212 protein-coding genes and 2 pseudogenes (1 of these 214 cut by a window edge) are annotated in these 230,686 nt (G+C 37.4%); 138 read left to right on the top strand and 76 right to left on the bottom strand.

All coding sequences use genetic code 11. The annotated features are described in order from the left end of the window. Positions 1 to 1,837: the 5' portion of an LPS-assembly protein LptD gene (locus AC056_RS14660; protein WP_077164025.1), read on the bottom strand. 605 nt of this gene lie to the left of the window's left edge; the window shows 1,837 of its 2,442 coding nt (coding positions 1-1,837); the start codon lies at positions 1,835 to 1,837; the stop codon falls past the left edge of the window. Between the two features lie 120 nt (positions 1,838 to 1,957). On the opposite strand from AC056_RS14660, the gene AC056_RS14655 reads away from it, so the two are divergent. From AC056_RS14655 to pyrF, 28 genes are all read left to right on the top strand, one after another. Beyond that, positions 1,958 to 2,971 carry an aminoglycoside phosphotransferase family protein gene (locus tag AC056_RS14655; protein WP_077164024.1) on the top strand — a complete coding sequence of 338 codons (1,014 nt, stop codon included), beginning with the start codon at positions 1,958 to 1,960 and terminating at the stop codon, positions 2,969 to 2,971. Continuing rightward, complete coding sequence (gene murU, locus AC056_RS14650) at positions 2,971 to 3,660, top strand: N-acetylmuramate alpha-1-phosphate uridylyltransferase MurU (RefSeq protein WP_077164023.1); 690 nt, start codon at positions 2,971 to 2,973, stop codon at positions 3,658 to 3,660. The genes AC056_RS14655 and murU overlap by 1 nt, the downstream gene beginning before the upstream one ends. A gap of 87 nt (positions 3,661 to 3,747) precedes the next feature. Continuing rightward, positions 3,748 to 4,380, top strand: coding sequence for a 16S rRNA (guanine(527)-N(7))-methyltransferase RsmG (gene rsmG, locus AC056_RS14645; RefSeq protein WP_019458985.1), 633 nt, complete (start codon positions 3,748 to 3,750; stop codon positions 4,378 to 4,380). Between the two features lie 21 nt (positions 4,381 to 4,401). Then, positions 4,402 to 5,184, top strand: coding sequence for a ParA family protein (locus tag AC056_RS14640; protein ID WP_004702001.1), 783 nt, complete (start codon positions 4,402 to 4,404; stop codon positions 5,182 to 5,184). After that, positions 5,181 to 6,068: a ParB/RepB/Spo0J family partition protein gene (locus AC056_RS14635; protein ID WP_049063485.1), complete on the top strand. Its 888-nt coding sequence runs from the start codon at positions 5,181 to 5,183 to the stop codon at positions 6,066 to 6,068. Before AC056_RS14640 ends, AC056_RS14635 begins: the two co-directional genes overlap by 4 nt. Positions 6,069 to 6,117: 49 nt before the next feature. After that, positions 6,118 to 6,753 carry a MotA/TolQ/ExbB proton channel family protein gene (locus tag AC056_RS14630; protein WP_004701997.1) on the top strand — a complete coding sequence of 212 codons (636 nt, stop codon included), beginning with the start codon at positions 6,118 to 6,120 and terminating at the stop codon, positions 6,751 to 6,753. Between the two features lie 15 nt (positions 6,754 to 6,768). Further along, complete coding sequence (locus AC056_RS14625) at positions 6,769 to 7,197, top strand: ExbD/TolR family protein (RefSeq protein ID WP_004701995.1); 429 nt, start codon at positions 6,769 to 6,771, stop codon at positions 7,195 to 7,197. Next, positions 7,194 to 8,921, top strand: coding sequence for a lipid A export permease/ATP-binding protein MsbA (msbA, locus tag AC056_RS14620; RefSeq protein WP_077164022.1), 1,728 nt, complete (start codon positions 7,194 to 7,196; stop codon positions 8,919 to 8,921). Before AC056_RS14625 ends, msbA begins: the two co-directional genes overlap by 4 nt. A gap of 2 nt (positions 8,922 to 8,923) precedes the next feature. Beyond that, a complete protein-coding gene (gene lpxK, locus AC056_RS14615; RefSeq protein WP_077164021.1) occupies positions 8,924 to 9,934 on the top strand; it encodes a tetraacyldisaccharide 4'-kinase in 1,011 nt (336 codons plus the stop codon). Positions 9,935 to 9,943: 9 nt separating this feature from the next. After that, positions 9,944 to 10,705, top strand: a complete 762-nt coding sequence (gene kdsB / locus AC056_RS14610) for a 3-deoxy-manno-octulosonate cytidylyltransferase (protein WP_077164020.1) — start codon at positions 9,944 to 9,946, stop codon at positions 10,703 to 10,705. A gap of 11 nt (positions 10,706 to 10,716) precedes the next feature. Next, a complete protein-coding gene (locus AC056_RS14605) occupies positions 10,717 to 11,697 on the top strand; it encodes a hypothetical protein (protein ID WP_077164019.1) in 981 nt (326 codons plus the stop codon). A gap of 11 nt (positions 11,698 to 11,708) precedes the next feature. Continuing rightward, positions 11,709 to 12,050: a PilZ domain-containing protein gene (locus tag AC056_RS14600; RefSeq protein WP_001183024.1), complete on the top strand. Its 342-nt coding sequence runs from the start codon at positions 11,709 to 11,711 to the stop codon at positions 12,048 to 12,050. Between the two features lie 17 nt (positions 12,051 to 12,067). Then, positions 12,068 to 12,841, top strand: coding sequence for a TatD family hydrolase (locus AC056_RS14595; RefSeq protein ID WP_077164018.1), 774 nt, complete (start codon positions 12,068 to 12,070; stop codon positions 12,839 to 12,841). A gap of 37 nt (positions 12,842 to 12,878) precedes the next feature. Then, positions 12,879 to 13,487, top strand: a complete 609-nt coding sequence (locus AC056_RS14590) for a TetR/AcrR family transcriptional regulator (protein WP_058061711.1) — start codon at positions 12,879 to 12,881, stop codon at positions 13,485 to 13,487. Between the two features lie 9 nt (positions 13,488 to 13,496). Beyond that, a complete protein-coding gene (locus AC056_RS14585; protein WP_004701984.1) occupies positions 13,497 to 14,048 on the top strand; it encodes a type II secretion system protein in 552 nt (183 codons plus the stop codon). Further along, on the top strand, positions 14,038 to 14,418 hold the full coding sequence (gspI, locus tag AC056_RS14580) for a type II secretion system minor pseudopilin GspI (protein WP_077164017.1): 381 nt from the start codon (positions 14,038 to 14,040) through the stop codon (positions 14,416 to 14,418). Before AC056_RS14585 ends, gspI begins: the two co-directional genes overlap by 11 nt. After that, positions 14,418 to 15,233, top strand: a complete 816-nt coding sequence (gspJ, locus tag AC056_RS14575; RefSeq protein WP_077164016.1) for a type II secretion system minor pseudopilin GspJ — start codon at positions 14,418 to 14,420, stop codon at positions 15,231 to 15,233. Before gspI ends, gspJ begins: the two co-directional genes overlap by 1 nt. Next, entirely contained in the window at positions 15,233 to 16,192 is a 960-nt protein-coding gene (gspK, locus tag AC056_RS14570; protein ID WP_077164015.1) for a type II secretion system minor pseudopilin GspK, read from the top strand. Before gspJ ends, gspK begins: the two co-directional genes overlap by 1 nt. 229 nt (positions 16,193 to 16,421) lie before the next feature. Next, positions 16,422 to 17,018, top strand: a complete 597-nt coding sequence (locus AC056_RS14565; RefSeq protein WP_039251397.1) for a 6-pyruvoyl trahydropterin synthase family protein — start codon at positions 16,422 to 16,424, stop codon at positions 17,016 to 17,018. A 50-nt stretch (positions 17,019 to 17,068) separates the two neighbouring features. Beyond that, positions 17,069 to 17,782, top strand: coding sequence for a uracil-DNA glycosylase (gene ung / locus AC056_RS14560; RefSeq protein ID WP_004701973.1), 714 nt, complete (start codon positions 17,069 to 17,071; stop codon positions 17,780 to 17,782). Beyond that, positions 17,779 to 18,903, top strand: coding sequence for an enoyl-CoA hydratase/isomerase family protein (locus AC056_RS14555; RefSeq protein ID WP_077164014.1), 1,125 nt, complete (start codon positions 17,779 to 17,781; stop codon positions 18,901 to 18,903). Before ung ends, AC056_RS14555 begins: the two co-directional genes overlap by 4 nt. 7 nt (positions 18,904 to 18,910) lie before the next feature. Continuing rightward, positions 18,911 to 19,414 (top strand): tRNA adenosine(34) deaminase TadA, encoded by a 504-nt coding sequence (tadA, locus tag AC056_RS14550; protein WP_077164013.1) that lies wholly within the window; start codon positions 18,911 to 18,913, stop codon positions 19,412 to 19,414. Between the two features lie 71 nt (positions 19,415 to 19,485). After that, the gene (locus AC056_RS14545; RefSeq protein ID WP_077164012.1) at positions 19,486 to 19,926 is read left to right on the top strand and encodes an SRPBCC family protein; all 441 of its coding nucleotides are present in this window, start codon (positions 19,486 to 19,488) and stop codon (positions 19,924 to 19,926) included. Between the two features lie 10 nt (positions 19,927 to 19,936). Beyond that, a complete protein-coding gene (gene cmk, locus AC056_RS14540; protein ID WP_019459000.1) occupies positions 19,937 to 20,623 on the top strand; it encodes a (d)CMP kinase in 687 nt (228 codons plus the stop codon). Positions 20,624 to 20,727: 104 nt separating this feature from the next. Then, complete coding sequence (gene rpsA, locus AC056_RS14535; RefSeq protein WP_002050239.1) at positions 20,728 to 22,401, top strand: 30S ribosomal protein S1; 1,674 nt, start codon at positions 20,728 to 20,730, stop codon at positions 22,399 to 22,401. Positions 22,402 to 22,557: 156 nt separating this feature from the next. Beyond that, positions 22,558 to 22,860, top strand: coding sequence for an integration host factor subunit beta (locus tag AC056_RS14530; protein ID WP_004701961.1), 303 nt, complete (start codon positions 22,558 to 22,560; stop codon positions 22,858 to 22,860). A 23-nt stretch (positions 22,861 to 22,883) separates the two neighbouring features. Beyond that, entirely contained in the window at positions 22,884 to 23,249 is a 366-nt protein-coding gene (locus tag AC056_RS14525; protein WP_004701960.1) for a lipopolysaccharide assembly protein LapA domain-containing protein, read from the top strand. A 169-nt stretch (positions 23,250 to 23,418) separates the two neighbouring features. Next, positions 23,419 to 24,117 carry an orotidine-5'-phosphate decarboxylase gene (pyrF, locus tag AC056_RS14520; protein ID WP_049063992.1) on the top strand — a complete coding sequence of 233 codons (699 nt, stop codon included), beginning with the start codon at positions 23,419 to 23,421 and terminating at the stop codon, positions 24,115 to 24,117. Here the strand turns inward: pyrF and AC056_RS14515 are convergent. Together AC056_RS14515 and AC056_RS14510 are read right to left on the bottom strand one after the other, a co-directional pair. Beyond that, on the bottom strand, positions 24,114 to 25,025 hold the full coding sequence (locus AC056_RS14515; protein WP_077164011.1) for a lysine exporter LysO family protein: 912 nt from the start codon (positions 25,023 to 25,025) through the stop codon (positions 24,114 to 24,116). The genes pyrF and AC056_RS14515 overlap by 4 nt on opposite strands. A gap of 46 nt (positions 25,026 to 25,071) precedes the next feature. After that, entirely contained in the window at positions 25,072 to 26,619 is a 1,548-nt protein-coding gene (locus AC056_RS14510; protein WP_077164010.1) for a flavin-containing monooxygenase, read from the bottom strand. A gap of 121 nt (positions 26,620 to 26,740) precedes the next feature. On the opposite strand from AC056_RS14510, the gene AC056_RS14505 reads away from it, so the two are divergent. The 4 genes and pseudogenes from AC056_RS14505 to AC056_RS14490 all read left to right on the top strand — a co-directional run. Continuing rightward, positions 26,741 to 27,760, top strand: a complete 1,020-nt coding sequence (locus AC056_RS14505; RefSeq protein WP_213033502.1) for an AraC family transcriptional regulator — start codon at positions 26,741 to 26,743, stop codon at positions 27,758 to 27,760. A gap of 83 nt (positions 27,761 to 27,843) precedes the next feature. Then, positions 27,844 to 28,986, top strand: coding sequence for a cell division protein ZapE (gene zapE, locus AC056_RS14500; protein WP_004701955.1), 1,143 nt, complete (start codon positions 27,844 to 27,846; stop codon positions 28,984 to 28,986). Positions 28,987 to 29,356: 370 nt separating this feature from the next. After that, positions 29,357 to 31,522: a malate synthase G gene (locus AC056_RS14495; RefSeq protein WP_077164009.1), complete on the top strand. Its 2,166-nt coding sequence runs from the start codon at positions 29,357 to 29,359 to the stop codon at positions 31,520 to 31,522. 98 nt (positions 31,523 to 31,620) lie between these two features. Then, a pseudogene (locus tag AC056_RS14490) lies at positions 31,621 to 31,733 on the top strand (GNAT family N-acetyltransferase); the annotation flags it as partial. 84 nt (positions 31,734 to 31,817) lie between these two features. Here the strand turns inward: AC056_RS14490 and AC056_RS14485 are convergent. From AC056_RS14485 to AC056_RS19395, 6 genes are all read right to left on the bottom strand, one after another. Then, positions 31,818 to 32,231, bottom strand: coding sequence for an ExbD/TolR family protein (locus AC056_RS14485; protein ID WP_039251386.1), 414 nt, complete (start codon positions 32,229 to 32,231; stop codon positions 31,818 to 31,820). A gap of 19 nt (positions 32,232 to 32,250) precedes the next feature. Beyond that, complete coding sequence (locus AC056_RS14480; RefSeq protein WP_004701951.1) at positions 32,251 to 32,673, bottom strand: ExbD/TolR family protein; 423 nt, start codon at positions 32,671 to 32,673, stop codon at positions 32,251 to 32,253. A 15-nt stretch (positions 32,674 to 32,688) separates the two neighbouring features. After that, complete coding sequence (locus tag AC056_RS14475; protein WP_077164008.1) at positions 32,689 to 33,570, bottom strand: MotA/TolQ/ExbB proton channel family protein; 882 nt, start codon at positions 33,568 to 33,570, stop codon at positions 32,689 to 32,691. Positions 33,571 to 33,611: 41 nt separating this feature from the next. Further along, entirely contained in the window at positions 33,612 to 34,325 is a 714-nt protein-coding gene (locus AC056_RS14470; RefSeq protein WP_077164007.1) for an energy transducer TonB, read from the bottom strand. 109 nt (positions 34,326 to 34,434) lie between these two features. Then, a complete protein-coding gene (locus AC056_RS14465) occupies positions 34,435 to 37,107 on the bottom strand; it encodes a TonB-dependent receptor (protein ID WP_139344665.1) in 2,673 nt (890 codons plus the stop codon). 520 nt (positions 37,108 to 37,627) lie between these two features. Further along, a complete protein-coding gene (locus tag AC056_RS19395) occupies positions 37,628 to 37,741 on the bottom strand; it encodes a hypothetical protein (protein WP_139344670.1) in 114 nt (37 codons plus the stop codon). A 142-nt stretch (positions 37,742 to 37,883) separates the two neighbouring features. On the opposite strand from AC056_RS19395, the gene AC056_RS14455 reads away from it, so the two are divergent. The 7 genes from AC056_RS14455 to AC056_RS14425 all read left to right on the top strand — a co-directional run bounded on the left by AC056_RS14455 (position 37,884) and on the right by AC056_RS14425 (position 48,158). Then, a complete protein-coding gene (locus AC056_RS14455; protein WP_077164236.1) occupies positions 37,884 to 39,674 on the top strand; it encodes an ABC transporter substrate-binding protein in 1,791 nt (596 codons plus the stop codon). Between the two features lie 15 nt (positions 39,675 to 39,689). Continuing rightward, positions 39,690 to 41,513 (top strand): ABC transporter substrate-binding protein, encoded by a 1,824-nt coding sequence (locus AC056_RS14450; protein WP_077164005.1) that lies wholly within the window; start codon positions 39,690 to 39,692, stop codon positions 41,511 to 41,513. Continuing rightward, a complete protein-coding gene (locus AC056_RS14445) occupies positions 41,514 to 43,547 on the top strand; it encodes a M3 family metallopeptidase (RefSeq protein WP_077164004.1) in 2,034 nt (677 codons plus the stop codon). A gap of 12 nt (positions 43,548 to 43,559) precedes the next feature. Next, on the top strand, positions 43,560 to 44,498 hold the full coding sequence (locus tag AC056_RS14440) for an ABC transporter permease (RefSeq protein WP_004709076.1): 939 nt from the start codon (positions 43,560 to 43,562) through the stop codon (positions 44,496 to 44,498). A 7-nt stretch (positions 44,499 to 44,505) separates the two neighbouring features. Continuing rightward, complete coding sequence (locus tag AC056_RS14435) at positions 44,506 to 45,648, top strand: ABC transporter permease (RefSeq protein WP_077164003.1); 1,143 nt, start codon at positions 44,506 to 44,508, stop codon at positions 45,646 to 45,648. A 12-nt stretch (positions 45,649 to 45,660) separates the two neighbouring features. Then, a complete protein-coding gene (locus AC056_RS14430) occupies positions 45,661 to 47,391 on the top strand; it encodes an ABC transporter ATP-binding protein (RefSeq protein WP_077164002.1) in 1,731 nt (576 codons plus the stop codon). Positions 47,392 to 47,498: 107 nt separating this feature from the next. After that, a complete protein-coding gene (locus AC056_RS14425; protein ID WP_213033508.1) occupies positions 47,499 to 48,158 on the top strand; it encodes an SOS response-associated peptidase family protein in 660 nt (219 codons plus the stop codon). Between the two features lie 53 nt (positions 48,159 to 48,211). On the opposite strand, the gene AC056_RS14420 is transcribed toward AC056_RS14425, so the two are convergent. Continuing rightward, a complete protein-coding gene (locus tag AC056_RS14420) occupies positions 48,212 to 48,580 on the bottom strand; it encodes a hypothetical protein (protein WP_039251368.1) in 369 nt (122 codons plus the stop codon). A 305-nt stretch (positions 48,581 to 48,885) separates the two neighbouring features. Here AC056_RS14420 and AC056_RS14415 point away from each other — a divergent pair, with 305 nt between their 5' ends. Both AC056_RS14415 and AC056_RS14410 read left to right on the top strand, forming a co-directional pair. Next, the gene (locus tag AC056_RS14415; protein WP_077164000.1) at positions 48,886 to 49,743 is read left to right on the top strand and encodes a 3'(2'),5'-bisphosphate nucleotidase CysQ family protein; all 858 of its coding nucleotides are present in this window, start codon (positions 48,886 to 48,888) and stop codon (positions 49,741 to 49,743) included. 56 nt (positions 49,744 to 49,799) lie between these two features. Beyond that, complete coding sequence (locus AC056_RS14410) at positions 49,800 to 50,534, top strand: histidine phosphatase family protein (RefSeq protein WP_049065819.1); 735 nt, start codon at positions 49,800 to 49,802, stop codon at positions 50,532 to 50,534. Between the two features lie 58 nt (positions 50,535 to 50,592). Here the strand turns inward: AC056_RS14410 and rpsT are convergent, their stop codons facing one another. Beyond that, positions 50,593 to 50,859 (bottom strand): 30S ribosomal protein S20, encoded by a 267-nt coding sequence (gene rpsT / locus AC056_RS14405; protein WP_002117906.1) that lies wholly within the window; start codon positions 50,857 to 50,859, stop codon positions 50,593 to 50,595. Positions 50,860 to 51,071: 212 nt separating this feature from the next. On the opposite strand from rpsT, the gene AC056_RS14400 reads away from it, so the two are divergent. The 8 genes from AC056_RS14400 to AC056_RS14365 all read left to right on the top strand — a co-directional run bounded on the left by AC056_RS14400 (position 51,072) and on the right by AC056_RS14365 (position 60,331). Next, on the top strand, positions 51,072 to 51,737 hold the full coding sequence (locus AC056_RS14400; protein ID WP_077163999.1) for an NAD(P)H-binding protein: 666 nt from the start codon (positions 51,072 to 51,074) through the stop codon (positions 51,735 to 51,737). 12 nt (positions 51,738 to 51,749) lie between these two features. Continuing rightward, positions 51,750 to 52,256: a ribonuclease E activity regulator RraA gene (rraA, locus tag AC056_RS14395; RefSeq protein WP_019459022.1), complete on the top strand. Its 507-nt coding sequence runs from the start codon at positions 51,750 to 51,752 to the stop codon at positions 52,254 to 52,256. Positions 52,257 to 52,280: 24 nt separating this feature from the next. Continuing rightward, positions 52,281 to 53,060: a glutathione S-transferase N-terminal domain-containing protein gene (locus AC056_RS14390; protein WP_004701934.1), complete on the top strand. Its 780-nt coding sequence runs from the start codon at positions 52,281 to 52,283 to the stop codon at positions 53,058 to 53,060. 144 nt (positions 53,061 to 53,204) lie between these two features. Then, complete coding sequence (locus AC056_RS14385) at positions 53,205 to 54,137, top strand: Dyp-type peroxidase (protein ID WP_077163998.1); 933 nt, start codon at positions 53,205 to 53,207, stop codon at positions 54,135 to 54,137. Positions 54,138 to 54,221: 84 nt separating this feature from the next. Next, positions 54,222 to 54,578 carry a hypothetical protein gene (locus AC056_RS14380; RefSeq protein ID WP_077163997.1) on the top strand — a complete coding sequence of 119 codons (357 nt, stop codon included), beginning with the start codon at positions 54,222 to 54,224 and terminating at the stop codon, positions 54,576 to 54,578. 135 nt (positions 54,579 to 54,713) lie between these two features. Next, on the top strand, positions 54,714 to 58,175 hold the full coding sequence (gene mfd, locus AC056_RS14375) for a transcription-repair coupling factor (RefSeq protein ID WP_077163996.1): 3,462 nt from the start codon (positions 54,714 to 54,716) through the stop codon (positions 58,173 to 58,175). Positions 58,176 to 58,374: 199 nt separating this feature from the next. Further along, positions 58,375 to 58,809, top strand: coding sequence for an HIT domain-containing protein (locus tag AC056_RS14370; RefSeq protein ID WP_004701924.1), 435 nt, complete (start codon positions 58,375 to 58,377; stop codon positions 58,807 to 58,809). Between the two features lie 52 nt (positions 58,810 to 58,861). Next, positions 58,862 to 60,331, top strand: a complete 1,470-nt coding sequence (locus AC056_RS14365) for an adenylate/guanylate cyclase domain-containing protein (protein ID WP_019459027.1) — start codon at positions 58,862 to 58,864, stop codon at positions 60,329 to 60,331. Positions 60,332 to 60,381: 50 nt separating this feature from the next. Here AC056_RS14365 and fdx read toward each other — a convergent pair whose 3' ends face one another. From fdx to AC056_RS14325, 8 genes are all read right to left on the bottom strand, one after another. Next, a complete protein-coding gene (fdx, locus tag AC056_RS14360; RefSeq protein WP_002049779.1) occupies positions 60,382 to 60,720 on the bottom strand; it encodes an ISC system 2Fe-2S type ferredoxin in 339 nt (112 codons plus the stop codon). Between the two features lie 18 nt (positions 60,721 to 60,738). Further along, positions 60,739 to 62,598 carry a Fe-S protein assembly chaperone HscA gene (gene hscA, locus AC056_RS14355; protein WP_039251356.1) on the bottom strand — a complete coding sequence of 620 codons (1,860 nt, stop codon included), beginning with the start codon at positions 62,596 to 62,598 and terminating at the stop codon, positions 60,739 to 60,741. A gap of 38 nt (positions 62,599 to 62,636) precedes the next feature. Then, the gene (gene hscB, locus AC056_RS14350; RefSeq protein WP_004701919.1) at positions 62,637 to 63,155 is read right to left on the bottom strand and encodes a Fe-S protein assembly co-chaperone HscB; all 519 of its coding nucleotides are present in this window, start codon (positions 63,153 to 63,155) and stop codon (positions 62,637 to 62,639) included. A gap of 82 nt (positions 63,156 to 63,237) precedes the next feature. Next, the gene (gene iscA, locus AC056_RS14345) at positions 63,238 to 63,558 is read right to left on the bottom strand and encodes an iron-sulfur cluster assembly protein IscA (RefSeq protein WP_004701917.1); all 321 of its coding nucleotides are present in this window, start codon (positions 63,556 to 63,558) and stop codon (positions 63,238 to 63,240) included. Positions 63,559 to 63,588: 30 nt separating this feature from the next. Next, the gene (iscU, locus tag AC056_RS14340; RefSeq protein WP_002049835.1) at positions 63,589 to 63,975 is read right to left on the bottom strand and encodes a Fe-S cluster assembly scaffold IscU; all 387 of its coding nucleotides are present in this window, start codon (positions 63,973 to 63,975) and stop codon (positions 63,589 to 63,591) included. Between the two features lie 66 nt (positions 63,976 to 64,041). Beyond that, complete coding sequence (locus tag AC056_RS14335; protein WP_039251354.1) at positions 64,042 to 65,259, bottom strand: IscS subfamily cysteine desulfurase; 1,218 nt, start codon at positions 65,257 to 65,259, stop codon at positions 64,042 to 64,044. Between the two features lies 1 nt (position 65,260). Next, the gene (locus AC056_RS14330) at positions 65,261 to 65,734 is read right to left on the bottom strand and encodes an Rrf2 family transcriptional regulator (protein ID WP_004701912.1); all 474 of its coding nucleotides are present in this window, start codon (positions 65,732 to 65,734) and stop codon (positions 65,261 to 65,263) included. Positions 65,735 to 65,845: 111 nt separating this feature from the next. Next, positions 65,846 to 66,493, bottom strand: coding sequence for a hypothetical protein (locus AC056_RS14325; RefSeq protein WP_039251352.1), 648 nt, complete (start codon positions 66,491 to 66,493; stop codon positions 65,846 to 65,848). A gap of 210 nt (positions 66,494 to 66,703) precedes the next feature. Between AC056_RS14325 and AC056_RS14320 the strand changes: the two genes are divergently transcribed. From AC056_RS14320 to AC056_RS14310, 3 genes are all read left to right on the top strand, one after another. After that, entirely contained in the window at positions 66,704 to 67,159 is a 456-nt protein-coding gene (locus tag AC056_RS14320) for a phasin family protein (RefSeq protein ID WP_004701909.1), read from the top strand. Positions 67,160 to 67,328: 169 nt separating this feature from the next. Beyond that, entirely contained in the window at positions 67,329 to 67,601 is a 273-nt protein-coding gene (locus AC056_RS14315; RefSeq protein WP_001043034.1) for an HU family DNA-binding protein, read from the top strand. 131 nt (positions 67,602 to 67,732) lie between these two features. Continuing rightward, positions 67,733 to 69,598 carry a SurA N-terminal domain-containing protein gene (locus AC056_RS14310; RefSeq protein WP_039251351.1) on the top strand — a complete coding sequence of 622 codons (1,866 nt, stop codon included), beginning with the start codon at positions 67,733 to 67,735 and terminating at the stop codon, positions 69,596 to 69,598. 48 nt (positions 69,599 to 69,646) lie between these two features. On the opposite strand, the gene AC056_RS14305 is transcribed toward AC056_RS14310, so the two are convergent. Beyond that, positions 69,647 to 70,585, bottom strand: a complete 939-nt coding sequence (locus AC056_RS14305; protein ID WP_416224619.1) for an AraC family transcriptional regulator — start codon at positions 70,583 to 70,585, stop codon at positions 69,647 to 69,649. A gap of 189 nt (positions 70,586 to 70,774) precedes the next feature. On the opposite strand from AC056_RS14305, the gene AC056_RS14300 reads away from it, so the two are divergent. Beyond that, positions 70,775 to 71,998: an alkane 1-monooxygenase gene (locus tag AC056_RS14300; RefSeq protein WP_019459032.1), complete on the top strand. Its 1,224-nt coding sequence runs from the start codon at positions 70,775 to 70,777 to the stop codon at positions 71,996 to 71,998. A gap of 115 nt (positions 71,999 to 72,113) precedes the next feature. Here AC056_RS14300 and AC056_RS14295 read toward each other — a convergent pair whose 3' ends face one another. From AC056_RS14295 to AC056_RS14280, 4 genes are all read right to left on the bottom strand, one after another. Further along, entirely contained in the window at positions 72,114 to 73,319 is a 1,206-nt protein-coding gene (locus AC056_RS14295; protein WP_077163994.1) for an acyl-CoA dehydrogenase family protein, read from the bottom strand. A 21-nt stretch (positions 73,320 to 73,340) separates the two neighbouring features. Then, positions 73,341 to 74,624: an acyl-CoA dehydrogenase family protein gene (locus AC056_RS14290; protein ID WP_171262128.1), complete on the bottom strand. Its 1,284-nt coding sequence runs from the start codon at positions 74,622 to 74,624 to the stop codon at positions 73,341 to 73,343. Between the two features lie 228 nt (positions 74,625 to 74,852). Then, positions 74,853 to 76,226, bottom strand: a complete 1,374-nt coding sequence (locus AC056_RS14285; RefSeq protein ID WP_077163992.1) for an ABC1 kinase family protein — start codon at positions 76,224 to 76,226, stop codon at positions 74,853 to 74,855. 233 nt (positions 76,227 to 76,459) lie between these two features. Beyond that, positions 76,460 to 76,762 (bottom strand): hypothetical protein, encoded by a 303-nt coding sequence (locus AC056_RS14280; RefSeq protein ID WP_039251345.1) that lies wholly within the window; start codon positions 76,760 to 76,762, stop codon positions 76,460 to 76,462. A gap of 191 nt (positions 76,763 to 76,953) precedes the next feature. Between AC056_RS14280 and ybaK the strand changes: the two genes are divergently transcribed. The 8 genes from ybaK to AC056_RS14240 all read left to right on the top strand — a co-directional run bounded on the left by ybaK (position 76,954) and on the right by AC056_RS14240 (position 85,425). Then, entirely contained in the window at positions 76,954 to 77,418 is a 465-nt protein-coding gene (gene ybaK, locus AC056_RS14275; protein WP_077163990.1) for a Cys-tRNA(Pro) deacylase, read from the top strand. A 429-nt stretch (positions 77,419 to 77,847) separates the two neighbouring features. Then, positions 77,848 to 79,995: a bifunctional mannitol-1-phosphate dehydrogenase/phosphatase gene (mtlD, locus tag AC056_RS14270; protein ID WP_139344664.1), complete on the top strand. Its 2,148-nt coding sequence runs from the start codon at positions 77,848 to 77,850 to the stop codon at positions 79,993 to 79,995. 105 nt (positions 79,996 to 80,100) lie between these two features. Then, a complete protein-coding gene (locus AC056_RS14265; RefSeq protein ID WP_077163988.1) occupies positions 80,101 to 80,727 on the top strand; it encodes a 2'-5' RNA ligase family protein in 627 nt (208 codons plus the stop codon). Continuing rightward, complete coding sequence (cobU, locus tag AC056_RS14260; protein ID WP_077163987.1) at positions 80,715 to 81,233, top strand: bifunctional adenosylcobinamide kinase/adenosylcobinamide-phosphate guanylyltransferase; 519 nt, start codon at positions 80,715 to 80,717, stop codon at positions 81,231 to 81,233. The genes AC056_RS14265 and cobU overlap by 13 nt, the downstream gene beginning before the upstream one ends. Position 81,234: 1 nt before the next feature. Then, positions 81,235 to 82,290 carry a nicotinate-nucleotide--dimethylbenzimidazole phosphoribosyltransferase gene (gene cobT / locus AC056_RS14255; protein WP_077163986.1) on the top strand — a complete coding sequence of 352 codons (1,056 nt, stop codon included), beginning with the start codon at positions 81,235 to 81,237 and terminating at the stop codon, positions 82,288 to 82,290. Continuing rightward, positions 82,283 to 82,882: a histidine phosphatase family protein gene (locus tag AC056_RS14250; RefSeq protein WP_077163985.1), complete on the top strand. Its 600-nt coding sequence runs from the start codon at positions 82,283 to 82,285 to the stop codon at positions 82,880 to 82,882. Before cobT ends, AC056_RS14250 begins: the two co-directional genes overlap by 8 nt. Positions 82,883 to 83,006: 124 nt before the next feature. Continuing rightward, a complete protein-coding gene (locus tag AC056_RS14245) occupies positions 83,007 to 84,575 on the top strand; it encodes a histidine-type phosphatase (protein WP_077163984.1) in 1,569 nt (522 codons plus the stop codon). Positions 84,576 to 84,681: 106 nt separating this feature from the next. Further along, the gene (locus tag AC056_RS14240) at positions 84,682 to 85,425 is read left to right on the top strand and encodes an adenosylcobinamide-GDP ribazoletransferase (RefSeq protein WP_077163983.1); all 744 of its coding nucleotides are present in this window, start codon (positions 84,682 to 84,684) and stop codon (positions 85,423 to 85,425) included. A gap of 75 nt (positions 85,426 to 85,500) precedes the next feature. Here the strand turns inward: AC056_RS14240 and AC056_RS14235 are convergent, their stop codons facing one another. From AC056_RS14235 to AC056_RS14210, 6 genes are all read right to left on the bottom strand, one after another. Further along, complete coding sequence (locus AC056_RS14235; RefSeq protein ID WP_019459045.1) at positions 85,501 to 86,610, bottom strand: 3-deoxy-7-phosphoheptulonate synthase; 1,110 nt, start codon at positions 86,608 to 86,610, stop codon at positions 85,501 to 85,503. 96 nt (positions 86,611 to 86,706) lie between these two features. Next, positions 86,707 to 87,594, bottom strand: a complete 888-nt coding sequence (locus tag AC056_RS14230) for a sulfite exporter TauE/SafE family protein (protein WP_077163982.1) — start codon at positions 87,592 to 87,594, stop codon at positions 86,707 to 86,709. A gap of 153 nt (positions 87,595 to 87,747) precedes the next feature. After that, positions 87,748 to 88,029 (bottom strand): hypothetical protein, encoded by a 282-nt coding sequence (locus AC056_RS14225; RefSeq protein ID WP_039251334.1) that lies wholly within the window; start codon positions 88,027 to 88,029, stop codon positions 87,748 to 87,750. Then, positions 88,026 to 89,582, bottom strand: a complete 1,557-nt coding sequence (locus AC056_RS14220; RefSeq protein WP_213033501.1) for a PepSY-associated TM helix domain-containing protein — start codon at positions 89,580 to 89,582, stop codon at positions 88,026 to 88,028. The genes AC056_RS14225 and AC056_RS14220 overlap by 4 nt, the downstream gene beginning before the upstream one ends. Further along, positions 89,575 to 89,874, bottom strand: a complete 300-nt coding sequence (locus AC056_RS14215) for a hypothetical protein (protein WP_139344663.1) — start codon at positions 89,872 to 89,874, stop codon at positions 89,575 to 89,577. Before AC056_RS14215 ends, AC056_RS14220 begins: the two co-directional genes overlap by 8 nt. Before the next feature lie 64 nt (positions 89,875 to 89,938). Beyond that, positions 89,939 to 92,074, bottom strand: coding sequence for a TonB-dependent siderophore receptor (locus AC056_RS14210; RefSeq protein ID WP_077163981.1), 2,136 nt, complete (start codon positions 92,072 to 92,074; stop codon positions 89,939 to 89,941). Positions 92,075 to 92,295: 221 nt separating this feature from the next. On the opposite strand from AC056_RS14210, the gene lpxB reads away from it, so the two are divergent. Further along, positions 92,296 to 93,471 carry a lipid-A-disaccharide synthase gene (gene lpxB, locus AC056_RS14205; RefSeq protein WP_039251327.1) on the top strand — a complete coding sequence of 392 codons (1,176 nt, stop codon included), beginning with the start codon at positions 92,296 to 92,298 and terminating at the stop codon, positions 93,469 to 93,471. A gap of 32 nt (positions 93,472 to 93,503) precedes the next feature. Here the strand turns inward: lpxB and AC056_RS14200 are convergent, their stop codons facing one another. Further along, entirely contained in the window at positions 93,504 to 94,373 is an 870-nt protein-coding gene (locus AC056_RS14200) for a DUF2797 domain-containing protein (RefSeq protein ID WP_077163980.1), read from the bottom strand. A gap of 39 nt (positions 94,374 to 94,412) precedes the next feature. On the opposite strand from AC056_RS14200, the gene AC056_RS14195 reads away from it, so the two are divergent. Both AC056_RS14195 and AC056_RS14190 read left to right on the top strand, forming a co-directional pair. Then, positions 94,413 to 94,874 (top strand): DUF6231 family protein, encoded by a 462-nt coding sequence (locus AC056_RS14195; RefSeq protein WP_077163979.1) that lies wholly within the window; start codon positions 94,413 to 94,415, stop codon positions 94,872 to 94,874. Between the two features lie 99 nt (positions 94,875 to 94,973). Continuing rightward, a complete protein-coding gene (locus AC056_RS14190) occupies positions 94,974 to 95,564 on the top strand; it encodes a YidB family protein (protein WP_068934515.1) in 591 nt (196 codons plus the stop codon). A 107-nt stretch (positions 95,565 to 95,671) separates the two neighbouring features. Here AC056_RS14190 and AC056_RS14185 read toward each other — a convergent pair whose 3' ends face one another. The 3 genes from AC056_RS14185 to AC056_RS14175 form a co-directional block, all read right to left on the bottom strand. Further along, positions 95,672 to 96,733 (bottom strand): porin, encoded by a 1,062-nt coding sequence (locus tag AC056_RS14185; RefSeq protein ID WP_004701846.1) that lies wholly within the window; start codon positions 96,731 to 96,733, stop codon positions 95,672 to 95,674. Between the two features lie 254 nt (positions 96,734 to 96,987). Next, entirely contained in the window at positions 96,988 to 97,401 is a 414-nt protein-coding gene (locus tag AC056_RS14180) for an HIT family protein (protein ID WP_000312749.1), read from the bottom strand. 18 nt (positions 97,402 to 97,419) lie between these two features. Beyond that, positions 97,420 to 97,689 carry a YARHG domain-containing protein gene (locus tag AC056_RS14175; RefSeq protein WP_004701840.1) on the bottom strand — a complete coding sequence of 90 codons (270 nt, stop codon included), beginning with the start codon at positions 97,687 to 97,689 and terminating at the stop codon, positions 97,420 to 97,422. Between the two features lie 629 nt (positions 97,690 to 98,318). On the opposite strand from AC056_RS14175, the gene AC056_RS14170 reads away from it, so the two are divergent. The 4 genes from AC056_RS14170 (at position 98,319) to AC056_RS14150 (ending at position 100,745) form a co-directional block, all read left to right on the top strand. Further along, positions 98,319 to 98,519, top strand: coding sequence for a hypothetical protein (locus AC056_RS14170; protein WP_077163978.1), 201 nt, complete (start codon positions 98,319 to 98,321; stop codon positions 98,517 to 98,519). A gap of 501 nt (positions 98,520 to 99,020) precedes the next feature. Continuing rightward, positions 99,021 to 99,245: a hypothetical protein gene (locus AC056_RS14165; RefSeq protein ID WP_004701835.1), complete on the top strand. Its 225-nt coding sequence runs from the start codon at positions 99,021 to 99,023 to the stop codon at positions 99,243 to 99,245. A 178-nt stretch (positions 99,246 to 99,423) separates the two neighbouring features. Next, positions 99,424 to 99,798: a cell envelope integrity protein TolA gene (locus tag AC056_RS14160; protein WP_049066565.1), complete on the top strand. Its 375-nt coding sequence runs from the start codon at positions 99,424 to 99,426 to the stop codon at positions 99,796 to 99,798. Between the two features lie 179 nt (positions 99,799 to 99,977). Then, positions 99,978 to 100,745 carry a class I SAM-dependent methyltransferase gene (locus AC056_RS14150; protein WP_077163977.1) on the top strand — a complete coding sequence of 256 codons (768 nt, stop codon included), beginning with the start codon at positions 99,978 to 99,980 and terminating at the stop codon, positions 100,743 to 100,745. Positions 100,746 to 100,862: 117 nt separating this feature from the next. Here AC056_RS14150 and AC056_RS14145 read toward each other — a convergent pair whose 3' ends face one another. Further along, a complete protein-coding gene (locus AC056_RS14145; RefSeq protein ID WP_077163976.1) occupies positions 100,863 to 101,948 on the bottom strand; it encodes an alpha/beta fold hydrolase in 1,086 nt (361 codons plus the stop codon). Positions 101,949 to 102,081: 133 nt separating this feature from the next. Here AC056_RS14145 and AC056_RS14140 point away from each other — a divergent pair, with 133 nt between their 5' ends. From AC056_RS14140 to AC056_RS14110, 7 genes are all read left to right on the top strand, one after another. Continuing rightward, positions 102,082 to 103,269, top strand: coding sequence for an O-succinylhomoserine sulfhydrylase (locus AC056_RS14140; RefSeq protein WP_174742014.1), 1,188 nt, complete (start codon positions 102,082 to 102,084; stop codon positions 103,267 to 103,269). A 175-nt stretch (positions 103,270 to 103,444) separates the two neighbouring features. Beyond that, the gene (locus tag AC056_RS14135) at positions 103,445 to 103,681 is read left to right on the top strand and encodes a hypothetical protein (protein WP_004701821.1); all 237 of its coding nucleotides are present in this window, start codon (positions 103,445 to 103,447) and stop codon (positions 103,679 to 103,681) included. A 257-nt stretch (positions 103,682 to 103,938) separates the two neighbouring features. Then, entirely contained in the window at positions 103,939 to 104,268 is a 330-nt protein-coding gene (locus AC056_RS14130; protein ID WP_002113538.1) for a YbaB/EbfC family nucleoid-associated protein, read from the top strand. A 9-nt stretch (positions 104,269 to 104,277) separates the two neighbouring features. Further along, the gene (gene recR, locus AC056_RS14125; protein WP_077163974.1) at positions 104,278 to 104,874 is read left to right on the top strand and encodes a recombination mediator RecR; all 597 of its coding nucleotides are present in this window, start codon (positions 104,278 to 104,280) and stop codon (positions 104,872 to 104,874) included. Between the two features lie 300 nt (positions 104,875 to 105,174). After that, a complete protein-coding gene (locus AC056_RS14120; RefSeq protein ID WP_077163973.1) occupies positions 105,175 to 106,299 on the top strand; it encodes a ribonuclease D in 1,125 nt (374 codons plus the stop codon). 498 nt (positions 106,300 to 106,797) lie between these two features. After that, positions 106,798 to 107,064 (top strand): hypothetical protein, encoded by a 267-nt coding sequence (locus AC056_RS14115; RefSeq protein WP_004701816.1) that lies wholly within the window; start codon positions 106,798 to 106,800, stop codon positions 107,062 to 107,064. Positions 107,065 to 107,195: 131 nt separating this feature from the next. Then, positions 107,196 to 107,531 (top strand): hypothetical protein, encoded by a 336-nt coding sequence (locus tag AC056_RS14110; protein WP_077164233.1) that lies wholly within the window; start codon positions 107,196 to 107,198, stop codon positions 107,529 to 107,531. Between the two features lie 80 nt (positions 107,532 to 107,611). On the opposite strand, the gene AC056_RS14105 is transcribed toward AC056_RS14110, so the two are convergent. Continuing rightward, positions 107,612 to 107,776: a hypothetical protein gene (locus tag AC056_RS14105; RefSeq protein WP_000086293.1), complete on the bottom strand. Its 165-nt coding sequence runs from the start codon at positions 107,774 to 107,776 to the stop codon at positions 107,612 to 107,614. A gap of 435 nt (positions 107,777 to 108,211) precedes the next feature. Here AC056_RS14105 and AC056_RS14100 point away from each other — a divergent pair, with 435 nt between their 5' ends. The 7 genes from AC056_RS14100 to aroC all read left to right on the top strand — a co-directional run bounded on the left by AC056_RS14100 (position 108,212) and on the right by aroC (position 114,568). Beyond that, positions 108,212 to 108,517: a YcgL domain-containing protein gene (locus AC056_RS14100; protein WP_004701812.1), complete on the top strand. Its 306-nt coding sequence runs from the start codon at positions 108,212 to 108,214 to the stop codon at positions 108,515 to 108,517. Next, positions 108,510 to 108,896 carry a hypothetical protein gene (locus tag AC056_RS14095; RefSeq protein ID WP_019459071.1) on the top strand — a complete coding sequence of 129 codons (387 nt, stop codon included), beginning with the start codon at positions 108,510 to 108,512 and terminating at the stop codon, positions 108,894 to 108,896. The genes AC056_RS14100 and AC056_RS14095 overlap by 8 nt, the downstream gene beginning before the upstream one ends. A 29-nt stretch (positions 108,897 to 108,925) precedes the next feature. Beyond that, positions 108,926 to 109,777 (top strand): AAA family ATPase, encoded by an 852-nt coding sequence (locus tag AC056_RS14090; protein WP_004701808.1) that lies wholly within the window; start codon positions 108,926 to 108,928, stop codon positions 109,775 to 109,777. 15 nt (positions 109,778 to 109,792) lie between these two features. Beyond that, positions 109,793 to 110,980, top strand: a complete 1,188-nt coding sequence (locus AC056_RS14085) for a vWA domain-containing protein (RefSeq protein WP_077163972.1) — start codon at positions 109,793 to 109,795, stop codon at positions 110,978 to 110,980. 36 nt (positions 110,981 to 111,016) lie between these two features. After that, positions 111,017 to 112,222, top strand: coding sequence for a tryptophan synthase subunit beta (trpB, locus tag AC056_RS14080; protein WP_077163971.1), 1,206 nt, complete (start codon positions 111,017 to 111,019; stop codon positions 112,220 to 112,222). Positions 112,223 to 112,459: 237 nt separating this feature from the next. Further along, on the top strand, positions 112,460 to 113,464 hold the full coding sequence (prmB, locus tag AC056_RS14075) for a 50S ribosomal protein L3 N(5)-glutamine methyltransferase (RefSeq protein ID WP_019459074.1): 1,005 nt from the start codon (positions 112,460 to 112,462) through the stop codon (positions 113,462 to 113,464). A 12-nt stretch (positions 113,465 to 113,476) separates the two neighbouring features. Next, entirely contained in the window at positions 113,477 to 114,568 is a 1,092-nt protein-coding gene (gene aroC / locus AC056_RS14070) for a chorismate synthase (protein WP_077163970.1), read from the top strand. A 99-nt stretch (positions 114,569 to 114,667) separates the two neighbouring features. Here aroC and AC056_RS14065 read toward each other — a convergent pair whose 3' ends face one another. Beyond that, complete coding sequence (locus tag AC056_RS14065) at positions 114,668 to 115,897, bottom strand: GGDEF domain-containing protein (RefSeq protein ID WP_077163969.1); 1,230 nt, start codon at positions 115,895 to 115,897, stop codon at positions 114,668 to 114,670. A 321-nt stretch (positions 115,898 to 116,218) separates the two neighbouring features. Here AC056_RS14065 and AC056_RS14060 point away from each other — a divergent pair, with 321 nt between their 5' ends. After that, positions 116,219 to 116,971, top strand: coding sequence for a TenA family transcriptional regulator (locus AC056_RS14060; RefSeq protein WP_019459076.1), 753 nt, complete (start codon positions 116,219 to 116,221; stop codon positions 116,969 to 116,971). Between the two features lie 48 nt (positions 116,972 to 117,019). On the opposite strand, the gene AC056_RS14055 is transcribed toward AC056_RS14060, so the two are convergent. Together AC056_RS14055 and lipA are read right to left on the bottom strand one after the other, a co-directional pair. Next, a complete protein-coding gene (locus tag AC056_RS14055; protein WP_077163968.1) occupies positions 117,020 to 118,159 on the bottom strand; it encodes a helix-turn-helix domain-containing protein in 1,140 nt (379 codons plus the stop codon). A gap of 156 nt (positions 118,160 to 118,315) precedes the next feature. After that, on the bottom strand, positions 118,316 to 119,302 hold the full coding sequence (lipA, locus tag AC056_RS14050) for a lipoyl synthase (RefSeq protein ID WP_077163967.1): 987 nt from the start codon (positions 119,300 to 119,302) through the stop codon (positions 118,316 to 118,318). Positions 119,303 to 119,664: 362 nt separating this feature from the next. Here lipA and AC056_RS14045 point away from each other — a divergent pair, with 362 nt between their 5' ends. From AC056_RS14045 to AC056_RS14020, 6 genes are read left to right on the top strand one after another with little or no spacing between them, the layout of a single operon-like run. Next, the gene (locus tag AC056_RS14045) at positions 119,665 to 120,627 is read left to right on the top strand and encodes a thiamine pyrophosphate-dependent dehydrogenase E1 component subunit alpha (RefSeq protein ID WP_001177519.1); all 963 of its coding nucleotides are present in this window, start codon (positions 119,665 to 119,667) and stop codon (positions 120,625 to 120,627) included. 13 nt (positions 120,628 to 120,640) lie between these two features. Then, positions 120,641 to 121,660 (top strand): alpha-ketoacid dehydrogenase subunit beta, encoded by a 1,020-nt coding sequence (locus AC056_RS14040; protein ID WP_077163966.1) that lies wholly within the window; start codon positions 120,641 to 120,643, stop codon positions 121,658 to 121,660. Between the two features lies 1 nt (position 121,661). Then, a complete protein-coding gene (locus AC056_RS14035) occupies positions 121,662 to 123,197 on the top strand; it encodes a 2-oxo acid dehydrogenase subunit E2 (protein ID WP_077163965.1) in 1,536 nt (511 codons plus the stop codon). Positions 123,198 to 123,207: 10 nt separating this feature from the next. Beyond that, complete coding sequence (gene lpdA, locus AC056_RS14030) at positions 123,208 to 124,611, top strand: dihydrolipoyl dehydrogenase (RefSeq protein ID WP_077163964.1); 1,404 nt, start codon at positions 123,208 to 123,210, stop codon at positions 124,609 to 124,611. Between the two features lie 26 nt (positions 124,612 to 124,637). Then, positions 124,638 to 125,423, top strand: a complete 786-nt coding sequence (locus tag AC056_RS14025) for an acetoin reductase (protein WP_077163963.1) — start codon at positions 124,638 to 124,640, stop codon at positions 125,421 to 125,423. Between the two features lie 29 nt (positions 125,424 to 125,452). Next, positions 125,453 to 126,511 (top strand): 2,3-butanediol dehydrogenase, encoded by a 1,059-nt coding sequence (locus AC056_RS14020; RefSeq protein WP_077163962.1) that lies wholly within the window; start codon positions 125,453 to 125,455, stop codon positions 126,509 to 126,511. Between the two features lie 47 nt (positions 126,512 to 126,558). Here the strand turns inward: AC056_RS14020 and AC056_RS14015 are convergent, their stop codons facing one another. Both AC056_RS14015 and AC056_RS14010 read right to left on the bottom strand, forming a co-directional pair. Beyond that, positions 126,559 to 127,470 (bottom strand): bestrophin family protein, encoded by a 912-nt coding sequence (locus tag AC056_RS14015; protein ID WP_039251268.1) that lies wholly within the window; start codon positions 127,468 to 127,470, stop codon positions 126,559 to 126,561. Between the two features lie 70 nt (positions 127,471 to 127,540). Further along, the gene (locus AC056_RS14010) at positions 127,541 to 128,812 is read right to left on the bottom strand and encodes a sigma-54 interaction domain-containing protein (RefSeq protein WP_077163961.1); all 1,272 of its coding nucleotides are present in this window, start codon (positions 128,810 to 128,812) and stop codon (positions 127,541 to 127,543) included. A 191-nt stretch (positions 128,813 to 129,003) separates the two neighbouring features. On the opposite strand from AC056_RS14010, the gene AC056_RS14005 reads away from it, so the two are divergent. From AC056_RS14005 to AC056_RS13985, 4 genes are all read left to right on the top strand, one after another. Next, positions 129,004 to 129,699: an MBL fold metallo-hydrolase gene (locus AC056_RS14005; RefSeq protein WP_077163960.1), complete on the top strand. Its 696-nt coding sequence runs from the start codon at positions 129,004 to 129,006 to the stop codon at positions 129,697 to 129,699. Positions 129,700 to 129,708: 9 nt separating this feature from the next. Continuing rightward, complete coding sequence (locus tag AC056_RS13995; protein WP_019459087.1) at positions 129,709 to 131,364, top strand: bifunctional protein tyrosine phosphatase family protein/NAD(P)/FAD-dependent oxidoreductase; 1,656 nt, start codon at positions 129,709 to 129,711, stop codon at positions 131,362 to 131,364. Positions 131,365 to 131,626: 262 nt separating this feature from the next. Further along, positions 131,627 to 132,418: a sulfite exporter TauE/SafE family protein gene (locus tag AC056_RS13990; RefSeq protein ID WP_077163958.1), complete on the top strand. Its 792-nt coding sequence runs from the start codon at positions 131,627 to 131,629 to the stop codon at positions 132,416 to 132,418. Positions 132,419 to 132,531: 113 nt separating this feature from the next. Beyond that, complete coding sequence (locus AC056_RS13985; RefSeq protein WP_077163957.1) at positions 132,532 to 133,536, top strand: homoserine dehydrogenase; 1,005 nt, start codon at positions 132,532 to 132,534, stop codon at positions 133,534 to 133,536. Between the two features lie 29 nt (positions 133,537 to 133,565). Here the strand turns inward: AC056_RS13985 and AC056_RS13980 are convergent, their stop codons facing one another. Further along, the gene (locus tag AC056_RS13980) at positions 133,566 to 134,483 is read right to left on the bottom strand and encodes a DMT family transporter (protein WP_077163956.1); all 918 of its coding nucleotides are present in this window, start codon (positions 134,481 to 134,483) and stop codon (positions 133,566 to 133,568) included. A 166-nt stretch (positions 134,484 to 134,649) separates the two neighbouring features. Here AC056_RS13980 and AC056_RS13975 point away from each other — a divergent pair, with 166 nt between their 5' ends. Next, positions 134,650 to 135,504, top strand: a complete 855-nt coding sequence (locus tag AC056_RS13975; protein WP_077163955.1) for a helix-turn-helix domain-containing protein — start codon at positions 134,650 to 134,652, stop codon at positions 135,502 to 135,504. Positions 135,505 to 135,522: 18 nt separating this feature from the next. Here the strand turns inward: AC056_RS13975 and chrA are convergent, their stop codons facing one another. Both chrA and AC056_RS13965 read right to left on the bottom strand, forming a co-directional pair. Continuing rightward, entirely contained in the window at positions 135,523 to 136,869 is a 1,347-nt protein-coding gene (gene chrA / locus AC056_RS13970; RefSeq protein ID WP_077163954.1) for a chromate efflux transporter, read from the bottom strand. A 180-nt stretch (positions 136,870 to 137,049) separates the two neighbouring features. Continuing rightward, complete coding sequence (locus AC056_RS13965) at positions 137,050 to 138,336, bottom strand: MFS transporter (protein WP_004701769.1); 1,287 nt, start codon at positions 138,334 to 138,336, stop codon at positions 137,050 to 137,052. Between the two features lie 523 nt (positions 138,337 to 138,859). Here AC056_RS13965 and AC056_RS13960 point away from each other — a divergent pair. After that, entirely contained in the window at positions 138,860 to 141,061 is a 2,202-nt protein-coding gene (locus AC056_RS13960) for a TonB-dependent siderophore receptor (RefSeq protein WP_077163953.1), read from the top strand. Positions 141,062 to 141,104: 43 nt separating this feature from the next. Here AC056_RS13960 and AC056_RS13955 read toward each other — a convergent pair whose 3' ends face one another. Next, positions 141,105 to 142,523: an aspartate ammonia-lyase gene (locus AC056_RS13955; RefSeq protein WP_019459095.1), complete on the bottom strand. Its 1,419-nt coding sequence runs from the start codon at positions 142,521 to 142,523 to the stop codon at positions 141,105 to 141,107. 413 nt (positions 142,524 to 142,936) lie between these two features. Here AC056_RS13955 and AC056_RS13950 point away from each other — a divergent pair, with 413 nt between their 5' ends. The 4 genes from AC056_RS13950 (at position 142,937) to AC056_RS13935 (ending at position 146,272) form a co-directional block, all read left to right on the top strand. Continuing rightward, complete coding sequence (locus AC056_RS13950; protein WP_077163952.1) at positions 142,937 to 143,122, top strand: hypothetical protein; 186 nt, start codon at positions 142,937 to 142,939, stop codon at positions 143,120 to 143,122. 87 nt (positions 143,123 to 143,209) lie between these two features. After that, on the top strand, positions 143,210 to 143,431 hold the full coding sequence (locus AC056_RS13945; protein WP_077164232.1) for a hypothetical protein: 222 nt from the start codon (positions 143,210 to 143,212) through the stop codon (positions 143,429 to 143,431). Between the two features lie 810 nt (positions 143,432 to 144,241). After that, positions 144,242 to 145,138: a LysR substrate-binding domain-containing protein gene (locus tag AC056_RS13940; RefSeq protein WP_019459097.1), complete on the top strand. Its 897-nt coding sequence runs from the start codon at positions 144,242 to 144,244 to the stop codon at positions 145,136 to 145,138. A gap of 237 nt (positions 145,139 to 145,375) precedes the next feature. Continuing rightward, positions 145,376 to 146,272, top strand: coding sequence for a LysR family transcriptional regulator (locus AC056_RS13935; protein WP_004887299.1), 897 nt, complete (start codon positions 145,376 to 145,378; stop codon positions 146,270 to 146,272). A 61-nt stretch (positions 146,273 to 146,333) separates the two neighbouring features. Here AC056_RS13935 and AC056_RS13930 read toward each other — a convergent pair whose 3' ends face one another. The 5 genes from AC056_RS13930 to AC056_RS13910 all read right to left on the bottom strand — a co-directional run bounded on the left by AC056_RS13930 (position 146,334) and on the right by AC056_RS13910 (position 151,570). Further along, positions 146,334 to 147,506, bottom strand: a complete 1,173-nt coding sequence (locus tag AC056_RS13930; protein ID WP_004701759.1) for a thiolase family protein — start codon at positions 147,504 to 147,506, stop codon at positions 146,334 to 146,336. Between the two features lie 65 nt (positions 147,507 to 147,571). Next, positions 147,572 to 148,981 (bottom strand): short-chain fatty acid transporter, encoded by a 1,410-nt coding sequence (locus AC056_RS13925; RefSeq protein ID WP_077163951.1) that lies wholly within the window; start codon positions 148,979 to 148,981, stop codon positions 147,572 to 147,574. A gap of 115 nt (positions 148,982 to 149,096) precedes the next feature. Then, the gene (locus tag AC056_RS13920; protein WP_019459100.1) at positions 149,097 to 149,738 is read right to left on the bottom strand and encodes a 3-oxoacid CoA-transferase subunit B; all 642 of its coding nucleotides are present in this window, start codon (positions 149,736 to 149,738) and stop codon (positions 149,097 to 149,099) included. Between the two features lies 1 nt (position 149,739). Next, the gene (locus AC056_RS13915) at positions 149,740 to 150,444 is read right to left on the bottom strand and encodes a CoA transferase subunit A (RefSeq protein WP_019459101.1); all 705 of its coding nucleotides are present in this window, start codon (positions 150,442 to 150,444) and stop codon (positions 149,740 to 149,742) included. 244 nt (positions 150,445 to 150,688) lie between these two features. After that, the gene (locus tag AC056_RS13910; protein WP_049065395.1) at positions 150,689 to 151,570 is read right to left on the bottom strand and encodes a LysR family transcriptional regulator; all 882 of its coding nucleotides are present in this window, start codon (positions 151,568 to 151,570) and stop codon (positions 150,689 to 150,691) included. A 553-nt stretch (positions 151,571 to 152,123) separates the two neighbouring features. Between AC056_RS13910 and AC056_RS13900 the strand changes: the two genes are divergently transcribed. Both AC056_RS13900 and AC056_RS13895 read left to right on the top strand, forming a co-directional pair. Further along, positions 152,124 to 152,573, top strand: a complete 450-nt coding sequence (locus tag AC056_RS13900; protein ID WP_077163949.1) for a DUF6097 family protein — start codon at positions 152,124 to 152,126, stop codon at positions 152,571 to 152,573. Between the two features lie 276 nt (positions 152,574 to 152,849). After that, complete coding sequence (locus AC056_RS13895) at positions 152,850 to 153,284, top strand: glyoxalase (protein ID WP_077163948.1); 435 nt, start codon at positions 152,850 to 152,852, stop codon at positions 153,282 to 153,284. A 40-nt stretch (positions 153,285 to 153,324) separates the two neighbouring features. Here AC056_RS13895 and AC056_RS13890 read toward each other — a convergent pair whose 3' ends face one another. Then, positions 153,325 to 153,588, bottom strand: a complete 264-nt coding sequence (locus AC056_RS13890; protein WP_019459105.1) for a hypothetical protein — start codon at positions 153,586 to 153,588, stop codon at positions 153,325 to 153,327. A gap of 229 nt (positions 153,589 to 153,817) precedes the next feature. Between AC056_RS13890 and AC056_RS13885 the strand changes: the two genes are divergently transcribed. After that, positions 153,818 to 154,261, top strand: a complete 444-nt coding sequence (locus AC056_RS13885) for a BLUF domain-containing protein (protein ID WP_052319520.1) — start codon at positions 153,818 to 153,820, stop codon at positions 154,259 to 154,261. Between the two features lie 136 nt (positions 154,262 to 154,397). On the opposite strand, the gene bla is transcribed toward AC056_RS13885, so the two are convergent. Continuing rightward, the gene (gene bla / locus AC056_RS13880) at positions 154,398 to 155,252 is read right to left on the bottom strand and encodes a putative subclass B3 metallo-beta-lactamase (protein WP_081410805.1); all 855 of its coding nucleotides are present in this window, start codon (positions 155,250 to 155,252) and stop codon (positions 154,398 to 154,400) included. Positions 155,253 to 155,794: 542 nt separating this feature from the next. On the opposite strand from bla, the gene AC056_RS13875 reads away from it, so the two are divergent. The 3 genes from AC056_RS13875 to AC056_RS13865 all read left to right on the top strand — a co-directional run bounded on the left by AC056_RS13875 (position 155,795) and on the right by AC056_RS13865 (position 159,347). Continuing rightward, entirely contained in the window at positions 155,795 to 157,216 is a 1,422-nt protein-coding gene (locus AC056_RS13875; protein ID WP_213033500.1) for a GntP family permease, read from the top strand. Positions 157,217 to 157,249: 33 nt separating this feature from the next. Further along, a complete protein-coding gene (locus tag AC056_RS13870) occupies positions 157,250 to 158,035 on the top strand; it encodes a 3-hydroxybutyrate dehydrogenase (protein ID WP_077163945.1) in 786 nt (261 codons plus the stop codon). Positions 158,036 to 158,360: 325 nt separating this feature from the next. Then, positions 158,361 to 159,347: an AraC family transcriptional regulator gene (locus tag AC056_RS13865; protein WP_013197961.1), complete on the top strand. Its 987-nt coding sequence runs from the start codon at positions 158,361 to 158,363 to the stop codon at positions 159,345 to 159,347. Between the two features lie 61 nt (positions 159,348 to 159,408). Here the strand turns inward: AC056_RS13865 and AC056_RS13860 are convergent, their stop codons facing one another. Next, positions 159,409 to 160,758, bottom strand: coding sequence for an MFS transporter (locus tag AC056_RS13860; protein ID WP_077163944.1), 1,350 nt, complete (start codon positions 160,756 to 160,758; stop codon positions 159,409 to 159,411). 16 nt (positions 160,759 to 160,774) lie between these two features. Beyond that, entirely contained in the window at positions 160,775 to 161,986 is a 1,212-nt protein-coding gene (locus tag AC056_RS13855; RefSeq protein ID WP_416224620.1) for an OprD family outer membrane porin, read from the bottom strand. A 368-nt stretch (positions 161,987 to 162,354) separates the two neighbouring features. Here AC056_RS13855 and AC056_RS13850 point away from each other — a divergent pair, with 368 nt between their 5' ends. The 5 genes from AC056_RS13850 to AC056_RS13830 are packed head-to-tail and all read left to right on the top strand — an operon-like array spanning position 162,355 to position 167,245. Next, on the top strand, positions 162,355 to 163,605 hold the full coding sequence (locus AC056_RS13850; protein ID WP_077163942.1) for a dienelactone hydrolase family protein: 1,251 nt from the start codon (positions 162,355 to 162,357) through the stop codon (positions 163,603 to 163,605). A 12-nt stretch (positions 163,606 to 163,617) separates the two neighbouring features. Further along, positions 163,618 to 164,403: an SDR family oxidoreductase gene (locus tag AC056_RS13845; RefSeq protein ID WP_077163941.1), complete on the top strand. Its 786-nt coding sequence runs from the start codon at positions 163,618 to 163,620 to the stop codon at positions 164,401 to 164,403. A 43-nt stretch (positions 164,404 to 164,446) separates the two neighbouring features. After that, positions 164,447 to 165,685: a styrene monooxygenase/indole monooxygenase family protein gene (locus AC056_RS13840; protein ID WP_213033499.1), complete on the top strand. Its 1,239-nt coding sequence runs from the start codon at positions 164,447 to 164,449 to the stop codon at positions 165,683 to 165,685. Positions 165,686 to 165,713: 28 nt separating this feature from the next. Further along, on the top strand, positions 165,714 to 166,244 hold the full coding sequence (locus tag AC056_RS13835) for a flavin reductase family protein (RefSeq protein WP_039253754.1): 531 nt from the start codon (positions 165,714 to 165,716) through the stop codon (positions 166,242 to 166,244). A gap of 53 nt (positions 166,245 to 166,297) precedes the next feature. Further along, positions 166,298 to 167,245, top strand: a complete 948-nt coding sequence (locus tag AC056_RS13830; protein WP_077163939.1) for a SphA family protein — start codon at positions 166,298 to 166,300, stop codon at positions 167,243 to 167,245. Positions 167,246 to 167,301: 56 nt separating this feature from the next. On the opposite strand, the gene AC056_RS13825 is transcribed toward AC056_RS13830, so the two are convergent. The 4 genes from AC056_RS13825 to antA all read right to left on the bottom strand — a co-directional run bounded on the left by AC056_RS13825 (position 167,302) and on the right by antA (position 171,760). Then, positions 167,302 to 168,360 carry an AraC family transcriptional regulator gene (locus AC056_RS13825; RefSeq protein ID WP_077163938.1) on the bottom strand — a complete coding sequence of 353 codons (1,059 nt, stop codon included), beginning with the start codon at positions 168,358 to 168,360 and terminating at the stop codon, positions 167,302 to 167,304. A 450-nt stretch (positions 168,361 to 168,810) separates the two neighbouring features. After that, positions 168,811 to 169,845: an anthranilate 1,2-dioxygenase electron transfer component AntC gene (antC, locus tag AC056_RS13820; RefSeq protein ID WP_077163937.1), complete on the bottom strand. Its 1,035-nt coding sequence runs from the start codon at positions 169,843 to 169,845 to the stop codon at positions 168,811 to 168,813. Positions 169,846 to 169,850: 5 nt separating this feature from the next. Next, a complete protein-coding gene (gene antB, locus AC056_RS13815; RefSeq protein ID WP_000076809.1) occupies positions 169,851 to 170,342 on the bottom strand; it encodes an anthranilate 1,2-dioxygenase small subunit in 492 nt (163 codons plus the stop codon). A gap of 2 nt (positions 170,343 to 170,344) precedes the next feature. Continuing rightward, positions 170,345 to 171,760 (bottom strand): anthranilate 1,2-dioxygenase large subunit, encoded by a 1,416-nt coding sequence (gene antA, locus AC056_RS13810; RefSeq protein WP_077163936.1) that lies wholly within the window; start codon positions 171,758 to 171,760, stop codon positions 170,345 to 170,347. 219 nt (positions 171,761 to 171,979) lie between these two features. Here antA and AC056_RS13805 point away from each other — a divergent pair, with 219 nt between their 5' ends. The 4 genes from AC056_RS13805 to AC056_RS13790 all read left to right on the top strand — a co-directional run bounded on the left by AC056_RS13805 (position 171,980) and on the right by AC056_RS13790 (position 174,612). After that, positions 171,980 to 172,330, top strand: a complete 351-nt coding sequence (locus AC056_RS13805; RefSeq protein ID WP_019459120.1) for a winged helix-turn-helix domain-containing protein — start codon at positions 171,980 to 171,982, stop codon at positions 172,328 to 172,330. Positions 172,331 to 172,512: 182 nt separating this feature from the next. After that, the gene (gene modA, locus AC056_RS13800) at positions 172,513 to 173,298 is read left to right on the top strand and encodes a molybdate ABC transporter substrate-binding protein (protein WP_077163935.1); all 786 of its coding nucleotides are present in this window, start codon (positions 172,513 to 172,515) and stop codon (positions 173,296 to 173,298) included. Beyond that, positions 173,295 to 173,987 (top strand): molybdate ABC transporter permease subunit, encoded by a 693-nt coding sequence (modB, locus tag AC056_RS13795; protein WP_077163934.1) that lies wholly within the window; start codon positions 173,295 to 173,297, stop codon positions 173,985 to 173,987. Before modA ends, modB begins: the two co-directional genes overlap by 4 nt. Positions 173,988 to 173,991: 4 nt before the next feature. Further along, the gene (locus tag AC056_RS13790; protein WP_077163933.1) at positions 173,992 to 174,612 is read left to right on the top strand and encodes an ATP-binding cassette domain-containing protein; all 621 of its coding nucleotides are present in this window, start codon (positions 173,992 to 173,994) and stop codon (positions 174,610 to 174,612) included. Positions 174,613 to 174,658: 46 nt separating this feature from the next. On the opposite strand, the gene AC056_RS13785 is transcribed toward AC056_RS13790, so the two are convergent. Further along, on the bottom strand, positions 174,659 to 176,263 hold the full coding sequence (locus AC056_RS13785; RefSeq protein WP_077163932.1) for a PepSY-associated TM helix domain-containing protein: 1,605 nt from the start codon (positions 176,261 to 176,263) through the stop codon (positions 174,659 to 174,661). Between the two features lie 2 nt (positions 176,264 to 176,265). Next, positions 176,266 to 176,556, bottom strand: a complete 291-nt coding sequence (locus AC056_RS13780; protein WP_077163931.1) for a hypothetical protein — start codon at positions 176,554 to 176,556, stop codon at positions 176,266 to 176,268. Positions 176,557 to 176,969: 413 nt separating this feature from the next. On the opposite strand from AC056_RS13780, the gene AC056_RS13770 reads away from it, so the two are divergent. Continuing rightward, positions 176,970 to 177,701 (top strand): 4'-phosphopantetheinyl transferase family protein, encoded by a 732-nt coding sequence (locus AC056_RS13770; RefSeq protein WP_077164230.1) that lies wholly within the window; start codon positions 176,970 to 176,972, stop codon positions 177,699 to 177,701. Between the two features lie 41 nt (positions 177,702 to 177,742). On the opposite strand, the gene entS is transcribed toward AC056_RS13770, so the two are convergent. Genes entS through fes form a run of 4 tightly spaced genes read right to left on the bottom strand, consistent with a single transcriptional unit; the run spans position 177,743 to position 187,598 of the window. After that, a complete protein-coding gene (entS, locus tag AC056_RS13765) occupies positions 177,743 to 178,993 on the bottom strand; it encodes an enterobactin transporter EntS (RefSeq protein ID WP_077163930.1) in 1,251 nt (416 codons plus the stop codon). Continuing rightward, the gene (locus AC056_RS13760; protein ID WP_077163929.1) at positions 178,990 to 186,141 is read right to left on the bottom strand and encodes a non-ribosomal peptide synthetase; all 7,152 of its coding nucleotides are present in this window, start codon (positions 186,139 to 186,141) and stop codon (positions 178,990 to 178,992) included. The genes entS and AC056_RS13760 overlap by 4 nt, the downstream gene beginning before the upstream one ends. Positions 186,142 to 186,153: 12 nt before the next feature. Continuing rightward, a complete protein-coding gene (locus AC056_RS13755; protein ID WP_039253723.1) occupies positions 186,154 to 186,369 on the bottom strand; it encodes an MbtH family protein in 216 nt (71 codons plus the stop codon). Positions 186,370 to 186,398: 29 nt separating this feature from the next. After that, entirely contained in the window at positions 186,399 to 187,598 is a 1,200-nt protein-coding gene (fes, locus tag AC056_RS13750) for an enterochelin esterase (RefSeq protein ID WP_077163928.1), read from the bottom strand. A gap of 265 nt (positions 187,599 to 187,863) precedes the next feature. Here fes and AC056_RS13745 point away from each other — a divergent pair, with 265 nt between their 5' ends. From AC056_RS13745 to AC056_RS19900, 5 genes and pseudogenes are all read left to right on the top strand, one after another. After that, positions 187,864 to 188,634 carry an SDR family oxidoreductase gene (locus AC056_RS13745; protein WP_004708802.1) on the top strand — a complete coding sequence of 257 codons (771 nt, stop codon included), beginning with the start codon at positions 187,864 to 187,866 and terminating at the stop codon, positions 188,632 to 188,634. Positions 188,635 to 188,678: 44 nt separating this feature from the next. Beyond that, positions 188,679 to 189,902: an isochorismate synthase gene (locus tag AC056_RS13740; RefSeq protein ID WP_077163927.1), complete on the top strand. Its 1,224-nt coding sequence runs from the start codon at positions 188,679 to 188,681 to the stop codon at positions 189,900 to 189,902. A gap of 11 nt (positions 189,903 to 189,913) precedes the next feature. Next, complete coding sequence (locus tag AC056_RS13735) at positions 189,914 to 191,578, top strand: (2,3-dihydroxybenzoyl)adenylate synthase (RefSeq protein ID WP_077163926.1); 1,665 nt, start codon at positions 189,914 to 189,916, stop codon at positions 191,576 to 191,578. Positions 191,579 to 191,598: 20 nt separating this feature from the next. Beyond that, positions 191,599 to 192,249 (top strand): annotated as a pseudogene (locus AC056_RS13730) (isochorismatase family protein); the annotation flags it as partial. 18 nt (positions 192,250 to 192,267) lie between these two features. Then, positions 192,268 to 192,468, top strand: a complete 201-nt coding sequence (locus AC056_RS19900) for a phosphopantetheine-binding protein (RefSeq protein ID WP_373368118.1) — start codon at positions 192,268 to 192,270, stop codon at positions 192,466 to 192,468. Positions 192,469 to 192,514: 46 nt separating this feature from the next. Here the strand turns inward: AC056_RS19900 and AC056_RS13725 are convergent, their stop codons facing one another. Next, entirely contained in the window at positions 192,515 to 195,664 is a 3,150-nt protein-coding gene (locus tag AC056_RS13725; RefSeq protein WP_077163924.1) for a multidrug efflux RND transporter permease subunit, read from the bottom strand. A gap of 217 nt (positions 195,665 to 195,881) precedes the next feature. On the opposite strand from AC056_RS13725, the gene AC056_RS13720 reads away from it, so the two are divergent. Further along, a complete protein-coding gene (locus AC056_RS13720) occupies positions 195,882 to 197,834 on the top strand; it encodes a TonB-dependent receptor plug domain-containing protein (protein ID WP_077163923.1) in 1,953 nt (650 codons plus the stop codon). A gap of 140 nt (positions 197,835 to 197,974) precedes the next feature. Next, positions 197,975 to 198,376 (top strand): transcriptional repressor, encoded by a 402-nt coding sequence (locus AC056_RS13715; RefSeq protein WP_077163922.1) that lies wholly within the window; start codon positions 197,975 to 197,977, stop codon positions 198,374 to 198,376. 71 nt (positions 198,377 to 198,447) lie between these two features. Here AC056_RS13715 and AC056_RS13710 read toward each other — a convergent pair whose 3' ends face one another. Further along, on the bottom strand, positions 198,448 to 200,229 hold the full coding sequence (locus tag AC056_RS13710; RefSeq protein WP_077163921.1) for a bifunctional metallophosphatase/5'-nucleotidase: 1,782 nt from the start codon (positions 200,227 to 200,229) through the stop codon (positions 198,448 to 198,450). Positions 200,230 to 200,536: 307 nt separating this feature from the next. Between AC056_RS13710 and ppk1 the strand changes: the two genes are divergently transcribed. From ppk1 to AC056_RS13665, 9 genes are all read left to right on the top strand, one after another. Beyond that, a complete protein-coding gene (gene ppk1 / locus AC056_RS13705; RefSeq protein WP_077163920.1) occupies positions 200,537 to 202,612 on the top strand; it encodes a polyphosphate kinase 1 in 2,076 nt (691 codons plus the stop codon). A gap of 224 nt (positions 202,613 to 202,836) precedes the next feature. Further along, a complete protein-coding gene (gene pqqA / locus AC056_RS13700; RefSeq protein WP_001982218.1) occupies positions 202,837 to 202,911 on the top strand; it encodes a pyrroloquinoline quinone precursor peptide PqqA in 75 nt (24 codons plus the stop codon). Between the two features lie 75 nt (positions 202,912 to 202,986). Further along, positions 202,987 to 203,898 (top strand): pyrroloquinoline quinone biosynthesis protein PqqB, encoded by a 912-nt coding sequence (gene pqqB / locus AC056_RS13695; RefSeq protein ID WP_077163919.1) that lies wholly within the window; start codon positions 202,987 to 202,989, stop codon positions 203,896 to 203,898. A gap of 8 nt (positions 203,899 to 203,906) precedes the next feature. Next, positions 203,907 to 204,665 carry a pyrroloquinoline-quinone synthase PqqC gene (gene pqqC, locus AC056_RS13690; RefSeq protein WP_077163918.1) on the top strand — a complete coding sequence of 253 codons (759 nt, stop codon included), beginning with the start codon at positions 203,907 to 203,909 and terminating at the stop codon, positions 204,663 to 204,665. Next, complete coding sequence (gene pqqD, locus AC056_RS13685; protein WP_077163917.1) at positions 204,662 to 204,946, top strand: pyrroloquinoline quinone biosynthesis peptide chaperone PqqD; 285 nt, start codon at positions 204,662 to 204,664, stop codon at positions 204,944 to 204,946. Before pqqC ends, pqqD begins: the two co-directional genes overlap by 4 nt. Next, positions 204,943 to 206,097 (top strand): pyrroloquinoline quinone biosynthesis protein PqqE, encoded by a 1,155-nt coding sequence (gene pqqE, locus AC056_RS13680; RefSeq protein ID WP_077163916.1) that lies wholly within the window; start codon positions 204,943 to 204,945, stop codon positions 206,095 to 206,097. Before pqqD ends, pqqE begins: the two co-directional genes overlap by 4 nt. 16 nt (positions 206,098 to 206,113) lie before the next feature. Then, complete coding sequence (locus AC056_RS13675; RefSeq protein WP_077164229.1) at positions 206,114 to 207,166, top strand: dipeptidase; 1,053 nt, start codon at positions 206,114 to 206,116, stop codon at positions 207,164 to 207,166. A 578-nt stretch (positions 207,167 to 207,744) separates the two neighbouring features. After that, positions 207,745 to 207,921: a hypothetical protein gene (locus AC056_RS13670; RefSeq protein ID WP_039253692.1), complete on the top strand. Its 177-nt coding sequence runs from the start codon at positions 207,745 to 207,747 to the stop codon at positions 207,919 to 207,921. Between the two features lie 244 nt (positions 207,922 to 208,165). Beyond that, complete coding sequence (locus AC056_RS13665) at positions 208,166 to 208,402, top strand: hypothetical protein (RefSeq protein WP_019459145.1); 237 nt, start codon at positions 208,166 to 208,168, stop codon at positions 208,400 to 208,402. A gap of 72 nt (positions 208,403 to 208,474) precedes the next feature. Here AC056_RS13665 and AC056_RS13660 read toward each other — a convergent pair whose 3' ends face one another. After that, positions 208,475 to 211,582: an efflux RND transporter permease subunit gene (locus AC056_RS13660; RefSeq protein ID WP_077163915.1), complete on the bottom strand. Its 3,108-nt coding sequence runs from the start codon at positions 211,580 to 211,582 to the stop codon at positions 208,475 to 208,477. Beyond that, a complete protein-coding gene (locus AC056_RS13655; RefSeq protein WP_077164228.1) occupies positions 211,579 to 212,745 on the bottom strand; it encodes an efflux RND transporter periplasmic adaptor subunit in 1,167 nt (388 codons plus the stop codon). Before AC056_RS13655 ends, AC056_RS13660 begins: the two co-directional genes overlap by 4 nt. Before the next feature lie 143 nt (positions 212,746 to 212,888). Here AC056_RS13655 and adeR point away from each other — a divergent pair, with 143 nt between their 5' ends. From adeR to AC056_RS13640, 3 genes are all read left to right on the top strand, one after another. Next, the gene (gene adeR, locus AC056_RS13650) at positions 212,889 to 213,620 is read left to right on the top strand and encodes an efflux system response regulator transcription factor AdeR (RefSeq protein WP_077163914.1); all 732 of its coding nucleotides are present in this window, start codon (positions 212,889 to 212,891) and stop codon (positions 213,618 to 213,620) included. Beyond that, positions 213,610 to 214,695: a two-component sensor histidine kinase AdeS gene (gene adeS, locus AC056_RS13645; RefSeq protein ID WP_077163913.1), complete on the top strand. Its 1,086-nt coding sequence runs from the start codon at positions 213,610 to 213,612 to the stop codon at positions 214,693 to 214,695. The genes adeR and adeS overlap by 11 nt, the downstream gene beginning before the upstream one ends. Before the next feature lie 94 nt (positions 214,696 to 214,789). Then, a complete protein-coding gene (locus tag AC056_RS13640) occupies positions 214,790 to 215,377 on the top strand; it encodes a uracil-DNA glycosylase family protein (RefSeq protein ID WP_077163912.1) in 588 nt (195 codons plus the stop codon). A gap of 10 nt (positions 215,378 to 215,387) precedes the next feature. On the opposite strand, the gene AC056_RS13635 is transcribed toward AC056_RS13640, so the two are convergent. Next, positions 215,388 to 216,947 carry a phospholipase D family protein gene (locus tag AC056_RS13635; RefSeq protein ID WP_077163911.1) on the bottom strand — a complete coding sequence of 520 codons (1,560 nt, stop codon included), beginning with the start codon at positions 216,945 to 216,947 and terminating at the stop codon, positions 215,388 to 215,390. Between the two features lie 435 nt (positions 216,948 to 217,382). On the opposite strand from AC056_RS13635, the gene AC056_RS13630 reads away from it, so the two are divergent. Then, positions 217,383 to 217,850 carry a hypothetical protein gene (locus AC056_RS13630; RefSeq protein ID WP_077163910.1) on the top strand — a complete coding sequence of 156 codons (468 nt, stop codon included), beginning with the start codon at positions 217,383 to 217,385 and terminating at the stop codon, positions 217,848 to 217,850. Positions 217,851 to 217,963: 113 nt separating this feature from the next. Here the strand turns inward: AC056_RS13630 and AC056_RS13625 are convergent, their stop codons facing one another. Further along, a complete protein-coding gene (locus AC056_RS13625) occupies positions 217,964 to 219,124 on the bottom strand; it encodes a catalase family protein (RefSeq protein WP_077163909.1) in 1,161 nt (386 codons plus the stop codon). A 183-nt stretch (positions 219,125 to 219,307) separates the two neighbouring features. On the opposite strand from AC056_RS13625, the gene AC056_RS13620 reads away from it, so the two are divergent. Both AC056_RS13620 and AC056_RS13615 read left to right on the top strand, forming a co-directional pair. Beyond that, positions 219,308 to 221,179 (top strand): phage capsid protein, encoded by a 1,872-nt coding sequence (locus AC056_RS13620; protein ID WP_213033498.1) that lies wholly within the window; start codon positions 219,308 to 219,310, stop codon positions 221,177 to 221,179. 227 nt (positions 221,180 to 221,406) lie between these two features. Continuing rightward, positions 221,407 to 222,516, top strand: coding sequence for an S-(hydroxymethyl)glutathione dehydrogenase/class III alcohol dehydrogenase (locus AC056_RS13615; RefSeq protein ID WP_077163908.1), 1,110 nt, complete (start codon positions 221,407 to 221,409; stop codon positions 222,514 to 222,516). Between the two features lie 57 nt (positions 222,517 to 222,573). Here AC056_RS13615 and AC056_RS13610 read toward each other — a convergent pair whose 3' ends face one another. From AC056_RS13610 to AC056_RS13585, 6 genes are all read right to left on the bottom strand, one after another. After that, positions 222,574 to 223,545, bottom strand: a complete 972-nt coding sequence (locus AC056_RS13610) for a DUF4882 family protein (RefSeq protein WP_077163907.1) — start codon at positions 223,543 to 223,545, stop codon at positions 222,574 to 222,576. A 113-nt stretch (positions 223,546 to 223,658) separates the two neighbouring features. Next, positions 223,659 to 224,669 carry a fimbrial protein gene (locus AC056_RS13605; protein ID WP_077163906.1) on the bottom strand — a complete coding sequence of 337 codons (1,011 nt, stop codon included), beginning with the start codon at positions 224,667 to 224,669 and terminating at the stop codon, positions 223,659 to 223,661. Beyond that, the gene (locus tag AC056_RS13600; protein WP_077163905.1) at positions 224,666 to 227,224 is read right to left on the bottom strand and encodes a fimbria/pilus outer membrane usher protein; all 2,559 of its coding nucleotides are present in this window, start codon (positions 227,222 to 227,224) and stop codon (positions 224,666 to 224,668) included. Before AC056_RS13600 ends, AC056_RS13605 begins: the two co-directional genes overlap by 4 nt. A gap of 59 nt (positions 227,225 to 227,283) precedes the next feature. Next, positions 227,284 to 228,018, bottom strand: coding sequence for a molecular chaperone (locus AC056_RS13595; RefSeq protein ID WP_004701631.1), 735 nt, complete (start codon positions 228,016 to 228,018; stop codon positions 227,284 to 227,286). An 85-nt stretch (positions 228,019 to 228,103) separates the two neighbouring features. Further along, a complete protein-coding gene (locus tag AC056_RS13590) occupies positions 228,104 to 228,637 on the bottom strand; it encodes a fimbrial protein (RefSeq protein ID WP_077163904.1) in 534 nt (177 codons plus the stop codon). Between the two features lie 452 nt (positions 228,638 to 229,089). Further along, the gene (locus AC056_RS13585) at positions 229,090 to 229,380 is read right to left on the bottom strand and encodes a hypothetical protein (protein WP_039255589.1); all 291 of its coding nucleotides are present in this window, start codon (positions 229,378 to 229,380) and stop codon (positions 229,090 to 229,092) included. Positions 229,381 to 230,054: 674 nt separating this feature from the next. Between AC056_RS13585 and AC056_RS13580 the strand changes: the two genes are divergently transcribed. Next, a complete protein-coding gene (locus AC056_RS13580) occupies positions 230,055 to 230,429 on the top strand; it encodes a hypothetical protein (RefSeq protein WP_039255667.1) in 375 nt (124 codons plus the stop codon). The last annotated feature ends 257 nt before the right edge of the window (positions 230,430 to 230,686 follow it).

The following is a 230,686-nucleotide window of genomic DNA, read 5'->3' as shown; positions in this document are numbered from 1 at the left end:
GTTCTAAACCTACCGTGTCAAAAAGACTATAACTTACACCTAGTGATAAGAAGTTGTTGTCTTCAAGGCGGTCATGACCATAGAAGCGGTATGGGTTAAAGAGTTGATCGTAATTAACCGATGCTGAAGTTGAGTCGAAGTTTGGATAACCGTCTTGGTTCTTGTAAGGCGCATACGCATAAAATGCACGAGGGGTGATCGTTTGTAGGTATTTACCTTCGCGTTCAAAAGTTAAACCACTGTCCAAAGTAAACTGAGGTACAACAACTGATTTAGATTCCGAGCTTGCGTCTAGACCCTGTGAGGCAATACTGTCCTTATCATAGAATGTCTGGATGGACCGTACAGAAACTTCAGGAATAACAAAGGCTGATGGTGTTCGATAGTTATAACGTGTCGCGAACTGGTTATAAATACGCGTACCACTACTTTCCTGAGCAGAACCGTCATTAATTGATTTTTTAAAGTATCCCGTATCGTTATTAAATTCGTATTGTAATCCCTGTGGGTTACCAGTGACATAATTTAATAAAAACTGTGGTAAACGTGCATAAGGTTTATTTGCATCCGAAATTGTTGGATCTAGCGTTTGAAAGTCTTCAACTTTAAGCTGGGCTTTTAAGCCGGGAATACCGTGCTGATAGTTAAGTTCCCAAGCTCTACGTAAATTTACATCGGTTTTAGAGTTTGGGCTGTTATCTAAATCAGCAAAATAATCTTTATCCGATGCATAACGATATTCAAGATTGGTTGACCACTGATCGTTAATATCCCAGTTATGAAGGAAGTTAAAGTTTTTACGATCTTGATCATCGTATTTTTTATCAGATGGAAGTATACCGCCCCATATCTGACCAGAACCGAAGCCATCAGTTAAATATCTAAACGAACCTTGCAACATTGCACCACGGTCTGCTAAATAACGTGGAGTCACGGTTGCATCATAATTAGGCGCAAGGTTTAAATAAACAGGTACAGAAAGTTCAACGCCACCATCGTTTGAGAAGCCAAATTGAGGGTTGAGGATACCCGTGGTTCGGCGGTCATCGATTGGAAAGTTGAAATATGGAACGGCAATAACAGGAACATCTTTAACATAGATTTTTGTTCCACGCGTAACACCGCGACCTGTTTCTTGATTTAGCTCAATTTTATTGGCTTGGATCTTCCAAGCAGGTTTTTGACCTGGAGGGCAAGTGGTATATGTTGCATCGTTAAGAACCATCACATTTGGAGAGGTTTTTTCGATTTTTCCAGCATGACCATGGGCATGTTGTTGTTCGGCAATGTAAAAACTATTGTCTAAATTACCAGTCTGAGTCTTTAAATTGTAATCAATTTCGTCACTTTGAGAGAGTAAGCCACCTTGAGCCAACTGTACTCGGCCTTTTGCATGTGCAAATGTTTGAGTTTTATCAATGGTCACTTTGTCGGCACGAACCGTGCGACCCTCTTGATCAATTACCACATTTCCTTCTAACACCGAGTCGCCAGCAGGGTTGTAATGACCATAATCAGCCGTAACGACCGAAGTGGTTTTGTCTGCATCTAACGCTTTGGTTTCAGGATTAATAGGGGTAATCCAAGTTCCTTGACAAAATGCCGAACTCAAATATTTATTATTGCGCAACTGCGCCTCAGGTGCAGATTTATCAACATAATATTGTTGAAAGAATTCCTGTCCTGGATAGGCTTCCTTAATACTCGCCTTAAGTTGATTATTGTCTATGTTGGAGACAACATCAGCTGACTCAGCATAACTTGATTGTATGGAGCCACTACATAAGAGCGTAAAAATAGCGGTCGCTAAAGGATTAAATTTAAACTGATGCTTCATTGTCTCATTAACCAAGTATGCTAATTCACAATTAATTATTGTCGCATCATAGAGAAAAAGTTTATAAGTGGCTACACTTAACCCTTCAAAAATCTCAGCTTGTTTTAGATTTTATTGCAAATGAATACACAACGTGAACAATTGATACATACATGGCTTACATCTGTTCTTGAAAATGATCAATTTCAGATCGCTTTTTTAGCAGGTGATGCGAGCTTCCGCCGTTATGCTCGCATTCAGTTACAAAATAAAACATATATGCTTATGGATGCGCCTCCTGAAAAAGAAGACTGTGTTCCGTTTGTGACGATTGATGAATTTTTTGCGGGTAATGGAGTTCGAGTACCCCAAATTATTGCAAAGGACCTCACTCAAGGTTTTCTTTTGTTAGAAGACTTTGGGGATGTGCTGTTATCTACATTATTAAATGATGAAACAGTAGATCAGTATTATGAACAAAGCTTTAAGCAGCTCGTTCATTTGCAATCGATTGATGGTACTGACAATTTTCCAGCTTATTCTTATGAAAAGTTAATGTCAGAAATGCACCTGTTAACAGACTGGATGTTGCCATCACTTGGAATTCATCCAACGGCTGAGCAAAAGAAAATTATTGATAATGCTTTTGATTTTTTGGCTCAATCAGCACTAGCTCAACCTCAGGTTATTGTACATCGCGATTTTCATAGCCGTAATTTAATGAAGATTGCAAGCGAAGACGAATTGGGTGTAATCGATTTCCAAGATGCGGTTATTGGAGCTGATACATATGATTTAATCTCCATTACGCGCGATGCATATGTTCAGTGGAATGCCGAACGTGTTTATCATTGGTTTAAAGTTTTCTATGAGCTTTTACCAGTCTCTGCTAAACAAAACCGAAGTTTTGAGCAATTTAAACGTGATGCTGATTTAATGGCAATTCAACGCCATATCAAAATTTTGGGTATTTTTGTCCGCTTGTTTGAGCGAGATGGTAAGTCTGGATACCTAAAAGATTTACCGCGAGTGATGTGGTATTTACTTGAGGAAAGTCGTGGTTACGCTGAGCTTGAAGAATTCATGTCATTTGTAAATAACATAGTGATTCCTAAGTTTATCGAGAAATATGGTAGCTATGAGGTAGCAGCATAATGAAAGCAATGATTCTTGCTGCAGGTTTGGGTAATCGTATGCGTCCACTCACGCTATATACGCCAAAACCTCTGCTTGAGGTAGGCGGTAAGCCACTTATTGTGTGGCATATTGAGAAACTCAAAAAAACTGGTGTGACTGAAATAGTCATCAATTCTGCCTGGTTGGCTGATAAGCTGATTAGTAGTTTAGGCGATGGTTGTCAATTTGGTGTGGACATCCGTTGGACACGAGAAGAAGAAGGTCTTGAAACAGCTGGCGGCATTATTAATGCTTTGCCACTACTTGGAACGGATCCTTTTATTCTAGTGAATGGTGATGTTTGGACCACTATGGATTTTGAAGCTCTGTGCGATATTAAGCTAAATGATGATTTGGCACACCTTGTATTGGTTGATAATCCTAAACAACATCCTGAAGGCGACTTTACATTATTGGATGGGCGCGCTTTTGCATTTGATCAAGATGTGAAGGGTGAGAATCTAACTTTTAGTGGTGTGTCTGTTATCCATCCTAAGCTTTTTGATGGATTGGAACCTGGTAAACGTCCTTTAGCTCCACTATTGAAGCAATCAATGCAAAATCAAAAGGTATCCGCTGAAAAGCTTAAAGGTGCATGGGTAGATGTAGGGACGCCAGAGCGCTTAATGGAGCTAGATTTGCAAATTCGTGAAGGCTTCTACGATTAACTGCGTAATCCCTAATCGTTAAATAGTGTTCCACGATGCATAAATGGGTATACTTTGTTTTAAATTTTACTTAGATGTTATCTGTTTATGCATCCGTTTTTTCAAGAGTTACAACAGGGTAGTCAAAAATTAGGTTTATCGCTTAGCGATGAAGCTTTGGCGTTATTGTTAAAGTATCAAGATGCTTTGGTACTTTGGAACAAAGCTTATAATCTAACAGCGATTCGTGATCCGAAAGAAATGTTAGTGAAGCATTTGTTAGATAGCCTAAGTATTTTGAAAGACTTACCAGCAGGGCGCTTGCTAGATGTAGGTACAGGTGGTGGCATGCCAGGCATGATCATTGCTTTATGTCAGCCAGAGCGTTCTTGTGTATTGCTTGATTCAAATGGTAAGAAAATTCGCTTTTTGAAACAGTTTATTGCTGACCTTAAGCTTAAAAACGTGGTAGCTGTGCAAACACGTGTTGAAAATCAAGAAACAATTGATGAGCTTGGTCAGTTTGATGTGATTACAAGTCGTGCATTTGCATCACTGACTGATTTTGTTGATGCTGCGCGTCCATATTTACATGAGCAGAGCATAATTGCTGCAATGAAAGGACTCATTCCATTTGAAGAAATGGAAGAGCTTAAGCAGGAGTTTTCATGTAAAGTGATTGAACTGCATGTACCAAGACTTGATGAACAACGTCATTTACTTTTACTTCAACGAATTTAAATAAAAAGTATTAGGGTTACCATGGCTCAAATTATTGCGATTGCAAACCAAAAAGGTGGTGTTGGTAAAACAACGACTGCAGTAAATCTTGCAGCGTCACTAGCTGTATTGAAAAAACGTGTGTTACTTGTCGATATAGATTCGCAAGGTAATGCAACGATGGGGTCTGGAATTCAAAAGAATGATCTGCTTTATTCAATTACTGATGTTTTATTGGGTGAAGTTCCAATCGAAACAGCAATTCAAAAGGCAGAGGTTGGATATAAGGTTCTGGGTGCGAACCGTGAGCTTTCAGGCGTTGAGCTGGCAATTGCGGAACAAGAAGGACGTGAATTCATTTTAAAGAATGCACTAAATGAAATTAGAAATTCATTTGATTACATTATTGTTGACTGTGCACCCAGCTTAAGTTTAATTACAGTAAATGCTTTAGCGGCGGTAGATAGTGTAATCATTCCTATGCAATGTGAGTACTACGCATTAGAAGGTTTGGCAGATTTAACTCAAACTATCGATCGTATTCAAAAAGCTTTAAATCCTGATTTAGAAATCATTGGTGTGTTACGTACTATGTATGATGCGCGTAATGCTTTGACACGTGATGTGTCAGCTGAGTTGGAGCAGTTTTTTGGTAAAAAACTCTACGATACCGTGATTCCACGTAACGTTCGATTGGCAGAAGCGCCTGCACATGGTTTACCAGTTATCTATTTTGAGAAAAGTTCTAAAGGTGCAGTTGCATACTTAAATCTTGCAGCTGAGATGTTAAAGAAAAGTAAAGTGAAGAAAGGAAGTAAAGTATGAGCATCAAAAAACGCGGATTGGCGAAAGGACGTGGTTTAGATGCATTACTTGGTTCAATTCAAAAAGAAAAATTACAACTAGAAGCTCAAGCGCTTGATCATGGTCAATTAAAGCAAATTGATGTGAATTTGTTGAAACGTGGTGAATATCAGCCACGTCGTTTTATTCATGAACATGATTTGCAAGAGTTAGCATCATCTATTGAAAAGCATGGGGTAATGCAGCCAATCGTTATCCGCCCTGTAGATGATGAAGCTCATCCTTACGAAATCATTGCAGGTGAGCGTCGTTGGCGTGCTGCACAAATTGCCGGTTTAACTGAAATTCCTGCAATTGTTCGTGATTTAAATGACCAAGTTGCCATTGCATTAGCGCTGATTGAAAACATCCAGCGTCAAGATTTAAACCCTATTGATCAAGCCTTAGCATTGCAACGTTTTCATGATGAGTTTGGTTTAAGTCATCAGGAAATCGCTGATACTGTCGGTAAAGCAAGAACAACGGTGAGTAATTTACTGCGTTTATTAAGCTTGGCTGATGATATTAAAGAGTTTATGCAACAGGGCCAGCTTGATATGGGGCATGCTCGTGCCATTTTGACTTTAAAAGGCAAAGAGCAGCTTGAAGTTGCCAAAATTGTTATCGAAAAAGGATTATCTGTTCGTCAGACTGAACAGTTAGTGCGCGATTGGAATGAGCCTAAGCAGGAAAAAGAAAAAACTCCTGTTGCACCAGACATTGAGCAATTAACGCAAAAATTATCTGAGCGATTTGGTGCCAATGTTAAAATTGATCATAACCAGAAAGGTAAAGGTAAGCTTGTTATTCATTATCATTCACTCGATGAGTTAGATGGTATTTTGAATATTTGTTTGCCAGAGTAATTCTAAGTTAGGTCATATATTTCTAATTTATATTCTTGGGGAAGAAAATATGTGGGAACTTGTGAAAGCGGGCGGCTGGTTAATGCTGCCTTTAATTTTGTGTTCAATTTTAACGGTCGCTATTAGTATTGAGCGTTTTATACGTTTAAGACGTTCACAAGTTTTGCCCAAATTACTGATGAGTGATGGTAGTGCAGATGTTTCTCATATCATCACAAATTTGGAGCAGGATACTGCTGCCCAAAACACAGCATTAGGAAATATTCTAAAAGCTGGTTTTGAGCATCAAGAACATGGTGAGCAATTTGCTCGAGCACAAATGGAAGCAATGGCTTCTCAAGAAATTTCTTATTTAGAAAAAAATATTAACTTCTTGGGAACTTTAAGTGCAATTGCACCATTACTTGGCTTGCTTGGGACAGTTGTAGGGATTATTGAGTCTTTTTTAGTTATTGATTTTGGTTCGGCAGGTAGTCCAAGTCTAATGATTCCGGGTATTTCAAAAGCCCTAATTACGACCGCCGTTGGTATGCTCATTGCAATTCCTGCTCTTATTTCATATCGCTATTTTCAAAGAGTAGTGCAAAACTACATTGCGGAATTAGAGCAGCAGTCTACACTCTTTCACGCATCACTGTTTTACAAACGCTCTTCTGTTGCTCAAGAACACCGTCGTGTTGGTTGATGGATAGGGAACAATATGAAGTTTAAACGTTCTCAAGTTGAAGATATTCATATCAATCTGACACCGATGATTGACTGTTTGTTGTTTATTTTAGTGTTTCTATTGTTATCTACTACTTTTAACCAGCCCAGTCGTATCAATTTAACATTACCAGATGCGCAAGGTGTCCCACCAAAACAGTACGATCATAAAATTGAAGTCGTGGTAGACTCTAGCGGTCATTACGCTGTTAATGGTCAGGCATTGTCTACCAAAGATATAGCTGATTTGAGTACTGCAATTAAGCAAATTGCTCAAGAGCGCCGTGATTTTATGTTTATCATTGCTGCTGATGCAAAAGCGTCTCATCAGGATGTTATTCGTGTTATGGATGTAGCAGGACAACTCGGTTTTGTTAACATCAATATTAGTACCAAAGTTCCTTCTAGAGGTTTTTCTGAGTGAATCAAGATTTTAAGGTTTATTTGCGTCTCATATCTTATTTAAAACCTTATTGGGGCGTGGCCTTATTAGTTCTTATCGGATTCGGTATGAACTCAGCAACAGAGGTTTCAGTTGCTAAGCTCATTAAATTTATTATTGATGCAATTCAAAATTCGAGTAGAGCGGATCTGGATTGGTTCCCTTTACTAATTATTTTATTAGTATTTTTCCGCGGTCTTGGCCTATTTATGGGTGGCTACTATACTGCTGTTATATCTCGTAGTTTAGTTTTTAGCATTCGCCAAGAGGTTTATGCAAAACTTTTAAGATTGCCAGCCCAGTATTATCTCGATAACTCTTCGGGACACATTACAGCCAAAATTATGTATAACGTTGAACAGCTGACGGCTGCTTCATCTGAATCCTTAAAAACCATCGTTCGAGATGGCATGATTACTTTGGGATTGTTAGGTTATTTGTTTTATACAAATTGGCGTTTGACTATTTGTATCATGGTTTTCCTACCTATTATTGGTGTTTTGGTACGTAGAGCATCAAAAAGAATGCGCAAACTTTCACTGCAAGTGCAAGACACTATGGGTGATGTCAACCATGTAGTGCAAGAAAGTATTAGTGGTAGTGCAGTTGTTAAAAGTTTCGCAGGTGAAGAGTCAGAACAAGAGCGTTTTTATAAGTCATCTGAAGAGAACTTAAAACGCGGTTTAAAAATGGTGATTGTACAAAACCTAAATAGCCCCGTTGTTCAAGTAGTCATGGCTTGCGCAATGGCTCTTATTGTGTGGTTGGCTTTGAGACCGCAAATTTTAGGTAATACAAGTGCTGGTGAGTTTGTCGCGTATATTACAGCGGCTGGCTTACTTTCTAAACCTGTCAAAAACTTGACTGATGTCAATGAGAAGTTGCAGCGTGGTTTAGCAGCAGCACATTCCGTTTTTGAATTATTAGATTTGCCGGAAGAAGAAAACAGCGGTCAGCTTCAACCTAAGTTGCAAGGTGCAATTCGTTTTGATCATGTTGTACTTAACTATGCTGATGGCACTCAGGCGATTAAAGACTTTTCTTTAGATATCCGCCCAGGCGAAACTGTTGCATTGGTAGGGCGTTCTGGTGCTGGTAAAACCTCTTTAGTGAACATGCTGGTACGTTTCCAAGAAGTCTCAAGTGGTCAAATTTATTTAGATGATTTACCAATACGTGATATTGAACTTTCAAGTTTGCGCACGCAAATTGCAATGGTAAATCAGCAAGTTGTTTTGTTTAACCGAACAGTACGTGAAAATATCGCTTATGGTCAGTTACATGATGCAAGTGATGAACAAGTGATAGCCGCAGCGAAAGCCGCTTACGCCCATGACTTTATTATGAACTTACCAAATGGCTACGATACTGTCTTAGGTGCTCAAGGCTTAAACTTGTCTGGTGGTCAACGTCAACGTATAGCAATTGCTCGTGCAATTTTAAAAAATGCGCCAATTCTTATTTTAGATGAAGCGACAAGTGCGCTTGATAATGAATCTGAACATTTTATTCAACAAGCATTTGATGAAGCGATGCAAGATCGTACAACGATTGTGATTGCGCATCGTTTATCAACAATTGAAAATGCAGACCGTATTGTTGTGTTAGATCGTGGACAAATTGTTGAACAAGGTACTCATCAAGAATTACTTGCTAAACAGGGTGCTTATCATCAATTACATCAGCGTAATTTTGAGGACAACTAAGTATGTCTTTAGCCCAGCTGATACAAAATGCATGGAATAAACAATCAAATTGGTTGGTTGTTTTGCGTCCATTATCATGTTTGTATCGTGCTGGGTTTTTATTGAATCGTCATTTTTATAATTCAGGTTTAAAAAAAATCTATGACGCGCCTGTACCGGTCATGGTGATTGGAAATATTACAGTGGGGGGCAGTGGCAAAACGCCATTATTAATAGAACTGGTTAACTATCTAAAACAACATAACGTAAGAATAGGGGTAATTAGCCGAGGCTATGGGGGAGCTGGTCCTTTTCCTATGTTGGTGACATCAGCTAGTCATGCAGCTGAAGCAGGAGATGAACCTGCTTTAATTGTACAGTCAACAGGCGTTCCTATGGCTGTAGGGCCCAATAGACAATCAGCAATCGAGTTATTATTAGCATCAACAAAACTAGATTTAATTATTAGTGATGATGGTTTGCAACACTGGGCATTAGGTCGTCAAATAGAATGGATTGTGCTTGATCAAAATCGTGGCCTTGGAAATAGAAAGTTATTACCAGAAGGCTATTTGCGTGAACCTGCTGAACGTTTAAAAACTGGTACAGTAATCGAACATGCATTTGCTCCTTCAACAGCAATGCATATGCATTTGGATGCAGGCCAACCTTACTTGTTGAATCCTTCTTCATCAACTGAATTATCATTCAATACTCAAAATAATTACCATGCAGTAGTTGGTATTGGTTTTCCTCAGCGCTTTTATCAAACACTTACAGGTTTAGGTATAAACCAATTTCAAGAGCATGCTTTTCGTGATCATCATGATTACGTTATTGATGATCTTGTATTTAATGATGACCAACCTATCATTACGACTGAAAAAGATGCGGTTAAGTTGTTACCGTTACTCGAAAAGCATCCAGAATTTAAACGGCCTATTTGGGTCGTACCTGTTAAAGCTGTTTTGTCTGAAGAATGCTATCAGGTTTTAAATCAGCAATTGCAAAAGCTTGATATTCAAATATCTTAGGAAGAAAAAATGAAACACATCGTTATTCCAGCACGCTTCTCAAGCTCGCGTTTGCCAGGTAAGCCATTGTTACTTATTCATGATCGTCCTATGATTTTACGCGTAGTAGATCAGGCAAAGAAAGTTGAAGGTTTCGATGATCTGTGTGTAGCAACCGATGATGACCGTATTGCTGAAATATGCCGTGTAGAGGGCGTTGATGTTGTTCTAACAAGTGCTGAACATCCATCGGGAACAGACCGTTTAAGTGAAGTTGCTCGTATTAAAGGTTGGGATGCGGATGACATTATTGTAAATGTACAAGGTGATGAGCCTTTACTGCCAGCTCAACTTGTTCAGCAGGTTGCTAAGCTTCTAGTTGAAAAACCAAATTGTTCAATGTCCACATTATGTGAGCCTATTTATGCTTTAGATGAGTTTCAGCGTGACAGCATTGTGAAAGTGGTTATGTCTAATCAAAATGAAGCTTTGTACTTTAGTCGTGCAACTATTCCTTATGATCGAGATGGTGCTAAACAAGCTGAACCAACTTTACATAGCCAAGCATTTCGTCATTTAGGTCTATATGCTTATCGTGTGAACTTGTTACAAGAATATGTTACATGGGACATGGGTAAACTTGAAAAGCTAGAAAGTCTTGAGCAATTACGTGTTTTAGAAAACGGGCACCGTATTGCTATTGCTGTAGCAGAAGCAAATTTGCCGCCAGGTGTTGACACCCAAGCAGATCTTGACCGTCTAAATAATATGCCTGTTGAGTCTTTTGAGTAAGTGTTAATTTAATGAATCAGAATGTGACTTCTAAGGTTTATCCGTGGCAACAGACAATGTGGGAAACGTTAACAACACGTTTTCCTAATATTGGGCATGGCTTATTGTTTTATGGTAAACAAGGTTGTGGTAAGCATGCTTTTGCCAAGCATTTTTTAGCATGGGTACTTTGTTTAAATAAGCAGCCTCAGGGGGCTTGTGGCGAATGTAGTAGCTGTCAATGGTTAAAATCAGACACGCACCCGAATTATGTTCATATCACGACTGATGAAGAAAATAAAAAACAGAATGCAAAAATTAAAATAGAAAAAATTCGAGATCTATTGCCATTTGTCCAGCAAACTGGTGAAGGATGGCGTGTTATTGTTATTGAACCAGCCGAAGCTTTAAATCTTGCATCATCAAATGCACTGTTAAAAACTTTAGAAGAACCCGGTGAGCGTGTTGTTTTAATTTTGTTGGCTGATCACTATTTGAAATTACCAGCTACCATTCGAAGTCGTTTACAGCATTTTGCTTTAGACCGTATTTCATATGAGCAGGCAACAACTTATCTAAATGAGCATTTGGCTGAAATTGCGTCAGTGCCACCTGAATTATTGTTAGGTCTTTCTAATGATATGCCTTTGCAAGCAGTCGAAATTGCCACTAGCGATTGGTTTGCGAAAAGACAAACATTTTTAGAAGACTGGACTAAGGTAGTTCATCAAAAAAACATGCCTTTATTTTATTCGGCTAAGTGGCAGAAAGAACTCAACTTTAGTGATTTTATGATGCTTCTTGAATACTTGTTAGGGGATTTAATTTGTGTCAAGCTGAACCAACCACAGAAAAATATTGATTTACAATTTGATCAATTGGCACAAAACTATAATTTAGAAAGCTTATTCAGTCTTTATGAGGAATTACAGCAATCTAAAAGATTGGTTGAACAAAATGTACAAACACAACTCATCACAGATCAACTTTTTATAAAATTAATGAACGTTTAAGGGTAACTATAATGCAGCCACAAATGGGTGGAATTATTCAGGTCAATATTCCTGATAGAGCAACCTTGCAAGCAAGCTATATGGGTTATGTGCAAGGTGGGGGCTTATTTGTGCCATCAAAGCAAAAAGTGAAGATGGGCCAAGAAATTTTTATTTTAGCTACGTTGCCAGAACAATCACAAAAAATTCCTTTAACTGGTAAAGTAGTGTGGATTTCACATAAGCAAAGTGGCTTTAAGCCGCAAGGCTTCGCAATTCAATTGAGTGGTGATAAAGGTATTTACTATAAAGCTGAGGCTGAACGGATTTTAGCTGGTAGTATGTCTTTAGATCGTCCAAGTTATACCATGTAAGCAGATAGGAAAATACAGTGTTTGTTGATACTCATTGCCATTTAACAATGTTGGATTTAACACCTTATAACGGTGATTTAGATCTTGCACTTGCTGCTGCACGAGCAGAAGGTGTCTCTAAGTTTATGGCAATTTCAGTTGACCTTGATGATCACATTGCTTTAGCTGAAATCGCAAAGCGTCATGAAGACGTTGGGTATACTGTTGGTGTACATCCTTGTGAGGATGTAGATACCATGGCCCGAGCAACGACTGAGTATTTGACTGAGTTAGCCCAATCAGAAAAAGTGTGGGCTTTAGGTGAAACAGGTTTAGATTATTACCATAGCACTGACTTTATTAATGAGCAAAAGGCTTGTTTTGCTCGGCATATTCAAGCCTCTAAAAATGTCAAAAAGCCAGTAGTTGTTCATACACGTTCAGCCAAACATGACACGGTAGATATTATTCGAGCTGAACAATCTACACATGGTATTTTGCACTGTTTTACTGAAGACTGGGAAACAGCAAAAGCCGTATTAGACTGTGGTTACTATATTTCCTTTTCAGGGATTGTTTCATTTAAAAATGCGCAAGATCTACGAGATGTTGCCAAGCAAGTCCCTTTGGATCGACTTTTAATTGAAACAGATAGCCCTTATTTGGCTCCAGTGCCATATCGTGGTAAAACAAATGAACCAAAATACGTGCCCTATGTAGCGAAAGCACTTAGTGAGGTATATGATAAATCGGTTGAGGAAATTGCAAGAATCACCTCGCAAAATTTCGAAAATTTACTCAAAGCGATTTAACTTATAGAAACTATATAAAGAGAGTAATTGCGTGAAGATGGACCGTCAAGCTCAGTTCCGAGCAAGAGAAGCATTAATATTTCAAGTTGCGGAACAGTTGTTGTTAGAAAATGGCGAAGCCGGAATGACACTTGATGTGCTGGCTGCTGAGCTTGATTTGGCAAAAGGTACCTTGTATAAACATTTTCAAAGTAAAGATGAATTGTACATGCTGTTAATTATTCGTAATGAGCGCATGCTACTTGAAATGGTTCAAGACACTGAAAAAGCTTTTCCAGAGCATTTGGCTTTCTTTATGTTGCACCATTTGCACCATCCAGAACGAACTGTATTGTTTCATCAAATTGAAGAAAAGCTTTCGATTACTGCTCAAGGTGTACACCATCTTTTTAATGAGTTGTATCAGGTAAGAAAACAGCGCTTACGTATCATTATTCGTATGACTGATCATTATTTGGAGTCAATTCAAAGTCATATGAGTACGCGCGATTACTTGGCTTCAATTTGGTCGCTCACTCATGGAGCTGCGGCAATTCTGAACTCAAGTTTTTACCAACGTTATTTGGGTTCAAGAGATACTTTAAGGGTAGCTTATATTGATCAGGCATTGGCCTTACCGAAACAAGCAGTTGAGCAATACGCTTAATAGGTCAATATGAAATCGAAATCATTTCAATCACAAAAAGGCTTTACCCTTATAGAAGTGATGGTGGTCATCGTGATTATGACAATTATGACCTCACTTGTTGTATTGAATATCGGCGGTATAGACCAAAAGAAGGCAATGCAGGCACGAGAGTTATTTTTATTAGATTTGCAGAAAATTAATAAAGAATCACTTGATCAATCGCGTGTATTAGCTTTAGAAACTCATGGTGAGACAGATGTCTCACCATTTTCTTATGAATTATACGAATATCACGATCAAAGTACCTTGCAAGTACAAGATATAAAAAACCAATGGCAGAAATATGCTGAGTTTAAAACACGGCAACTTCCTACGCATGTATCTTTCTCTGTGCAACCGATAGATGGGCAGAATTATTCTAAAGCTAAAAATACTGATTTAGTGGGAGGGCAAACGCCTCAACTCATTTGGTTCGGCAATGGTGAAGCCAAGACTGTAAAAATACAATTTTATTTAGAACAAAAACCGATTGGTTCAGAAATACAAATAGATCATTTGGGTAAAATAAATGAAATCTAAAGGCTTTACCCTTTTAGAAGTTATGGTTGCTCTTGCAATCTTTGCTTTAGCAGCTGTCGCTTTAACTAAAGTGGCTATGCAGTACACTCAGTCTACCTCTAATGCGATTTTACGAACCAAAGCTCAATTTGTAGCAATGAATGAAATTGCTATGATGGAGATTAACCAAGAGTGGTTGCAAGGCACTCAAAGTAAGAAGGTAACTTCTCAAGGTGAGATATGGCAGGTTGATAAATCAGCTGAATCGACTGTTAGCCCTAATGTTCAAAAAATTGATGTACAAATCAGCTTATATGATCCGGATAAGGGAAAAGTACAAAACGGTATTACGCATATGGTCTTTTTTAATTATCCAGTGAAAGCAAAATAATGATAAAAAATAAGCACTTTTGCACCCGAAGCAAAGTTTCACATCTTGCAGCTGGATCAGACGTTGTAACGACTGACTGCTCAGAGCATAGCTCTTCGTCTTACGCTCAGACAAAGCGCTGTTTTAGAGATTCTCACACTCGAAACACTGTTTCTCATCTTGCGGCGCGATCGAGCAGTGCTCGATTAGCTCGCGCCTCGGGATTTACGTTGGTTGAGTTATTGGTTGCGATTGCTATTTTCGCGGTTTTATCTTTATTGGGGTGGAAAATATTCGATTATTTGCTCAAGGTTCGTGATCGTAACGCCGAACATGAAGTGCATTTATTTGAATTACAAGATGCTTATCAACAAATTCTTCGTGATACTCTACAAATTATTCCTTTATCTGCAAATCAAGGTGGGCAACTTCATTCAGCTTTAGAAATCGATAATCAAATTTTACGTTTTAGCAAAGCAGGCGTAACTGATCCTTTAAAACAGGGTTTATCACCATTTGAACGAATTGAATATCGTTATGATGCTGACCAAAAAAAACTATATCGTCTTAAATATACAAATTTAAATACTTCGAATAACGAGCAACCTTTATCAAGTACCTTGCTAAGTCAAGTTGACCAATATCAGATCATGGTTTTAACTCCGCAAGAAGTAACAAAATGGCCCGAAGTTAATATTGATCCAACAAAACCTAACGAGTTAAAAAAATTACCGAAAGGAATAAAAATCCAAGTTACAGTAGCGGGAGTAAGTTATGAATGGATTTATAGCTTAAATCAAAGCAACTTAGCACTTTCTCAGCAAGGTGGTTCATAATGGTTATTCGTTATAAGCACCAACAGGGCGTGGCTTTATTGACAATACTTATTATGGTCGCCTTGGCTACAATTTTAGCTGCTTCAATTGCCAAGCATCAAAATAATACTATGGAAAATACAGCTTACTTAATGCGGCAAAATCAATCTTTGCTCTATGCAAAAAGTGCAGAAGCTTTTTTTTCGGAATTATTAATTCAAGATGCAAATAATGCTGGTGGAGTGGATCATTTAAAGGAAACATGGGCGCAACCTATGCCACCGTTCCCAGTTGAAGATGGTTCTGTCTCAGGGCGTTTACTTGATGAGTCGGGGAAGTTTAATCTAAATAATTTGACCAACGAGGAAGGTGCTGTCAATGAAGATGCTAAAAATTGGTTCGAGCGTTTGCTTGTACGAGTAGGTTTACCGGCTGAGTTAAGTCAAGCTGTTATTGATTGGCAAGACCCAAATGATGAACCAGCTGGACCGATGGGAGCAGAAAGTAGTTATTATCAAGGTTTAGATCCAAGCTATATGACTGCAAATACTAAATTTCATCGTATTGAAGAGTTAAAGCTGGTCAGAGGCTTTGAAGGTAAAAAATATGACCTTATCTCTCCATATATTTCTGCCTTACCTGAAAATACGAAGTTAAATATTAATACTGCTTCACCATTGGTTTTAGCAAGTATTGATGAAAAACTAGATATGGAAACTATAGAAAAAGAATTACAAGCACGACAGCAAAACTTAAAGTTCTTTCAAAATGTTGATGAACTTTGGCAATTGAATGCTTTTTCAGCGGTTGATAGTGAGAAGAAAAAGCAGGTGAGTGGTCTTATTGATGTTAAATCCAACTTCTTTCAAGCTCAAATTGAAGTTGTTCTAAACAATAGAAAGCGTCAGTTTACCAGTGCTTTAATGCGAAAAGACAAGCAAGTATATGTATATTCCAGAAGCTTGGCTCCATTTAACTGAATAAATTTATTGATATTTTTTTTTAGTCTGTAATACTTGAAACTTATTAATAAAAGGGATGGGGTCATATTTCTGCATAGACAGTATTTAAAGTAAAAATCAATATCTTCAAAATTCCTTCACATCTCTTATCATACTTTTTGCTAATTGTTTCTATTTGAAAAGTGGTGCGAAGTTTTTGTCTTTTGCTTTATAATAATGTTCTTAGAAGGAATGATCGATTTGGCACATGTTAATTCGTAAGTTATTTAAGTTTGAAAATGCACATGTTGTACGTAACTGTACATCGGATCGTTGTAAGCGATCGATTCATGGGCATAGTTATAAAGTCGAGTTATTACTTAAAGCTTCGAAATTAGATCATGGACAAATGGTATATGATTTTGGACTGTTAAAAGGTGTAATTAAGGATCTTTTTGATAGTTTTGATCATGCGATTTGTTTCTGGGAAAAAGATGATCCTCAATATATCGATGCTTGTAAGACTTTTAGTGCACGTTGGATTTCTTTACCAGTGTCTCCATCTGCCGAACAATTTTCTCGTATCTTCTATTTCTTAGCTCAACAGGTATTACAATCGACCGTTACCCAAAATGGGGAAGGCGATGTTGAAGTTTATTCAGTGATTGTTCATGAAACCGATACGGGATATGCCCAAAGTTTCCTTGAAGATATTCAAAATGAGCAAATGGGTTTGTTAAACCTTGAAGGAATTGTTTTTTCAGAACAAGTTCAATCTGAGTGGACTGATCCACAAATGTATGAAAATTTAAAACAAGGGATTAAATTTCATAATCCGCATGTTAACTTACAAGTAGAAGTGTAAGTTAACTTCCCTTTGTTTTTAGAAATGAAAATTGATCTAGGATGACATTAATGCAATTAACTGAGCAACAGCAAGACAAACTCAGTAAAGTTCAATTAGAAGAAAGCTGGAAAAGCTCATTAACTCCATTTTTGCTGAGCCCTTATATGGATAGTTTGCGAGACTTTCTCTTCCAAGAGAAGCAAGCTCAGAAAACAATATATCCACCAAGCAAACAAATTTTTAGTGCTTTAAATATTACGCCTTTAGATCATGTAAAGGTCGTTATTTTAGGGCAAGATCCATATCATGGCCCTAATCAGGCGAATGGGTTAAGTTTCTCTGTACAAAAAGGGATTGCATTACCTCCTTCTTTACGTAATATTTTTCATGAATTAAACACTGATTTAGGTGTACCTGTTTCGCGTCATGGTGATTTAACTAAATGGGCCGAGCAAGGTGTACTTTTATTAAATAGTGTACTTACTGTAGAAGCAGGACAACCAACATCACATCAAAAACAAGGTTGGGAAGAATTTTCTGACGCAGTAATTGATGTTTTAAATGAACAACGTGAGCACATCGTGTTTATTTTATGGGGTGCTTATGCACAACGTAAAGGACAACGTATAAATAGAGAAAAACATTTGGTTTTAACAGCTGCACATCCATCACCACTTGCGGCTAATCGTGGTGGTTTCTTCGGATGTAAAGTGTTTTCAAAAACAAATCAATATTTGAAACAACATGGCATTGAGCCCATAGACTGGCAATTGGACGCATGATGAACTCTCCCAATGTAAATAGCTATCATCCGGATTTGGTAGTTGAAGAAGCGAAAAATGGTTGGCGTATTGTACGATTGAATCGGCCTAAATCATTACATGCTTTAGATGAATCAATCGTAACGGCTTTATTACGAGTATTTGAAGACTTCCGTGATGATGAGCGAGTAAAAGCAATTTGGTTGGATTCGACAACACCAAAAGCTTTTTGTGCAGGCGGAGATGTACGCAAATTACGTCAGCTGGTGATCAATCAAGAAGTAGAAACAGCAAATAAGTTTTTCCAGCAAGAATATGCTTTGGATTTACTGTTGCATAACTATGCCAAACCTATTGTGGTATGGGGCGAAGGTTATGTAATGGGTGGTGGACTAGGCTTGTTCATGGCGGCGCCTTTCCGCCTTGTTACGCCATATTCACGGTTAGCAATGCCTGAAATTAACATTGGCCTATATCCGGATGTTGGAGCAAGCCGTTTCCTTGCTGACCGTGGGCAAATTGGTTTATTTACTGGTTTGACTGGTTCAATTATGACTGCTGCTGGGGCATTTAGCATTGGTTGGGCAACACATATTTGTGAAGCACAACGTGATAATGTCCTGCAAAAAGTACTTAATATTAATTGGGCTCACTATCCAGCAGGTAATTTTCGCGCGATTGACGATACTTTAAATAGTTTGCATCGCCCGGTTGCAGCAGGGCCATTACAAAATTCGTTAGACGTTATCCATAGTGTTTGTCGTGGTTCAAGTTTTGAACAAGACTATCAATCAATTGTTAGCTTACGAGATGCAAGCAGTGATTGGTTGCGTCAAGCCAGCGAAAATTTGCAAAAGGGTTCACCGAGCACAGCAGCCATTACTTGGTTATTATGGCAATGGGGTAAGCAAGTACATTCTTGGGATGAAGTTTTTGATTTAGAAGCGCAAATCTCTGAATGGAAAATTCGTCATCCTGATTTTGTCGAAGGTGTTCGTGCCCGTTTGGTTGATAAAGATTTATCGCCAGAATGGAAAGCATGTGAAGACCTTAGCTTAAGAGGTATTTTGGCTGATGATCCACCAATAACGTCTATTGATAGCTGGAATGCCTTACTTAGACAATATGGCGTAGTTTCATAGTCAATAAATGTCCAAATTTAGTAACGAGTATTGGATGCAGCTTGCTTACGAGCAAGCTGAGTTAGCGGCTGAACAGGGTGAAATTCCTGTAGGTGCTGTAATCGTAAGTCAAAATAAATTAATTGGAGCAGGTTTTAATGCTCCAATTGGTTTATCTGATCCTACTGCCCATGCGGAAATTCAAGCTATTCGTGCGGCTTGTGACTCATTGAAAAATTATCGTTTACCAGAAGACGCAACTTTATATGTTACGCTCGAGCCATGCACCATGTGTGTAGGGGCCTTAGTACATGCAAGGATTAAACACGTTGTATTTGGCACAACAGAACCTAAAGCTGGTTCACTTGTCAGTGTGCGTCAATTATTAGAAAATGGTTATTACAATCATAAATTTACTTTTGAGCAAGGGTGTTTACATGAAAAATGTGCTCAACAGTTAAGTCTTTTTTTTAAGCAAAGACGTGAACAAAAGAAAAAAGAGAAACAACAAAAAACGTCCTTAAATGATTAAAAAATGTCATGGGGTTATGGCAAACTAGCGCCGTTTCATTGACATGATTTATTTTTAAATAAGGAACTTTCATGCGTAATGTAATTACTATACAAAAAGAATTTAATGCTCCGCTGTGTGATGTATTTAACCTGCTTTCTAAACATGCAACTTACAACAAGGCATTTGCTCCACTACAAGTTGTACGTGTGAAAGACTCAGCAGATCCTGAAAGACCAGATGGGGTTGGTTCTATTCGTCGTATGGGATTTGGTGCGATTAAACCGCTTAAAGAAGAAATTACACATCTCGAAGAAAACAAGCGTATTGAATATAAATTGATTGATAATCCTTTAATTAAACATCATTTAGGCCGTCTCGAGTTTTCTGAAATTACCCCTTATATTACTTTGGTCACTTATCGCATCGAATTAACAGCAAAAGCTCCTGTTGTAAGTAAATTAATTCTTGCACAGCTAAAACTAGCGATTACACTAGGCTTTTCGAGATTAGCTAAAGCATTTGCTTCTTAGTGAGAGTTCAATGACAGTTCAAATTATTACTATTGATGGTCCGAGCGGTTCGGGTAAAGGAACATTAGCGGCAAAACTTGCTGCGTATTATCAATTTCATTTACTTGACTCTGGTGCCTTGTATCGTTTGTTAGGGTTGTCATTACATAAACATGATTTGTTAGAAAAATTAGATAGCCATTTAGATGAGTGTGTGAATTACGCTCGTCAGCTTAATATCAAGTTTGAAACCTCACCTGAGGGAACATTAGTTTTCCTTGATGGAGAAGATGTATCGCAAACCATCCGCACAGAGCGAGTTGGTGAATATGCATCTAAAGTTGCAGCAATTCCTGAACTTAGACAAGCACTTTTTGATCGTCAAAGAGCATTTGCGCAAACTCCAGGTTTAGTTGCAGATGGCCGAGATATGGCAACATCAATTTTCCCAGAAGCTAATGCAAAAATTTATCTGACAGCTTCGGCTGAGTCGCGTGCTGAGCGAAGAGTAAAACAGTTGCAGGGCATGGGGCTAGATGCTAAAATAAACGACATTTTAGCTAATATACAAGCGCGTGACAAAAGAGATATGGAGCGAGAAGTTGCTCCTCTCAAGCCAGCCGCAGATGCTTATATTATTGATAGTTCGGAATTAACGATCGATCAAGTATTTAAGTTAATGGTTGATTATGTCAATAGCCGTACTGTTAGCAACTAAGATTATCAGTTGACGCATAGCTTGATCAGTCTATAAAGACTATGTTGATACTTAACTAAACCGGCCTTGTCTGATCCAAGACCGCTGAATTTATCAGGTATATCATGACCGAATCTTTTGCAGCCCTCTTTGAAGAAAGTGAATTAAACCTCAACGTTGAAAAGGGTGCAGTCATCCAAGGTGTTGTTGTAAACATCGATAGCGACTGGGTTACTGTTGACACTGGCCTTAAATCAGAAGGCATTGTTGATCGTGCTGAATTTTTAAATGAACAACGTGAACTTGAAGTTCAGGTTGGCGATACTGTTGACGTAGTTGTTGAAGCTCTTGACAACGGTATGGGTCAAACAGTTTTATCACGTGAAAAAGCTAAACGTGCTGAAACTTGGACTAAACTTGAAAAAATCTTTGAAGATGGCGAAATCGTTACTGGTGTTATCTCTGGTAAAGTTAAAGGCGGTTTCACTGTTGACATCGGTCCTGTTCGTGCATTCTTACCAGGTTCATTAGTTGACACTCGTCCTATCCGTGACACTACTCACCTTGAAGGTAAAGAGTTAGAGTTTAAAGTAATCAAACTTGATGCTAAACGTAACAACGTTGTTGTATCTCGTCGTGCTGTTATGGAAGCTGAATCTTCTGCTGACCGTGAAGCATTACTTGCTCAACTTGAAGAAGGTCAAACAGTTACAGGTACTATCAAGAACCTTACTGATTACGGTGCATTCGTTGATCTTGGCGGTATTGATGGTCTTCTTCATATCACAGATATGGCTTGGAAGCGTATCAAGCATCCTTCAGAAGTTGTTGAAGTTGGTCAAGAAGTTACTGTTAAAGTACTTAAATTTGACCGTGAACGTAACCGCGTATCTTTAGGCCTTAAGCAATTAGGCGAAGATCCATGGTTAGCGATCATGAGCCGTTACCCTAAAGGTTCTATCGTTAAAGCACGTGTTACTAACTTAACTGACTACGGTTGTTTCGCTGAAATCGCGGAAGGCGTTGAAGGTTTAGTACACGTTTCTGAAATGGACCACACTAACAAAAACATCCACCCATCTAAAGTTGTTCAGATCGGTGACGAAGTTGATGTTATGGTTCTTGAAGTTGACGAAGAACGTCGTCGTATCAGCCTTGGTATCAAACAAACTCGTGCTAACCCATGGGAAGAGTTTGCTAAGTCTCATGAGAAAGGCGAAAAAGTTTCAGGCACAATCAAGTCTATCACTGACTTTGGTATCTTCATTGGTTTAAATGGCGGTATCGACGGTCTAGTTCACTTGTCTGATATTTCTTGGAACGAACAAGGCGAAGAAGCTATCCGTCGTTACAAGAAAGGTGACACAGTTGAAGCTGTTATCTTGTCTGTAGACGCTGAAGGTAACCGTATCAGTCTTGGTATCAAGCAATTGAACAGCGATCCGTTCAATGATTTCTTAGCTGCTAACGAACGTGGTGCTTTAGTTAAAGGTACTGTGACTGCAGTTGATGCTCGTGGCGCAACTGTTAAGTTAGCTGACGAAGTTGAAGCAACTCTTAAAGCTTCTGAAATCAACCGTGACCGCGTTGAAGATGCGACTAAATTCTTAGAAGTTGGTCAAGAAGTTGAAGCGAAAATCATCAACGTTGATCGTAAATCTCGCTCTATCAACTTGTCTATCAAAGCGAAAGACGAAGCTGAAGAGAAAGAAGCAGTTGCTAACTTACGTACAGCATCAGCTTCTCAAGAAAATGGTCCTAAGACTATTGGTGACTTGATCAAAGCACAAATGAAGTAATAAGTTAACAAAGTACAGTTTCATGTAACGAAATTGTACTTTTTATACAAATTACTGTAAACGGTAGCGTAGTATTCAACATACTGCGCTACCGTTTTGTATTTAAACAGGTTATTATCAAACGACTTAGAGTAGTAATAAATAACGAGGTCGTAGATGACTACTGAAGCTCTTAATAAGTCTGATTTAATCGAACGCATTTCGCTAAAAAATCCACACTTGGCTGAACCTTTAGTGGAAGAAGCGGTTAAAATCATGATTGATCAAATGATTGAAGCTCTTTCGACGGACAACCGTATTGAAATCCGTGGTTTTGGTAGCTTTGCTTTACATCACCGTGAACCTAGAGTTGGTCGCAACCCTAAAACTGGTAAGTCAGTTGATGTTGCAGCAAAGGCGGTTCCGCACTTTAAACCAGGTAAAGCACTACGTGATGCAGTGAATGAATCTGGAAAATAAATAAAAACTCATAAGGGGTGCCTATGCGTTATATTCTAATTGCATTACTCATTATTTTATTTGGCTATTCTTTAGCACTTGTTTTGCAGAACCCAACAGAACTTCCTGTTGATTTATTATTTACTCAAGTTCCAGCAATGCGTTTAGGGCTATTATTGTTGCTTACCTTAGCACTTGGAATTGTGGTTGGACTTTTATTAGGTGTGCAAGTTTTCCGAGTCTTTCAAAAAGGCTGGGAAATCAAACGTCTTCGCAAAGATATTGATCATTTGAGAAAAGAACAAATTCAAACTGCTCAATTGGCAGCGGCAGAAGCAGCTGCAAATGTAAGACATGAAAAAACTGTTGTAGATATTTATCCGCAAGATAAAAACTCTACTCCGTTATAATTATTCTTGATACTACTCTTTATCCAGTTATAAAGAGTAGTATTTTTCATTTCTGTATTTCAATTACTAAATAAATTTAAAATCAATATTTTCTTATTCAAAAACTTGTCTCAATAGATTTCTTTATTAGTAGCTGACTTGTCTATTATAATAGCGCTGATTTTATGTGATGGAAGAAAGTCTCTTGAGTATCATTGTTGCGTTGGATGCTAAAAGCCAATATGACGCTTTAAAAATTGTTGAACAACTTGATCCTACGTTATGCCGTGTGAAAGTAGGTAAAGAGCTTTTTACTCATGAAGGCCCATCTGTTGTAAAAAAACTTCAAGATGAAAATTTCGAAGTTTTCCTCGATTTAAAATTCCATGATATTCCTAATACGACTGCTCAAGCTGTATGTGCTGCAGCAGATTTAGGTGTGTGGATGGTGAACGTACATGCCTCAGGTGGCCGTAAAATGATGGAAACTTGTGTTGAGCGTTTAAAGGCAGGTAATTATCAAACTCAGCTAATTGCAGTAACAGTTTTAACTTCAATGGGGCGTGAGGACTTAAAAGATATTGGTTTAGATATCGAACCTGTAGAACAAGTTAAAAGATTGGCTAAACTTACCAAAGACAGTGGTTTAGATGGTGTGGTCTGTTCTGCTCAAGAAGCTAAAATTCTCCGTGAGTTAATTGGACAAGATTTTTCTTTAGTTACTCCGGGAATACGTCCAGAAGGTAGCAATGCCGATGACCAAAAACGTATTGTGACTCCAAAACAAGCAATGCTTGATGGTTCTACTCATTTAGTTATTGGTCGCCCGATTACTAAAGCAGAAGATCCAACTGAGATGTTGAAATCAATTCTTGCTTCAATTGCTTAAAAGTTTAAAAACACAGTAATTAAAAGTGGAGCGAGCAGGCTTAAAAGTAAGCCACTCATCATGGCGTGTGGTACATAATGTGTGCCACATGACTGTTTTACCATAGCTAATGTTACATCCATTGACGTAGCGCCAGCGCTTGAGATTGCTGGACGCGGAAAACGCCATCCCATTGTATACATCAGTAAAATTGCCACTATTTCTCTAAATAGATCTGTAAGTAAAGCAATTCCGCCTAACTCGGCTGAATGTAACTGTGTAAATAAAATCCCCGACATTGAATACCAGCCATAGCCTTGAGCCAAGGCTAGCATTTCGTTGAGTGTAAAATGTTTACCTAGTAAGAAATAGTTGAGAAACCCAGCTATACATGAACCTATAAAAGCAGCCAATGGCACAATAAGGATTTTCCAGCTTAACCATGTTCGATTAAAATGAGTAAAAGCTAATTCGATACCAATCAGAAAAATAAAAACTAATAACAAGTACCAGCTATTAAATGGAATATGTACATTTAATCGAGTTAAAAAAATACCTAAAATGATACCTACAGCTAAAGCCAAAAATGCCTTCGCAATATTTTTTAAAGCATTTATAAAAAGTTGAAGTGAAATTTTTCCTTTTACACTTTCTTTATCAAAAACTGTATAAGCCAATAAACATGTAAAAAAGGAACCGAGTGATGTCGTGACTGCAATTAATAGGGCAGGTGGCAGTATGGTAGAAGGATTGTTAATTTGATCAAGCGCAAGCGTTAATTCTAAAGCAACACTTGTGAGTAAAATATAAGAAAAATAGGGCAAAACTTTGAAAATAAATTTTCGAATATTTAACGAAAGTTTAGGGCCTAAAAAGTAACCAAAAGCTATGACAATAAAAATTTGAATAATGAGGCTAACAGATTGCATATAATAGATAGATTGTTATCAACCTATCTATTATGTATTGAACATTCTATGCTGCATAGCTTTTAGAGCATTTATTTAGCAGCAAATAATCTTTGGTATTCACTTTACGGGTTTCTAGCCAATACTTCCAAGTGTAAGTTGGCCATAAGGAAAAGTTCTTTCCATCGGCAGCCTGATACCAGCTATTACAGCCCCCAGCTTGCCATACTGTCCCTTGAAGTTGTTTCTGTATTCTTTCATTGAAAGCATCTTGGACTTCCGGTTTAATTTCTATCGCGTGTTGACCAGATTTATCGACAAGTTCAATCAGCTGTAAAATATAATTAACTTGTGACTCAATCATAAAAATAACTGAGTTATGACCTAAAACAGTATTTGGCCCAACGAGTTGGAATAAATTAGGAAAATTCTTGGTCATAATGCCATAATAACTTTCTGCACCATCTTTCCAAGCTTGTTTTAATTCAATTTGATTTCGGCCAATACAAGTAAAATGTTTTAAGTAAATACGCGGGTCGGTAATAAAACCAGTCCCATAAATCAGGCAATCGATAGGTCTTTCTTTTCCATCTTTTGTGATAATGCTGTGCTCTTTAATTTCTTGAATACCATCTGTTACTAATTCAACATTTTTACGGTTAAATGTCGGAAAGTATTTATTTGAAATAAGAATGCGTTTACAACCCATCACGAAGTCTGGTGTAAGTTTTTTAGCTAATTCTTTATCTTTGACTTGGAAACGTATAAAAGCCTCAGCTAATTTTTGCCCATATTTCATGATTTGTGGCTGAACAATTGGCACAACGCGGGATTCGTTACTCCAATAAAGGCGACTGCGATGAATTTGTCTATAAAGATTAGACGTTTTAAATAGGGCTTTACTTAAGCTTGAGTATTTGCGCTCATCTCTTGGAATCACCCATGCGGCTGTTCTTTGAAACACATATAGTTGTTTAACATCTTTTGCAATTTCTGGAATATATTGAATTGCACTACCACCTGTACCAATAGAGGCAACTGATTTACCTATAAGGTTATAGTTATGTTCCCATTGCGATGAGTGAAAGACTTTACCTTTAAACTTTTCGATGCCACGAATATGAGGGATTTGTGGAATATGTAAGGGGCCAGAGGCAAATACTATAAATTGTGCTTCGAGAGAAGGTTGATTTGTAAAATCTAGTGTCCATATCTGATGTGTTTCATCATACTGAACATGAGTAACTTCATGATTAAACTTACAGTAGTTTTTAATTTGATATTTATGAGTTATATCTTGAATATAGTCAAAAATTTCTGGTGCTTCTGCATAGCGTTTTGACCAGTCAGTTTTAGGTGCAAAAGATAAAGAATACATGTGTGACTGGACGTCACATGCAGCTCCTGGATACCGGTTTTCGCGCCAAGTTCCACCCACATCATTAGATTTTTCTAAAATAAGAAAATCGGTTTGCTTGTTCTGTAATAGACGAATAGCCATTGCAAGGCCACCGAATCCAGCACCAATAATTGCGATTTTAGTTTTTTGAATAGCGTTTTGTTTTGCACTGTGCATTGTAAACCCTGCATATGCTGTAAAGAGGATTGCAGGCAAGACTAACGTTTTTTGATCAGTTTAAACATGATTGTACCGACGCGAAAATTGATATATTCGGCAATTAATTTTATTACTTCTTTATAGTAAAACATTTCAGTCTAGGGAAATTGATAGAAGAATGAAACGATCGGCACTTGGTTTAATCTATTTAATTCAAGGAATGCGCAATGCGGGCATTGATGTCGACTCACGTTTGGCTAATATAGGCATTAAAGTAGATTCTTTGGACCCAAGTTCAACAATTCACGATAGTTTAGAGTGGGATATTCAACAAATTATTAGTGAAAATGTTGATCCTGAAAAAGGTTTGTTCATCGGACAGCACTATGCATTAGCAGGTTATGGTCCTTTATTAATGTTACTTGTAACAAGCCAAGATATACAAACTGCATTGGAAAAAGGCATACAGTATCAAAAACTCACTCATTTATTTGGTACTTTAAGTTTACAAGAAACTGAAAATCACATCATTCTGAACTATTTACCTGTCGACTTAAAAACAGAAATTGGTTTACTTCGTGCCCAGTGTGAAATTTCAGGGACTTATAAATTTATTCAAGATATTTACACCATGATGGGCTTAACAATGCCTCTTATGCGTATAGATTTGCCATTTCCCAAACCAAATAATACAGATACCATTGCTCAATATTTCTCATATTATGGAGATGATCTGCATTTTAATTCTACACATGCAGCATTTAGCCTAAGCAAGAATGTGCTTGAAATAAAAGTTCCTTCAGCGGATATCATTACTCATCGTATCTATGAAGCGAAATGTATTAAAGAAATAAAACGATTAAATGAGCAAGATCATCAAATACCACCCATTATTCAATATGTACAAGATTATCTAGAGCTACAACAAGGAATTATCCCGAGCATGGCGGAAACCGCTTTCGCTTTAAAAATGCCTGAAAGGACATTAAGGCATCAATTGCAGCAGCTTAATACGAGTTATAAACAAATTCGTGAACAGATTATTAAGAATAAGGCGCTTAAACTTATGGAATATAAAGAATATTCAATAGAAGTTATTGCTGAGTCGCTTGGCTATTCTGAACCTGCAGCTTTTAATCATGCGTTTAAAAGATGGTTTGGGCAGAGCCCTCGGCAATATGGAAAAGAGTTTTACTGAGCATAACTCTTGATGCTAAAAGCTAATGTGGTCGGACAAAATGTTCGCTATACTCTCTTCAGTTAAAATTGAAATAAAATGATATGTTAAATTTAAAATCTTCTCATAGTACTGCTTTTACTCCTTCTTCCCCAGCAGAGCGCTATGCTGAGGCATTGGCTTCAGGCCAGTTTATGGCAGATGAAGCACAAGCACAGGCAGTGCAAGAATTAGATCGTGTTTGGAAGGAACTTTTAAACCGCTATAAAGCTTCTAAGAAAGCTTTCCGTCGCTTCCGCCGCCAAACCTCTCCAAAAGGCGTGTATATGTGGGGTGGTGTAGGTCGAGGAAAAACTTGGCTTATGGATCAATTTTATGAGTCTGTGCCATTTCGTCGTAAAACACGTATGCATTTCCATCACTTTATGCAGCATGTTCATAAAGAATTAAATAAACTTTCTGGTCAACGTAATCCACTCGATATTGTGGCTGATCAAATTTATAAAGATGCGGTTGTTATTTGTTTTGATGAGTTTTTCGTTTCAAACGTAACAGATGCAATGATCTTGAGTGATTTATTCCAGAAGTTATTTGTTCGTGGAGTAACACTGATTGCTACTTCGAACATTGCACCAGACGGTTTATATAAAAATGGCATTCATCGCGACCGTTTTATACCTACCATTGAAATGGTTAAAAAGAATTGTGCTATTTTAAATGTAGATGCGGGCGTAGATTACCGTTTACGTGTTTTGAAACAAGCTCAATTGTTCAAATCGCCTTTAGGTAATGAAGCGCAAAGTTGGATATCTGAACGTTATACTGCCTTAACGCATACGCAAGCAAATTCTCAAGAACCAATTGTGATCAATAACCGTGTTGTTGAAACGCTAGGTCACACCGAAGATGTTTTATGGTGTGAGTTTTCTGAACTTTGTTTAAAGCCGCGCAGCCCAGCAGATTTTATTGAAATTGCTAATATTTATAATACAGTTCTGGTCAGCAATGTTCCGCACTTAACTGACTTCTTGTCAGAAGGAACGCGTCGATTTATTTATCTAGTCGATGAGTTTTATGACCGTGGCGTGAAATTACTCTTAACTTCTCAAGATAGTATCATTGATATCTATCAAGGCGAGAAATTAGCTTTTGAAATTGAGCGTACGCGTTCTCGTTTGTTGGAAATGCAGTCAGATGATTATTTGCATTCAGAACACCGACAAATTGATGAAGCTAAAACTTCTTAAGACGATAGTTGTGAAAAGCGCTCTAGATAGAGCGCTTTTTTTATAACAAAAAATTGATAAATTTAATTAAATAGTGCTTTTTCACAGCTTAAAGTTTGATATAACTAAATACGCTTTAGAAAAATCAGATACTGAAATTTTTTTGTTTGTTAACAAAAAGTCTAGTTTCAGTATTTTTAAATATTGAATAAATTGTTGAGAAACCTAGTTAGAATTTTAATATTTTCCTATATAGAAAAATTTATCTTTGTCAATAGTTTCGCAAGGGAAAATGCTTACTATTTAGGAATGTGATATTAGTATTCAGCTTAATTTAAATCGGTATACTAGGTTTCTCTTGGTATAAAAAGTAGCAACTTCAGGAAAGACAATGACTGCACGTATTCAAAAAGGCAAGTTAGCGATTGCTAAAGAACTTTACGATTTTATCGAAAATGAAGCTTTACCAGGTTCTGGTTTAGATAGTGAAACTTACTGGAAGAACTTTGAGCAAGTTGTTGTCGATCTTAGCCCAAAAAATAAAGCGTTATTGGCTAAGCGTGATGAATTACAAGCAAAAATTGATGAATGGCACCGTAATAACAAATTTGAATTAGGTGCTTATAAAGCGTTTTTAACTGAAATTGGTTATTTATTACCAGAAGTTGAAGATTTCCAGATCACAACTGAAAATGTAGACGAAGAAATTGCATTATTAGCAGGGCCGCAGTTAGTAGTACCTGTACGTAATGCACGTTATTGTTTAAATGCAGCAAACGCACGTTGGGGTTCTTTATATGATGCACTTTACGGCTTTGACGTAATTTCAGAAGAAGGCGGTGCTGAAAAAGGGAAAGGATATAACCCTGTACGTGGTGCTAAAGTAATCGAGTTTGCTAAAAACTTCTTAAATGAAGTTTTCCCACTTGCACAAGGCTCACACGCAGATGCAACTAAATATGCAATTGAGCAAAATAAACTTGTTGTGACTTTAAAAGATGGTACTCAAACAGGTTTAGCTCATGAAGCTCAGTTCGTTGGTTTTAATGGTGAAGAAGCAAATCCTTCAGAAGTTGTACTTTTAAGTAATGGCTTGCATGTCATTATTGAAATTGATGCGAATAGCCCAATTGGTCAAACTGATTTAGCGGGTGTTAAAGATTTAACACTTGAAGCTGCGGTTACGACGATTCAAGATCTTGAAGACTCTGTTGCAGCTGTAGATGCTGAAGAAAAAGTTGAAGGTTACCGTAACTGGTTAGGTTTAATGAAGGGTACACTTCAAGAATCTATCGAAAAAAATGGTAAAACAATTGTCCGTGCGTTAAGCAAAGACCGCGAAATTAAAAACTTAATTGGTGGAACAACAAAACTTCATGGTCGTTCACTTATGTTACTTCGTAACGTAGGTCACTTAATGACGAATCCAGCTATTTTGGTAGATGGTGAAGAAATTTTCGAAGGTATTATGGATGCATTGGTAACTCCATTGTTATCAGTTGCTGATATCCGTAGTACAAATGAAAATAAAAACTCTCGTAAAGGATCTATGTATATTGTTAAGCCAAAAATGCATGGTCCAGAAGAAGTTGCTTTTGCTGTTGAATTATTTGAACGTGCTGAGCAAGCACTAGGTTTACCAGCGAAATCTCTAAAAATCGGTATTATGGATGAAGAACGCCGTACATCTGTAAACTTGAAAAACTGTATTGCTGCAGCAAAAGACCGTACTATCTTTATTAACACTGGTTTCATGGACCGTACAGGTGATGAAATCCATACTTCTATGGAAGCTGCACCAGTTGTTCGTAAAGAAGCGGTTAAAACACAAAAATGGATTGCCGCTTATGAAAACCGTAACGTTGCAATTGGCTTGAAATGTGGTTTACAAGGTAAAGCTCAAATTGGTAAAGGCATGTGGCCAAAACCAGATAGCATGAAAGATATGTTAGCAACTAAAGCTGCTCATCCAAATGCTGGTGCTTCATGTGCTTGGGTTCCATCACCAACTGGTGCTGTACTTCATGCGATGCATTACCATCAAGTAAATGTAAAAGCACGTCAAGATCAGTTAAAAGCTGAAGAAATGTTGTCATTAGATGACTTGTTAACTCCTCCATTTGCGCCAGAAACAAACTGGTCAGCAGAAGAGATCAACAATGAACTTGAAAATAACTGCCAAGGTATTTTAGGTTACGTTGTTCGTTGGGTTGACTTAGGAGTAGGTTGTTCAAAAGTTCCTGATATCAACAACGTAGGTTTAATGGAAGACCGTGCAACATTACGTATTTCTTCTCAACACGTTGCGAACTGGTTACGTCACGGTATTGTGACTCGTGAACAAGTTGAAGAAGTGCTCAAACGCATGGCAAAAATTGTTGATGAGCAAAATGCGAATGACCCATTGTATAAACCAATGGCAGCTAATTTTGAAACGAATATTGCTTTCCAAGCAGCTTCTGACCTTATCTTTAAAGGTTGTGAACAGCCTTCTGGTTATACAGAGCCTTTACTTCATGCTGCTCGTTTAAAGTTAAAAGGTTATACAGGTGACTAATTTTAACCTGTTTTGAAAAAAGCCTCTTCGGGGGCTTTTTTATTTTCGGTATATTTTGTGCTTATAGAAAGGGAATTTATAGCTAAAAGGTTTTGCATTTGATTAGTCTAAAAGATCTTGATCGTAAGAATTGGATTCTATGTGCAAGATTATCATTGGATGAATCTCAAAAGATTATGTTACACCAAATGTATACTCTATTGGTGAGGCTTGAATATTTCGCTTCAAAAAAACGCTAACTGAAGATTCAAGTTAGCGCAGGAGTTAATAGAGTTAAATAGATTGAAAAGTAATATTAGTTACTGCTCACAATTCCAATTTTAGTGACACCTAAACGCTGTGCTGTAGCCATCACCATCGCTACATTTTTATATTCAGCCATCTGGTCTGGCTTGAGTTTGATTTGGTCTTGATCTTTTTTGGCAACAACACCTTGAAATAAAGTCTCTAGTGCTTTGCGATCAGAAACTTGTTGGTTATTCCAAAATACTTTGCCTGTTGCATCAATTCTCACATCAATCACTTCGGGTGGCTTTTCATTTGTTGGTGGCGGTGTGCCATTTGGCAGATTAATATTAATCGCGTTGTTGGGTGCAGGTATGGTAATAATAAACATAATGATGAGTACCAACATGACATCAATAAGCGGTGTCATGTTAACTTCCAACATCACATCGTCATCATTATTTGAACCAACATTCATACCCATAAGATTCTCCTTAAAATAGTTATGGGGAGGCTGGAGGGGTAGTAACAAAGGCAATTTTGCCAATACCAGCTTGTTTGGTCGTACTAATGACCTGATCTATCGCTTCAAAATGGGTAAGCTGATCTCCTCGAATATGTACCTCTGGCTGTGGTCTTTTTTGCGCCACAGCCTGTAATTTCGCTAGTAAAATTTCTTTATTTGGTACATAACTTTCATTCCAGAAAATATCTCCTTTCTTATTGACTGAGAGTTGAATATTTTCAGGCGTAGTTGCGTACGGCGTATTCTTTTCTTCTGGTAGTTTCACAGGTACTGTATGTGTAACTACTGGAATGGTAATTAGGAAAATAATAAGTAAAACCAACATGACGTCCACCAGAGGAGTCGTGTTAATTGTTCCAATCATTTCGTCTTCATCTTCAGAACCAACACTCATACCCATAATGTTTGCTCCTGATTATTTAATGCTGCGGTTAACTGAATTATTAGTATTAATTTCTCCGCTTAATAAAACTGCATGTAAATCTGAACCAAATGAACGAACGTTTTCCATCACTGCTTTATTGCGACGAGTCAACCAGTTATAACCAAGCACCGCTGGTACTGCGACTGCTAGACCAATAGCTGTCATAATCAGTGCTTCACCAACTGGGCCTGCAACTTTATCAATAGATGCCTGTCCTGAAATCCCGATAGCTGTTAACGCGTGATAGATTCCCCATACTGTTCCGAATAGACCTACGAAAGGGGCTGTAGATCCAACCGTTGCTAAAAAGGCTAAACCTCCACTTAAGTGGTTTTGTACTTTTTCAATTGAACGTTGTATTGAAATGCTTACCCAAGTATTGAAGTCAATGCGTTCAAGTAACGAACCGCCGTGTGACTTAGTTGAGTTAATTCCTTTTTCTGCAATAAATCGATAAGCGCTACTTTGTTCTAAACCTTCAGCAGCATTATCAAGAGAAGTAGCTTCCCAGAAATGTCTTTCAGCTTCTTTCCCTTGTCGTTTGACTTTTCCTTGTTGTAATAGTTTAGAAACGATGATGTACCATGTACCGATAGACATAAGTACTAATATGAATAGGGTTGATTTTGCAACTAAATCACCTTCACGCCAAAGTGCTTCTAAACCATAAGGGTTTTTAATGGTTTCACTCGTTGCAGGCTTTGGCGGTGGAGTCGGTGTGCTTGAGTTTGAGGTTGCTTCAGTCGTTGCGGTTGCAACAGGAGTATTGCTCGTTTCTTCTGCAAAAGCTGTACTTAATGGGAGCAGTGAGCAAGCTGCGATTAGGCTTGCAGAAGCGAAACGTACTAGCGGTTGAGTTGATTTTTTCATCATATTTTCTCCAATATTTTTAATTTCTGATTAATTCAATTTGTTCATTCAATTACGAAAGGATATTCAATTTCATACCAGTCCTGCTGAGGCACACCATCTTTCATTGCTGGTTTGAATGTGCATAGGCTGTAAGCTTTAGTTGCTGCCTTATCTAGAATCCTACTGCCACTCGATTTCTTTATCTTTGCTTCTATAACTTTGCCATTCGTATCAACTAAAACTCGAATGCGGACAGTGCCTTGTTCACCACTCATTTCTGCTTCACGTGGATACTCTGGTTTTTCACAACCTGCGGAACCTTCTGAAACACCACGAGTTACACCAGCTGGTTTAGGTGCTGGAGCAGCTGCAGTTGGAGCAGGCGCCGCAACTGGACTTGGTGATGGTGCACTAGGTGCAGCCGGAGCAGGAGTTGCAACTTTAGTTGGTTGAGCTATTGGAGTGTTTTTTTGCACAGGAGTCACAACTTTCTCAACCTGTTTAGGAGGCTCTGGAACCTTGGCAACTTTTTCCACCATTTTTGGCGGTTCAGGTGGTTTTTCCTTAGGTTTCGGCTCCTCCAGTTTTGGTGGTGGAGGCGGTTTAATATGCTGAATAATTTGTAATTCCACAGGTTTTTCTGCTGGTTTTTGAATATTGTTTGCTAAACCTGACATCAGAATATAGGCAACAAGAAGATGCAGAAAAATTACTGCAGCAATACCAATAAGGCGTTTGGCAGATTTATTTTCTATGTCTGTAAAAGTCATGCCCATAGTTACTCCTGAAACTGTAGACAAACAATTTTTGAAATGACTGTTTGGCTAAGAATGAGTATTTGTTCTGCAAACTAACTTTTGAGTGTTATATTTGCAGAACAACCATTTAGAACTTATATGTACCTCGTACAAAGTAAGTGCGTCCTAAAGGATCTGCGTAACGTGGGTCATATCCCATTTGGAAGTTATCAATTACATTAGAAGCAGGTGGATCTTCATCAAAAATATTCTTAATACCTGCTGTTAACTCTAGGTTTTTAAAGCCTTTGTAAGTGCCAGAAATATTGTAAGTTGTGTAATCACTTACTCTATGGTTTTGATCATTTGAGTTTTGATCTTGATAACCGCGTGAGAAGTTTTGTTGTAGGTTTAAAGCCCAATTTTCGTAGTTCCAATTCACATTGGCGGTATGTTTCCAGCGAAGAATAATTGATTGATAATCTAAGCCAGTATATGAGCCTGCAACACCTATCCATTCACCATCTGGTTCTGCTTGATATTTGTAGTCTGTGATATATGTGCCATCAATATTGAAACCAAATCGACCTGTAGCTGTCATTGGGGAAACCCAACTTAAGCCCACATCAAAACCAGATGTTTTAATGCCACCTAAATTTTGTTGTGTAGTAATAATATAATTTAGTGAGCCATCAGCATTACGTACAAATTTGTCTGCATATTTCACAGGGTCATTAAAAATAGCAGCTTCAGATAGAGTAGCAATTTGCTTGTCCACTTCTATATTGAAGTAATCGAGAGTAAAGGCTAAATTTTTAACAGGTTCAAAGACTAAGCCTGCTGTAAAAGATTTAGACTCTTCAGGATCAAGACTCTTGTTTCCACCATTTTGGCGTTTAAACTGCATATTACAGTCGCGTTCTTTTTTACCTCCAGGTTGTATAACACCTCCAGGGCAAAGTGCTGGGTCATTATATGTTGCACCAGTATTCGTTACTGAGTTTGGCCCATTAACCTCCCAAAGTGTAGGTGCTCTGAAACCTGTACTATAAGTGGTACGGAACATCAGTTGTTTAATTGGTTCCCAACGAAGTGCGAATTTTGGATTAAAGGTATCACCAAAATCATTGTAGTCATCATAACGAGCAGCAATTTGAGCTTCTAAAGTTTTGTGCAGTGGAATATGAAATTCGGTAAATACCGATTTGATATTACGATCACCCTTATTTTCTGGTTCATCTGGATCATTACCAGTACTAGGAGCAAGTCGAGCAACATCAGCAATTACTTTTGAAGTCCAATCTTCATAACGATAGCTCGCTCCAACTGCGAACCCAACATCACCCGCTGGCAATTTGAAAATAGGGCGACTAGCAGTGAAATCAACCGTGGTTGTATCTAAGTTGGCTTTTAAATATTTTCCTTCAACACCTAGTTGGTCCCATACACCTGCATCTTCAGCATTCTGAGGGCCGAATGGATTTAAGGAGCCATTGTTTAAAGCTTCTTGAGTTTTGTCATAGTTTAAATAGCCACTCAAGATAGCATCAGAAGCACTACTATGCGCATAAGTCACACCTGAATTGATATCCCAACCATGTGTTTCACCTTCAATGCCAGCAAATATTCGATGCGATTGGTTAATACTATTACTGATACGATTACCAGCTTGTGAGCGTAAGTAAAGATCGATAGGGCCCGATGTGCCAGCAAGAGCAGGAGTTATGCCATTTCCAGGATAATATTTACTGCTAGGGTCTAGTGTTAAATCAAAAAATACATCTGGCGCGACCGAGGTGGTAACCTCATTTCTTGCATATAAATATTCTGCAATCGCATTAAAATCATCATTGAGTTTAAAAGTTGCTCGACCCATTACAGAGATATCTTCTGTTTTTGGAACAATTCCAATCACAGCTTGGCTGTTATATCTGCACGTTTCTCCATCAGTACTAGCGACTAAAGGATCATTACCACAACCAGTACTCGCATAGGGATTACCTAGACCAGGAACATTAGCAGGGAATGTACCACTACTGGTTCTATTGACACCTAATTCAGGTAATATGCCCCCGCGGCGACTGACCTTACGGTCTTGGGCCATAACATCATCACCTTTTCGATAATCGATAACCCCAAAAACGTTATAGCCATTTTCATCTAGGTCACCAAAACCACCGAAAATACTATAATCTTGTTGCTCACCACCTTTTTCTTCTGGTTTTTGATATCCAGCAGTTAAGTTGAGGCCAGTAAACTGTTTTTTAGTAATGAAGTTAATAACCCCGCCAATTGCATCTGTCCCATAAATGGATGAAGCACCATCACGTAAAACTTCGATACGGTCTAACATGGCGAGTGGAATAATATTTAAATTGGTTACTCCGCTATCGTAAGCATTTGCAGCTAATCTACGCCCATTTAGTAAAATAAGTGTCTTGTTTGCCCCCAAGGCTCTCAAGTTTGCTGCTGACCCCACAGTTTTACTAGCGCCCACATTGCTAGCAGTTACGAAGTTTGATTGGTTTGCACTAATCTTGGCTAAGGCTTCTTCAGTTGATGTTACCCCTTGTTTTAAAATTTCATCAACTTTTACAACAGTAATTGGTGAAGCACTTTGAGCAGCAACGCCTTTGATTGAAGAACCTGTAACGGCAACTTTCACAACTTTTGCTGGTTTATCATCATTACTTGTTTGTTCGGTTTCTGCTGCTTGTGCCATGGTAAGACACATCATGCTTAAACTAAGGGTACTTAATTTAAGTATTGTCTTGCCGATCTTGGGGGTTACCTGAGATCGAACATTGTATTTTTTTTTCATCGTGGACGTGATCCCTTTTTGTTGTAGTTAGCGATATTGCTGGAATGTTTTTAAGCAAAGCAAGTGCCAACTATATATTTTTCTTTTTTTAGTTTATGCAAAATATTGATAAATATTGATTTTATTATGTTTGAGGGCAGTGCCTCTGTTTCTTTTGAAGTTAAATAAATTTTCCGTTTGGCAAATTTTTTTGTATTGGCTAAAAGTTTCAAATTTATTTGTATAAAAAATATACATTAATGGACAGTTCACATACTTAATAAATAAAAATGTATCGTTTTAGAACTTTATTATATGTAATGTTATACTATTTATTGTAAGATTTTTTTATATAATTTTATTTAATTATCAGTATATTAAGTTAATATTTTCTCTTAAGTATAAATGGATTAATATGATGCATAATGAATCATCAATGGATTTTTTTTGTGCATTTAAGATGTTAAATGATTAAGTTATACAAATATAATATTTGGCAAAAAGTAACTTTTATTTATATAGTTCAAACGGATTTAAGTACCTAATAAAAATATGAATTTCTAATATTCTTAAATATTTTATTATGAATACTCATAGATGGCATGAAATTCGCTTTATATTCAGTAGTTACAAAACACTGGGTACTTGAATTTATTTTTCCATTTGATCAAATAAAAAGATGATAAAGGAAAGTGAATTCCAAATCCCCAATAGGCCTATCTGCTGAAAAAAGAACTTTTCTTATGCGGATTTAGATGTTACTCAAAAGGTTAATATCTTTTAAAAAAATTAGTTATGTGGATATGAACTTGAAATTAAAATTTTTTAAGCTCGCCATTTTAAGTTTGGCTATTACATCTATTCCATGTGCTTATGCAATTACGCCAGCACAACCAAACAAGATTTTGCATGTTGCCTATGAAGCACCTGATGACGGTTTTGACATGGTTAAAACCACCAATTTCTATAGTGCAAGTATTGCAGAAGCTATTTTTGAACCTCTACTTAAATACGATTATTTAGCACGTCCACTACAACTGGTTCCTTATACGGCTGAAAGCATGCCGAAGGTTGAGCAAGACGGTAAAGTTTATATATTTAAAATTAAGCCAGGTATTTATTTTACGGATGATCCTGCCTTTAAAGGCAAACGCCGTGAATTGGTGGCCGAAGATTATGTTTATTCCATTAAACGTATTTTAGACCCTAAAAACAGAGCACCTTCCGTTTCTTTTTTGGATGGAAAATTAGTGGGTGCTGATGCAGTTGTAGCTCAAGCAAAGAAAACTGGAAAGTTTGATTATGCCGCGCCAATTGCAGGGCTTAAAGCGACTGATCGATATACTCTACAATTTACCTTAACTCGCCAAGATTTTAATTTTCCTTATATTCTTGCCTATATTACGTTTGGTAGCGTTGCTAAAGAGGTTGTTGATTATTACGGTGATCGTATCGGTATGCATCCAGTAGGTACTGGACCGTACATGTTAAGTAAATATGTTCCAAGAAGTAAGGTCGAGTTGGTTGCCAATCCTGATTATCGTGGTTTTGTCTGGAATTTTAAGTCAACAGGAACGCCTTGGGATAACCAACTTGTTAAGGAAATGTCTGGAAAGAAAATGCCGCAAGTTGGCAAGGTGGTGGTCAGTATCATTGAAGAACAACAATCAAGATGGTTAGCTTTTCAATCGGGTCAATTAGATTTTGACAAACTTACAGCAGATGCCGTTCCTCAAGCGTTAGATGGAAATCAACTTAAAGCTTCTTTTCAAAAAAGAGGCATTAAACATTTTCCATATAAAGAACCTGAAATGACCTATACCATGATGAATATGCGTGATCCGGTTATTGGGGGGGTTAGTCCAGAAAAAATTGCGCTTCGTCGAGCAATTACTTTGGCCTATGACCAAAAAGAAAGCATAAAACAGGCATATAAAGGTCAGGCAGTGAGAGCAGAAATGTTTATACCTGAAGGTGTAAACGGATATAACCCGAAGTATAAAAGTAGCGTAGGATATAATCCGCAGCTAGCAAATAAACTGCTTGATTATTATGGTTATAAAAAAGGGGCTGATGGCTATCGAACCTTACCAAATGGCAAACCTTTAGTTTTAAAAATTAATAATGAAAATAGCTCAGCATCCGTTATTCATTCTGAACTCTGGAAAAAAAATCTAGACGCGATTGGCATTCGTGCTGACTTTAAAGTAAGTAATTTTGCAGATAACTTAAAAGCCGCAACTCAATGTAAATATATGATGTGGAGCGGGGCATGGATTGCTGACTATCCCGAAGGAGATAATTTTGCACAATTATTATATGGACCAAATGCTGGACAGGGAAACCATGCTTGTTATCAGTCTAAAACATATGATGCTCTTTATACTCAGGCCATTCATTTACCCCCGCAACAACGTCTACCATATTATGAAAAGCTTAATCGCCAGATTGAAGCTGACAATCCTTGGATTATTCATGTAACTCGAATTCGTAATTGGTTGATACGCCCACAAGTTCAGGGTTTTAAACCCCACCCGATGATGAATACAAACTGGCAATATCTTGATATTACCCCCGTTAAAAAATAATTTTAGATAAAGATCATCATGACTGAAAATTTAAGACTAAAGCTCAAGCACTGTAGCGTAGGCCTATTATTTGCCGGAATGGCATTAACGGGTGCCACGACTATTTATGCCAAAAGCCCAGCAGATCCGAATAAAGTTTTACATTATACGTTCCCAACAGCTGAAACAGGTTTCGACCCAGCTTATATCCATGACTTATATTCGGCACATGTAACCACTTCAATATTTGAAACTTTATATACCTACGATTATTTAGCAAGGCCAGCAAAGCTTATTCCCCAAATCGCAACCGCTATGCCAGAAGTGAGTGCAGATGGTCTGACTTATACCATTCACATTAAAAAAGGTATTTATTTTACACCGGACCCTGTTTTTAAAGGTAAACCTAGAGAGTTAACAGCTTACGATTATGCGTACTCTTTTAAACGGTTATTGGACCCAAATTTACGTTCGCCAAATAGCTGGTTGTTGGAGAACAAAATTGAAGGTATGGATGCTTTAGTACAATCAGCCAGTAAAACAGGAAAGTTTAACTATGATCAAAGTGTGAGTGGTTTACAAACACCTGATAAGTACACCTTGGTTATTCGGTTAGTGAACCCTGACTATAACTTTCCTTTATTACTGGCACATGACCCTACAGGGGCTGTAGCGCGTGAAGTTATCGAAAAATATAAAGATAAATCTGGCTTTGTTATGGGGCATCCGGTAGGGACAGGACCTTATATGCTCAGTAAGTGGGTGCCTGCTTCGCGTATTGTTTTAAAAGCGAATCCTGATTATCGTGGTTTTACTTGGAACTTTGTAGCCAGTAGCCCTGAGGACCAAGCAATTGTAAAACGCCTCAAAGGTAAACAAATGCCTCAAATCGGCACAATTGATATTCAGGTTATGGAAGAAAACCAGTCACGATGGTTAGCATTTCAGCGTGGTGAAGTTGATATTATTCAACTTGAAGGGCAATTAGTCTCGAAAGCCATTAAAGACGGCAAGTTAAGACCTGAACTTGCAAAAGATGGTGTGCATTTATCTCGTATTGTTGATCCGGAAATTAGTTACAACTATTGGAATCTTAAGAATCCTGTTGTTGGAGGAATGAGTAAAGAAAAAATTGCTTTACGCCGTGCAATTGCAATGTCTCGTTCAATAGATCAAGAAATTAAATTAGTACGTAATAGTGATGCTGAGCGTCTACATTTTCCAGTACCGCCAGGTGTGGTGGGTTCTGATCCGCAATATAGAAGCAGTACCCCATATTCGGTCAAAGCAGCAAATCTATTATTAGATAAATATAACTATAAAAAAGATGCATCAGGTTGGCGTACACAACCAAATGGTAAGCCCCTTGTCATTGAATATATGGCGCGTAATGACAGTATTGGTCAGCAAAGCGCTGAGCTTTGGAAAAAGAACTTTGACAGTTTGAATATCCGTATGGTGTACAAGCCTATGCTCTTTTCAGACCTCATTCGGGCACAAAAACAGTGTGACGGAATGTTTGGCTCTTCTGCATGGATTGCCGATTATCCAGATGGCGATAATTTTATGCAGAATTTTTATGGCCCGAACACTCATATGACCAACTGGTCTTGCGGTTCAATACCAGAGTTTGATCAATTATACCGTCAGTCTCAACAGATTAAGCCAGGCCCAGAACGCGACGTGATTTATCGAAAAATGACACGTTTGTTAGAAGTGTATATGCCAGTGCAAGTGTTGTATGCACGTTATAGAAATATGTTGGCTCAACCAAGAATCATTGGATATAAGAAGCATCCGATTTTACATGCTGAATGGATGTACTTCGATATTGATACAAATACGAAATCTAATCATTAAATGAAAAAAATTGGAGATACGATGAAAAATAACACACTGAAAATGACTACATTATGTATGTTGACGATAGGTATAAGTCAATTTGCATCGGCAGAGACAACACGTGCAACCTTACCATTACTTAAAGCAGAGCAACTCCCAGCATGGTGTGATTCTAATTTAAAAAAAATCCAGCAAGAGATTTCAAACTTTGAAAAAACACCTGTTAAAACTGATGTTGCCGCTGCTCCAATATTAGCAAAGTGGGACAAAATTTTTGCTCATCTTGAAGATTTTTCAGGACCTGTCGGTTTATATAGTAATGTAGACCCAGACGCAAAATTACGTAAAGCAGCAGAAGACTGCGAAATCAAAATTAATCAGTTACATACCGATATATTTCAAAACTCAAAATTATATAACGTAATTAAAAATACAAAAGCGACTGATCCTATTGATAAAAAATACCGTCAGGATATTTTGGATCAGTTTGAAGACACGGGGGTTCAATTAGAACCAGCAAAACGTGCAAGAATGAAAGCCATTCTGGATGAATTGACTAAACTCGAACAAGAATATAGCCGTAATATTCGTGATAACCCTGAAAAACTTGAATTTACGCCTGAAGAGATGAAAGGTCTGCCAGAAAGTTATATTTCAGGGTTAAAGAAAAATGCCAATGGTAACTATCTATTAGGTTTTGAGTATCCTGAATATCGTCCATTTATGGAACTGGCAGATAATGATGATGCCCGAAAAAGATATCAAATCGCCTTTACACGACGTGGTACTGAACAAAACTTAAAATTACTCAAACAAGCAATAGATTTGCGTTATGAACTGGCGCAGTTATTTGGAAAAGCAAGTTATGCAGATTGGGCGTTAAAGGATCGTATGGCAAAAACGCCCGAAGCTGTAAATCAGTTTTTGGCAGAAGTACAAAAAACGGTGGCACCACTTGAGCGCAAAGAAGTAGAAGAGCTCCGTGCATTTAAAGCACAAACTTTAAAAACACCATTAGATAAAACCGAGATAACACGTTGGAGTGAAGCTTACTGGAGTGAGAAACTGCGTAAGAGCAAGTATCAAATTGATCAGGAAAAGCTTCGTGATTATTTCCCGGCTTTAGCGGCACAAAAATGGTTATTTGCTATTTCATCTGACCTTTATGGCATTGATTTTAAACCTGTCAAAGTAAAAGCATGGCAGAGCGAAGTTGAATATTACGATGTAGTCGATAAAAAGACAGGAAAGCTTCTCGGTGCTCTATATATGGATAAATTTCCTCGCGAAGGGAAATATGGTCATGCCGCCGTTTGGGGAGTATATGGTGGCAGCACTTTAACCAACCGATTGCCAGTTTCAGTACTAGTCACGAACTTTAACCGTAAAGGTTTAAATAGTGACGAGCTAGAAACTTTTGTTCATGAATTTGGTCATGCCTTACATGGCATTTTATCTAATACCCGTTATGCAAGTCAGTCTGGAACTTCTGTAGAGCGTGATTTCGTAGAAGCACCATCTCAAATGTATGAAGAGTGGGCACGCCGTAAGGAAACTTTGTCTAAAGTAGCTGATTATTGCGATCCAGCATGTCCACGAGTTGATGATGAATTAATTGCCCGTTTAAAAGCAGTACATAACTATGGGCGCGGTTTACGTTATGCACGTCAGACACTTTATGCACAGTACGATATGGCACTTCATACGGCTGATGCCTTAAAAGTAAAACCTTTAGAAACTTGGCAAAAAATGGAAGCAGCTACGGCCTTGGGATATGTACCAACAACAGAATTTCCTGGACAGTTTGGACACTTAATGGGTGGGTATCAAGCGGGTTATTACGGTTATATGTGGTCTGAGGTTTTAGCTCTCGATATGCTTTCTGCTTATGGTGACAACCTAAATAACCCACAAGTCGGGCAACGTTACCGTCAGACGATTTTATCCCAAGGTAGCCAAAAACCGGCAGCTGAGTTGGTTAAAGATTTCCTTGGTCGTGATCCTGACAATAAAGCATTCTTTAATGAAATTACTGGACAACGGGTTAAATAAGGAATTATCACTATGCTGGCATATGTTATTCGGCGGTTATGGCAGATGATTCCAACCATGTTGGGAGTAGTACTGTTTATCTTTATTCTTTTTAACTGGGTAGGTGGAGATCCAGCTTATATTTTGGCAGGTAAGATGTCTAATCCTGAGCAGATTGAAAACATTCGTAAACAGCTAGGGGTAGACCAGCCTTATTACGTTCAGCTCTGGATTTTTATTAAGCAGATTCTCACTTTTGATTATGGTGCAAGTTGGAGTACGGGAGAACCGGTTTCACAAATTATTTTAACCCGCTTGGGGCCTTCACTAACGCTTTTGATTCCACTCACTATTTTACAAACCGTTATCTCAATTGGCTTGGCATTGGCTGTGTCGGCTGTACGTGGTTCTTTAACAGATCGTATGGTCATGATGTTATGTACCATTGGCATGTCGATTAGTATCTTGGTTTATATTATTGTTTTTCAATATGTTCTGGCTTATCAGTTAAGTTGGTTCCCAGTGCAGGGCTGGAGCGATAATTTTACCGATAATTTATTTAAGTTCGCCTTACTTCCAATTTTAATTATGTTGGTGGTTAGTATTGCACCTACTTTAAGATTATACCGTAGTTTTGTGCTTGATGAGATTAACCAAGATTATGTTAGAACGGCACGTGCTAAAGGTGTAGGTGAAAGCCGAATTTTAGGTGTACATGTTTTACGTAATGCCTCAATTCCTATTATTACCGATGTGATGGCGACTTTGCCTGCGTTGCTCATAGGTGCATTTTTAATTGAACGTTTTTTTGGTATTCCCGGTATTGGTCGAGAAGTAATTATCGCAGTTGAGCGAAGTGATTTTCCTGTGATTAAAGCAATTACAGTCTACATTGCAGCTGCAACCATGATTTTTAACTTGATTGCCGATTTAGTCTACAAAGTGGTTGATCCACGTGTACAGTTGAAGTAGGTGGGCTATGCTAAGTGTTCTATCAAAAAGAAAATTACAAACCCAGACAGCGCCTGCTTCAGCGGGTTTATGGCGGCTTGCAATGCGTCGTCTTCGGGCTGACAAAATTGCAATCGCATCACTCATTGTTGTGCTGTTCTATTTGGTCGTATTGCTACTATCATTTACAGGAGTGATTGCATCGGACTGGAATAAAGAAGTTGCTGTCAGTTATGCACCTCCTACATTTATAGGTGCAGATAAAACAAATGAAGCTTTGCAAAAGACAGCTACTGTAGATGAAGAGTTACTGGAAAATCCAGTCGATCCCTTAAAAGATGTCATTCACCAACTCAAGGCTGAAATTAAACAAGAAAAGTCCTCTGGAAGTGCAATTGATTATTATGGTGTAGTTGACCCGCTAGCTGATGATATGAAAGCAATTGATCAGCAATTAGGTGGACACTTACTCGATCAGCAAAGTGAACTAAAAAGTACGCTTATATTTGGAGCTGACAAATGGGGGCAAGATGTTCTTAAAAAAACCATTAAAGGTGCTGAAACTTCAATTATTGTAGGGCTAGTTTCTGCATTACTCGCAGTGACCCTAGGCACACTGCTAGGGGCGATTTCAGGGTACTTTGGTGGTTGGGTAGATGACATCCTTAACTGGTTTTATAACATTTTTACTTCCATTCCATATTTATTATTAGTACTTGCGATAGCTGCCGTACTGCAACAAAAGGGCATTTTATCTATTGTTCTAATTTTAGGTTTAACGGGTTGGACTGGTGTTTACCGTTTAATTCGTGCGGAGTATATGAAACATACCTCACGTGAATATGTTTTAGCGGCCAAGGCAATTGGTGTTGGACATTTTCGCCGTATGTTTATTCATATTTTTCCTAATGTCAGCCATATTGCTTTGGTTCAAATGTCAATTTTGGTGGTTTCTTTTATTAAATCTGAAGTTATTTTGAGTTTCTTAGGCTTCGGTGTGCCAGTAGGCGTAGTGTCTTGGGGCAGTATGTTAAATGAAGCACAAAGTGAACTTCTTTTAGGAAAATGGTGGCAGCTTGTCGCAGCCTCTGTCGCAATGGCTGTTTTGGTTACGGCATTTTCAATGTTTACTGATGCACTGCGTGATGCATTAGATCCAAAATTAAAATAAGAGGAAAACCTAATGTCAGAACAACAAAAAAATGTCCCATTACTCCACATTGAAAACTTACGTGTAAGCTTTAAAGGTGAAGACAAGCAGTATATCGAAACTGTTAAAGGAATCTCCTTTGATATTCCAGCAAATACCACTGTCGCTTTAGTTGGTGAGTCGGGTAGTGGCAAGTCAGTTACTTCTTTGGCAACTATGGGCTTACTACCTGTAGGCCAAAGTAAAATTGATGAAAAAAGTAAGATTGCTTTTGAAGGTCAAGACTTACTCAGCTTATCCCGTAAAGATATGCGAAAAATCTGTGGTAAAGATATTGCCATGATTTTTCAGGAACCGATGTCATCATTAAATCCCGTTTTTACGGTAGGTAATCAAATCGCAGAAGTGTTGTGTTTACACATGGGTATGAGTCGTAAACAGGCCCGTCAACGTGTTTTAGAGTTACTCAAAGAAGTCGGGATACCTTCACCAGAAACTAAGATTGATGCTTATCCTAATCAACTGTCTGGTGGTCAACAGCAACGTGTCATGATTGCAATGGCGATTGCTTGTGAACCTAAGCTATTGATAGCCGATGAACCGACAACGGCACTTGATGTCACCATTCAAAAACAAATTATTGATTTACTCGAATCGTTGCGTCAGCGCCGTCAAATGTCGATGCTTTTTATTACGCATGATTTGGCTTTGGTAGGTGAAATTGCAGATCAAGTCATTGTGATGCGTCATGGTGAAATTAGAGAGCAAGGTCTTGCAGAACAAGTTCTAGAACAGCCCAAAGATGTATATACGAGAGCTTTACTTTACTGTCGTCCTCAAATGTCCCAGCGACCTTATCGTTTGCCTGTGACCAGCGACTTTATGCGTCAAGAAGACAATGTATTGGTAGAGCAAAGCTTTGATGTTTCAGAAATTCCACAGCGTAAACGCGGTTTAAATGGCGAAGAGCAAATTATTTTAGAAGTAAAAGATCTGAAAAAAAGCTTTTATAGTCGTAAAGGATTATTTGGAAAAGAAGAATTTCAAGCAGTAAAAGGTGTTTCTTTCAAACTGGCTAAAGGGAAAACGCTTGGTCTAGTGGGAGAGTCAGGCTCAGGTAAAACTACAGTGGGACTTTTGCTCATGCGTTTACATGAAGCAACAGGTGGTGAAGCTTTCATTGAGGGTAAAGATATTCTTTCATTAACTGAAAAAGAGTTTGCCAAATATCAACGGAAAATTCAGATCATTTTTCAGAACCCATATGCTTCGCTTAACCCACGCTTTACCATCGGGCAGATTTTATTAGAGCCTATGCAAATTCATAACATTGGTAAAGATGATGCGGAGCGTAAACAAATTGCACTTGGGTTACTTGAACGAGTTAATTTACCTGAACAAGCTTACTATCGTTATCCACATGAGTTCTCGGGTGGGCAACGCCAACGTATTGCTATTGCACGCTGTTTAACGCTAAAGCCTGAAATTTTAATTTGTGATGAGTCTGTTTCGGCACTCGATGTTTCAGTTCAGGCACAAGTACTTAACTTATTACAGGACTTACAAGATGAGTTTGGACTAAGTTATATCTTTATTTCACATGATTTATCGGTTGTGAAATATATCTCGGATCAAGTCATGGTCATGAATCATGGGGAGGTTGTTGAAATCGCTAACTCAGACGAGCTCTATGCACATCCTCAACATGACTACACTAAGCGATTATTGCAGGCGATTCCACAAGGCATTCAACACGTTTCATAAGCGTAAAGTTATGTCGTTAAGGGCACTTTCGAGTGCCTTTTCATTTGGTTTATGTGGTAAATGCTTATAAGATAAGAGAAGTAAAAGTACAGTGTTTTATTCTTGCTATGTGTGCCAACTTTAAACCTTTAACGCTTGCCCAATTACAGCAACTTCAGTTGCCTGTGGTCGGCTTTAGCTATGCCGATGAGGTTTATCCTGCTGGCACAACGCCGCTATTATTCAAATCACCACAAGGTCTTGAATGGCGTGAAGTCATGTTTGGATTAGTTCCCAAATGGGCGGAAGATACAAACATAGCAAAACATACTTATAATGCGCGTCAAGAAACAATTTTCCAAAAACCGAGTTTTCAAGAAGCTGCTCTTAAATGTAAGTTTGGTGTGATCCCTGTGACCGAGTTTTATGAAAGTAAATATATAAATGATAAACCGGAGCGATGGGCTGTACGCCGTAAAGATGGGCAGGCTTTTTTCATTGCAGCAATTTATGAAATTTGCAAAATAAATGAAACGATTGTCCGTTCTGCAAGTATGTTAACCATGGACGCCATAGACCATCCTATGATGAAAGACTTTCACGAACCGGGCGATGTCAAAAGATCAGTCATTGTGATTCCACATGACCGTTTAGATGAATGGTTAAGTTTAGAAACACCAGATATTTCGAGTTTTATTGAAGGTTTTCCTGTTGAGGAGTTTGAATGTTTACATGTTCCCAAAGAGAAAATTATGAAACCAACACCTCAATTAAGTATGTTTGAATAGCAATAGTGGGGCTAGGTTATTGGCTTAATTGTTAAGTCAATAACCCTTTATACTTAGTCAATATTCTTACTTAAAGTTTGTACCTGATCATCATGTGCTAGATAAGCCAATTCAATTGGTGAAATCACAAAAGTTGAGTTATCTGAGGTTTGTTTAAAAACAAAGCCATATTCAAATGATTGCGTATTTTTACTTGGTAACCAAAATAAATAAGGGCAACCTGTATAGCTACCGTCCCAACCCATTTCTTTAGCCAAAGCCAAAGCGGTATCTGACTTAGCAATAATTTCTTTAAGTGATTCTTTGTCTCTTTGAGACACATCGCCATCATCGTCTGCAAATGTTTGTAAAAACTCGTTTAATGGGGTTAAGTCTTCCCAGTTATTTTCAATTGTTGAGAAGTGATATCCATATAGCATCATATTTTAGTCTTCCGTTTTGTTATTGTACTATTGAACATAACAAGAAATGCTTGAAAATGAAATGTTTGAATTTATGTTAAGTTGCTTATTTTTCATAAGTTAGAATAGAATTTATATACAAAAATTAATGTTATTTTCTTTTGAATATAAGTACTTTACTGATTCAAAATTTAAAGCAAAGCTTATGAAAAAATTGTAATGATTCAATTAAAAAGAATGTATTTTTAAGGATACTAGACTCTTGTTGAATACTGAATTTGTCATAATTCACTTATAATGAAAAGGAAAGTAAATAGAGCTTATTTATGTTTATAACAACAACTCGTCCCAATGATGCCTTAATTGAACAGCTGCTACCAATCTTGGAAGAGGCTAGTCAGATTTTATTACAAGAATATCAAAACTATTCAGCAGGATATGAGTTTAATATTCAAGAAAAACATGATGATTCACCTGTAACTCAAGCAGATTTAAAGGTAAATCAATTTTTATTAAAACAACTTGCGGAAATTACACCAGAGTTACCTGTCTTATCAGAAGAAAGTGACTATAGTGCTCGTCATGATTGGTCTTCTTGCTGGATGTTAGATCCGCTTGATGGTACCAAAGAGTTCATACATGAGCGGGATGAGTTCACGATAAATTTGAGTTTGATTGAAGGGCGCGAAACTATCTTCTCTGTAATCGTTGTACCTTGTGAACAGGTTGTTTATTTGGGTTATTTAAAAGAGTTGCCTTTTAAATATAGCTTTAGTCAACAACAATGGTACCAATATCAAAAAGAGCCGTATTCAACACAAGCTCCTGTACAAATTGGTTTAAGCCACAGTAGTAAAAATCCGAAATATCATAAATTTATTGAACCGATTGAAAAAAAACGTACCGTAATTCGGCGTGAAGCGGGCAGTGCTTATAAGTTTTGCATGATGTTAGAAGGTGAGATTGATATTTACCCTAGATTTCATCCTACATCTGAATGGGATACCAGTTCAGGTCAGGGACTATTAGAAAGTATTGGTGGCGGTTTACTCACCTTAAAAGGTAAACCCTTTGAATATAATCAGCGTGACACTGTATTAAACGGGGGCTTTATCGCATTTCGTGATCAGGAAAGCAAAAAAATAGCATTTGAAGCTTTGGCTCAATCGGGTGTTTTGGATTGAGAGTTATGCCAGACATGTTATAGTGACAAAGTATTGAAAAAAGATGACACGATAAAATGGCACTCGATTTATTGCCTAAAAGCATGTTTGAAGCAATTGATTTATTGCCAGATGCTTCAACCCCTGTAACCCTTTTTACACGGCACTCGCTGAGAGAGTTGGTCGATGGGCAAGGCTTGGCAGGATACGATTTGCAACTTACTCCTCAAGGGCGTGAGCTAGCACAGGCATGGGGAAGCTATTTAATTAAAAATACGGACCGTGTGATTCAACACTGTATATCTAGTCCAATCCAACGTTGTGTAGATACTGCTGCACTTATGATTGAAGGTGCAGATGGTGTAAGCCCTGAACCTAATACGCATACAATTGAAATTGTTGAACAAGGCCTATTGGTAGAACCGGGAAGCTTTGTACTCGATATTCAACAGGCTGCTCCTTATTTTCGTAAACAAGGGGCTTTGGGTTTTATTAATAGCTTTGTGAATAACGCATTACCTGGTATGAAACATCCCATTACGGGTGTTTTAGACGTGTTGGAGCTAATTTATCAGACTCATCCTAAAACGAAAAGTGGGTTAAGTTTAGCTGTTAGTCATGACACAATCATTGCTGCGATTGTTGCTGTAATTTCGGGTAATAATCAGATACAAAAGGCAGATTGGCCTGCAATGATGGAAGGTTTGTTTGTATGGTTTGAAGGGGATGAATTTCCCAACTGTAAATTAAAGTGGATTTGGAGAGGCAAGGCTTACGAGTTGGACGTATCAAAATTTCATAATGAACAGTAAAAGCAAAAAATATAGATAATAAAAAAAGCCCTATTGGGCTTTTTTTATATGCTTCAACTTAGTTAGCTAACGCTTTAACTTGAGCATTTAAACGGCTCTTATGACGAGCAGCTTTATTTTTGTGGATGATGCCTTTATCAGCCATGCGGTCGATTACAGGAACAGCTTTTTTATAAGCTTCTGTAGCAACTGCATAATCACCACCAGCGATTGCACTTAAAGTACGCTTGATGTAAGTACGAACCATAGAACGCAAGCTTGCGTTGTGTTTACGCGCTGTAACGTTTTGGCGCGCACGTTTTTTAGCTTGAGCAGAGTTTGCCACTCTTGCACTCCTTGAAAATAAGTTGGTCTGGGCGGGCTGTGGTCAATCCAGTAAACTGGTGTAACCATCACCAGCCCGTAAACAAGTGCCATATTGTGATGAATCAACACCGTGAAGTCAAGCCTTGCGAGCATTTTAAGCGGTTTTAGGGGCTGCTAAAAGCGTAAGAAAAGGTTAAATTTGAAACAAACTTAAAGAAGGTTGGATAAAAAATGACTATAAGCAAGAAAAAAGCAATTGTAGTAGGTGCTACAGGACTTGTTGGTTTAGCTCTTGTAGAGCAGCTTGAGCAAACACCAGAATTTGAAGCAATTACGGTTGTTGTTAGAAAAGAATCGCAACTACTTAATACATATAAAAAAGTTACTCAACTAGTCATAGAGGATTTTTTATTACTCAATGACGAAGACGTAAATGATCATACTCATGCATTTAGCTGCTTAGGTACAACTCTAAAAATAGCAGGTTCAAAGAAAGCCTTTTATGCTGTTGACTATGAAATAAATGCTCATTTTGCCGACTTGATCCAAGATAAACATATTCATTTTTTAATTGTGAGTGCGCTTGGAGCAAATGCTAAGTCACCAGTTTTTTACAACAAAGTAAAAGGACAACTCGAAGACTATATTCAAAGTTTAGATATTGAAAAATTATCGATTTTCCAACCATCTTTATTAATTGGTAAACGTAGCGATGTGCGCTTTATTGAAGATTTAGGACAAAGCCTATTTAAATTCATTGAAAATAAATGGCATAAACCATTCAAATATAAACCCGTTACTGCTGAGCAATTGGCTCATACCATGGTCGTAGCGGCGCTAGCGCAAATTGAAGCATTTAAGCGATATGATAATCTGAGCATACAGCAAACTCGATAAGGGAGAATAAAAGTGTCTACAGTACCATTTGTGACATGTGATTTATTGGATGATAACCCAGAAAAAGATTTACAAGTGGTTATACCCTCAATGGATGGTAAGTTCTTTAAAAGTTATGGTGCGCGTCAAACCTTTGGCGGACAGGTTGTAACTGTAAAGTGCTTTGAAGATAACTCACGTGTAAAAGAGTTATTAGCAACAGATGGTACAGGGAAGGTGTTGGTTGTGGATGGTGGTGCTTCAATGCGCTGTGCACTTATGGGAGATATGATTGCTGAGTCGGCAGTTAAAAATAACTGGAATGGCGTGATTATTTACGGCTGTGTACGAGATGTTGATGCACTTGCAACTCTGGATTTAGGTGTACATGCATTGGCAGCAATTCCACAAAAAAGTAATCGTAAGGGCATTGGTGAAGTAGATATTCCTTTGTATTTTGGTGGAGTCACAATTCAATCTGGAGATTTCATTTATGCAGATAACAATGGAATTGTGATTGCTAAGGAAAAATTAGTTTAGCTCCACAATATAAAGGAACATGACATGGTGAATCATCAAATTAAAGTGCTGCAAGCAGTAGCATCTGCAATTGCTGAGGGTGGTAGAGGGGTTACAGGTACAGCATTTCCTAATCAACCTGTTAAAGCGTTAAAACTCTATGAATTTGAGGGTTCACCATTTTGTCGTCGTGTTCGTGAAGTGATTACACTTTTGAATTTGGATGTTGAAATTTATCCGTGCCCTAAAGGGGGAACAAAGTATCGTTCAGTTGTAAAACAAATAGGCGGTAAATTACAGTTTCCTTTTTTTATTGATGAAAATACAGGCGATAAGCTATACGAATCACAAGATATTATTCATCACTTATTTAAACATTATGGAAAGACAGGACAAACACCTCAGAAATTTTCAAATTATCCAAAAATGCCATATCTGGCATTTGCAGGAACGTTATTGAATGGTGCACGTGGGGTCTGGATTAATAAAAAAATAGTAAATAGAGCTGCACCTGAGCAAAAACTTGAATTATGGAGTTTTGAAGCAAGCCCATATTCGAGAGTAGTAAGAGGTTTGTTATGTGAACTTGAAATTCCTTATATTTTGCATAATGTTGCAAAAGAAAGATGGCAAGATATGGGGCCTGCCATTCTTCGCTTAAAACCGGGTAAATATGTACCTTTAAAAGATGGGAAAAGAGAAAAGTTATTGCCGATTATGCAAGGTAAAATGCAAGTACCTTATCTAGTTGACCCAAATACAGGGGTTAAAATGTTTGAATCTGCTCAAATTGTAAAATATTTAAAACAACAATATGGTAGTTAAGATAAATTAAAAAATTTAAAAGAGATTGGAGAAATTCAGTCTCTTTCAAGACATAAAAAGAATAAGAAATCGTACGATAAAAAAATGAGTATGCTAAATTACTACCGTAAATTGTGAAAAATAAGGCCTGTTTTTATGGAATGTATGAGAATTCAGCCAGTAACAAGTCATCCTGGAGAAAATGCATTATTTATTGTATTGGGGTTAGCTCAAGGTGATTCTGTTGTAGAAAAAGTAAAAGATTTTGCTGCTAATTTTTCAGCGTTAACTCGAAGTTTGTCTAATCGTTATCCAGAAAGTAAATTTAATGCCACATTCGGTTTTAGCTCAAATGCATGGGATGTTTTATTTCCAGAGCAAGCAAAGCCTCAAGAATTAGAAACATTCCAAGAAATAAAAGGCCCAAAGTACACAGCTGTTTCAACACCTGGTGATTTATTCTTTCATATTCGTGCTGATCGACAAGCTCTCTGCTATGAATTGGGAAGCATAATCAATGAACAGTTGGGTAAAGTGACTTACCCAATCGATGAAGTACATGGTTTCCGTTATTTCGATGGTCGAGCGATTATTGGCTTTGTAGATGGGACAGAAAACCCTGAACCTGTCATTGCTGCGCAGTGGGCGCTAGTGGGTAGTGAAGATCCTGAGTTTATCGGGGGAAGTTATGCATTTATTCAAAAATATACTCATGACATGGAAAAATGGCGTGCTTTAAGCGATGCAGAACAAGAAAAAGTGATTGGACGTAAGAAGTTTAATGATGTTGAACTTGGTGATGATGAAAAGCCTTTAACAGCTCATAATGTGGTAAGTAAAGCGCATGATGCAGAGGGCAATGAACTAAAAATTATGCGTGCCAATATGCCTTTCTCGAATCCTTCAAAAAATGAATACGGTACTTTTTTTATTGGTTATTCGCGTAAATTTAGTACAACACGCCAAATGCTTGAAAATATGTTCCTAGGTAATGCACAAGGTCATCTTGACCGTTTACTTGACTTTAGTACTGCGCAAACTGGTACTTTATTTTTTGTACCGACTGTAGATTTCCTAGATGATTTGGGTGACGAATAGTCGCTAGAAATTAATTAAGCATAAGTGATGGAGGTGAATAGGTGGCCTCCATTATTTACATTGAAACTAATATGATGTGATGAAATGTTTAAAAAGTTAAGCCAGCTTTTTCAAGGCTCGAAAGAGTCACCAGAGCAAAAATATTTACAAGAGAATCAACTTAGTTTTGATTCTGAGCGTGGACCCGTAATTAAAAATATTGTCATTAACGAGAAATGGTCAGAGCATCTTGAATATTTTTCAAATCGTAAATTACAGAACTTTGATGATTTACGTAAGTTATTTCAAATTACGCCACAAATTAATGAAAAAATTGACTTAGAGATTGCAAGCCAACGCTATGTTGAAAGATTGGGTAATACTCAAGAAAAGTTACTTGAACTTAAAGCAATCATACAAATATTGAACCAATATTATGTGATGTTTCTACGTGATAAATAAGTTCAAACATTTGTTTTAAGAACTATAAAAAAGTATCGTAAAGTAGTAGCTTGATTTCAGAAAAATAACTCAATTCAATAAAAACATCATGCTACTATTAACCTCATATCTTTTTAGCTCATAAAAGCCATATACATGTTTCAACAAGAAATCTCTCAATTGAATTTGCAACAGCTCAAGGCCGGTGAAAAGCGTTGGGTGGGGTCATTATTAGGTTCATCAGCCGCTTTATTGCTTAAAGAAATTGCGACTCAGCATTCTTCTTTATTAGTTTTAGTCGCTCGAAATAACCAAAATGTTGCACAATTAGAAAGTGAACTTGAGTTTTATGGAATAAAACCGACAATTTTCCCTGATTGGGAAATTTTGCCTTATGATCGTTTATCACCGCATCAGGATATTGTCTCGGAACGTCTTGCGATTTTATCGAATATGCCGCAGCAAGGCGTATTACTCATTTCAGCAAGTACTTTGGCTCAACGTGTTGCACCTTATTCATGGGTTTTAGGTAAGCACTTTGACATAAAAGTGGGACAAAAATTTGATTTAGAACAGCAAAAATTAAGATTGGTTCAGGCTGGCTACCACTTAGTAGACACAGTATATGATCATGGCGAATTTGCGGTACGCGGCAGTATTATGGATATTTTTGCATCTGGGCAAGAAGCTCCTATCCGCATAGACCTATTTGATGATGAAATTGATTCTTTAAAATTCTTTGACCCCGAAACCCAAAGAACAACTACAACGCTAAAAAGTTTTACAGTTTTACCTGCTAAGGAATTTCCATTAAAAGAAGCACGGTCAGTTTTTAGAGATCGTTATTCTGAGTTTTTTCCGACAGCAAACCCTAAGAAAAATCCAATTTATCAAGATGTCTTAGATGGCATCGCATCTCCAGGAATTGAGTTTTATTTACCTTTGTTTTTTGATAAAGAACAAATGCAATCGCAAAGTATGTTTACAACGTACTTGCCAAAGAATTGTATTGTAATTACAACCAATGATGTTGATACCGATTTAACTAACTTCTGGAAAGAAGTTATGCGTCGTTATGAAGATCGACGCCATAATATTGATCAACCTATTCTTGCTCCTGAAGAGTTATTTATTTCTGCAAATAATTTGCTAAGTGCTTTAAATCAGTTTCCACGAATGCTTGTGAGTGCGGAAACGATTGAAGAAAAAGCTGGTGCACTTAACCTTAAAACTGAGAAACCACCTAAATTACCGGTCGACCCAAAAAAAGAAAAACCATTTACAGCTGTAAAAAAATATATTGATGAAGCAAACCATCCTGTTCTATTAGTTGCGGAAAGTGCAGGACGTCGAGAAAGTTTAAAAGATGCATTGCGTTCAAGTTTGGGGGAAATTCCGAATGTAGAAAATTTTGACCAATTCAAAACCAGTCAATTTGCAATTGCGATTACCAATGCACCTTTAGACCGTGGCTTACTTATAACTGATCAATTAACAGTTATTTCAGAAAATCAGCTTTACGAACACCGAGTTGTACAGCGTCGTCGTAAGCGACAACAGGAAGTTTCGGAAGAGTTTCTGATTCGAAGCTTAACTGAGCTTAGTATTGGTGCTCCTGTTGTGCATATTGATCATGGCGTGGGGCGTTATGCTGGCTTAATTACACTTGCTATTGAAGGGCAAGACTATGAGTTCTTGCAACTCGATTATGCTGAAGATGCTAAAGTTTATGTCCCAGTAACAAACTTGCATCTGATTAGCCGTTATAGTGGTGGTGATCCAGATTTAGCACCATTACATAAAATTGGTACAGATGCTTGGAGTAAGGCAAAACGTAAGGCTTTAGAACAAATTCATGATGTTGCAGCCGAACTTTTACATATACAGGCACGTCGTCAATCAAAACCTGGCTTTGCTTTTGAATTAGATCAGTCGCTTTATATGCAATTTGCAAGCGGATTTGCGTATGAAGAAACGCTTGATCAAGCCAATGCAATTGAGGCGACTCTTTATGATATGCAACAAGCAAAACCAATGGACAGATTGGTTTGTGGCGATGTGGGTTTTGGCAAAACAGAAGTAGCCATGCGTGCAGCATTCGTCGCAGTGCAAAATGGCAAACAGGTTGCTGTTTTAGTTCCTACTACTTTGCTTGCTCAACAGCATTATGAGTCTTTTAAAGATCGTTTTGCTGATTGGCCCGTTCGTATTGAAGTGTTGTCACGATTTGGCTCAAACAAAACTCATGTGAAAAATATTGAAGACTTGGCTGATGGTAAAGTCGACATTGTGGTAGGTACACATAAGCTATTGCAAGAAAATGTTCAGTTTAAAGATTTAGGCCTAATGGTTGTAGACGAAGAACATCGCTTTGGTGTACGTGATAAAGAGCGAATTAAAGCTTTACGTGCCGATGTTGATATGTTGACTCTTACAGCAACACCAATTCCTCGTACGCTTAATATGGCTTTCTCTGGTATGCGTGATTTGTCAATTATTGCAACTCCGCCTGCACGTCGTTTAGCAGTGAAAACCTTCGTACAAGAGCATACAGATGCCTCGATTAAAGAAGCAGTTTTACGTGAGTTATTACGTGGTGGACAAGTTTACTTCTTGCATAATGAAGTAGATACCATTGAAAGAGCCGCTGAAAATATCCGTGTTCTTGTACCTGAAGCACGCGTAGCTGTGGCACATGGACAAATGCGTGAACGTGAGCTTGAGCAAGTCATGCAACAGTTCTATCACAAAGAATATAATGTACTGGTGTGTTCAACCATTATTGAAACGGGTATTGATGTTCCAAATGCCAATACAATCATAATTGAACGTGCAGATAAGCTTGGTTTAGCGCAATTACACCAACTACGTGGCCGCGTAGGTCGTTCACATCATCAGGCTTATGCTTATCTATTAGTACCTTCAATCAAACATTTGAAAGGTGATGCTGAAAAACGCCTTGATGCAATTCAACGCGCTTCTACATTGGGTGCAGGTTTCATGCTTGCTACTGAAGATTTAGAAATTCGTGGTGCTGGTGAGTTATTGGGTGAGCAACAAAGTGGTTCAATGCAAGCGATAGGATATAGCTTGTATATGGAAATGCTTGAGAAAGCGACCAAAGCAATTCAACAAGGTAAAACGCCGAATTTTGATGCACCATTGTCGTTAACTGCTGAAATTAATTTACATATTCCTGCGCTTATCCCTGATGATTACTTAGGCGATGTTCATCAAAGATTATTATTCTATAAGCGTATTAGTAGTACCGATACTCAGGAAAAATTAGATAATATTCGAATGGAACTGATAGACCGTTTTGGTGTTCCTCCACAGTCGGTTAAACACTTGTTTAGTGTGCATCAGATTCGCTTAAAAGCAGAACATTTAGGTATTACAAAAATTGATATTAATACTCAGGGCGGACATGTTGAATTTTCACCAGATACCCCAGTTCAGGCGATTAGTATTATTCAATTGATGCAAAAGAATCCGACCTATTATCGTATGGAAGGTGGTCAACGTTTAAAGGTAATGGTTCAGCTCGAAGAGTATGAAAAACGGATTCAATTTATCAATGATCTACTACAAAAATTGATGAGTGAACTACATGTCTGAGATATGTTTTTTTATAAACGATAACTGAGTAAGACATTTGTATTGCTACAATTGAAAGTTATGCACTATTTATACCTTGAGATATGAATAAGTGCATAAAATCATTATTATTTGTAAGCAAACAGGCTACTAATAATATTCACATCAAAACTGATGTGATAGTATTAGCCATTATTGTTTATTGTCATTTATAAAAGATATGTTTAGTTTGCATCCACAACTTGCTCAAGATACTTTTTTTGTAGGCGATTTTCCGCTTTCAACATGTCGTTTAATGAATGATATGCAATTTCCTTGGTTGATTTTAGTACCACGTGTACCAGGAATCACGGAATTATACGAATTGAGCCAAGCTGACCAAGAACAGTTTTTACGTGAATCAAGCTGGTTATCTAGCCAGTTAGCTCGTGTTTTTCGTGCTGACAAAATGAATGTTGCAGCTCTAGGTAATATGGTACCTCAATTACATTTCCACCATGTTGTCCGCTATCAAAATGACGTAGCTTGGCCTAAACCAGTGTGGGGTACACCAGCGGTGCCATACACAAGTGATGTTTTAGCTCACATGCGTCAGACCCTTATGCTTGCTTTACGTGGTCAAGGTGATATGCCTTTTGATTGGCGCATGGATTAAATCAATGTAATGCCACATCTCAGTGTGGCTACATTGAAATGTGGAGGATAGGGTGCAATTAGAGAGGTTTATAGATCGAGAACCTAAACAGTTTGCATATTTTCATCGTTTGATGGGGTATTCAATTCTGTCATTGATTTTAGTGATCTATGCTTTCACCTCACCAAATACTAATTATCAAATCTATATTCCTCCTTTTTTCCTTTTTTTACTTTTTATCAGTTCTAAATTAGAACATTGGTTACAGTATCAATTTGATAAGAAAACACAAAAAAGTGTTTTCTTTGCGATAGACACGATTGTGGTGGCAGTTACTCTTGCGGGAGTACACCTTAATCTCGTTCCAACATTTATTGCAGTTTTTGCTTTATTTTACTCAGCTATTAATAGTCGTATTTCGTTTGCAGTGATTTGCTTAACGAGCTTACTTGGTGCGATTATTTTTTATTTAAGTACTTTTTTCCTATTCGGTTTCCATCCATATTTTGAAGCTACTAGCCAAGAACTTACAGTAATTACTTTGCTTGGTCTGGTTATGTTTATAACCATTGGAAATTACTACCAACATCGCTGGGTCAAAAAAATTAGTCAGCAACGTCAGCATTATTATGATCAAATGACACGTTATATCGCTTTTGCTAATCAGTTAAGCCGCTATGCGCCATTACAGCTATGGCAATCTATTATGCGCGGTGAGGCTGAGGCAAAAATTGAATATAAACGTAAGAAAATGACAGTATTCTTTTCTGATATTCAGGGTTTTACTGAGTTATCCGAAACCTTAATTCCAGATGATTTGGCTTTCTTGCTTAATGACTATTTAAGTCATATGACTGAAATTGCGAAGCAATACGAGGCGACTGTTGATAAATTTATGGGAGATGCGATTCTCATATTTTTTGGAGATCCGAATTCACAAGGTGTTGAGCAAGATGCCAAATCATGTGTAGAAATGGCAATTGCTATGCGTCAGCAAATGAAGTTGTTGCGCGAACGTTGGAAGAAAATGGGATATTCGGCATTACATATCCGTATGGGTATTAGTACGGGTTATTGCCACGTTGGGAACTACGGGGCAACACACCGTATGGCTTATACGATTGTAGGTCGTGATGTAAATTTGGCGGCACGTTTACAATATGCTGCTGAAATCGATGAGATACTCATTTCTGATGATACTTATCAACTTATTAAAAGTGATTTTCTATGTGCACCTAAAACACCTATTTATTTAAAAGGTATTCAAGGTGCAGTAAAAACATGGCAAGTCATGGAAAAATATACAGGGAACAAGTCAGATCATCAGCAATGGTTTGATTATGAATATAAAGGTTTTCATTTAGTCCTGAACTTAGAAGAAGTACAGAACTACGAATATCCAGAATTGGTTGAAGTGCTTGAAAAAATGATTCAACGCATTAAAGTTCAACAAACTTTAATTAATACTCAAGGTGTTGCTCAGCTTAAACTTGAAGACGAAGTTAAGCAGATAAATATTGATCAAAAGCAAAACCAAATATAAATTCCAATAATAAAAAAAGCTGCCGAAGCAGCTTTTTTTATTATTATATTTTAATGATTTTCTGATGCATGGTTAATTGTGTATTTCGGAATCTCGATTTCAAGATCTTCATCTACGATTTTAACTTGGCATGAAAGACGAGAGTCTGGCTCTAAGCCCCAAGCACGGTCTAAAAGATCGGCTTCAACATCATTCATTTCTTCTAAGCTATCAAAACCTTTGCGAACAATGACATGGCAAGTTGTACATGCGCATGACATGTCACAAGCGTGTTCGATTTTGATACCTTTGTTGAGCAGACTCTGGCAAAGATTTGCATTTTGTTCAACCTCAAATTCTGCGCCCTCGGGACAAATCTGAGCATGAGGAAGTACTTTAATACGTGGCATATTGATCACCTATACCTTTTAGTTTGATTTTGACCAATCGTCGAGTTTTGTGCCTTTTAAGGCATGGTCAATATGTCGATTCATTCGTAGTGCTGCAAACGCATCACTATGTACTTTAAGCTGTTGAACTGCTTGCTCAATCGCTTGGATATCACTGCCTTCAAGCTGAGCTTTCAAGGATTCTTTTGCAGAGTTAAGAGCTTCACGCTGGTTTTCATCAAGTAAATCTGCATCTACTTTTAATGCTTGCTCTAGAGCCTCAAGTTCACGTTCTGCTTCAACTTTGGTTTCCTTTAAGTGACGAAGATTTTTGTCTTCTTCGGCATGTTGAAAACCTTCAATTAATAAGCGTTCCGTATCTGCTTCAGATAAACCATAAGATGGTTTGATATCAATATAGGCTTGTACACCAGAAGTTGTTTCACGAGCAGAAACAGTGAGTAAGCCATCTGCATCAACTTGGAAAGTGACTTCAATACGAGCTTGGCCTGCTGTCATTGGTGGAATACCATGAAGCACAAATCTGCCTAATGAGCGGCAATGTTCAACTAAATCACGCTCACCCTGAACTACATGAATTAACATGGCAGTTTGGCCGTCTTGATAAGTTGTAAACTCTTGACGACGGGCTACAGGAATAGCGGTATTGCGAGAAATTAGGCGTTCAACTAAACCACCCATTGTTTCTAGCCCAAGAGAAAGAGGAGTCACATCTAAAAGAAGTGAACCATCTTGACTATTGCCGATTAACTGATTTGCTGTAATTGAAGCACCAATAGCCACAACTTCATCCGGGTTGATTGTGCAAAGAGGCTCTTGATTAAAAACGTCACGGACTGCTTTTTGAACTGCATAAGAGCGGGTAGAACCACCCACTAAAACTACATTTTGAATGTCAGTTAACTCAAGCTTGGCATCACGTAGTACACGCTTACAAACACTAATGGTTTTATCTAGAGCCACTTGAATAATGCTTTCAAATGTAGGGCGATCTAGTGTAAGAGTTGTATCAATCAGCTTTAATTCAACTGAATCTTGAGTAGATAATTGTTCTTTAGCTTGACGCGCTGCAACTATAAATACGGCATAGTCTTCGTTACTTAATACATCAATATTAAGCTGTTTTTTTGCCCATTTCACAATTAGACGGTCTAAGTCATCACCACCCAGAGCTGTGTGACCACCAGTCGCTAGGACTTCAAATACGCCTTGTGAAAAACGCAAGATTGATACATCAAAAGTACCACCGCCCAAATCGTAAATTACATAGTTATGGTCGGTCTCTAAGTTACTTTCTTGATCCAATCCATAAGCAACTGCGGCAGCTGTAGGTTCATTTAATAAACGTAATACATTTAAACCAGCAAGTTGAGCAGCATCACGAGTTGCTTGGCGTTGAGCTTCATCAAAGTAAGCAGGAACTGTAATCACAGCACCATTAACAGGATTTTGTAGACTGTCTTCAGCACGATCTTTTAATTGTTTTAAAATTTCAGCTGAAATTTCTACAGGTGTTTTACGTCCAGCACGAGTTTCAAAAGCAGGCATCTCGTTTTCTGAGCCTACTAATTCATATGGATGCTGAAACTTAATATCTGCTTTTGAGCGACCCATAAATCGTTTAACAGATACAATCGTATTTTTTGGATCTGCAATGATAAATTGTTTAGCTTCTTCGCCATAATGAGTTGTATTGTCCCCATAATGAACGATAGAAGGAAGTAATCTTCTATTTTGAACATCATTGAGTACTTTAGGTTTGCCTGATAACACTGTCGCAACTAGTGAGTGTGTTGTTCCTAGGTCAATACCAATCGCAATGCGATGTTGGTGTGGGGCACTGGATTGACCCGGTTCAGCAATTTGCAAAAGTGCCATGAGTTAAATCCCTTGAAAATAAAGTAGAAAAAGCAAAATTAAAAATCATCGTCTAAATCAAAGCTGTCTTCTTCATCTAACAGTTGATCTTCTGCTTTATCAATATCGTTCAAAACACGTTGAAAGAAACGTAACTTACGTACGGTATCACGTGCTTCAGCCCAATCTTCTTCGCTGTAATCAATTTTGAATTCACGAACCAGGCCATCAATCCATTGTTGTACTTCTAGCTTTAAAGTACGTAAATGTTCAGTTGTTGTCGCTTCGTCAAGTTGTTCACGAAGTTCTAAAGCAGATTGTAGAAATTCAAAATCACTAATAGATTGATCAAGATGATGATCTTGCTTCTTAAGAGCTAAAAGATAAGCAGCACGACTATCTACTTGTGATAGTGTTTTAAAAGCTTGATTGATTTCACTTGATTTGATCAATGCTTGATCTTTATCTGAGGCTTTATCTGGATGATATTGTTGCTGCAAACTCAAGAAATTTGATTTTAAGCTTGCCAAATCGATATCGAGTGCCACAGGTAAATTGAACAACTCAAAATGATTCATTAGAAATGGGATCCGCGTTAATTAAATACATTAAAACAGTGCTTGATAGACACTGTTTTAATGAGAAAAGGAAAGGAGAGGGTTAAACAGTGAAAGATTCACCACAACCACATTCACCCTTTTTATTAGGATTGTTAAATTCGAACCCTTCATTAAGGCCATTTTTAACATAGTCCATTTCTAAGCCTTCTAAATAAACTAGGCTTTTCGGATCTACAAAAACCTTAACGCCGAACTGTTCGAAAGTTTGATCATGTTCATCGATTTCATCTACAAACTCGAGAACATAAGCCAACCCAGAACAACCAGAAGTTTTCACACCAACGCGAATGCCTTCACCCTTACCTCGGTTTTTAAGGTAATTGCTAATATGAGTCGCAGCATTTTCAGTTAAATGAATCATGAAAACTCCAACGTTTATAATGGTAACAAATTAAGCTTTTGACTTTTTACTACGATAATCTTCAATCGCAGCTTTAATCGCATCTTCAGCTAAAACAGAGCAGTGAACTTTTACTGGCGGAAGAGCTAACTCAGTCGCAATATCAATATTTTTGATTGCTTGAGCTTCATCAAGAGTTTTGCCTTTTAACCATTCAGTTACAAGAGAACTTGATGCGATTGCAGAACCACAACCGTAAGTTTTAAAGCGTGCTTCTTCGATTACGCCACTGTCATTTACTTGGATCTGTAAACGCATCACGTCGCCACATGCAGGTGCACCCACCATACCTGTACCAACATTTTCAGAGTTTTTGTCTAAAACACCAACATTACGTGGATTTTCGTAATGATCAATTACCTTTTCGCTATAAGCCATTTCGCTTCTCCAAACCTCGGGGTCAGCCTAATATTAATATGAGGGTTAAAACACTAATTTCAATAATTAGTGTTCTGCCCATTCAACTGTAGAAAGATCGATACCTTCTTTGTACATATCCCAAAGCGGAGAAAGTTCACGTAATTTCTCAACAGCGGCTTTGGTAATTGTAAGCACGTGGTCAATGTCTTCTTCAGTCGTGTATTTACCAAAACTAAAGCGAATCGAGCTGTGTGCAAGCTCATCAGATAAACCTAATGCGCGAAGAACATATGAAGGCTCTAAAGTTGCAGAAGTACAAGCTGAACCACTTGATACGGCAGCATCTTTAAGCGACATCATTAAAGATTCACCTTCAACAAAGTTAAAGCTGACATTTAAATAGTTTGCAACGTTTTGAGTTGGATGACCATTTAAGAACACTTGTTCAAGACCTTGTAAACCGTTCCAAAGTTTGTCACGAAGTTTACGAAGACGCTCTTGTTCTGCATGCATGGTTTTGCCTGCGATTTCAAAAGCCTCACCCATACCTACGATTTGGTGAGTAGCCAAAGTACCAGAACGCATACCGCGCTCATGACCACCACCATGAATTTGTGCTTTTAAGCGAACACGTGGGCTACGACGTACATATAATGCACCAATGCCTTTTGGACCATAAATTTTATGAGCAGAGAAACTCATAAGATCAATTTTCATAGTAGATAAGTCGATATCAACTTTACCAGCTGCTTGTGCTGCATCTACATGGAAAAATGTTTTATTGGCACGTGTTAATTCACCAATCGCCGCTACATCTGTAACTGTACCAATTTCATTGTTTACCATCATAAGAGAAACAAGAATGGTATCTGGGCGAAGGGCAGCCTTCACCATCTCAGGAGTAATTAAACCTGTTTGTGGCTGTGGCTCTAGGTAAGTAATTTCAAAACCTTGTTCTTCTAATTCACGACAAGGATCTAGAACAGCTTTGTGTTCAATCTTACTTGTAATGATATGTTTGCCTTTAGAAGCGTAGAATTGAGCTACACCTTTAAGAGCAAGGTTATCTGATTCGGTTGCACCAGAAGTCCAAACGATTTCACGTGGGTCAGCTTTAATTAAATTTGCGACTTGCTCACGTGCATATTCAACTTTTTCTTCTGCTTGCCAGCCATAAGCGTGGGAACGAGATGCAGCATTACCAAAGGTACCGTCGAAAGTTAAACACTCCATCATACGTTCTGCAACTTGCGGATCTACTGGAGTGGTTGCTGCGTAATCAAGATAAATTGGACGTTTCATATCAAATACCTGTACCCGATAAAAGAGCTGAATCTATGCCAGTCACATTTTGGCGTAGTGCAACAGTTTGAACGTTGTCTCGGCTAATGAGGTCGGCAAGAGTGATTTTGGCTAAATAGTCGGCAATATGATGAGAGAGTTCTTGCCATAAATCGTGAGTCAGACACATTGCACCATTTTGGCAGTTACCTTTATGGTCGCAACGCGTTGCATCAACAGTTTCATTTACGGCTTCAATGATTTCTAACACAGTAATTTCATCAGCGTTTCGAGCCAAATGGTAACCACCATTTGCACCGCGAACACTAGAAACTAACCCATGACGCTTAAGTTTAGCGAATAACTGCTCTAAGTAAGCAACTGAAATAGATTGACGTGCGGCAATTTCGGCGAGCGTGATCGTTTGTTCAGTTGGCTGCAAAGCTAAATCAAGTAGAGCAGTCACTGCGTAGCGACCGCGAGTTGTAAGGCGCATGATTCGATACACATGTTAAGACTAGATAATAGGATTTTATGAATCCCGACTAAAATAGTCAAGTTTTTTTATTTTTAATTCAAGTGTAGGATCAAGATAGAAAAAAATGAGTTATGCTGCCCATAAATTATATATCAAATAAGCAATAAATATTAGGCTAATTATACCAAAGCACAAGTTAATATTGCGTTGGCGCTGCTTTAAACGTGCAATTCGATTCTGATATTGTTTAATTTCTACATTTAATGAATTGATCTCTGAACGTTGTTGATCGATTTTTTCAAGTAATGGGGCAATTCTTTTACGTGAAGCAAGTGTCTCAGCTTCGTCATCTGGCGTGTTGAACCATTGTTTCCAGTCCGCTAGAAGTTTAGGTAATGTGAGATGTGAAATTAAATCGATGAGTTCTTTTTTAGTTTCTGAATCTCCATCAATTCGCATGTTGTTTAAACTACGTTGATTTGAGAAAGCGAAAATTTTGATAAGATCGATAAGTGTACTATTTATTTCTAAATCAATACGACGGTCATATGAGTGAATATCAAATAGCAAGCCTTTCTCAGTAAATTGCACATAGAAGTCGAAAAATGGCAAATAGCTATTAATGCGGATTGTGATTTTATTAGCGATAAATTTTTTCGCTTGCAAGCGAAGAACACCATCGTGGGTGAGAATAAATGAGAAAAAAGTTTCTAAAATAATTAGAACAATATTCAGCAACAGACGTGGATGTTTTTGTCTTTGTTGCGTTTCACTCATAAAAGTTTATCCTTAAATATTAGAGATTAATTGAGGGAATGAGACATCCTATCTCAAACTTAGCATAATGTCCTGTTAAATATATTTACATGACATGATTGTTTTGTAGAACAGTTTCATAAATGTATCAAGTCTTGACTTTGATATTATAAGAATATTTTGTGGTTAAATAAGACTTCGTCTGTCTCATCCGATCAGGAGCTTAGATCAATGGATAATGCAAATATAGAAACACAAGTAGAAGAGCAAGGAGAAAAAAATAAATTAAAATCAAAAAGTTCTAGGAAGTCTGCATTAGATTTTAGAAAGTATACTAAACAGATCTGGTTAGCAGGTCTAGGTGCTTTTTCTCGTGCTGAAGAAGAAGGTAATAAACTATTTGACTCGCTAGTCAAAGTAGGTGAAGAGCTTGAATCCAAAACAGGTGATTTAGCAGATACAACTGTTGGTAAAGTAACCGAAAAAGCCAAAGAGTCTGTTTCTGACACCAAAGACAAAGTTGAAAAAATCTTAGATACCAGTGTGAATCATTCTTTAAATAGAATTGGCTTAGTTACTCCTAAGGACTTACAGCACATAGAACAACTCTTGGTTCAATTGCATATAAAGGTTGATGCTTTAATTGAAGAAAATCAAAAATTGAAGGCAAAATTGAATGAAAAGTAAAAAAATGTAGGGATTTAGCAAATATATAACAGTTTTTTAGCATTTATTTTTGCTAAAAGCTCTGCTCTAGTATTGCGTTTTCCCCCAAAGCATTGCTATAAAGGCGTCATGGCCTTTTAAACTATAGCCTTGGACCTTAAACAAACGATATTAAGAGGATGTTTTATTCATGAATAAATCAGAATTAATCGATGCAATTGCTGAAAAAGGGGGAGTATCTAAGACTGATGCAGGCAAGGCACTCGATGCGACAATTGCGTCAATTACTGAAGCACTAAAAAAAGGTGACACAGTAACTTTAGTTGGTTTCGGTACTTTCAGTGTTAAAGAACGTGCTGCACGTACTGGCCGTAACCCTAAAACTGGTGAAGAGCTTCAAATTAAAGCAACAAAAGTACCTAGCTTTAAAGCTGGTAAAGGTCTTAAAGATTCAGTTGCTTAATCTTTTAAGATGATTAAACGCGCCAATATAGGCGCGTTTTTTATTAAAAATCTGAATTGACCAATATTGCTCATTCATTCATTGTGGTTTTTCAGTTAAAATTCTCCTCGAAATAAAATATTGGAATACTTATGGAATCTTTTCGTACAGTCATTAAGGGTTGGCTAGGCAAAGTCCTTTTAATTTTGTTTTTGACCCCTTTAGCGCTTGTAGGTATTAATGGATATTTTAATAGGGGAAACAAGGCAGATGTCGCAAAAACTGTCAATGGACAGGACATATCAAAAAAAGACCTTGAAACTTTAACGCAAAGGTATAAAGAACAATATTTAGCTGCTGTAAAGGGTGATGAAAGTTTACTTAATTTACCGGTAATTCAAGCGAAAGCACTTGATATATTGGTATCTCGTAATTTACTCATTCAGCAAGCTGAAAAACTCGGTATCTCTTTAAGTGATGCTCAAATCGAGCAAATGTTGGCTCAACAGCCAAGTTTGCAAGAAAATGGCCAGTTTTCACAAAAATTATATGAAAATTATTTGCGCTCGATTGGTATGACAAGCCAAGCTTTAATTGCGAGCTTGCGTCAAGATCACGCTTTAAAAATGTTGACTTCAACTTTCTCAGATTATTCTTTAGTAAGTAAAGTTGATTTAATGCAAATTGCGAATTTGCAAACAGAACAACGTACATTACATTTGGCTAGTATCAAGTTGGACAGTTATAAAACTGGCTTAACTGCATCGAATCAAGAAGCTACTGACTATTACAACAAACATCAAAATGAGTTTAAACAGCCTGCTTCAGTTGATGTGGATTATGTTGTTTTATCTCCATCTTTAATGGCTAAGCCTGCACCAGCAACGGATGCTGAGCTTAAGCAAGCCTATGCGAAGTTTGTAGAAACTCAGCAAAAAGATGCTAAACGTGTTGTTAAACATATTCTTATTACGACTGATGGTCGTGATGATGCAGCAGCCCAAAAGCTTGCTAAAGATGTATACGCAAAAATCCAAGGTGGTCTTTCATTTGCTCAAGCAGCAGCCCAGTTTTCAGAAGATCCAACTTCGAAAGCGAAAGGCGGCTTAGTTGAGGCATATGCACCTGGTATTTTCTCTGATGCATTTGATAAAACTGTTTTAAGTTTGAAAAATGGTCAAGTTTCACAGCCAGTAAAAACACAATATGGTTACCATATTATTGAAGCAGAAACCCCAGCGACTCAAATTCCTTCATTTGATGCTGAGAAGGCACGCTTAACTGCAGAAGTTGAAAAGAATAAAGTCGCTACTGTTTATTCAGATACCGTTAATAGTTTGAATGAAACGATTGTTGGTAATGATTCTTTAGATGCAGTTGTACAACAAGTCAAAGGTACAAAAATTGAATCTTTAAATGGTGTAACTTTAGCTACTCAAAATCCGCAATTAAGTGATCCAAACGTAAAAATTAAATTGTTTAACGATGATGTGAAAAATGGTGATCGTAATGCTTCATCAAATATTCAATTAGCGAATGGCGATACAGTCTGGATTAAAGTACGTGACTATCATGCAGCTGGTGTTAAACCAATTGCTCAAGCGATGAATGAAGCGAAAGCTAAAGTAATTGATGAAAAAGCACGTAAAGCGGCTCAAGCAAAAATTGCTACAATGTTGACTGAATTCAAAACTCAGCCAGCTGAACAGGTTGTTGCAAAAAATAATGTACCTTTTGAATCTGCTGGTGTCTTTACTCGTTCACAAGGTTTGAAACGTGCAATTGAGCGTGCAGCATTTAGTGTTCCTACGCCAAAACCAGGTATGTGGTCTGTTACAACAGCGAACTTACCAAATGAGTTAGTCGTTGTTGCAGTTTCTAATGTAAATTCAGCTGCGGTAAATGCTATGCCAGCTGACCAGTTAAAGCAATTACAGCAGCTTTATCGCCAGTCTCGTGGGCAGCAAATACTTGAAGATTACAGCGAATACTTAAAGTCACACGCTAAAATCAAATAAAACTTATGTAATAAAAAAAAGCGCTTCGGCGCTTTTTTTATTACTGATCTAGACTACTCCAATATAGTTTTGTCTATATTGTTTAGGCGATAAATCAAATACTCTTTTAAATGCCTGACTAAACGCTGTTTCTGAAGAATAACCGACTTTATTTGAAATTTGTTGAATTGATAAATTACTTGTACGCAGATATTGGCTCGCTAAACGAAAGCGATAATGCTGTAAATATGTAAGAGGAGGTTCACCAATAATACTATTAAAAAGATTGGCAAACTTAGATCGTGACATGCAACATTGTTCAGCTAATGATTCGACAGTCCAGCTTGCTTCAGGTTGACTATGAATTGCTGATAGAGCATTACTCAACTCAGGGTGAGTTAAGGCACCTAACCAGTTTTGCTGATCTGACATTTGTTGAATATGATCACGAATACATTCAATTAAAAGAATACTCACTAAATGATCGATAATCTTGTCATGCCCAGGTTGAATTTTTTGTGTTTCGACTGCTAAAAAATAAAGTCCTATTTGCAACCATTCAGGAGGAGTGGTTTGGTTCTCTCGTTGAATATGCATGATAGGTGGTAATGCATTAATAAGTGGTCCTGCCATATGCGTATCAACTTGACAGCGTAAACACAGCAGTAATGTATTTTTAGATGCTGCTGAACCGAGCTCAATCGGGTCTTGTCGATGTCCGTTAAATAACGAAGTAATATCGACAGGATCTACAAGTTTACTTACAGTCGCTTTTGAGTCTGTAGCATGGTGAGCTTTTCCAGAGGGAATTAAAATAATATCTCCAGCACTTGCTGTTATTTTTTCTGAAGCATTTATTTGAATATATACAGAACCGGTTAAAACAATATAAGCAAGTAAAGCAGATTGATCTTGTGTTTTAAAAGCCCATTCATTTTGTGCTTTGATATAGATATATTCTGACTTATTTAAGTGGATATCATCAAAAAATTTACTTAGTGCATCCATGTTTACGTGATCAATCATTATTTTAATAAAATTATAGTGAGCTGTAAGAATAGATCAACATGTGTTTTTAGGACAAAAAAGTGGAAGAAAATGCCAAAGACTTTGAAATAGGTTTTTTGGACGGTTACAACTGTTAAGCAAATGGTATTTCTTTAACTATATAGATATATAGAAAAAGGAAATATGACTATGAATGCACCAGTAAATGTTCAGCAAGAACTTATGCCAGTGCCAGCGTCTATGCGTGAAATAGATCGTAAGCGCTATTTATGGATGATTAGTCCGGCTCTACCTGTAATTGGTTTAGGTATTTTAGCTGGTTACCATTTTGGTCCACGCCCATTAAAGAAAGTATTTGCTTTGGGTGGCCCACTTTTATTACACGTTGTGATTCCTGCAATTGATACGATTATTGGTAAAGATGCACGTAATCCAACTGACGAAGAAATTAAGCTTCTTGAAAAAGATCCGTATTATTCACGTTTGGTGAAGAGCTTTATCCCATTACAATATGCAGCAAACGTTTATGCATGTTATTTAACAAGCCGTAAAACTACTTCTTTTATAGATAAAATTTTACTTGGTATTTCTATGGGTGCAATTAATGGTATTGCGATTAATACTGCTCATGAACTAAGCCATAAGCATGATCGTATTGACCATATTTTATCTCATCTTGCTTTGGTGCCTACAGGTTACAACCATTTCCGTATTGAGCATCCATATGGCCATCATAAGCGTGCGGCAACGCCTGAAGACCCTGCTTCTTCACGTATGGGGGAAACATTCTATGAATTCTGGCCGCGTACAGTTATTGGTTCTTTCAAGTCAGCAATTGAAATTGAGAAAAACCGATTAAAACGTAAAGGTAAAGAGTTTTGGTCACTCGATAATGAATTACTGCAAGGCTGGGGTATGACTGCTGCTTTTCATAGTTCGATGATTGGACTTTTTGGTAAAGGTACGATTCCGTATTTAGCGACGCAAGCATTTTACGGTATTAGTCTTTTTGAAATTATTAACTATATTGAGCATTATGGTTTGCTACGCCAGAAAAAAGAAAACGGCCAATATGAGCGTACAATGCCAGAGCATAGCTGGAATAATAACAACGTAGTGACAAACTTGTTCTTATATCAGTTACAGCGTCACTCAGACCATCATGCTTATCCAACTCGTCCATTCCAAGCACTGCGTCATTTTGATGAAGCACCTGAGTTACCAAGTGGTTATGCAAGTATGTTGCTACCAGCATTAATTCCTTCACTGTGGTTTAAAATGATGGACAAGCGTGTATTTGATCACTACAAAGGTGATTTAAATAAAGCAAATATTTCACCAAAACGTCGTGCAAAAATCTTTAAAAAATTCGGTGTAGTTGATAAGTCATTAGAAGTTACGCCAGTTAAATAAATAAAAAATATATACCTGAAATACCTAACCCTCTAATCATATGATTAGAGGGTTTTTATTTTGTAGATAGAGTAGTACTAAGCAGTAAGGAAGTTTTAACTTCCTTGCAATGCTCTTATCTTAATTCGCTTGACGATTTACCAAGCTCACGTCGAGCAATAATAAGCTGCTGAATTTGTTGAGTTCCTTCAAAAATATCAAGAATTTTTGAATCACGTGCCCATTTCTCAAGTAATTCATCTTCGTTATAGCCAACACTTGCTGCTAACTCGACACACTTCAAAGTAATTTCATTACCTACACGGCCTGCTTTTGCCTTGGCGATGGAAGCTTCTTTTGAGTTTGGTTTCTTGTTGTCAGCCATCCATGTTGCTTTCAACATGAGTAACCGTGCTGCTTCCCATTCGGCCTCCATACGGTAAATTTGTGCCGCAAGATTGGATGTTTGCAAATATGGCGTTGAGTAATTTGAGTCCAACTGATCTTTAAAAATTTCTTTAATACGTTCTAATGAAGCTTTAGCACAGCCAATGGCCATAGCAGCGACTAACGGGCGTGTATTATCAAAAGTTTCCATTACACCTGCGAAACCTTTAGCGACGTCCACCTCGGCATTACCTAAAAGATTTTCAGCTGGCACACGGCAGTCAGTAAAACTAATAACTGCCGTATCAGAAGCTTTAATTCCCAATTTATGTTCAAGGCGCTCCACCTTCATTCCAGGTGTGCCTTTAGGTACGACAAATGACTTGATTGCTGCACGACCAAGTTTTCGGTCGAGGGTAGCCCAGACGACCACAGAGTCTGCACGTTCACCAGAGGTTACGAAAATCTTTTCGCCATTTAAAATATAGTCATTGCCATCTTTAGTTGCTGTAGTGCGGATAGCAGCAGAGTCTGAACCACAGCCGGGTTCAGTAATGGCCATAGCAGCCCAAGTACCTTTAAAACGTTCTAGTTGCTCATCATTTGCAACTGCAGCAATTGCAGAATTCCCTAAACCTTGACGTGGCATGCTGAGCAATAAACCCGTATCGCCATAACACATTTCAATAATGCCTAGCGCTGTTGACATGTTGGTGCCATTACGGACACCTTCATTATCAGTTTCACCACGTTTACCTGCACCAGCTGCACCTGCATTAATTCCTTCACCACCTTCATTCATGCCATCAATGAGTGAAGCGAGCATATCGAGCTCTTTTGGATAAGCATGTTCTGCTTTATCGTATTTTCGGGAAATAGGGCGTAATACATTGATCGCAACATCATGTGCCTGATCAATCATCATTTTGAATTTTTTTGGATTTTGTAAATTCATGAAAATATCCTTTGATCGATCTTAAGCATGTAAGCCAGAATGTAAAATTGCGGTTGCACGTAAATCACGATACCAACGTTCAACTGGGTGCTCTTTTGTGAAACCATGACCCCCCAGAATTTGTACGCCATCTGTTCCTATTTTCATGGATTTTTCTGCGCAAAGAAGTCGAGCTAAATATGCTTCACGATGGAAAGGTTGACCTGCTTCGGCAAGACTTGCGGCATTTAGAATCAGCATACGCATAGCATCAATTTCAATTGCCATATCTGCAATCATGAATGCGACACTTTGACGATGTGAAATTGGTTCTCCGAAAGCAGTTCGCTCATTGGCATATTTAATACAGTAGGCTTTTACAGCTTCACAGGTTCCTACAGCCATTGCACACCACATTAAGTTGCCTAAATCTAAAAAGGCGGTGTAATCAAAATCTGTTGCACCTAGTCGTAGAGCGGGTGTATGGCTGAATTTTAAAGTAGCTGTCTCTGTTGCTTTGAGGCCCATTGCTGGAGTGTTCTTAATGGAAATAGTGTCACCCACTTGCACTACAAATACATCTGGCTTGCCATTAAAGTCAGCACTCACCAAGAACACATCAGCCAGATCACCTAAAATGACTAAGGTTTTTTCACCATCTATAAAATATTGATCATTTTCAAGAGAAGCTTTTGTTTTTAAAAAATAAGGGTTAAATGCTGGAGTTGCCTCTTGTACTGCAAAGGTTGCTGTAATGTTTGAGTCTTCAGCAAAGCAAGGCAGATACATTGACTGAACCTCGGTCGAACCCCAACGTGTGATTGCATTAATAACGCTAAATGTACTGAGTAATCCCGCTGTAAGACTAAAATCACCTTCAGCTAGTTTTTCAGCAATCAATAAGTTACTTACAATATTTTGTTCAGCAGCAACACCACCTAGTGCTTCCGGTAGGGCGTAATAATTTAGCCCTAAATCTTCAACATATTGCCAAAGACTTTCTGGAAATTGAGCTGCCTGATCAGCATCATGAGCTAATCCTAGTAAAACTTCTTGAGCAAATTGAGACATTGCTTCAGAAGTCATTTGTTGTTCTTCAGTCAGGCTTAAATCAAATAGGTTTTTCTTCTGTTGAGGTAGGCGTTGTTGTGAAATTTGTTTTGGTTTAAATGCTTTCTGAGTTTGGCTTAATGCTCTAAAGCCAGCTTTTGAACCTTGATAAAGAGACTTTTCAAGAAATTTACGTAGTTTGAGTTGATCAAGTACATCGCTTCCAGCTAGTTTTGTGATCAGCGATAAACCCAACCCTTGGGCTTTATTGATCATATTTGTCATGATTATGGTGTCCTAACACATTGTTATTGTTTTATGCTGACACGCTATATAAGAAAAAACTATGTCGTTACTGACAGTCAAAAAATGAGTAGATAAATGGTAAGAGTAAAATAGACTTGATTTTATGTATTTGATTTTATAAATAAAAATTAATTGTTAAAAATAATCATTTTATGTGGATTGACTAGAATGACATGGAGCCATTCTAGTCTTGATAAATTAAGCAAAGTTACGAATCATACGACGTACATTTGTTTTGGCATCAATAACAGTCATGAATGTATATGCACCAATAAACTTACGGCTAATAAACATAAATTCTTTTGGAGGAACTGAGAAATAGCGCGACGCCATTGATTTACTTGCTTGTTGCATAACGCGGCTATGTAACTGGCTTTTTTTCCAGTCATAACGTTCATGTTCATCCATCAGGCCCGCTGGCATATCTGGATTATTTGCAGGGGTACTGAATGCTTCGGTCGCAAGTAAAAAGACATCGGCCATGCCGGGTTTAATACTTTCAGGCATCGCATCGAAAAACTCATATCCAGTCATTGCTTGGACCATCGCATGTTTATCATGCTGATAACCCGCTTGTATGAGATTGCGTGCAACTGAGAGTAAGTGTTCATCGAACTGACGGATCGCGCCGAAGTCTAATAGTACGATTTTATCTTGAACATCTTGGCCATTACCTAAACGAACTAGGTAGTTACCAAAGTTAGGGTCAGTTTGCATTTCACCCCACTCAAAAATCTCACGAACAGCAATCTCTAATGACGCTTCACCAAGTTGATTACGGCGTTCTTGTGGAAGAGAAAGCATAACAGGACTATTAATAGGTACGCCGCGTTCAAACGTCATACATAAGACTTGATCTGTGCAGTAATCATCTACAATTGTAGGGACAATATAGCGCTCATCATCTTTTAAGCGCTCACCAAAGCGGCGAGTGGTTGCTGCTTCTACATCATAATTGACTTCACGATGCATCATTTCACGTACTTCATCAAACCACTGATCAAACTCACGTGTCTGAGGAACCATACGTGTAAGCTTAAGCATGTTTTTAAATAGACTCATGTCTGAGTCAATTGCACTCGCTACACCAGGGTATTGAATTTTTAAAACTAACTCTAATCCATCTGATTTGCGGATTGCGCGATGAACTTGTGCAAGAGACGCTGTACCAATAGGTTCATGATCAATGGTTAAATCGTTTAACTTAGAACCAAGTTGTTCTTGTAAATGTGGCTTAATCGCAGGCCAGTCTAAAGCAACCGTTTGGTTGTTTAAGGTATTTAACGCCTGAGTAATTTCTTCTGGTAAAAAATGTTCACCATAAAGAGCCATCATTTGGCCAATCTTAACAATAGAACCTTTAAGTTTGCCAATTTCAGAAACAAGATAATTAGCTTGTTCGCTCATTGCCTTTTTACGCTTCTTCTCTTTTTCTTCTTCACTAGAAAAAAGGGTAGAGGCACTTGCAGTAGCCCAACGTGTTCCTGCCAGTAAAGAAGCTTTCGCGATTGATAAGCGTCGATCCATGGAAGAAGTTTTTAAACTCTTAAGCTTATCGTTCTGATTTGACATGAAAATAGAATCCTATGCGCATCATGCAGCCAAACGCTGGTGATCTAAAATTGTAACGAATATTACATGTTTTGAACGTATTAAAATAGTTCCCTCAGACTGAATGGTGAGTTGAAAGTATCATTTTATATCTTAATTTTCTAAAATAGCCTAAGCAACATAATAAAAATTAAAATACAATTTCTACAGAAAGAGGAACTAGATTAAAAAGCCATTAAATATTAATCATTAACTTACATTTTAAACTGAATTTTTAATTCAGCTTTTTGCATTAAGTGGATACGATTAGCTTGAATATGTTGAATAACCATTTGCTTGACAGAATCATGCATAAAACCAAGTGCATGGGCCTTTACAATAATGATGCTCGGTAGTGTATAGAAAAAATACTTAACATCCTCAAAAGTGGCATTATTAAAAATGCCTTGTTCGATTAAGGTCTGCTGTAAAAATTGCTTTTCATTTAATACATGATCTGAAGATTCATCCCAAAAACGGTGACGCATTGCCATCAGATTATTGTGTTTGTAACTCATAAATTTGCCAGTTCAGACTTTAAATCTCAATTAAATATATTGGAGTCATCCACTCAATATCAAGTTCAGATTGTTTTTTGTTCAGTGTCTGTTTGATTTTTCATGTAAATGATGTAAATAGCCTAAGCAAATTTTAAACTTTTCACTAAAATAAATATAATCAATATCATTTCATTAAATTCTAAAATCCTATGACACCTGCATGTAGACTGTTAAAAAGTAATAAAATCGAGTTTTCTATTCATGAATATGAACATGATGCAAACGCCAAAAGTTTTGGTTTAGAAGCCGCAGAAAAATTAAACCTTGATGTAAATGAGGTGTTTAAAACGTTACTTGTAACTGATGAAAAAAATTATTTTGTCGCAATTATACCTGTTAATCATCAGCTCAATTTAAAAAAGGTGGCTACGGCGGTTGGCTGTAAAAAACTACAAATGGCTAATCCTAAAGATGCCGAACGTTTAACAGGATATTTAGTAGGAGGGATTAGTCCTTTAGGCCAAAAGAAACGATTAAAAACGGTCATTGATGCATCCGCTCAAAACTTTAATAAAATTTATGTAAGTGGGGGAAAAAGAGGGCTAGATATTGGTCTAAATCCGAATGATCTGGCGCAAATATTGACGGCGCAATTTGTAGATATCCTTGATTGATTAAAATAAGGGCAATATAAATTGACTTATTAAATGAAAATGATTATCATTATTGTGTTGGGTTTGGTTCTACCAGAAGATAACAAGAGTTAGATAAATTTCTGGTATTGGTAGACCTGCAAGACATAATAAAAACAATGCAGGTTTGTTTAGCAGTAAATGGACCTAAGAAAAATAAACATGATCAGCGCAATAAAAAGAACAAGTAAAGATAGCAAGCAAGGATAGCTTGCTATCTTTGCATTAGAACTCGGTTTCAGAATTATTTTCATTATTCAACCTTTTAGAGTTTTTAAGTTCTCTCAGTAACAGATTACTTATATTTTTGATTAAAAAATAACCAGTAATGTTTCATTTATTATCATCCTGCCTTTTAATCAATTTTTTGTATACCCTGAATAAAACATGATCAAAAAAAGAGGTAAAAACGTGCTTATTTTTCATGGAAAATCTGTTCATGGAGCTATCTTTGATATGGATGGGACAATGTTTGATACTGAGCGCTTACGGTTTCAGACATTGCAACAAGCATCTCAAGAGCTGATTGGGCAGGAGTTTTCACACGAATATTTAATGCAATGTTTGGGTTTAAGTGCGACAACAGCAGAAAAACTAGCACAACGTTTATATGGGGTAGATGTTCCGTATAAAGAAATAAGAAAAAGAGCTGATGAGATGGAGCTTGAGCATATTCGTAAACACGGCGTGCCTATTAAAAAGGGGTTAGTTCAAGTTCTTGAACGTTTAAGAAAATCTGGTTTAAGAATGGCCGTAGCCACTTCAAGTCGTAGAGCAATTGCCGAAGAATATTTAATAAATGCCAACGTTTATAAGTTCTTTGATGTGATTACTTGTGGTGATGAAGTGGAACAGGGAAAACCTCATCCCGAAATATTTTTAAAAGCAGCAAGCCAACTTAATTTAAACACTAAGCAATGTTTAATGTTTGAAGATTCTGAAAATGGTCTAACCTCAGCTTACACATCTGAAGGTCTAACGATTTTATTAAAAGATATTAAAGAACCAAATGATGAAATGCTCGAAAAAGCAGATTTTTATTATGATCAGATGTATGACTTTTTAAGCGATCTTGACCAGTTCATTCCTATTATGGATATGCCGGAAATACAAGAACCTTTTCCACAGAGTCTGAATCAACTTACGGTTGGAATACATGGCTTCGGTGCTATTGGTGGGGGATATATAGCTCAAATATTGTCACATTGGGATGGATATACAAAACCTAGAAAAATAATTGCTTCAACTCGTAATAGTCTTTTTCGCGAGGCCGTAAATGCGTTTGGAACCTATAGTATTCGCTATGGACAATTTTCTTATGATGAACGTATTGAGAATATGACGATTGTTGACTCTGACAATGAGCAACAAATGTTAGAGATGTATATTCATTCAAGTTTGATTGCACTTTGTTTGCCAGAGCAAGCGATTGAAGCTGAATCAAAAATGATAGCCAAAGGACTATACGCCCGTTTTAACTCGCCACTTGAAACATGTATAGAACCGCTAACTTTTTTAATTATTTTAAATAAAGTGGGTGCTAAATATTTAGTGATGAAGCATCTTCGCGAAGCTCTTTTAGAGTTAACGAATGATGAGGACGTGACTGAGCATATTTTAAAAGAGCATTACTTTTGCGACACTGTAGTAAACCGAATGGTTTCAAAACTTTCTAATCAGAATTTATATCGTCAACTTCGTATTAAGCATAATTTCCTTGAACAGCATTTAGAAGATTTTGAACAAGAAGATCAAATTGAAATTGAAGACTGCAATAAACTGACTCCAGATCAGCAAAACAACGCCTCGGTTTATGTTGAAAATATGCGTCGTAATTTCCAACCTGGTCATATCTTACAAAGTATGGATTTAATCTTATTCCATAGTGAAACGGATATGCCAATTTATGTTGAAAAAGGCAGTCCTTTACTTGAAAAGCTACGTCAGGTTGTATTGGTTGAACAAATTACAGATATTCAACTTATTAAAAACCGCCTATGGAACGGCGTGCATGCGATGCTTGCTTGGTATGCATCACTAATGGGTTATGAATCTATTGGGATTGCTATGGGTGATCATTCAGTAAAAGCATTTGCAGAAAACTTAATTACAGAAGTAAAACAGGGGCTTGCAATTGTATTGCCTAACTATGCAAAAGATCTGAACCGAATGGCTCAAAGTTTTCTAGACTCATGTGAATATGCATTTAAAGATCCGTGCCAACGAGTAGCTCGAGATCCATTACGCAAACTCAACCATAATGAACGTGTCATGGCATCAATTGAAATGAATATAGGTCATGATTTACCTTATAAAAATTTATTAAAAGGTACTGCTCTAGGTTATGCCTATGCGATTCAATTTTTAGAAATTGATGATAATGCTGCTATTCAGCATTTACAGCAACAAATTCTAAAATTAGATCTGAATATGACTCAGAAAAGGCAGCTTGAAGTTGATTTGGTCCAACACATTCAATATTTGTTTTCTGAACAAGACCAACAGCTTGTGGATATGAAAACTAACAAAGCCAGAATGACAGCTACACAATATGTCTGAAGGCATTTAATGATTTAACACTCTACAATTGAAAGGCAAACATGTTTTAATACAAAACTTAAGTGACTTTGAATTAAAACTGTGCTGCTAAAACCTACGACGTTCATGGTGCCAACGACTATACGGGATTATCCGGAATGGCACCTAGGACGTCAAAATTATGCTTTGTGGTATCTAGAGATTATTGATCAGAAATTAGCTGATTATCTAGATGTCTTACGTACACATTTTTCAGAATTTTTATTAGAACCGAATAACCGTCAATATCATGTCACATTATTTATATGTGGATTTTTAACCCATGAACCTAGTGTTTATAGTGATGACTTTAGTTTCCATGATTTCTCAGAACAAAGAGAAATTTTAAAAAAAGAAAATATTTCACCATTTCGATTAAAAATTGGTTCAGTTGATAGTTTTAGTAGTGCTTTATTTGTAGAAATCCAAGATACCGATAATGTTTTATCTCACATACGTCAAAAATTAGGCATAGTTTCTAATGAAATTGCTGCTTTAGATTACTATCCCCATATCACCTTAGGCTTATATAAAAACATCTGTAGTAGTGATTTGATTTTGCAAAAAATTTCTCAATTACCTGTAGAATACAAAAACGCTGAATTTGAACTGAAAGTTGAGCATTTAACGTTTGGTTTTTATGAAGCTCAAACTTTACAAGGTAAGCTGTTTTCGTATCAGCATTTGTTTTTAGGTGATTCATGTTGCAACTGATTTTGGGCGGTGCCCGCTCTGGCAAAAGTCGACTCGCTGAACAAACGGCAATATCTACACAATTACCTGTGATTTATGTGGCGACAGCGCAAGCGCTTGATCCAGAAATGCAAAGTCGAATTGCACATCATCAAAATCAGCGTCCTGCACATTGGTCCTTAATTGAAGAACCATTATTTTTAGCAAATGCTCTGAAAAAAATTGATCAACCTAATCAAATTATTTTGGTAGATTGTTTAACTCTTTGGTTAACCAATTTGTTACTTTTAGAAGATCAAAGTGTTCAACAATTTGAGTGTGAGCAACTATTAAAAGTTTTACCTACACTTGAGTCAGAAATTATTTTAGTAAGTAATGAAACAGGGCTTGGTGTTGTGCCACTCGGCGAAATTAGTCGCCGTTTTGTCGATGAAGCAGGAAGACTACATCAAGCGTTAGGACAAATTGCAGATAAAGTTGTGTTTTGTGTGGCTGGTTTTCCAATGATTTTAAAAGGTGAGAAGTAAAATGAACTGGTGGTTAGAATCTGTAAAGCAACCTAATCTGGACGCAAAGCAACAAGCTGAACAACATCAACTCCAGCTCACTAAACCTACAGGTGCTTTAGGTGATTTAGAGCAGATTGCAATTACACTTGCTAGTTTACAATCAAATGCAAATCCTCATGTTAACTATCCATGGATTACAATTTTTGCCGGTGATCATGGCGTAGTTGAAGAAAATATCTCTGCATATCCTCAAGCTGTTACCCGTCAAATGTTGCAAAACTTCACGACGGGTGGCGCAGCAATTAGTGTACTTGCTAAATATCATGAAGCTCATTTACAAGTGATTGACTGTGGCACAGTGGGCGAAGCATATGAATACGCAGGTGTTGAACGTCACTGTATTCGTGCTGGGACTGCAAATTTTGCTAAACAATCCGCAATGAATGCTGATGAATGCCGTGCTGCCTTAGAGTTGGGAAAAAATAGTGTAGATACTGCTAAAGCCGACGGCGCAGATATTTATATTGCAGGTGAAATGGGAATCGGGAATACCTGTTCTGCTTCTGCCTTAGCTTGTCTTTTACTAAATGATACTGCCGAGCAATTGACTGGAGTAGGGACAGGAATAGGTGCCGATCAGTTAAGACATAAAATTGAAGTCATTGAGAAAGCAATAGAACTTCATCATAAACATGTCGTTGGTGATGTCTTCAAAACATTATGCGCCGTCGGTGGTTTGGAAATTGCCGCAATTACCGGTGCTTATATTCGATGTGCACAAGTCGGTTTACCTATTATTGTGGATGGTTTTATTAGTTCTGTAGCCGCTTTATGCGCTGTGCGGATGAACCCTAAAGTACGTGACTGGATGTTATTCGGTCATCAATCGGCTGAATATGGCCACCAACGTATTTTACAGGAACTCAATGCTGACCCTATTTTAAAGATGAACTTGCGTTTAGGTGAAGGTAGTGGTGCTGGTGCTGCATTGGCATTAGTTAAAATGGCATGTGTATTACATAATCAAATGGCTACCTTTGCCCAAGCTGCTGTAAGCGGGGATAAAATTGGGTAAATTTAGAATCGATTTACTCAGACATGGCGAAAGTCAGTATAGCCATACTCTACGTGGGCATTTGGATGATGAGTTAACAGCAAATGGTTGGCAGCAAATGCAGTCAACCATTGAGCAAGTTACAGACCAGACATGGGATGTCATTGTAAGTTCTTCATTAAAACGATGTGCTTGTTTTGCTGAACAACTTGCAAAGACAACTCAGCTGCCTTTACTTCTAAATCATGACTTAAAGGAAATGTATTTTGGTGAGTGGGAGGGTGTATCAACTCAGCAAATTTACGAAACTTCACCCGAACTACTTGCAAATTTCTGGCAGAAACCGAGTCAATATTGTCCACCACAGGCAGAAACCTTAATGCAATTTCAAACGAGGATTTTGAAAGGCTTTCAAGATTTACTCTTAGAGATGCGAAAACAAAACTGGCAACATGCATTAGTCGTTACACATGGAGGCGTGATTAAGCTATTGTCTTGCTTAGCACAGCAACAACCTTTAGATGACTTGCTAAAAATGCAGGCAGAACTTGGAAAATTATACTCATTCGAATTTTTTGAAGAAGAAGAACAATTAACTTTTATCTTGAAATAGTGGTTTTATATTTTTATACAATTGTAAGTTATTATTTTTATGAAGATATTTAAGTCCGTTTAATAGAACTGTAATTGCTAAAAACTAAGCTAGGGGTATTTCTTATTAATAGCCTATCTAACTTATGAATATTTTATTTAAAACGACGTTGATTGCCACATCCATATTACTCGCGGCTTGCAATAACAATGATGATCAAGAAGTTCAAACTACACCATCTACAAACTCATCCAAATATTATCAAACCAAAACACCTTATCAACCGCAACAAGATCTAAAAAGCTATGAACAAGCACCCAATGGGTTCCAACCAGTTTTTACAGAGCTAGTTGCACGTCACGGTTCACGAGGACTCTCAAGTCTTAAGTATGATTTAGCACTTTATAATTTATGGAAACAGGCAAAAGCAGAAAATGCTTTAACGCCGTTAGGTGAGCAGTTAGGTGCTGACTTAGAAGCAATGATGAAAGCCAATATCCTGTTAGGTTATGGTGTTGAATGTATTCGCCAGTATGGTTACGGAAATGAAACCATGACTGGTATTTTAGAACACCGTGGCATTGCCGATCGCCTATTACAACGTTTACCAACACTTGTAAACTCTCAAGCATCTATATTGGTACAAAGTTCTGGGGTAGATCGTGCGGTGGATAGTGCTAAATTCTTCACTGCTGAACTTATTAAACAACAGCCTCAGCTGAGAGATAAGATAATGCCAACGTCTTATACCAGTTTATCGAGTTCAAGCGTTCCTAGTCTTGTAGATAATGGTGTTGATCGTTTTAAACTTTACTTTCATAGCTTAAATGCGGCTGAAGACTTAACTCAACCACTAACTGCTACCCAACAGAAAATTTATGATGCAAGCCAGGCCTATCAAGATTTTGAAGCAAACAATAAAGATTTAGCTCAAAAGTTAAGTGAGTTATCGAAGAATACTCAGGCAGAAAAAACTGCTCAGACCGTACTCATTCCAATTTTTAAAGCAGACTTTATTAAAAAGCTTGGTACAACAGGTTATAGTTTTAGCAATAATGGGTCTTTTACAGTAACTTCACCTAAAGGCGAACAAATTACAGAAAAGGGTAAAGGTAAAAATACCATTGCTAGTGCAGTAGATGCTGCGGCTTATATTTATGAGCTTTATTCTATTTCTGGTGGTATGAAAGATGAGTTAAAAGGTGTTGATTTTGATAAATATATGCCTTTAGACGCCGCAAAATTTTATGCTGAATTTAATGATGCCAATGATTTTTATGAAAAAGGCCCAAGTTTCACAGAGTCAAATCAAGTTACAAGTGAAATTGCACAAGGCCTCAAACAAGATTTATTTCAACAAGTTGATGCAGTTGTAAATAAAGCCCAACCATATAAAGCAGTTTTACGTTTTGCTCATGCTGAAATTATTATTCCTCTAGCGACCAGTTTAGATCTGCATAATATGATGCAGCCTTTACCCCTACGCCAGACTTATAACTATTCAACAAGCACATGGCGTGGTGAAGTAGTTTCACCTATGGCAGCCAATGTACAGTGGGATATTTACCAAAATAACCAAGGTAATACTTTAGTGAAGATGCTGTATAACGAAAAAGAGACGTTATTTAAGTCTGCATGTAATTATGCACGTTACACACCAACAAGTTTTTACTATGACTACACTAAATTGAAACAGTGCTATCAAATGCAATAGATTTTCAGTTTTTAAAGTCTTTCATGGGAATAGGGATTGCTATTCCCATTTTTATTTCTTCATAATTCAGTTTATTTTTAAATATAGTTCAGTTAGAGAGTGGGATATGACACCTTTTTGGATTGCATTGCAATTTTTAACTGTTCTGCCTATTGAGTTAAAAACAATACCAACGGCGCAACAAAATGGTCGAGCTATTTTGTTTTATCCACTGGTTGGGCTGATTATCGGTGGCATACTTTTTATTTTCACCTGTCTTTTGGCTAAACTCCCTATTGTTCTACTTGCCTCAATCATACTCACTTTATGGATTTGGTTGACTGGTGGATTGCATCTAGATGGGTTAGCTGATACTGCCGATGCGTGGGTAGGTGGTTTTGGTGATAAACAACGTACTTTACAAATCATGAAGGACCCAAGTTGTGGTCCAATTGGAGTACTGAGCTTAGTTATCATTTGTTTACTCAAATTTGTACTGATCTATGTGTTGATTGAACAACATCAAACACTATTTTTAATACTTGTACCTATAGTTGGACGCGTTGTACCGTCTATTTTGTTTTTAACTACATCATATGTTCGTGAAAAAGGTTTAGGGCGTTCTTTGACAGATCATTTACCTAAAATGGCTTCATGGATAATAACTGGGTTCGTTCTGCTATTGCCATTGTATTGGGAATTGCAAGGGCTTATTACGATTATTGGCTTTTTAAGCAGTCTTGTTTATTTAAGACACTTATTTATAAAACGAATAGGTGGTATTACAGGCGATACTGTCGGCGCAGCAATTGAGATTAGTGAAACTGTACTGCTTTTTACTTTTATGTTGAGTTATTTTTACTTATTTTGATATTGAACTCCGCCCAAACAAAATAAAAAAAGCCCTCATTTTTGAGGGCTTAATTTTCAATCTTAAAAAGATGAATTAACGGTTTGGTAAAACATCTTTTAAAGCTTCATGCATTTCAAGCAATGTCTTTTCAGTAGTTTCCCAATCGATACAACCATCAGTTACTGATTTACCATATTCAAGGTCACAAAGGTTTTCAGGAATATCTTGGCGACCACCTTTTAAATGGCTTTCAACCATAATACCTACGATTGACTTATTACCATCTAAAATTTGTTCAGTAATATTTTTAAGAACAAGTGGTTGTAAGTACGGGTCTTTATTTGAGTTAGCATGACTTGCATCGATCATGATCTTATTGCTAACTTTTGCTTTCGCTAAAGCAGTTTCTGCTTCTGCAACAGAGCCAGCATCGTAGTTTGGCTTACCATTACCGCCACGTAATACAACGTGCGCATAAGGGTTACCATTTGTATTAATGATTGAAACCTGACCGTCTTCGTTCAAGCCTAAGAAGCTATGACCATATTTAACAGACTGCATGGCATTGGTTGCAACAGTTAAACCGCCATCTGTACCATTTTTAAAACCTACTGGAGATGATAGGCCAGAAGACATTTCACGGTGAGTTTGGCTCTCGGTTGTACGCGCACCAATAGCAGACCATGAAATTAAGTCTTGGTAGTATTGTGGCGAGTTAGGATCAAGTGCTTCAGTTGCACAAGGTAAACCTTTTTCATTTAACTCAAGCAAAAGCTTACGACCAATACGTAAACCTTTTTCGATATTAAATGAGTCATTCATGTCTGGGTCATTGATTAGACCTTTCCAACCAATTGTCGTACGTGGTTTTTCAAAATAAACACGCATAACCAAATAGAGAGTATCTTTAACCTTTTCGCTTAGTGCTTTTAAGCGATCAGCATATTCGTGAGCAGCTTTAGGATCATGAATAGAGCAAGGACCAATAACGACAAACAAACGCTTATCAGAACCGTCCAAAATATCGCGAATAGTTTCACGGCCTTTTAGAACAGTTTGTGAAGCAACATCAGATAAAGGAAGTTCTGACTTAAGTTCAGCTGGTGTTACAAGAGTTTGGATGCTTTTAATATTAACGTCGTCGATATCTGGCTTTGAAACGGAATTTAAATGTGTAGTCATTGCTGTCACTGGTTCGATCATACTAAAGGTTGTTTTGTGTACTGAATATACCATGAAATAATTATGAAAATACTACATCGCATGGTATTTCAGTTTGGAAAAATCCTATTGATTTTACTATCTTTCAGTCGAGTTGCCTGTTTTTTCAGCAACTTGAGCTTGTTGTTGTACCACAGGTGCTTTCGGTTTTGCTTTGACTGGGTGAACCATAAAGTTAACACCAAGGGCAAATAGAGTAATACCTAAAATTTTACGGATTAAACGTTCAGGCATGCGAGAGCTAATTAATGTTCCTACAATAATTGCAGGAATTGAACCTACCAATAACCATGTAAGCAACATAAAGTCGACATTACCTGCACTCATATGCCCAAGACCAGCAACTAGAGTAAGTAATACGGCATGTACAACATCTGATCCAATAATTCGAATCATTGGCAAGTTCGGGAACATAATCACGAGTGCCATAATTCCAAAGGCACCAGCACCAACAGATGATAGTGTTACGAATACACCTAAAATGATACCCATAATCACAATGTAGGTACGCTTATTTTGAATAGCTAATTGTTCATTTTCACTATGAGCAGTTTCTTTGTTGCGGAATTTACTAAAAAACTTCTCAATACGAGAGCGGAAAATAATAGAAACACCCGTCAAAGTCAGCATAAAGCCTAACACCATGGTTAATACGGCTTTATAGTGCGTAGATTGACTTAAATAATGCTCGAGTACCCAAGTGGTAACGAAAGAAGCAGGAATACTACCGACTGCGAGCCATAAAACGATAGGCCACACGATATTCAATTTCTTTGCGTGAACCATTGATCCACAGAACTTTGAAATTGCGGCATAAAGTAAATCAGTACCAATTGCGATATGAGGTTCAATTCTAAAAAGGCCAATTAAAATTGGTGTCATTAATGACCCACCACCAACTCCTGTAATCCCTACACAGAAACCAACTAACATACCCGCTAAGATAAATTCAAAAGCACCAGACATCTTTATCGCCACTTATCACGAAACGCAGATATCTTATTCCTTTTAGAGATAAACTTTTGTCATGAATAATGATTTACTTATGCAAAAAAAAGCTAAGCAATGCAAATATTACTTAGTTTGTTTTATTTTTAATCATTATTTTTAATAAAGAGATTACTTTGATGGCTTGAGTGGATTAATTAAAAGTATCAGAGCAAAAGTTAAAGGTGATGCAAATATCCACCAGCTCACAAAACCAATAGATAAGCCATTTTTTTTGATAAGAATAAATCCGCTCAAAACAAACAACAGATAAGCGGATATTCTTAACAATGAATAATATTTTTGAGCTAAGGATTTGAAATAACCAGTTGATTTCGGTGAGCGATATTTCTCGCTCGATATGAATAGTAAATACATACCTAGCACAGTCAGGGTAAACACAATAATCATCATGAATTCACCTCAATATTTAACTTACTCAGTTTCTTTTGAATTTTTTGTGTAGCTTTATGCTGAATAGGTCTAATTTTGCAGAATATGAAAAGTGCTAAAGCTGCAAATATCCATAAAAATACGTCTATACGGGCAAACATCCAATAATCACCTAGGCTTTGAATATAATCATATTTGATTAAATAACTTAGATTTAAGATTGGAAGTACAATACAAAGCAAAATAAAAATACTCAATTGAGTTCGCCACAAATACTGCTTTTTAGTAGTTAATGCAATAATTAGGCTCATGAGCCAGACTAAAAAGAAGCTATAAATTTCATAATTGATTGTAGTTATGGTGACGGTAAACAATCGATTCGCATATAAATAAGCAAGGGTTGCACAAGGCAAGCCTACAAATGTGGCAACATTTAAACGGTCAACTAAATAGTGCCCGAAATGAAACTTAGTATTTTTATTTTGAAGTTGGCGTTTAAGGCTCCAAAGTAACAAGCCAGACGCAATCATCACACAACCTAAAATGCCTGAGAAAAATAATCCTAAGCGAAGTAAAGGTTGAGCAAAAGTTGCCATGTGCAAACCATATACTCCCGCATAAAGTGTGGCAACGGCACTTTGATTACGTGTATCACTTAAGACTTTGCCAGTTGTAGCATCTAAGATGATTTGCGCTTGATTATGAGTAATGGAGCGGTCTTCTTGCTGAATAAACGTAATTTGAGCCTGATTCGTATTTGGGTTTTTAACACTCATAGTTGCTAAAGTTTGATTTCCCCAATGTTGCTGAACTTGACTCAATAACTTCTCAATAGCTAAGTTTTGAGCAGGTTGAATCGATTGGTTTTCAGACGCAGCCTTTGTGCGAATTTCGGTAAAATATTGATATGGATTCTCTGGATAGAGTTTTTGCATTCCCCAAGGAAGATATAAATAAAAGAAAATAGCTAAGCCTGTAAAAGTAATAGTCAAAAAGAAGGGCAGTGCAAGAACAGATGATACATTGTGAAAATCTAGCCATGAACGCTGAGACTTAAAGGTGCGTAATGTAAAAAAATCGGTAAAGATTTTTTTATGGGTAATAATGCCTGAGACTAAGGCGATCAACATAATAAAAGCTGCTAAAGATACAATTAGCCGTCCAATGAATATCGGAACACCAAAAAGTTGATAGTGGAAACGATAAAAGAAGTCACCACCTTCGGTTGCCGAAAGTTTTAGTTCTTGACCTGTGTTTGCATCGAGTGTGGCATTGCCATAACCACCGTCAGGTTTTTCCCAATACATGGTGTTAACGGGGCTTTCTGCGGTAGCAACAGTTAAATACCAAGACTTGGCATCTGGAGCGTGTTTTTGTAAATATTGATATGCTGTTTTAACTGCTACATCTTGTTTTATTTCGTACTGTGCAAGTGCTGGTTGCATCCATAAATTAATTTCATGGCGGTAATACGACAAACTTCCCATTAAAAAAATAGCAAATACGAGCCATCCAAAAATTAATCCAGTCCATGAATGTAGCCATGCCATAGATTGGCGTATACCTTTATGCATAACTCACCATCCGTGTCACAAAAAAGAAAAGAAGACATAACGCAATTGATAGTCCAGTGAGTTTCAAAAGTGATTGAATGCAGAAACCTATAATCACGAAAAGTACATAAAATAAAATAGAGATAAATGCTGCCAAATAAATGGCTTCAGGTTTGTCTAGGGTCAAATGAAAAATGCCAGTAAGACCAAGACTTAAATAAGCCATACAGACATAACCCATACCGAAAACGACTAAGAATCGATAGAAAACTTTTATGCGATATGACATAGGGAGATTTAAAGTTTTGGACATCTTTACTGGCACATAAACAAAAATAAGATGAATGCCAACTCCTAAATAGGAGTTGGCTATGCGATTAATATTTAAATTTTACAGCAACCGTATAGTTAGCTGAGGGTCCATAAAAACCTTGACCATTAGGGAAACTATACAAATATTTCTTATCGAAAATATTATTTCCATTGGCTTGAAGCGTAATGTGGTTATTCACCTCATAGCTCGCCATTAAATTCACTAAGGCATAGGAATCTTGTTTAATGGTGCTGTTTGCTGTCGAGTCATATAGTTTCACGGCGTCTTGCCATTGTAGCCCTGCACCAACTTTCAGCTTAGGTAAAACAGATGGTGTATAGGTCGTCAGCAAGTTAAGGGTTTGGTTCGGATTATACGTTCTCGCTTCACCACCATTTTTAATATCTTTAATACTAAATTGAGCATAGCCAAAAGCAAGATTGACGTTATCAGTGATTTGACCTGATAAGCCAACTTCAACACCTTGTGATTCTAAATCACTGGTTGGTACTTTTCGGTTAAATGGATTTCCGTCTGAGTTGCGTAGCGGATAATTATTTTGCTCAGTTTTAAATACTGAAAAAGTACCTGTTAAACGGTCGTCTAGCCATGAGCTTTTTACCCCCATTTCATAACTTTTACCCTCAACAGGTTTCAAAGCTTGATTGGTATTTTGGTCGATACCAGTTTGAGGACGGAAAATAGAGGTATAGCTCATATAACCTGTATATTCAGGCGTAAAGTTATAGGTTAAGCCTGCATAAGGTGAAACTTTACTTTCACTATATTCCATGGGTGAACCATAGCTTTCGCCTTTACTCTCAGCTCGCACATAGTTTGCGCCAAGCAAAAGTTTTAAATCTTCGTTGAGATGTAAACGTGTAGCTGCATAAATTGAATCTATATTTTGCGTATAGTTCGCTGCTTCCGTGAAATCTGACCATGTTATAGATTGAGGTGTCCAGCTTGCCCAATTTGTAGTGGTAGAATTGATAACATTGGTGTCGTTAATTGTTCCCGTAGATTGATTATCATGCTGACGACTGCGTACATAGTTATAGCCTAAAGTTGCTTCATGTTCTCGATTAAAAAGTTTATAAGTTCCTTCAAGATTAAAATCTACAGCATGTTGTTCTTGATGCTCTTGACCACCCCATGGTGTCAAAGACACTCCTGAACCATCAGCTTTTGGATAACCATAATAATAAAGAAGGCGACTATTGTGTTTACTATCAAGATAGTTATAAGTCAGCTTAGCTGCCCATTGATCATTAATTTTCTGTTTTAATTCAACAAAAGCATTTTGCGTTTCATTATCCCAATGTGCCCAGTCAGGGTTTGGGTTATAGGAGCGATTATAAGAAATTTGTTTACCATTGGCATCGAGTAAGGGTAGAGCGCCCCAATTGTTTGCATTCGGTTTATTTTTTTCTTGGCTATAACCTACGGTAAGTAACGTGGTATCTGTTAAATCAGCTTCAACAATACCAGCGAAACCATTTTTTTCTGAAGAATATCGGTCAAGGTAAGAATCGCCAGTTTGTTCATAGCCCATAATGCGACCACGGACTTTTCCACTCGGTAGAATTGAGCCAGAGACGTCAGCCTCATAACGCTGAGTGTCCCAAGACCCGTAACTTACACCGCCACTTGCTTGAAATTCTTGAGTTGGGCGTTTTCGAATATTGTTGATGGTTGCACTTGGGTCACCAAATGCATTCGTTAAAGAGTCAGCACCTTTAACGACTTCTACACGATCATAAAAATAAGTATCAGGATTGGTGTTGTTGTAGTTATAACCTGAGAGGGGAAAACCTACGGCGTCAGTCAATATATTTGAAATCTCGAAACCACGAGCCATATAAGTAGTTCGCTCGGTTTCCTGATTAGTAACTGTGATTCCGGGTGTGTTGTTTAGAACATCTCGGGTGCTGGTAAGGCCAAAGTCCTCAATTTGTTGACGAGTAACGACATTAATAGTTTGAGGCGTTTCTTTAGCTTCTATATTAAGCTTGGTTGCACTACTAGAGTTTTTAACATTATATGCTTTTGTTTGTTCAGAAGACTGCTCAGCATTGGATGCTTTAACTTGTATCGTCTGCAAAGATTGCACATCTGTGTCTTGAGCATAAGTGAGATTTACATAACAAATCGCGCAAGCGATTACAGAAAGTTTAAATGGTCGAGGTGGGAAGGTCATAATAGTAAAGATAATGTAAATAATTCTCATTTATTTTATTGTTTGTGAATGTAAGCTACAATTCAAATTGCATTGTTAATTTTGATTAAAATATAGTGAATGAGTGTAATTCTAGATTATGGCGTGCGGAGACAGACTTTCGCCAGCATGTATCTAGCAAGTTCAAGATTAATAAACCTCTATGCTAGAATGCATTATTTCAAATTCTTGGGTAAACCGACTTGGCAAATCGAAAACTTAAAATAGGCATTGTAGTTGGGGAAGTTTCTGGAGATACGCTAGGTGTCAAACTTATGCGTAATTTCCGCGAGCAAGGAATTGATGCTGAGTTTGAGGGAATCGGTGGACCCCAAATGATTGCTGAAGGTTTTAATAGTTATTACCCGATGGAAACTCTATCTGTGATGGGGATTGTTGAGGTATTAAAAGACTTAAAAAAATTGTTCGCCGTACGAGATGGTTTAATTAATCAATGGACTCAGCATCCGGTTGATATTTTTATTGGTATTGATGCACCTGATTTTAACCTCAGACTTTCAAAAAGTATTAAAGAGAAGAATCTTCCAATAAAAACAGTTCACTATGTCAGTCCATCTGTTTGGGCGTGGCGCCAAGGACGTGTTCACGGCATTAAACAAAGTATCGATTTAGTACTTTGCTTATTTCCGTTTGAAAAAGTTTTTTATGAACAATATGAAGTTCCAGCGGCATTTGTGGGTCATCCATTAGCTAGACAATTACCACTTGAAAATCCAATTCAAATTGCCAAACAGCAATTAGGCCTTAATGAAAATCAAAAGCATATTGCTTTGTTACCAGGTAGCCGTAAAGGTGAAGTTGAGCGACTTCTTCCTATGTTGCTGGGTGCTGCTAATATTTTGCATACCAAATATCCAGACATCCAGTTTTTAATTCCGGCAATTAATGATGCCCGTAAGCAACAGATTGAGCAGGGTGTTCAACAACTAGCACCTCATTTAAAGGCTTCTATTCATATTTTAGAAAATACTGATAGTGAATCTAAAATTGGTCGTATGGTCATGAATGCAAGTGATATTATTGCGTTAGCTTCTGGAACGGCGACTTTAGAAGCCATGCTCATGCATAGACCGATGGTCACTTTCTATAAGTTGCATTGGTTGACCTATATAATTGCTAAGCTTTTGGTCAAAATTCCTTATTATTCTTTGCCTAATATTATTGCGGGTAAGAAAGTCATTGAAGAGCTGATTCAAGCTGATGCCACACCAGAAAATTTAGCCGCTGAAATAGAGAAACTAATGAATGTTGAGACAGCTCAAATTCAAGTGATGCAACAGTTAACCATGCATAAACAGCTTATTTCTGGAAATACAGAAGATCCAGTTCAAGAAATCCTAAAAGTACTTGAAAAGTAAAAAAGCCCCATTTTAGGGGCTTTAAAACTTATCTAGGCACGTATAATAAGCTCGTAACCTGTATATTTACGAATGTTGATCACACCAATATCAAAGATTAAATATTGGCCTTTAATACCCTGTAACACACCGCGAATTTTTGGTGTTTTATCTAGGTTTAGAGATTTAATTTTCTCAGGATATTGTTCTACTGGGTAGACAAATTCGCGCGGTAACTCTTCTTCTAATAATTCAACAGTTTCGTTAAATTCAAGATTTTGGCTAAACTCCTCACGAATCGTTTGAATTTTTGGTGCAAACTCCTCGATTAATTGATCACGCTGTTCTGTCAGTTTAAGAGGTTCAGCTTCACCCTTAAGGAGTTTACGCCAATCAGTTTTGTCAGCAATTAAAGAACCAAACATCGTTTCAAGCTGACCAGATAAACGGCGTGATCCAACTTTCATAATTGGTAAAGCCTGAGTTGCTCCTTGATCTAACCAACGACCTGGCATATGACTAACACGAGTAATACCTACTTTTAAAGCACTCGAATTTGCCAAGTACACAATATGGGGTTGGAAACAAACATTATGGGCAAAGTCATCTTCACGACATGTACCTAAATGGTAGTGGCATGTTTCTGGTTTCATAATGCATAGGTCACATTCAGCTTTTGTTTTAAAACATTTAAAGCAGTGACCTTGAGAATAAGACTTCGGTGTTTTAGTGCCACATGAAGTGCAATAGATATTACCTGTCCATTCGATTTCTAGTTCTTGTCCTAAATTAAAAGGAAGATCAATTTCTGAACGGTCTAATACAAATTTGTATTCAACATTTGCCTTGGTTGTCTGTTGATCAGTTACACTAGCATCTTTTAGGCCTGCATGCATTTTATGGCAAATGCCTTGTAGTTCCATAAAGTTTAAACTCACATCTTTCAATTAAGGGTTGCAGTTATGGCTGAACAAAATGTCATCACTTCTATGCTAGACGATTTATCAAACGAACAGCCCATTCATACTGCACTTTGTATTGGCCAGAAAATTGACCAGAATAACGCAATTCAATTGCACTATTTTACCGTAACTGAGCTTTTAAGTCTGCCTTTTACTCAGCGTTATGACTTGGGTTTTGTATTGTTTGATACAGATGAAATGCAAAACATTGGCGATGTTCAAAAGTCACAATTATTAGTGAAGCTAAGAGATTTGTTGGCAAAACGGATTGTTGTGGTAAGCAAACGCAGTGATGAACAGCTATTACGTTCTTTAGGCTTCACGCAACTTATTGATAAAACATCACATGATAGTGATTTTGCTTTATGGCAATTTAACATTTTGACCTATAAACATGTGCCAGACTGGTTTAATTCAAAATTTTGGGCGAACCCAGAGAACTGGAATAAATTTCGCTGGTAAAAGGTAAGCAAATCTCTTTCAAAATTTAACAATTTGGCTTTTGCTGTGTTCATAAGAATCCGCGTATGCTCATGTATAAATCATGCATAAGAGATACACATGACAAATTTAAGCAGTATTGTAGAAGTTTTGGCTCAGCAAGCTTTAGGTGGGAACCAGCAAGCATCAGGTCAAGGTGGTTTGGGTGGAATTTTAGGTTCTGTATTGGGACAAATGGGCGGTAATACTTCTTCTGGTGCTCAAGGCGGTCTAGGTGGTGTATTAGGTTCGGTATTGGGACAAGTGACAGGCAACAACAATGCACCTCAAACAGGTGGTGGCGTACAAAGTTTATTAATTGCGGTTGTACCTTTAATTTTAGGTTGGGTTCAACAACAAGGTGGATTACAAGCTGCTTTAGAAAAGTTAAAAGGCGCTGGCTTAGGTAGCCAAGTTCAAAGTTGGGTTGACCCAAATCAAAGTAATAGTGAAGTTCCTACCCAGCAATTACAAAGCCTATTTAACCCAGCAGATATTGAGCAAGTTGCCCAGCAGGCTCAAGCGCCAAAAGAACAAGTTTATGGTGCGATCGCATCTGTGTTACCTCAGGTTATTGACTCTTTAACACCTCAGGGTGACAGTACAGATCATCAAGAAGCAAATCAAGACATTCAAAATGTGATGAATCTGGTCAGTGGTTTCTTAAAATAAGAGATATACTTTAAAAAAAGCCGATCATTTTTATATCGGCTTTTTTAGTATGTACTAAAAAATAAAAGGGCTTGCGCCCTTTTACTTTATGAAGGATGGTTAATAACTTAGAAGTTATATTCCATACCAGCACCTACAACAGTACGTTTGTCGTCTTGAGCAAGCCAGTCACGTTTTTGTTGAGCAACAATACCGTAGAAACGTGCTTGTTTATTGATTTTGTAGTCTAAGCCTACGCCGTATTGATCAATTTTACGATCTTGTTGACCATCTACAGAAGCTTTAGATGATTGGTATTGTCCTTTTACAACAAAAGGTGTTTCACCAATTTTGTAAGTTATAGCACCAACCCATGCATCTTCTTGTAAGCCTTTATATTTAGTCAACTCATCAGTTGGTTCAGCATGTTGCCATAAACCACCCAACACAAGACCAGTTGCACCAAGCTTGCTAAAATCGTAAGAACCAGTTACACGGTAAGCATCAGAGAAGATATTGCTAAGGCCATAAGCATTGTATTTACCTTGTACGCTGTAGTTAGCAGCAGCAGCCAATGCTAAACCAATGTCTTTATTTTCGTAGCCGAGAGAGCCTGAAACTGAGTCACCAAAACCATTACGTTTGTCATCGTTACCAGATGCGCCTGGAGTTGGATCAGCAGGCGTTTCACCTTGTTGGAACATCACGTTGAATGTTACGCCAGCAAGAAGTTTAGGATCAGATTCAAAACCAATAACGTTATTTAGACGTTCTTCACCATACATTGTGTTGGTAATATCTAAAATAGTGTGGTCGTTATAGATGTCTTGGTAGTTACCAGCGGCATTTTTGAAGTAAGAGTCAAATTTACCAACTTTCAATGTACCAACATTATTTGATTTGATACCGATATAACGGTTACGTTGACCAAGATCTGTACCATCACCATCAGCATTAATTTGCCATTCAGCTAAATAAACTGCTGATAAGTTATCAGTCAATTTCTCTTCGCCTTTTACCCCAATACGAGACGCGTTAGAGTTAACTTCGGTAACGTCACTTTTACCATCGAAATTTTTGTTGTCAACTTGGTCAATGGTAACATTGAGTTTACCGTACAAAGTTGGCGCTGCTTGCACCGCGTTTACGCTTAGAGTTGCAACTGCGGCAGCGAGAAGCAATTTCTTCATTGAGATTTCTCCAAAAGGTATTTTTAAATGGCGTATGCCTAGCTAACTTTTATTTTGTAGTTGGCTTATGTACAAAAAGTTACAGAAGCTCACCAACTTGCTAAGAAGTATCTGTAAACTTTGTGACAGTGGAGTGAAGAAGAAATGACAGTTTTATGACAAATAAGAATTAGAAATACTTTATTTTATTTTGATTTTATTACACTTTTTAAATAAAAAAAGCGGAGCCTAAGCTCCGCTTTTAACTCTTTAAATCAAAGAGCTGCTTTAATTTTTTCGGCTAAAGCCTTGATTTTATCTTGATCTCCTAATTGCGCAGCATGTTTACCAAGCTGGTGAACATTTGTTGGAATTAGGTGAAAGTGAACGTGAGGGACAGTTTGTCCAGCAGCGGCGCCAGATAATTGCATGAGAACAATACCATCTAGGTTTAGTGCTGTTTCCATTGCTTTCGCAATCTTTTGCACAATCTGGATGGTGTAAGCTGCTGCCTCAGGGGGTAAATCAAGTAAAGTTACTGCAGGAGTTTTTGGAATAACTAATGCATGACCATCGGCTTGGGGCATAATATCCATAAAAGCTAGAACTTGATCATCTTCATAGAGTTTTATCGCTGGAAGTTCACCACGTAAAATTTTTGCGAAGATATTTTGATCATCATATGCCATGAATTATTCCTTTAAGTACTATTTACACTTCAATTCTTTTTGACGTTCTTTAATTGCGTCTAGACGTTGCTGCTCTTTATCAGAGAATTTTGGCTTAGTCGTATGACAGTTTTCATTACCATATTTTTCTTTAGCATCTTGGTCTTTAAAGCAAAAGCCTTTTGATGCATAAATCAAATTGTAATCATCTTGCAATTTTTGACATTCTTGCTCAGGTGTTGCAGCTTGAGCACTGAAGCCGGCAAGAGATACCATTCCAGTGAATACTGCAACCAATAATTTATTCATGAGCTTTTCCTCAGTTAAGGTATGAACCTGTACTCAATATAAGGTTTATTCCCAATATTTCAATGACTATTAATTACTCAAGTGTTATTAAAAATCATGTTTTATCTTATAATACAAAAAAGCTTTACATATCAATATCTTTTTTAAAATTTAAATTAAATCAATTGGTTATATTTTATTTTAAATAATAAAAATATATACATAATAAATATTTAAAACGATTATTAAAATTTCATAGTGATGAATTAAATACGCTATATGAGTAACATCGGTTCTTGTTTATGTAATCAAGAAAATTTCTATATTTCTTTAAATGAAAACTATTTATTACTGTCATTGCAGTTTATGGCGAAAACAAACGGGTACGGGAGTGAATGCGGGACTTTGGTCGAAGAAAGCTTTTTGTATAAAGTCAAAACATGAATGGGGAGGTTAGCGAACGCTCATGAAAGTTTTGAATGTTTGCGTGTTATTGAGGAATTCTTAAAGTACTTCGAATAACATCTTTTTAGTTTTATATCTTTTAATATTTCTTAAGTGTTCGTTACATAAATGATGTGTGTTCACTGTTGAATATATCCGGTATTTAATTGAGCATGAGATGACATAACTTAAAAAGGATGAATCACATGATAGATGAAGAAAAGCCTTTAAACTTTGAAGATGATGAAGAGCCTCTTGATTTTGAAGATGAAGAATTTATAGACGATAAAAAAGAGGATGAAATGTATAACTCGATCACTAAGGATGGATCTAGTGTTGATCCTGCCGATGAAGGAACAAGACATATTCGTCCTGAAGACGGTGATCCGATAGAACTTGATGAGTAAAAACATCAATTTAAATAATATTATTCTTTTTAATATTTAAGTATAAGTGTAATATCCGATCGCTGTCACAAACAGCAAAAGTCCTGAATGATCAGCGCAAAAAATCAAAAGGGTAGAGCCTGCTTACAAAGCGGGCTTTTTATTCTTTGTATAAATTTAAACTGAAAAGTTGGCTTACTGAGAAGAAAATATTCTTGTTTTTAAACTAATAAAATATGCATCAAAATAATAGCTTACAGCTAAATACTCCACTTATTTATAGTGAGCATTTAAAAGAAGCACGAATGTAAATAATAAAAATAAAAAAAGTAGAAAAGCCATAAGTTAAAGCATATCGTTAAATTATTTAGGTATTTTACACAATTTAACATTTTATGCAAATTGGTTTGCATTTTATTAAGATTTGTTAAAATTCGATCAAAGTATGATCGTTTTAAATATGTGACAATTTTTGTTTAATTTGATAGATTGTTTTGTTTTTTACAACAATGGGTAGGCTGTATGGAAAAATTGTTATTCGCTTTTGCCGTGGTACTGACGCTGAATGGTTGTGCATCACTCACCCATAAAGCTGATGAAAATTATGTTAGCAAGTCACCAATTACTCCGGTGAATACCGCATTTAATGGAACGAAAGTACCTGAGCATGGAATTTTTACTGAGCAAGATATTGCTAACATGCCTGAACATTCAAATATCAATTCACGTTATGAGGTAGCATTTTAATAAGTGAACAAAATTTGAAATTGAATAGTTAAACTAAATAAACTGGTCAATTAGCTGAAATATTAAATTTACTAGCATTACTATTTAGTAAAAGCTGCTAAGTATAAAACCACCAGTTTGGTGGTTTTTAAAAAGATAAAATGTTAAATTTTAATCATTGAAAAAATTGGTTTTATAAATGAAAAGTATCATTATTTTTACTTCTATATTTTTATTATGCGGGTGCGCAATTAATACTAAGTCATTATCATCACCAAAAAGTAATGATGATAAAACGATATTAGAAGCTGAAAAATATAAGCAACAATATCAGAAAAAAATCTTTCGAACTTGGGATGTCCCATCATCTTCATCTGGTATGAGTGCTAGTGTTAAAGTTTTTTTAACTGACACAGGTCAAATTGAGCAAATTATTTTTCTTGATAAAGAAGACCCAAAGTTTAAATCAAGTATTGAAAAAGCTATATGGCGTTCAAGTCCATTTAATTTACCTTCTAATCCTGAGGTTCGAAAACAAGCTAGAAAATTCAATATAAAATTTATATCTAAGTAAATTTTTCAATATGAACTTGTTCTTTACTTCAAGAAACCACCGGCAGGTGGTTTCTTTGTCTTTATAGTGAATTTTACGACCTATTAATAACTTTAAGTTATTAATTATTTAAAAACTAATCATTATTTTTTATCAGCTTTTTCTTCTATGTTTAGTTTATCGAAAAAGAGGAATAAGCCATGTTGAATCAACATGAGATTAATTTAAAGCAGTACCACAATAAATCTTTAAGTTATTTGAATAGCACCGCTCATTCTGAAGGGGTCGAATTTGATAAATTTATCAAAGAAATTGAGAAATACCCAAATGCGGTTGTTTTAGATTTAGGTTGTGGTGGTGGTCATGTGGCTTATAACGTTGCTCATCATGCTGATCTGGTTTTTGCTTATGATTTATCTCATGAAATGCTCGATACTGTTTCAAAAGCTGCCAATGACCGAAAAATAAAGAATATCTTTGTACAACAAGGTATAGCTGAAGATATGCCTTTTACAGATGAGCAGTTTGATGTAGTCATTAGTCGATATTCTGCTCATCACTGGCAACATGTACCAACGGCCATGAAAGAAATAAACCGGGTTATAAAACCTAATGGTACCGTTATTTTTGTTGATATTATTAGCTCAAGTTTTCCCATATTAGATACCTTTTTGCAAACTATAGAAGTGATTCGAGACCCGAGTCATGTAAGAAACTACAGTATTAAAGAATGGGTTTACTTCATTGAGGACGCTGGCTTTGAGTTAACTGCTTTAGACAAACAATCACTCATGCTAGATTTCGATAGTTGGGTACAGCGTATGAAAACACCTGAAGATCAGATAAAAACGCTTAAATATCTACAAGAAAATGCATCAGATATCGTCAGAAAATATTTCAACCTTCAAAAAGACGGGAGTTTCGAAAGTAAGGTAGGGTATTTTGTATTTAAAAAGATATCTTTTTAGCTCGGTTGTATGTTCAAGTTTCTAATATTAGAAATCTTAGAAACTGATCAAATATACAGTTATGGTTTATAAAAAGTGAAAAAGCCCTTTATATCAGGGCTTTTTCGTAGTTGTTTTTTAAATTATAGTCGAACGTTCCGTCAACCAATCTGCCAGTTTAGGCCAAAATTCTTGTGCACTTGCTTGGCTAGACATCAGTCCTAAATGACCTCCGGGAATAAGAGTAAAGGTCACATCTTGGCTACTGGTTAATTGGCTTAATGGCTGAGCAGCATCTGCTGTGACCAATTGATCGCTACGACCTGCACCGACTAAAAGAGAACAATCAATATTTTTTAATTCAATTTTTTTATCTTTTAATTGAATAGAGCCTTGATTCAATGGATTTTGTAGCCATACGTTGAACAACATGTCCTGATTAATACCACCAGGATAATCAATCATATTGTTTAAAAAACTACTTAATGTAGCGTGCTCTTGTACAAATTGAAGGTCATGAAGATTTTTGAGTAATTGAATATAACCGTCGAACCAGCCTTTAGGGTCAAGAATTTTAAATCCCAAAGAATTTAAAATACCTGGAGTATGAATCAACCGCTTTGGTAAACCAGAATAAATACGTTGCTGAAGTTTTTTATTATGACCAATAGCATTATTTATGGTTCTGTAGAGTTTTCCAATATAACCAGATGCATAACTATTGATAGGGCTGCCTAACACTATAAGGTTTTTGACATAATTAGGTTGGTTATGCGCCGTATATAAAGTAACGAATATGCCTGCCATACTCCATCCATGTAGTGAAATTTGATTGCTACCTGAATGCGTTCGTATTACCTCGATGGCTTTAGGAATAAAATCTTCAATAAATGATAAAAAGTTTAGATGTCTATCTTTAAATCCTAAACGTCCCCAATCGACAAGGTATACGTCGAAACCTGCATTTTGGAAATGTTTAATAAGAGAACGATAAGGATATAAATCATAGATCGCCATATTAATCGCTAAAGGTGCAACAAAAACTAAAGGTTCTTTAAAGCGCTTTTGAGCAGCCGCATAGTAACGAATGCGAGTTTCATTAAATTGACCAATAACTTCGTAATGCGTGCTTTGAGACAACACCAGTGTTTTGGGGTGGAATAGTCGGGTAGAGAGGTGCTTGATTTGACTTTGTTCAGAGACAAGGGACTTTAAGCGTTTCATCTTGCTTTACCAACTATACTAAAGATTGATTGAAGTCTAAGCGATAATTTTCAGGTTTACCTTGACCTTAAATACCCTAGGCACTCAAAATGATGATAGTTTTTAGTACATGACCAGTAAAGGCGAACATTTAATGAACCAGTCTGATGATTTAGAATACCAACTTGATACTTTAGCCATTCGTACCGGACATACTCGTAGTTTTGAAGGTGAGCATGGTGAACCGATTTTTTTGACTTCATCTTTTGTATATGAAAATGCTGCTGAAGCGGCTGCAAAATTTTCTGGTCAAGTTCAAGGAAATATCTATTCTCGTTTTACCAATCCGACTGTATCGATGTTCGAAAAACGCTTAGCAGCTTTAGACGGTGCTGAACGTGCTGTTGCGACAAGTTCTGGAATGGGCGCGATTTTGTCAGTTGCTATGGCATATTTAAAAGCGGGTGATCATGTTATTTGCTCAAGAGCAGTTTTTGGTTCAGTTGTCGCTTTGTTTGAAAAATATATTGCTAAGTTTGGTGTAGATATTACATTTGTCGATTTATGTGATTTGGACGATTGGAAAAACGCGGTACGTCCAGAAACTAAACTTTTATTTGTTGAGTCACCATCGAATCCTTTAGCTGAGATTGCAGATATTCAAGCACTTGCAGATATTGCGCATGCGAATGGTGCATTACTTGCGGTTGATAACAGTTTCTGTACACCTGTTTTACAGCAACCATTAAAATTTGGGGCAGACCTTGTCATTTACTCGGCAACTAAATATTTAGATGGACAAGGGCGTGCATTAGGCGGTGCTGTTGTTGGTAATCATCAGTTGTTAGAAGAAGTCTTTGGTGTTGTCCGTACTTTGGGTCCATCTATGAGTCCATTTAATGCATGGGTATTCCTAAAAGGTCTAGAAACCTTACGTTTACGTATGAAAGCCCATTGTGAAAGTGCTCAAAAGCTTGCCGAATGGTTGTCTACTCATGAAAAAGTAGAGAAAGTCTATTACGCAGGTCTTCCAACTCACGAAGGACATGAACTTGCAGCAAAACAGCAAAATGGTTTTGGTGGTATTGTTTCTTTCGTTGTTAAAGGTGAACGTGAAGGCGCTTGGAAAGTGATTGATAACACCAAATTTATTTCAATTACTGGTAATTTAGGTGATGTGAAGTCAACAATTACCCATCCTGCGACAACAACACACGGCAAACTTTCTGCTGAAGCCAAACAAGCAGCAGGAATTCAAGAAGGTTTAATCCGTGTTTCAGTTGGTTTAGAAGATATTAACGATATTATTGGTGATATCTCACGCGGATTAGATTTAATCTAAATAATTTATATATTTAAGACTGAGCCATACTTATTTTAGTATGGCTTTTCTTTAAATTCACTTTACTTTTAACCAACGATTGAAATAAAAAAACTACATTTTGTTATAAATGACTTTAAAATCGAAACGTAAAAAAGTTCTAAAGTTAATAAAAATAACAAAGCGAGTTTTAACCATGCTTAAGCCTATAATTTTTTTAGTCGCTATAGGGGCAATTGGTTTAATTGGATATAGAGTATTTGCCCAAAAAGATGAACCAACTCAAATCAGCGAAACTGTGTTGTTGATTAATGATGCGAACAAATCAGTTGAAGATGCCGATCATTCAATTGAAAAAGCAAATGCCTCTTTTCAAAAAATGCCTTTAAATGAATACAAACCCGATAATAAAAATCTTCAAGCTTCACAGTAGTGTCAGTTAAATTAGAGAACCGGTTCCTAAGTCTCAAAACTTTTGTATAGAAAACTTTAAATGGATGAGTTAACGAAAATAGTTTCATAGATACCAATAGAAAACATTAATTTATTGTGTCAGAATTGCGGATTAATTTTGATTTAAACGTAATGACCTCAATGATCTTGATGATCGGTCGGGGTAATAAAAGAGTTTAAGTTCCGAAGTGTTATGTGACTATCAATCATATTTGATAGAGATACGGAGTTAGGTTTATGAATATCAATATGCTCATGCAGCAAGCGCAGCGCATGCAAAAAGATATGGAATCAAATATAAAAAAGGCCAAAGAAGAGCTTGCTCAAACTGAAGTACATGCTGAAGCTGGCGGTGGTTTAGTTAAAGTAACAATGACTGGTCGTTATATCGTAAAACGTATCGAAATTAATCCAGAATTACTTCAAGATGAACCAGACATGATTGAAGATTTGATTGCTGCTGCGGTTAATGACGCTGTGCGTCAAGCAGAAGTAATTTCTGAAGAGAAAATGCAAAAAGCTAACTCAGGTATGGGTTTACCTCCTGGTTTAGCAGGCATGTTCTAAGGAAATTCAGTGTTTAGTGATAGATTTGAACAACTCGTTCAAGCTTTACGTATTTTGCCTAGCGTTGGACCGAAGTCGGCCCAACGTATGGCTTTACATCTGTTGATGAAAAATCGTGAAGGTGCCTTTGTTTTAGCGCATGCTCTACATGAAGCATCAAGTTATATTCATGAATGTAGTGTTTGCCATTCTTTAACAGAGCACGAAATTTGTGACATTTGCGCCTCAACAGAAAGAGAAGATCAACTGCTTTGTGTAGTTGAGTCTCCGGCAGATGTGATGGCAATTGAGCAAAGTGGTAGTTTCCGTGGCAAATACCATGTATTAGGTGGTCATCTTTCTCCTTTAGATGGGATCGGGCCAGAGGAAATAGGTATTCCTTACCTAATTCAACGCTTAAGCCAAGGTACTATTGAAGAAGTTATTTTGGCAACTAATGCTACAGTAGAAGGTCAGGCGACAGCACACTATTTGGTCGAAGCCACGAAACATTTACCTATTCATATGACACGTATTGCTCAGGGTGTACCACAAGGTGGTGAACTTGAATATGTTGATAGTCATACATTAAGTCAGGCTGTTCATAACCGAATGCGTATGAAATAAGTACTTCGGTGCTTATTTCAAAGTTTTTAAAATCAATCCTATTATTAAAAATAGTTTTAAAAGACAGAAGTATATTTTTAAAAATTATTTAGTGAATATATAAATTAAAAAGCGATTCTGGAAAAATAAATTTTATTAGGGTGTTAAATTGAAAAACTTTAAAATAATGATCAAAAAATTATCTCTTTTTAGGGAAATTGTTCAAAAATAGATTATTCATCCGAGATTCAGTAGCATTTTTCTATTGCTATGTTATATATACCAGAGTTTAAAGCACTCTTTGCATTTACTTGAGAAAGCATGTTTCAGTTTATCCAACAGCAAACCGAATTGGTTGATGTTCTTCAACAAATGGATCAATGTTCAACATATGGACTTGATACAGAATTTATTAAGGTTGACACCCTTTGGCCTAAACTTGGAGTATGTCAGGTCAATGTCAACGAAAACGTATATTTGTTGGATGGTGTATCGTTAGATTTAACTGAGTTTTGGAAAAAAATCTTTGTTGCTCAACAAAATATTTTTCACGCATGTAGTGAAGATATCGATTTAATTTACCACTATGCCGATGAACAAAACCTGTTAAATGTTTTTGATACTCAAGTTGGACTTTCTTTTCTCGGACATGGTTTACAAGTCAGCTATCAAGGTGCTTTAAAGCTTTGTTTAGACATTGACATTGAAAAAGATCAAACACGTTCAGACTGGTTGGCGAGACCTTTATCTCCTCAACAGCTATGTTACGCTGCAAATGATGTTTTATATCTTATGCAATTGGCTACCCATATTCAGGAGCAGCTTAAGCAAAAAGGGCTTTACGACTATGTTGTTGAAGATTGCAGTAGTCTCACCAAAGAAATTATTAGTGAAACACCAACTTCATTGCTTTATACAGATGTAGGGAATTATCGACATTCGCGTCGTCAATTAATGCAGTTGCAGAATTTGAGTGAATGGCGAGAACATATAGTTAAAGCAACTAACCAGCCACGTAGTTTTGTTCTTAGAAACTCGACAATGATTGATTTAGTCGAAAAGAATCCGCGTAATAATTTCCAATTATCTCAAGTCAGAGATATTCGTCCAAATGTTGTCCGTGAATATGGCAAGATTATTCTGGATCTTTTAAAAGTCTTACCAGTAGAAGGGCAATGGCCAGCTAAAATTGCTAAACCTTTTAAAATTACTTCGAAAGAAACTTTAGATAAAATGGATGCGTTAATTGCTAATGCTATAGAGCAGACCTCCATTCCAAAAGAAGTTTTGCTTCGTAAGAAATGGTTAAATGCGATTCATCAGCATGTGCTTTCTAAAGGTGACGAACAAGATTTACCTGATTACATGTTGGGATGGCGTTACGAATTACTTACCAAACCGCTTATTGAACTATTTACAGAAGAGAAGGCAAGTCTCTTATTTTAAATTTATAAAGGTGTTTTTAGTTCAAATAAACTCCGTGTATTTAAGAAATAGTTTGATTGATTAATATTTATTCAAATAATGCTTGTTAATATTACTTAAAAATAAGACTCTTTTATAAGCAAAGCTTTATGAGCTTAATTTTTTATTTAGCTTTGCTTTATATTAGTGAACTTTTTTAAAGTTTAATTACTATAAATATGAGTTAATCTTAATTATATATACCTATGCTGAATTAAATTAACTTTATTCATGAGAAAAATTCAATTGCGTATATATACAGGTCTGTATATTCTTGGCAGCAAGAAAAACAATTTCAAAATAAATAATATATAACTATAAGTTTGTTTCGGTGCAGAAATATAGAGGCCTTCTCGGGGAGAGGAGGCCTCTAATTTTATTTGTGCAATCTTAAAAAGTTTTTAAAATCAATAATAAGTTAATATTGAAATTAATTTTTTATGCTATAAATAAAGCTTACTAATAACTAGAGAGATAAACATGACTAATAATTTTAATGCTGAACAGGCAAGAAAAAATGCTAAAGATGTAAAAATTGATCAAACAATATTGTTAGAAAAAATCTTATCTGGAACTGAGGAAATTTCCAAAGAAGGTAAACGCCGAGCAGTGTTTCAATTTCCAATAGATGCCTTACATCCTGAACATATTACCCAAGTAGAAGAAGAGCTAAAAGCTCGAGGTTTTAATGTTTCAACTAATATTGAACAGTCTGGTACAACGGTCAATATTGAAGTTAGTTTCTAAATTTTTTATCAGACGCCCATACTTTAGGGCGTTTCTTATAATTTTTTACAATCTAAATTTATAAAAATCAATATATTGTTTGACAGGCTTGTACTTCTTCTGTAGTTTTACTTTTTGAGTGGAATATGGATATGAACTTCCAAACAATACTTTCATCTTTCAAAAATCAATCTACTGGTACGGATGCATTTAAAAACTTAAAAAATGCGTGTGAGCAGTATCTAAAACAATCTCCAGATCTAAACCAAAAATCAGCGACTTATCTTATTTATGGATTTGCTCGTAGTTATGTAATCTTATATGAAGATGAAGCAGTGACTACCGAGTTTGCGCAAGCTTCAAAAGAAACATTAATGAATTACATGAGTCATTTAAATGAGGCTTTACTTACTCAAGATGACAGCTTAATTTTGACTGCGTTAAATCAGGTGAGCAATGACTATATGCAAGGCTCAAGAGTCTTTTAAAGTCTTTGTTTAGCTTATTAATAGGATACTTCTTTAGTCATCAGTCATCAAGTTAACCAAAGAAGTATCTAGTGGTAATTTTAATGTGATTTTTTCTTACCACCGCCATCTTGTTTATTGACGGTAGACCATGCAATACGTTCAGCTTCTTCTTGAGAATGACCTCTATCTACTTCACTCTCAACAATATGTTTAGCCTGACGCTTTTGCTTTGCTGTATAAGATGATTTATCGCCACGAGACATAGCATAGACCTCCTATTTATAGATCTATAGTTATTGAAACACATCCGAATTTATAATCGGTTAAATAATGTCTTATCCTGTATGCATAAGTTAAAGCTTACCAAGGTTTAATTTAAAGCAGAATTTAAATTAAATTTATAATTTTCAATAAATTAAACTGGATTAACTTCAGTTAAATTAAATTTTGATTGTTTTCAAAATGTAATTTTTTCATTTTATAAAAGTAGTTCAAAGGATTTTTTATGTAAAATTAATAGGTTATTAAAGGTCGAAAATTTAAAACTTTAGAAAATTAAAAGTTATTTGTCGACCTTAATGATTGTTGTGGGTTAATATTTCGCAAGAAAAGAAAAAACGACTGATGCGTAAACAAACCTGCGTGTGTCTGTTGTTTTTTTTCATGTATGCTGTCCTTAGTTCAAGAGTTGATTTGAAATGCACTGTGATATTTATAGATCGAGCAAAAAAGATGAAATGTACATTTATATTGCTCGTCCAAACTATCCTGATGATACGGAGCAAACCGATCCGTTTGAAAAAGTTCCAGAAGCTGTTTTACAAGCATTTGGTCGTGCAACATTTGTCATGCATTTAGAATTGGCTCCAACACGTAAATTAGCGCGTGTAAATGTTTTACATGTACTAGACTCATTACAAACAAAAGGTTTCTTTATTCAGATGCCGCCAGAAGGGTTAATTAACCCAAATGCAGTTGAACCAGAGGGCTTACGTGGTGCGTGAAGATCAAGCTGGAGTTTTAAATCAATTACTTTCTTCTCTCGATGCAATTCCTGAGGAAATCATTGCTTTAACAGCTTATGGCGTTGGCGCTCTTATTGCTTTGTGGTGTTGGTGGCGTTTAATGCGTCGCTTACCTACTACTTTTGGCGCAATAAGCTGGTTAGTTGTATTTGCTATTTTATTGACGCCAACCGTTTCGGAAGGACCTAATGCATCTGTAGCACCAGCTATTTTTGGTTTACTGTTTGGTGTGTTAACTAAAGACAGTCCTTTAATCTGGTCAAATTTATCCTTAATTCTGTTTGTGGTTGGTCTAGGTTTGGTTATTGGCTATTGTTGGTCAAAATATTCAACAAACAAGAGCATGCGTTCCATCTAACCATTGAAATAGAAAAATAAGGTCTCTACATGTCTGCTGATACCCAACATTTTACCGGTACAGATCAATATATCGCGACTGATAGTCTTAAACTTGCTGTAAAAGCAGCTCGTGCTTTGCAAAAGCCTTTATTGGTTAAAGGTGAGCCAGGTACAGGTAAAACTTTACTTGCTGAGCAAGTTGCAGAAAGTCTAGGTTTAAAACTCATCACTTGGCACATCAAGTCAACGACTAAAGCACAGCAAGGCTTATATGAATACGATGCTGTGTCCCGCTTGCGTGATAGTCAACTCGGTGATGATCGTGTTTACGATATTAAGAACTATATTAAGCCCGGTAAACTGTGGGAAGCTTTCACCAGTGAAGAGCGTTGTGTGCTTTTAATTGATGAAATTGATAAAGCAGACATCGAGTTTCCAAATGACTTGTTACATGAACTTGATAAGATGTCTTTTTATGTTTATGAAACAGGCGAAACGATTACGGCTACTCAACGTCCAATCGTAATTATTACTTCAAATAATGAAAAAGAATTACCAGATGCGTTCCTGCGTCGTTGCTTCTTCCACTACATTGAGTTTCCAGACGAAGCAACTATGCGTGAAATTATCTCGGTACATTTCCCAAGTATCTCTGCAACCTTAGTAAATGAAGCACTTCAAGTTTTCTTCAAACTCCGTGAAATTCCTAACTTGAAGAAACCACCATCTACTTCAGAATTAATTGATTGGTTGAGTCTGCTTATGGCAGATGATATGCCTGAAGATGTATTACGTAATAGAGATACATCAAAAGCGATTCCACCTTTGTATGGCGCACTCATTAAAAACGAGCAAGATGTGCAACTGCTTGAACGTTTGGCTTTCATGTCACGACGTTAAAGGAGGGAATAACCCATGTTTGTGCGGTTATTTTACACCTTACGTAAATACGGTGTTCCAGTTACTACACGTGAGCTCATTGACTTAAACCGTGCAGTAAGTGAAGGTTTAGTTTTTGCCGATCAGGAAGAGTTCTATCAGCTTGCTAAAACCATTTTAGTTAAAGATGAACGCTTTTTTGATAAGTTTGACCGTGCCATGAAAGATTACTTTGATGGCATAGAAACCTTTGATATCGATGAATTACTCAAGCAAGTCCATAAATTACCAAAAGACTGGTTCGATTTAGAACTTCTCGAAAAGCATTTAACACCAGAGCAAAGAGCTGAGCTTCAAAAAGCAGGTTCTTTAGAAGAACTGATGAGAATGCTAGAGGAACGCTTACGCGAACAGCATAAAAAACACCAAGGTGGTAACCGTATGGTTGGCACAGGTGGAACATCACCTTTTGGCGCTTTTGGTGACCATCCAGAAGGCGTCAGAATTGGTGGGCCGGGGCGTAAACGTTCGGCGGTTAAAGTCTGGGAACAGCGTAAATACCAAAACCTAGATGACGACCAAGTTCTTGGAACTCGTCAGATGCAAATTGCTTTACGACGTTTACGCAAATTTGCTCGTCAAGGTGCTGCTGAAGAGCTAGATGTTGACGGAACAATTCGGGAAACAGCTAAGCAAGGTATCTTGGATGTTCAGATGGTGCCAGAGCGCCGTAACCGAATCAAAGTATTGATGTTGTTTGATGTGGGCGGTTCAATGGATGCTCATATTGCCCAATGTGAAAAGTTATTCAGCGCAGCTAAAACAGAATTCAAAACACTTGAATACTTTTATTTCCATAATTGTCTTTATGACTATGTTTGGAAAGATAACTACCGAAGAACAGCTACGCGTATGAATACATGGGATTTGTTTCATACTTACGGACGCGACTATCGTGTAATTGTGGTAGGTGATGCCAGTATGGCACCGTATGAGCTGAAATCGGTAGGTGGCTCGGTTGAATATATGAATGATGAGGCAGGTGAAATTTGGTTACGCCGCCTACGTCAGCATTTTGATAAAACAGCATGGTTAAATCCTGAAACAGAAGGGTATTGGCATTACACACAAACAATTGGTTGGATTAAAGAGATTTTTGAAAACCATATGTATCCAATGACCCTAAAAGGCATTGAGGATTTAACGCGTTACCTTTCTCGATAAACTTGATAACTTTAATAATTTAAAAAGAGGGATGATATGCAACATCAAATTAATGGTATTGCTTTACCGAATGAACAAGGATTTTTTGGTGAGTATGGAGGGCAATTTATTCCTCCACATTTAAAAGAAGCAATGGATGAAATTAATGTTGCTTATGAAGAAATTCGCCATACAGCTGAATTTCAAAATGAACTATCAGACCTCTTTACGAATTATGTAGGTCGTCCTAGTCCTTTATTTTATGCAAAACGTCTTTCAGAACAGCTAGGCGGCGCACAAATTTATTTAAAGCGTGAAGACTTAAATCATACGGGTGCCCACAAAATTAATCACTGCTTAGGTGAAGCTTTACTTGCTAAATATATGGGCAAAAAGAAAGTCATTGCTGAAACTGGAGCAGGTCAACATGGAGTTGCTTTGGCAACAGCGTGTGCTTTAGTGGGTATTCCGTGTGAAATTCACATGGGCCAAGTTGATATTGAAAAGGAACATCCAAATGTTGTCAAAATGAAAATTTTGGGTGCACATTTGGTGGCAGTTACACGTGGTACAGCAACCTTAAAAGATGCGGTAGATAGCGCATTTGAAGAATATTTAAAAGACCCTAAAAACTTTATTTATGCCATTGGTTCTGTGGTTGGACCACATCCATTTCCTAAAATGGTTCGAGATTTTCAATCTATTATTGGTAATGAAATTAAAGATCAAACGCACCATCGCTTTGGTAAAAATCCAGATTATGTGGTGGCATGTGTTGGTGGCGGTTCAAATGCTATCGGTGCGTTTACAGCATTTTTAAATGATTCGGATGTAAAACTCGTTGGGGTTGAACCAGCTGGACATGGGTTAGACACCAATATGCACTCGGCAACCTTAACTTTAGGTAAACCAAGCCAAATTCATGGTATGGCGTGTTATGTGCTTGAAAATGAGGCTGGTGAACCTTTACCAGTGCATTCTATTGCTTCAGGACTAGACTATCCGGGTGTTGGGCCACAACATAGTTTCTTAAAAGATTTAGGTCGTGTTGAATATAGTACTGCAACCGACGAAGAATGTTTAGATGCTTTTATGACACTTTCTCGTGTAGAAGGAATTGTTCCAGCGCTTGAAAGCTCACACGCTGTTGCATGGGCAATTCGTGAAGCGCCAAAGCTGCCGAAAGAAACCATGATAGTGGTGAATCTTTCTGGACGAGGAGATAAAGACTCCGATTATGTTGCAGAAAAGCTTAAGCTTTAAGCCAACTAGAGTTCATAAGCGGTCAATATTTAAAGGCCGCTTTTTTGTTTCAGAGACTACATATTGCGCTACTTATAAAGTTCATTATTTCTTAATTAAAACAAAGTATTCTAATTTAAAGCCGTGATTTATATAGATTGGGTTGTAAAACACTGGTTCACAAGGCAAAGCGTTGCGTTGCTTTGTCTCACTCAGTAGAATAGTCACTTTGCAAAATTTGCCTTTGGAGACGCCTAAGTGGAGCGACCGACGATTAGCCCTGAACATTTACAGGAAGCTGCTGAAAATTTATCAACAATTCGAGACTTTATTCGTTTTGGGGTATCAGCATTACGTCAACATGATGCACATTTAGGACAAGGTACTGAAGATTATTTTGCAGAAAGCTCTGCATTAGTTTTACAAACCTTATCTCTTGAATGGTCAGCAGATGCAGAAATTCTAGATGCTAAACTTTTACCAAGTGAAAAAGCAGAATTCTTAAGCTTGCTGGAGCGTCGTATTAATGACCGTATTCCAACTTCTTATTTATTAAATTTAGCTTACTTCTTCAATAAGCCATTTTATGTTGATGAACGCGTACTTATTCCTCGGTCACCAATTGCAGAGTTAATTGAGCAACGTTTTGCACCATATTGCTTAGATGAAAATGGTCAAATGCGTGAAGCGCTCAACAACTTACCAGAAAATACCAAACCTAAGACTCCGCAACGTATTTTAGACATGTGTACAGGTTCTGGTTGTATTGCTGTGGCTTTAGCTTATGCTTATCCAGATGCTGAAGTGGATGCAACAGATATTTCTAAAGAAGCTTTAGAAGTAGCCTCAATTAATGTTGAACACCACAATAAGCAATATCAAGTTGCGTTACTTGAATCTGATTTATTCGCCAAGATTCCAGCTGAAAATCAGTACGATTTAATTGTAAGTAACCCGCCATATGTTGATGCCGAAGATATGGCTGACCTACCAGAAGAGTTTTTACATGAGCCTGAACTTGCATTGGCAGCGGGTCAAGATGGTTTAGACTTAGTTCGTAAAATGCTTGCTCAAGCAGCAGATTATTTGACAGAAGATGGTTTAATTGTCATTGAAGTGGGTAACTCTGAATGGGCAATGCGTCAGAACTTCAATACGATTGATTTCAACTGGCTTACTTTCCAAAAAGGCGGTTCAGGTATTTTTGCTTTGACTGCTGAACAGTGTCGTCGTTATAGAAAATTATTTGCAGAACAATCTTAAGGAGTTGTACGCATGGCAGGGAACACTATTGGACAACTCTTTCGTGTAACTACATGTGGTGAATCACATGGTGTTGGCTTAATGGCAATTGTTGATGGCGTGCCACCGGGCCTTGCATTGACTGAAGAAGATCTGCAAATAGACTTGGATCGCCGTAAACCTGGTACATCGAAATTTGCAACTCAACGTAAAGAACCTGATCAGGTTGAAATTATTTCAGGTGTATTTGAAGGGAAAACCACAGGTACTCCAATTGGTTTACTCATTCGTAATACTGACCAAAAATCGAAAGATTATGGAAATATTGCGCAAACCTTTAGACCGGGTCATGCGGATTATACCTATACACAAAAGTATGGTTTCCGTGATTATCGTGGTGGCGGTCGTTCAAGTGCTCGTGAAACTGCTATGCGTGTTGCAGCAGGCGCTATTGCGAAGAAATATTTAGCAGAAAAATTTGGTGTCTTGATTCGTGGTCACGTCACTCAAATTGGTAATGAAGTTACCGAGAAACTAGATTGGAATGAAGTTCCAAATAATCCATTTTTCTGTGGTGATGTAGATGCGGTTTCTCGCTTTGAAGCATTGGTTACTTCTTTACGTGAACAAGGCACAAGCTGTGGCTCTAAACTAGAAATTTTAGCTGAGAAAGTTCCTGTGGGTTGGGGCGAGCCTGTTTTTGACCGTTTAGATGCTGACATTGCACATGCAATGATGAGTATTAATGCGGTGAAAGGTGTGGAAATTGGTGATGGTTTTGCAGTTGCTGGACAGTTTGGTCATGAAACACGTGACGAATTGACGAGTCATGGCTTCTTAGCAAATCATGCTGGTGGAATTTTGGGTGGTATTTCAAGTGGTCAAACCATTCGTGTAGCGATTGCCCTAAAACCAACAGCAAGTATCACAACTCCGGGGAAAACGATTAATTTAAATCGTGAAGATACTGATGTATTAACTAAAGGCCGTCATGATCCGTGCGTCGGCGTTCGAGCAACTCCAATTGCGGAAGCAATGCTGGCTATTGTTTTAATGGATCATTTCCTACGCCATCGTGCTCAAAATGCAGATGTTGTTCCTCCATTTGCTCCAATTGAACCTTAGGTATAGCTCTGGTTGAATTAAGAAAAGCCACATAATTTAAAGTATGTGGCTTTTTATTTATTGATAGCAATTTTTTTAATTATATAGACTTATAAATAACTAAGTTAAGTTTACAATTTGTTCTTCATTTACAGCAATTTGATATTGATTACGACCATTTGTTTTTGCTTGATAGAGTGCATGATCAGCACGGCTAACAAAAGCAGAAATTGAATCATTTAAACGCGGCACAGTCGTTGCGACACCCACACTAATGGTTACATACGGTGAAACACTGCTACATGGATGAACAATGGCAATTTTTTTAATTGCGTTCATTAATCTTTCAACTTGAATTTGAGCCTGTTGTGGGGTTGTCATAGGGAAAAGAAGTAAAAACTCTTCACCACCATAACGAGCAACCAAATCTCCACTACGAGCGGCGATAGATGAAATTGCAGTAGCAATATCTCTTAAACACTGATCACCCTTAAGATGACCCAAGGTGTCGTTATATGACTTAAAAAAGTCGATATCAACCATCATAATAGTAAGTGATGTCTCATGGCGTAGTGCACGTCGCCATTCATTATCTAGTGTTTCATCAAGATAACGTCGGTTAGCAAGCCCAGTTAAAGCATCTTGTTGTGAAAGCAAAGATAGCTGCTGCGCTTGTTGCATAAGTTCAATACGGTTGAGCTCAATCATACAGTTTTGTAAATAGTTTTCTCGGTGTTGACGGTCTGTTGCGTAAGCAAGGGTCATCCCTAAGAAACTACTAAACGTATATGTACGGTTTAAAAAGGTCCAATCAATGTCACCTTTTACATAAGTACTGACTAAAATACCAACAAAACCACCAACCCATCCGGCAATAATGGCAGTATAAAAGCGCATACCTACAGCACCGTAGATAATCACAATTGCATACATCATCGCTGCATGAAAAAGAACATTATCTTGGCCATTTTCTAAAACGTTAATTAAAATAAAGGTGATAGCAACGGCGGAAGCAGAGCCAATTCCGACATAATAATCAAACCACTGATTTAATTTTTTAATAAATGATAAAATCCATGCAATTAAAACTATTATACCCACCCAAGAATAATAGTTTAACCAGGATAAAACTTGTTCAGTCGGTAAAACTTGGTATATACCAAAGCTTAAAAATAAATATAATATTAAAATAATAGGTGCTCTATAGCGAAACTCATAGGCCGCACCTTCTTGATATTGAAAACGATAAATCGTTTCAAGTTGCTTTGGAAACCTGAGGAAATTTAATCCGCGTGTGGTTAATAAATCTATTTGTTCCTGTCCCAATATATTGGAACCTTGCAACTTCATAATTAATGCTCTCTATATTGGAAGTTGGCATAAAATGAGACTTGGTTTATTAAAGTTCCATCTAAAAGTATTGGTTATATAATGTGTGGATTATTTAAAAATAATAATACAGATTTTTTAAAAAAGTAATGATTTTTATAGTCTCTAATTGTGATAAAAATCACGACATTTCAATGATTAGCGTCACAATTATCTAAAGACCCCAAACCTTTGAGAAAAAATGACAAATGGTCGATTAAAGATTGTATCTTTATCATTTTCGGATAGACTTATAGCCGTGAAGTACAGATGATTGCTGTCATATAAATAGGAAAATTAGCAATGACTGCTTTAAATCAATATGGAATGAATTTAGAAATTACAGCGCATAATGAATGGTCTCAGCGATTTTGGGATGATCTTTTACCAGTTAAGGAGCGAGTCAGTAAACATCCGTTTTTTACTGAAATGGCCAATGGGGGATTGAGCCTAGAGAGTTTCCGTTATGCATTACTTAATTTCTATCCATTAGTAGCGCACTTTCCATCATATATGGCTGGTGCATTAGCTAAAGCGACTGCTTTTGCTGAACCCGGTGTAACGGAAGCACGAGACTGGTTAATTCAAAATATTAAAGTCGAAGAACGCCATTTGCGGTGGTATCGTGATTGGGCTAAAGGTTTTGGATTAACTATAGAACAGCTTGATAGCGTGAGACCACCGGCTGCAATGAATGCGGTGAACCATTTTCTATGGAATATGAGTCATCGTGGTAATTTAGCTGAATGTTTAGCTGCTACCAACTTAGCAATTGAATGGGCGACAGGTGACTGGTCTATTCAAGTCTATAAAGGTATTCATGCTTATACAGATCACCCTGAAGTCACGATTGATAAGCGCTCTTTAGCTTGGTTACGTGCCCATGCGCATTATGATGATTTACATCCTTATGAAGCCATGGAGTTGATTAAACGTTTGTCGAATGACCGACCCGATTGGCAGCAAAAAGCATTTCATGCTGCTGAAGAAGGATTGCGTTATTACGAGCTGGCTTTAGATGATTGCTATAGGATACAGCTTAAAGCTTCTGCTTAAGCTGATCTTGAAAAGGGAGAATATTTATACAATATTCTCCCTTTTATTTTATTCAAGCAATTTTAAAAGCTTTACTCTATAAGGTGTATCCTCAGGTAATAATTCAAGTAAGCGTTCAACAGCATCAACTCGATCAGGCACACGACTGACTACCCGTAATAGTTGATCTATATCATCAATTTGATAAATCACATGGCTCAATCGAGCATCAAAACAATCTCTCCAAGCGCATAAGAATGGGCTTTCTGATTTGGCTAAAAAACTACCTTTGTAGAGTGTTAAAGTGGTTGCAGTAAACCCTAAGTTTAACGCCTGCTCAGCCATAAGAAAGTCACATTGAATTTCACAGTTGAGTCTATATGGCCGTGACTCGATAACATCTGGAATTAAGTTCCGAAGTTGAGAGAGTTCAGATTTTAGTGTGGTTGTACTCACTGGGCGGTCGCCATATAAAGCGTAGTGCAGTTCTTCTAAGTTTATACCTTCTGGACACAAGGCAAGAATACATAATATTTCGATTTGGCGCTGCGTGAGTGTTAAGCCATGTTGATTGTATTGAACTTTAGGTGTGCCTAGAGCCTTAATATATAAAATGTTTTTTTGATGAAGTTGAATGGCTTGTTTTACAATATCTGCACATCGTTCAACCGCTAAAATTCCAAGTGAATTGTGCTTTTGATACTTAGTTGATAAGTTCATAATGCCATAAAACTGGCCTGTGTTTGCATCGGTGATTGGGGCTGCATAACATACCCAGTCTCTAACGCTGTTCATCTGGTTTTCGTGTGAATAAACACAGCTTGCTGAATGTGTATTGAGGGCAAGACCAATCGCATTTTGACCAACCGCTTGAGTAGACCATTGCCCACCTTCAACAAAGTGGACTTGTTCAGCAGATGAACGCATAGGTGTACTACTCCATGTCCAGAGTAAAGTACCGTGAGGATCTGTCACGCCAATTGCCATATCCGCATCTTCAGCAATATGCATCAAATTTCTATGGCACTCTTGGATTGAACGACCAAATAAGGAATGTTGCCATTCCTGATCAAGATCAAATATAGGGGCCGCATCTAAATCGAGTGACGGCTTTTTCACTGAATAGGCTGTTTCAGAGGTTATTTCCGTTCTAAAGAAAGACGGAAGGTTATCTGTAGAAGGCAATAATAGTTGTTTTGACATATCCATATCGAAATTCCTTTATCGTTGAAATGGCGTATCCTTAGCCGCTCAACAGGTTTAACTTTATTATTGTGACAATTTCCTCTTATTTCATTTACCTTAAATAGTTTTAATGGGTTTGACCATTAGCCAATTGGATAAGTTTTGTTATTTCGGATTGCGCTAAGACAAAACATCTTCTTTTGAAAATGGCTTCGGTGCAGGTTCACCAAAGTATTGCCGATCGGCAAAATAGCTAGAACGTACCATTGGTGCACTCCAAATATTTTTAAAGCCTAAACGTTTTCCATGCTGAGTGTATCTTTCAAACTCTTTTAAATGGACAAAACGATGAATAGGGGCATGTGACTTTGAGGGCTGTAGATATTGTCCAATAGTGATTAAATCTACATCGTGATCTTTTAAATCATTGAGTAGAGCAAGTACCTCAGCCTCAATTTCTCCTAATCCAACCATCAGACCGCATTTAGTTTTAATATCTGGACAGTATTTCTTAAAACGTTTTAATAAATTTAACGAATGCTGATAGTCCGAACCAGGGCGCATCGCTCTATATAAACGCGGTACTGTCTCAATATTATGATTAAACACATCGGGTGGCGATAAACTTAATGTCGAAAGTGCAGTTTCTAAACGACCACGAAAGTCAGGGACTAAAATTTCAATCAGCGTGTCTGGACAACGGTTTCTGATTTCTTCAATGCATTTTACAAAATGTGCTGCGCCACCATCGTGTAGATCATCGCGGTCTACAGAGGTAATCACGACATACTTTAAGTTTAGGTTGGCGACCGTTTCTGCCAGATGCTTAGGTTCATTTTCATCTAAAGGCATTGGACGACCATGAGCTACATCGCAGAAAGGGCATCGTCTTGTACAAATATCGCCCATAATCATAAATGTTGCCGTACCGCCACCAAAACACTCAGGTAGATTTGGACATGCCGCTTCTTCGCAAACGCTATGCAACTTTTGTTGGCGCAGCAGATTTTTGATACGTTGAATTTCTTCGAAATCCGTTATTTTTGCTCGAATCCATTCTGGTTTTTTAGGTAATTCTTCGGTAGGTAAAATCTTAATCGGAATACGAGAAACTTTATCTATTCCTCTTAATTTAATACCTGCCTCTATTTGCCTTTTTAAGTTCATATATAAAACTCCATTTTATATTGAATTCATTTTAAATTAGGTTGTGTATAATAGAATCTTAATTTATAAAATAATAAAAAATGAATTTATTAATACACACAGTACACAGCAAATATTATAAATTAACAAAGGTTGGTTAAAGGTTTGTTTTATAAGTTGATGAAATGAATTAAAATTTTTTAATTTTATTTTTGCATTGTAAGTTTGTGAAAAATAAAAATTAATAGTTAAAAATATTATTTTAAAATTTTTAGTCTAATAGCATATTAAATTAAATTGAGCTTTATTATTTATAGCGAAATATATATCTCTCGCTGAAACTTGGTTGATTTTCAATAATCAAGATAATAAAGGAAAAGGATATGCAATTAACGGAAGAGCAATTACTCGCAGCATACAAACGCATGCGTGATATTCGTGAATTTGAGGATCGACTTCACGAAGAAAATACCAATGGTGATATTCCTGGTTTTATTCATTTATATAGCGGAGAAGAAGCTGTTGCAGTTGGGATTTGCGAAAACTTAACCGACAAAGACTATATCACTTCAACACACCGTGGACATGGACACTGTATTGCAAAAGGCTGTGACATTCACGCCATGATGCTGGAAATTTTTGGTAAAGATGACGGACTCTGCCGTGGAAAAGGCGGTTCTATGCATATTGCCGATTTAGACAAAGGTATGCTCGGTGCCAATGGGATTGTGGGTGGTGGGCCTCCTTTAGCAATTGGTGCAGCTTTGACAGCGAAAACTTTAAAGACTGGTGGTGTCGGACTGTCTTTTACAGGTGACGGTGGCTCAAACCAAGGTCTTACTTTTGAAGCGATGAACATGGCTGTCGTTCTTAAACTTCCAGTGATTTTCGTTTTCGAAAATAACGGCTTTGGTGAGGGAACAGGGCATGATTATGCAGTAGGAAGTAAGGACATAGCTGGTCGTGCAGCAGGTTTTGGTTTACCTGCGGTTAAAGTTGATGGTACAGACTTCTTTGCTGTCTATGAAGCCGCTCAAACTGCCATTGAACGTGCACGCCGTGGTGAAGGTCCGAGTGTGATTGAAACCATTACAAACCGTTTTTATGGCCATTTCGAAGGTGACCCTGGCTTGATTCGTTCTAAGGAAGAAGTCGAGTTTATTAAAGAAAACAAAGATCCTTTGAAAATTTTCCGCGAAAAAGTCAAAGGCAAAATTGATGAAGCCAAACTAGACGAGATTGATGCATCTTCTAAGGCAAATGTTGATGATGCCGTTGCAAAAGCTCGTGCTGCGGCATATCCAAAACCAGAACAACTCCTTACCGACGTCTATGTCTCTTACTAAAGGAATAGTAAAGATGCCAAATAAAAGTTTTCGTAATGCAATTAAAGAAGCCATTGAATCAGAAATGCGCCGCGACCCAACCGTATTTGTTGTTGGTGAAGATGTTCGCGGTGGACACGGCGGTAAAAACACTGAAGACAACCAGTTGGAAGGTTTCGGTGGTGTATTGGGTGTAACCAAAGGTTTATGGACAGAATTTGGTTCGGAACGTGTGATTGATACGCCAATTACCGAGTCTGCAATTATTGGTATGGCCGCTGGTGCAGCTGCAACAGGTTTACGTCCTGTTGCTGACTTAATGTTTATGGATTTCTATGGCGTCTGTCATGACATGCTTTATAACCAAGCCGCTAAATTCCGTTATATGTTCGGTGGAAAAGCAAAGGCGCCAATGGTTGTACGTGGCATGATTGGCGCAGGTTTTTCTGCGGCAGCTCAGCATTCTCAGTCGCCATATAATGTATTTGCCGCGGTTCCGGGCTTGAAAGTTGTGGTTCCATCTAGCCCATATGATGTGAAAGGACTATTAATTCAGGCTATTCGTGATGATGACCCTGTGGTGTTCTGTGAGCATAAAATGCTCTATGACATTAAAGGTGAAGTTCCAGATGATGCCTACACCATTCCTTTTGGTGTAGCAAATTACACCCGTGAAGGGACAGACGTGACCATTATTGCTTTAGGTCTGATGGTACACCGTGCCAATGAAGTAGCGGACAAACTGGCAAAAGATGGTATTTCGGTTGAAGTGGTAGACCCTCGCACAATTTCACCTCTGGATGAAGAAGGAATTTTAGAGTCTGTTGCATCAACTGGACGCGTGGTCATTGTGGATGAATCGGCAGCACGCTGTGGTTTTGGTCATGATGTGGCTGCACTAATCGCCCAAAAAGGTTTCCACTATTTGAAAGCACCTGTTGAACTCGTAACGCCACCACATACGCCTGTTCCATTCTCTCCAGTTTTAGAAAAAGAATGGATTCCAAGTGTAGAGCGTATTGAGCAAGCTGTACGAAAAACATTGGAGGCTTAGGATGAGCGAAATTAAAACACTGGAGATCCCAAAATGGGGATTATCCATGGAAGAAGGCACGATTGCCCAATGGTTGATTAAAGAGGGTGATAGCTTTAATAAGGGCGATGAAATTTGTGAAATTGAAACCACAAAAATCGTCAATGTGTTAGAAGCGCCTTTTGCTGGAACGCTCCGTAAAATTTTAGCGAAAGATGGTGATACTTTACCTGTTGGTGGTCTTATTGCCGTATGTGCTGATAGTGAAGTTTCTGATGCAGAAATTGAAAAGTTTATTGCATCGCTAGGTAGTTCAGCAGCTAAGGCCCCTGAAGCTCCTTCGGAACAAAGTAAGGCGGAAACATCTGCACCTGTTGTTGAAAAAACAGAACAACCACAGTCTGTAGCTGCAAGTGCTTCAGCTCCAGTAAAGGCTGCTAAAGGTGACTACGCTGTACCAGAGCCATTACAAGGCTATCAAACATCTGATGATTTGTTTGCAACACCACATGCGTTAAAGCTTGCAGAAAAGCACAATGTAAACTTGGCAAAAGTCACAGGTTGTGGTCGTGAAGGACGTATTAGTGTTCAAGACATCCAGAAGGCTGTACAAGCTGCTGGTGGTCAGTGGCCTGATGTTAAGCAGCAAACTCAAGCTAAAGTGGTTAAATCTACTGCCGATGATAGCCAAGTTTTAGCGACACCTGTAGCACGCCGTTTAGCAAAGCAATGGGGCATCAATCTAAATGACTGCCGTGTTTCAGGTACTCGTGGTCGGGTCTGTAAAGAAGATGTTGAAGCGGTTTACTATCGTAATAACCCTGCATCGGTAAATGAACAATCTACTCAATGTGCTGTTCAACAACAATCGACCGTTACTACTGTAGCGATGAATGGGATGCGTAAGGCGATTGCTTCACGGCTACAGGCTGCAAAACGTAATGCACCACATTTTCGCTTAGTGGTCGATCTAAACGTAGAAGCTTTGCAAAATTTACGTAAGCAGATTAATGAGACTGTTCCACAAGTGAAACTTTCTATTAATGACATGCTCATTAAGGCAGCAGCAGCGGCGCTGATTAAAGTACCTGAGGTGAATGTTCAATTTGATGAGGCAACTCAATCAATTTTACAGTTCTCTCAAGCGGATATTTCGGTGGCTGTAGCGATTCCAAACGGTTTAATTACACCGATTGTAAAAGCTGCAAATCAGAAGTCGTTAGCACAGATTTCCGATGACATGCGTGATTTGGCAACCCGTGCTAAGACTGGCAAGTTACAACCTGATGAGTTTCAGGGCGGTAGCTTTAGCATTTCAAATTTAGGAATGTTAGGCATTAAACAGTTCGATGCCATTATTAACCCACCGCAAGGTGCAATTATGGCATTAGGCGCTTCTGAATCTCGCGCTGTTGTTGAAAATGGCAATGTAGTGGTTCGTGAAATTGTCACAGCAACGTTGTCTTGCGATCACCGAGTTATTGATGGCGCACTTGGGGCGAAATTCTTGGCCAGCTTTAAGCAGTTTGTTGAAAACCCTGCTTTAATTTTGGTGTAGGAGAACCCGCATGTCAGAAGCTCAATTTGATTTAATTGTGATTGGCGCGGGACCGGGTGGGTATGTGGCTGCAATTCGTGCAGCCCAGCTCGGGTTAAAAACCGCAATTGTAGAAGAGCAACATTTAGGTGGAATTTGTCTAAATTGGGGCTGTATTCCAACTAAAGCTTTGCTTGCAGGGGCAGAGCTTGCAAACCAGTTTAAACATGCTGGACAATTTGGTTTTCAGATATCTCAACTCGATTTTGATATTCAAAAGCTTGTGCAGCATAGCCGACAAGTGTCAGCTCAGTTAGTACAAGGCATCGATTACTTACTGAAAAAGAATCAGGTGACTGTATTTAATGGCCGTGCTCAGCTTACGGCTAAAGAAAAAATTGAAGTGACCGATGCACAAGGTAAAAGTCAGGCTTTGAGTGCACCGCATATTATTTTGGCAACTGGAGCTAAAGCTCGACATGTTCCTCAGCTTCCTGTCGATGGAACCTATGTCTGGAGCTATAAAGAGGCTCTTGTTCCAGAGCAGTTACCGAAAAGTTTACTGGTTGTAGGTTCAGGTGCAATTGGTAGTGAGTTTGCGAGCCTTTATCAAGACTTGGGTTGTCAGGTCACGCTTATTGATTTAGCCAAGCAGATTTTACCAACTGAAGATGCTGAAGTTGCTCAATTTGTTAGAAAGCAATTTGAACAAAAAGGCATGAAAGTCTTAACCGATGCTGTTGTTCAAAGTATTCAAATTGAAAATGATCAAGTCCACTGTGTAATTGAAACGGCAAATGATGTTCAAACGCTTGTTTTTGACCGTGTGCTTTCGGCAATTGGTGTACAGCCGAATACCACAGGGTTAGGACTAGAACGTTTAGGTGTAGAACTGAATCCACAAGGTTTTGTGGCAATTGATGACTATTGTAAAACCAATGTAGCAGGGCTTTATGCGATTGGTGACGTGGCTGGAGCACCTTGTCTTGCCCATAAAGCAAGCCATGAAGCCATGATATGTGTCGAGAAAATTGCTGGTGTAGCAAACGTACATTCACTCGATCGTAGCCAGATTCCGGGTTGTATTTTTACTCATCCACAAGTGGCGAGTATTGGTTTAACGGAAAATGCAGCAAAAGCTCAGAATTTACCTGTACGAATCGGCAAGTTTTCTTTAACTGCAAATGGTAAAGCTTTGGCAATTGGAGATGCGTCAGGTTTTGTGAAAACTATTATTCATTCAGAAACGGGCGAACTGCTTGGTGCACATATGGTAGGCCATGAAGTAACCGAACATATCCAAGGATTTGCTATTGCCAAATACCTAGAAGCAACTGATGAAAGTTTAGCTCAAGTGATTTTCCCGCATCCAACATTATCAGAAGCCATGCATGAATCTATTCTGGCTTCAATGCAACGAGCGATTCATATGTAGAAATTCTACATTCACAGGAGTTGAACATGGTTAAGGGATTAAAAAATAAAGTCGTTTTAGTGACGGGGGCAGCTCAAGGCATTGGCCGTGGGATTGCCCTGCGCTTGGCGCAAGAAGGGGCACATATTGCATTAGTTGATATGAAACAAGATCGACTGAACGATGTGCAGCAGGAAATTCAGGCTTTAGGTGTAAATGCGAGCACATTTATTGCCGATGTCAGTGATCGCGAGCAAGTATACGCCGCTATAAATCATGCTGAGCAGACACTTGGCGGGTTTGATGTCATGATTAATAATGCTGGAATTGCACAGGTTCAGGCGATTGCTGATATCACACCGGATGAATTTCAAAAAATAGTCAATATCAATATTGGTGGCGTACTGTGGGGAATACAGGCTGCTGCTGCAAAATTTAAGCAACGCCAACATAAAGGTAAAATCATTAATGCCTGTTCAATTGCAGGCCATGATGGTTTTGCTTTACTCGGTATTTACTCAGCAACCAAATTTGCAGTACGAGCACTTACCCAAGCTGCGGCAAAAGAATATGCCAGTCATGGTATTACGGTAAATGGATATTGTCCCGGAATTGTCGGAACAGACATGTGGGTTGAAATCGATAAACGTTTTGCTGAAATTACCGGTGCAGCAATCGGTGAAACTTATAAAAAATATGTGGAAGGCATTGCCTTAGGTAGAGCCCAAACACCAGATGATGTAGCTGCATTAGTTGCTTTTCTGGCAAGTGAAGATTCGGACTATATTACGGGTCAATCCATTTTAACGGACGGTGGAATAGTCTATCGCTAAAACAACATCCTGATTTGAGGGAGATAATAATGAAAGCAGCGCGTTTTTATGGCAGAGGTGATATTCGCATTGAAGATATCCCTGAACCAGAAGTCACTCCCGGCACTGTAGGCATTAAGGTAGCTTGGTGTGGAATCTGTGGTACAGATTTGCACGAATTTATGGAAGGGCCAATTTTTATTCCACCGTGCGGACATCCGCATCCTATTTCAGGCGAATCTGCGCCGATTACTATGGGACATGAATTTTCAGGTGTGGTCTATGCTGTAGGTGAAGGTGTTGATGACATTGAAATTGGTCAGCATGTGGTGGTAGAGCCTTATATTGTGGCCGATGATGTACCGACTGGACCGGGCGATAATTATCATCTTTCCAAAAATATGAACTTTATTGGTTTAGGTGGTCGTGGTGGTGGTTTATCGGAAAAAATTGCAGTTAAACGCCGTTGGGTACACCCAATTTCCAATAAAATTCCACTGGATCAGGCAGCCTTAATTGAACCGTTATCGGTGGGTCACCATGCTTTCGTGCGTAGTGGTGCAAAGGCTGGTGATATTGCACTGGTTGGCGGTGCTGGGCCAATTGGTTTATTGCTTTCGGCAATTTTAAAAGCGAAAGGTCTTAAGGTCATCATTACTGAGCTAAGTGCCAAACGTAAAGAAAAAGCCAAAGAGTCGGGAGTCGCAGATTATATTTTAGACCCATCTGAAGTTGATGTTGTTTCTGAGGTTATGAAAATTACCAATGGCGATGGTGTCGATGTCGCATTTGAATGTAGTAGCGTTAACAAGGTATTAGATACTTTGGTCGCAGCAGTGAAACCAACTGGTGTGATTGTCATAGTTTCGATTTGGAGCCATCCAGCATCAATTAATGTGCATAGTGTGGTAATGAAAGAGCTTGATGTACGAGGCACAATTGCCTATGTAAATGACCATCAGGAGACGATCAAACTGGTTGAAGAAGGTAAAATAAATCTTGAACCTTTTATTACGCAGCGTATTCAACTGGATGATTTGATTTCACAAGGTTTTGAAACCTTAATTCATAACAATGAGTCGGCAGTTAAGATTATTGTACAACCCTAAATAGAAACTTAAACATGTAAAAAAGAGCGAATCATCGCTCTTTTTTATTAAAGTAAATTGTTGTTCTTGGCTTCAATAATAGGAGGTAATGGCTGTCCTAAAGAGCTTAGAGACTCACGTTCAATCAAACGTACAATAGAATCGAGCGGTAAATCATTTTCTTGTAACCCAAAAGGTTCTTCAATTTGAGCACTTAAAGCATCTAGCCCTAAAAACATATAAGCGATTAAGCCAACAATAAGCGGTGTCCAAATGCCTAAAGCTGCTTCAAGGCTAAACGGTAATATGAAACAGAAACAATAAACAGCGCGATGTAAAAGTACAGAATAAGAGTAGGGTAAAGGTGTCCCCGCAATACGGTCACAACCCGCTTGAATATTGCCTAACTCAATAATATGTCGATTTAGCGTGCTATAGATAATGTCACTAATTTCGCCGTCTTTTAGTATTTTAACTAAATCTTTTTGAATGTTTTCGAGTACAAACTGCGGTGCATTAATATGATCATTTAAATAATCGAGTGAAGAGTTATTTAAATAAGCATGTTCAAGAAATTTGGTCGGCTCAGCGGTTTGCTGGCGCAGTCGATCACGTAGTAAATTACTAAAAATTAAGACCTGATGAATTAAATGTTCACGTTGTTCATTAGATAGAACATGGCTGTCTCTAACAATATGTCTGGCATTGGCAATTAAAGCACCCCAAAGTTTGCGGCCTTCCCACCAACGGTCATAACAGGCGTTATTTCTAAAACCCGTACAAATGGAAAGTATCACACCAAAGATTGTAAATCCAATTGCGGGTACAGTAGGAATTTGAATCCAATGATAATAAGAAAGCCAAACTACACATGCTGAAATAAATACAACAAAACTCAATGCTGGCAAGACCTTGGGTAGAACAGTTCCTTTCCATGCAAATAAGAGTTTAAAAACGTTGCTTTTATCGCGAACAATCATAGAAAGCCTTTGAATTTAATGGAACTAACCAACTGCAATATGATACGCCTTAGATCTAACAAATACCTAGCTAAAGCTTATGTTTTTGTCTATATCGCCAAAGCGTTGTACGGCTAATACCAAAAATATTAGCAACCATATTCAGGTTATGGTCATATTTTTCTAAAGCAGCTTGTACATTTTCTGGACTAAGCTCGGTATTTGTCTCAGGCAATTTAACGTAATCGTCAGCATTTAAAAGTTCATTTGGTAAGTCTTCAACTTCAATCTCATCCTTACCATTTGCCATCGTTAATGCATAAAGTAGGGTGTTTTTAAGCTCGCGAACATTTCCCGGCCAGTCATAATTTAAAAGAACTTGCATGGCTTTTTGATTGACGTGACGAGGCATGGTGTCGAGTTGAGTTGAGCTTTCTTTTAAAATCTGATCGACAATGAGTGGAATATCGACTTTTCGTTCTCTGAGTGGTGGTATAAAAATTGGAATTACGCGTAAACGGTAGAGTAAATCATGACGGAACCGTCCGGCTTTAGCTTCTTCGCGTAAAGCTTTATGTGTTGCAGTAATAATTCGGACATTGGCTTGAATCGGTTTTTCACCACCTACAGGTGTAAATTCACCTGTTTCTAACACTCGTAATAATTTAGCTTGAAGCTCTAAAGGAATTTCGGCAATTTCATCCAGAAACAGTGTTCCACCAGCGGCACGTTCAAACACGCCTTTATGGTCACGAATTGCTCCTGTGAAAGCACCTTTAACATGTCCAAACAGCTCACTTTCTAAAATATTGGCATTGAGAGCAGCACAGTTAATCGCTACAAAAATTTTGTTTTTGCGCTGGCTATAATCGTGAATGGCTTTTGCTACCAATTCTTTACCACTCCCAGATTCACCGCGGACAAGCACTGGAAATTCAGTAATAGCTACTCTTTGAATAATCGAAAACATACGAGCCATTTCTGGTGAGCAGCTATTAAAAACTTTGGCTAAGTCTTTCAATTGCTCTGTTATTTCTAACGGTTCTGTAATGTCATTTTCATTGCTTATCGGCTGTAAAATATGTAGCTTCCCAATAATCCGATGCTCGGTAATATAAATATCATGTTCTTGATAGATAAATCGCTTTCTAACTTTAGGAGTATTAATTTCGAGATATTGATTGTGATGATCTTGAGTAAGCGCTGCCATGCTCTCAACAGAAATGTCATCTGTGTTAAATTTATAGTGAATTGCGTGAGTCGTTGTGTCTGCTAAAAACAGACTCGCATTTGGGAATAAAGCCTTAAGTTGCTCAAATAAAATATAAAAATCTTGTTCAGACTCAAAATTTAGCTTTGCCATTTCATATGTTTCACAATCGTTTCATTGAAACATACTTGAGTTTCACAGAAACATCAAGAAAAGTTTATATTCTGATTCTAATTTTAAATTTTCAATTAACTATATGATTTTTAAACTTATTATTTAAATAAAAATAATTGGCATTGTATTTGCAAAATATAGGATAGAAATAAATTATCGGGGTATAAATCATGTTCTTTAAGCAATTTTTTGAACAAGAAAGTTCGACTTATACATATATGCTTGGATGTGAAGAAACACGAGAGGCTGTTTTAATTGACCCAGTTGCATCAGATATAGAAATCTATGCAAAAGAATTAGAAAAGCATCAATTTACGCTCATCTATACCTTAGATACACATGTTCATGCAGATCATATTACTGCTGCAAATTTACTGCGTGAACGTTTTCATTGTAAATCGGTTTTACATAGAAATTCAGATGTAAGTTGTGGAGATATTCTTATTACAGATGGTTGTACGCTGAAACTAGGCAAACTTAGTATTGAAGCACGTTATACACCAGGTCATACCAATGCTTGTACGAGTTATCTAGTTGAAAACATGGTTTTCACTGGTGATGCATTATTAATTGATGGTTGCGGTCGAACTGACTTCCAGCAGGGAAATGCAGGCACACTATATGACAGTATTCATAAGCAACTATTTAGCTTGCCTGACGACACTATTGTGTATCCGGGACACGATTATAAAGGTCGTTTATCTTCAACCATTGGCAATGAACGTTTAAATAACTCACGTTTAGGCCAGAATCGTTCGCGTGAAGATTTTATTAAATTAATGAATAATTTAAATCTTCCATATCCAAAGCAGATCGATAAAGCACTTCCTGCTAATCAGGCCTGCGGCTCAATTTCACAATCATAAGGTGGCAATATGGAAATTAAACGAGTTAATCAAGAATTTTATGTTGCTGCTCAAATCACCGCTGATGATGTCGCAAAAATTGCAGATCAGGGAGTAAAGACTCTGATATGTAACCGCCCGGATGGAGAAGGTGCAGACCAACCCAATGTGATTGAAATTGAAGAAGCAGCTCAGCGACATGGCCTAAAGGTAATTTATCAACCTGTTAGCAGTGGCAAAATTACCGATCAACAAGTTGCCGAGTTTAAACAGCTTTATAAGAATGCCCAAAAACCTGTTTTAGCGTATTGCCGTTCTGGTATGCGTGCAATCAGTTTATGGGCTTTGGCCGAAGTTGCTCCAAAAGATGCAGCACTGTTAGTTGAATCTGGTAATAAACTTGGTTTTAACTTAAAAGGCCTAGTTCCACGTATTTTAAAAAGAGATCATGAACCAAGCTCAGTTCCTTGCTATAGCGTTGTAATTGTGGGAGCAGGCGCAGCTGGAATTTCTGTAGCATCAAGTTTACTGTCTCGTGAACCTCATTTGGATATTGTCATTATTGATCCGGCAGACACTCATTATTATCAACCGGGCTGGACTATGGTGGGTGGTGGTATTTTTAAACCGCACGTCACTGCACGCTCAATGGCAAGTGTGATTCCTTCAAAAGTAAAATGGATGAAAGCCGCGGTTGCTGGATTCGACCCTGAGCATAATCAGGTTATTTTGGAAGGATGTCAGCCCATTCAATATAAAGCCTTAGTCGTTTGTCCTGGTTTAAAACTCAACTGGCATGGCATTGAAGGTTTAGTCGAAACCTTAGGTAAAAATGGGGTAACGTCTAACTATCGTTATGATCTAGCGCCGTATACCTGGGAGCTGGTGCAACAGCTAAACGGTGGAAAGGCAATCTTTACTCAACCGCCTATGCCGATTAAATGTGCTGGTGCTCCTCAAAAAGCAATGTATCTTTCAGCTGACTACTGGTTAAAGCAAGGCAAACTAAAAGATATCTCTATACATTTTTATAACACCGGCGGTGTTTTATTTGGCGTGAAAGAATATGTGCCTGCACTCATGCAATACGTCGAAAAATATGGCTCTGAACTTCATTTTAATCATCAACTGGTCAAAGTAGATGGGCCTGCAAAAAAAGCATGGTTTAAGGTAGTGAATGAGGAAAATGCAGCATTAGTCGAGACCGATTTCGATATGTTGCATGTTGTTCCACCCCAACAAGCCCCAGATTTTATTCGTGCTAGCACACTCACTGATGACGCAGGCTGGGTGAGTGTGAATCCTCAAACTTTACAACACACACAGCATGCCAATATTTTCGCTTTAGGTGATGTGATGAATGCGCCTAATGCCAAAACGGCTGCTGCTGCACGCGCACAAGCTCCGATCGTCGCTGTGAATGTGATAACGCAGCTCAAGGGTGAACAAAACTTCTGTGAATACAATGGGTATGGCTCATGTCCACTCACAGTAGAGCGTGGAAAAATCGTTCTAGCCGAGTTTGGTTACGGCGGTAAATTGCTTCCTAGTTTTCCAAAATGGGTGATTGATGGACAAAAGCCATCTCGTTTGGCTTGGTTACTTAAAGAACAGATTTTGCCACCGATTTACTGGCAAGGCATGCTCAAAGGTCGCGAGTGGATGGTCAAACCTGAGCGAGGATAAGTAAAGCAACGCTTTATCCTGAGAAGCGGTTGAAGCTTCGTAAGAAGGCGAGAGCTGTGCTCGAGTGGAAGAGGATAAACAAGCAACGCTTTATCCTGAGAAGCGGTTGAAGCTTCGTAAGAAGACGAGAACTATATTCGAGTTAAGAGGATAAACAAAGCACCGCCTTACCCTGTGAAGCTTCGCAAGAAGATGAGAATTTGCTTACTCATCAAATGGCAGTCCACAGCAAATGAAATATATGCAATTTTAGGCTTTTGATATGTTACTACTTGTCGTTGAAGGCATTGTGATTGGCTTTTTACTTGGTCTAACTGGTGCGGGTGGCGGTATTCTCGCTGTACCCGCACTCATGACAAGTCAAGGCTGGACAGTGGCTCAAGCAGCGCCTATTGGTTTGCTGGCTGTCGCGCTATCTACCCTGATTGGGACCATTGAAGGCTTATTTAAAAAGATTGTGCGCTATCGCGCTGCAATCTGGATAGCAATTATTGGTACTCCAATGGCCCATATTGGAATCTTAATATCCAATACGATTTCACCTGTCTGGCTCATGTTAATGTTTAGCTTGGTTATGTTTACAGTGGGTTATCGACTCCTCAGTAACCGAGTTTCAGATTTCCATAACCCGCCATGTCAGGTCAACCCAAGTACAGGGCGATTTATCTGGAATTTTAAAACTGGAGGTGTACTTGCCGGCATTGGAATTATTGCGGGGCTTTTAACTGGTATGCTAGGTGTTGGTGGTGGCTTTGTAATTGTACCAGCGCTTAGAAAAGTCACAAATTTGGATATGCATAGCATTGTTGCAACCTCACTTATGATTATTTTTCTCATTAGTGGCATAAGTATTGTGATGCATATTGCAGAGGGTTTTCATTATCCAGTCGCCATTACGAGTGCGTTTGCTCTTGCATGTGTAGCAGGCATGCTATTAGGTCGTCGAGCCATTCGCTTTATTCCACCTACGATTGTACAAAAAGTCTTTGCTTTAATGGTTTTTGCTGTTGCAATTTATATGGTCATTAAGATTGTTAATCTAACTAATATTTAAGAAATATAGTATTTTAACTTATCTATATAAATACAAAGTTTCCAGAGATGATGCATTGAAATTGTCTATGGAAACTTTTTGATTTAAATCATATAAATTTTTGAGAAAGCGATATGAAGCGAGTTAACGTGGCAATTTGTGGTTTTGGACGGATTGGGCAACAAATTGCAGAGCTTCTTTTAAATCGATCGACATACTATAAACAAAAATATCAAGTTGATGCCCGTTTAGTGGGTGTCTGTAATTCATCTTCAGGTTTAATTGACCAAGATGGTTTACAAGCTTCAAAGTGGCTAGATAAAGCACAATATCAAGCAGGTCTCACTGAACAAAAGTTTTTACAACAGGTTCAGGCGGATGTCATTATTGAGACTGGCCCAAGTGATTATGTGACAGGTGGAAAAGGTCTATTTTATTTAAATTATGCTTTAACACATAACATGAATGCGATTGCAGTATCTAAAGGTGCTTTAGTCGTAGAAGGTAAAAAACTAATTAACTTGGCACATCAGCACAATAAAAAACTATTTTTTAGCGGCGCGACGGCTGCGGCTTTACCGACTGTTGATTTGTTTGAATATAACTTGGCTGGTTGCCAAATTTTAGAAATAGAAGGTGTGTTTACAGGCACCACAAATTTTATTTTGAATGATATGTTGCAACACGAATGTGCATTTACAGAATCTCTTGAAAAAGCTCAAGTAAAAGGTATTGCGGAACCTGACAGTTCTTTCGATGTAGATGGATGGGATACCGCTGCTAAAATTACAATACTAGCCAATACTGTTTTGGGAGCTGATATAAAAATTAAAGATATTCCAAGACAAGGAATCAGTCATGTAACTGCCGATCATATACGTGATTGGAAAAATGAAAATCTAACTCCTCGTTTGGTTGGTTTTATTCATATTAAAAATCAGCAAATTCAAACGGGTGTTGAATTAAGACTAGTTGCAGCAAATCATCCTTTTGCTCATCTGCAAGGTTCTAATAAATGCATACGAGTGTTAACGCAAGAGATGGGTGAATTTGTGGTTAGTGGAGGAGCATCTGCGCCTTTAGCTACAGCAGCTGCAGCTTTAAAAGATTTCGAGTTATTGCTAAAAACGGGCTGTTAAAATTAATTATGATTTATAAAAAAGCAGGCTTAGGCCTGCTTCTCACAACTTTTTTGACTATTAAATAACTTTTTTCCAATTTCTAACTTACTAAACATTAAGTAATTGCCAAGTAAAATTAATAAAATTCCAAGTACAGCATTTAAAGTCCACTCATATCCTTCAAAGAAAGTAGAAACTGTTAAAGCAACTAAAGGGAAGAGCAATGTGCTATAAGCTGCTTTGGCTGCGCCAATTCGTCCAACCAGAGAAAAATAAGCAGAGAACCCAATAACTGTACCAAATCCAGCTAAGTAAAGTACCGAACTTAAAAATGGGAAATTCATCGGTGGCATTAAATCTTGTCCTGTAAATAAAGCTAGACTTAACATCACCAATGCACCATAAGTCATGGCATAACAGTTTGTTGAAAAGATATTTAGACCACGTTTTTGGTGTCTAACACTAATCATATTTCCTAAAGAAAAACCGTAAGTGCCTATTGCACATAGCCCAATACCCATTAATAACTGCGCATTAAACTGACTATTAATGAGGTCATGCCAAAACAGTAGAACAATACCACTTAGACCCAAAAGTGCAGCTGGCGCAAAGTTTGGAGAAGGTTTCTGTTTAAAAAAGATAAGCGCATTAATGGCATTAAAGAAAACAGCCATCGAAAAAATGACAGACTCTAAACCGCTATTTACATATTTAACCGCAGTATAAAAACAAATAAAGTTTAGGCCGAAAACGCAAAGGCCTTGCAGCATACAAAACAAGTGATCTTTTAAAGCAATTCGCTGTAATTTTCCTGAAAATAGTAAAACAACCCATAGTAATAAGGCTGAAATGGCAAAACGCCATAAAATTGCGACAACGGGTGTTGCATAGTGGCTTTGAACGGCAATTCCAATCCATGTTGTTCCCCAAATCAACACCACCGCAACATAGAGTAAAATATTCATAACTTCATCCTCGATTACCAAGCTTAAGTATCTAGGAATGCTTCATTTTTCACGTATATATTCTTGTGTTATACATGCAAGATCTTGCGTTTTTTATAGATCTAAACTAGCTGAACTTTGCTGAATATGGTTAACTTAAGCTCAATGATATTCGTTTTAATTTTGCATGGCCTATCAAACTTTAGAACAGCTACAGCAATCTAAAGCCAAGCTTCACGAAACTGTGGTGCTTGATGAAAATATGCAACTTGCATTTTGGTCTAATCAGAAAGATCGTGTAAGTGTCTGTAGCGATCATCACACTCTAAGTCTGTATATTCAAGATGGCTATGAAAGCTATCAAAAAACACCTGCGGGTTGGAAAAACGGCGGTGGGCCGGGGCGTTTTTGCTTATTGCCTGAACATCAGGAGTCGACTTGGGATATACGAGGTGGTCTCAAATTCGTTCATTTGTATTATACCGACCAACACTTACGTGATGTTGCTGAAAAAATATGGGACAAAGAGCCTAATCAAATTGAATTAAACGAAGTTGTCTTTAATGACGATGAACGGATTCGTGCGCTATATCAGTTTTTCCTATTAGATTGTGACTGGAGCGATTCAGCAAACCACTTACAAATGAGTACAACAGCAAGTTTATTGTTGAATCACTTAATTCGAAGATACAGTAGTGTTCAATGGCAACAGCCTGCCATTAAAGGCGGACTGGCACCTCATAAACTCAAATATATTCAGGAATGGATTGAAGATCATCTAGATCAGGCACTCACTTTGTCAGACTTGGCAAATGTTGTGAATTTAAGCGAATACCATTTTGCTCATATGTTTAAACAGTCCATGAATATGGCACCTCACCAATATGTTATGCAAAGACGTTTAACTAAGGCAAAAGGGTTAATCCAGTCATCGCAGCTTTCTTTACAAGATATTGCCCTAGTATGTGGTTTTAGTTCAGCAAGCCATTTAAGCCATCGCTTTAAACAGTTTTATGGCATGAGTCCTTCACAATTACGTTAAAAGACCCATGACTCATTTTTATAAAAGATAAATACCTAAACCAATTAGTGCTGAAGCAAAAATGACATACAGTACATTAATGTTAAAGCGGAATAAGGCAATAAATGCAGCCACTGTAATGAGGGCTGCGATAGTGTCAAAGTGACCAGAAAAACCGTGCGGCCATAGCACGTGATAACTAAAAAATAATGCTAGATTTAAAATGACACCGACTACAGCCGCGGTAATTGCAGTGAGTGGCGCCGTAAATTTAATTTCATTGTGTGTAGATTCAATAAAAGGACCACCAGCAAAAATAAATACAAATGAAAAAAGAAAGGTAAACCAAGTCACAATGACAGCGCCGAGTGCTCCAGCAAAAAATAGATGCTCGGGCCCAAGTAATGAATGATTAACACCTCCTAAAAAACCAATAAAGGCAACGATAATAATGAGTGGACCGGGTGTAGTTTCACCTAAAGCTAAACCATCAATCATTTGCGTAGGTGAAAGCCATCCAAAATGATTTACAGCGCCTTGATAGACATAAGGTAAAACTGCATATGCACCCCCAAAAGTGAGTAATGCAGCTTTAGTAAAAAACCACGCCATTTGGGTATAAGAATGATGCCACCCAAAATATGCGCCTAAAGCTAAAATTGGCAATAACCATAAAATGATTGCCATAAAAATAAGTTTAGCTAACCGTAACCAATGGAATTTAGCATGCTCTGGTGTCGGGGTATCATCATCAATAAATGCTGGGCCATAATCCTTTTGACTGGCTTTATGTCCAGCCGCAGAGGAAAATAGTTCTGGGTACTTTTTACTGGCTAAATAGCCAGCAATACCAGCAGATAGCACAATAAGAGGGAAAGGAAGTTTTAAGACAAAAATGGCAAAAAACGCTGCAATTGCAACGAACCATAAAAATCTATTTTTGAGTGAGCGGCTACCTATACGGTAAGTTGCATGGAAAACAATTGCGGTGACGGCAGGCTTGATCCCGTAAAAAATACCTGCAATAACCGGAACATCTCCAAATTTTATATAAACCCAAGACAGCCCAATTAAAATAAATAAAGACGGTAGTACAAATAGAATGCCTGCGACTAATCCTCCCGCAGTTCTGTGCATAAGCCAACCAATGTAGGTTGCTAATTGCTGCGCTTCAGGGCCGGGTAACAGCATGCAGTAGTTTAGTGCATGGAGAAATCTTTTTTCAGATATCCAGCGCTTTTGTTCAACGAGTTCCTGATGCATCACAGCGATTTGTCCAGCTGGCCCGCCAAAGCTAATAAAGCCAAGCTTGAGCCAAAATAAAAAGGCTTGCCAGAAGGTGACTTGAATAATACTTTTAGGTAAAGGGGATTTTTCGTTTTCCATTTTTATCCCATCAAAAAATTGATTTATATTGATCAGCAGCATCAAACTCAAAATTGCTAATGAATTAAGCAGGTGCGTTGTACTATGTAGTTATAAGGTACAGAACAAAAATGAATTTCTTATTATTTTAAAAAGATATTCTTCTAAAAAAAGCTCTAGAAGAATATCTAACTTTAGTTTTTAGTGATCATGTTCTAAATAATCTGGATTTTTCGGAAGCGCAAGGCTACATAAGAAACAGATAATCAGCATGACAATGACGTAAATAAAGAAAGTATTTTCAATTCCGGCAGCTTTGAACTGTAAGGCAACTGAAGGAGCAGAACCACCAAACAGCGCATTACCTACTGCATACGAAAAACCTACGCCTAAAGCTCGCACATGAGGTGGGAACATTTCAGCTTTTACCAAACCACTAATAGAGGTATAGAAACTGAGTAACATCATCATAAAGATGAGTAGCAGGGCAATAATAATCGGAGAGTCAATATTGGCTCGCATCCCGACCACCATGACTGGATAGATAAATATGGCGGACAATAAGCTGAATGCCAACATTGAAGAGCGGCGCCCAATACGATCGGATATTGCACCAAATACAGGTTGAGCACACATATAGACAAATAGCGCGAAGGTCATGATATAACCAACAGTTTTTCCATCCATCCCTAAATTGGTCAAATAAGTTTTTGAGTAAACAGTTTCTACATAAAATGTTAAGGAACCGGCAGAAGTGTATCCGACCACCAATAAAAAGGTTTTCCAATGCTTTTTAAAGAGTTCTCTTAAGCTACCAGACTCTTTACGTTCGCTATCTTGATGAGAAAGCGTTTCTTCTAAACGACTACGGGCAAGTAAAGATAAAATTGCCGCGATACCACCAATCACAAATGGAATACGCCAACCGCCGTCATGTAATTGTTGCTCACTTAAAAATGCCAACAAAATAACGCCAAGTAAGCTTGCGAGTAACTGACCGCCAGAGAGGGTGACATACTGGAAAGACGAGTAAAAACCACGTTGACCTTTCAAGCCTAGTTCACTCATGTAAGTTGCAACTGCACCATACTCGCCACCCACAGATAAGCCTTGAAGTAATCGCACTACAAGTAAAAGAAAGGGTGCAAATAAACCAACTTGATCATAAGTTGGCAAAGCTGCAAACAAAAATGAGCTTAGGGCCATCAGACAGATTGAGATAATCATCGACTTTTTTCGACCATGTCGGTCTGCGATGCGTCCAAATACCCAACTACCAATCGGACGCATAAAGAAACTTGCAGCAAACACACCCCAAACATAGATAGACTTAGTCGTACTATCCATATCTGGTGCGGTTAGGGCTTGAGTAAAGTAGGCAGCAAATACTGCATAGATATAAAAGTCGAACCATTCAACTAAATTACCAGAGGCTGCGCCTACAATCCCACGTATCCGGCTACGTTTTTCTTCCTGAGTATATGTCATATTTATTCCATCGTTTTGTAGACAAAAACTAGGAATTTTTTAGGTATGCTATACAGAAAATAGAATGAAACATTAAAAATCACTCGACCTTGAGCACTTCCTTAAAATTCCTAACCATTCATTTTTTCTAATTTTAAAATTCGATTCTAGTAAAATTACGTCCTTTTGTTCGATTTAAAGATAAATTAACCAATGATCGAACATTTCCTTTCATTCAATTTGATAATGAATTGCATTTAAAACCATTGAGCTAATTTTAAAAATATATCTATTATTGAATTTCTCCTGATTCCTCTAGTTTTGAGCTTAGTTTCATTTTTGCTATTTTGTAATACTTAAAAAGATATAACCTCAATTTCAAAGAAAATAAAAGAAATTTATATATTGATAAGTAAGTGCATAAAAGTTGGATCAAATTCACTTAATCGAAAAAATACAGAATGTGTTGTTTCTCAATATGGGTGCCTGTATTCTTGCGTGGCTGAAAAATAGGGCACATAACTGTTTTTTAGCTTTATAAATTATGCTCGCTATGGCAGGTAACTATTCAATGGAAAGACGCGCGTTAAATCTTTACTTCATGACATGCTCTAAAACAGCATTGGCTTCATCTATTGCACTGATGACATCTGTAGTCTACGCAAATGAAGCGGAGGTTTCGCAGCTCCCAACCATTACTGTGAACGCTACACAAAATAGTGATGCGCTATACACCTCAAAGAAAGTTAATCTATCTGGTTTTCAAACTGGCGATGTAAAGAAAGTTCCTGCCTCCATTACAACCATTACTTCTGAGCGTTTAGCAGATCAGCACGTAAAAACGCTGACTGATGTTATTAAAAATGATTCATCGTTAGGCGATGGCTACGCTGCTATTGGCTATTATCCAAACTTTGTCGCTCGTGGTTTTGCACTCGATTTAGGTTCAAGTTATCTCATTAATGGTCATAGTATACGTGGCGAGCAAAATGTAGCTTTAGAAAATAAAGAACAAGTTGAGATTTTAAAAGGCATTTCTGCGATTCAAAGTGGAATGTCGACACCCGGTGGTGTGGTTAACTACGTGACCAAAAGACCTGCCGATATTAAAACTATTACGGTCGATGCAAATTCAGAAGGCGGCTATACACTGGCAACGGATGTAGGCGGCTTTGTTAATGACAATTTTGGTTATCGCGTTAATTTAGCGCATGAAAGTATTCACCCAAACGTTGATCACGCAAATGGTAAACGTGAGTTTGGTTCAGTTGCTTTAGACTGGAAAATTAATGATCGCTCTAAATTACTGTTTGATATTGAAGCTCAGCGTCAAAGCCAACGCTCAGTACCGGGCTATCAATTGCTTGATGGAGAAGTACCAACAAATGTAGATCAAGACCGTTTATTGGGTTATCAGTCTTGGAGTAAGCCTGTTGTAAATAACAGTGTAAATGCCAGTTTGAAATATCAATATGCATTTAACGATCAATGGAATGGTAGCTTAAGTGCGTCTCAAAGCCGTGTTGTGATTGATGATAATAGTGCTTTCCCATGGGGATGTTATAGCAGCATTTGTGAAGTTACCGGCTTGGGCAATACTTTTGATAAACACGGTAATTATGATATTTACGATTTTCGTAGTCCAGATGACACACGCATTACTAACCAGTTTGCAGCTGGGTTAAATGGTGAATTCAACACTGGTAACATTCAGCATCAAGTAGCTTTCGAATTACAACGTACTTATAAAACCTTAAAGCATCATACACCTCTGAATGTAGCGGTAGGAACAGGCAATATCTATGAAGATACGGTCGACTACAGTCCATCATCAGAAAGTCCAGACGATCGTTACAAAGCTCTAGAGAGTGATCAGACTGCATTTACTGTATCTGACCGAGTTCAATTTAATGATCAGTGGTCAACTTTATTGGGTGGGAAACTTATTCACCTTGATGAGCAAGCTTATAATTCAGATGGGCAGCAAAGCCGTGATACGGATTTAAACAAATTCTTGCCACAATTAGCGCTCATATATAGCCCAACTACTACAACTAATCTTTATGCTTCATATGCTAAAGGTTTATCAGATGGTGGTGAAGCACCATGGTTTGCTAATAATGCTCTAGAAGTTCTATCACCGAAAAACTCTGAACAATATGAAATTGGTGTTAAGCAACAAATACGCAACTTCTTGGTAACAGCAGCTATTTTTGATTTAAAACAAGATAATCAATATAGCAAAGTAAATGCAGATGGAACTTTCGATTTTGTTGAACAAGGTGAACAACACAATCAAGGTATTGAATTAGGTTTAACGGGCGCTTTAACCGATACACTCGATGTAAGTTCAGGTGTTACCTATACCAAATCTCGTCTTGTTGATATTGATACTGACAGCTACAAAGGCCATCAGACTCAAAATGTGCCGAAAATCCGCGCAACTGCGCAACTATCTTATAAAGTTCCTTCTATTGAAGGATTACGATTACTGACTGGTATGCAATACAGCAGCAGTAAATATGCAAATAAAGATGCAACGGCAAAAGTAAGTGGGTACAGTGTCTTTAATATTGGTGCTGCCTATAAAACAAATTTTGCTGGGCATGAAACAACTTTTAGACTCAATATTGATAACTTATTTAATAAGAAGTATTGGCGTGATGTAGGGGCATTTATGGGTGATGACTATTTATTCTTAGGTAATCCACGTACAGCCCAGTTCTCTACAACGTTTAGTTTTTAAAAATTCCTGAAAAATAAAAAGGNNCCTTTTTATTTTTCAGGAATTAAGCCGACATTTTTGGTTTAACCATATTATTAATCGACAAGATATCATCAAGCACTTGAGTTGATAATAAACCTTCTTTTTGAACTAAAGCCAATACACTTTGTCCAGTTTCGTTTGCAGTTTTAGCAATACGAGTTGTAGTTTCATAACCTAGGTATGGGTTGAGTGCAGTCACAATACCAATTGAGTTTTCAACTAAAGCTTTACAGTGTTCAGGATTCGCTGTAATCGTATCAATACACTTGCTTTGGAACATTGCCATTGCTCTACCAAGTAAGTCCATAGACTCAAATAGTTTGAATGCAATAAGCGGTTCCATTGCATTTAACTGTAGTTGGCCTGCTTCAGCAGCTAAAGTTACAGCCAAATCGTTTGCAATAATTTGGAAGCAAGCAAGGTTCATCGCTTCAGGAATAACAGGGTTTACTTTACCCGGCATAATTGAACTACCAGGTTGACGCGCTTCTAAGTTAATTTCATTAATGCCAGTACGTGGGCCACTTGAAAGTAAACGCAAGTCATTAGCAATTTTTGAAAGTTTTGTAGCAGTACGTTTTAATAAACCAGATAAAAGAACAAAGTCACCCATGTCTGAAGTTGCTTCAATTAAATCTGGAGCTGACTTAATTTTCTTATCAGAGATTTTTGCAAGTGCCTGAATAGCCAGTTCACGGTAATTATATTCAGTCGTAATTCCCGTACCAATTGCTGTACCACCAAGGTTCATATAAGCTAAAACATTTGGAATAAGCGTATTAATTTGCTCAAGATCTTTCTGCAAGGTAACTGCAAATGCACCAAACTCTTGACCTAAAGTCATAGGTACAGCGTCTTGTAATTGAGTACGGCCCATTTTTAAGATGTGCGCAAACTCTTGAGATTTGTTAAGAAAACTTAAAATTAAATTGTTAAATGGAAGATTTAACTCATCTAAGCTTAATAACAGACCTAAACGGATTGCAGTAGGGTATACGTCATTTGTTGACTGCGACATATTAATGTCGTTATTTGGATGCAAGTATTGATATTGCCCTTTAGAATGGCCCATATATTCCAAAGCAACATTTGCTAATACTTCATTTGCATTCATATTAGTTGAAGTACCAGCACCGCCTTGCATCATGTCGATTGGGAACTGGTCATGGAAATTACCACGAATAAGCTGATTACAGCTGTATTCAATTGCTTCGAATTTAGTTTGATCTAGGTTTTTAAGATTATAGTTTGCTTCAGCACAAGCTAGTTTAACCATAGCTAATGCTTTAATTAAATTAGGAAAATTTCCAACTTTGCTATTTGTTAAGTTGAAATTTTCTAAAGCACGTAATGTTTGAACTCCGTAATAATGGTCATTGTTGATTTCTCGATGACCAATAAGATCCTTCTCAATACGGGTAGTAATATCAGCGTTCATCATTAAACTTCGATTCATTAAAGATGATTCATCTTAGAATTCGAAATGCTTCACTTCTAATGCATTTATTAAACAAATTATGCATTTTTTGCATATCAAAAAATCAGTTAAGCTAAAATGAATAGTTAAAAATTGAATAGATCAATAGACTTAATTTCTATTAATATTTAATTATTTCAAATAATTATATTCATAGTTGATGTGCAGAATTGTAAAAATGATTAAGTCAATTAAGTGTTTTAAATATGGCTAAGCCAGAATTTTATTCTTAAAAACTAATAAATTTAATTGAAATTTCATGTGAATATTAATTTTAAAGAATGAATAGTGAGCTTTGTTTAATAAATTTTAATAAAATTGTGATGCATTTAACATAAAAATACATATAATACAGAAAATTTTTATTTATTAAGTTTATGTTAAAAGTAACTGCTGGATTATTAATATTGGGAAGTTTCGCTTGCTATCTTCTTTGGGGCACTGAAGAAAAAGCTGAAACCAAAAGTTCACACATGCTTAAAGAGGCTGAGCAATCAATAAAAAATGCTGAGCTAACCATTCAAAAAGCGAAGCAAAATATTCCAACTGCATCGTATCGATGAGTTATAGCCTGAGATTGTTGTCTATTAAATAATCTCTTGATTCAAAATTATTGAGATGTAAGCGCTGTAAGAGACAAATGCATGAGAATGAAGTTTATTGCATATGACCCTAATTCTGGTGAAAAATTAAGCTTAAAAGAGCATGTTCATCACATGGATAAATATACAACTTATGTTTTTTTTAGCGATGAAAAAGACAACATGGTATTTAATCCACAAAAAAAACAAATATTTGAAATTAGTCAATATACTGCAAATATGATGGTTGAAATTTCAAGAAAATTATACTACTTGATTGGAGAGTATTAGTTTGCTTTGAATATCTCCTTTGTCCATAAAGTCATTATTGTGAATGATGACTTTATAAGTTCAAAATAAGCAAATCGATACTTTAGTATAATAGTCGGAATTGAATTTTCACCTTATACTCTTTATAAATATTGTATGAAATACAATTAATTATTATCACTACATAGAACTTGAAAATAAGTTGTAGTAATTATTCATTAAATTTATTTTTACTTTATAAGCTATTGTAAGAGTAAATAAAAGATTCTTATTTCTTGGTGAAATAAAAATGGAAAAAGTTGTTTAATCAGATTTTATGATTGCTCTTAAAGTTGAATAGTGTACTAATTTAATAGCATCAAAATTTAGTCAATAACTTAACAATGGGTTATTGAAACAGTTCATAGTCCGCATTCTTCCCCAAGGTGCGGACTTTTTTTATCCAAATTTTACTTCATTCCTGAAGCTATATTTTTTATAAAAAATGATTAAATAAAAGCCTATAGTTATTTCTAAAACTTATTTGGTTGAACTGAATTATTTATTTTTCTGATGTTCTTTTATTCATTGATTTCAAAAAATTTTTTTATTAGATCGTACTTATGTTCATCTCTTAACGTCTTAAAACAAAACCTATTATTCTCTTATCTTGTTTTCTATGTCAGAATTATTAAATACTTCATTTTCATAGTTTGGCATTGTCCAATCTTTTCTCGCATTTTTGCAGGTACTCCCTATGTTTTACCATTTTTATTCATCTCTACATTTATTCATACGACTTCCCAAAAATATCAATTAATAAAATTATAAATCTAAAAGGGAATAGATAAGATGAATTTAGAAGTTCGCTGGGTAGAGGATCTCCTCACTCTAGAGCGTGAACGCTCAATTTCAAAAGCTGCAGAGAAAAGGTTCATTAGCCAATCTGCCTTTACTCGAAGAATTCAGCAAATTGAAGAAATGATTGGTGCTGAAGTCATTATTAGAAACAATAAGAACAATATCGAATTTACAGACATTGGACGAATTTTGTTGGTAATGTCTAAAAACATTGAAAAGCAGGTCGAGGAGACCGCAAAACTCATTAAAAATATTAAAAATGAAACTGAATCTACCATTCGTTTTTGTGTTGTTCACTCATTAGCTTCTGGTTTTTTAACAACATTTTTAAAGAAATTTCCTACTCTTATTCGTGATTTAAAAATTGAAATTGTCGCAACCAATAGTGGAGAAGGCCTGTCTTTGTTAAAAGAAGGTGCCTGTGATTTCATGATTTGCTATGCAGATAAAAGCAATATTAGAAAAGTTGGAGATGATATTTTAAGTGGTATTAAAATTGCCGAGACAGTTATTGTTCCTGTTTCTGCTACAGAACCTGACCATAGCCCTAAACATACAATACAAAGCAATTTTGCTTTGCTTGCCTATAGCAAACATGCTTACTTAAGAAAATTGGTAGACCAACTGATAGAAGGTAAACTTGTTTATAAAACGTTATATGAAACGGACAATGCAACTAACTTAAAAGAACTGGTTTTACAAGGTTTAGGGGTTGCATGGATTCCGAAAATTAACGTTGAAGAAGACCTTGCAGCTGGAAAATTAGTTATTTTAGATCAGCAAGAATATTGCCTCGCACAAGATATTTATATCTTTAAAAATAATTTGAGCGATAATAAATCGGTACAACAAATATGGAATGGTTTTAAAGCCCAGCAAGAACAATAACGCATACTCATTCGCAAGATGAAGTACACGATATTTATATATAAATTAATCAAATAAGTAGATTATGCTTGGGTCTTCATGATGAAAGGCATGATAAAGCATTGCCCCTCATCTAAGTTCTTTGCTAATTTAGAGTAAATTTCAATAAGTCAAAAGTAGGGCATAGGAATCTTTCTATCATTTATACCTGCTTTTGAACTTATTTCACTGGATTATTGAGTCCAAGCGGAGACAATTTTGTTTGATCTAGACAGTAGATTATTAAATATTTTTTATCATATTTATCGCTTCAAAAGTGTTTCAATGGCTGCAGATGCTATTGGTTTAACACAGCCGAGTGTAAGTAACGGTCTAAACAAAATTCGCCAACATTTTAATGATCCTTTGTTTATTCGAGTTGGAAATGAAATGATTCCGACCGAACTTGCAAAGCAGATTTTTCCTCTGATTAGTGAAGTGATTGATAAAGTTGAAAGTATTAATAACTTTAATGTGAACTTTGATCCGCTAACGTCAGATCAGCTGTTTACCATTGCGATGACTGATGTATCACATTTGGTTTTATTGCCACAATTAACTAACTATTTAAAAGAAAAAGCACCTCTCATTCGTTTAAATATTAGACCAATTACGCCAGAAACCAGCTATCAAATGGCAAATGGTGAAATTGATTTGGCGATAGGTTTCTTGCCACAATTAGAAGAAGGTTTTTATCAGCAGAAGTTTTTCCGTCAACACTATGTCGTGATTAGCTCGAAAAGCCATCCGCGTTTAGATCCAAATAATTTTACTCTAGAAGATTACATGCGTGAATATCATATCGATATTGATGCAGGTATTGGGCATTATCACATTAAAAATGAGTTGCAGAATAAAGGGTTGGATCGAAATATTTTGATTCGATTACCAAGTTATCTAGGGGTAGGTTTAGTTGTTCAGGAAACAGATGCGATTGCCACTGTTCCATATTATTTAAGCCAAGTTTTATTGGTTAGAGAGAACTTACAAATTTTACCTGCACCGCTTGATTTTCCAACTTATGACGTTAAGCAACATTGGCATATGTCTTGCCACCATAAGAGTAGTCATAAATGGTTCCGTCAAACTTGCTATGAGCTATTTAAAACAGCTTAAGAATTTTATTTATAAAAAAGAAGATGTAAGGAAAGTCCTTACATCTTCTTTTATTCTTGAATTAGATTTCAATTGCAACAGCAGTTGCTTCACCGCCACCAATACATAGGGCTGCAACACCTTTCTTTTTACCTAAGCGTTTTAATGCATAAATGAGAGAAAGGATAATTCTTGAACCTGTAGCGCCAATTGGATGACCTAACGCGCAAGCGCCACCATGTACGTTAACTTTTGCTTCATCTATTCCTAGCTCATGAATTGGTGCCATTGCTACCATTGCAAAAGCTTCATTAATTTCCCAAGCATCTACTTCATCAACTGACCAACCAGCACGCTCAAGCACTTTTTGAATTGCACTAATTGGAGCAATGGTAAATTCACTTGGATGCTGTGAGTGAGTAGAAGTTGCAACAATTTTTGCCAAAGTATTTAAGCCATGGCTTTGAGCATATTCTTCAGTGGTAAGTACTAACGCAGCAGCACCGTCAGAAATTGAGCTTGAGTTTGCAGCTGTAATTGTTCCATCTTTACTAAAAGCGGGACGTAGAGTCGGAATTTTCTCAAGATTAGCTTTTAATGGTTGCTCATCTTGATCAACAACTTCCACGCCTTTACGTGTTTTTACTTCAACAGGAACAATCTCTTCTTTGAAGTAACCTTCTGTAATGGCAGTTTGCGCTTTTTTAAGTGAAGAAATCGCAAAGTTATCCATTTGCTCACGGGTAAAGCCTTTAGTATTTGCCATATCTTGAGCAAAAGAACCCATTAAACGGCCTGTTTCTGCATCTTCAAGACCATCTAAAAACATATGGTCTTTAATTTCACCGTGGCCCATACGGTAACCACCGCGAGCTTTCGGTAAAATATAAGGTGCATTGGTCATAGATTCCATGCCACCTGCAACAATAATATTGGCACTACCAGCTTTTAAGGTGTCTGAAGCCATTAACACCGCTTTCATAGCAGAACCACACAGTTTATTAATGGTCACAGCTCCGACATGATCAGGTACACCTGCTTTACGCATAGCTTGGCGAGCAGGACCTTGACCAATACCAGCACTCAATACACAACCGAAAATAACTTCATCTACTTGTTCAGGTTTAACACCTGCACGTTGAATTGATTCACGGATGACAGCAGCGCCAAGATCTGGAGCGGTTAGAGAAGATAAACTACCCTGAAAACCACCCATTGCAGTACGGCTACCTGAAACTATAACAATTGAACTCATCTTAATATCTCTTATTGGTGTATTTGCTAAATTTGCCTTTAGCCTAAACTAAAGGCGCCACTAAATTAAAAAGTTGGAGGGGTATAGCTGAGCGTTCTACCAAAGAACCACAGCAAGAATAAAACTAAAGGAAAATGCACAACGAGCTGAGTGACTGTAAACCCAATCACATCTTTTGCTTTTAGTTTTAAAATGCCTAACATTGGAAGCATAAAGAATGGATTGATTAAGTTTGGTAAAGCTTCGGCTGCATTATAAATTTGTACAGACCAACCCAAATGAACCTTTAAATCATTTGCCGCTTGCATAACATATGGGGCTTCAATAATCCATTTTCCACCACCTGAAGGAACAAAGAATCCAAGGATGGCAGAGTAAACTCCCATCACAATCGCAAAAGTTTCTTTTGACGCAATTGAAACGAAAAACTCAGCTATATAATGCGACAGCGATAAATCTTGACTGTTTAAAGCTTGCGTCATAATAAATGCAATACTTCCATAAAGTGGAAACTGAATTAAAATTCCTGATACGGCTGGAACTGCGTTTGCAACAGCATTTAAGAAGTTTCGAGGTGTACCATGTAACGCTAGACCAAGCATTAAAAATACAAAGTTGTATGTGTTTAAGCTTGAAATTGCAATAATTGGATTACTTTTTGAAAATTCAAAAAACATCCAGATTAAGCCTAAAGCCACTACAATAATCGTTAAAATAGGCGAGTTTTCTAACCAATCGCCAGGACGATTAGATTTCTCCTCATGTGGTTTGTCTTCTTCAAACTGAACATCAAAACTATCAATCGTTTTAACATTATTGCCTTTTGGAGCTGACCAATACGCAATAGCGATTGAAACAATCACCAAAATAATGGTCATCGCAATCGATTGCCAAAGGAAAATAGTTTCAGTAAATGGAATAACACCAGTCAGGTTGTAAATTGATTCAGGTAAGCTACTTTTATTTGCCTGAAGCTGCGCTGCTGAAGAACTGATTCCTAGTGCCCAAGTCGCCCCCATACCAATGATTGCGGCTGCCGCAGCAGCACGATAATCCATATTCAGCTCTTTACGTTTCGCTAATGCAATTACTAAAAGTGCCGTAAGAATTGTACTAACAGCCCAATTCACCAAAGAAATTAATAAGCTTACAGTTGCAACCAAAACAATAGCACCACGTCCAGAATTTGGAATACGTGCCATTTTTTGGATGATGTATTTGACGGGCTTAGATACAGAAACGACATAACCTACAATAATGAGCATGGTCATTTGTAGGGTAAAGGGAATAAGACTCCAAAAACCGTTACCAAAAGAAGTTGCTACATCGTGAATTGGGGCGCCAATACCCAAAGCGGCAATAGATACAATAATGACGCCGAGTAATGCAAAGATATATGAATCAGGAAACCATTTTTCAGACCAGTCACTAATCCGAAGAGCAAATCTTTCAAAAATTCCTTGCTGTTTTTCCATAGCTGAAAAATCCTTCTCGTTCTTATTTATAAACAGCACATCCAGTGCTTAAAAGGGCTAAGACTAAAGCTCACTTTCTAACTTGAGTCTTGTACAGCTAACTAAATCTTAGAATTTACGCGACTAAAGTTTTATAAAACTCGACACCTGTAGCAGCTTGAATTTGTTCAAGCGTGACATCTTTAGCAAGTTCAATCAGCTCAACACCTTGTGGAGTAATATCCATTACACCTAAGTCAGTAATGACTCGATGAACAACACCTTTACCTGTTAAAGGTAAACTACAGTTTTTTACGATTTTTGGCGTACCGTCTTTTGCACAATGTTCCATAAGCACTACAACTTTTTGTACGCCAACAACCAAGTCCATTGCGCCGCCCATACCTTTGACTTTCTTACCTGGAATCATCCAGTTGGCTAAGTCACCATTTTCAGAAACCTCCATTGCACCTAAAATTGCAATGTTGACATGACCACCACGGATCATGGCAAAAGATTCAGAGCTTGAGAAAAATGCAGCACCAGCACGAGCAGTAACCGTTTGTTTACCAGCGTTAATTAAATCAGCATCAACAGTTTCTTCTGTTGGGAACTCACCAATACCTAATAGACCATTTTCAGACTGAAGCCAAACATTAATATTTTCTGGAATATAGTTAGCAACAAGGGTAGGTAAGCCAATACCTAAATTGACATAAAAACCGTCTTTAAGTTCTTTTGCAGCACGTTGTGCCATTTCGTTACGTGACCAAGCCATTTTATACTGCCTCCGTGCTTAAAGTTTTATGCTCAATACGTTTTTCAGGTGATGCATTCAGTACAATGCGATTTACATAGATACCCGGCAAATGGATTTCATCCGGATCTAATTCACCAATTTCAACCACTTGTTCCACTTCTGCGATTGTAATTTTTCCAGCCATCGCACATTCAGGGTTAAAATTTTGAGCAGTTTTACGGAATACTAAATTACCTGCTTTATCTGCTTTATAGGCCTTAACAAGAGCCACATCTGCTGTTAACGATTCTTCTAAAATGTAGTTTTTGCCATGAAAGGTACGTTCTTCTTTACCTTCTGCAATGAGGGTACCCACGCCAGTTTGAGTATAAAATGCAGGAATCCCAGCACCGCCAGCACGTAACTTTTCAGCTAAAGTGCCTTGTGGTGTAAGCTCCACATCAAGTTCACCATTTAAATATTGGCGTTCAAACTCTTTGTTTTCACCAACATAAGAAGAAATCATTTTTTTGATTTGTTTGGTTTTAAGCAAAATACCTAAACCAAAATCATCTACACCTGCATTATTTGAAATACAAGTTAGACCAGTTACACCACTTTGCTTAACTGCAACAATTAGTTTTTCAGGAATTCCGCATAAACCAAAACCGCCTACAGCGAGTGTTTGATTATCTGCAATAACATCTTTCAGTGCTGCCTCTGCATTGGCATAAACTTTATTCATTCTGTTGTTTTCCTATATCCCTTAGTAATCTAGTTTTAGCATCACATTTTGCGTTATAGAAGTTAATTTTTTTAAAGGATTAATAAGTATAATCAATGAATGGTATCAAATTTATAACAAAAGATCAGTTTCGGACTATGTAAAAAACTTTAAAAAATAATTTTAATTTATTGAAAAATATAATTATTAATTAATTTTTATTAAACATGAGCGAAACTCATCCTAAAATACAGTATTTAATTTTTTAAAATTTATATTGAATCAAAGCCTCGATAAATTGAGTAGAAATATTTGAAATTTCAAAGTTCTTCTTATAAACAATTCCCACAGTCTTATGAATAGCTTCATCCTTTAACTCAATCAACACGTTATGTTCTTTATCAATGTGTTTTGCGAAGTGTCTTGGAATTGCACTTACACCTATACCGTAAGCCACAAAACTTGAGAGTGATGAAATTTGATGACATTCCACTTTTAAATCGAGCGTTATGTTATTTCGCAAACAATTTTGCTCAACTAAATAACGAACAATTGAAGGTTTCTGTAAGGTCACGAATGGATTTGAACAAAGCTCATGCCATGTAATAGAAGATGATTGAGCAAGTGGATGAGTCTTTGGCAATAGAGCCAAGAAATCTTCTTCAAATAGGGGCTTAAATTCTAAGCCTTCTGTGAGATCTGGTTCAAAACAAATACCAAGTTCAAAAATACCATCTTGTACTTTTTCTATAATAGTCTCATTTGGAATATCGTGAATTGAAAAATTAAGATTAGGATGAACAGCTAAAAACTGGTGAATTACTTCAGGTAAAATTGCATGAGTCACAAAGGGCATAGATGCAATACTTAAAGTTCCCCGATTAAGTTTAAAGCGTTGTTTAACATCATTTTCCATCTCATCCCAGTTGGCTAGTAACTTTTTTGCATACGGAATGAGGGATTTGCCTTCTTGGGTAAGCTCAACACGGCGTGTATTACGGTTAAAGAGTTTACCGCCTAACTCTTCTTCTAAACTTTTGATGGTAAGACTTAAGGCAGATTGGCTTAGATGTAGCTCTAAAGAAGCATTGGCATAGTTGAGGGTACGTGCAAGAGCTAAAAAAGCTTTTAATTGTTTAAGCGTCATTTCTTACCTTTAGATTACTCAACTTACGTTGAAGGGTAATTTATACGAAAATTTGCCTAAAATTATGTTTTTTGACAAAAAAATTAAGAAAAAGACTGATCAGAACTGGAGATAACAATGGACATTATTAAGAGCAATAGAAATTGCTATCTGAAGGTATAAAAATAAGTGAGGTGGCGCAACAACTGGAGTTTATCAGTGATAGAGCATTTATCATTTTTTTCCGTCAACATATAGGCACTACTCCAGTCCGTTATCTACAGAATATTTTTAGAGAAAGCTTGTATAAATAAAATTTTCTCTATCGGTAATATTAGAGTTAATCTACAAACAATTACTAAAAAGACTCTCTTTTACCTCTCTAATTTAATACAAGTTCTTTATAAAAATTGATCTTATTAAAACTATTGGAAACAGGAAAGTGTTTAGAAAAGTTAAAGTATCTTCTGGATTTTTTATTCGAATTAATTTATTAGTTTTATGTTAAAAAGCAGTTTCTCATATAGAATTTCTACTAAAATCCCTTTTTTTACTGATTGTATTATAGTTATTTATGGGGAATTTAAGAATTTTAGGTGAATCTCTGGAAAATGCGGAAATATTAAAAGACGTTCAATATCATATTAAAGATAGGAGATTACCTATCTCTTTAAAAGATGATTTAAACAAACAAGTTATTGAGATTGAAAAATATTTTGGTGAGGATAACTTTGATAAACTCGAAGTTAAGAAAAACAAAATTAACATCTGGACAGGAGTTCTTGCAGTTCCTATCTTAATTTATTGTATTACCTTGTTCTTAAGTCGATATGTACATAATTTTGGAATTAATATTGATGTAGACATGATGAATCATATGTTATTTGAAAATATATTGAAGTACATATGGGCGATTATTCTTTATGCAGCAGTATTTTTTGGATTAATTTTTTACTTTTATTTAATGAATAATCAAAGTAAAAAAATAATTGAAAAGAATGTTGAGAAGCTTCTGAGTAAATAAATTTTAGAACATTTAAGCCTCGCATTGGCGAGGTTTTTTTGTCGGCATATTTAAACATTCTCTGGGCAATTTTTTCTAAAATTTCTTCTAAAAGAAATAGTAATAATTATTATTAAAAACTCATAAAATAAATTATGCATGATTGACGTGATGATAGTGATAAGAGGATCCTTAAAATATTTAGGTATAAATTAGCAAGAAAATAATTAATGTTTAAAAAATGAATTATTTCAAGTATAAAAGAACCTATTACTTTATAAAAATGAGTTATTAAAAATGTCCCCTATCAAAGTACTTTTTGTTGCTGGATTTGGACCAATTACAAGAGTTAATGAAGAGAGTAAAGCACTCTATCAAGACACATTAAACCTTCCAATAAAAGTGATGGAAGGTAATGAATCTTATATGAGTACAGAAGATGGCAAGCTGGGCGGTGTAAAACACTTTGCACTGTGGCCATTACATCAAGCAGCAGAGTCCTGCTTTGGTCGAAAAGAATGGCCCGAAGAATTTACTGTTCCTCAAAGTTGGATTGAGTTTGAAGTTGAGGATATTAATCAAGCTTCAGCTCATATGATTTCTAAAGGATATCAACTATTGGTAAATAATCGTTTAGAACCATGGGGGCAGTCAGTTACTCGCTTTTTAAGTCCTGAAGGAGTACTCACTGGGTTAACAGTTACGCCATGGTTACGTACCGCAAATGAATAAATTAGTAATTTTATCTAAAACATAATAGAAAAATGTTTACTCAGGAATACCGTAGTTTGGTTTTCTTTGTCAGAATCTTGATAATCTTAAAGACCTGATTATTCATTCTTATTTTTTGATGAACGGTCGCATTGTCAAGTTGATCCCATAGTTCAAATGGGAAAAACTCTGAACTATGATCAAATACCCATAACCATTGGTAACTATGAGTCAGTGTATTACTATCAAAACGAACATCTTGAACTTTGACAATCTTAAATTGTTTATGATGTTCGTCTTGAAGAGTGATTTCATGGTTCTCCATTAGACATCCACAAATTAAAGACAGTTTTAATTTTACTAAAATTAAAAGTATCTGTTTAGTTGATTAAGGTGGCATTCATTTACAAAAGATTTCTGCTTGTTAAAGTTTGTCATTTTCAAAATGTTAATAATCTTTACTTTTGAAATACAAGGTTTTAAGTAGGTTGCATTGTAAGGATAGTATGTAAGTGTCAGAATGCACCATTGACATTTATCTTCGAGTTATCGCTATGAGTTTAATAGGCTTTATGTATGCAAGTAAAACCAATAGTGAACATAGTCAAATAAAACAAGATTTAATTGATATTCTTACAGAAGCTGTCAAATTTAATTCTAAAAATGACATTACTGGTGTGCTTTACTATGGTAATGGGTACTTCTTACAATACTTAGAAGGTGAGAAAGAACAAGTTGAGGCGCTGTTCTATAAATCAATTTTGAAAGATTCGAGGCATCAAAACTGCGAAATCATCTTTTTGGAACCATCTGAACAACGGTTATTTAAACATTGGAGTATGAAATTTGCTCCTATCAATACAAAAATAAAAGATTTCTTTTTTCATCATCATGTTGATGAGTTTAATCCGTATTTACTTAATACTACATCAATTCCATCTTTTATTGAATTACTTGTAGATCAACCCAATTTGAAAGCGGATCAATATCAAGTTTAACCAAAAATATATTTTCTGATTGAATATAGATCCAAAAACAAAATATTGAAGGGTGATGATATTAAAGTTTCTAAAAAAGCCCTGCATCATCAGGGCTTTTAAATTTTTATCAAATATAAATATGACAAATTAATGTTTAGTGATGACTACTAACTAGTGATTTTTCAAACGCCATTTCCGCATCTTTTACAATACTAGAAAGTTTTTCTGGTTGAATAAATGCATTGGTTTGTCCAGCATCTTTACGCGCCTTATTACCCAAGACATCTGCAACTTCTGGATGGCTAGTAAGCACAATATCTGCCTTCATGTTTTTCAAACGCTCAAAACTCTTACGATAATCTGCAACAATATTTGGATACTGATGATTATTTTGTAAAACATTGCCAGCTACAGAGAGACTGCAAGGGAAAACAACATTTAGGTTCTTACCGTTAGATTTAACTTCAGTTGACCAAGTTGTACAACCTGGGGTATGTCCAGGAGTAAGCGTGGCTTTAAGTTTTAATTTTCCAAGTTTAACTACTTCTCCATCGTGAATGACTTTATCAACTTTAACTGGAGTAAAAGGAATAGTTTGGAAGGTGTTTTCACCTATAGGTTTTCCTATTTCTAAAGCCTTAACATCCTGCTGCATTGTAATTAATTTAGCACCAGTATCTTGTTTAATGCGTGCAAGTGCACCTACATGGTCCCAATGAGCATGGCTCGTAACCATAATTTTTACATCTGATAACTTAAAACCTAATTGTTTAATGTTCTGCTCTATTTGCTCTGTATTTTCTGGAAGGCCCGTATCTATCAATAAAGTTTGATGACCAGAAGCTAACAAATAAGCTGCAAGACCGTGAGTACCCACATAGTATATATTTTCAGTAATTTGGAATGGCTGAGTATTTTGAGTCCAGTCATCGGGTAACTTTAATGGTGCAGCTGAGGTAGATAAAGAAGTCAACAATATACTTCCTATAAACAACATCTTTTTCTTCATCTTTATTGGACTCGTAGGTTGGTCGCAGTAATTAAAGTTTTATATTTTAAAGCCTTTGCCATGATTAGGCCCTAATCTATTCATAAAAAACCTGATTATTCGTATAAAAAATTTCTGCTTAATTGTTAATGTAAAGGATGGAATGTATTTAGTAATGAGAAGTTAACCTTCTTAATATTTATTAATTTAATGATGTAATTAAACTAATTTAAAAAATATATTATTTAATTGTCTTTATTAAATAATATAGAGGTATTAATTTAATTTACTCAATAATTAATAAGTTTTACAAAATAATAATAATTTTTAAATAGTTGAATTCTACCAAATATGCAATATAAGTAATTGTATTTTGTTGTTATTTTAAAATTTAAATAAATTACATTGTTTTTAAATATTTTAGTGATATTTTATTTTTAAGCTCATTTACCTATTACCACTCATAGATACTGTGATTTTTATCATTTTAGGTTTGGGATAACCTAAATATCTTTTGGTAATTTTATTGAACCTAGTATTTATTCTTTAGGGAGAAAGAATATATGTGGGAATTATTTGTAATTCTACTTTCACTTGGGCTGTTAATGTATACAGCTTACAAGGGCTTTTCTGTCATTCTCATGGCACCCATTTGTGCCTTACTTGCAGTTTTACTCATTAACCCAGCCAATGTTTTACCGTTTTATTCGGGTGTCTTTATGCCCAAAATGGTGAACTTTATTAAAGATTACTTTCTTGTGTTCTTGCTTGGCGCAATTTTCGGTAAAGTTGTTGAAATGTCAGGAATTGCTGAGTCTATTGCTAGAACCATTGTAAGATGGATTGGAGCAAAAAAAGCAATTTTAACCGTTGTACTTTTAGGTGCAATTTTGACCTACAGTGGAGTAAGTTTATTTGTTGCTGTATTCGCAATTTATCCATTTGCAAACCAGCTATTTAGACAAGCCAATATTCCAAAACGTTTAATTCCGGGAACTATCGCGCTTGGTGCATTTACATTCACCATGGATGCATTGCCAGGTACTCCACAAATCCAAAACGTAATTCCAACCACTTTCTTTGGTACCAATATTTATGCCGCACCTTTCTTAGGAATTATTGGTGCTATTTTTGTTCTATGTATGGGTTTGAGCTACTTAGAATGGCGTCGTCGTGCTGCTGCAAAAGCTGGAGAAGGGTTCTCTGGGTTTGGGGTAGACAATACACCATCTCAAGAAATTGAAGCCGAAATGCCTCTACAAAATAATGGAAGTAAGGCTCGTCAGTTTCTAGCATTCGTACCCCTTATTCTTGTTGCAGTAATGAATAAATATTTGTCTAAAGCAATTAAAGAGTGGTACCCAAATGGCTTTGATTTTGCTGCCGTTGGTTTAGCTGATTACACTGTCGATGTTGCAAAAACTGGTGCGATCTGGGCAGTTGGCCTTGCACTTATTGTCGGGATTATTTCTGCAATTTTGTTTGATTATCAACGTGTCGTGACGAACTTTAAAGAAGGCATTAATGCCAGTATTGGTGGCTCACTTTTAGCAGTGATGAATACGGCTTCTGAGTATGGCTTTGGTGCAATTATTGCGTCATTACCAGGCTTTGCCATGATTAGTCATGCAATGAGCAGTACCTTCACAAATCCTTTAGTAAATGGGGCGGTGACGACAACCGTTTTAGCCGGTATTACCGGTTCGGCTTCTGGTGGTATGAGTATCGCTTTAAGTGCGATGGCTGAACATTATAACGCCGCGATTTTAGCTGCGGGTATTCCACCAGAAGTTATGCACCGTGTAGTTGCGATGGCGTCGGGTGGTATGGATACGCTTCCGCATAATGGTGCTGTCATTACTTTACTTGCTGTTACAGGCTTAACCCATAAACAATCGTATAAAGATATTTTTGCAGTTACGGTAATTAAAACATTAGCAGTATTTGTAGTGATTACGGTCTTTACCGTAACGGGTATTGTTTAAATCAGCACGTTATAAGTATTAAGGAGTAAATAGATGACTAAAATTTTAGACGGTAAAGTTGCTTTTATTACAGGTTCTGCAAGTGGTATCGGTCTAGAGATTGCTAAGAAATTTGCTCAAGAAGGTGCCAAAGTTGTTATTTCTGATATGAATGCCGAAAAGTGCCAAGAAACGGCGAATTCACTTAAAGAGCAAGGCTTTGAAGCATTATCTGCACCATGTGATGTGACCGATGAAGACGCTTATAAACAAGCAATTGAGCTTACTCAAAAGACCTTTGGCACGGTTGATATCTTAATTAATAATGCTGGCTTTCAACATGTTGCACCTATTGAAGAGTTTCCAACGGCTGTTTTTCAAAAGTTAGTTCAGGTCATGTTAACAGGAGCATTTATTGGTATTAAACATGTTTTACCAATCATGAAAGCTCAAAAATATGGACGTATTATTAACATGGCTTCAATTAATGGCTTGATTGGTTTTGCTGGAAAGGCAGGTTATAACAGCGCGAAACACGGCGTGATTGGCCTAACAAAAGTTGCAGCATTGGAATGTGCACGTGATGGTATTACAGTAAATGCTTTATGCCCCGGTTATGTAGATACGCCATTGGTTCGTGGTCAAATTGCAGATTTGGCTAAAACGCGTAATGTGAGTTTAGACAGCGCACTTGAAGACGTAATTTTAGCAATGGTTCCTCAAAAGCGTTTGTTGTCTGTTCAAGAAATTGCTGACTATGCAATTTTCCTCGCGAGTGGTAAAGCTGGTGGGGTAACAGGCCAAGCTGTCGTTATGGATGGTGGCTATACAGTTCAATAATTTAAGTGTTTTAAAAGCCGCTTATTTTAAATAGGCGGTTTTTTTATTCATTAAAATTTACGATAGCCTACTGTTCAAAATAATGATTTATATCTACTCTATTTGTTTATAAAAAAACTAATAAAATAAGTTTGTTAAAGTATGAAATTATACTTTAAAGGTATTTAACTTATTTCCATTTTTAAAATCTAATAGAGTGTGAGAAAGTAATCTTTACTCTCTTTCTTGATTAGATATTTTTCAGGAAAATTCGTCAATTAAAGGATATTAATTGGCATACAAGTTGCTTTTTAAGCAATAAGTTATTTAGCTAGGTGAAAAGGATATGATATCACTCAGCCAACAGACGGAACTCAATCATTATTCACGCAAAGCTGAATTTGCGCAGAATTTGATGTCCACAATTTGTGGTGAACACCGTCTAGACACAATTTACAAAGACACTCTCGATTTTCACTATGACGGAATGCGTTTGCCTAATAAAAAAATGGCGATCGGTACAATCAGTTATGGTGCAAACGTTGCCATTAACATCTCAAATTTAAAAGCGTATAGCATTAGTTTGCCGATACAAGGTCGACAAGCTCTCAACATTCGTGGTGCTCATTATCAATCTGATGAAAACAGGGGCCTTATTGTTTCAAATAACGATCAGCAAGATCTGATTATCGATAAAGATTGCAGAAAATTTCAGGTGGTCATTCCTGAGCGGAGTATGCAGATTGTGCTTGCGGATCTACTCAATAAACCTATAGAAACGCCTATTATTTTTAATCCTGAAATGCATCTGGACTCGGAGCAACTGATTGGTGCATGGTGGAAGAACATTCAAAATTTTGTGCAGTTAAAATCGCAATATAGCAATTTTTATGGTTTGCAGATGTTGTCTGAAGACTATGAAAATTTTGTAATTAAAGCGTTATTGTTGTCTCAAGAAAATAATTACTCTGAAGCCTTAAAGTTACTCTCACATCAGGATGAGCCAGCTTATATTCGTAAGGTTCGTAATTTTATTATTGAACATGCTCACGAAGAAATCTGTGCAGAAGACTTGCAGCGTCTGGCTGGGGTTTCAAAATCAAAATTGTATGATGAATTTCAACAATACTACGGCACAAGCCCTATGTCGTATTTGAAAAAATATCGCCTCCAACAAATTTATAAAATCTTGAGCACCACAGGAGCAGATAGAAAGGTTTCTATTTCAAAGCTTGCCTATGACTGGGGCTTTAACCATTTAAGTCGTTTTTCTCAAGAATATCGCGAAGAGTTCGGCGAAAATCCAAGTGAGACCAAAGGCAAAATTTTCTGATATTTAATTTTTCCAAATAAAAAACTGATTTAGGTAACTAAATCAGTTTTTTATTTATCGCTTAATATTTATAGCTTTCTTCTAGCTTTAACACTTGTTTGTTTTTAGATTTCTCATAAATCACTTTCAGGCTAAGTGCAATAAATGAGATGAAGGTTGGTAGTGCAAGAATAAAGAAAATACCACTTAAGCTTAGGTTGAAAGTGAAAATAAGAGAGCCAAAGAAAGCACCTAAAATTGCACCAATACGACCAATACCATGCATCCATGAAACGCCAACTGCGCGGCACACTGCTGGATAGAACATAGCTGCAAGTGGCAGTAATGAGGACTGAGCACCTGCGAGTAAGGCACCAATTAAGAAGATAGTTAGACCTAACAAGAAAATATTTGAACTCACCAGACCTGCAACAATGAATAGGACAAAAGCAATCAGGTATGAATATTTAATGACTGTGGTTGGATTCAGTTTATCCATGTACCATCCCATAATGGTTGCACCAATCACACCACCAAAAGGGAAAATCGCTGCAATTAAACTAAACTGTTGAGTACTAAAACCTGCTGTTTTTAAAATTGTTGGCATCCAGCTTGTTAAAAGATAGAACACCAACAGACTGGTAAAGCAGCAGAGCCAAAGCATGCTTGAACCCCACAGATATTTTCCTAAAACCACTTTAACTGGATTTTCATCTGAAGCATTTTCTGCTTGAGTTAAAACAAGTTTTACAGGTTCTTGGAACGAATGGCCTTGAATATTTTCTAAAATACGCTGAGCTTTGTCTTGTTGATGACGTGTAATTAAGTATTGAGTTGATTCAGGTAATTTAAGCAATAAAGCAACCACTAAAATTAGGGGAATGCTTCCGCCAATAATAATCACCTTAGCCCAGCCATAACTTTCTAATAGATAAGCTGACAGCACACCGCCACAAGAAATACCCAGCATAAAACCACAGCCAGCAAGACCTGTTAGAAATGCTTTACGTTTTACAGGCATATATTCAGAGACAATCGTACTGATGTTTGGCATGGCTGCGCCTAAACCAGCACCTGTAATAAAGCGATAAATCATTAAGTCTTGGGTTGAATTGGCAAAGCCACACAAAATCGTAAATATGGAAAATAAAAGACTTGTAAAAACAATGACGCCTTTACGTCCAAATTTATCGGACAAAGGCCCCGAAATGATTGCACCGATTGACATACCGACTAAAGCAGCACTTAAAACCGGAGCAAGTTGCGGCTTGGTAATTCCCCAATCATCTAATAATGCAGGAGCAACAAAACCAATAATTCCTGTGTCTAGACCATCACAGAAGAAGACAAAAAAGCCTAGGATAAAAACCATCCACTGTAGTGGAGACAGTTTCTCACGGTTGATAATCGTGTTTGCATCTATCGTTTTCATACGTATTCCTTATTCATTAAAATTTTTTGCTGTAATTGACGAAGAAACGGTTTTCAGAGAAATCATTTCCATGCTTAACGTCATAATTGATGAAGATGTACTGAAGAGCTAAGCCTTTGAGGAAGGGCTGTTGAAGGGCATAATTGACAATAACGTTTGCTTCACTTTCTTTATTTTTTAAGCCATCTGCTGTCTTAAAGTGATCGCCATATACATATTTGAAAGTGGTATTTAAGCCAGGCACATAATCTTTAAAGTCATAGCCATAAATAAAGTGATAGGACTTTTCATTTTGTTTGAAGAAACCAGTCGTGTTCCAGTTAATGAAATAAGTTTCAGGCAAGAAACCATCTGGTAACGGGTAAGCAGACTCACCAATAATTTGCTGATAACCCACACCAAAACTATGATTTTTTACTTTAAGCGTTTCTAGTAGCCCTACATTTTGTGCATCGATGTCAAAAAGATTTCCATTATCTTTGGCATTGAAATATTTGAACTTTGAATTAACTGAAAAATTAGAATTTTTCCATATATGGTCAATGCCGACATAGTGTTTGTTATATAAATCCTCCATATTCCCAAAGTAATATTCACCCTTCAATGTAGGCGCAAATTGATAGCGCAGATCTATGTAGTTAAGCCCATCGGAGTAGCCAGTCACACCTTTTGAAGTAAAAGAAAATCTGTGAAAGTCTTCTTCATTTCGCGGAGATACTTTTTCAATGCGGCCAATTTCTGCAAAAAGCTTATCGTTTAGCTGGCTCTTAAGGTTAGTTCCCCAATAAGATGTCAGGAGTTGTCGACTTGCATCTACAGTGGTTACGGGTAAATCCAGCCATAACTCACCAATGCTGAGTAGTGTCTTGTTATAGCCTAGCTTTAAGGTCGCGCCGTATTTTAGATAATCAGGTGCTTGTGACTGCGTCGCTTTATCGAAAGGTAATACCGTATCTGCAACATGTTTATCTTGGCTTAAACGAACCGCATATTGTGCTGAAGCATTTGCGCCAATTTGAATTGGGGTTCCACCAATTTCTAATGGCGTATCATGCATATTTGAGTTGTAAAATAGAGAAACTGATTGTGACCAGCTACCTGTATCTTTTACATCTGGATTGTCATAGTTTCTGTCTATATATGCATTTTTTGATGTAAATTTCCATTCTTCATCCGCTGAATAAGCCTGAGTAGAAAATGCACTACAACATAAAATATTGATGAGCATTAACGTTTTTTGTTGTCCATAAAGTGGCCATGGTCGATGCATAAATAAAACGCCTTAATTTAGAAAATGACTGGGCTTTTTTATGTAATCAAACGAATTACATGACTTGATTGAACTATTTTTAGCCAATCGTCACTATCCTATAAGTCCTAATCTTCATCCATTTTTTCCAAATGAGATAAAAAGTATTAATTTAATTTTTTAATTTAAACTTTTGAAATATAGGTATTTCTTATTTTTTTAGTTTTTATCCAGTTTGATGGATTTTGATAATTGCGCAGAGATTGGATAGTGCTTGCAGCTTTTGGACAGTCTAAAAAAAAATTCGGATAGAAGATAAAGCCATAACAATGTCAGGAGTTGACACTATGGCTGGTCAAACCGTTCAAATTAAAACTGCATCTGGAAAACAGTTCAGTGCGTATCTAGCAACACCAGAAACAGGAAAAGGACCCGGTGTGGTGCTTTGTCAGGAAATCTTTGGGGTGAATGCAGCCATGCGAGAAAAAGCAGAATTTCTTGCAGAAGAAGGCTATACCGTTTTAGTTCCTGATTTATTTTGGCGTGTAGCACCTAATATAGAACTGGGTTACAAACCAGAAGATTTTCAAAAGGCTTTTGAACTTTATCAGCAATATGATGAAAATCTTGGGGTTGAAGATATTCAAGACAGCTTAGCTTTTTTAAAGACACGACCAGAATGTGACACTTCTACAGGACTTGGTGTGGTGGGGTACTGTTTGGGTGGAAAGCTGGCGTATCTAGCAGGCTGCCGACTTTCTGACGTGGCATGTGCCGTAGGTTATTACGGTGTAGGCATTGAAAAAGCGTTAGATGAGTTAGCTAACGTAAAGGGTCGTTTGGTTTTACATATTGCAGAACTGGACCAATTTACACCGCCAGATGCAAGGCAAGCGATTGTGAATGCAGCCAACCAATATTCAAACGTACAAGCCTATGTTTATGAAGGTGTTGATCATGCTTTTGCACGCCCAAAAAGCAATCATTATCACAAACCTTCAGCACGCTTTGCCCACGAACGTACAGTAACCGCTCTACATGACACGATTGGACCGAAATATGACCTTGTTGCACTATGGGAAGAGCATATTCGGCATGAGTTCGATACGCGTGATGTGCCTGCAACCATGGCAACGATGGTCGCAGAACCTTATGTCAACCATATTCCAACTTTAACTGGTGGTGTAGGCCAAAGCCAGCTTGCTCGTTTTTATCAATATCATTTTGTTCACCAAAACCCAAAAGATATGAAGATTACTTCGATCTCTCGTACGGTTGGTTCAACGCAAGTGATAGACGAGTTCATTATGAGCTTTACCCACGATGCTGAAATTGACTGGTTATTACCGGGGGTAAAACCGACTGGTAAATACGTCGAAATTCCAATGTTAGGTGTAATTCAGTTCAGAGGTTCAAAGCTGTGTCATGAGCATATTTACTGGGACCAAGCATCGGTGCTTGTTCAAATTGGTTTATTAGACCCAACAGGCTTGCCAGTTGCAGGTGTCGAGACAGCACGAAAACTTCTTGATGAAGATCTTCCTTCAAATACGTTGATGCCATCTTGGTCAAGTAGTGAAGGCAAGCCAGTCAATTAAGGAGGATCTGCAATGAATATAGATTTAAAAGGAAAAGTCGCTGTGGTGAGCGGCGGCGCAACACTGATTGGTAAAGCTGTTGTACAAGCCTTAGTCAGTGCAGGTGCTCATGTCGCTATCTTAGATATTGATGCCAAAGGCAAGGCAATTGCAGAAAGCTTTAATCATGATGTGATGTTTATTCAAACCGATTTAACCAGTGATGCTGCTATTCAACAAGCTGTGGCAGATATTCACCAACATTTAGGTGAAGTGAGCTACCTGGTGAATTTGGCATGTACTTACTTAGATGACGGTTTTAAATCTTCACGTCAGGACTGGTTACAAGCACTTGATATTAATTTGGTCTCTACAGTTGAGCTGAGCCGTGCTTTATACCATGACCTAAAAAAGCAGCAAGGTTCAATCGTTAATTTTACTTCAATCTCGGCCAAAGTGGCACAAACAGGGCGCTGGTTATATCCAGTGTCTAAAGCCGCGATACGTCAACTCACACAAAGCATGGCAATGGATTTTGCTGCCGATGGTATTCGCGTCAACTCCGTTTCACCGGGTTGGACATGGTCTCGTGTTATTGCAGAAGTCAGTGGTAATAACCATGAAAAAGCCGATAGCGTGGCAGCCGATTATCACTTGCTAGGCCGATTGGGTCATCCCGAAGAAGTCGCCAATGTTGTTTTGTTTTTATTGTCATCCGCTGCGAGTTTTGTCACCGGAGCTGATTATGCGGTCGATGGCGGATATTCAGTGATGGGCCCTGAAGGATCACAGCCCGCTATTCCACGTTTAGCCGAATAGCACAGCGTTTTAAAAGCACATTTAGAAAATTATGGAGAAGATTATGCGCCGTATTGCAATTGTTGGAGCAGGACAGTCTGGTTTACAGCTTGGTTTAGGCTTATTAGATACAGGCTATGAGGTGACAATGATCACCAACCGAACTGCCGATGAAATCCGCCAAGGTAAAGTCATGTCAAGCCAGTGTATGTTTCATACCGCTTTACAAACTGAACGTGACTTGGGACTGAATTTTTGGGAAGAACAATGCCCAGCAGTAGAAGGCATTGGGCTAGCTTTAGTCAATCCTGAAAATGGTGGTAAAGCATTTGAATGGAGTGCTCGTCTTGAGCGTTACGCTCAATCGGTCGATCAACGCGTCAAAATGCCATATTGGATGGAAGAAGTTGAACGCCGTGGCGGTCAATTGGTAATTCAGGATGTGGGAATAGACGAGTTAGAACAACTCGCAAACGACTACGAACTTGTATTACTCGCTGCTGGTAAAGGTGAAGTCGTTAAACAGTTTGAGCGTGATGATGCACGTAGTGTTTTTGATAAGCCTCAACGCGCTTTGGCTTTGACCTACGTCAAAAACATGAAGCCAATTTCACCTTATTCACGTGTGACTTTTAACATTATTCCTGAAGTGGGCGAGTACTTTTCATTTCCGGCACTCACCGTGAATGGTCCTTGTGACATTATGGTGTTTGAAGGTATTCCAAACGGCCCAATGGACTGCTGGCAAGATGTCAAAACACCGGAACAGCATCTGCAATGCAGTTTGGATTTACTCAAGAAATTTGTGCCTTGGGAATATGAACGTTGCACAAATGTTGAGTTGACCGATGCAGGCGGATATTTGGCTGGACGTTTCCCACCGACCGTACGTAAACCCGTTTTGACATTACCGTCTGGCAAGAAAATTTTTGGGATGGCAGATGCCTTAGTGGTGAATGACCCAATTACCGGTCAAGGCTCAAACAACGCTGCTAAGTGTAGCAAAATCTATTTCGATGCCATTTTAGCCAATGATAATCAAAACTTTAGCGAACAATGGATGGTTCAAACTTTTGAACGTTATTGGGCTTATGCAGAAAAAGTGGTGGCTTGGACCAATAGCCTGTTAGTACCGCCGCAACCCCATGTTGTTGAGCTATTAGCAGCCGCAAGCCAAAACCAGAGCATTGCTTCCATTATGGCCAATAACTTTGATGACCCTCGTGCCTTTGCTCCTTGGTGGTTTGATGCAAATCAGGCTCAAGCATTCATGGCCTCAAAAACCGCAGCAAAAGTGGCTTAAGGGCAAAACAGCAAAGGGAGATATGAAAATGGACACAATTGAAACTTTAGCTTTACAAGCAATTAATGCAGAAAACCCAAGAGAAATCCGTAATTTGCTTGGACAGTTTGCAACTGGCGTTACCGTGATTACAACTCGTGGTAAAGATGGTCGGAAAATAGGCATGACAGCCAATTCATTTTCATCGCTGTCTTTAGATCCGCCATTAATTTTATGGAGTCTTTCAAAAACAGCTCCAAGTTTGACTGATTTTGTTGAAGCTGAATATTTTGCCATTCACATGTTGGCACAAGAGCATCATCAGCTTTCAGGACATTTTGCTCGGGGTGCCGAAGATAAATTTGCAGGTATTGCCCATCAACAATGCAATGCAGGCGTTCCAATTTTATCTGATGCACTCGCAACCTTGGTTTGCCGAAATGTAAATCAGTATGAGGGCGGAGATCACCTGATTTTCATTGGTCAAATTGAACAATACCAACAACGCCAAGGTGAACCATTGGTATTCCACGCAGGAAAGTATCGGATTGCCGCAGAACATCCTGAATTAGCACATTAATTCACCACAATCACGATCAATCCGGTCGTGATTTTTTTATAGGAAATAAGAAGATGAAAAGCACTTTAATTAAACATGGCTTTTTAGCAGGGACATTGTTGGGTTTGCCATTGGTTTCTCATGCCTATGATTTACCGACCGTAAATTTAGGTATGACCAGCTTTCTGGATGGTGGTTTACCAGCAGGGCCCGGCTGGTATGCTCAAACCTATTTTCAAAATTACAATAGTAATAAACTGGTCGATGCCAATGGACAAAAATTAGGTTTACCTAAAACAGATTTAAATTATCAAGTATTGGTTGAGCAGATTAGTTATTTATCGAATGTCCGAGTAAAAGATAAAGCCAGCCTGGGTATGAATTTTTTAATTCCTTTTGTCAGCAAAATGGACATGGATGATGGCTTAAATAATGCTGCTATTAAAGCCCAAAGTGGCTTTGGGGACATTATGATTGGACCTTTTATTCAATTCGATCCAGTCATGGGCGCGCAAGGGCCGAAGTTTGTACATCGTTTTGAGTTTCAGGTGAATTTACCTACGGGCGAATACGATCGGCAAAAAGATATTAACCCCAGTAATAACGCTGTTTCATTTGACCCTTATTGGGCTGCAACGTATTGGTTTAATCCTAAATGGACCGCTTCCACACGTATCCATTATCTCTATAACTTTAAAAATAATGACCCAAGCTATGCTTTTGCTGGAGCAAATGATATGCAAGCTGGGCAAGCAATTCATGCAAACTTCGCAACAGACTATGCCATTACTGAACAGTTTCGCTTAGGACTAAATGGCTATTGGCTAAAACAAGTCACTGATACCGAAGTCGATGGTGAAAAAGTCAAAGGTAGACGTGAGCAAGTCTGGGCGATTGGTCCGGGTGCGATGTATAGTTTTTCTAAAAATGATCACTTGGTTGCAAATGCTTATTTTGAGCAAGATGCTGAAAACCGTCCAGAGGGAACACGACTACAAGTTCGTTATGTCCATCATTTTTAAATTATAAGAAAAGCCTTTTATATCAATCAATATAAAAGGCTTTTATCTATTTTGGTTTAAGAAAAAATTGAAGTAATTAAGCCTGAGCCTTCATTTTGACCAGAACGGCGGGTAGAAGAAGGTAATTCGCCATAACGGCGTTTATACTCTTGAGAAAAACGGCCTAAATGGCTAAATCCCCATTTAAATGCAACGTCAGTAACCGACAGATTTTCATTATGCATCAGCTCTAAATGAGCCTGTTCAAAGCGTAATTCTTTTAAATAAGACATTGGGGTTGTCCCCAAATAGTTTTTAAAACCAGTAAATAGGGTTCTTACGCTCACGCCTGCATGTTCAGCTAAAATTTCGACATTAAGTGGCTCATGTAAATGTTCTTTTATATAAGCTTCTGTACGCTTCACAAAATAAGGAGAAACTATTTTTTCTTTATACTGATCTATTTTATGTAATGCATTATTGGGTTGACCATAAATGAGCGCATTAAATAGATTTGACTCAAATTGTTTAAAGGCTAAAGGATGATGAAGCGGGTGTTGCTCGCATGCCAAAGCATCCATCAAGGTTCTAACCAGCTGTAAAAAATAGGCTCCACTTTGTATAGAAAAGTCTAATTTTGGGTCGAAAATGAGTAAGTTATTTTCTGAATCTGCAATGTGTTGACGGCAATGGTAAGTAAAATCATCTTTTGAAACTTTTAGAATGAGCTGTGGTGAGTTCGCGTGCCAGCGCATACGTAAAGATTGCTGAGGTGAAATAAGAGAAGCAACTTGAGAATAAGAAATAAACTTTTGCGAACCAAACTCAATTTCTGCGTAGCCTTGAGTTGGAATTTGAATTAAGTAAAAGTTATCAAGGTGATCTGGTTCAATAATGACATCCGCGCCATATTCCAAGCGACTAATAGACAATGCGCCTGTTTTAACATGGTGCATGGTTGCACTGAAATCTCGCTTCTGCTGAGAGATTTTAAGATCATGTGGCTTAAAAATTTGGCCTACATTTCGGCAAGTTTCGCTTAAATCGTGGTGATCAAACACCAGATTATGATTGGTAAAGATAGACTCATTTTGAAAATGACGCCCACTGAGTTCTGGGGAGTTGGCTTGGTTCATATTTATCCCTTTTGGCTCACTCCTGTATTTACTTGTATTGCAAAAGTCTTAAACCTTCACTGTTCAGCAAGTAAATACGGCACTTAAAAAATTAAGTTACTCGCAAATTACAATGAGATATAAGCAAAATACAGACCAATTTAACCGCTAATTAATATGATTTTCTCAAATTTTTACGTCGGATTTTGTCCATCAATTTAATACATTTGAGAAATAGAATAGGGGGATATAAAAGGTGCTATAAGTTAATCTCATCATGACCTTATTCCTTAAGATCTATCAAAATTTATAGCAAATCCGAGCGAATTGGTCAATTTTATTTTGTCGGAATTTATTGTTTTATATTATTGATATATATTAACTTTTAGTTTTTATGCAAAAATTCAATATACCCCCTACAGAGTATATTGAATCATTTCAGGTTTCAGTGGTTTTTAAATTATTTATACTTCAACGTGAGGTATTGCTCTGTAAAAACTTCTCGCTATAAATACGATAGTTTTGCAAAGATTGTTCATCTAACCAATTTTTAACGGCTTCAATCATTGGTGGTGGGCCACATAAATACATATCAAAAGCCTGCTCGGCCAATTGATCTTTATTTAAATGCTCATGAATATAGCCTGCTTTGCCTTGCCATGTTTCAGTTGCTTTAGTCACAATCGGGTGATAACTAAAGTTTGGTAGCTGCTCCGCGTAGGCATGTAAACGCTGTTGTTCGCATAAATCGGTTTCATTATTTACGCCATAGTACAACTGAACGGCAGGCGAGTTGGGCTGATCAACCAAGTTATCAAGCATTCCCAAGAAAGCTGATAAACCTGTGCCACCCGCCACAAAAACCAGTGGACGCTGTACTTCACGTAAATAGAAACTACCAAGTGGTGCTTCAATGAGTAGGGTTTGCCCAACCTGACAACGATCACGCAAGTAATTACTCATCACACCGTCTGGCAAGAGACGGATTAAGAATTGCAATTGATTGGTCGCATTTGGTCTATTTGCAAAAGAATAAGAACGCCAGTCTTCAGTATCTGGAATTTGCAAACGAGCATATTGACCCGGTAAAAACTGAAGCTGTTCAGCATGACTGCTCGCATCAAGATGCAAAATTGCTGTTGTTTCAGAAACCAACTCAACAGCGGTTACTTTGGTTTCAATTTTTAAAGTATCACCAGCGTTACAGATCGCAGAATCATGATCGAAATAAAAAGCTGCATCGGATTTCACACGCGTCTGGCAAGCTAACATTTTACGCTCAGCCAAATCACGCTCACTTAATGCGTCTTCATCAACATATTCTTGTTCATAAATACCAGTTTCACACTGACCCTGACAGGTACCACAAACACCTTCACGGCAGTCTAGCGGTAGGTTAATTCCTTGGCGAACTGCTGCATCAAGCAACAATTCATCGTTATTTACTGAAATGAAAAAGGTTTTGCCATCGGCAAAGTTAAGTGCAACTGAATGTCCCATTTTCATTCCCCTTAAACGTGATAGAAGTCTAAAACGGAATCAATTTTGTCATTCAGCAAAATGCTGTGTTGACGACGAATACGGAAACCATCCGCTGTTTGGCGTAAAAGATAAGTGGCATGTCCGTAAAAACAGCCTTCTAAACCTTGACGGTTATAAAGCGTTTGCCATGCAACTTTTGCTTCAATTAATCCATCATCCAGTGTTTTAACTCGAATGTTGTTTATGCTGTGCAAAGTACGTGGTAACGGAGTTGCAGATGCTGCTTTTCCGGTACGAATACGGAATACACGGTCTTCAAGTCCCGTACGGTCTGCATAATAGATATAAGACAAGCCCTGATTTGGATCTTGAACATAGTTATGGTCATCAATCCACTGTGGAATATGATATTCACTATCTTCATCGTAAAGCTCTAGGTAGGCATCCCAGTCATAAGCATCACAAAGCTCTGCTTTTTTGTACAAAAACTGAGATACAGCAAAATGTAGTTCTTGTGACATGGTTACACCTCATCCATTAGGGCATTGTTTTCAAAAGTAATGTCTTGCATTTTCAATGCTTTTTTGTTTAAGCCATCAAGCATTAGACGTTGCCAATGTCCATGCTGGTTTACATAGAGTCCTTCGTGGGTAAACTCTCGGCCAGTAATGACGGGTTGAATACCTAAATCTTGTGAGTTTTTAGTTGTGCCATATTCCCAAGACTGACAACCACGCGAAATATCGCTCCAATGTTCAAGACGTGCCTGAAAACCTTTTTGCTGTTCACGGAATTCAACTAAATCATCTGGTGTACCAAGGCCTGATACGTTAAAGAAATCTTCAAACTGGCGAATACGGTTACGGCGCGCTTCAGCAGATTCACCTTTAACGCCAATACATTGACTAATGACTTCGGTTTTATTCCATGCCACTGGACGAACAATACGAAGCTGTGAACTAATTTGATCCATAAAAAATAGGCTAGGGTACAAGTTCAAGTTTCTTAAACGGTGCATTGCCCACTCAGCATATTTGTCGCCATATTTTTCGACCATATATGGCATAACTGTACTGTAACCCGGACGAACAGTTGGGTTCGGCATGTCACTAAACAATACGCTATGACCATTTTTGAAGCTGAACCAGCCATCGTCAGTTTCTGAGTCACCAGCCCCTAATTTACTATAGTCAAGCGTATCGAGTTCTTCACCTTTTGATGCATTGACTTGTTGGCGGTGTTGGACTGTAGAGACATAGTTATAGTGAACAGTACTTACATGGTAACCATCTAGGCCATTTTCATTTTGTAACTTCCAGTTACCTGCAAAGGTATAAGATGACTTGCCTTGAAGTACTTCGAGTTCACCTGTTGGAGACTGGTTAACCATTAAATCAAGGAATAATTTGGCATCGCCCAAAAAGTCTTCTAGTGAATCTGTTGCTTGAGTATCAAGGCTTACAAATACAAATCCACGGTAGCTGGCAATACGGCCTTGTTTTAAGCCTCGGCTTGATTTATCAAAATCTTCACAATATTCACCAGGTGCTTTGACTTTCACTAAACGGCCATCTGACTTGTAACACCATGCATGGAACGGACAGGTAAATGTAGACTGGTTGCCTTTGGCAACACGGGTTAAAGTCGCACCGCGGTGTTCACAAGCATTGACCATGGCATGTAGTTCGCCTTTACCATCACGGCTCACAATAATCGGTTGGCGACCAATTTGAACTGTTAGGAAATCATGATTGTTTGGGATCTCACTTTCGTGGCATGCATAAATCCAAACCTTTTCAAAAATAAGTTCCATTTCCAAGTCAAATAGTTCAGGCTCAGTAAACATATTACGTGCAATGCGAAACACGCCATCGTTAGGACGGAAGTCGATACATCCATCTACAAAATCATTCCATTGTTTTAAATTAGATGAGGTCATTTGCTCAATCCTATTCATTCAGCTTTTAACTGATTGAACCGCGATTAGGCTTTGGCCTCTATCCGTTTTTTCCAGATCTTTATCCACTTTGTGCAGTTTTGATTTTTTAATAAGACTATTTTTAAGAGCTAATCGAGATTTAAATTTGTATATGTCTTAGCTTGTTAAATTTCCCTATAATGTTAACGAGCATAAAATAAACTTTTGTGAACTAAGTCTATGAAAGAACAAAACTTAAAATTACAGATTAGAATTCTTTTAGAGCAGAACATTGCGTTTGGTCCGGGTAAGGCAGACTTACTTGAAGCAATTGAGAAAACTGGTTCGATCTCACAAGCCGCAAAATCTATGAATATGAGCTACCGCCGTGCGTGGCAGTTGGTAGACACCATGAATCAATGCTTTGAAACAGCTTTGGTGGAAACTCAAACAGGCGGAACACATGGTGGTGGGGCAGCCGTTACAGTTTTGGGCCAGAAAGTCTTACAGCACTATCGTCAAATGGAAATCAATGCTCGACAAGCCTTAGAACATGATTATCAAATTATGAGTAGCTATTTAAAGAAATAAGATGAGAAATACTTTATAAATCAAAAAATTTAAGTGCGAATCAGTTTTACTTACCTATAATTTTTAACTGCTTAGAAAAAAACATCCATCTTTATAAATAATTTCTACTTTTCATCGCGTATGCTTATCGCTATATTCTTGGGTATATATCGCTGCAAAAAACGACAAAAAGGTAAAACATAATGGTAAGTGATACGAAGATAAAAAAGTTGGCTTTAGTCTGTTCGGTGCTCAGCATAGGATTAGTCTCTAATGTTCCAGCCAAAGCTGAATCGGTTACCGTTTATGCAGCAGCGAGCTTAACGAATGCGATTAACGATTTAGAAAAAATTTATGAAAAACAAAATAAAGTAGAAGTTAAAACTTCATATGCAGGCTCATCGACATTAGCCAAACAAATTGAAGCTGGGGCACCAGCGGATGTATTTATTTCAGCAGATACCCAGTGGATGGATTATCTACAAAATAAAAAACGAGTTGCAACAAATGACCGTATAAATTTATTAGGTAACCGTTTGGTTCTAATTACTCCTAAAGGTCAGTCACTAAAAGTAAAACTAGATAAAACGATCGATCCAAATAAAGTGTTTACAGGCAAGATTTGTACAGGAGATACCAAAAGTGTGCCTGTAGGCAAATATGCTAAACAAGCTTTTACTAACCTAGATTGGTGGAGCCGTATTGAGCCAAAGTTAGTTGAAACAGAAGATGTTCGAGCGGCATTAAACTTTGTTGCACGTGGTGAATGTCAGGTTGGCATTGTCTATGCAACTGATGCAGCGATTAGTAAAGATGTAACAGTAGTTGGTGTATTTCCAGAAAATACGCATTCATCAATTATTTATCCTGTAGGGATAGTTAAAAAGAATCCAAACTCAACAAAGTTCTATCAATTTTTACAAAGCAACCAAGCCAAAGCTGTTTTTAAAAAATATGGCTTTAGCGTGTTGGCTCCAGCAAAACCATGATGTTCTCTTTAACTCCAGAAGAACTCAGCGTTCTGCAACTTTCTTGTAAGGTGGCAGCGAGTTGTCTTGTGGTCAGTATTATTCCTGCAATTTGTGTGGGATGGTTTTTGGCACGTAAGGAGTTCTGGGGGAAGTCATTCATTGAAACATTAGTGTTTTTACCTTTAGTGCTACCGCCGGTCGTTCCTGGTTATTTGTTATTACAAGTTTTTGGGAGCCGAGGCATTATTGGACAATATTTGGCACCGCTCGGAATTGATTTTGCATTTAACTGGAAAGGTGCCGTTCTTGCTTCAGCAGTAATGGGTTTTCCGCTATTGGTACAATCTATTCGATTAGCGATTGAACTAGTCGATCAACGTTTAGAAATGGCAGCAAAGACACTAGGTGCCTCATCTTTAGGGGCATTTTTTCATGTCACGATGCCGCTTGCCAGCAGTGGTATTTTAATTGGTGCTATTTTATGTTTTTGCCGCAGTTTAGGTGAGTTTGGAGCCACTATTACTTTTGTAGGTAATATTTCAAATGAAACACGTACTTTACCTTTAGCCATGTATAGCTTAATGCAACAACCCGATACCGAGGCCGCTATTCAAAGGCTAATTATTTTATCGTTAAGCGTGGCTTTTTTAGCGCTATGGTTTGCACAGTGGTTTCATCGTTATCAAAAGAAGCGCTTAGGGCGGTAAGATTATGTTGATAGATTGCCGTTTTCAGCTACAGATGGGTCAATTTCATATTGAAGCTAGTTTCCAGTCAGATGCTACTGTTATTGGGCTATTTGGTGCCTCTGGGTCAGGTAAAACATCGATTTTACATGCCATTGCAGGGCTGAACACACCGCGTAGTGGACTCATTAAAATACAGGATCAAACATGGTTTGATTCAAATCAAAACATTAACTTGAGTACCCAAAAGCGGCATGTTGGATTAGTTTTTCAAGATGCTCAGCTTTTTCCGCATAAAACGGTGAAGCAAAACTTATTATTTGGTCTTAAGCACCTGTCCCAACAAGAACGTCACTTTGAAGCAGATTATATTATTGAGTTATTAAAGTTAGGGCACTTATTACAACGTATGCCCATCAAACTCTCAGGAGGGGAAAAACAGCGTGTAGCACTGGGTCGAGCATTGTTATATTCACCTAAGCTGTTACTACTTGATGAACCTTTATCGGCACTAGATGCGAATCATAAAGCTGAAATTATTCCTTTTTTTCAGAAAGTAAAAGAGGAAATAAAAATTCCGATGATTTATGTGAGTCATGATATTCAAGAAATTAAACAACTGACCGAAACAATGTGGGTTTTATAATTTTTCATATTTCACACATTATTTCAGTCTAGTTAGTTCATGGTTGTTAGTTAGCCCATAAACTACCCGTTGGAGCAGATTTTCGGCGATCTTGGGCTTGTTGATAAAAACGCCAGAAAGCGAATGCAAAAATGACAGCCAAGAAATCAACTACTAAGATTTCTCCACGATGTACCCATAAGCCACTTTGAGGAATAAAGTAGGCTAAAAGGGATGTAAGCGGAATCGCAAATAACACTAAAACCAAAGTTAACAACAGTTGTGGTAAAGCTTTTGCATAGCCAATCACAAAGGTATAAATCAAACTCAGTAGGAAAACCGCATAATAACCATACATAAAGAGGTGGTTCATACTTTCAATATTAAGCGCTGCGAAAAGCCAACGACTGGCCAACATTGTACCTACGACAGCTAAAACACACCCTAGGCACGCGCCTATCGTTAAGTTCGCAAGAAACACTACATCTTTACGTTGAACAGGAACAGGGTCTTCAGCACGCTTTTGCTTACGTGCACGAGTTTCAACCCAAAGGATGTTACCTGTATAAAATAAGAAAGCACCACCAACACCTAAAACAAAATAAATCCAGCGTACGCCCGTACCGCCAAAACTTCCAAAATGCAGGCTAAACATGGCGTTGATTAACTTATTTCCAGCATTAGTCTGTGTGTTAATACCTTTATGGTTAAAGTGCTCAACTGCATATGGGTTCATACGCATAAAGTCATGATTTGCACCGCGTAACATCTGATCGGGACTATACAAGGCTATACGTGCATTGGCTTTTTCACGTTTATCGAGGTTACTGAACTGGATATAGTCAACTGAATATTCAGGAGCTACTTTTTTTGTTTGAGCTAATATTTGCTGCACATCAATTTGTGTTTGTTTAGGTTGAATCAGCGCTGGGGGAGAACGCTGAAAAACAGGCTGTCCTTTGAGTGCAAGTTGTCCAATCGCATCATAAAAAAAGTCATGAAAAGCAAAGACAATAACGCTAATACTAATAATGATGTGGAAAGGTAAGCTCGTAATTCCAATCACGTTATGTGCATCTAGCCAAAAGCGCTTTTTATTTTTACCGGGCCGAATGACAAAGTAATCCTTTACCAAGGTTGGTAAAAGAATAATGACTCCTGAAAGCAAGGCAAGAAAATATAAAATTGAAACCACACCCATCACATAAAGACCTAAACCGTGATGGCCGACCATGCCCGGTATGCCTGCTGTTTCATGCAACTGTTCGATTAGCCAGCCTGCTTTAGATAAGTTTTCTTGAGCAACGATTAATTGACCTTTATTATCTAAGCTTGCCATCCACGTAGACTGAGCAGCATTAAAGCCATCTCCACGTTCATGCTCGCTCCACGTAATGGGTGCATAGTGAAATTCATTGGACGATAAATTGAGTGTGAAGTTCTTTTGTGCAGCAGGATAGGCAGTCTGTACTTTTTGAATGAGTTCATTATATTGATCGGGTGAGACTTTCGGTAAAACTTGCTGTGTTGGCGTAGCCCACCTACTAATATGGTGCTGAAACATGCTGAGCCCACCAGCAAAGAAACAGATAAAAAGCAAAATCCCAGCACATACACCCACCCAAGTATGCATGCTTTTTGCTAATTTCATGATGTCTGAACGTACTTTCATGTTTAACCCCGTAAGACAAAAATACAGCTATACGCTAGGGCATTCGCAATGAATAAATAGATAAGCGCTTTTCGTCCAGTCGTAAAAAAATAACTGCCAAACATAATAGGCATCCAAAACCAAGGAACACTCCACATACCTACTTGCACCAATAAATCCATGGCAACATAAGGTTGGCCTAATAAAACAATTAAATTACCAATAGCGATAGAAAGACTTAGACCAAAAACACCACCAGCAAAAGTTTTACTCCACCAGTCTGGCTGGATCGGAGACTGAATTTTAGCTTTCATGAAATCAGTTTCCGTTTAAAAAGCGCCATAAAAGGAAGAAACGACCACGCAAAAATGATGAGCATGAACCAGCAAAAAGCAGCAACCACTTTCGGTAAGCTTGCAAAGAGCGCAATAAATCCAATGCCTAATAGCACTAGACCCAAATACTTAAAGAAAGTAGGAAGATGTTGAGATAACAGATTTTGGTTGCTATGACTACAATAGATACTGACCGCTCCCAACAGGGTCAAAAAAAGTCCTATAAGTTTCATAATCGATGTTTATAAGTAAATTAAAGTCAAAATTTACCCAACAGTATAAGTAAATAATAATTATTATCAAATGATAAATATAATTATTTATATGTTCGTGGTGAGTAAGTTAAGATAGGAGGTAACTCATTAAAAATATTTATTTTGAAGTCGAATACATTGAGCAATTATCTATACATTCCTGAACAAATCAGTAAATCAATTTATGAAATCTCGAGTCCTATTTTTCTTACATCACAGCTATTTTGTTATGGGCTAGATTTATCGCAAACAACGCATTTGCATATAGACCAACGATTAGAGCATCCCCTAAAAATTGCTCAAGCGCGTGTCGAACGTAAAAATGAGTACTTATGTGGCAGGGTCTTAGCTCAGGCTGTTTTAAATCATCATTTCGGTCTAGATCAGTCAATAACTTCTATGCACGAACATTTGCCCATCTGGCCAACTCATGTTTTGGGGAGCATTAGTCATTCACAAAATAAGTTAATTGTTGCGCTATCTAGCAATGCGGTTTATTTGGGAATTGATATTGAGCACTGTGTGACCTCAGAATTTGCTCAAGAGAGTGCACATCTAATCTTAACGCCATGTGAGCTTGAATTATGGAAAAATAAAGCCTGTGAGTGTTTTGATTTTGCCCATTATGTGAGCTTAATTTTTTCTATAAAAGAAAGTCTATATAAAGCGGTTTATCCCACTGCAAAGCAATATATCGATTTCTTAGAAGCATCTATAGTTGATATTAATTTTGAAAATCAAACATTAACGCTAACTTTTTTGCTGGAAATTCAACAGCGCTATCAACTCTTAGAACAATATCAAGGTGGCTGGGCCGTAGAGCAAGACCATATTATGACTTGGGTTTTTCAGGCACATCATTCTGCTTAAAACAAAAGAAGGCAACGAATTGCCTTCTTTTTATTTAGAGATTAATTTTCTTGTAATTTAGGATCTTGGAATCCTGTTTCACGCATATCTTGAGAGTTGAATAGGAACATAAATCCTACTGCAAAGCTTAGTATGCCAAAGAAGAGGATACTTCCTGATATTGGTAAAAACCGAGTTAAAAGACCTAAAGTTGTAGTGGCAATCGAATCGCCTAACGCATCTTGTGCGAGCCAGATGGCGTTAATCCGCCCTAGATATTCATCAGGCGTATGTCCTTGCACAATGCTGTATTGAAGCAAGTTGGCAATCGACATCAAATATCCGAACACACATAAAATTGGTAAAGTCACGATGAGCCAAGGTGAAAGTCCAATCATAATCATGCAACCAAAAACACCTAAACACGTATAGAGCATAACTAAGCCTGGTCTGAGTAACCGTGTTGTCCATCCACTCAGTAAGGCACCTAAAGTTGAGCCTAAAGGCACGGCCGAATACATAAGTCCGAGTTCAAATGCGCCGCCGTGAAAAATTTCATCTGCCATTTGCGGAAAAATAATACGAATAGCACTGCTAAAACTGAGCAGTGTTCCAATTAAAATGGTGCTACCAACCACTTTATTTTTAAAAACAAATTTAAACCCTTGAGCTAATTGGCTAAGAGGACTCTCACCATTTGATGCATGTTGTGGTTTAAGTGCAGGCAGCCCCATTAATAAAAACACAGTGAGTAAAGTACCCACGGTTGAGACCCAATACACAGTTGCTACACCACTAACCGCAATTAAAATACCGCCGATTGCTGGTGAAATAACAGTTGCAAGACGTACGGATACCATACTGATCGCACGGGCTTGTACAATATTTTCACGGCCTACAATCACAGGCATAATCGCCATCATTGCGGTTACACCTAAAGCACCAAAGAAGCCATCCCATGCTGACAGAAAATAAATTGCATAGAGCGAAGGGTGCTCAAACATGGCGTTGATGGCGAGGCCAGCAAAGCCTAAACCACACACACCACGAGCCAATAAAATTAGCCACTTCCGATCTTTGCGATCTGACAGCAAACCACCAAGTAACAAGCCAATAAACATGGCTATGCCTTCAAAAGCCATTGCAACTGCAACATTTAACGAACTACCCGTAATGTCATAAACTTGTTTTGGAATAGCCACGACCAACATGCCAATCGTTAACAAGGACAATGTGCGGGCAATAAATACATGCCTGAAATGGGCATTACGTTTTAAAAGACTAAAATCGGTCAATAAAGATTTGAAACTCATGGCGTGTGCTCCTCTAAACCGCGCGCCTGACAAATCATGCGGTTTAAAATCGGGCCAAGTGTTTCAAGCTGCTGCGGAGACAATATATCGGTATGGTCCGCTTCACTCAGTCGAACAATATTGAGTTTTTTAACTAAAGGCGACCATTGTTGTTCTGGTTGGATATACGGCAGCAAGTCTTTTTCAGCGACAACTAAGTGTAGTTCACCATCAAAGTTCGGCATCTTATAAGGTTTTAATAAACGGACGGCGTCGCGATAGTTTGCGAAAATATCCTCTTGTAAACGGCGGGTTTCTTCACTTAAAGCCGTATCTGCATCGGCTAAAATATCATTGAAGAATTGAAGCTGCTCTTGTTCGGCTTCTGCATTCATTTCCTCTACCGACAAATCTAACCACTGATGAATTTCAGCAGGGTAAGTGTCTAATAAGCCGAGATAATCAACTTTTTCACCTTGTTCAGTGAGCTTTGCTGCAACTGCATAGGCCACAGTGCCGCCTAGTGAATAACCTAGTAACGTATAAGGTCCAGTTGGTTGTTGGCTACGAATAATCTCAAGTTGTTTTTCAACCAATTCGTCCATATCAGTACTATTTGCCAATAGGCCATCTGGTCGAGGTGACTGCAATCCAATAATGGGTAAATCAGAATGTAAATAACGATTCAGCACCGTATATTGCCATGCCGAACCAGAACCTGGGTAAAAACAGAACAGTGGATGCCCAGAGCCGGAACGGATGGGTAAAATAGGCTGCATGCCAGTTTGTTCAACTTCTGCCAAACGTTCTTGTGTAAGCAGTAAAGCTGCTAAACGTTGAATCGTGACATGACTCATCAATTGACCTATTGGAATGGTCCGCTTAAATACTTTTCGGATTTCAATTGCGAGCTTCATCACCAAAATGGAATGTCCACCAATGGCAAAGAAATCTTCATTCACACCAATATTTTGATCCGTATTTAAAACTTGCTGGAAAATACGTGTCAGTTCGTGTTCAAAAGCAGTGGTGGCGTGCTGTTTTTCTGTATTTGTAGGATTAATTTTTGGTTGGGGCAGCGCTTTACGATCTAGCTTCCCATTATGACTTAATGGGAATTGCTCGACCAACATATAGTGTGTTGGCACCATATATGCAGGAAGCTGTTTCGCCAATTGTTTCTTTAGCTGCACAATGTCCACAGGTGCTGTTGTTTGCAAATAAGCAACTAACTGAACATCAGCTTTATTTTGTTCAGAAGAAATAGGGTGTACAACCACATCAAGACCGCTGAGTAAGCGTAATTGTTGTTCAATTTCACCCAGTTCAATACGTTGCCCACGTATCTTTAATTGGTCGTCAGCACGTCCCACATATTGAATACTTCCGTCTGCATGCCAACGGGCAATATCACCAGTACGGTACATGCGTTGACCTGCTGCGAATGGATTTGCCACAAAACGCGTTGCTGTTAAATCCGCTCGATGCAAATAACCCATGGCCAATTGATGGCCTGCCAAATAAAGCTCACCGTCCACTCCAACAGGAACAGGGCGTAAGTATTGATCTAAAACATAAAGCTGGGTATTCCAGACTGGATAGCCAATTGCAACGCTACTTTCTTCCGGATGTAGTCCCAGTGTTGCGTCCATATAACTCACATCTACCGCAGCTTCTGTTGGGCCATATAAGTTATGCAACTCACAGCTAAAGTGCTCGGTAAATGATTTTGCTAAAGCTGTTGGTAATGCCTCACCACTACAGAATACTCGGCGGATTGGCAAACTTTGGAACTGAGCAGATGACAAAATTTCGGTGGCAGCATTTTCAAAAACAGCCAGCATTGAAGGTACAAAATGTAATGTCGTTATCTGATATTTTTGAATAAGGCTTAATAATACCAATGGATCACGGTGTGCATCTACAGGTGCCATAACCAATCGTGCACCCACTAAATATGACCAGAAAAACTCCCATACCGAAACATCAAAAGTGCATGGCGTTTTTTGCAAAATCGTATCGTCTGCTGATAGTGGATATTCTGATTGCATCCATAAAATACGGTTCACAATGGCTTGGTGAGAAACTATGACACCTTTTGGCTGACCTGTTGTACCCGATGTATAGATTAAATATGCCGGATGCTGTGGGGTAATCACTGTCGTTTTATAGCTGCTCAAATCAACCTTGGTCTCATCAAACAATTCATTAAAAGCAAAGGTAGCTATTGATGGATGGGCAATAGCAGCTAGATCTGGTTGTTCACCAATCACAAGTTTAGATTTGGCATCCTGCAACATAAATTTAATGCGTTCAGACGGATGTTGTAAATCAATAGGTAAATAAGCTGCACCTGCTTCAATCACCGCTAAAATAGTGATACTCAGTTTGACTGATCTTGGTAGGGCAACCGCAACTATCTCTCCAGCCTGCACGCCCATTTTTTGCAATTGCTGAGCTAAAGCACAAACTTGAAAACGTACGTCACTAAAACTGAGCTGATGATTTTCATCTAATAACGCCGTTTGTTCAGGCGTAATTCGAGCTTGTTCTCTGAGTAATTGCTGTAAGGTCGTTGGATGAACTTCATGTTGAGTTTGATTAACTTTCTGGATTAAATCACGCTCTCCAGCAAGTTGTAAGCGATAGTGACCTAGAGAAGTCTCTGGTTCATTTAAGGCAATTTCAATCAATTGAACCATTCGCTCGAGGAAGTGTTCAGGCTGCTCAATTACTCCACGCTGTTCGAGTAATAGCTCAATTTGATGATCAGGAATAACCAGCAAAGCAAGCGGATAATGGCTATAACCGCGATTTGTAAGTTTGGAAATAGCAGCATTACCAAGTCTTTGCTGTAAATACTGGTTATCAGGATAGTTTTCTACGACTAGCAAACTATCGAAAAGATTGCCTTGTCCGACTAATTGCTGAATTTCACCCAGACCCAAACCATCATGCTCTAAATGTTCAACATGTAATTGTTGTAACTGAGCCAATTGTTCCCAAAGTGTTTGCTGCATGTTGAGCTTCACACGCACTGGAATCGTATTTAAAAACAATCCGATTTGCTGTTCTAAACCATTAATAGGTGCTGAACGCCCAGAAACAGGTGTACCAAACACAATATCTTCACGGTGAGCATAAATATTTAAAGTCATTGCCCAAATCATTTGCATGAAGACATTGAGCGTGATGCCTTGCTGGCGTAATTTGTGTTGAAGTTTCGCACCCAACTCAGCACTTAAACGATATGAAGTTTCCTGTACAGCTTGCTGTGCTTGATTAAATAAAATAAGTGGCTGTAAATCTGCTAAATCACGTTGCCAAATTACTTTTGATGTTTCATGGTCACGTCCAGATAAGGTTTTAATTACCTTTTCATAACTATGTTCAAGCACTGGCAGTTGTTGGTTAGTCTGCTGATAGGCTTTAATAAAGTCTTGTAAAAACAGCGGAGTTGACCAACCATCTGTTAACAGATGATGCACCATAATCAATAATTCGGATTGTTCTGGAGCATGTTGAATTAAGGTTGCCCGAATCAGGCCATAAGGTTGGTCGAGATGAATCGGTTGCTGCAATGCTTCTTGAATGGTTTGCTCAAGCAGATCGGGAGTGACTGAGCAAAACTGAACTGGCCAAGCTTGAGTAGGATGTAATGAATAGATAAAAACAGGTTCTTCAGCTAATTCACTATCAAAATGTCCACCTAATTGAGGGTGACGTTTTAATACGGTAATCAACGCTTGCTGTAAACGTACCGGATCAATATCTCCATTTAAACTAAGACGAGTAAAGGCATTATAATTCGATTGTTTTTCTACTTGAGATAAGAACAGCATGCCTTTTTGCAAAGGAAGCAAAGGTAAAATGGTGCTATTTTTTCCATATTTTTCTTGAACTTTTTGTTCTAGCTCTGCTGAAAATAATGGTTTTGAAATAGCCGCTTGTTGCTCATCTAAACGGGTGAGTTGCGGTGCCATAGCGGCCACTGTTTTAAATTGGAATACATCACTTGGTCTTAAGCCGTAACCACGTTGGCGCAATTGAGTACAAAGCATAATGGCCGAAATACTATCGCCACCTGTCATAAAGAAGTCGTCATCAATTCCAATTGCGTCAAGCTTAAGAACAGATGCAGTAATTTGACATAAAAGTTGTTGTTCAGTCGTTTCGGCCATTCGGCTATGGGTACGAATTTGAGGCTTTGGCAGTGCTTTTTTATCGACTTTGCCACTTACATTTCGTGGAAATTCGGACATAACAGTTAGGGCAGAAGGCACCATATATTCAGGTAAGTTTTGACGTAACTGACTTAAATATTGCTGACTTAATTGCTCACTGGTTTTTTCATCAAGTTCAATGTCTTTGACCACACAATAACCGAGTAAACGATGACTATTATTAATCGGTTCTGCAATGACTACTGCGCTTTCAACATTGGCTAAAATCGAAAGTGCATTTTCAACTTCACCAATCTCAACACGATAACCACGAATTTTAATCTGGTCATCACAGCGCCCCATAAATTCAAGTTTACCCGCGCTATTCCAGCGGACTAAATCACCCGTGCGGTACATGCGCTGTCCATGTTCAAATGGATTTGCTACAAAGCGGGTAGCACTTAAGTCAGCACGACCTAAATAACCATTGGCAATACCAAAGCCAGAAATATAAAGCTCACCAATCACGCCAGTCGGACATCGCTGCAAGTGGCGATCGAGTACATAGGCCTGTGTATTACCAATAGGGTTACCAATGACAGGTCGAGCGGTCTGTTTTAATTCTGCTCGGAAAGTATCAACCGTATATTCTGTTGGGCCATATAAGTTATGTGCAAAAAGCGCTGGCTGAGCATTTAGCTGTTGCCATAAAGCTAACGGTGCAGCTTCACCACCAATCAAAATAAGACTTGGATGATGCTGATTTTCAGCAAATAAACCATTCGTCATCATTTGCGCACAAAAAGATGGTGGTAAATCAAGTGTATCGATTTGTCGTTGCTGAATCTCTTGCACTAAACCAAATGCATCTCGACGCATGTTTTCATCGAAAATATGTAGCTCTTGGCTCCATAACATCCAGAAAACTTGCAACCAAGATGAGTCAAACGAGAAAGAGTGGGTATGCGCTGCACGTAACGGACGGTTAGGGAAACGCTGATTTACAGCTTCTAATACGGGCCAGTAAATGGTTGGTTTATGTGACAAAATGAGGTTGAGTAAAGAACCATGTGTATTCATTACACCTTTAGGACGGCCCGTACTTCCCGAGGTAAAAATGACATAAGCGACGTCTTGGAAATCGAATTTACGATTTTCGGCAGGAATATCACTCGCATCTTGCTTTCGAATTTGCGTTTGAACGTCTTCATGATCAAGATATAGCTGTTGAATATTTTTAGGTAATTGCTGTGCAAGAGCTTGTGTCGTTAATACAAATAATGGATTTGCATCTTCACACATCATTTGCATACGATCGATTGGATAATCTAAATCGAGAGGTAAGAAACTCGCACCAGAATTGAGTACAGATAACATCACCACAACTGAGTCAATCGAACGAGGAATAGCTCCAGCAATGACAGTTTGCTTTTTGGCTCCATTTTCTTGTAAAAAACGAGTGAGTTGATTCACTTGTACTGCAAGCTCAGCAAAACTCAGATGCATAAGGTTTGGACGTTCACCACTCACAATTGCGGTACGTTCGGGATACTTTTTAACTTGTTCATAAAAAATATCTAGAACATTATTATATTGTTCGGGGTGACTAACACGTGGTCCAATACCACTTTGGGTCAGGACAGCAAGTTCATGCTGTGGGGTAATATTAAAACTATTCCATTGTTGTTCTGGTTGAATCAGCGCTTGTTCAAGCAATAGAGTTAAACGTTGCCCATACATAAAGAGCTCATCTTGTGTATAGCGCTCTGAATCTGCACGAAGTTCTATAATGAGTTCTTGATCTTGAACAATAAAAGAAAACTCAAAATCATCAATTGGTCCTGTAGAAATGTGGTGTGTTTTAACTTTTTCACCATCTAACATCAAGTCTTGGTCAAAAGCTTTATAGTTTAAAATAGGGCCATACATTCGTTCATAAATGTCGATACTATTTAAATCTCTTAAAATTTGTTCAGCATCGTATTTCTGATGTGGACGTATCTGCTGCAGTTGTGCCTGTACATGCAGCGCTAAACTCGCCCAACTATCTTTTTCACTCACACTGAACTTTACCGGTAAGACATTTACTGCGGGTAAAGTCGAGCGAATTGCTTTTGAACCTAAACGGCGCATAAATGGAATACCGACAACCAATTCTGCTTTATCGGTCATTTTGTAAATATATTGTAATGACAATGACATCATCATGTCATTCAAACCGACTTTGAGATTTGAAGCAATCTGTTGTATCAGGGCAAAAATTCCTGAAGAAAAACGAAGGTGATGCTTAACAAATTGTGCTGTTGTTTTCGCTGCCAAGTGATGAGTACTTAAAGTGACAGGACTCGGTAAATCTTGGCAATATGACTTCCAGAAGTTCTGATCTTGCTTAAATTGATGGCTATTTTCATAAGCCTGACGCTCAGAAATAACATCATTGATGCCAATGAACGGAGAAGCTGAAAGGTCTTTTTCTTCTTGTAATTGTTGATAGAGTTCAACAATACGTTTGGTCAGGTTAATCATGCTAAAGCCATCCAGCATGATGTGGTGATAGCGTTGGTACCAATACACTTTATCATGCGTCGTAAATAACACCTGACGGTATAAGTGATTATCGGTTTCTTTAAGTGATTTTGCGCATAACCGATCTGTTGGCATCCAATCCCATAAACGTTGCTGAGCTTTTTTAGGCGTTAAATGACAAAAATTAAATTCTTCTATTTGTATTTGAACTTGATTGTTAAGCTCAATAAACGGTTGAGACGCGTCAGATGAATATGAAGCAATGACCGTATCGGCTTCATTTAAACCAATTTGAATGGCTTGTTTAAATAATGAAAGATCAACCGATTTAGGAAGTTCAAGACAGTGAGCAATGGTATATAGATCATTAATAGAACTTAAATGATCGGCAAGAAATATCCCCAATTGTGTAGAAGTAAGCTCAAAGCGTGTTGGCCCAGAAAGCTCTTGGGTAAACTCATTATGTAATGCTTGATTCATGACTGTTCTCCATTACGCTTGTTGAAAAGGATTAATGGTTAACCAATGCTTTTCTACATATGCAATACATGAAGCCCGCGTATCTGGTCCATGCTGAATATCCCACCCCGATGGCACCTGATGTTGAGCAGGCCATAAACTGAACTCACCTTGCTGATTTTTTAGAACTTGAAAAGATAAACTTTCGTTATCAAATGGATTGATATAATTTTCCTGTAAGTTACTCATGATATTGTTATCCTTGATGAAACAAATGGTTATAGTGAAAGTGTTTGTTGCAATGCCTTAAGCAAGTCAGTGCGCCAGTTCACGGCATCATGTCCGCCCGGAAAAGTCTGAAAACTCACTTGATTGAATGATTGCAATTGTTGATAAAGCTGAAGGGCATCGTCCCGCATATCGGTTTCATACGTGCCGGCACTGATATAAATTTGAGTTGTTTTTGATAATTGATCAGATAAGTTTTGAAGCAGTTCTAAAAAATTACCTTTGTGTTTTCGCCCTAAAATACTGTTTGAAAAATCTGACCACCAATAAGATCCAGATTGCAAAATTAGGGAAGTAAAAATGGTCGGAAACAGCAAAGCGCTATGTAAAGCACATAAACCACCTAGACTTTGACCACATAACGTAATGTCGGTTTTAGAAATAAACGAATATTCTTTTAGGAGCATTTCAATGAGTTCTTCAACCAACGCCCGACTAAATGCTTCATGACAACCATAATCTTGTTGGCGTTGTTGACTATTTAAACTATGGACAAAAACATAAATTGCTGGACGAATCTTATTTGAATCAGTCAAATGTTGAATTTCGGGCAGAATTGAAAGCTCTCGACTCCAGATTTGGCCATCAAGCAAAATAACTAATGGCAGACTTTCTTCTGCTAATTCACCACTAATAAAAATATCGACCAAATAATCCTGTTGGCATAAGCGACTTGACCATTTAAATGTCTTTGTAATTGGGCAATCGCTTATTAAAGATTTTGTGTTCTCGAGTTGAATCTGATTGATATAACGCGCTAAATGTCCTGTATAAACTGCTTGGTGGCTTAAAGGATCAATTTGAGCATTTTGTTTAAGCTGTGTCTGCCACCATGAGCGGCGTGTGGACGCGCAATCTGTTTTTGGCGCTTCTTCACTAGCCGTAACTACAACATAACTACCAGCCCAAGCTAGAGGCAGCTCTATTTCAAAAAAATGTACATCTGTCCCAGCTATACGGCTAAAACGATTCCACTTTTGATAGATAGAAGGGCTTTGTGAATAAATATCAATATAAACAAAGGTACTTTCTTTAGGCTCAGGACTACGCCAAACAAAGGTACAGAGCGCTTTATTTTTTTGTAGGTTAACGAGTGGGCTACCTACTTTTTTAATGGTATTCCACCAGACTTCACTCCCAACATTGAGTTGTTGAAATAGGGGATGTAAAGGATGAGAAAATGGCTTCATTTTGAGTCCATCTCGACAAGAAAGCGCGGTCAAATTATCAAAATGATTCTCATTAGTAAATGAAAACAATTATCATTATAATCAATAAAGAAATGCTTATTTTTATAATATTAATTAAAAACAATAACTTAATTTAAAATTATGGTTAATAAATAGCTGGATTTAGATTGTAATCATATGTTTGATATTTATTGCACTTGATAATAATGATAATTATTTGCAATTATGTTGCGCAATTTAATATCGCTTCAAACAGGAGTTAAATATGAGCTCTACCATCGTGGTCACAGGTGCTGCAAGAGGTATTGGAGCTGCTATTGCAAAAAAATTATTGCAGCAAGGGCATCAAGTGATTGGTATTGATCAACAGGAAAACCCAGAACAATGGGAAATCATTCAAAAGCTAGAAAACCGTGAAATATCACGTTGGCAAGGAATTTCACAAGATATTACACAGCAACAAACTACTCAAAATTTGATTGCAGAGCTTTTGGAAAAGCACAACATTACAGGCTTAGTAAATGCAGCGGGCGTATTAATTATGCGTTCTATGCTTGAAGCAAAACCGGAAGATTGGCAAACACTTTTTGCGGTGAATGTCATGGCACCCATCGCAATTAGTCAACAACTTGCCAAGCACTTTTGTGAAAAAAAACAGGGAAGTATTGTCACTATTAGCTCAAATAGTGCACGTATGCCACGTATGCAGCTCGGCATGTATGCAACGAGTAAAGCGGCACTGAGTCATTACTGCCGTAATCTTGCACTTGAAATCGCACCTCATCAAGTCAGACTCAATATTGTTTCGCCAGGTTCTACTTTAACGCAAATGCAACAACAGCTTTGGACAGACAATTCGCCTCCACCTGCTGTTATTGATGGCGACTTAAACCAGTACCGCACTGGCATTCCACTTAGAAAACTTGCCCAGCCTGAAGATATCGCTAATACCGTTAGCTTTTTACTTTCAGACCAAGCAGCACAAATTACTATGCAAGAAATTGTGGTCGATGGGGGAGCCACATTAGGCGTTTAAATATTAATTCATCACAACAAAATAATTTTATAAGGAGTTGCGAGATGTCGGTACAGCATCCGTATTTTATCCAACGAGAAAATTTTACTGAAAGCAGAATTACACTCGCAAAAGAAGTTTTAAATTGCACTGATAACGCTGGTTTTATATTTACGACTCCTGAATACATCATATCGAGTCATCAAAAACTTAAAGATATTGAGGTTACAAAAGACACTCAGCTAAAAGATTGGCTAAACGAAGCCCGTCTACAATTACAACAAGCAATTGCAGATGGTTATAGCGATGTCAAGGTTATGGGTGGGTTGCCATTTAGTTCATCGGCAGATGTCAATTTAATGCTAATGCAAGATACCAAGGTTTACCAGAAAGCTTTATTTTCACAAACTGATATTAATCTTGATGACTTAATCTTAAAGCAGGCCGATTATTTACCTTTAGGTGAACACTATAAACAACAGGTTGAATATTTAGTACAACAAATGCGGGCACAAAAGCTAGATAAAGCAGTACTTGCTCGTATCTTACAACTTGAATTTGAAGAGAATCTTCCAATCTCAGATGTATTTTATAACTTGGCCAAGCATAATCCTGAAGGATATAACTATGCAGTCGCAAGACACCCTCAAAGCGAAGGTTGGTTTGTTGGTGCAAGTCCTGAACTATTAATTGCAAAGCAAAATAATAAAATCTGGAGTAAACCTGTTGCGGGCACATTAGCACGCGATGATGATCCGATTGTTGACCAAAATAATGCAAGAGCATTACTAGCTTCACAAAAAGATCAACATGAGCATGCTCTTGTCATCGAAATGATTGCTGATGAACTCACACCTTTCTGCAAGCAACTGCATGTGCCCAAACAGCCTTCACTTATTCGCACCAAACGTCTTTGGCACTTGGCCTCACACATTACGGGTGAGCTTAAGCAAGCCGATACTCATGTTTTTGACTTAATTGAACGTCTACATCCGACACCTGCAATTTGTGGTGAGCCAAGCCCTGTAGCAAAAAATTTGATTCAGCAACTTGAACCATTTAACCGTGAACTATTCGCTGGAACCATGGGTTGGGCCGATGCCGAAGGTAACGGTGAATGGTCGGTGACTGTTCGCTGTGCTCGTATTTATCAAAATATTGCCCGTTTATTTGCCGGTGCCGGAATTGTGGAAGCCTCACGTCCACAAGCTGAACATGCCGAAACTGCTGCAAAGTTCCGTACTGTACTTGATGGCTTGCACATTTCACCAGACCAATTACCACGATAAGGAATAAATAAATGACAACTAAGAATTATTTAGTTGGCGCTGTGCCATATCCAGCTGAATTTGCTGAGGTTTACCGTAAAAAAGGTTATTGGCTTGGACAAAACTTGAGTGATTTCTTGCGTGAAAGTGCTCAAAAGTATGCGAAAAATATTGCAATTTATGATGGTGATAAAGCTGTTAGCTATGAAGAATTTGACAACCTAGTTGATTGTTGTGCCAACCATTTATATCAATATGGCTTACGTGCGGGCGATAAAGCCGTCGTACAAATGCCAAACTGCTATCAGTTCTATATTCTATTTTTTGCACTGATTCGATTAGGTGCTTTACCTATCATGTCTTTACCTGCCCATCGATATGCCGAACTCAGTAGCTTTTTTAAACAGACGCAAGCTAAAGCTTATTTCTGCGCAGATTTTGGCGCCCAAAAATTTGATTACCGAGAGCTTGCTGAAAAGCTTCAGCAAACAGCACCTTGCTTAGAGCATGTATTTGTACTTGGTGATTCTGGTAATTTTGTTGCTATCGAAAATCTATTAAAAGAAACAGAAATTCTAGCGGAAGCAATCTCGCCAACTACAGCAAATCAAGTGGCTTTTTTACAGCTTTCAGGGGGCAGCACAGGTGTTCCTAAACTGATTCCACGTACCCATGACGACTATCTATATAGCGTACGTGAGAGTGCCAAAATTTGCGAACTCAATCAGACTTCACGTTTATTGATGGTTTTACCTGCGGCACATAACTTTTCAATGAGCTCGGCTGGTTCTTTAGGCATTTTTTATGCTGGTGGCGCAGTGGTTTTAGGTACAGATCCAAGCCCTGAAACTGCATTTCCACTTATTAAAAAACACGGTGTGACAGATGCTTGTTTGGTTCCTGCCTTGGTTCGACCGTGGATGGATAAAGCAACCAAAGATCAAGATCCAATATTATCGACTCTACGTTGTTTACAAGTCGGAGGCGCGCGTTTACCCGATGCTGTTGCCTTACGTTTAATTGATGAGTTTAAGGTTAATTTGCAACAGGTCTTTGGAATGGCTGAAGGGCTAGTGAACTACACCCGTTTTGGTATGTCAAAAGAACAAATTATTCATACTCAAGGTTTAAAAATATCACCAGATGATGAAATTTTAGTACTAGATGATCATGACCAACCCGTAGACGCTGGAGAGGTAGGGCATTTACTCACTCGTGGTCCTTATACCATTCGCGGCTATTACCAAGCACCAGAGCACAACGCTCATTCTTTTACACCAGATGGTTTTTATCGAACAGGTGATTTAGTGCGTATTCGTGAAGATGGCTGCATTGTTGTAGAAGGGCGTTCAAAAGAACAAATCAATCGTGCTGGTGAAAAAATTGCGACTGAAGAAGTGGAACAAGCTTTATTAACTCATCCACAAATTCGCCTTGCAGCACTGGTTGCTATGCCTGATGAGATGATGGGTGAAAAAAGCTGTGCCTTTATTGCATGGCAATCAAAAAACGATGATCCAAGCCCAATTCGCCTTGCGATGTCAGTTCGTCAACATCTGAAAGATTATGGACTGGCTACCTACAAAATTCCCGATCGTGTCGAATTTATCGAACAGTTTCCATATACAGCCTTTGGAAAAATCGACAAAAAAACACTACGTCAACAATTTGAAACCAACCCCAATGTTCTTGCTTAAAGATAAAAAGGAAAAATTTGATGAGTATTCCTAAAATTGCCAGTTACAGTATGCCTCAAGCCCATGAGTTTACACCTAATAAAACCCATTGGCAGTTGCATACTGATCGCGCCGTGTTATTGGTCCATGACATGCAGCAGTATTTTTTAGACTTTTATGATCAAACTCAAGCCCCTATTCCAGAGCTCATTAAAAATACCAAAGAACTGATTGAAACTGCCCGTAAGTTTAATATCCCTGTTGTCTATACTGCACAGCCCGGTAACCAGACACCTGAACATCGCCAGTTATTAACTGATTTTTGGGGAACTGGTCTAAAAGATGACCCGTATATTACTCAGATTTTGCCGGAAATATCGCCCCAGAAAAATGATACCGTTTTAACAAAATGGCGTTATAGCGCATTTAAGTTTTCACCACTTGAACAACTCATGCGCGAGTCAGGTCGTGATCAACTTATTATTTGTGGTGTTTATGCCCATATTGGCTGCCTCATGAGTGCCGCAGAAGCATTTATGCTAAATATTCAGCCGTTTTTATGCGGAGATGCACTTGCTGACTTTAGCCGTGAAGAACATGATATGGCTTTAAAATATACAAGTACACGTTGTGGGCAAGTCATGACAACTCAGCAAGTCACACGAGCTTGGGCGCTTGAACAAGCAGCCTCGCCATTAACCCAAGCTGGGATTGTTCAAGCGGTAAGTGAGCAACTACAGATTCCAGCTTCGGACATTCAGTTAAATGATGATCTACTCATGCTTGGGCTTGATTCGGTACGACTCATGACTTTAGTGGGTAAATGGCAGGCTTATGGTGCTCAAGTGAGCTTTGAAGATTTGGCAGAACAACCAACTTTAGAAGTATGGATTGAGAAACTAGTCGCTTAAATTTAAACAATAAAAAAAGCAGATCATTGATCTGCTTTTTTTTGTTTTATAAAGAGGAATGATCTTTTCTATATTTAGATACACGTCTAAACCAAACCCGTCCAAGCGACCATTGCAACGTCGGTAAACTATGTATCAAGACAAAGAAAAACACCGTAAATACAGGCACCAGTAAAGTTCCTATAACTACACTGCCAAATACACTCATACCAATTTCATGGCGACTCACTGCACCAGCACCTGTGGCAACAACAAGGGGAATAACACCCGCACCAAAAGCCAGCGAGGTCATTAAAATTGGACGTAAGCGTAGAGCTAAAGCCTCACATGCGGCAGTAACATAGCCTTTACCTTGTTTTATGGCTTTAGTTGCGAACTCCACAATTAAAATCGCGTTTTTACAAGACAAACCAATACCCGTTAGTAACGCGATTTGGAAATACACATCGTTTGGTAAGTTAAAGATTTGAGCAAATACAATAGTTCCCGTAATGCCTAGCGGAAGTCCTAGTAAAATAATAAGAGGCACTTTCCAGCTTTCATATAATGCGGCTAAACATAAGAAAATAAATAAAATAGAGATAATGTATAAAAATAAGGCTTGCTGGCTCGATTGCTGCTCTTGTAACGAGAGACCACTCCATGCGACATCTACACCAGATTGTTTGCTCACCATATCACTTAACTGTTGCATTGCCTGACCTGAACTAAAACCAGAACTAACATTTGCTTCAAGTTGTATTGCAGCAAGTCCCATAAATCTTGTTAGTGTTTCTGGACCACCAGTCCACTCACTTTGACCAAAATGCGCAAGAGAAAGCATTCCACCTGTATTATTACGGACATGCCAATAAGCTAAATCTTCAGGTTTAGAGCGAAATTCAGCATCACCTTGCATAATGATTCGTTTAATTTTGCCTCTTTCAACAAAATCACCCACATAGTTTCCACCCCAAGCAGTCGATAAAGTTGAACGAATCGCTTGTTGATCAATCCCTAATATCTTGGCTTTATTCTGATCGAGTTGAATAAAAACTTCAGCCTTATTTTCACTTACAAGCGGGCTTAAATTTTCAAACGCAGGATAATTGTGAGATTCTTTTTCTAAGGCTTTATATTGTTTAATGAGTTCATTGCGTCCTTGACCATTTACATCTCTGAGCCAAAGTTCTAAGGCATCAGATTGGCCCAAACCAGAAACGCTTGCAGGCATACCCACCATAACTTTGGCTGGTAAGTTTTTTTGCAAGTAATTTTGCGCACGCTCACGTATAGCACTCGCCGTATTGGCTTCACCTTTACGCTCATTCCAATGTTTAAGCGAAACAAAGGCCATACCTAAATTTGGACCGCTTCCCGAAAAATTTTGTCCATTAACTACTAGGACGGTATTAATATTTTTAGCTTCATGTTCAAAGAAATAGTTATTGACCAGTTTACCTACTTCTTGTGTTTGGCTCATAGAAGCACTGTTATGCAAACTATAAGGCACAGCCAACAAACCTTGATCTTCATTTGGAATAAAGCTCGTCGGTAAACTACGATAAATAATGATTAACACAGCAACTAAAGCTAACACCATAAGACATGAAAGTGCTTTAAATTTGATTAAACTTGTTGCTAAAAAACTAAAACCAACTTTAACTTTTTCAAGCAAAGTCTCAAGTTTTTGTCCCCATTTAGGTTGTTGAGTTTGTTTTTTTAATAATACAGCACACAAAGCAGGCGTAATAAACATGGCTACCAATAAAGATAACAACATCGCAGCCGCTAAGGTGATTGAAAACTGGCGGTAAATCATGCCCGTTGAACCACTAAAAAAAGCCATCGGGATAAATACGGCGGTTAGTACCAAGGTAATACCAATTAATGCACCAGTAATTTCCTGCATCGATGCTAAACATGCATCCCGAACACTTAATTGTTGCTCATGCATAAGCCGTTCAACATTTTCAACCACGACAATCGTGTCATCGACCAATAATCCGATTGCTAGAACCAGTGCAAACAGGGTAAGTGTATTAATACTCATTCCAGATAAATACAACACAACAAAGGTACCGCAAATCACAATAGGTACAATAATGGTTGGAATAAGTGTAGCGCGCCAATTTTGTAAAAAGAGATACATGACAATGACGACCAACATCACAGCTTCAAGCAGAGTAATGATGACTTGTTTAATCGACTCTTCAATAAATGGTGTATTGTCACGTGGATAAACAATTTTATATCCAGCAGGTAGATGCTGCTTGAGCTGTTCAATTTTTGCTTTAATTAGACCAGAGGTTTCAATCGCGTTTGCATCGGGACTAAGTGAAATGCCTAAACCAGCAGAAGGATAGCCATTTAGCGTATTAATACTTTCATAGTTTTCGGCACCTAATTCAACTCTCGCTACATCTTTTAAATAAACCAGACTGCCATCTACATTCGCTTTAACGACAACCGATTTAAAATCGTTGACTGTTTTTAGCCGAGAACCTGCAGTGACTTTGGCATAAATATTCTGATCAGCAGCCGAAGGCATGGCACCAATTGAGCCTGCAGCAATTTGAGTATTGTAATCTTCAAGTGCCTGTTCAATATCACTCGGCATAAGTTGATAATTTCTAAGCTGATTTGGATTTAACCAAATACGCATGGCATAACTTGAACCAAATACATCCACCTCACCAATCCCTTGCAGTTGCGAGAGAGGTTGTTCAAAGTGATTGACCATATAGTCCGATAATTCGATATTGCTGGCTTTACCTGTCTCATCGTATAGACCCACAATTAACAGCATATCACCTGTGGTTTTCCAAATATTTACCCCTTGCCGTTGTACTTGCTCGGGGAGACGGTTTAATGCACTGTTAATGCGGTTTTGTACTTGTAGTTGTGCCTTATCAATATCTGTACCAATTTTAAAATGAATATCAATACTGGCCGTTCCTGAAGATTCACTATTTGATGTGAAATAGAGTAAGTTATCCAGTCCTTTGATTTGTTGTTCTAAAATCTGATTTACGCTTTCTTCAACAGTTTCAGCAGACGCACCTCGGTAATTAGCAACCACTGTGACACTTGGAGGAGCTAAGTTTGGATAACGCTCAACGGGCATTGCACGAATAGAAAAAAAACCAAAAATAAGAATAGTGATGGCAATGACAGATACAAAAATAGGGTGATAAATAAAAAATCGAGAGAGCATTGTTATGTCTACTTTAAGCTTGTTTTCAATAGGTTTTTAGGCACACCAAATTGTAATATTAACTTTTTTAAATCAAACAAACAATAATGATTATCATTATATAAATAATAATTACTTTTATCTTGAACAATAAAAGTCATGAGGCTATCATGCTCGGCACATCATAAATGATAACAATTATCATATGGTAATCGTTATAAAATATAAGGACCGAGAAATGACATTAACGAAAAAGGCGCTGGTGGTCGCTCTCTCAACACTGCTTCCATTCGCAGTCCAAGCAAATATAGATATTGAGCAACAGGGTACAAATGAACCTGTTCAAAAACTTAAAACTATTGTGGTTTCTGCTGCTTTAAAAGAACAAGATGTAGATAAAGCACCTGCATCCATTAGTGTCATCACAAGTGAAGACATTGAACGTAGTGCAGCACTTAGCCTTGCAGACGTTTTACAAAAACAAGCAGGAGTTTATAACTATAACAGTGGACAGGACAAAATTATTATCCGAGGGATGCAAGATACGTCTGGTAGTTATACTTTAATTCTAATCAATGGAAAAAGAACATCTTCTCTGGGAGCAATGTGGCGAGGTAATGACTTTGACTGGAGTTCAATTCCATTAAATAGTATCGAACGAATTGAAGTGATTCGCGGACCAATGTCATCGCTTTATGGTTCTGACGCGATGGGTGGCGTAATCAATATTATTACCAAGAAAGCCGAAAATGGCGAACTTCATGGTTCTGTCTTTGGACAATATAACCGAGCCGATCGAGGAAACGGAAAAGATCAATTCCGATACGGATTTAACCTCTTTGGCGGCTTAACCGATAATGTTAGTTTTTCTCTATCTGGTGATTCTTATAATCGTGATGCGTGGTATCGAAATGGAAAACCAGACTCAAATGGTGCCTATTTCGTAGAGAAAGATACTAAGAATGTACATGGGACTTTAAGTTGGGATATCAATGATCAACAAACTTTAGACCTAGATTTGGGTTATACCAAAGATAAACGACCACTTACTCAAGACGCGGCATCTTCGATCCAAGAAGGTGAAGATGAGCGAACCAATGTAGGTATTACCCATCGAGGGAAATGGAGTTGGGGGAAAACAGAAGCTTATATTGGAAAAGAAACTGCTAAAATTTATGACTATGACAGCGAATATAATGCTCCCCAAAGTCGTAATTATAAGCAAGAAAACTTACTAGGTCGTGCTTTTGCCAACTTTGACTGGATGATGAACAACACCACGGCTGGTGTTGATTATAAAGACCAAAAAATCACAGATCCCGTAGGATACACATCTGGCGGGTCTGAACAGAAAAGTTATGGTGTGTTTGTTCAGAACGATACCCATATTAACGATGCACTGACCTTAACTTTAGGTGGTCGTTACGATGACTTTGATAATTTTGATGGCAAAGCAACTGGTAAAGCATATTTAGCTTATCAACTCGCTGAAGGAGTTATTCTTAAAGGTGGTGTTGGTCAAGCTTATAAAGTTCCAGGACCATATCAGTTAGATGCAAATTATGAGTTAATTTCTTGTGGGGGGAGCTGTTTTATTACAGGGAATCCAAATCTAAAACCTGAAGAAAGTACCAACTATGAAGCAAGTCTAATTGTTCGTAAACCAAACTGGAATACTGGTATTACAGTATTTGAAAATGATGTAGAGAACTTAATTGAACGTGTTTCTAATCCTAATTCTCCAAATCCAACCAAATATCCATACAAATGGGATAACGTTGCTAAAGCAAAACTAAAAGGTGTGGAACTCAACGGTGGATATGACTTTAGTGATAATTTAGGGATAACAGCGAATGCAACATATTTGGATGCTAAAAATGAGGTAACTGGTAAAGACCTGACTGAACGTCCTGAATGGTTAATTAATAGCTCACTTTCATGGGCTATTGTTGAAAACTATCGTATGAATTTTGGTGCAAGCTATGTAGGTCATCAAATGTTATCTAGTGGTAAAGAATTACCAGCCTATACGACCTATGACATCACGTTCACTTCGCCCATTACGCCACGTTTAACACTAGACTACGGTGTAAAAAACCTGACCGATGTTGATCTTGAAAATAAAGATGCATCATTTAATACCAAACTTTATGGCCGCAATTACTTTGTGAAAGCGACTTATAGTTTCTAAGTTAAATCTAGACTCAAAGCTTATTCATAGGGGAATAGGCTTTGAGCTTTTCAGTTAGAAAACATCCATAATTTTCAAGTAAATATAGACAAAATAATTTTTAAAACTTTCTATATTTCTAAACTTTAAGGTTAATTAACATGACGACAATATCAAAATCATTATTAAATGGATTACCTATAAAAAAATCGAGAATACAGGTTTTTGAAATCTTAAATCAGAACCCACATGGCTTAAGTGCGGATAGCATTTATGCACAACTTAAAAATGAATATAAAATTACACTAGGCACCATTTACCGAATTTTATCTGAGTTTGAAAATCGCAAACTCGTCAAAAGAGTGTTTTTGGGAAAAAGTAAAAGTATTTATAAGCTCAGAAAAGATAAAATGAGTTGTAACCTGATTTGCCTAAAAACAGCAGAAACTTCAAGTTTTGAGCATGAAAAAGTGAAGGAACTATTGCATGAAGTTATGGATATTATTTTTGCAAATACTGGAGCAGACATCAGCAGTGTAGAACTTAATCTCTATACTGAATGAAAGCTCTTTTAGCTTTTCATATAAAAATAAAGGACAGCTTCGTACTGTCCTTTATACGTCATTAAATGAAATTATTTGATGACTTTAATTCGAGTTGTAGCCGGAATAATGAGTGGTGAATTTTTAGCAACATAGCTTTCAAAGGCATCAATATCTTGACCACCACCAACACGGTTCTGACCATCTTTTAACACAGTAAAGTTGTCACCACCATCTGCCAAGAAGCTATTGACTGTTACACGGTATACCTTGGTGTCAACTAATGGAGAGCCTGCCACCATAATATTGCTTGCTCTCGGTGAAATAGTTGTATTTGCCGAATATTGATAACTTAGCTCTTTAGAAGGCTGTAAAATTTTAGGAGAGTTTGCATTCCCACCAGACCATTGCTGCTCAAGCACATCACGAATTTGTTTACCGGTTAAACTCAGCGTCACAATCGAATTACCAAAAGGCTGAACAGCAAAAATATCACCAAATGTAATTTGATTACTGCTGTTAATCAGTAGGTCGGCACGTACACCACCTGGGTTCATGAGTGTAAAGTCTGAACCTTGGTCGCTTGCTTTAAGAGCAGAGGCTTGTTGTGCATCAGCAATCATATCGCCTAGCGGACTTTCACCACTTTCAGCCTGAGTACGGCTCACAACGGCAGTAGACGTTCCAACCACACGCCCAGAAATAGTTGTTACCGCTTGACGGTATTTGTCTAAAATCGCTTCGATACTTGGTGTCTTACTAAATTTTTGATAAAGATCTGTAAGGCTTACAGTGGTTGTACCTGAAGTATAGGCCTCACTTTGAACCGGAACTTGTTTAGCATCTTTTTTAATAATGTCGCCAGTTTTACCATCTAGCTCGATCTTAATATCAGTAATAAGTGTGCCGTATTGGCCAGCGGAAGTCAGTAAGAACGGTTTAGCCGGGTTTTTAGTTGCATAGTCACAAATATAAGATTGATGCGTGTGACCTGAAACAACAATATCAACTGCCGGATTTAAGCGATCTAAAATACCTAAAATCGGCCCACTTAAACCATCACATGTTTTTTGATTAAGCTTAGTACTTGGTGCTGCACCTTCATGGACAACCACCACAAAAGCCTGAATACCTTGTTTTTGTAGTTCAGGAATAAGGGCATTTACGGTATCGGCTTCATCACGAAACTCAACGTCTTTAATACCAGCTGCAGACACAATGCTTGGAGTTGCTTTAAGTGTTAAACCAATAAATGCAACTGGAATTCCGCCATAAGTTTTGACTTTATAAGCAGGAAAAATCGTTTTGCTTGAATCGTTTTTCATTGCGACGTTAGCGGCAAGGAAGTTAAATTTTGCACCACTAAAGTTTTTATTAATTTGGCAAGGTGCTGTACTTGTGTATTGTTGACAGCCACCATTTTGCAAACGGCGTAACTCATCTGTACCGCGGTCAAACTCATGGTTACCCACAGCATTAAAGTCAATTTGAATATCATTCATGACATCAATCGTAGGTTCATCTAAAAACAACGAAGAAGTGAGTGGGGAAGCGCTAATTAAGTCACCCGCTGAAACAACAGCATTATTGGGATTTTGAGCTCTAAGTTTCTTAATTGCATCTGCAAAGTAACTCACACCACCAACGGGAATGCGTACTGTCTGAGATGCATCATTTGGGTTAGTTGCATCAACATAGCGTTTAGGTGGTTCTAAATTTCCATGAAAGTCGTTAAAAGCTAAAATATCGACCGTCTGGTTACTTCGGGGTGTAGATGTATTTGAATCGCTGTCATTGTTATCATTACAACCAGCTAATAAAGCCATTGCCAGACATAAAGATGTTGTCTTAAATAATATATTTAAAGTCGTCATTTTTTATCAATTGGTGAATTAAGATGCATAAAAAATACGCATACTATATGAATATTTAATGAAAACTAAATCTTTATCAAAATCAGATGATCTTTAAAAAATTAATGCTAAGATGATAATAGATACCCATAAACGTAAGGAAATAAGCAAAAGGTTAAAATAGATCGTAATTTTTAAGGTTTTCATAAAAAATTCATGAATTTGCAATAAAGTAGTTACAAAATGTCCGGTGAATAAAATCGGTTATACATTATTAAATTAATCTTTTTTATTCATGTACAATTTTTATCAATTATAAGAGTCAAGAATGACATCATTACCTACATTATCTAGCCCAAACCAGCATAATTTAGAAACGTATATTAATAGAGAACTCTCTTTATTAGAGTTTCATAAGCGAGTGCTTGCTCAGGCCAAAGATATTGAACATCCATTACTTGAACGTTTAAATTTTTTAATCATTTTTTCGCGCAATCTGGATGAGTTTTTCGAAATCCGTGTGGCAAGTTTAATCCAGAAAATTAGCTTAATGAGTCAAGCAACTGGGCCAGAAGGCTTGCCATTAGTAGAAGTATTAAAACAAATTTCGAAAAATGCGCATGAAGCCGTTGAAGAACAATATAACATTTTAAATTATACCTTGTTGCCACAGCTACAAGGTTATGGTGTTCACTTTATTCAGCACGGCGATATATTAGAAAAGCATAAAGACTGGATTAAAGAGTACTTTTTCAAAGAAGTACAACCTGTGGTTACTCCAATTAGTTTAGACCCAGCACATCCATTTCCAAGATTGGTCAATAAAAGCCTTAATTTTATTGTGACTTTGGAAGGTAAAGATGCTTTTGGACGCCAAATTGATTTAGCGATTGTCCCAGCACCACGCTCTTTACCAAGACTGGTTAAAATTCCAGAGCATATTTCTGGTGGTGCAGAACATTACATTTTGCTCTCGGCTATTATTCATCAGCACATTTCAGATTTATTCCCGGGCATGAAGGCCACAGGCTGTCATCAATTTCGTGTAACCAGAAATGCCGATTTAACAGTTTCTGAAGATGTAGAAGACTTGGCCGTGGCTTTAAAAGGTGAGTTATCTTCCCGCCGTTTTGGTCAAGCGGTTCGTTTAGAAGTAGCAAAAAAATGTCCTGAAGAAATTGCAAACTATTTATTAGAGCAATTTGATTTAGATGCTGAACATCTTTATTACGTCGATGGTCCCGTCAACCTAGCCCGTTTTATTTCAAACTTTGATTTGCCAGATTTACGCTATAAACCGTATCAACAAGTTTTACCAAAACTCCTCTATAGTAAAAAGCCAATTTTTGATGTGTTAAAAGCAGGGGATGTTTTACTTCATCATCCGTTTGACTCATTTGCACCTGTCATCAAGTTTCTTCGGGAAGCTGCCCAAGATCCGAATGTCTTGGCAATTAAACAAACCTTATACCGTAGTGGAGCGAACTCGGAAATCGTTCAACTTCTTGCAGAAGCTGCACGTAACGGAAAAGAAGTTACTGCGGTCATTGAGTTACGGGCACGTTTTGACGAAGAGTCCAATATTGAAGTAGCTAACGTATTGCAAGAAGCGGGCGCAGTTGTGGTTTATGGCATTGTTGGTTATAAAACTCACGCTAAAATGATTTTAGTTGTTCGCCGTGAACAAGACAAAATGAAAAGATATGTCCACTTAGGTACAGGTAACTATCATGCAGTGAATGCCAAAATATATACCGATTTTGGCCTGCTTACGAGTGATGCCGAAATTTGTGAAGACGTGCATAAGATTTTCCAAGAACTTACTGGTATGGGCAAAATGGCAAAGCTTAAAAAACTTTTTCATGCACCTTTTACCTTGCATTCTCAGTTGCTAGAGCTAATTGAACAAGAAATTAAAAATAGTCTTGCTGGCAAGAAGGCACATATCATCATTAAGGTGAATGCCCTTACGGAACCACAACTCATCAGTGCGCTTTATAAAGCTTCTCAAGCGGGTGTACGAATTGATTTAATTATTCGTTCAATTTGCTGTTTAAGACCACAAGTTGCAGGGTTGTCAGATAATATTCGAGTACGTTCAATTGTTGGCCGTTATTTAGAACATACTCGGGTTTACTATTTTTATAATGATAGTGATACAAAAGTGTTTTGCGCTAGTGCAGACTGGATGGAACGTAATTTATTTTCGCGTATCGAAACCTGTTTCCCAATCGAAAGTAAAAAATTAAAGAAACAAGTGATTGAAGATGGGCTAAACAATTATCTAAAAGATAATCGTCAAGCGTGGGAGCTACAAGCCGATGGAACTTGGGTGCAATGTCAGCCTAAAGAGGGGCAAGAGCTTTATATTGCGCAGCAACACTTAATGAACTTAGCCGTGTAAAACATCTGCCATAGCAGAATATTCATTTGCTATGGCTTTTTTAATTGCCTTTGATTGATAAGGAGTTATTAAAATTTGGACAAAAAACACAATTATCGAACAATATCTTGTACCAACCTTATCTACAAATGTGACATTTTTAATTAGAATAAATTTTTAATTGCTTTATAAGATTTGATCAAGTGATTCATTTCACAAGATTAATCCTGACTGGAGAAAAATTTATGCAATGGACAAAACCAGCTTTCACTGATTTACGTATTGGTTTTGAAGTAACAATGTACTTTGAAGCACGTTAATTATTTCTATTCAAATCTGTCATAAGCCCTAGTTTTGTTCTAGGGCTTATGTCTTTCTAATAAGATATTAATTTTATGTATATTTATATTTTAGGTTCAGCAGCTGGAGGCGGCTTCCCTCAGTGGAACTGCAATTGTCCTAATTGTCATGGTGTGCGTACAGGTACGATTAATGCCAAAGTACGAACTCAATCTTCAATTGCGGTTTCAGAAAACGGCGTAGACTGGATTTTATTAAACGCATCACCAGATATCCGTCAGCAATTATTTGACTTTAAAGCAGCTCAACCTGCACGTAAATTACGTGACACGGGCATTACCAACGTTATTTTGATGGATAGCCAGCTTGACCATACCACTGGACTCTTAACTCTGCGTGAAGGCTGCCCAATGAATGTGTGGTGTACAGAAATGGTCTATCAAGACCTGACCACAGGTTTTCCAGTCTTTAATATGTTGAAGCACTGGAATGGCGGTCTTCAATACAATGAAATTAATCCTAAACAAGCTTTTAAAATTGATGGTTTCGAAAATTTAGAATTTGTACCTTTAATTATTCAAAGCGCTGCACCCCCATACTCGCCACATCGCCATGACCCGCATGAAGGCGACAATATTGCTTTAATCATCAAAGATCACAAAACACAAAAACAGTTGTTTTATGCGCCAGGGCTCGGAAAGATTGACGATCAAATCATGCAGATTATGCAAAATTCAGATTGTGTCATGATTGACGGTACACTCTGGACCGATGATGAAATGCAGCAAACGGGTGTAGGTAAAAAAACTGGCCGTGAAATGGGGCATTTATACATTAGTGGTGAAGGTGGTTCGTTGTCTTATTTGAACCAACTCAATACACCCAAAAAAGTACTGATTCATATTAACAATACCAATCCAATTTTAAATGAAGACTCTGCCCAATTTGCTGAACTAAAGGCAAATGGTGTAGAGGTTGCCTATGATGGCATGCAGATCGAACTCTAAGGTGCGCTATGACACAAACACCTGAAGCTTTAACAACAGAACAATTTAAACAGGCTATTATTGATAAAGGTCAGTATTATCATATCTATCATCCATTTCATGTAATGATGTATGAAGGTAAAGCGACTCAGCAACAAATTCAGGCTTGGGTTGCAAACCGCTATTATTATCAAATCAATATTCCACTCAAAGATGCCGCCATCATGGCAAATTGCCCAGACCAACGCGTGCGTCAGGAATGGATTCAACGCATGATTGACCAAGATGGTGAATATCCTGATGGTGGTGGCCGAGAGGCATGGCTACGCTTGGCAGAAGCTGTTGGTTTGAGTCGTGAGCAAGTGATTTCCGAAGAATTGGTTTTACCGGGTGTTCGCTTTGCTGTAGATGCCTATGTAAATTTTGCACGCCGTGCATCATGGCGTGAAGCAGCAAGCAGCTCTTTAACTGAACTTTTTGCACCTCAAATTCATCAGTCTCGCCTTGAATCATGGCCACAACATTACCCTTGGATTGATGACAAGGGCTATGAATATTTCCGCTCTCGTTTAAGTCAAGCACGCCGTGATGTTGAGCATGGTTTAACAATCACACTTGATTCATTTACCACACATGAGCAACAACAAAGAATGCTAGAAATATTGCAGTTTAAACTGGATATTTTATGGAGCATTTTAGATGCCTTAACACTGGCATATGTACACAATGAAGCACCGTATCATAGCGTGACCAAAGAACGGGTATGGCACAAAGGACTATTTAAATGAATAAAGAACAATTTGATGTAAATCTTGTGCCAACATGGCGACAAGGTTATCGTTTCCAATTTGAACCCGCTCAAAATGGCTTTGTGATTTTATATCCTGAAGGCATGATCAAGTTAAATGAAAGTGCAGGGGCCATTGGACAATATATTGATGGGAAAAATAAAGTTTCTGCCATTATTGCCCAGATCAAGCAACAATTTGGCGATATAGCTGAAATTGACAACGATGTTATTGATTACATGTTAGTTGCCCAGCAACAGCACTGGATTGATTTTATATGACCAATGGTGTTGGTTTACCATTATGGCTACTAGCGGAGCTAACGTATCGTTGTCCGCTACAATGTCCATATTGTTCAAACCCTTTAGACTATGCACAGCACAAAAATGAATTGACCACACAAGAGTGGTTTGACGTTTTCGATCAAGCGCGTCAAATGGGTGCTGTACAACTCGGTTTTTCGGGTGGTGAACCTTTAGTACGTCAAGATCTGGAACAGCTTGTGGCGCACACACACCAACTCGGGTTTTATACCAACCTGATTACTTCTGGCATGGGCCTTACTGAACAGCGTATTTCCCATTTAAAGCAAGCTGGCCTAGACCATATTCAAATTAGCTTTCAAGCAAGTGATCCTGTCGTTAATGATGCTTTGGCAGGTTCGAAACATGCTTTTGAACAAAAGTATGAAATGTGCCGACTTGTTAAGAAATATGATTATCCGATGGTTCTTAATTTTGTGATTCATCGGCATAACATTGACCAGATTGATAAAATTATCGAGCTTTGTCTAGAACTTAATGCCGATACAGTCGAGCTAGCAATTTGTCAGTTTTATGGTTGGGCTTTTTTAAACCGTCAAGGTTTATTACCGACACAAGAACAACTCATACGTGCAGAACGTATTACCAATGAATATCGAAAAAGGTTAAAAGCGCAAAATCATCCTTGCAAACTTATTTTTGTAGTGCCTGACTATTACGAAGAAAGACCAAAAGCCTGTATGAATGGCTGGGGCAAAATTTTCTTTACGGTAGCACCAGATGGTATGGCTTTGCCTTGTCACGCCGCTAGACAGTTGCCTATTTCTTTCCCAAATGTTCGTGAGCAAAGCCTTTCCAATATTTGGTATGAATCTACAGGTTTTAACCACTTCCGTGGCGATGCATGGATGCCAGAAGGCTGCCGTAGTTGCCCAGATAAAGACCGCGACTTTGGTGGCTGTCGTTGCCAAGCCTATATGTTAACAGGCGATGCAAGCAATGCAGATCCTGTCTGCGGTAAATCGCCATATCATCAGCTGATTGAACAGGCACGTGCCGAGAGTGAACTCGATTCCTCTCTAGAAAAACTAGTGTTCCGTAATACTAAAAATTCAAAGCAATTTACGGTTCAGCAAAACATTCCTGTTCAAAATATTGCAGATGAATAGCGGTGAGAACGTAAATATGAACCGTAGCTCAGTTCCTGTTTTTGATGGTCATAACGATGTACTAACGCGCCTTTGGTTAAGCGATCATCGCAATCCTGCTCAAGCTTTTATTCAGGAACGCTTAGCAGGGCATCTCGATTTAAAACGCTGTCAAGAAGCGGGTTTTATTGGCGGCATGTTTGCTATTTTCTTGCCTCCTTTTGCCTATGTTCAACATCATCATCCTAATAAGCTTTTTGACCAAACTTCATCAGACTTCACACAACAGCAAATTGAACAAATTTGTCTGGAACAACTCGATTTAGCAAAACAACTGGCCGAATATTCTAACGACATTCAAATTTGCACAACTGTTCAGGATATTCAGCACTGCTTAGCAAAACAAAAGTTAGCGATTGTATTGCATATGGAAGGTGCCGAAGCACTACAACTTAATCCAGATTTACTCGATGTATTTTATGATGCAGGGCTTCGTAGCATCGGGCCGCTTTGGAATAGACCCAGTCGTTTTGGACATGGTTTAAACGCTAAGTTTCCCCATTCTCCTGATACAGGGATAGGTCTTACACACGAGGGCAAAGCATTTATAAAGCGCTGTGCTGATAAAAAAATGGTGGTTGATGTATCCCATATGAACGAAAAAGCTTTTTGGGATACCGCTAACATTCTTCAACAGCCCATTGTCGCGACTCATTCGAATGTCCATGCCTTATGTCCACAGGCCAGAAATCTAACAGATGAGCAACTCAAAGCGATCAGAGACTCTAAAGGGATAGTTGGATTAAATTTTGATGTCGCATTTTTACGTAAAGATGGACAGCGTGATGCAAACACGTCCATTGATATCATTTTAGAACATCTAGAATATTTAATAGACGAAATAGGGATAGATCATGTTGGTTTTGGTTCCGACTTTGATGGAGCGCTCATTAGTCATGAAATTGAAGATGTAAGGGGACTACACCTACTCATCGAGAGAATGCAAAAAAGGCACTATTCGCATGAAATCATAGAAAAAATCTGTTTTTCTAACTGGTTGACTGTGCTCAATCGTATTTTAGATGAATAATCTATCGCTAAACTTATTGAAAATAGCGAATTATTTTACATTTTTTATTGGCCGAAATGACTAGAAAAAGTACAACTGGTTTAATTGTCAACCATTCGGTAAATTAACTAGAATCAATATTACTGAATGTAAGAACATTTGGTATTTCAGGTCTTTAGTGGTTTTCACTTGCGCCCATTTTTTCTTGAGAAGTAGAAATGGGCGTTTTTTATTGCTTATGAAAAAATGAGAATTTCATCACAGGATTTACCAATTAACTGCAAATCATCTCTTTACTATCTTGACTAAAAGTTCAGCATTAAATACATTTAAGTTGTATTCAAAGATAAATAAGATTGCTTCAAGCAATTAATAATACTGCTTAATCCTGAAATACAGTAGAAAGCCTATTCTTTTTTTAGAATAGGCTTTTTGCTTTGTATCAAAATTTATTTTTGAAACTATTACACTCTTCAATTAACATAAAAATTAAATACCTTACAAAAGCGGCTCAAATCAAAGCCCTTAAATAACAAAGAATGTGCTATTAATTTAAGCTGATTTATAAAAAGTTTCTCCGTCGATTGAAGAGGTGCAAAATGTTAAAATCAATTTTAGTACTAGGAACAGGTATTGCAATTGGCATGTGCATGTACAAGAAAAAGCAGAAAAATAGTAAGAGCTTTAGCACAGGTAGTGACACTGACTCATTAATTAACAAAGATAATAACAAAGTTAAAGATGATGGTTCACTCGATAATGCGGTACAAGTTTAGAACTTTATAAGGGTTCATCAGTGAACCCTTCTAATATTTAAAATTAACTTTATCTAAAATAAAAATAAGACTAATAAGTTAATTTAAAAATAAATTTCATGTTATATAAAATTTTATCATTCATTTAATTATTTGAGACATATTTAATAAAACAAAAAGAACACTTTAAATGTTAAATTTTACACATTGTAGCAAAACAAACTCTATTATTTTTTATGTTAAGAATAAGAAAATGGAGACTAAAATGTCTAAACGTCATATTTTAAAAGAAGTTAATGCGAAAAGTATGTGCGGTATGGAAATTGTAGTAGAACAAATTTTCGAAAATACATTTGAAAAAAATTTGGCTTCAAGTGAAATACAACAAAACTGGTTACCTCTTTCTAAGATTGTGATTTCAGACAAAGTCATCAATTTAGATCAAGACAATACCTTTGCTCATCCTAGAACAGGTAAAGTCTTTAAGGTATTAAACTCTTAAATAATTTGGCTTTAGATGAATATAAAAGAAATGATTGAGGCGAAACAACAAAGGGTTCCGCCTCAATGAGTTTTATAGGTTATTTTTCTTCTTTAAAAATACTTTTTCGGCTGCTCCCAATACAAAAATAAAGAAGACCGGTACGAAAAATATAGCCAGAATTGTCGCAGAAATCATACCTCCAAACACGCCAGTCCCTAACGCATGCTGGGTTTCAGAACTTGCACCACTTGCAATTACCAGCGGAATCACACCAAAAGTAAAGGCAAGAGAAGTCATTAAAATTGGACGTAAACGTAACTTCGCTGCCGCAACTGCTGCTTCAATTAAGCTCATACCTTCTTCTTTGAGCATTTTTGCGAACTCAACAATTAAGATCGCATTTTTTGCAGATAAACCAATAATAGTAATCAGACCAATTTTGAAGAAAATATCGTTTGGTATTCCTCTTAACATAATCGCTAAAATAGCACCAAAAATACCTAAAGGAACAACCAACATAACTGAAAGTGGAATTGACCAGCTTTCATAAAGTGCAGCTAACACTAAAAACACGACCAACATCGATAAAGCAATAAGAAATGCCATTTGTGATTCAGACTGTTTTTCCTGCAAAGAAATACCCGTCCACTCATAGCCAATGCCTTGAGGAAGCTTAGCAATCAATTTTTCCATTTCCCGCATTGCATCGCCTGAAGAAACTCCAATATTAGGAACGCCAGAAATACTTAATGAAGGGCGGCCATTATAGCGATTATATTGCTGCGGTAACTTGTTCCACTGCGGAGTGACCACCTCAGATAAAGACACCAGTTGTCCATTTGCACCAGCAACTTTCAAGCTCAAAATATCTTTTAAATGCATACGCGATTGTGCATTGGCTTGAACAATGACTTGTTGCATACGCCCCTGATTTGGGAAGTCATTGATATACATAGATCCCATAGAAGTCGAAATAATATCTGAAACAGAAGCAAAGCTTACGCCTAAGGTATTTAATTTCTCACGGTCTATTTTCAAGCTAATATTGTCGCCTTGTGGCAAACCTTCAGGGTAAACCATATAAAACTTTTTGTTTTGAGCCGCCATTTCCATGAGTTTTGTTTGTGCTGCGATTAAAGCTGGCATTCCTAAATTTGCTTTATCTTGTAAGCGCAAACTAAAACCCGAAGATGTACCTAATTCATCAATGGCTGGAGGAAGTACTGACATCGTTGTACCTTCCTTGCTTTTCGCCATTTCTGTATTAACGAAATTGGTATAGTCGGTTGTAGATTTATTACGTTCACCAAAATCTTTTAAGGTTGTAAAAGCGAGCGCAACGTTTTGACCAGCACCACTAAATCCCCAACCCATAATTGAAATATTGCTTGTTACATCGGACTGTTCATTTAAATGATCTTCAAACTCTTTAACAATTTTTTGAGTGCGTTCAGCAGTTGCATCTGAAGGCAATTGGAAAGAAGTTAAAAACCAGCCCTGATCTTCTTCAGGCATAAAAGCGGTTGGCCAATATCTCATACCAGCAAAAGTCAAACCTGTAATCGCCACAAAAATGATGAGAGTCGGAATTGTATGCTTAACAACTTTTAGCAGAATAACTTCATACTTTTTTGTGACCTTATCAAAGCTTCGATCAAACCATGCGAAAAACCCTTTTTTTTGATGATGAGCATCAATTGGTTTTAGCAAGGTTGCACAAAGTGCGGGAGTGAGGGTTAAAGCTAAAAATGCCGAGAATAAAATTGAAACCGACATGGTAATCGTAAACTGACGATAGATAATGCCAACCGAACCACTTGCCAAAGCCATAGGTAGAAATACAGCCGCCAACACTAAGGTAATACCAATAATCGGGCTGGTAATCTCTGTCATGGCCTTAGAGGTAGCCTCTTTGGGCGATAAGCCTTCAGTTGCCATAATCCGTTCAACATTCTCCACCACCACAATCGCGTCATCGACAATAATCCCGATTGCAAGCACCATACCGAACATGGTCAACACATTAATTGAGTAACCTGTCAAAAGCATGATAGTAAAGGTGCCAAGCAGGGCAATTGGCGCTACAATCGCAGGGATTAAGGTGTAGCGAACATTATGAAGAAATACATACATCACAATAAAAACCAGCGCCATGGCTTCAAGTAATGTATGAACTACTTTTTCTATCGAGATTTTAACAAAAGGTGCAGTATCATAAGGAATACTAAATTGCATACCTTCAGGCAGGTTTGGTTTTAATTCATCAATTTTTTGTTTTACTGCATCAGCTGTTTTTACTGCATTTGCACCAGGACTAAGCTGAATTGCCGCAGCCGTCGCAGGTTTACCATTTTCTAAAATTGCGAAGTTATATGATTGTGCGCCCATTTCTACATCGGCTACATCCGATAACTTAATATGGGCTCCGCTAATATTGCTCTTTAAACTAATGTTTTTAAACTGTTCAACTGTTTCGAGTTGACCTTGAGCAGATAACGGCACTGTTATTAACTGCCCGTTGACTAAAGGGCGGTCACCAAGCCGACCCGGTGCAATATCAATGTTATTGCTGCGAATTGCATTGTTTACATCACTAATTGAGAGTCCATAAGAAACCAATTTATTGGGGTCCACCCAAATCCGCATCGCTTTTTCAGCACCAAAAGACTGAATTTTGCCAACACCTTCAACACGTTTAAGTTCTTCAACCACATTGCGGACCAAGTAATCACTTAAATCGACTTCTGAATAACGATGATTAGGTGAGTTTAAACCGACCAGCATTAAAAAGCCCGAGGATGATGCTTCGACTGCTAAACCTTGTTGACGAACAACTTGCGGTAAGCGCGCTTCAACCGCTTTAATCTTATTTTGTACGTCGACCTGAGCCATATCGACATCAGTACCGGGTTTAAACGTCGCAGTAATTTCAGCAGTCCCTGACGAATCAGTTGTAGCGCTATAGTAGAGTAAATTTTTTACTCCAGACATTTCCCGTTCAATGAGCGTAATAACACTATCATTAATCGTTTTAGGAGTAGCGCCAGGATAGCTTGCTGTAATATTCACCTGAGGAGGTGCAACACTTGGAAAGCGTGCAATAGGCAACTTTGGAATACTCAGTACACCAAATAAAATAATAAAAATCGCAATTACCCATGCAAAAACAGGACGGCGAATAAAGAATTGAGACATCATTTAGCATCTCCTTGCTTCACCGTATTTGTTGCCAAAGCGGCTTTCCATGCTGAAATCGCTAGCTTTTGGTTGGGCTGAATACGCTCAATCCCTTCAACGACAACTTTATCTCCAGCATTTAGACCTTTATTGACGAGATAAAATTGTTGATATTGTTGGCCTAGCTCTACAGGGCGTACATCTGCAATACCTTTGGCATTTACAACATAAACTTGTGGGTCGCCGTTCATATTGCGCTGAATAGCTTGTTCTGGAACAAGTAAAGCCTGAGGAACAGACGCGCGTTCAATGTTGACGCGAACGTACATGCCCGGTAGTAATTTTCGTTCAGGATTAGACACTTCAATACGGATAGTGACATCACCTGTTTCAGGGTCGACATTAATATCTTCAAAAAGCATTTTTGCCGATACGTTATAAGGCTGTCCCAAACTATTTAAGATTTGTACACCTTTTTGATTGTTGGCAGATAACTCGCCACTTTGTAAAGCTTCCTTTAAGCGTTCATATTCACCAATAGATTGTTTTACATCAACATAAACACGGTCAATTTGTTGAATGGTAGCCATTGTATTGCTATCAGCTTGGCTGACTAGAGCACCTTCGGTCACAAACGATTTACCAATACGGCCTGAAATTGGTGCTCGTACTGTGGCGTACTGTAAATTTAGATTTTGACGAGCCAGCAAGGCTTTCATTTGGGCAACATCTGCAATCGCTTGTCGATATTGCGACTCGGCATTACTTACTTCTTGCTTACTAATTGCATTGCTTGGTAAGAGTTGTTGATAGCGTTCAAGTTGTACTTTTAAACGATTAACTTCTGCTTCTGCTTTATTTAGGCCAGCTCGATTACTATTTACATCAGCTTCAAAAATTTCCGAGTTTATTTTATATAAAGGTTGTCCAGCCTTGACTTCACTACCTTGGGTGAACAGAACTTTTTCAACAATACCGCCTACCTGAGGACGAATGTCGGCTGTACGGAAAGCCTGAACACGTGCAGGTAAGTTTTCACTAAAATTCACAGACTGCGGTTGAAGTGCTAAAACTGTGACTTTAGCTTCTTGCGCTTGTGTTTGATCTGTCGCTTGTTCTTTACCACAGCCATGCAAAACAAGAGTAAATGAGAATATGAATGGAACTAAAAAATGCTTCTGCACTTTTGTAACACCTAATGGACTTCTAGATGTTGGCATTATTTTTGATGTGTGTGTAACCAAAATCACTAATATGTGGAAAAAGTGTGGAGACTTAAGAAAAAATGCGCGTATCATAAATCAAATTTTTATCGCGTTTTATTGCTATGTTTGAGTCAACCTTTACGTTTAATTGTCAGGATAAGCTTATTCTTGTGGTAGAAGATGACTATGATATTGGCGATATAATTGAGCATTATTTAAAACGTGAAGGCATGCGTGTTGTGCGTGCCATGAATGGTAAACAAGCCATTGAAATACATGCAAGTCAAGCTATTGATTTGGTCATACTTGATATAAAAATGCCCGAATTAAGTGGATGGGAAGTTCTAAATAAAATTCGGCAAAAAGCAGCTACACCTGTGATTATGCTGACTGCTTTAGATCAAGAAATTGATAAAGTCATGGCTCTAAGAATTGGGGCAGATGACTTTGTCGTAAAACCATTTAATCCCAATGAAGTGGTTGCACGCGTACAAGCAGTATTACGGCGCACCCAACAAAATCAGCAAATGTCTAACCGAAATCTGATTTATAAAAATATTGAAGTAAATACCGAAATACATACCGCCTATATATATTTAGATAACAAGCAACAAGCGCTTAATTTGACCCTAACTGAATACAAAATTTTGCTGTTGATGCTACCTCATCCACATAAAGTTTTTACCCGCTCGGAACTGATGAATCATTGCTTACCAGATCGAGATGCTCTTGAACGTACTGTTGATAGCCATGTCAGCAAGCTACGAAAGAAAATGGAAGAGCTAGGTTTAGAGAACATGCTGATTAATGTTCGTGGAGTAGGCTACCGTTTGGATAATCCGCATGAAAAATAAAACAGGCATTAGTAAACAACTGATTATAGCACTTAGCTTTACCAGCCTAATTGTTACGTTGAGTTCGCTCATATTAGGTTATGGTACTTATTATGTTGCGATCGAAGTCGGTCTTATTTCTCTTAAAAAATTAAAAGAGAGCGATGAGTTTTTTCACTACTTAGACGGCATATGGCTGTTCGCCGTACTTCTATTTGGTACGGCATTTTCCATTATTTTGGGTATTAAGCTAGCTCAACGTTTTATTGTGCCAATTAACCTACTAGCAGATGCAGCAAAAAAAATTAGTCAGGGTGATTTAACTGCACGTGTAGAAAGCTCTATGCATCATACTTCTGAAATTGCTGAACTCATGCATAACTTTAATGATATGGCACAAAAGCTTGAGACTTCTGTACAGAACGCTCATGTCTGGAATGCTGCGATTGCACATGAGCTAAGAACACCTGTCACCATTTTACAAGGACGGCTACAGGGTATTATCGATGGTGTTTTTAAACCAGATCCGGTTTTATTTAAAAATTTACTGAGTCAAGTTGAAGGCTTATCAAACCTTGTGGAAGACTTACGCACTCTAAGTCTTTTTGAAAACCAACAGCTCAGACTTAATATTGAAACGATTAATTTTAATGAGACTGCCTATAAAGTCGTGCATATGTTTCAAGAAAAACTTCAGACTGCTCAACTTAAAGTAACTTTCAATATTCAGGCACCAGAAGTGAAGTGCGATCATAGACGAATTGAACAAGTTTTAATTGCTTTACTTGATAATGCCACGCGATATGCAAATCCGGGCAAGTTAAAAATTTCAACCCAATATCATCAACAGGATTGGGTCCTAGAAATAGAAGATGAAGGCCCAGGCATTTCAGCTGAGCACCATAAAGAATTATTTAATCCTTTTTTTCGGCTCGAGCAGTCAAGAAATAAAGAATTAGGTGGAACTGGTTTAGGGCTTTCGGTTGTACAAGCGCTAGTGATTGCACATAAAGGAAGGGTAGATTACATCAACGAGAACTCACATAGCATTTTTAAAATCAGCATACCTCAACAAGAGTCAAATGAAGTAACTTAACGTTTTGATTAACAGAATTTGCATATATTGACTCGTGATTAATCTGAAAATGCGTTAAGTTATTTATAAATTTTGAAGTAAATACTGATTTTTTATGATAATTGAGATAGAAACCCATCCACTACAACCATTTTTACCTGAAAATGCTCGTTTACTAATGCTAGGGAGCTTTCCACCACCTCGTAATAAATGGAAGATGGATTTTTATTATCCAAATTTTCAAAATGACATGTGGAGAATTTTTGGCTTAATCTTCTTCCAAGATAAAACCTATTTCTTAAGTGAAAATCAAAAAACATTTAATGAAGAACGTATCCGAGAGTTTTTAACTGAAACAGGTATTGCTATTTTTGATACGGCTTATCAAATTAAACGCCTCAAGGGTAATGCTTCCGATAAATTTCTGGAAATTGTGACTCCAACGGACTTGGCTGCTCTGCTTCAGCAAATTCCTTTGTGCCAGACAATTATGACGACAGGCGACAAAGCCACTGATACCTTAATTTCAGTTTTACCTGAAAATACGCAAAAACCTTTAATTGGGACATCGACATCAACTTACTTTGCAGACCGCAGTATTGATTTATATCGGTTACCATCTTCTTCTAGAGCATATCCTTTAGCACTTGAGAAAAAAGCAGAAGCCTATCAACAATTCTTTAATAAAATCGGATTCTTGTAATATTGAAAAATTACATCATCCATTCAATAGGCAAGTAAGAAACAGCTTTAATCATTGTTCGTTGAAAACGGCTAGTTCCCGGGTCTTTATTATATTCAATCACTTGCCCATTCGACTGGTAATCGAGCCAGACAATTTGTCCTTCGCTATTTAATTTTAGTTGATAGGCCACTTGAGTTAAGTGTTGATCTAACATAACGGAAATTTGGGTTTGTAACTGGTTAGACTCAATCACTAAGCCAACTTCGGTATTTAAATAGGTAGAGCGGGGGTCAAAGTTAAAAGAACCAATAAATACTTTGCCGTCTACATCAAAAAATTTAGCATGCAAACTGGATTTATTTTTACCTTTTGCTGGTATAACGCTACCCGTTACAATTTCGTACCAAGTTCTACGCCGCCGTTCTAGCACAGGTTTAAACTCATAAAGCTCAACACCATTTTTAAGCATTTCTACGCGGTATTGACTATAAAAAGCATGTACGATCGCAACATCATTTGCGGCAAAAGAGTTGGTTAAAGCGCGAACTTTGATTCCTTCAAATCGTAGTTGTTTTAAATAATATGTACCTTGTTGGGTGGGTACAAAATAAGCCGAAGCTAATTCTAAGTGTTGCTTAGGTTTACCAATAATAGACATGACTTGCCCATATAGCATTTCATGTTCAGTTGCTGTACCTAAAATCTTCTTGGGTGAGTCTGCCACAAAGTGTGCTTTAGACCACTGAATAGGATTATGCTCTAAAAGCTCTTTTAAATAACTCTGGGCATCATAAAGCTTATCTTCTGTGAGGCTTTGGCCTTCATGATGTAATTGTTCATAATGCTCTCTTAGAGCTTTTAAATGATGCTCAGCACAAGTTCCAATAATATCAGTTGCATTTACACTTAAGGTACTTTCCCAAAAATCAGTAAATACAGCTTGGGCATGTCTTACAGCATCTCCATAGAACAAAATATCCATATCAGTAAATTGAAACTTACTGCTTGCTTCAAAGTATTCACTACTAATATTTCTACCGCCTGTTACTGCAATCGTGGCATCCGCAATAATAAGTTTATTATGCATGCGGTGATTCACTTTTTTGAAGCGAAAAATATAATCAAATATTCTTAAGTATCTAAATTTATAAGGATTAAAGAGTCTGATTTCAAAGTTAGAGTGCTGTAAAAGACTTCTTAATATGCCATCAAGCTTTATACCGTTTTGATCATCAATTAACAGTCGAACTTTTATTCCTCGATCTGCAGCTTTGAGTAACTCATGCAGAATCAAGTTACCTACAAAATCATTAGTCCAAATATAATATTGTAGATCTATGCTTTCCTTGGCATTTCTAATGACATATATACGAGAGGCGATACTCATAAATGCATCATCGAGGGCTACAAAGGCGGTAAGACCCTGACGCGTTTTTTCTTCTGCTGCATCATCATTCAACCAACTACTTGTCTTTATCACTATATCTTTCTCATTAGGATCGTATCTATCTGTATAAGAAGGTAAATCAGTAAAACCCCAAGCACTTAAGGCCATAGTACTATATTGCTGGTATAGCTGATTGATCATGTAAGCATTTAATTTGCATCCAAGTTAGACTTATCTGAGCATTCTTATATTCAATTTATATGTCAAAAATCACAATAACTGTATGATTTTGTTGTACTCTAAAATAACATAAAATTAAAATTTATATAAAACAGTATTTTAAATGATATTTTTGAAACATGATAAGAGGCCTATTCAATGAACATTTTGACAATGCGAGCTACATTTTTACTGCAAGAAATTATTTCGATAATTTATGAGTTTTATCGATAAAATAGAGTCGCAATTCTCATTATTTTTATAAGTTGCGCTTTAATAAATAATCAAGCTGCACAAATTCACATTACTTACAATTAGTTCAATAACAACTACATTAAAACACATGTTTTGTATCATACTTCTTTAAAAGGCTGAGTAAGCAACCGACCAAGAAGGAAGGTAAAAAGGAGATAGGACATGCCCCAATATTTGATGATTGCTGAAAAGGTTTATAAACGATTTAAAGATCAAGATCTTTTTTCAAATATTCCCACCGAACAACTAAACAACTTAATAGCAGTGATTCGTAAAGAAATTAAAGACACCAAATTTAAGCTTAAATATAACTTCATTGATTTTGAAGAGTGTCTAACCAAACCACTAGATCAGTGCGCCGTTAAAATTGATATTAGTTTGATGCCTAGTTATAAAAATAAAGGTGAGTATATTTTATGGCTAGCAGGATTTATTGAAAGAATCACTACTGGTGGAGAAACTAGACTTACGTCTATTTCAAAGTTAATTCCCCCAGATTTTAAGTTTAATAGTGAGTTTGACCACTATAAAAATTCTTCAGAAACTGCACAGACAAATGATGATGGTGAACTGATCATTAAGTACTTTAAATCGGAAGATTTTAAAAAAATGGTAAAAGAAAGAAAATAATTTAAAGAATATAGAAGTGTTACCACCACACTTCTATGTATCGCTGTTAAAATTCAGCAACCGCCTTCTGGGGCGGTTTTTTTATTCAAAATTTTTTAAGTTGAGCTAATTTTTCACGGTTCTTGACGTAGAGCAGAATTCATCTCATGTCTAGTTCTACTTATATCTTCGTAAATAATTTTACGCATTCTGTTTATTCCACCTAAAGGCTTATGCTCAGATAAAGCATGCCACGGCGTAAAAGAGAGATTTTCACAAAATTGATTTTGCTCAGGTGTATCAAAGCTCTGTTTTGGTATATGAAGAGTCGCAACTTGGTAAAAGGGTGCTTCCGTTTCTTTCCACTCAGTCATTGCATCTTCAACTTGCATTTTATTTGAAGTTCTTGGCTGTATTAAAAATTCCATACAAACATCTTGCTTATGCAAAGTATCTTTTAAAGCATCTCTTAAAAAATTATGGCTTGGATGATCAGGGAAAGCTGGGGACACCGCCGAGCAATTTCTTACTGAATATTTAACAGCTTGACGGTCATTACCTAATCCTAATTGATAGGGCACCATAGACCAGTAACGTGCATAGAGTGGATTGGAAATTTTAGAATTACGAGCTCCTAAAGCATTGATTGTTCCTTTTAAACCTAGGGCAAAAGGAATGTGGAGTTTATTAAAGAACCCCTTATTGTTCACATCATGAATAAATGAAAGATATCTTTGACCGTCATTTACAAAAAAGACTGGATGATTGATCATGATAAAATCTTGAGTTGTCGCTTCCTTTTCACTCTCTAAAATTTTGTCACCCGGTACACCTAAGACTTTTATAGCCATGCCGCGGGCATCTTTTTCAATATCTGCTTGAGAAGCATCGTTAGATGCATTTGAAAAGCGAATCCATGCCTGATAGCTTTTATCGGGAACAAATACACCTTTTGCAAGTTGAGTTGGAATATTTTTAAGTACATGAAACTCGGCACGAACACAGCCATGTGCTTTAGGATGTGCATCTCTTAACGCTTTGCCGGGTGAGTATTCTTTTCGGATAGATTCTTCAATAACTGTGGATATTTGCTGAGCCACTAACTTTTCATTTGGTTGCAGCTTTTCACCCAAGTATGTATCTGGCTCAGGATAAGAGTTTGCAATACTTGAAGAAATAACTGTAGGCTTATTATTTTTATGAAATGCTGTATCACTGCAACCACTTAATAATGATAAAGCTGGAGTCAAAAGTAACACTATTCTAAAGTGTCCTAACCGAGAAGGATTTGGCATTCATTGCTCCTTATTGTAAAGTCCACTTTAGAACTAAAATAATGTGTTAGGTTCATATTATTTTAATAATGATAATAATTATCTACTCTTCGTAGATTAAACTCAATTGTTACTTATCCAAACAATATAAATAAAATAATTATTTAATATAAGACTTCTTAAAGCCATTAAGAGCATTATGACATGATAAATAACTCACAAAATGTACAAAATAATTCTACGGTTTCTCCTCAACTCATTACTCAAAATATACTTATTGACAGGTTCAGTCCAAGCTATTGGACAATAGATGGCCCACAAAGTATGTCTTTTGCTATTACCAATTATGGCAATGGTTTTGAGGCAACTTTCCGCTCACGTATGACGACAGACTTAGCAGGTATTAGTTGGAACTCGTATGACACTAAAGATCATAAACTTCTAGCTTATGAAGCTAAGTATAGCTATTCAGGTGTGATATGGGACTTTGACATAGAACTGTCATCCTCTATGCCTGTTTTAAATAATGAGTCATTAACCCCAACTTTAACCGTTTACTATAACGACAATGGGGTAGATAAAATCGCGTATATTGTTTTGTTCAACTACGCCAATAATCCATCTTCAAGATCTGCTCATATTCATATTAATTGGGATACAGTTAAAGCAGGTTTCTCGGCTACAGACAGCTTTCCAGTTACCAATATTCAGCGAATTTCATTTTCAGCGTTTACGAGTAGCTATAACGCCCACTCATCTTTGCCCTTGAGTCAGTCAGAAGATGGTTATATTCGTATTACCAATTCAGTCGTTACTGGTACAAATGCACAGTTAAATCTAAGCCGAGTGATCGTACCTCAGCATAATTATGGCTTATGTACTAGCTATGACGACCATTACGATCTGAATCCACAGCGAATTGTCGATAACATGGCTGCTTTGGGATATCACGGTTTTATTAACCATTACTGCGGTATGTCACATTATCCTGAAATGATCTGGAGAAGTGATATTAATAGATTCCAGATTCCAGACACACTCGTTACAGGACAAGATGTCGTTAACCCATGTACCCGTAAATGGCATGAGAAATATGCCCAAGCTCTGCATAATGCAAATATGCAACCCGTTTTTGGGGTAAGTTTTGAAATGTACTCGTTAGGAGCAAATGAGTTTTGGGCACAGCGCGACTGGAATAGTAATTTGGGTAAAACAGGCTACCAGCCACCAAGTTATTTCTTTAGTTTATGTGATCAAAATGCTTTGGCATACTTACATAAAGTTTTTATTGAGTTCGCAGATACCTTGGTGACGGGCGGGTGTGATGTCAACATGCAAATTGGTGAGCCTTGGTGGTGGTACAACACGGATACGAACTTACCATGTGTCTATGACTATCCAACTAAGTTAGCTTTTAATGCAGATACAGGTTTATATGCGCCGGATTTGGGAACAATTTATGATGCAATGAATAAGACCGGAACTCCATACGATGAGTTTAAGTCATGGTTACGAAATAAATTAGGACAAACATGCCAAGATATTCGAACAGCGATTAAAGCAAAATATTCAAATGCTCAAGTGTGTCCATTAATCTTTTTCCCATCTATTCGTTCTCCAATACAAACCTTAGCAACTTATATCAACTATCCAAGTGAGCACTATTCTTATCCAAATTTTGATTACATCATGACGGAAGCCTATGATTGGCTTTTAGAAGCGAAACTAGATTTAGCTCATCAGGCTGTTTCACAAATACCAACTCAAGATTTAGGCTACCCTGTAAATAAAGTGGCTTATTTATCAGGATTTGTACCAGATGCATCTATTGCTTATATCTACGGGTTCGATAAAAACAAACCATATCGTACACCGATCTGGCAACGGATTTTTGGAGATATGCAAAACAACTTATCGCTTGGTCTGATGAAGCAGTTTATCTGGGCGTATCCACAAGTGATGTTTGACTCGATTACAATTGATACTACTCAAGCTCCAAATGGCTTTTTTGTTGAAAATACGCTATATACACCTATTAGTGATAACACACCATATCCACCAGATATTTACCTATAAGTAAAAATAAACTACTTAATATATAAATAATTTAATAAGAAGCCTCTTAACATAAGAGGCTTCTTGTTTTTGAAAAACATGCTTGCCTAGACGTACTTGACTGGCTATGCTGTGATGGATTGTCATGAAAGCCAATTTAATTTAAGCAAAATTAAGCTCTTGTATTACCAATATATAATCTATTTTGCTCGACTATAAATACCGAATGATTTAAAGGAAACCCAAAGATGAAATCTCGTGCAGCTGTCGCCTTTGCCCCAGGAAAACCTTTAGAAATTGTTGAAGTTGATGTTGCACCACCGCAAGCAGGTGAAGTTCTCATAAAAATTACTCATACAGGGGTATGTCATACCGATGCTTTTACACTATCTGGTGATGATCCTGAGGGTGTTTTCCCTGCGATTTTAGGTCATGAAGGCGCAGGTGTCGTAGTTGAAGTGGGTGAGGGCGTAACAAGCGTTCAGCCGGGTGATCATGTTATTCCGCTTTATACTGCAGAATGTAAAGAATGCTTATTCTGTAAATCTGGAAAAACAAACCTATGTGTGGCTGTACGTGCTACACAAGGTAAAGGTGTAATGCCAGATGGAACCACACGTTTTTCATATAATGGTGAGCCGATTTACCACTACATGGGTTGTTCAACTTTTAGTGAATATACGGTAGTTGCTGAAGTATCTTTAGCTAAGATCAATCCTGAGGCGAATCACGAGCAAGTTTGTTTACTTGGATGCGGCGTGACGACTGGTATTGGCGCCGTGCATAACACAGCAAAAGTACAAGAAGGTGACTCGGTTGCGGTATTTGGCTTAGGTGGTATTGGCCTAGCTGTTGTACAAGGTGCACGTCAGGCAAAAGCAGGACGTATTATTGTAATTGACACAAACTCAGATAAATTTGAACTTGCTAAACAGTTTGGTGCTACAGATTTCTTAAACCCAAAAGATTACGATAAGCCTATTCAGCAAGTGATTGTAGAAATGACAGGCTGGGGGGTTGACCACTCATTTGAATGTATTGGTAACGTCAATGTTATGCGCTCAGCTTTAGAGTGCGCACATCGTGGTTGGGGACAATCCGTTATTATTGGTGTTGCTGGTGCAGGCCAAGAAATTTCGACACGCCCATTCCAGTTAGTGACAGGCCGTAAATGGTTAGGTACTGCTTTTGGTGGTGTGAAAGGCCGTACACAACTTCCTAAAATGGTCGAAGATGCTATGAAAGGTGAGATTCAACTTGAGCCTTTTGTAACGCACACTATGCCTTTACAAGACATTAATACAGCTTTTGATTTAATGCATGAAGGTAAATCAATTCGTACTGTTATTCATTTTTAAATGAAATAAAAAAAGGGCTGTGATTCAGCCCTTTTTTACCACTTATAATTTTATATCTTAGATGGCATTACCACACATGTCAGTTGTACCCTGAGGGTAGTTGAACTGTAGCGCATTACGGTCAGTAATGAGTTCACTAGACAACTCTTGTCCAAATAACTGATTAGAATATATTGATAAACCACTTACTACATTAAAACTTATATTTTCAAGTGGAGCAGGTAAAGTAGATTTATAACCTTGATCAACACCATTTACAATAAAACCGACCTGCCCACTATTCTGGTTAATATATATTCCTAATCGTTGGTATTCCTGTGTATTATTTGTCATGTTCTGGCTTTTGTAGTAGGAATGATCAGGCCCACTATTATCGCTAAGACGATAATTTACAGAATAAATTAACATAGGAGGGTTTTCACCAAAATCTGGATCATAACTTCCCATATCAAACCCATAGCTTGATCTAACTGTATAACCATTATTTGTCACGCCCGTAAAATAAATACTAGACATATACGTATTGTTTTCAAATCCTGAATTAACAAGTTTTATTGTTGGTATTTTAAGTTCTATTTCTAATGCAATAATACCAGTATGAGGAAGTTTGAAATCTCCAATGTCATTAGACGAATTAAGACTAGCTTTACTTCTAGCTAGATAATCTATGTAGCCGTACTCACTTTCTGGCCTAGGTTCTACTTTAAGACTAAATTTTTGGCCTGCTATCGATGGGAATATCTTCAGAGGAACATATCCTGGATTTTCATTACTCCATAGATCGAAATCTGCTTGAGTCGCGTCAAAATTGTATTTGCAGACTGGAGCAGAAGAGTTAAGGGAGGTAGTTTGAGCTAAGACGGTTTGAGACGCTAATTTTTCATTCTTTGTAGTTGATGAAATGCTTTTAGATGATACTTTTTGGCTAGCCTGATTAGGCGTTACTGTATTGGTATTATCAGAAGATACCTCATACATTGCCCAACATAATGTAATTGCACTAACAGCAACTATACCTATTTTTTTCATAAATATTCCTATCGAGTTAAGTGTTAAATTTTTAGAAAGTAGAGTTAAAGTAAAATTTATTATTAATATTTATGATTTTAAATTTTATTCAGCTTAATAACGATTCAATATGATTAATCATATTGAATCGTTACAGTAGCCATTGCACGAACTTTACCAGCAGTCACATTTGTTGCTGTTTGATAGTAGCGGGCTGTCATCGGTACATTATATTGAAGTGTCTGATTAGAAGACACTGTACCTAAGGCTAATTTGTCACCTTTTTTGATGACTTGATTCTTATTTTGATAGTTCCACAGTAATTGTACACCGACACCATTTGCTTTTTCAGAAACAGCAGCTGTATTTGCCAATACCTGATTGTTTGTACCGTCTTGTGTAAAGTCGTAACTTAAACTAATGACATTTTTCTCTTCATAACCAGTAGGGTTGATGCCACCATTACATAGAATGTTCATATCAAAGGTTTGCTCGCCTTGAGTTGAACCAACACCTTTGAAACCAGCCTTCATAACAGTAGGAAGCTGCACAACCTTGTTAATGTTACCTTGGATTTCACATGAAGATGAAGCAATTGTAATTGCATTGGCATTTACAGTACTTGTTAAAAAAGGTTTATCTGGATAACCACGGATATAGTAACTACTATATCTGCCTGGTACTAAGGTTCCTGAACCTGTTTGTGAAGCAATTTTAATAATTTCCACCACAAAATACCCAGATGCTAAATAACGATTACCTGAGATTCCACCACGTTGATAAGGATAATAGCCTGAGAAATTCGTATTATTTTCAGCTTCACGGTACAAACGAATACCAATGCCAGGAATATTAGTGGTATAGATGCTATTGCCTAAAGAGCTTAAAGGATAAGCTTGGGTTAATTCCGCAACTGCTACATCTCGACTATCACAGTTATTCGCTTGTGTATCAGTACGACTAATAGGAAAAGTCGCTTTTCTTAATATTGCACCAATTGGATCACTAGGGCGAACTACAACACGTCCTACAGCCATAAGTACATCATTTGGTTGATAACCAGTTATGTAGCATGAAGCATTAGCCTCACCATAAATCCCAAGACCAGCAGTAAATAAAGCACCAGTTAATAATATTTTTTTCATTTGCAGACAGCCTCAGTCATTACTACACTTTGTTGCTTGTTTTGCAACTGATTACTAATGTTGTACTCAACAGAACAACGCTCATTACTTTCATCACCCCATTTTACATAGAGGTGATCTTGAGCTTGTGGGGTACGCAAGTAAATCATACTACCTTGTGCAACAATACCTACAGCTTCGTCTTTTTGGTTAAAGACTTGTGCAGCAAACGGTAGACTGTTGCCATCTACAGTTTTACTAGTAATATAAACTGCATAGCCTGTTTTGGTTGCAAAGTCGACTTTAGCAATTGCACCAGCAAAAGGAGCAATACGTTGACTTGTTTCTTCAAGTTCTACTTCACTCGACATTTCTTGTGGGTCAAGGGTAATGTCATTAAGGCGATAAGGCGTAACATAAGGAACTACAGCATAACCCTGTTTATTTACGCTTAAACCAACAGCATTGTTGACTTTTGCTCCAGCAGCTTCTGGTGCATGCACAAGTACCATCGTTTGACCTTGTTCAGGTCCAAATAAAATACCTTCTGAGTGTGCAACCACACTACCAGTTAAGCTAACCATTGCTTGTTGGTAAGAATCAGCCACACTATAAGATCCACCAACAGTTGTATAGTTAGTACGATAACGTCCATTTACGTTAAATGATGGGTTTGTATAGTCTTGATGCGACATTGAAGCACCATAACTAAAGCGATCACCCACCATACCACTTGCACCCACTGTACGACTATCTTCAGACGCAGTAATGTTGACATTGACTGAATTCTTTTTAAAGTTCATTGGGAAAGATAGTGTCATCAAGTACTGAGTATCACGCGATTGAGTGTTTGAACCATATTCAACTTGACGGTTAATCGCAGATAAGCCATAAGTTAAACCATGGTAATTATTGCTATAACCAACTTGATATTGTTTAGTCGTTTCACTACGGTTCCAATAATCCACCCATGAACCTACCATGTAGAAGTTACCCCAACCTTCAGGAAGACCTTGGTTTAAAGTAATTTGGAATTCACTACGTTGGCGACCAGCAGCGTAAGTATTGATCCCTTTGTCTTCTAAATCACGAATAAGCAGGGCATCACGTAATTTATAGAAGTTTTCTGTTGAGTAGCGATAAGCTGCAAGTGTTAAATTTGTATTGGTTGGAGAAATTAACTTGCTATAACTTAAACGGAAACTTTGACCTGATTGTGAAGCTTGTTTTTCAAAGTCCGCTTCAGAGTGGGTAACATCAAATGCAACAGCACCAATAGGAGTTGCAAAAGCAGCACCTAACAATAAGGCTGTATAATTTTCAGAAGCTTGAATTCCAGTATAACCAGTTAAGTAGTTGTTAATACCTTGTTGATATTTACCTTGAACTACCCAAGGATTAAGATCAATATCACGATCACGGAATTGACCGACTGTTAATGAATAACGGTTCATGCCAGGACGTAACATCTGTACAACAGATGCATAAGGCACAGCAAATTTTTGTATTTCACCGTTTGCTTCAATAACAGTAACTTCAATCTCCCCACCAAAACCAGTAGGGTATAAGTCGTTAATTTCAAAGTTACCCGGTGCTACTGTTGTTTGATAAATTAGTTGACCTTGTTGGCGAACTTCAACTTTTGCGTTGGTTTTCGCATTACCACGAATACGTGGAGCATACCCCAACATACTGTTCGGTAGCATTCGGTCATCACTTGAAAAATCGATACCACGATAACCATAAGAGTCAAATACTTCGCCGTTGGTAAAGCTATCACCAAGTGTTAAAACACCGCGATATTTAGGGAATGCTCGCTGTAAATAAGTACTGATTTCTTCGTAACTTGATTTAGACTGATTTTCAGCAGGAGTGTCTTGCCATTGCCACTGACCATTATGACGTAATTGCCAGCCAGCTAAATTTAATCCGGCTGTAATCCCCATAAATGCATTTGACGTTTCACTTCTATCGTTAGAATTAGTAAACGTTTTATAAGCACTACCATTATAAGATAAAAAGCCTGCATTAATGCCGCGATCCCATACACTTGGGTCAACATAACCTTGAGCATTTTTTTGTAATGCGACTTGTGGAATTGAAATATCTACACGTAAGCGAGAGTTATCAAACTCATAAAATGCGTTTTCTACCCATTCTTCTATTTTGTAACACGTATTATTTTCTTTTTGAAGAGGAGCATGCTTAGATAAAATCTCTTGCTTTACGCCGTACTCAAGAAGATTCATTCCTGTAAAGCAAGTCACTGCATTTTGTTGCGGATCTACAGCTTTAAACACCATACGACGTTTACCAAACCATTGACCGTTTACATATACGTCAACGTTATATTCGCCTGGTAAAACAGGATTACCGTATTTGAAACGAGAAATATCAACTTTTTTTGCATCGCCAATTAAGAAAGCAGAATCAAACTCAGCTTCGACAGGAGCACTCGCAGCTGTTTCTTCAGCGTGCACGAATACAGGCATTGTCATTGTAACAACGCCAGAAGCCAAGTAATAACAAATATGGCGTTTTAATAATTTATAAGATTCTTGCCGTTTTTTTGGCATAGCTAAGTCCGCCTACTCACATAATAGGTGCTTAAAATTTATTAAAAATATAAAACTGATTATTGAAGTTTTATTGTGTGTTCGACTCGACCACCGTAGTCATTCACATTAATAAAACTCATATCCTGAACATTGCCATTCTTAAGCTGAACGGATGCATCAGAAAAAGGCTTAACCATTAGCCCTTCAGGTAATAAATCAACTTTTTTATCACCAACTTTCTGAAAAATAGAAGTCATTGTGATATGAAAAGGTGTTGGATTTTTTACCGTTAAGTTTTGACCAGATTTAACCCATTGAAGCTTATCTGCTGCTAAGTTCGCGTCATCTTTAATCGAAGCTGGACGATAGAAGAATTTAATACGTGAGCGAATAGCTAATTGCAGAAAATTATCAGGTGTCGTATCTGCACCCTTGGAAGTTGGTCTTGGTGGAATATCCAAAACGTTCAACCATAAAACTGTTTCTTGCTTCTGATTTAACTGAGAAGCAGTAGGTAGGGCAGTAATACGAAAAGTCTGACTTTTGGTTGCTTCAACACGAGAAATTGGAGGAGCAATCATAAAAGGAACTTTTGATTGATCCGGAGTACTTTTTGGGTCGCCTTCATCAATCCAAGCTTGAACAAGAGCTGGTTTTGAACCGTTATTGCTAACTTGTAGCGTCACTTCACGAGCATCTGATGGATAAATTACACGAGTGCCATGAATTACAATTTCTGCATGAGAGGCAGGTGCGGCTAGCGCTGAAGCAAATGCCAAACCTAACAAAAAATTATAACTGTTCAATTTCATTTCTGGATTCTCAGCCAAGGAAGTTCGGGAAAGCGTACACAAAATAGGGCTTCTATAAAAATATAGAAACCCTATTGTCTATCAATTATTGATAGATAATTGTGTATTGAACAGAAGTGTTCACTTTACCAGCAGTAGAAGCGCCAGTTGCATAGTATTCAGCGTAGTAGTTAAGATCTGCACTACCAGCTGCAGCAACGTCAACCCATTGAGAGTTCGCTTGAGCACCATTTGCGCCAGCAGCAAGAACTGGAATTACTTGGTTGTTGTTACCTAAAAGTTGAACATTAACGTTTTTAGCACCAGTAGCGTCTTGGTTAAGTAAACGACCAGTATTAAAGTCAACAGTTGCACCTGGTTCGAAATAAGTTGCAACTTTACCTTCTGAACAGTTAGCTAACTTGATTTGGAAAGGAGTACGACCAGCAACATTTCCAGCAGCAGCTAAAGTTTGTTTAGAAACGGTTGGAAGAGTAACTGTGAAGTTTTTACCAGCAGGTGTAACGATGTCACAAGTTTTGTCCGTTACTAAACCATTAATTGTAATTGTACCATCAGCCGCTTGAGCGTTCGCAATCCCTACAACTGAAAGAGCAGCGATCAAAGCAAGTTTTTTCATAGTGTTTTCTCAAAAAGTCTGGATAAAAGTTTAATCTCTTACTTTTCCAGAGGTTGGCATCTTGAAAAGTAATGCGGCGATACTAACATTTTTTCAACAAAATGCAAACCTCATCACACTATTTTTAAATAATAAGAAATAAACTGCTGTTTTGGGCTAAACTCAAGTATAGTTTCATCGATCTAATCAATTGTTTTAAAAGAAGAATTTTAAATTAATTAATTTATAAGAAAAATTACATAAGAGAAGTATCAGAAAGAATAGATATTTGAAAAAAAATCAATAAAACAATTATATACGATAATTTATCTCTTTGCCCAACAAAGTGTGAGAAATTAATCATTTTTTAAGATAAAAGATGAATCGTTTATTATTTTGATCAAATGATAAACGATTCACCCTAATTTTTATGTTAGCACTTCATCTAGAGTAACGAGTCTGGACTAATCATTTTAGTGATAATTTAGAACTACTACTTTTTTATTAGCGGTTATTGTTTCAATACTCGTATCCATTTTGTCAGTATGACGTGCCAAGTTGAATACATTGTCTTTATTTAAATATTGAGTATCGATAGTCGTATTCAGCGTATTGATTTGAGCACATGCTTTTTCAACATTTACTGTAGAACAAGTGTCTTCAACAATATTTCCTTTAATCATTATTGTGTTATTTGCATAACAAAATAGTGGGGAAGTGGAAATTACCGCCATAACAATAAGTTTAAATATATTATTTTTCATTTTATACATACCTATTTATTAAATAGTTAATATAAGAGATACAATAATTTTTATTTAAAAACAATATAAAAATTCATTTTAATAAAAAATAAATAAATCATATGTGACCTATATCTCAATAATTATTTTATTTATATAAATAGTTAATACTTTATAATTAATTTAATAAAAATGATAATAAAATCACACTTTTGTAATAATAATGAATCGCAGTACATATAAATTTAAATTACTGATAATAAATACTTTAATTGCATTATTCTTAATTTTTATAAAACAAAATGCCAGATAGTAATAATTTAACAATTAATATTATTTAATATAACAATATACGGTTGCTATAATTTAACTATATAATTATAATTTAAAGTCCTAGTTTTTTTGATAATCATACAAATTAAAATAAAAGACTTTAATTAATCAAAATAACATTGAATAAATTTTAAACAATAACTAAAGCTATTTAGAATTATTAAATAAATTGTCATTGTATCGTGTTAAGCTGCAATGCACCCTAAAGTCATACAACTTGATTCTTAAATAAGCACATTAAGTGAAATTAAGACAAGGTTAGTGCAATCAGATTCATAAAAAGAAAGATTTTTCAATTGTCAATAAAATTTTTATTTAATTGTGTTATAATAAAAGTCTATATACTTTACAAGAACTTATAGATGAAACGCATACTAATTAGCTTGATTGGTCTATCATTATTTAACTTGGCTCAAGCGCAGGATTATCCAAGTTATGAGGATGAAAAGAAATATCTGCAAATGTTAGAAAAAGTTTATCCACGGTTATCAGTGATTGTACATGGAAAACTGATACTAAATAGTGTAGAAAACGATATAAAAAGTCTCTCAGAAAAAGACAAAAAACCTGTTTGTGATATGGCAAATGCAGCTATAACTGTTGATAAGATAGTTATGAATACACCAGTTCATGAATATTATTTTGAATCAACAAACTATCTGCAAAATTTCATTACAACTGATTCAGCAAAAATTCTTAAAGCAGAATTACAATTAACAGGATATAACTGTGTTTAAATTTAAATTTAAATTTAAGTTTCAATTTTAATTGAAAGCATTGCATGATTAGATTCCCATCTAGTCATGCAATATATTTGACATGGTTACTTTAGTCAAAGGCATTGTTGTAAGCTAACTTGAAGCAACGGAAGCAACGGAAGCAACGGAAGCAACGGAAGCAACGGAAGCAACGGAAGCAAGCGTATAATGAGAAGGACTTTTAAAATCAAAGATCTAAGTGCAAATTATATAACAGTTCGCATAATGTGATGTCC

Source organism: Acinetobacter genomosp. 33YU (assembly GCF_001990725.1).
Classification (GTDB): Bacteria; Pseudomonadota; Gammaproteobacteria; order Pseudomonadales; family Moraxellaceae; genus Acinetobacter; species Acinetobacter seifertii.
This window is presented reverse-complemented; position numbering and strand designations above follow the sequence as displayed.

Bases quoted from the DNA above. Each gene is read 5' to 3' on its own strand.
- AC056_RS14600 (WP_001183024.1), top strand. From the start codon at position 11,709: ATGCAGCCACAAATGGGTGGAATTATTCAGGTCAATATTCCTGATAGA.
- cobT (WP_077163986.1), top strand. From the start codon at position 81,235: ATGAACTGGTGGTTAGAATCTGTAAAGCAACCTAATCTGGACGCAAAG.
- antC (WP_077163937.1), bottom strand. From the start codon at position 169,845: ATGAAAATGGGACATTCAGTTGCACTTAACTTTGCCGATGGCAAAACC.
- AC056_RS14240 (WP_077163983.1), top strand. From the start codon at position 84,682: ATGACACCTTTTTGGATTGCATTGCAATTTTTAACTGTTCTGCCTATT.
- AC056_RS13915 (WP_019459101.1), bottom strand. From the start codon at position 150,444: ATGAATAAAGTTTATGCCAATGCAGAGGCAGCACTGAAAGATGTTATT.
- AC056_RS13590 (WP_077163904.1), bottom strand. From the start codon at position 228,637: ATGAAAAAACTTGCTTTGATCGCTGCTCTTTCAGTTGTAGGGATTGCG.
- AC056_RS13975 (WP_077163955.1), top strand. From the start codon at position 134,650: ATGGCCTATCAAACTTTAGAACAGCTACAGCAATCTAAAGCCAAGCTT.
- AC056_RS13735 (WP_077163926.1), top strand. From the start codon at position 189,914: ATGACAACTAAGAATTATTTAGTTGGCGCTGTGCCATATCCAGCTGAA.
- AC056_RS13900 (WP_077163949.1), top strand. From the start codon at position 152,124: ATGGGGAATTTAAGAATTTTAGGTGAATCTCTGGAAAATGCGGAAATA.
- AC056_RS13720 (WP_077163923.1), top strand. From the start codon at position 195,882: ATGACATTAACGAAAAAGGCGCTGGTGGTCGCTCTCTCAACACTGCTT.
- AC056_RS13660 (WP_077163915.1), bottom strand. From the start codon at position 211,582: ATGATGTCTCAATTCTTTATTCGCCGTCCTGTTTTTGCATGGGTAATT.
- AC056_RS14115 (WP_004701816.1), top strand. From the start codon at position 106,798: ATGACTAATAATTTTAATGCTGAACAGGCAAGAAAAAATGCTAAAGAT.
- tadA (WP_077164013.1), top strand. From the start codon at position 18,911: ATGTCCAAATTTAGTAACGAGTATTGGATGCAGCTTGCTTACGAGCAA.
- AC056_RS14060 (WP_019459076.1), top strand. From the start codon at position 116,219: ATGACTGCTTTAAATCAATATGGAATGAATTTAGAAATTACAGCGCAT.
- AC056_RS13640 (WP_077163912.1), top strand. From the start codon at position 214,790: ATGATAATTGAGATAGAAACCCATCCACTACAACCATTTTTACCTGAA.
- gspJ (WP_077164016.1), top strand. From the start codon at position 14,418: ATGATAAAAAATAAGCACTTTTGCACCCGAAGCAAAGTTTCACATCTT.
- AC056_RS13605 (WP_077163906.1), bottom strand. From the start codon at position 224,669: ATGAAAAAAATATTATTAACTGGTGCTTTATTTACTGCTGGTCTTGGG.
- AC056_RS14220 (WP_213033501.1), bottom strand. From the start codon at position 89,582: ATGCATAAAGGTATACGCCAATCTATGGCATGGCTACATTCATGGACT.
- AC056_RS14180 (WP_000312749.1), bottom strand. From the start codon at position 97,401: ATGGCATATGATGATCAAAATATCTTCGCAAAAATTTTACGTGGTGAA.
- AC056_RS14280 (WP_039251345.1), bottom strand. From the start codon at position 76,762: ATGAGTTACAAACACAATAATCTGATGGCAATGCGTCACCGTTTTTGG.
- AC056_RS13985 (WP_077163957.1), top strand. From the start codon at position 132,532: ATGAAGCGAGTTAACGTGGCAATTTGTGGTTTTGGACGGATTGGGCAA.
- AC056_RS13745 (WP_004708802.1), top strand. From the start codon at position 187,864: ATGAGCTCTACCATCGTGGTCACAGGTGCTGCAAGAGGTATTGGAGCT.
- AC056_RS13805 (WP_019459120.1), top strand. From the start codon at position 171,980: ATGAAAGAACAAAACTTAAAATTACAGATTAGAATTCTTTTAGAGCAG.
- AC056_RS13780 (WP_077163931.1), bottom strand. From the start codon at position 176,556: ATGAAAGCTAAAATTCAGTCTCCGATCCAGCCAGACTGGTGGAGTAAA.
- AC056_RS13665 (WP_019459145.1), top strand. From the start codon at position 208,166: ATGTCTAAACGTCATATTTTAAAAGAAGTTAATGCGAAAAGTATGTGC.
- AC056_RS13760 (WP_077163929.1), bottom strand. From the start codon at position 186,141: ATGAATCAAGCATTACATAATGAGTTTACCCAAGAGCTTTCTGGGCCA.
- AC056_RS14585 (WP_004701984.1), top strand. From the start codon at position 13,497: ATGAAATCGAAATCATTTCAATCACAAAAAGGCTTTACCCTTATAGAA.
- AC056_RS14335 (WP_039251354.1), bottom strand. From the start codon at position 65,259: ATGAAACGTCCAATTTATCTTGATTACGCAGCAACCACTCCAGTAGAT.
- AC056_RS14295 (WP_077163994.1), bottom strand. From the start codon at position 73,319: ATGAATTTACAAAATCCAAAAAAATTCAAAATGATGATTGATCAGGCA.
- AC056_RS14545 (WP_077164012.1), top strand. From the start codon at position 19,486: ATGCGTAATGTAATTACTATACAAAAAGAATTTAATGCTCCGCTGTGT.
- rpsA (WP_002050239.1), top strand. From the start codon at position 20,728: ATGACCGAATCTTTTGCAGCCCTCTTTGAAGAAAGTGAATTAAACCTC.
- AC056_RS14415 (WP_077164000.1), top strand. From the start codon at position 48,886: ATGTTTATAACAACAACTCGTCCCAATGATGCCTTAATTGAACAGCTG.
- AC056_RS14635 (WP_049063485.1), top strand. From the start codon at position 5,181: ATGAGCATCAAAAAACGCGGATTGGCGAAAGGACGTGGTTTAGATGCA.
- AC056_RS14370 (WP_004701924.1), top strand. From the start codon at position 58,375: ATGTTTAGTTTGCATCCACAACTTGCTCAAGATACTTTTTTTGTAGGC.
- AC056_RS13960 (WP_077163953.1), top strand. From the start codon at position 138,860: ATGCTCGCTATGGCAGGTAACTATTCAATGGAAAGACGCGCGTTAAAT.
- AC056_RS14015 (WP_039251268.1), bottom strand. From the start codon at position 127,470: ATGATTGTTCGCGATAAAAGCAACGTTTTTAAACTCTTATTTGCATGG.
- lipA (WP_077163967.1), bottom strand. From the start codon at position 119,302: ATGAACTTAAAAAGGCAAATAGAGGCAGGTATTAAATTAAGAGGAATA.
- AC056_RS13860 (WP_077163944.1), bottom strand. From the start codon at position 160,758: ATGAAAACGATAGATGCAAACACGATTATCAACCGTGAGAAACTGTCT.
- pqqC (WP_077163918.1), top strand. From the start codon at position 203,907: ATGACACAAACACCTGAAGCTTTAACAACAGAACAATTTAAACAGGCT.
- AC056_RS14410 (WP_049065819.1), top strand. From the start codon at position 49,800: ATGGCACTCGATTTATTGCCTAAAAGCATGTTTGAAGCAATTGATTTA.
- hscB (WP_004701919.1), bottom strand. From the start codon at position 63,155: ATGAATCATTTTGAGTTGTTCAATTTACCTGTGGCACTCGATATCGAT.
- AC056_RS14120 (WP_077163973.1), top strand. From the start codon at position 105,175: ATGTTTCAGTTTATCCAACAGCAAACCGAATTGGTTGATGTTCTTCAA.
- AC056_RS14320 (WP_004701909.1), top strand. From the start codon at position 66,704: ATGGATAATGCAAATATAGAAACACAAGTAGAAGAGCAAGGAGAAAAA.
- AC056_RS14040 (WP_077163966.1), top strand. From the start codon at position 120,641: ATGCCAAATAAAAGTTTTCGTAATGCAATTAAAGAAGCCATTGAATCA.
- modB (WP_077163934.1), top strand. From the start codon at position 173,295: ATGATGTTCTCTTTAACTCCAGAAGAACTCAGCGTTCTGCAACTTTCT.
- AC056_RS14385 (WP_077163998.1), top strand. From the start codon at position 53,205: ATGAGAATTCAGCCAGTAACAAGTCATCCTGGAGAAAATGCATTATTT.
- AC056_RS13920 (WP_019459100.1), bottom strand. From the start codon at position 149,738: ATGGCTTGGTCACGTAACGAAATGGCACAACGTGCTGCAAAAGAACTT.
- AC056_RS14485 (WP_039251386.1), bottom strand. From the start codon at position 32,231: ATGGGTATGAATGTTGGTTCAAATAATGATGACGATGTGATGTTGGAA.
- AC056_RS14465 (WP_139344665.1), bottom strand. From the start codon at position 37,107: ATGAAAAAAAAATACAATGTTCGATCTCAGGTAACCCCCAAGATCGGC.
- AC056_RS14010 (WP_077163961.1), bottom strand. From the start codon at position 128,812: ATGGCAAAGCTAAATTTTGAGTCTGAACAAGATTTTTATATTTTATTT.
- AC056_RS14090 (WP_004701808.1), top strand. From the start codon at position 108,926: ATGTCTGCTGATACCCAACATTTTACCGGTACAGATCAATATATCGCG.
- AC056_RS13785 (WP_077163932.1), bottom strand. From the start codon at position 176,263: ATGAAAGTACGTTCAGACATCATGAAATTAGCAAAAAGCATGCATACT.
- fdx (WP_002049779.1), bottom strand. From the start codon at position 60,720: ATGCCACGTATTAAAGTACTTCCTCATGCTCAGATTTGTCCCGAGGGC.
- AC056_RS13675 (WP_077164229.1), top strand. From the start codon at position 206,114: ATGAACCGTAGCTCAGTTCCTGTTTTTGATGGTCATAACGATGTACTA.
- AC056_RS13600 (WP_077163905.1), bottom strand. From the start codon at position 227,224: ATGCCAAAAAAACGGCAAGAATCTTATAAATTATTAAAACGCCATATT.
- AC056_RS13890 (WP_019459105.1), bottom strand. From the start codon at position 153,588: ATGGAGAACCATGAAATCACTCTTCAAGACGAACATCATAAACAATTT.
- AC056_RS14440 (WP_004709076.1), top strand. From the start codon at position 43,560: ATGCTGGCATATGTTATTCGGCGGTTATGGCAGATGATTCCAACCATG.
- murU (WP_077164023.1), top strand. From the start codon at position 2,971: ATGAAAGCAATGATTCTTGCTGCAGGTTTGGGTAATCGTATGCGTCCA.
- AC056_RS14020 (WP_077163962.1), top strand. From the start codon at position 125,453: ATGAAAGCAGCGCGTTTTTATGGCAGAGGTGATATTCGCATTGAAGAT.
- rsmG (WP_019458985.1), top strand. From the start codon at position 3,748: ATGCATCCGTTTTTTCAAGAGTTACAACAGGGTAGTCAAAAATTAGGT.
- AC056_RS14110 (WP_077164233.1), top strand. From the start codon at position 107,196: ATGAACTTCCAAACAATACTTTCATCTTTCAAAAATCAATCTACTGGT.
- lpxK (WP_077164021.1), top strand. From the start codon at position 8,924: ATGTCTTTAGCCCAGCTGATACAAAATGCATGGAATAAACAATCAAAT.
- AC056_RS13875 (WP_213033500.1), top strand. From the start codon at position 155,795: ATGTGGGAATTATTTGTAATTCTACTTTCACTTGGGCTGTTAATGTAT.
- AC056_RS14195 (WP_077163979.1), top strand. From the start codon at position 94,413: ATGGCTGAACAAAATGTCATCACTTCTATGCTAGACGATTTATCAAAC.
- AC056_RS14590 (WP_058061711.1), top strand. From the start codon at position 12,879: ATGGACCGTCAAGCTCAGTTCCGAGCAAGAGAAGCATTAATATTTCAA.
- AC056_RS14055 (WP_077163968.1), bottom strand. From the start codon at position 118,159: ATGGATATGTCAAAACAACTATTATTGCCTTCTACAGATAACCTTCCG.
- AC056_RS14390 (WP_004701934.1), top strand. From the start codon at position 52,281: ATGGTGAATCATCAAATTAAAGTGCTGCAAGCAGTAGCATCTGCAATT.
- hscA (WP_039251356.1), bottom strand. From the start codon at position 62,598: ATGGCACTTTTGCAAATTGCTGAACCGGGTCAATCCAGTGCCCCACAC.
- AC056_RS14130 (WP_002113538.1), top strand. From the start codon at position 103,939: ATGAATATCAATATGCTCATGCAGCAAGCGCAGCGCATGCAAAAAGAT.
- AC056_RS13950 (WP_077163952.1), top strand. From the start codon at position 142,937: ATGTTAAAAGTAACTGCTGGATTATTAATATTGGGAAGTTTCGCTTGC.
- AC056_RS13825 (WP_077163938.1), bottom strand. From the start codon at position 168,360: ATGAACCAAGCCAACTCCCCAGAACTCAGTGGGCGTCATTTTCAAAAT.
- AC056_RS14305 (WP_416224619.1), bottom strand. From the start codon at position 70,585: ATGGATGCACTAAGTAAATTTTTTGATGATATCCACTTAAATAAGTCA.
- AC056_RS14530 (WP_004701961.1), top strand. From the start codon at position 22,558: ATGACTACTGAAGCTCTTAATAAGTCTGATTTAATCGAACGCATTTCG.
- AC056_RS14105 (WP_000086293.1), bottom strand. From the start codon at position 107,776: ATGTCTCGTGGCGATAAATCATCTTATACAGCAAAGCAAAAGCGTCAG.
- AC056_RS14310 (WP_039251351.1), top strand. From the start codon at position 67,733: ATGGAATCTTTTCGTACAGTCATTAAGGGTTGGCTAGGCAAAGTCCTT.
- zapE (WP_004701955.1), top strand. From the start codon at position 27,844: ATGTTAAATTTAAAATCTTCTCATAGTACTGCTTTTACTCCTTCTTCC.
- AC056_RS13625 (WP_077163909.1), bottom strand. From the start codon at position 219,124: ATGCCAAATCCTTCTCGGTTAGGACACTTTAGAATAGTGTTACTTTTG.
- AC056_RS14445 (WP_077164004.1), top strand. From the start codon at position 41,514: ATGAAAAAAATTGGAGATACGATGAAAAATAACACACTGAAAATGACT.
- AC056_RS13910 (WP_049065395.1), bottom strand. From the start codon at position 151,570: ATGACGCTTAAACAATTAAAAGCTTTTTTAGCTCTTGCACGTACCCTC.
- AC056_RS14190 (WP_068934515.1), top strand. From the start codon at position 94,974: ATGACAAATTTAAGCAGTATTGTAGAAGTTTTGGCTCAGCAAGCTTTA.
- AC056_RS14045 (WP_001177519.1), top strand. From the start codon at position 119,665: ATGCAATTAACGGAAGAGCAATTACTCGCAGCATACAAACGCATGCGT.
- adeR (WP_077163914.1), top strand. From the start codon at position 212,889: ATGTTTGAGTCAACCTTTACGTTTAATTGTCAGGATAAGCTTATTCTT.
- AC056_RS13610 (WP_077163907.1), bottom strand. From the start codon at position 223,545: ATGAAAAAAATAGGTATAGTTGCTGTTAGTGCAATTACATTATGTTGG.
- AC056_RS14325 (WP_039251352.1), bottom strand. From the start codon at position 66,493: ATGAGTGAAACGCAACAAAGACAAAAACATCCACGTCTGTTGCTGAAT.
- AC056_RS14085 (WP_077163972.1), top strand. From the start codon at position 109,793: ATGTTTGTGCGGTTATTTTACACCTTACGTAAATACGGTGTTCCAGTT.
- AC056_RS13635 (WP_077163911.1), bottom strand. From the start codon at position 216,947: ATGATCAATCAGCTATACCAGCAATATAGTACTATGGCCTTAAGTGCT.
- AC056_RS13845 (WP_077163941.1), top strand. From the start codon at position 163,618: ATGAATATAGATTTAAAAGGAAAAGTCGCTGTGGTGAGCGGCGGCGCA.
- ybaK (WP_077163990.1), top strand. From the start codon at position 76,954: ATGACACCTGCATGTAGACTGTTAAAAAGTAATAAAATCGAGTTTTCT.
- lpdA (WP_077163964.1), top strand. From the start codon at position 123,208: ATGTCAGAAGCTCAATTTGATTTAATTGTGATTGGCGCGGGACCGGGT.
- AC056_RS14005 (WP_077163960.1), top strand. From the start codon at position 129,004: ATGTTCTTTAAGCAATTTTTTGAACAAGAAAGTTCGACTTATACATAT.
- AC056_RS14230 (WP_077163982.1), bottom strand. From the start codon at position 87,594: ATGTCTGGTGCTTTTGAATTTATCTTAGCGGGTATGTTAGTTGGTTTC.
- modA (WP_077163935.1), top strand. From the start codon at position 172,513: ATGGTAAGTGATACGAAGATAAAAAAGTTGGCTTTAGTCTGTTCGGTG.
- AC056_RS13585 (WP_039255589.1), bottom strand. From the start codon at position 229,380: ATGAAAAATAATATATTTAAACTTATTGTTATGGCGGTAATTTCCACT.
- AC056_RS14400 (WP_077163999.1), top strand. From the start codon at position 51,072: ATGACTATAAGCAAGAAAAAAGCAATTGTAGTAGGTGCTACAGGACTT.
- bla (WP_081410805.1), bottom strand. From the start codon at position 155,252: ATGAAGAAAAAGATGTTGTTTATAGGAAGTATATTGTTGACTTCTTTA.
- AC056_RS13620 (WP_213033498.1), top strand. From the start codon at position 219,308: ATGATAAATAACTCACAAAATGTACAAAATAATTCTACGGTTTCTCCT.
- AC056_RS13615 (WP_077163908.1), top strand. From the start codon at position 221,407: ATGAAATCTCGTGCAGCTGTCGCCTTTGCCCCAGGAAAACCTTTAGAA.
- AC056_RS14025 (WP_077163963.1), top strand. From the start codon at position 124,638: ATGGTTAAGGGATTAAAAAATAAAGTCGTTTTAGTGACGGGGGCAGCT.
- AC056_RS13965 (WP_004701769.1), bottom strand. From the start codon at position 138,336: ATGACATATACTCAGGAAGAAAAACGTAGCCGGATACGTGGGATTGTA.
- AC056_RS13595 (WP_004701631.1), bottom strand. From the start codon at position 228,018: ATGAAATTGAACAGTTATAATTTTTTGTTAGGTTTGGCATTTGCTTCA.
- cmk (WP_019459000.1), top strand. From the start codon at position 19,937: ATGACAGTTCAAATTATTACTATTGATGGTCCGAGCGGTTCGGGTAAA.
- AC056_RS14185 (WP_004701846.1), bottom strand. From the start codon at position 96,733: ATGAAGAAATTGCTTCTCGCTGCCGCAGTTGCAACTCTAAGCGTAAAC.
- AC056_RS14475 (WP_077164008.1), bottom strand. From the start codon at position 33,570: ATGATGAAAAAATCAACTCAACCGCTAGTACGTTTCGCTTCTGCAAGC.
- AC056_RS14290 (WP_171262128.1), bottom strand. From the start codon at position 74,624: ATGATCAATAAAGCCCAAGGGTTGGGTTTATCGCTGATCACAAAACTA.
- aroC (WP_077163970.1), top strand. From the start codon at position 113,477: ATGGCAGGGAACACTATTGGACAACTCTTTCGTGTAACTACATGTGGT.
- AC056_RS13790 (WP_077163933.1), top strand. From the start codon at position 173,992: ATGTTGATAGATTGCCGTTTTCAGCTACAGATGGGTCAATTTCATATT.
- AC056_RS14150 (WP_077163977.1), top strand. From the start codon at position 99,978: ATGTTGAATCAACATGAGATTAATTTAAAGCAGTACCACAATAAATCT.
- AC056_RS13885 (WP_052319520.1), top strand. From the start codon at position 153,818: ATGAGTTTAATAGGCTTTATGTATGCAAGTAAAACCAATAGTGAACAT.
- AC056_RS14515 (WP_077164011.1), bottom strand. From the start codon at position 25,025: ATGCAATCTGTTAGCCTCATTATTCAAATTTTTATTGTCATAGCTTTT.
- fes (WP_077163928.1), bottom strand. From the start codon at position 187,598: ATGAAGCCATTTTCTCATCCTTTACATCCCCTATTTCAACAACTCAAT.
- kdsB (WP_077164020.1), top strand. From the start codon at position 9,944: ATGAAACACATCGTTATTCCAGCACGCTTCTCAAGCTCGCGTTTGCCA.
- trpB (WP_077163971.1), top strand. From the start codon at position 111,017: ATGCAACATCAAATTAATGGTATTGCTTTACCGAATGAACAAGGATTT.
- AC056_RS13925 (WP_077163951.1), bottom strand. From the start codon at position 148,981: ATGGAAAAACAGCAAGGAATTTTTGAAAGATTTGCTCTTCGGATTAGT.
- pyrF (WP_049063992.1), top strand. From the start codon at position 23,419: ATGGAAGAAAGTCTCTTGAGTATCATTGTTGCGTTGGATGCTAAAAGC.
- AC056_RS14315 (WP_001043034.1), top strand. From the start codon at position 67,329: ATGAATAAATCAGAATTAATCGATGCAATTGCTGAAAAAGGGGGAGTA.
- AC056_RS14170 (WP_077163978.1), top strand. From the start codon at position 98,319: ATGATAGATGAAGAAAAGCCTTTAAACTTTGAAGATGATGAAGAGCCT.
- AC056_RS14435 (WP_077164003.1), top strand. From the start codon at position 44,506: ATGCTAAGTGTTCTATCAAAAAGAAAATTACAAACCCAGACAGCGCCT.
- AC056_RS14655 (WP_077164024.1), top strand. From the start codon at position 1,958: ATGAATACACAACGTGAACAATTGATACATACATGGCTTACATCTGTT.
- AC056_RS14525 (WP_004701960.1), top strand. From the start codon at position 22,884: ATGCGTTATATTCTAATTGCATTACTCATTATTTTATTTGGCTATTCT.
- cobU (WP_077163987.1), top strand. From the start codon at position 80,715: ATGTTGCAACTGATTTTGGGCGGTGCCCGCTCTGGCAAAAGTCGACTC.
- antB (WP_000076809.1), bottom strand. From the start codon at position 170,342: ATGTCACAAGAACTACATTTTGCTGTATCTCAGTTTTTGTACAAAAAA.
- AC056_RS14565 (WP_039251397.1), top strand. From the start codon at position 16,422: ATGTTAATTCGTAAGTTATTTAAGTTTGAAAATGCACATGTTGTACGT.
- AC056_RS13870 (WP_077163945.1), top strand. From the start codon at position 157,250: ATGACTAAAATTTTAGACGGTAAAGTTGCTTTTATTACAGGTTCTGCA.
- AC056_RS14065 (WP_077163969.1), bottom strand. From the start codon at position 115,897: ATGAAGTTGCAAGGTTCCAATATATTGGGACAGGAACAAATAGATTTA.
- adeS (WP_077163913.1), top strand. From the start codon at position 213,610: ATGAAAAATAAAACAGGCATTAGTAAACAACTGATTATAGCACTTAGC.
- pqqD (WP_077163917.1), top strand. From the start codon at position 204,662: ATGAATAAAGAACAATTTGATGTAAATCTTGTGCCAACATGGCGACAA.
- AC056_RS13725 (WP_077163924.1), bottom strand. From the start codon at position 195,664: ATGCTCTCTCGATTTTTTATTTATCACCCTATTTTTGTATCTGTCATT.
- AC056_RS14470 (WP_077164007.1), bottom strand. From the start codon at position 34,325: ATGGGCATGACTTTTACAGACATAGAAAATAAATCTGCCAAACGCCTT.
- entS (WP_077163930.1), bottom strand. From the start codon at position 178,993: ATGAGTTTCAAATCTTTATTGACCGATTTTAGTCTTTTAAAACGTAAT.
- pqqE (WP_077163916.1), top strand. From the start codon at position 204,943: ATGACCAATGGTGTTGGTTTACCATTATGGCTACTAGCGGAGCTAACG.
- AC056_RS14285 (WP_077163992.1), bottom strand. From the start codon at position 76,226: ATGTCAAATCAGAACGATAAGCTTAAGAGTTTAAAAACTTCTTCCATG.
- AC056_RS13715 (WP_077163922.1), top strand. From the start codon at position 197,975: ATGACGACAATATCAAAATCATTATTAAATGGATTACCTATAAAAAAA.
- AC056_RS14330 (WP_004701912.1), bottom strand. From the start codon at position 65,734: ATGCGCCTTACAACTCGCGGTCGCTACGCAGTGACTGCTCTACTTGAT.
- AC056_RS14160 (WP_049066565.1), top strand. From the start codon at position 99,424: ATGAAAAGTATCATTATTTTTACTTCTATATTTTTATTATGCGGGTGC.
- AC056_RS14300 (WP_019459032.1), top strand. From the start codon at position 70,775: ATGAATGCACCAGTAAATGTTCAGCAAGAACTTATGCCAGTGCCAGCG.
- AC056_RS13740 (WP_077163927.1), top strand. From the start codon at position 188,679: ATGTCGGTACAGCATCCGTATTTTATCCAACGAGAAAATTTTACTGAA.
- AC056_RS14165 (WP_004701835.1), top strand. From the start codon at position 99,021: ATGGAAAAATTGTTATTCGCTTTTGCCGTGGTACTGACGCTGAATGGT.
- gspK (WP_077164015.1), top strand. From the start codon at position 15,233: ATGGTTATTCGTTATAAGCACCAACAGGGCGTGGCTTTATTGACAATA.
- antA (WP_077163936.1), bottom strand. From the start codon at position 171,760: ATGACCTCATCTAATTTAAAACAATGGAATGATTTTGTAGATGGATGT.
- AC056_RS14235 (WP_019459045.1), bottom strand. From the start codon at position 86,610: ATGATCGAACCAGTGACAGCAATGACTACACATTTAAATTCCGTTTCA.
- AC056_RS14640 (WP_004702001.1), top strand. From the start codon at position 4,402: ATGGCTCAAATTATTGCGATTGCAAACCAAAAAGGTGGTGTTGGTAAA.
- AC056_RS14495 (WP_077164009.1), top strand. From the start codon at position 29,357: ATGACTGCACGTATTCAAAAAGGCAAGTTAGCGATTGCTAAAGAACTT.
- AC056_RS13850 (WP_077163942.1), top strand. From the start codon at position 162,355: ATGGCTGGTCAAACCGTTCAAATTAAAACTGCATCTGGAAAACAGTTC.
- AC056_RS14625 (WP_004701995.1), top strand. From the start codon at position 6,769: ATGAAGTTTAAACGTTCTCAAGTTGAAGATATTCATATCAATCTGACA.
- AC056_RS14605 (WP_077164019.1), top strand. From the start codon at position 10,717: ATGAATCAGAATGTGACTTCTAAGGTTTATCCGTGGCAACAGACAATG.
- AC056_RS14555 (WP_077164014.1), top strand. From the start codon at position 17,779: ATGATGAACTCTCCCAATGTAAATAGCTATCATCCGGATTTGGTAGTT.
- AC056_RS14145 (WP_077163976.1), bottom strand. From the start codon at position 101,948: ATGAAACGCTTAAAGTCCCTTGTCTCTGAACAAAGTCAAATCAAGCAC.
- AC056_RS13955 (WP_019459095.1), bottom strand. From the start codon at position 142,523: ATGATGAACGCTGATATTACTACCCGTATTGAGAAGGATCTTATTGGT.
- AC056_RS14215 (WP_139344663.1), bottom strand. From the start codon at position 89,874: ATGTCCAAAACTTTAAATCTCCCTATGTCATATCGCATAAAAGTTTTC.
- AC056_RS14480 (WP_004701951.1), bottom strand. From the start codon at position 32,673: ATGGGTATGAGTGTTGGTTCTGAAGATGAAGACGAAATGATTGGAACA.
- iscA (WP_004701917.1), bottom strand. From the start codon at position 63,558: ATGATTCATTTAACTGAAAATGCTGCGACTCATATTAGCAATTACCTT.
- AC056_RS13995 (WP_019459087.1), top strand. From the start codon at position 129,709: ATGGAAATTAAACGAGTTAATCAAGAATTTTATGTTGCTGCTCAAATC.
- AC056_RS14265 (WP_077163988.1), top strand. From the start codon at position 80,101: ATGGTGCCAACGACTATACGGGATTATCCGGAATGGCACCTAGGACGT.
- iscU (WP_002049835.1), bottom strand. From the start codon at position 63,975: ATGGCTTATAGCGAAAAGGTAATTGATCATTACGAAAATCCACGTAAT.
- AC056_RS13830 (WP_077163939.1), top strand. From the start codon at position 166,298: ATGAAAAGCACTTTAATTAAACATGGCTTTTTAGCAGGGACATTGTTG.
- ung (WP_004701973.1), top strand. From the start codon at position 17,069: ATGCAATTAACTGAGCAACAGCAAGACAAACTCAGTAAAGTTCAATTA.
- AC056_RS14630 (WP_004701997.1), top strand. From the start codon at position 6,118: ATGTGGGAACTTGTGAAAGCGGGCGGCTGGTTAATGCTGCCTTTAATT.
- mfd (WP_077163996.1), top strand. From the start codon at position 54,714: ATGTTTCAACAAGAAATCTCTCAATTGAATTTGCAACAGCTCAAGGCC.
- AC056_RS13630 (WP_077163910.1), top strand. From the start codon at position 217,383: ATGCCCCAATATTTGATGATTGCTGAAAAGGTTTATAAACGATTTAAA.
- AC056_RS13945 (WP_077164232.1), top strand. From the start codon at position 143,210: ATGAAGTTTATTGCATATGACCCTAATTCTGGTGAAAAATTAAGCTTA.
- AC056_RS13670 (WP_039253692.1), top strand. From the start codon at position 207,745: ATGTTAAAATCAATTTTAGTACTAGGAACAGGTATTGCAATTGGCATG.
- AC056_RS13895 (WP_077163948.1), top strand. From the start codon at position 152,850: ATGTCCCCTATCAAAGTACTTTTTGTTGCTGGATTTGGACCAATTACA.
- AC056_RS13710 (WP_077163921.1), bottom strand. From the start codon at position 200,229: ATGACGACTTTAAATATATTATTTAAGACAACATCTTTATGTCTGGCA.
- gspI (WP_077164017.1), top strand. From the start codon at position 14,038: ATGAAATCTAAAGGCTTTACCCTTTTAGAAGTTATGGTTGCTCTTGCA.
- AC056_RS14430 (WP_077164002.1), top strand. From the start codon at position 45,661: ATGTCAGAACAACAAAAAAATGTCCCATTACTCCACATTGAAAACTTA.
- AC056_RS13940 (WP_019459097.1), top strand. From the start codon at position 144,242: ATGAATTTAGAAGTTCGCTGGGTAGAGGATCTCCTCACTCTAGAGCGT.
- AC056_RS14505 (WP_213033502.1), top strand. From the start codon at position 26,741: ATGAAACGATCGGCACTTGGTTTAATCTATTTAATTCAAGGAATGCGC.
- chrA (WP_077163954.1), bottom strand. From the start codon at position 136,869: ATGGAAAACGAAAAATCCCCTTTACCTAAAAGTATTATTCAAGTCACC.
- AC056_RS14200 (WP_077163980.1), bottom strand. From the start codon at position 94,373: ATGGAACTACAAGGCATTTGCCATAAAATGCATGCAGGCCTAAAAGAT.
- pqqB (WP_077163919.1), top strand. From the start codon at position 202,987: ATGTATATTTATATTTTAGGTTCAGCAGCTGGAGGCGGCTTCCCTCAG.
- AC056_RS13980 (WP_077163956.1), bottom strand. From the start codon at position 134,483: ATGAATATTTTACTCTATGTTGCGGTGGTGTTGATTTGGGGAACAACA.
- AC056_RS13840 (WP_213033499.1), top strand. From the start codon at position 164,447: ATGCGCCGTATTGCAATTGTTGGAGCAGGACAGTCTGGTTTACAGCTT.
- AC056_RS14225 (WP_039251334.1), bottom strand. From the start codon at position 88,029: ATGATGATTATTGTGTTTACCCTGACTGTGCTAGGTATGTATTTACTA.
- AC056_RS14245 (WP_077163984.1), top strand. From the start codon at position 83,007: ATGAATATTTTATTTAAAACGACGTTGATTGCCACATCCATATTACTC.
- AC056_RS14380 (WP_077163997.1), top strand. From the start codon at position 54,222: ATGTTTAAAAAGTTAAGCCAGCTTTTTCAAGGCTCGAAAGAGTCACCA.
- AC056_RS13990 (WP_077163958.1), top strand. From the start codon at position 131,627: ATGTTACTACTTGTCGTTGAAGGCATTGTGATTGGCTTTTTACTTGGT.
- AC056_RS14210 (WP_077163981.1), bottom strand. From the start codon at position 92,074: ATGACCTTCCCACCTCGACCATTTAAACTTTCTGTAATCGCTTGCGCG.
- AC056_RS14035 (WP_077163965.1), top strand. From the start codon at position 121,662: ATGAGCGAAATTAAAACACTGGAGATCCCAAAATGGGGATTATCCATG.
- AC056_RS13865 (WP_013197961.1), top strand. From the start codon at position 158,361: ATGATATCACTCAGCCAACAGACGGAACTCAATCATTATTCACGCAAA.
- AC056_RS14175 (WP_004701840.1), bottom strand. From the start codon at position 97,689: ATGAATAAATTATTGGTTGCAGTATTCACTGGAATGGTATCTCTTGCC.
- AC056_RS14100 (WP_004701812.1), top strand. From the start codon at position 108,212: ATGCACTGTGATATTTATAGATCGAGCAAAAAAGATGAAATGTACATT.
- AC056_RS13835 (WP_039253754.1), top strand. From the start codon at position 165,714: ATGGACACAATTGAAACTTTAGCTTTACAAGCAATTAATGCAGAAAAC.
- AC056_RS13580 (WP_039255667.1), top strand. From the start codon at position 230,055: ATGAAACGCATACTAATTAGCTTGATTGGTCTATCATTATTTAACTTG.
- AC056_RS14420 (WP_039251368.1), bottom strand. From the start codon at position 48,580: ATGATGCTATATGGATATCACTTCTCAACAATTGAAAATAACTGGGAA.
- AC056_RS13755 (WP_039253723.1), bottom strand. From the start codon at position 186,369: ATGAGTAACTTACAGGAAAATTATATCAATCCATTTGATAACGAAAGT.
- ppk1 (WP_077163920.1), top strand. From the start codon at position 200,537: ATGACATCATTACCTACATTATCTAGCCCAAACCAGCATAATTTAGAA.
- AC056_RS13855 (WP_416224620.1), bottom strand. From the start codon at position 161,986: ATGCTCATCAATATTTTATGTTGTAGTGCATTTTCTACTCAGGCTTAT.
- AC056_RS14140 (WP_174742014.1), top strand. From the start codon at position 102,082: ATGAACCAGTCTGATGATTTAGAATACCAACTTGATACTTTAGCCATT.
- AC056_RS13930 (WP_004701759.1), bottom strand. From the start codon at position 147,506: ATGAGTTCAATTGTTATAGTTTCAGGTAGCCGTACTGCAATGGGTGGT.
- AC056_RS14135 (WP_004701821.1), top strand. From the start codon at position 103,445: ATGCTTAAGCCTATAATTTTTTTAGTCGCTATAGGGGCAATTGGTTTA.
- AC056_RS14425 (WP_213033508.1), top strand. From the start codon at position 47,499: ATGTGTGCCAACTTTAAACCTTTAACGCTTGCCCAATTACAGCAACTT.